Raw genomic sequence first — 230,686 nt, forward strand, 5'->3', positions numbered from 1 at the left:
GTGGACGGTGCAGGCGCTGGCGGACTGGGTCGGCATCGGCGGTTTTGGCCCGCTGCTGGTGGGCAGCGCGGAAACAGTGGCCGATGAGCTGCAAAGCTGGGTGGAGGAGACGGACGTCGACGGCTTTAACCTCGCCTACGCCGTGACGCACGAGACCTTTACCGATGTGGTGGAGCTGCTGATCCCGGAGTTGCAAAAACGCGGCGTCTATAAACAAGACTACGCGCCCGGCACGATGCGCGAAAAACTCTTCGGCCAGGGGCCGCGGCTGGCGGCACCGCACCCGGCGACCGGCTACCGGTGGCCGCAACGTGACAATGTCACACAGGTACCGGCGGCGGGGGTATCATGATTGAGATCGATGACCTGCATAAACAGTACCGCAGCCGTTCCGGTGCGGTGGCGGAGGTGCTGAAAGGGATTTCGCTGCGCGTCCCGGCGGGCGGGATCACGGCCATCGTCGGGCCGAGCGGGGCCGGGAAATCGACGCTGGCCAAGTGCATCAGCCTGTTGGAAAAGCCCACCCGCGGCAGTATCCGGGTGAATGGCCAGGATCTTTCGCTGCTGACCGGTGAGGCGCTGCGCCGTGAACGCCGGGCGATTGGCACGGTGTTCCAGAGCTCGGCACTGCTGCAACGGAAAACCGTCTGGCAGAATGTGGCGCTGCCGCTGGAGTACCTGGGCGTGGTGCCGCATGAGATCAAACAGCATGTCGGTGCGTTGCTGGAGAGCGTCGGGCTGAGTGATAAGGCGGCCCGCTACCCGGCGCAGCTATCCGGCGGCCAGCGCCAGCGCGTCGGCATTGCGCGGGCGCTGGCGCTGAAACCTTCGGTGCTGCTGGCGGATGAGGCCACCTCCGGCCTCGACCCCGATGCCACCGCGGCGATTCTGCACCTGCTGACGCAGCTGCGTGATGCGTTTGGCCTGTCGATCATCCTGATCACCCACGAGATGGACGTGGTACGCAGCACGGCAGATGCGGTGGCGGAGATCCGCGACGGCCGGCTGGTCCAGCAGGGCCGGGTGCGGGACTTGCTGGCGCAGCCGGGTTCCCTGCTGGGGGAACAGCTCTTTCCCCTGCGGGCGCTGGAGGGCGGTGGGGATCTGCTGTTGCAGGTCACCTACGGCACCCATGTGCCGGTGGCGACGGATTGGATCAGCCGCCTCAGCCGGCAGGGCAATCTGCATATCGATCTGCTGGGCGGGCACGTTGAGGTGATTGGCGACCGGCAGGCGGGGCGGGTGCGCATCGCCGTGCGCTTTAATGAGGCACCGGTGGCGGCGCAGTCACTGGTTCAGCAGCTGCACCAGCTGGGGCTGTCCGCTGAAATCCTCCACAGCGCGCCGGTCTGGCAGGAGGCGATATGACCCCTTCCGCAGATGTCATGAGCCGGGATACCCCCTGGGATCAGATTGCCCCGCTGATGCTGCCGGCGTATGGCGAAACCTGGCTGATGGTCGGGATTGTGATGCTGCTGGTGGTGTCGATTGGCGGGGCGGTCGGCGTCATTCTGTTCAACACCTCATCACGCGGGCTGTTTCCGCACGCGGCGCTCCATCACACCCTGGGCTGGCTGGTGAACATCGGCCGTTCACTGCCTTTTCTGGTGCTGATGGCCGCGATCATCCCGTTCACCTTCTGGCTGACCGGCACCACCATCGGCATTCCCGCCGCGATTATCCCGATGGTGGTCGCCGGGGTGCCGTTCTTTGGCCGGCTGGTGGAAAACGCCCTGCGTGACCTGCCGCCGGACGTCACGGCGGTCGGGCTGGTGTCGGGCGGCTCATACTGGCAGATCATCACCCGCGCCCAGCTGAGCGAGGCACTGCCCGCGCTGGTAGCAGCCATCACCCTCAACCTGATCGCCATGATTGAGTATTCGGCGATTGCCGGCACCATCGGCGCAGGCGGCATCGGTTACCTGGCGGTGGTCTATGGCTACCAGCGTTTTGATAACCACATCATGATCGCCACCATCGTGGTGTTGATTGTGACTATCCAGTTGATTCAACTCTTGGGCGACCGTTTGGTTGCCGCCTTACAACCTCACCAGGAAGCAAAATAATCATGGCAAACCCAGGTTTTAGCATTGCGAAAAAGAGGCGCTGGCCGTGGCTGGTGGCCGGGGTGGTGGTAGTGGCGGCAGCCGGGGCCGCCTGGCACCTGCACGCCGGGCAGCCGCGACAGGCCACGTTCGGCAGCACGCTGAAAATCCATTTCGAACCGGCGATGGCCGGGGAGGAGCACCTGATCCAGTACATCGGTACACATATTGCGCCCGATTACGGCCTGACGCTGGTGGCTACCGGGTTGCAGGACCCGGTGCAGGCTGACCGGGCCGTGGCGGAGGGGCAGTTCGCCGCCACGGTATACCAGCATCAGTGGTGGCTGAAACAGGTGGTGGATGCCAACGGGTTTAAACTGACGCCGGTGCAGCCGGTCTTCCAGTGGGCGTTCGGCATCTACTCTGACCGCTACCCCTCGGTTGAGGCGCTACCGCAGGGGGCAGAGATTGTGGTGCCGAATGACGGGGCCAACCAGGGGCAGGCCTTGTGGCTGCTGCAACGCATTGGCCTGATAGGGCTGGACCCGGCGGTCGAGCCGCGTACGGCGAAGCTCCGGGACATCCGCGAGAACCCGCACAAGTTCGTCTTCAAGGAGCTGGATCTGCTGACGATGCCGCGCGCCCTGAACTCGGTGGATGCGGCGATAGGCTACGTCTCGCAATTTGACGCCGGTAAAGTGCCGCGTGAGAAAGGCATCCTGTTCCCGCCGGCACCGAAGACTTTCGCCTCGCAACTGGTGATCGGCACGCCTTACCTGAAGGATGAGAACATCGTCAAACTTCAGCAGGCCTTTGCTGACCCCCGCGTCCAGACGTGGCTGCGCGAGACCGACGATCCGCTGGTGAAAGGGGTGCTGGTGCCGGTCTCCGCCCAGTAAGTGTTCCGGTGTTACCTGACCGGGTCCGCGCAGGCTGACCCGGGTTTTCTGTTGGGTGTCATTCAGGCTATCTTTTTGAATAATCAGCATTTAAAAGCAGTTTTTGTTGTTTGTGATGTCAGCGGGCAATGCTTATAACCTCTTCTCACCTGCTTAACAGAGAAGAAGCCATGAGCACTTTACCGATAGATGACAGCCTGGCGGTTCCCCCGCGACACTCTGCGCCGGTCAGCTCAGCCAGTGACGTGGCGCGGCTGATCAACACCCGCAGTGACAAAAACAGCTACGCCCGCATGATCGTGTTTCTCGCGCTCGGCGGGGTTTTCCTCGACGCTTACGATCTCACTACGCTCTCTTACGGCATCGACGATGTGGTGCGCGAATTCAGCCTGACCCCGACCCTGACCGGGCTGGTCACCTCGTCGATTATGATCGGCACCATCGTCGGCAACCTGCTCGGCGGCTGGCTCACCGACAAATATGGCCGCTATTCAGTATTTATGGCCGACATGCTGTTCTTTGTGGTGTCGGCGATTGCCGCCGGGCTGGCCCCCAACGTCTGGGTATTGATCGGCGCGCGCTTTTTGATGGGCATCGGCGTCGGGATCGATTTGCCGGTGGCGATGGCCTACCTGGCGGAGTTCTCCAGATTCAGCGGCAAAGGGAACAAAGCCTCCCGGCTCGCGGCCTGGTGCCCGATGTGGTACGCCGCCTCCTCGGTCTGTTTCTTCATCATTTTCGGCCTCTACTTCCTGCTGCCGGAACAGCACCTGGACTGGCTGTGGCGCGCCTCGCTGCTGTTTGGTGCCGTACCGGCACTGATTATTATCGCGGTGCGCAGCCGGTTTATGAATGAGTCGCCGTTGTGGGCTGCCAGCCAGGGTGACCTGAAAGAGGCGGTGCGCATTTTGCGTGACTCCTACGGCATCCACGCCCATGAGGCGGAACCGGATGCCCCGCAGGCGGCGAAACCCGCCGCGCCGAAAGTGGGCTTCCGCGTGCTGTTTGAGAAGCCTTACCGCGAACGCACCATTGTCGCCGGGGTGATGAACGTCTGTATCTCGTTTGAGTACACCGCCATCGCCTTTTTCCTGCCGTCGATTCTGGCGCAGTTCCTTGGCGCGGGCGTATTTGAAACCATCTCCGCCTCGCTGGGGCTGAATGCGCTGTTCGCCTTTACCGGCGGGCTGCTCGGGATGCGGCTGGCGTGGAAATACCCGTCGCGCCACGTGGCGATAGCCGGGTTCGCACTGCAATTCATCGCCCTGGTGGCGCTGGCCCTGATCGGCCACCCGCAGGCGGCGCTGGGCATCGGCTTTGCGATACTGATGCTGGGCCTCTGGCTGTTCGCTGAAGGGTTCGGCCCCGGCGCACAGCTGATGATCTACCCGGCGCTCTCCTACCCGACCTCGATCCGCGCCACCGGCGTCGGTTTCAGCCGCTCGCTCTCCGGCATCGGCAGCGCGCTGGCGCTGTTTATCCTGCCGATCCTTCAGGCGTCCCTCGGCACCAATATGTTCTGGGTGGTGTCGCTCAGCGCCCTGATCCCGATTCTTTTCCTGCTGGTGGTTCGTTTTGAGCCGACCCGCCATGACATTGACGATCACCAACCCGAAGGAGATTCTTTATGACCACGACTTTGCTCTCAACCGGCACTGACTATGCCGGACTGGCGGCGCGCTTCCGCCCGGTGTTTGCCCGCATCGCCGAGGGGGCGCGTGAACGTGAACGCACCCGCACCCTGCCGACCGAGCCGGTTCAGTGGCTGAAAGAGGCGGGCTTCGGCACCCTGCGCATCCCGCGTGAGAAAGGCGGGTTTGGGGCCTCCCTGCCGCAGCTGTTCAGTCTGCTGATCGAGCTGGCCGAGGCGGATTCCAACCTGCCGCAGGCGCTGCGGGCGCACGTGGCCTTTGTGGAGGACCGCCTGAACCAGCCCGACTCCCCGGCGCGCGACCGCTGGTTCCGCCGCTTTATTGACGGCGAGATTGTCGGCAGCGGCTGGACGGAGATCGGCAACGTTAAGCTTGGTGAGGTCAACACCAAAGTCACCCCGCAGAGCGGCGGCTGGCGGCTGGACGGCGAGAAGTTTTACAGCACCGGCACGCTGTTTGCCGACTGGATCGATGTGTTTGCCGAGCGCAGTGATACCGGCGGCGCGGTGATCGCCCTCGTCAGTACCCACCAGCCGGCGGTGACGCGTGAGGATGACTGGGACGGCTTCGGCCAGCGGCTGACCGGCAGCGGCACCACGCGCTTTGTGCAGGCGGACGTCGAGCAGGATCATGTGTATGACTTCGCGACGCGTTTCCGCTACCAGACGGCGTTTTACCAGCATGTGTTGCTGGCGACGCTGGCCGGGATTGCGCGGGCAGTGCTGCGGGACGTAAAAGAGGAAGTGCAGCAGCGCCGCCGGGTTTACAGCCACGGCAACGCCGGGCAGGTGCGTGATGATGTGCAGGTGTTGCAGGTGGTCGGGCAGATCGCCTCCTGGGCATACGCCACCGAGGCCACGGTGTTGCAGGCCGCGCACTCCCTGCAACAGGCCTATGAGGCGCACCTGTCGGACGATGAGGCACAGTTGCAGGCGCTGAACGTGGCCGCGGAAATCGATGCTGCGAAAGCGCAGGCGATCGCCAGCGACCTGGTACCGCGCGCCGCCACGGAGCTGTTCAATGCGCTGGGTGCGTCAGATACCCGGCTGAGCAAGGCGCTGGATCGCCACTGGCGCAATGCGCGCACGGTGGCCTCCCATAACCCGGTGATCTACAAACTCCGCAGTGTGGGGGAGTGGGAGGTGAACGGCAAGGAGCCGGTGTTTGTCTGGCAGATTGGTAACGGCGGGTAAACCTTCAGGCAACCGGTGAGAAAACGGGCGGCCGGGACGCCGCCCGGATTGATCACTGCTTCAGTGCGGCATCCTGTGACCAGGTGGCGCTGCGCACATCCACTTTCACCGGCAGCAGGCCGATCTGGGTAAATTTATCCGCCAGCGCCTGCTGCCGGGTGAAGACCTCCGCCGTCATACGTTCCGCCCCGAACGGCATCCGTGCCAGCGCCCGCGCCCAGATCGGCTGCGGCAACCCGGTCGACGCCGACAAAATACCGGCCGCCTCATCCGGGTGGCTGTTCGCCCAGCTGCTCAGCGTTGCCAGCTCGTCCAGCACCTGTTTCGCGGTGTCCGGGTAGTGGTCGGCAAATTTGCGGCTGGCCAGGTAGAAGGTGTAGTGCGGTACCAGCCCTTCGGCATTTTTAACCAGGCGGGCCTTGGCGTTGGTTTCCACTTCGGCGTAGAACGGGTCCCAGATCACCCAGGCATCTACCGAGCCGCGCTGGAAGGCGGCGCGGGCGTCGCTGGGCGGCAGGTAGACCGGGGTGATCTCTTTGTAGTTCAGCCCGGCATTTTCCAGCGCGCTGACCAGCAGGTAGTTCACGTCCGAGCCTTTGTTCAGCGCGACGCGTTTGCCTTTCAGGTCTGCCACAGTTTTTATCGGGGAGTTCTCCGGCACCACGATCGCTTCGGTTTTCGGGTTCGCCGGGGAGTGGCCGAGGTAGACCAGGTCGGCCTGCGCCGCCTGGGCAAAGGTCGGCGGCGCGTCACCGGTGGCCGCCAGGTCGATGCTGCCGACGTTCAGCCCCTCCAGCATCTGCGGCCCGGCGGGGAACTCCACCCAGCGCACCTTAATCCCCTGTTTTTTAAAATCTTCATCCAGCGTGCCGCGGTATTTCAGCAGCGCGAAGATATTGGCCTTCTGGTAGCCGATATTGACGGTGTCCGGTTTCTCTGCCGCCACGGCAGAGGAGGCGACCAGCGCCAGCCCGATGGCCGCCGCGCTGAACAGGGGGGTGAATCCTTTTTTACGCATGTTTTCGTCTCATCTCAGGGAATCAGGGTGACCGTGCCAATGCCGCTGCGCCGCACGGAATGCCCCCATCCTGACGAGCTGAAGCTGAATTGAAAACGGCTTTATCGGAATAATATATGCCTAATTATTAAATGCTTTTTGTGGATTTGGTTAGCCGGGAAATGGATAACGGGCTGGGAAAGGGCGGGTAAATTGTCGCAAAGTGCACAGCGAAAAAAACGGCCTAAACGCGTACACTTTCTCCGCGCTTTTTCTGGCTTCTCTTTTTTAAGATCAACGCGCTATCGCAGGTTGCTGCGATACATTCTTATGTCTAGACTTCAATAAAATCATTATAATTTTGCGATGAGAGTCTCAAAATATTTTCACTTCAAAGTAGGACGCTTAAGATTGCATCATGACTGATACCCTTTCGGAACTCCCTCAGACGTCGCGCCGTGTGCAGTGGTCGCGCGTGCTGCTGCTCAGCATCAGTGCTTTTATTTTTAATACCACCGAGTTTGTGCCGGTGGGGCTGTTGACGGACATCGCCCAGACGTACGGCATCGATACCGCGCAGGCGGGCTGGATGCTGACTATCTACGCCTGGGTGGTGGCGCTGATGTCGCTGCCGCTGATGCTGGTCACCAGCAAGGTGGAGCGCAAAACCCTGCTGCTCTGGACGTTCGTGGTGTTCATCCTCAGCCATGTGCTCTCCGTGGTGGCCTGGAACTTCTGGCTGCTGGTGGCGGGGCGCATCGGCATCGCGCTGGCGCACGCGATTTTCTGGTCGATCAGCGCGTCGATCGCCATCCGCGTGGCACCGCCAAGCAAGAAAACCCAGGCGCTGAGTATGCTGGCGACCGGTACCGCACTGGCGATGGTGCTTGGCCTGCCGCTGGGGCGGATCATCGGCCAGTTGCTGGGCTGGCGCATGACCTTCGTGGCGATCGGCGTCTCCGCCGTGGTGACGCTGGTGATGCTCTACAAACTGCTGCCGCCGCTGGTGAGTGAGCACCACGCCTCGCTGAAAAGCGTGCCGGCCCTGCTGCGCCGCCCGATGCTGCTCTGCCTCTATATTTTCACCGCGCTGGTGTTTACCGCGCACTACACCGCCTACAGCTACATTGAGCCGTACATCAAAGAGATCGGCCAGATGGGCGACGGCTTTACCACTCTGCTGCTGCTGGTGTTCGGCGGGGCGGGCATCCTCGGCAGCCTGCTGTTCGGCTTTATGGGCGAGCGCTTTACCACCACGCTGCTGATGGTGTCGATTGCGATGATCACCCTCTCGATGTTCCTGCTCAATTTCGTGGCGACCAACGCCGTGGAGATGCTGATCCTGAGCGTGTTCTGGGGCATGGCGATCATGATGGTGAACCTGTCGTTCCAGGTGAAAGTGCTGGCGACGGACGCCAACTCCCCGGACATCATCATGTCGATCTACTCGTCGATTGTGAACCTGGGCATCGGCCTCGGCGCGCTGCTCGGCAACCAGATTATTCTTTTCTCGTCACTCGGGGATATCGGCGAAACCGGCGCGGCGATCGGGCTGCTGACCTTTATCCTGCTGGCGCTCTACCTGCGCAAACAGGTGAAACTGCGCTGACGTTTCTGCGCCGGGTCTGCCCCGGCGCATTCCCCTTTCTGTCCCCTGTTAATCACCGTATGCCAGCGCAATCGCCTCCGCGACGGCCTCTGCCTGTTCGGTTTTGATCAGGCTGGTGCTGATGCGGATAAATTGCCCCTCGCCCAACAAACAGCGTTTGCCCGGCAGCACGGCGTAGCCACGGGCGGCCAGCGTCACCAGCGCATACTGCTCTGACGGCACCGGCAGCCAGAGCGCCAGCCCGTCCCGCGCCGGGACGGTGATGCCCCGGCGTGCCAGTGCTGAGACCAGGGCGGCGCGGCGTTCAGCATAGATCTGGCGGGCCGCCGCCACCCCTTTCAGCGTGTCCGCGTCCTGCAATAACCAGGCCGTGGCGTGTTGCAGCAGGCGGCTGCTCCAGCCGACCCCAAAGTTCCTGAATGACTGGATCTGTTTAATCAGCGCGGCAGGGCCGGACATCACCGCCATACGCAGATCCGGCCCGAACACCTTGGAGTAGGAACGCACATGAACCGTGCGCTCCGGGTAGTACGTGCCGAGGCTGCGCGCCGGATGCGCAGAGAGATCGCCTATTCCGTCATCCTCAAAAATATAACCGTCAAAGCCCGCCAGCACCGTAGCCAGTTCATTAAAGCGTGACGTTGTCACGGCATGGCCGCAATGGGAATGGGTACGCGGCTGGTAGATAAAGGCCGCCGGTTTCTTCGCCAGGGCAGCCGCCAGCTGGTCAGGCATTGGCCCCTCTTCATCACACGCCACCGGCAGCACCGTCGCCCCGATGTTATCCAGCATATCGAGCAGCCGTGAGGCCGTCGGGTCTTCAATCACCACCTGCGAACCGGGCATGATCAGCGTTTGCAGCATCAGGTTCATCCCGTCGAACCCGCCGTCTGTGGCCATAAAGGCCCCGGCGCGGTAGGGCCAGGTCGGCTCTACGGCGTCACGCAGTACCGGCATGATCGCTTCGCGCTGGTAACTGTGAAGATTTTGCGTGTGGGCCGCGCTGATCAATGCCTGAGTGAGATCGGGCAACAGGGCCGGATCAGGCGACGCCATCACCAGATCGGCCACGATATGCTCGCCAAAGTTGCCTATCTGCTCGAACCGTATCGGCCGGGGCGAGACCCGGTCCCCGCAGACCCATATGCCGTTGCGGCCGCGCCCGGCGATCACTTTTTGCCGCCGCAACTGGCCCCAGGCCGCCGATACCGTGGCAGGGCTGACGTTCAGCGCCTGCGCCAGTTCCCGCACGGAAGGCAGGTGCGCACCGACCTTGATGCTGCCGGAACGGATAAGCGTCGCCGTATCGAGGGCGATGCCGCGCATGGTGCGGTTCTTGAGCTGCGCTGCCAGCCAGTTGACATCAATCATCCCGGTCATAAGAAACCCATTTGTTCAGTAACAAAGTTATGATTGTACAGAGAAAACTAAACATTTAGCATCAAAAAACGATCAAAGCGCGGTGAGAAATTAACCGTATTGATATTATTCATTTTTATATCAACAAGATAACCATAGTTACAGGGGAGCAATGTGACCATTACACTCAGATTGGCCGTACGGGACTGGGACTATTTAACGCCCCTCGCGCTCGGGGATGTTACGCCGGAAGGCTTTACGCTTGAGCTTCACCGGGTCGGTACACTGGTGGGGGATCTCACCACCCACAGCGCCTACGACGGCGGCGAGGTCTCATTCAGCCGTTATGCCCAGGGGCGCGCCCGGGGTGAAAACGATCTGCTGGCGCTGCCGCATTTCCTGATGCGTGGCTTCCGCCAGCGCTGCATCATCACCACCACCGACAGCCCGCTGACCACGCTCAGCCAGTTGAAAGGCAAACGCATCGGCCTGACCGGCTGGCAGGACTCCGGCAATACCTGGACGCGTGCGTTGTTGCGCCGGGAAGGGGTCGGCATCGAAGACACGCAATGGTTTGTCGGCCGGTTGACGGAGGATCACCCGGTGGTGGATCGCCTGAACGGCTTTGGCCGCCCCGGCCGGATTGAGGCGGCAGCCGGTGAGCGCCCGCTGATGGCCCTGTTGGCAGAGGGGGAGCTGGACGCGGTGTTTACGCCCTTTATGCCGGAAGGCTTTTTCGCGCCGGACTCCGGCTTCCGCCAGCTTCAGCCTGATTTCCGGCAGGCGGAGATCGATTATTTCCATCAGGTGGGTTACATCCCCGGTATTCATCTGCTGGCGTTAAAACCGGTCGTTGCCGATGCCCATCCGTGGTTGCCGGAGGCCTTAAGCGAGGTGATTGACCGCGCTTATCAGGTCTGGATGGATAAACGCGCCAAATACGCTGACACCACCCCGTGGCTGCTGGACGACCTGCGCCGTACCGCCCGCGACCTGCCGCCGGACTGGAATGCCAATGGCTTTGCCGCCAATGAAAAGATGATCGCCAACTTCGGCACAGAACTGCATGTACAGGGGCTGACCACCCGCTGCCTGACGCCGGCTGAGCTGTTCCCGGCCTATGCGCTGACCCACACCTGTTAAGAGGAGAGCGTTCATGAAAGTAGCATTAGGACAATTTGCCGTGGCCCGCGAGTGGCCGGTTAACGCAGAGACCTGTCTGGGGCTGATGGCCCGCGCACAGGAGGGCGGGGCTGACCTGCTGGTGTTGCCGGAGGGGATTCTGGCGCGTGACATTGCTGACCCGGATCTGGTGCTCAAAGCGGCACAACCGCTGGATGGGCCGTTTATGAGCCAGTTGCTGGCGGCCAGCCGCGGCAACTCCCTGACCACCATGATGAGTGTTCACACACCGACCGGCGATGACCGCGCCTGGAATGTGCTGGTGGCGCTGCGTAACGGCGAAATTATCGCGCAGTACCGCAAGCTGCATCTTTATGACGCCTTTTCTATGCAGGAATCCAAAAACGTCACGCCCGGTAACGAGGTGCCGCCGCTGGTGGAGGTCGCCGGGTTTAACGTGGGGCTGATGACCTGCTACGACGTGCGATTCCCTGAGATGGCGCGCCGCCTGGCGCTGGATGGGGCAGAGGTAATGGTCTTGCCCGCCGCCTGGGTAAAAGGGCCGTTGAAAGAAGCGCACTGGGATGTGCTGGTGACGGCGCGTGCGCTGGAGAATACTGCCTATATGGTGGCGGTCGGCGAGTGTGGCGAGCGCAACATCGGCAACAGCATGGTCGTCGATCCATTGGGCGTGGCGATTGCCCGTGCCGCTGAAGGCCCGGCGCTGGTGTTTGCCGATCTGGACAAGGCCCGGCTGGCGCATGCCCGGAAGGTCTTGCCGGTATTGGAAAACCGGTGTTTCGCCACCCCGCAGCTGCGCCGGGATAAGTAATTCCTATTAAACACGCAGACGTAAACCGGTTAACACTGGCCGTTTATGAGACGGTTATTCCACCAAAATGGTTGTTCCGCGCCCGGTAAAGAGAATGCGGCCTGAGAAACCGGGCCGCGTAATGGACAGACTCCCAGGCCGGATAATGGGCTTTTACCCCGGCCCGGTTAGCCACACAGGAAAGAGAGAAGATGACAAAACACCTTTGCAAACTTGCTGTTCTTATCGCTGCCTGTTTTTCTGTCGCCGGTTTTGCGGCCGACAGTGTGACGGTACCGGCGCAAAACGTGGATCCGGCGCTGCGCGCCATGCTGCCGGCTGACATCCAGAAATCGGGGTCGCTCATCTCGGTCAACAACGGTTCGTTCCCGCCGTATGAGATTGCCACCAGCACCAACTCCCTGGAGGGGGCCAGCGCCGACCTCGCCAACGCGATGGGTGAACTGCTGGGCGTAACCATTCACCACGCCTCGGTCAGCGGCTTATCCGGGCTGCTCAGCGGGGTAAATTCCGGGCGTTACCAGTTAGGGTTCGGGCCGATTGGGGATTACCCGGACCGGCAGGCTAAAAATACCTTTATCGATTTTGTGCAGGAATTTGTCGTGTTCGCTGTCCATGCCGGGAACCCGGAAAAGATTAACGGGCTGGAGGATACCTGCGGCAAACGCATTGCGGTAATGGCGGGCGGCTCGGCGGAACAGGTGATCCGCACGCAATCTGCCCGCTGCACCGAGGCGGGGAAACCGGCGGTGCACGTGCAATCCTTTGTGGATCAGCCGACTTCTATTCTGGCGGTGCGTTCCAACCGTTCCGATGCCTTCTTCTCCTCACAGGCACCGCTGATTTACTTCGTGTCTAAAACCAATGGTCAGCTGGAACTGGCCGGGGTCGGCAAGAAAAACGGCTTCCATGACATTTTCCAGGGCGCGGTGGTGCCGAAAGATTCGCCGTTGAGCAAGGTGGTGCTGGCCGCGTTCCAGACCCTGTTTGATAACGGCACCTACGCCATCATCATGAAAAAATGGGGCCTGGAAAATAATATGATCAAGGCACCGGGCATTAATCTGGCAAAAGAGGCGACCCAATGAGCAGAGAAACGTCTCGCCCAGCCCCGGCAATCAAGGATGGCGATACGCAGGCATACTCGGTCAAGGCACTGGAGCAGCACCGTAATGTTGAGTTCGCCCACGCCCCGGCCGGGCTGGGCCGCTGGCTGGCGTGGGGTGTGGTGATCGCCCTGGCGGCCTATTTTCTGTGGGTTGTCGCCACCAATAAGAACTTTGAGTGGCAGGTGGTGGCGCAGTGGTTTACCGAAGCGTCAGTGATTAAGGGGTTGGGTGTCACGCTTGGCCTGACGGTGGTGTCCATGTTGCTGGGGGTGATCATCGGCCTGTTGCTGGCGGTGGCGCGCCTCTCCGGCAGCCGGTTGTTGCGCGGGCTGGCCGGGTTATACATCTGGTTCTTCCGAGGGACGCCGCTGCTGGTGCAACTGATCTTTTGGTACAACATGTCCACGCTGTTCCCTTACGTCAGCCTGGGCATTCCGTTCGGGCCGGAGCTGGCGCGCTGGAACACCAATGACCTGATCACACCGCTGACGGCCGCGATTGCCGGGCTGGCGCTGAATGAGGCGGCCTATATGGCGGAGATTATCCGCGGAGGGCTGATGTCGGTGGATAACGGCCAGGTCGAGACCACGCAGGCGTTTGGTATGTCGCGGGCGCGGGCCTTGCGCCGGATTATCATCCCGCAGGCGATGCGCTCCATTATTCCGCCGACCGGCAACCAGCTGATCAGCATGATCAAGGCGACCTCGCTGGTGAGTGTGATTGCGATGGGCGACCTGCTTTACTCGGTGCAGTCGGTCTATAACCGGACGTTTGAAGTGATCCCGATGCTGATGGTGGCGGTGATCTGGTATTTGCTGATTACCTCCCTGCTGAACCTCGCGCAATCGGCCATTGAGCGTTATTACGCCCGCGGCACGCGCCGTGCTGTTCCGGCCACCAAACGTCGCTCACCCAGGGTTGACGCCCCGGCAGCGCCTGCCCACCCAGGGACATCTTATAAGGAGGGCGCATGAGCCACTCTGAACAACATCCGGTGCGGCCGCTGGTGCAGGCGCGCAACGTACATAAAAGTTATGGTGATAACAATGTGCTGAAAGGCATCGATCTGGACGTGAACCCCGGCGAGGTGGTGGTGATCCTGGGGCCGTCCGGCTCGGGGAAATCGACCTTCCTGCGCTGTATCAACCACCTGGAGGAGATGGATCGCGGCTATATTCTGGTGCAGGGCGAACAGATGGGTTACCAGCTGCGCGGCGAGCGCCTGCACCGGCTGAGTGCGCGGGCCATTGCCCGCCAGCGGCGCGGCATCGGCATGGTGTTCCAGCAGTTCAACCTCTACCCCCATATGACGGTGTTACAGAACATCACCGAAGCGCCGATTGGCATCCACAAGCAGAGCCGTCAGGAGGCGGAGCGTTACGCCCATGAACTGCTGGCCCGCGTCGGGCTGAGTGACAAAGCGGATGCCTACCCGCGTCATCTCTCCGGTGGGCAACAGCAGCGGGTGGCGATTGCGCGGGCGCTGGCGATCAAACCGGCCCTGATGCTGTTTGATGAACCCACCTCCGCGCTCGATCCAGAGCTGGTGGGGGAGGTGCTCGCCACCATGCGTGATTTGGCGGCACAAGGGCTGACGATGATTGTGGTGACGCACGAAATCGGGTTTGCCCGCGAGGCGGCGGATCGGGTGGTGTTTATGGATCGCGGTTACGTGGTGGAGCAGGGCGCGCCGGAAGATATATTGGTTGACCCCCGCCACCCCCGCACCCGCGCCTTTTTAAGCCGGTTTATCTGAAGGCGCGGCGGCCGGAAAGGGTGTCACCTGTTCCGGCCGCCGCATCAGGCAGGGCTTACTCATAGGTAATCGAAAAGTTCACCAGTGCCTCGGCGTGGCCCGCCTGCGGGTTGTTTTGGGTCACCACATACTGCGCCAGGTAGTCCAGTTGGTTGTTCTGGTCTTTGGTGAGGTTCCACTTCATGCCTTCCTCCGCGGCGGAAAGGGGTTGCGGGTGCTGCTGCGTCCCGTCGGCGGTGCTGATCTTCAGCGCCACGCCGCGCGCGCCGCCGCTGAGTTTGAACAGGGTGGGGTCGTCACTGTCGGCGTCGCCATCCATTTTCACGTAGGCGTGCGCCACGTCACCGCACTCCTCCAGCGCCAGGGCAAACGGCTTTTCGCCCAGTACGCTGCCGGGGGTGTCACTTCCCCGGCTACCGCCTTTGCTGCGGTGCAGGTAGAGCGTACCGAGATCCACCTCCAGCGCGTTGTCCGCCAGTACGCAGGTGCCCTGGATAATACGGATCTTGAAATGCAGTTCACCGGGTTTACCGATGTTTGCCATCTCCGCCTGTGAGCAGAGGGAGAGCAGCGGGGCGGCAATGCAGGCCGCCAGCAGGGCGCGTGTTATCTGGTTCATCCGCTATTCCACCTCCAGGCTGAGGGTCGCCACACCGTCAAACTCGCCGCTCTGCGGGATCTTGCCGGTGGTGCTGATCGGGTAGGCCTTTAACGTCACGCTGGCATCACGGTCAACGCCGTTAAGCGGCCCGACGTCAAGCTCGACATTATCGTCAGTGCCGGGGCGCAGTACGGTGCCGGTTTTGCGGGTGACGATGGCCCCAATATCGGGGTTGCCCAGGTCGATCGCGTCAGGATTATCAGGGTTGGTGTTAGCCTCCAGCTTTAAATAGATCCGCACGCCGTCTGAGATATTCGAGCATTTGAAATCAAGTTTCTTCTCTATTACCCGGGCGTTGACGGGCATATCGCCGTGGCGGTTTTTAAAGTCACGGGCGTTGTAGTCACCAAAATCGATTTCCGTGGTGTACCCGGCCGGCATTTCGCAGCCCTGCGGGACGACAACCCGGCCGCTGATGGTGACCGTAGCCATAGGTATGGAACCATGCGGAGGAACTACTGTGCTTCTATTCCAGGCTCTGACGCCATACATCTGTAATAAGGTAGTATTTGGAATAATACTTTCACCAACGAACGGCTTGGCAATATAAAGATCCAGGGTGCCTCGTGAACCGCTTCCATATATTTGTGATGATATATTGCAAGAAGTCCGATTATTGGTGTTATTTGAAATGTTTTGGAAAGGAACGTAAAAATAGTTTTGGGTACCCCCGGTAATAAAGACTTTTGCAGCAAACTCCAGATTTTCATTTATCTTATAAAATTTCACGCCCCCTTCTGTATGCCCCGGTGGTAGTGTGCTTTCCCCAGAATAGTAGACATTTGCCAGCTGTGACTCATCATTGGAACAAGGGCACATAGCAGAGTATAACCCGCCCAGATTCCAATTATAAAAACCAGGAATAGATTTCCCGGCGTAATTCTCTGCGGGGTTAGAAACGGTTTTATCGATCACGGCATGATAGTCATGTACAGGGCCATCTGGTATACACGGCCCCCAATCGCCCTCCGCCCTTACCGGGCTACTCAGCAGCAGCCACCCGGCGGCCAGCGTTATCAGCGTACTGCCTGTTTTCCACATCATCTTTTTCACGTTTTGCATCCTTAACGGCACTGCGCGGTCAGGGTGACCACGGTGACGGGTTGATCGTTGGCGCGCGGCACCTGATAGGGTGCGCGGCACTGCTGCCCCGCCTCTTTGCCCCAGCTCAGCGTCAGGGTGCCTTTTTCCGGCAGGCCACTCATGTAGAGCTGGCCCTCTTCGCCGACGATGCCGCTCTGGGCGGCTTTCGCGGCTTTTTCCTGCGCCAGCGTGGCGGTCGCGCCAAACGGCACGGCTTTGCCATCCGCCTGGGTCAGAGTCATCATCACCCGGTAGCCCACCTGCGTGGTGAACTGCGCCCGCACCACGGCACCGCGCGTCGGCACCACGTACTGGATGGGTTCGCTGAGATCCACGTTGTCGCCCAGCGTATCGGTGCGCAGCGAGACTTCGGTCTCCCGGTAGGGGGTGGCGTAAGGGATAATCGCGTTGCCGAAGTGGTCGAGCGCCACGCCGCTGTTATTGCTGACCTGAGTCCCTGCCGCCCCCGGCGCATTGACCAGAATCATCGACTCACTCAGCGGCTGTGACAGCGTCACGCCCTGGCTGTGTACCACCACCCCGCCGCGCAGGCCGTAGTTCAGCTGGTGGCTGTCGCGCGAGTAGTTGTAGCCGAGATCGACGTCGCCTTTACTGCCCTGATAGCCCAGCGAGGCATTGCCGCTGTTGCCGACGCCGTCTGAGCCGTAGCCCTCCTGCACGCTCCAGTTCAGGTTGCGCTGCTCCAGCGCGGTGCCGCTGACGCCGACCTGATGGTTGGTGCGCCCGTTGAGATCGCTGGTCATGCGGTAAGAGCTCCAGGCCCGCCCCAGCGGTACCGAGACGTTAAAAGAGAAGAGGTGATCCGGGTCGTCGTAGTCCGGCGAGAGGGTGTAGCTGTAAGCCATGCCCCAGCTCACCGGGCCGATGCGGCCGTTATAGCCGCCGCTGACTGAGCGCTGAGTGCCGTCGTCGCCCCAGTAATCCTGTAAATTCATGCTGAAATAAACAGAACCGTAACGCCCCATCTGCTGGGTGATGTTGCCCTGTAGCTGGCTGCGCTGGTGGTAGCGGGCGTAGTCGCTGTCGGCGTGGTTGCGCACGTCAGTGGCTTCCTGGAAGCTGTAGAAGCCCTGCGTGGAGTAGCGGTAGCCCAGCAGGCGGAAATCGGTGCCGCTGTCGGCAAAGCTTTTGGCATAGAGGAAGCGGTAGGATTGCCCCTGCTCATGGCGACCGTCACCCAGATCGCTTTTTGCCTGGGTAATGTCCAGCGAGACGGCACCGATGTCACCCAGGTTGACACCCGCCCCCAGCGCGAGGGCATTATAATCTTCAGAGAACAGCGTGCCGCCGTAGGCCGTGATGCCGTGCGGCAGGCCATAAATTGCATGGCCCTGTATAAACTGCGGGTTACCGGAGTCATAGTTCCCGCCCTGATACTCGCCGCCGCTGACGCTGTATTTCAGGTGCCCTTCACGCTGAAGGATGGAAACGGCGGAAAACGGCTGGATAAAGCGCTGCTCACGGCCATCACTCTCTTTGACGGTGACCGTTAAATCACCGCTGCTGGAAGTAGGGTAGAGGTCGGTTATCTCAAACGCGCCGGGCTGCACAAAGGTGCGGTAAATCACATAGCCGTTCTGCTCAATCACCACTTCTGCATTGGTGCGGGCGATGCCGCGCACCACCGGCGCAAAGCCGCGCTGGCTGTCCGGCAGCATCTCATCATCCGAGGTGAGCTGTGCGCCGCGGAACTGCACGCTGTCAAACACATCGGCGGCGGTGTAGGTGTCACCCAGCGTCAGGCTGGCTTTCAGCGGCACAATATTCCGGGTGAGGTAGGTGCCGAGGTTGTCGCTGTTGGTCTGCCCGTCGTAGCGGCTCCAGGTGGCATTGTTACGTAACCGCCAGGCCCCGAGGTTAACGCCGCTGCGCAGGTTGAGGTAGTAACCGTTGCTGTAACTGCGCCCGCCGCTGCTGTCGTCATGCTCGCGGCCCCACTCATCGGTGTAGCGGTTCTCCCGGTATTCAGTGTCGGTGCGCCCGTTACTGCCGGTGAAGCTGTAGTCCAGCAGCAGCGCCGGGATGCCCTCATCCCAGCGGCTTTCCGGCACCGTACCGCGCGCGGTCTGCACCATCGCCGCCTGCGGGAAGCTGAGGATCAGGGTCTGATTGTTGAAATCAAAATGGCTGGCGGCGTGCGGCACCAGCTCGGTAAAAGGCACGCAGGCTTCCTCCGGGTACGCCATCACTGCCGGGAAACTCCCGACCCGCACCCCCAGCTCCGCCAGTTGCACCCGGCTCAGGCAGGGCATCAGGGATTCCCCGGCGGCATGCTGGGCGGCCGTCGCGGCGCTGAATGCCAGCTCGCGCACCTCATGCTTACGCTCATTAACGACAATCTCTACCCGGTAATTCCCCGGCAGCTGTTTACCGGTGGCGCCTTCATAAATTGACAAGTCAGCCAGCGCGCTGCCGGTGCCGACATCTTCAAGAAAGCGTGGGTTGAACTGCGCGGCCTGCGCGCCACAGGCACCGGCCACCAGCACCGCCAGGGCCGAACGTATAAAGCGCTGACCAAAGGCCGGGTGTTGAGGCTTCTGCATCCGCTGCATGATGATGGTCACTCAGGTAAGGAGGGAAAGGGTGTCATTCAGGATTTAACCGGCTGATTCAGGGTGTCGCTTGAGGCCCCGAAATCATTAATCACCGAATAGGTGGCGGTGGCCGCGCTCTGCATACCGGCCGGGAGCGGCTGGCTAATCTGGCCTTTGGCCGGCACCATCCCGACGCGCCCGGCATCCCGCCCATCAAACGCGAGATGGCTAAACGAAAGGGTGTAAGGCGTGGGGTTATGGATCACCACCTGATTGCCCTGGCGGGTGAACGTCAGCTGGCGGTAGGCGTCGTTGGCATTGCCCGGCAGCCCTGCCGGCCGGTAGAAGAGCTTCAGCCGGGTACGCACGGCAATTTGCAGCACATTTTTGTGCTCGCTGGCCTCGGAGGTGGACGGAATCGCCTTCACATTAATCCAGTAAACGGATTCCCGATCCTGCGGCAGCGGTGCGCCGAGGTGCACAATGCGCAGCACGTTGTCTTTCGCGGGATCAAGGCGGAACAGCGGCGGGGTGATGACAAACGGGGTTTTTTTATTGCCGCTGACGTCCTCTGCCCAGGCCTGGATCAGGAACGCTTCTTTGTCATTGCGGTTACTGACGGTAAGTGAAGCCTCTTTTTTATCACCCTGATAAATCACGCGCGTGGCACTCATGGCGATACCCCCGGCCGCATAAGCACTTTGCGCCAGGGGGAGCAGGCATAAAAAAGAGCAGAGGAGTTTTTTGGTCAGTGTCATGGTAGCGCCCGGAAAAGAATAAACGGGCGGCATGAATCATCGTGCTGCCCGTAGGGTATGGCGGCTCACCTTGAATCAAGGCGCGCCTGAGGTCATCAGTTGTAGGTAACGTTGAAGTCCACCTGGCCGTTGCCGTAACCCGGTGTTGCCCCGCCTTCTTTGCTGACATAGGCGGCGGAGTAATAGAGCACGGTCTGGCCTGCTTTCAGGGTTTCAGCCGCCGTGGCGGTGCCTACCTTAATATCCGCGCCGGCTTTGTCGAACAGGCCGATAGCCACTTTGGTGGCGGCCCCGGCTTCGTTATTGACCAGCAAGCGGCCGTCAGCATCGGCCAGGCCGTCGAACTGCACCTGCACATTTTTCTTGAGGGAGATATCGCACTCTTCCAGCTTGATCTGGAACGGTTTCGCCGGGGATTTGGAGCCTGGATCTTTTAAGGTCGAGGTTTTTACCTGGCCCAGATTAACTTCCTGGTTTTGGGAGTCGGCGGAGACCACGCAAGGCGCATCCACAATCTCGCCTTTAAAACGGATGGTGCCGTCACCGTTACCTGCCGCAAAAGCGGATTGGCTCAGAACCAGTGCCGCAACGGCAGAAACAATAAATCCTTTCTTCATTTTTAAAAATCCTGTGAATAATCAATTCAAAAAAGACGCCCTGTCCCGACGCGGGAAAGCGTATCTGGAAATCAGGAATGGCATCTTAAGGTGATCATGATGCTTATCAATTTATTGATTATTAAAACTGCGGTAACGATAAATTAAATGTATTTAACGCAATGATTTTGTTGCTTTTAATAAGTGTTATTTGTTTGGTGGATCGATGCCCGGTAAATGATCGAAAATTTGTATGAAATAAGCGGCCGGAAAAAAAGGATTATTAATGGAAACGTATAATGAATTAGTGTTAAATAATTAATGGAGTGTATATGTGTGAATAATCAGGGCAATAGCGAGGGGAAGAGAGCGCTATTGATGGATAAGTAAATCGTGATCCATAAGGAAAAGGGTGTGGCTGCAGACGACCAGAACTACTGGAACAAAATGGTGCCGGAGCTCACGGTAACTGACTTTGCCCGTTCACTGGATTTCTACCAGCGCATCCTCGGCTTTCACCTGAGGGTGCGGCGGGAAGATCCTGATTTCGCCTATTTGTGTCTGGGTGAGGCCCAGCTGATGCTGGAGGCTTACCACCCTCAGGGCTGGAATGTGGCAGCGCTGGCCCCGCCGCTAGGGCGCGGCATCAATCTGCAAATTGAGGTCGATTCCCTCACGCCGCTGCTGGACAGTCTGGCCGCCAACCAGATCGGCCTCTACCGGAAGGTGAAAGAGAGCCGCTACCTGATTGGTGAAACAGAAGCATGTCAGCGTGAGTTCCTGGTGCAGGACCCGGACGGCTATTTGTTAAGGTTCAGTGAGTTTATCGGGGAAGAACCGGCAGGGTAACAGACCCCGTGGCCGCTGGGCCACGGGCGGGCATTTACGCTTCGGGGGTGAGCACCACATCACGGGTGCGGGTGGCGCGCGCGTCGAGCAGGGAGAGCAGGAAAATCCCCAGGCCCAGCAGCGGCAGGATGGCACCGTACGTGGCGGTATAGGTCACCGGGTAGCCGTTCGCCACCACGTAAGCACCCACGCTGGCACCCAGGGCGTTGGCGATATTGAACGCCGAGTGGTTCAGCGTGGCCGCCAGCGTCTGCGCGTTACCGGCCACCTGCATCAGGCGTACCTGCAACGGCGCACAGAGGGCGAGGTTGGTGCCGATGAGGAAACTGCCGAGCATCGCGCCAAACAGCGTCGGGGCCAGCAGTGGGAACAGCAGCAGCACCGCAATGCTCCAGAGCAGGACGCAGAAGATCGACAACATCACCTTTTTGTCTGCCGCCCAGCCCCCGGCCAGGTTGCCCGCCACCATACCCAGCCCGAAAGCGAACAGGATCACCGGCAGCCAGCTGTGGGAGAGGTGCACTGCGTAGGTCACCACCGGCGAGATGTAGCTGATCACCGAGAACATGCCGCCGAAACCGATCGCTGCAATCCCCAGCGTCAGCCAGATGCGGCGGTCCATCAGCGCCTTGATCTCTTTCAGCGGCGAACCACCCGGTTCCTGCGCGGTTTTCGGGAAGATCGCCGCAATCAGCGCCACATCCACCAGCGCAATCAGCGCGACGGTGCCGAACGCCCAGCGCCAGTTAATGTACTCCCCCAGCATCGCCGCCAGCGGGTTACCCAGCAGGGACGCCAGCGTCAGCCCGAGCAGCACATTGCCCACCGCCTTGCCGCGCCGGTCTGGTGACACCAGCGAGGCCGCCGCCAGCGCCGCCACCCCCAGAAACGCGCCATGCGGCAAGCCGCTGACGAACCGCGCCAGCACCAGCGCGTGGTAGCTGGTAGCCAGCACACTGGCGGCGTTGCCGACCAGGAACAGCGCCATAAACAGCATCAGCTGGTGTTTGCGTTGCAGTTGGGTGGTCAGCAGCGAAAAGAGCGGCGCGCCGATCACCACGCCAATCGCATAAGCGCTGATGAAATGGCTGCCTTGCGCCAGCGTCACGGACATCGACTGACAGACTTCGGCCAGCAGCCCCATGATCGAGAACTCACTCATGCCGATGGCAAAACTGCCCAGCGCCAGCGCAAAGATCGCCAACGCGAGGGAGGGCGCAGGCGCCGGGGTAAAACTGTTTTTTTCCATGATGAAATACGGCTTCGTTTTGAATCAAATAAGAAGAACGACGGCGGCAGGCACGGCCCGGCGCTGAAGATGAAAGGAAAAACCGGGGGCTGTTATCACAGTGCGACCACACCGGCGGGCTATTTATTCCCGCTGTTGGCCCCCCACCCCTTGCGGGCCGGGCAGTGTAGTCGCCCCACCCGGTGACGGCAAGTGGTGATTTGCGTCACATTTTTTTCAGCCATGCGTTATTCCCGGCAGGCATAACCTTATTCCGGTGCTGGTGCACTGCGGCGGGAAATTGCCCTGTCACGGTGCACAAAAAAGCTTCACAACGCCCTGAAAACTGTGCCGCGCAGCCGGGCGGCTATTTCCCCGGCGAATTCGGCAGGAAATTTTTTTCCGCTGCGGTTTACGCATTAAAATTTTTTTCACCATTCTGGCATGCAACCTGCAACATCTCTCCCATCAGCGCTAACACCGTTAATTATTAATGGGTTAGCGAAAGAGTCCGTGCGCCTTTTACCCGGCGACTAACAGGAGGGATGCCATGCTGAGTTTCGACCCTAACAAGGTGGTGCTGCCCGCCGGGCAGTTTATCAACGGCGTCTATTGTCAGGGCAAGGGCGCGGCGTTTGCCGTGAAACGCCCGTCAGACGGCAAGGTCGCCGGGGAATTGTACGAGGCGGACGCAGCACAGGTGGGTGAAGCCGTCACCCTGGCAGACCACGCCGCCAAGGCGAGCGGCTGGGCAAGCTGCCCGCCGCGGGAGCGGGGTGCGGTGCTGCGCCGCTGGGCAGATCTGATCGCGGCGGACGGCACGCTGGCACAGCTTGAAGCCCTTGTCTCCACCCGCCCGATCGCGGACGTCATCAACCACGAGCTGCCGTTTACCGCCGAGGCGATCCGGTTCTACGCCGAATGCGCCGACAAATACAGCGGCGACCTGCTGCCGACCCGCGATGCCAGCCTGGGGATGCTGGTGCCGGAGCCGTATGGCGTGATCGGTGCCATTACCCCGTGGAATTTCCCGCTGTCGATGGCGTCGTGGAAGTGCGGCCCGGCGCTGGCAGCAGGCAATGCGGTGGTGCTGAAGCCCTCAGAGCTGACGCCGTATTCCACCCTGCGCATGGCCGAACTGGCCATCCAGGCGGGGCTGCCGGCCGGGGTGCTGAATATCGTGCAGGGCAGCGGCGCGGTGACCGGCAGCGCGCTGGTGGCGCACCCGCTGGTACGCAAAGTCTCCTTTACCGGCTCGACCCAGACCGGCGCGCGCATCATGAGTGATGCCGCCTTCAACGGCATGAAACCGGTGACGCTGGAGCTGGGCGGCAAAAGCCCGCAGCTGGTGTTTGATGACGCCGGCGACCCCGATGTGGTCGCTGACCGCATCCTGCGCGGCTTCACCGCCAACGGCGGGCAGGCGTGCGTGGCGGGCACCCGGCTGATTGTGCAGCGCGGCATAGCCGATGCGCTGATCGAAAAACTGATCGCCCGCTGCGCCGCCTTCCAGCCCGGTGTCACCTGGGACGAGAGCACCCGTTACTCCCCGCTGATCAATGCGCGGCAGGCGGAAAAAGTCGCCTCGGTGGTACAGGCGGCCGTGCAGGCGGGCGGGGAGATCCTCACCGGCGGGCAGCGCTTTGCAGGCACCGGCGACGGCTATTTCTGGCAGCCGACCCTGCTGGCGAACGTCAGCACCGACAGCCCGGCGGTGCAGGAGGAGATTTTTGGCCCGGTGCTCACGGTGCAACGGTTTGATGACGAGGCCGAAGGGCTGGCGCTGGCCGCGCACGCCACCTATGGCCTCTGCGCCGGGGTGCATACCCTGAGCCTGGCGCGCGCCCTGCGGGCGATGCGCGGCCTCGCCGCCGGCACCGTCTGGATCAACCGTTACGGCCGCTCCGGCGACTTCATCATCCCCACCGGCGGCTTCCACGGCTCCGGCATCGGCAAAGATCTGGGGCGGCAGGCGTTCGAGGCCTGTCAGCGCCACAAAAGTGTGCTGATCGATTTCTGATCCCTTTTACCCAACTGCGAGGTACGTCATGGCTCTGTTCAAACCCAAGTACATCACCTTCGACTGCTACGGCACGCTGATTAACTTTGATATGGCCGGGGCGGCGAAAGCCACCTTTGCCGACCGCGTCAGTGAGGAGGGGATGCCCGCCTTTGTCCGTGATTTTGCCGCCTACCGCCTGGATGAAGTGCTCGGCGCGTGGAAGCCTTACGATCAGGTGGTCAGCAACGCGCTGCGCCGCACCTGCAACAAGTGGCAGGTGGAATACAGCCCGCGCGACGGGGACGCGATCTACACCGCCTGCGCCACCTGGGGGCCGCACCTGGATGTGCCCGCCGGGCTGGCGAAAGTGGCGGAAGCCTTCCCGCTGGTGCTGCTCACCAACTCGATGAATGACCTGATCACCCACCATGTGCCGCGCCTCGGCGCACCGATCCACATGACCATCACCGCCGAAGAGGTCGGGGCCTATAAGCCGCAGATGAAAGGCTTCGAATACATGCTCGACAAGCTGGGCTGCGGCCCGGACGAGATCCTGCATGTCTCCTCCAGCCTGCGTTATGACCTGATGACCGCCCACGATCTCGGCATCACCCACAAGGTGTTTGTGTCGCGCGGGCATGAGCCGTCCACGCCTTATTACGGCTACACCGAAATCCGGGATATCGGCGGGCTGCCCGCCGTGGTCGGCCTGTAATCCGGCAAAGGAGCGCGCATGAAACTTGAATCGTTCTGGCAGGCCACCGCCCCGGCGTTTACCGGCGCGGCCCGCGGTGACCTGCCCGCCTCGGCGGAGGTGGTGGTGATTGGCGGCGGCTTTACCGGCATGTCGGCGGCGCTGTCACTGGCGCGCCACGGCATCAGGGTGGTGCTGCTGGAGGCCGGGCAGGTGATGGGGCAGGCTTCGGCGCGCAACGGCGGCCACTGCAACACCGGCGTGGCGCAGAATTTTGCCTCACTGGCCGCGTCGCAGGGGCTGGAACAGGCGAGCCGTTACTACCACGCCTTTGCCGACGCCGTGGAGTATGTGCAGGCGCTGGTGCAGCAGGAGCAGATCGACTGCGATTTTATGCGCTGCGGCAAGCTCAAGCTGGCGAGCAAAGCGTCACACTTCCCGGCGCTTCAGGCGGCCTATGAGCTGATGCGCCGTACCGTGGACCCGGAGGTTGACCTGCTCAGCGCCGACGACGTCCGCCACGAGATCGCTGCGGAGGGGTTCCACGGCGGGCTGATCCAGCGGCGCGGCGGCCAGATGCACATGGGCAAATTCGGCGTCGGGCTGGCGGAGGCGGCTGCCCGCCACGGCGCGGAGATCCACCCGCAGACGCCGGTCACCGCCCTGACCCGGCTGGACGGCTATCGCCACCGGGTCGAGACCCCACGCGGTGCGATAGTGGCGGACAAAGTGCTGATGGCGACCGGCTGTTCCAACCTCGGGCCGTTCCCCTGGTTCCAGCGGCGCATCGTGCCGGTGGGGAGCTTTATCGTGGTGACGGCACCGCTCGACCCGGCGCTGCTGCGCCACCTGCTGCCGCATAACCGCACCTACGTCACCTCGATGAACATCGGCAACTACTTCCGCACCACCGCCGATAACCGGCTGGTGTTCGGCGGCCGGGCGCGCTTTGCCGTCAGCAACCCAACCTCGGATGCGCGCAGCGGCGCGGTGTTGCAGGCCGGGCTGCTGAAACTTTTCCCGGCGCTGGCAGAGGCACGCCTCGACTACTGCTGGGGCGGGCTGGTGGACATGACCGCCGACCGCCTGCCGCGCGCCGGGGAGCGCGACGGGGTGTTCTACTCCCTCGGCTACAGCGGCCACGGCACGCAGATGTCGGTGTGGATGGGCCGGGTGATGGCGGACAGGCTGGCAGAAAAAGCCGACGCCAACCCCTGGCAGCGTGACCCGTGGCCGGCGGTGCCGGGCTATTTCGGCAAGCCGTGGTTTTTACCGGTGGCGGGGTGGTACTACAAGGCCAAAGACCGGTTCTCCTGAATTTCACTGTGTGACAATCTGAGGGCATTCGATGAGCAAATTTCGTAAAGAATTCAGCGGCATTGACCTATCCAGCCGGATCGACCCCTCCCTGAGCCGGGCGATCAATGAGGTCTCTTTGTCGCGGCGCGGCCTGATGAAGATGCTGGCCGCCGGGGCGGCGGTGGGCAGCGGCCTGATCGGCTTCCCGGAGCAGGTGCTGGCGGCAGAGACGCCGGTAATGGGCGGCAAACTGCGCGCCGCGATGGCGAACGCCTCCGCCACGGACACGCTAGACCCGGCCAAGGCCAGCAACAGCGGTGACTATGTGCGCCAGTGCATGTTCTACAACGGCCTGACGGAGCTGGACAAACAGCTCGCGCCGCAACCGGCGCTGGCGCAAAGCATTGAAAGCGCCGACGGGCAGACCTGGCGCATCGTCCTGCGCCCCGGCGTCACCTTCCATGACGGCAAATCCCTCAGCGCGCAGGATGTGGTTTACTCCCTGAGCCGCCACAAAGATCCGGCGGTCGGCTCCACCGCCATTACGCTGGCCTCGCAGTTCAAGGCGATCACCGCCGTCAGCCCCACTGAGGTGCAACTGGTGCTGGCTTCGCCCAACTACGACCTGCCGTCCCTGCTCGCCACCAACGCCTTTATGATCATCCAGGACGGCACCAACACCTTCAGCAAGGCGATCGGCACCGGGCCGTTTGTCTGTCAGGAATTCTCGCCCGGCGTGCGCGCTGTCGGGGTGAAAAACAAAAACTACTGGAAACCGGGGCTGCCGCGCCTCGACGAGGTGGAGCTGCTCGGCGTCACTGACCCGGCGGCGCGCGTCAATGCGCTGATGTCCGGTGACCTGCATATGGTTTCCACGCTCTCCGCCGGGGATGTGAAGCGGCTGAAACAGGCGGGCCGGTTCGGCATTCTGGAGAGCAAATCCGGCATGTACAGCAACCTGATTATCCGCACCGACCGCCAGCCGGGGAACAACGCCGATTTCGTGCTGGCGATGAAGTACCTCCAGCCGCGCGCGATGGTGGTGAAAACCGTGATGCAGGGGCTGGGCGATGTCGCCAATGACACGCCGGTGCCGCCGTGGCACCCGATGTTCAACAAGGATCTGCCGCAGCGGCCGCTGGACATCGAAAAAGCGCGCTTCCACCTGAAAAAGGCGGGGCTGGCCGGGGCGAAAGCGGAAATCATCACCACGCCGAACATTGAGGGGGCGGTGGAGGGCGGCCAGTTGCTGCAACAGGTGGGGCGCTCGGCGGGCATCAATTTCCAGGTGCGGCGCGTGCCCTATGACGGCTACTGGTCAACCCACTGGATGAAAGACCCGATCGGCTACGGCTCGGTGAACCCGCGCCCGACGCTGGATATGCTCTTCTCCCAGTTTTACGTCTCAGACGCGCCGTGGAACGAGTCGGGCTGGCGCAACCCGCAGTTTGACCAGCTGGTGGTGGCCGCGCGCGGCGAGCGCGATCAGGCCAGACGCAAACAGATGTACGGCGACATGCAGGCGCTGATCTACGCCCACTGCGGCACCCTGATCCCGGCGTTTATCAGCTCGCAGGATGGCTTCAGCAATAAAGTGAAAGGGGTGGAACCGTGGCCGTCCGGCATGATGATGGGCTACCGCTTCCACGAATTCGCCTGGCTGGCCGCGTAACAGAGGGGGAACGCCATGAACCGCTTTATGGTGATGTTGATTGTGCGCCGCATCGGTGCCGGGCTGCTGACGCTGCTGATCGTCTCGGCGGTGGTGTTCCTGATCACCAGCCTGCTGCCGGGTGATGCGGCGCAGATGATGCTCGGGCAGAGCGCCACGCCGGAGACGGTGGCGGCACTGCGCGCCCAGCTCGGGCTGGACCAGCCGCTGCCGGTGCGCTACCTGCACTGGCTGGGCGGCCTGGTGCAGGGGGAGTTCGGCACCTCGTTCGCCAGCCACCTGCCGGTGGCGGAACTGGTGGCGCAGCGTATCCCGGCCACCTTTGAGCTGGCGGCGATCACCACGCTGGTGTCGGTGCCGCTGTCGCTGCTGGTGGGCATCACCGCCGCGATGCACCGCGGCGGCTGGCTTGACCGGGCGCTGGTGGTCGGCACGCTGTCGGTGGTGGCGGTGCCGGAGTTTCTGGTCGCTACGCTGGCGGTGCTGCTGTTCGCGGTGAAGCTGCACTGGGTGCCGGCGATGTCGCTGGGGGCGGCACCGCAGGATCTGGTGGGTTACCTGAAAACCTACGCGCTGCCGGTGCTGACGCTCTGCTGCGTGCTGGTGGCGCAGATGGCGCGCATGACCCGCTCGGCGATCATCAGCCAGATGGACAGCCCCTACCTCGAGATGGCGCGGCTCAAGGGGGCCTCCCCGCTGCGCGCCGTGTTGCGCCATGCGCTGCCGAATGCGGTGGGGCCGATTGCCAACGCCATTTCGCTGAGCCTCTCATACCTGTTCGGCGGGGTGATCATCATCGAAAGTATCTTCAGCTACCCCGGCCTCGCCAGCCAGATGGTGGACGCGGTCAGCAACCGTGACCTGCCGGTGGTGCAGCTCTGCGTGATGCTGTTTGCGGTCTGCTATCTGGTGCTGCTGCTGGCGGCGGACATCCTGACCATCGCCTTTAACCCGAAGTGGAGGGGATTATGAGCACATTGACGCTGCCCTGGCGTTTCTTCGGGACGCTGAGCCTCACCGGCAAGATCGGGCTGCTGGTGACGCTGTTCTGGATACTGATGGCGCTGTTCGGTACCGCGCTCGCCCCGCACAGCCTGGACGGCATCGGCGAGGGCGACCTGTTCGGCGGGTTCAGCACTACCTTCTGGTTCGGCACTGACTACCTGGGGCGCGACATCTTCAGCCGCATCCTCTACGGCGCGCGCTACTCCATCGGCCTGGCGCTCGGCGCAGCGCTGCTCGCCAGCACGATCGGCACCCTGCTGGCGCTGCTGGCGGCGGTGGCCGGGCGCTGGCTGGAGGAGATCCTCGGCCGCCTCAATGACGCGCTGCTGGTGCTGCCGGGGAAAATCCTGGCGCTGATGATTGTCGCGGTGTTCGGCTCCTCGCTGCCGATGCTGATCATCACCGCAGTGTTCACCTACTGGCCGGGCGCGTACCGCATCGCCTATGCGATGGCGAGTAACCTGCGCAGCATGGACTATGTGCGCGCCTCGCGGCTGCGCGGCGAAAGCCGGCTCTATGTGGCGCTGCATGACATCCTGCCGAACATGCTGCACCCGATGCTGGCGGATTTCGGCCTGCGTTTTGTCTACATCGTGCTGCTGCTGAGCGGCCTGAGCTTCCTCGGGCTGGGCGTACAGCCGCCTTACGCCGACTGGGGTACGCTGGTGCGGGAGAATCTCCAGGGGCTGTTTGACGGCTCTCCGGCGGTGCTGATGCCCGCGCTGGCGATTGCCAGCCTGACCATCGGTGCCAACCTGTTTATCGACAGCTTGCAGGCGATGCGCCCGATGCAGGCCGCGAAGGAGGCGTTATGACCAACGTTATGCCGCACACTGCCCGGCCGGTGGTGGCCGTGGAGAACCTGCACGTCACCGCCCGTAATAACGACGGGCGCGAGGTGACGCTGGTCTCAGACATCCGCTTTACCGTGCAGAAAGGGGAAGTGCTGGCGCTGATCGGCGAATCCGGCTCCGGCAAAACCACCCTCGCGCTGGCGCTGATGGGCTATGCGCGCCACGGCTGCCGCATCGCCGGGGGCACGGTGCATGTGGCGGGCACCGATGTCACCTCGCTGTCGCCCGCCCAGCTCTGCGCATTCCGCGGCAACAAGGTGGCCTATATCGCCCAGAGTGCCGCCGCCTCCTTCAACCCGGCGATGCGGATCATTGATCAGGTGGTGGAGCCGGTGATCATCCACGGCCTGATGCGCCGCGCCGAGGCGGAGCAGAAGGCGATCGGGCTGTTCCGCGAGCTGGCGCTGCCGCAGCCGGAAAGCATAGGCCGGCGCTACCCGCATCAGGTCTCCGGCGGGCAGTTGCAGCGGCTGATGACGGCGATGGCGCTGATGGGCGACCCGGAAGTGGTGATCCTGGATGAGCCGACCACAGCGCTGGATGTGACCACCCAGGTCGAGGTGCTCAAGGCGTTCCGCCGGGTGGTGAGCCAGCGCGGCACCACGGCGATCTACGTCAGCCACGATCTGGCGGTAGTGGCACAGATGGCTGACCGCATCCTGGTGCTGTTGAAAGGGCAGATGGCGGAATACGGCACCACGCCCGCGCTGCTCAACACGCCGCAGGCTGACTACACCCGCCAGTTGCTGGCGGCGGCCAGGCACCAGAGCCGCGAAAGCGCCTGGCGCGCCGACGCTGCCGACCTCCAGCCGATGCTGGAGGTGCGTGATCTCGCCGCCGGGTATGGCCCGCGCGGCGCGGACGGGCAGCCGAAAATCCGCATTCTGGACAATATCAGCCTGAAGCTGTGGCGCGGGCAGGCGATCGGCATTATCGGCGAGTCCGGCTCCGGCAAAACCACGCTGGCGCATGCCATCGCCGGGCTGAACCCGCCTTCGGCCGGGCACCTGCTGTTTAACGGCCACTACATCGCCGGGGATATGCAGCAACGCTCAGAGGATGAGCTGAAGCGCATCCAGTATGTGTTCCAGATGGCGGACACCGCCCTCAACCCGGCGCACAGCGTGGCGACCATCCTGTCGCGGCCGCTGGCGCGCTTCCACAGCTTGCGCGGTGCGGCACTGGAGAAACGCCTGCAGGAGTTGCTTGACCGGGTACGGCTGCCGCACAGCGTGCTGGGGCGCAAACCGGCGGCGCTCTCCGGCGGGCAGAAGCAACGTGTTAATCTGGCGCGGGCGCTGGCGGCGGAGCCGGATCTGATCATCTGTGACGAGGTCACCTCGGCGCTGGATACGGTGGTGGCCGCCGCCGTGCTGGACTTGATCAGCGATCTGCGGCGTGAGCTGGGCGTCTCGGTGCTGTTTATCAGCCACGATCTTCAGGCGGTGCGCGCCGTCTGCGATGAGATTGTGGTGATGCGTGACGGCCACGCCGTGGCGCAGGTGGCGCGCGGCGATTATGACAAACCGAACAGTAACCTCTATTTTGAACGCCTGAAGCGGGCGGTGCCGGAGTTGCGGCTCGGCTGGCTGGATGAGCACGAAGAGATTTTAAAAGCGGAATAACGGGGTCAGCCCCTTGATAGCGAGGTAAGAGAGAGTATGCCGGCACCGATACGATATGTTCAGGACAGTGCGCACTTCCCCGACTCGGCGGAGGTGGTGGTGATTGGCGGCGGCATTGCCGGGGCCGCTGCGCTCTATGAGCTGGCGAAAAAAGGCATCAGGGCGGTATTGCTGGAGAAAGGGCTGGTGGGCGGCGAGCAGTCGAGCCGCAACTGGGGCTGGTGCCGCCAGCAGAACCGCGATGAACGTGAGCTGCCGTTGATCATTTACGCCCTGCGCCGCTGGGCTGAACTGCGCGAAGAGACCGGCGAGGAGCTGGGCTTCCGCCGCACCGGGCTGGTCTACGCTACCCGCAACCCGGCGGAGATCAGCGCCTGGGACGCCTGGGGCCAGATGGCGAAAGCCTACGGCGTGCGCAGTGACATCCTCTCCGCGGCGCAGGCCAAAGCGATGACGCCGGGCAGCACCACCGACTGGCTGGGCGGCGTCTCTTCGCCCACCGACGGCCACGCGGAGCCGTCACTGGCCGCGCCGGGGCTGGCGATGGCCGCCCAGCGGCTCGGTGCACAGGTATTCCAGCAGTGCGCGGTGCGCGGGCTGGATATTGCGGCGGGGCGCGTCAGTGGCGTCTGGACGGAGCGCGGGCTGATTAAAACCCAGAGCGTGATCTGCGCCGGGGGGGCGTGGACGTCGATGTTCTGCCGCCGCCACGGCATCCCGCTGCCGCTCGGCAATGTGATCGGCACCGCGTTCCGCACCGCGCCGATCGCGCAGGCGATTACCATGCCGCTCTATACCCCGGCGTTCGCCTGCCGCCCGCAGCTCGACGGCAGCTACACCGTGTCGGTTTCCGGCCGCGGTCGCCTGGAGCCGGGCGCGCAGGGGCTGCGCTATGCGCGCCAGTTCTACCCGACTTTCCGCGCCCGGCGCAAAAACCTGACGCTGCGCCTCGGCCTCAACCCTTTCTTCCGCGGCCCGGAGGCGCTGGCGCGCTGGGAATTTGACCGGCAGTCGCCGTTTGAGCGTACCCGCATCCTCGACCCGCAGGCGGACATGGCGATGGTTGATGAGGGGATGGCGGCAATGCGCCGCGAATTCCCGGCGCTGGCAAACTTACGCATGGTGCAGGCGTGGGGCGGGATGATAGACAGCACGCCGGACGCGGTGCCGGTGATCTCCACCGTGCCCGCCCTGCCGGGGCTGGTGCTCTCCGCCGGGTACAGCGGCCACGGTTTCGGCATCGGCCCCGGTGCCGGGCGGCTGGCCGCCGATCTGGTGATGAATGATGAACCGGTGGTTGACCCCACCCCCTACCGCTATGCGCGGCTGGTTGACGGCTCGGGGCTGAACGCCCCCGGCATGATGTAAGGAGAACAGAATGCAGATTCGGACAATGCGTGAGAGCGATCTTCCGGCGGCGCTGGCGCTGTCGCAGCAGGTGAACTGGCCGCACCGCCTGGAGGACTGGCAGCAGGCGCTTACGCTGGGCGCGGGCATCGTGGCGGAAGAGGCGGGGCGGGTGGCCGGCACCGCCCTCGGCTGGCGCTGGGGCGACGCCTACGCCACCCTCGGGCTGGTGATCGTTGACCCGGCCTGCCAGGGGCGCGGCATCGGCAAACAGTTACTGCTGGCGGTGCTGGAGGCCCTGCCGGGCTATACGGTGCGGCTGCACGCCACCGTGGCGGGCCTACCGCTGTATCAGAAGCTCGGGTTTGAGGTGACCGGCATTATCCAGCAGCACCAGTGCGCGGCGCTGGGGGAGATCACCCCGGTGCCGCTGACCGACTACCAGTTCCTCAGTGCGGCACGGCCGCAGGATGGCGCGCTGCTGACGGCGCTCGACCAGCGGGCGCACGGGCAGTCACGCCCCGCGCTGATCGCGGCCTTGCTGACGGAGGCGGAACGCACCCTGATCCTCAAAGATCAGCATGGCCTGCCGCAGGGCTTTGCGGCGCTGCGCCGCTTTGGCCGCGGGTGGGCGATCGGCCCGGTGATCGCCCATGACCTCCAGCAGGCGAAAGTGCTGGTCAGCGCGCTGTTGCAGCCGCTGGCCGGGAAGTTTGTGCGCCTCGACAGCGATCCCTCCCTTGGTTTGTCTGCCTGGCTCGAAAGCCAGGGGCTGCCGGTGGTGGATGTGCCGACAGTGATGGTCAAAGGGACGCCCTGGATGCCGGCCGCCGGTACCCCGCAGGCGTTTGGGCTGATGTCCCAGGCGCTGGGCTGATGAATATTGTCTATAAATCTGACCCGGAACGCGGCCGCCGCTGGGCCGCGCTGTTCGCGGAACTCGCCCCGGAGGCGCAGTTCCGCCTCTGGCCGGAGGTCGGCGACCCGGAAACCGTCGACTACCTGATCGCCTGGCAGCCGCCTGACAACCTGATGCAGCGCTTCCCCAACCTCAAGGTGCTGTTTTCCGTGGGGGCGGGGGCGGATCAGTTCGACTATGCCGGCCTGCCGCCCGGCCTGCCGGTGGTGCGGATGATTGAACCGGGGCTGACGCAGGGCATGGTGGAGTACGTCACCTTTGCGGTGCTGGGGCTGCACCGGGATATGCCGCGCTACCTGCACCAGCAGCAGTGCGGCGAGTGGCAGCCGCACCCGGTGATGCCCGCCGCCCGCCGACGCATCGGCGTGATGGGGCTGGGGCAACTGGGGGAGGCGTCACTGGCGGCGCTGACGGCGCTGGGCTTTTCCTGCCACGGCTGGAGCCGCACCCCGCGCGATCTGCCCGGCGTGCGCTGCTGGGCCGGGCAGGCGGAATTACCGGATTTCCTGGCCGCCAGTGACATCCTGGTCTGTTTGTTGCCGCTGACCGCAGAAACCCGCGGCCTGCTGAACCGCGACCTCTTCAGTGGCCTGCCGCACGGCGCAGCGCTGGTGCAGGCAGGGCGCGGGCCGCAGCTCAACCAGCCCGATCTGCTGGCGGCGCTGGAAACGGGGCAGATCCGCGCCGCGGTGCTGGACGTCACCGACCCGGAGCCGCTGCCCTCGGATCACCCGTTCTGGGCGCATCCTTCCATCTGGCTGACGCCACACATCGCCAGCCAGACCCAGCCGGAGAGCGCCGTCGCGTCACTGCTGGAGAATGTACGCCGCTTTGAACGCGGCGAGCCGATGACCGGCGTGGTAGACCGGCAGCGCGGCTACTGAGGCCGCCTGCCGCTAACGACTTCCACTAATCGCCCTATCGATGAGGTAAAAAGATGCAAAACGTACTGGCTGAGCAGCACTCCGCAATGGATAACGACCTCTATCTGGACGAGCGCGGGCAACAGGTACCGCGCGGCGTGGTCACCGCCCACCCCATCGTGATCGAGAAGGGCAAAGGCGCGGAAGTGTGGGATGTGGCGGGCAACCGCTATCTCGATTTCGTCGGCGGCATCGGCGTGTTGAACGTCGGCCACAGCCACCCGGCGGTGATCAACGCCGTGACGCGGCAGCTTAACCTGGTGAGCCACGCCTGTTTTCAGGTGGCGGCTTACCCCGGTTATCTCTCCCTGACCAAACGGCTGAACGCATTGATGGGCGCGCCGGGCGAATACAAAAGCGTACTGTTTACCAGCGGCGCGGAGGCGGTGGAAAACGCGGTGAAAATCGCCCGCGCCCACACCGGCCGCCCCGGCATCATCGCCTTTGACGGCGCGTTTCACGGCCGCACGCTACTCGGCTGCGCGCTGACCGGCATGAGCCAGCCTTATAAGCAGAACTTCGGCCCGTTCCCCAGCGACATCTACCGCGTGCCGTTCCCGAACCCGTTCCACGGCGTTACGGAAGCGGACTGCCTGAAGGCGCTGGAGACGCTGTTCGCGGTGCAGATTGCGCCTGAGCGCGTGGCGGCGATCATCATCGAGCCGGTCCAGGGCGACGGCGGCTTCCTGCCTGCCCCGGCCGGCTTTATGCAGGCGCTGCGGGCGCTCACCACCCGCCACGGCATTGTGCTGATCTGTGACGAGGTGCAGACCGGCTTTGGCCGCACCGGCAGGCTGTTCGGCTTTGAGCACAGCGGCATCCGCCCCGATCTGATCACCGTGGCGAAAAGCCTCGGCGGCGGCCTGCCGATCTCCGGCGTGGTGGGGCGCAGTGAGATCATGGACGCGCCGTTGCCCGGCGGGCTGGGCGGCACCTACGGCGGCAATGCGCTGGCCTGTGCGGCGGCGCTGGCGGTGCTGGATCTGATGGAGAGCGAGGATCTGCCGCGCCGCGCCAACCAGCTGGGTGAACAGCTCAACGCCCGGCTGCGCCAGCTGGCGAAGAAATACCCCTGCATCGGCGAGGTACGCGGCGTCGGTTTTATGCTGGCGATGGAGATTGTGGATGTCGAAAGCCGGGAACCGGACGCGGCGCTGACGCAGGCGATCCTCGACTGCGCCTGTGAGGCGGGGCTGCTGCTGATCAAGTGTGGGGTGCAGCGCAACACGGTGCGTTTCCTTGCGCCGCTGGTCACCAGCGATTCCCAGCTGGAAGAGGCGCTGCACATCGTGGACATTGCGCTGGCGCGCGCCACCGGGCGGCTCGGCTAAGCGTTTCGCCCTTGATATTGTTCTGGTTTTATCAGGATGTGACCGGCGCGCCGGTGGTTGTTAACGCTGGCGCAACAACCGGGAAGCGTGTTATACCTTCGGAGTGATTGCGCTGACTTGACCTGAGGGGTGTGCCATGAACGGCTTAATGAAACTGGACCGTATCGACATCAATATCCTGGTGCAATTGCAGAAAGATGGCCGCATCAGCAACGTCAACCTGGCGGATGCCGTGGGGCTGTCGCCCAGCCCCTGTCTCCAGCGGGTCAAGCGGCTGGAGTCGGCCGGGTTTATCACCGGGTATGAAGCCCATATCAACCTGACCAAAATCACCGACTCCGTCACGGTGTTCACGGAAGTGACCCTCGCCGGCCACCGGCGCGAGGATTTTATCAATTTCGAAAATGCCCTGCGCGACGTGGATGAGCTGATGGAGTGCCACCTGATCACCGGCGGCTACGACTACCTGCTGCGCTTTATCACTCGCAGCATTGAGCATTATCAGGATGTGATCGAAGGGCTGCTGGATGCCAAAGTCGGCATCGATAAGTACTTTAGTTATATCGTGATTAAATCCCCGATTATGAAAAGCAGCGTGCCGCTGAAATCCCTGATCGCCCGCCATTCACAAAGCGCCTTATAATCCTGGGATTCTGGCATCCTGGAATCCCAGGATTCTGGAATCCTCGCGGGTTTATGCTTATTTTTCAATCACACACCCTTTCTGCGTCTTTCCATTACCCCGGCCAAATGGCTTGTAAAGGCGAATGATATTGATTATCTTTCCCGCCTCAACTCTGTGGCCGGAATCACACCATGCGCATCGCCGCCTTATTACTGCTGTTCATCAGCCTGACCAGCCAGGCAAGAGAGGTTACCGATCTGCTTGGGCGGCAGGTGACGGTGCCCGATCATCCGCAGCGCGTGGTGCTGGGCGAAAGCCGGATGCTCTATACCCTGGCGCTGCTGGAACCGGGCTACCCGGCCGCGCGCATCGCCGGCTGGCCGGGCGACCTGGCAAAGTATGATCCGCAGACCTGGGCGCAATACCTCCACGCTTTCCCGCAGCTTGCCGCGATCCCGCAGTTCGGCAACGGCAGCATCAATGACATCAACGCCGAAAAGGTGCTGGCGCTGCGCCCCGATCTGGTGATTTTGCCGCGGCTGGCGAAAACCACCGCCAACAGCGCCGCCTTTATGCAGCTGATGGAGCAGGCCGGGGTGCCGGTGGTGGTGGTGGATCTGCGTGTTGACCTGCTGCATAACACCGTGCCGAGCGTGCGGCTGCTGGGTGAGATTTTTGAACAGCCGCAACGCGCGCAGGCGTTTATCGATTTCTACCAGCAGCATATGGCGGCTATCCAACAGCGGCTGGCGGCGTACCACGGGCCGAAAACCCGCGTGATGCTGCACCTCCACCTGGGGCGGCGCGACACCTGCTGCACCACGGCCGTCAACGGCAACCTGGGGCAACTGCTGGCCTTTGCCGGGGGCGAAAACATCGCCGCCGCGCAGGTCAGCGGCGTGTTTGGTGAGCTGAACCCGGAAAACGTGCTGGCCGCTAACCCGCAGGTCTATATCGCCACCGGCATGGCCGCGCCGGAAGAGGGGGCGCGCACCGTCAGCCTCGGGCCGCAGGTCTCCGCCGCGCAGGCATCAGCGAGCTTCACCCAGATCATGGCGGCGCAGCCGGTACTGGCGCACCTCGCCGCCGTGCAGACCGGGCGCGCCTACGCGCTCTGGCACAACTTCTACCTCAGCCCCTATCACGTGGTGGCGGCTGAGTTCTTCGCCAAGGCGCTCTACCCACAGCAGTTCGCCGATGTAAACCCACAACAAACGATGCAAGACCTTTACCGGCGCTTTTTGCCGCTGGAATTTTCAGGGACCTTCTGGAGTCAGCTACCTCATGAAAACCATCGCCACCTGCCTGCTGGGCAGCAGCCTGCTCATCCCGGCCCTCAGCCAGGCGGAGCAGGGTGACACCTTAACCGTTACCCGCCAGGACGACGCCACGCCGGGCGACGCGGCCGGTTACCAGCCGCACACCAGCGTCACCGCTACCCGCAGCGAGAGCCGCATCGTCGAGGTGCCGCAATCCATTACCGTGGTGCCGGAGCAGGTGCTGAAGGATCAGGCGGCCGCCAGCGTGGATCAGGCGCTTAACTACGTCAGCGGCATCACCCAGTCCAACACGCTGGGCGGCACGCAGGATGCGGTGATCAAACGCGGTTTCGGCGATAACCGTGACGGCTCCATCCTGCGCGACGGCCTGCGGTCGATTCAGGCGCGGAATTTCACCCCCACCAGCGAACGGGTCGAGGTGCTGAAAGGCCCGTCGTCGATGCTGTACGGCATGAATGAGCCGGGCGGGATGATCAACATCATCAGCAAGAAACCGCAACTGACACCGCATGTGCATCTGGAAGGGCGCAACAGCAGCTTCGGCGGCGGCGGCGGGCAACTGGATGTCACCGGCCCGCTGGGCGGCGGCTTTGCCGGGCGGATGATCGTTGACCACAGCGAGACTGACTACTGGCGCAACTTCGGCCGCAACCGCCAGACGGTGGTCGCGCCGTCCCTAATGTGGTTTGGCGAGAGCACCATGGTGCGCCTCTCCTGGGAGCATATGGAGTACCTGGTGCCGTTTGACCGCGGCACGGTGATCGATTCCAATACCGGCAAGCCGGTCAACACCCCGCGGGAACGCCGTTTCGACGAGGGCTACAACGCCACGCGCGGCGATCAGGACACGCTGACATTCCAGGTCGATCAGGCGCTGAGCGAAAACTGGAACGGGCAGTTCACCTACTCCTTCAACCGTAACCGCTACAGCGACAACCAGGCGCGCGCCACCGCCTATAACGCCGACACCGGCGTCCTGACGCGGCAGGCGGACGCCACTGCTGAGGCCAACGCCCGCACGCAGATTGTGCAGGTTGCGGTCAACGGTGATGTGGACTGGGGGCAGGTGAACCACCAATTGCTGATGGGGTTCGATTACGAAGCTGACCGCACTTTCCGCGGTGACATGATCCGCGGCACGAAAAACAGCGCCTTCAACGTCTACCACCCGGTATATGGCCAGATGGCGGCCGGCACCGCCGTCAGCGCCAAAGACAGCGACCAGCGCGAGAACATCGACAGCCGCGGCCTGTTTTTGCAGGACAGCATCCGCCTGACCGATCACTGGCAGCTGATCGGCGGCCTGCGTTACGACAGCTTTGACGTCATGGCGGGCAAAGGCCGCCCGTTTGTCACCAACACCCAGAGTTCCGACAGCAAACTGGTGCCGCGCGCCGGGGTGGTTTACAGCCTGAACAGCTGGTCAAGCCTCTATGCCAGCTACACCGAGTCGTTCAAGCCGAACTCCTCGATCGCCACGCAGATCGGCGCGCTGCCGCCGGAGCAGGGCAAAGCGTATGAAGCCGGGGCGAAGATCGACACCCAGAACGGCATCACCGGCACGCTGGCACTGTATGACATCCGCAAACGCAATGTGATGGTGAGTGAGCTGGTCGACGGTGACACCGTCACCCGCACCGCCGGGCAAGTGCGGTCGCAGGGCGTGGAGCTGGATGCGTCCGGCCGTTTGACCTCCAGCCTCAGCCTGATTGGCTCCTATGCCTATACCGATGCGCGGGTGACGGAAGACCCGGACAACCGCGGCAAGCGGATGCCCAACACCGCGCGCCATACGGCGGCGCTGTTCCTGACCAATGATTTCGGCCCCACCGGCCTGCTGGCGAACGACGACCTGCGCGCCGGGGTCGGCGGGCGTTACGTCGGCAAACGCCCCGGCGATGCCGCCAACAGCTTCACGCTCGACGCCTACACCGTGGCCGATGCCTTTGTGGCCTGGCGCACGCCGTTCAGCGGGTATGACGTCAAATGGCAGCTGAACGTGAAAAACCTGTTCGACAAAACCTACTACACCTCCAGCGGCAACAACCTGCGCATCGCCATCGGCGACCCGCGCGAAGTGGTGCTCTCCGCCGCCGTGGATTTCTGAGTTTTCTCCGGCCGGGGTTGCCCCGGCCATCGCCCTTCAGAGAATCAGCGTTGTTATCCCATCTTCCCCGCAGTGAAACCGGCCGTTGATAATTGTGCCCGTCCGCCAGAGCGGAGAGAGGGTTTCACTTAACCGCAGGGCAATGCGCTGGTTTTCGCTGTCCAGCAGGCACACTTCCGCCGCCGTAAAATCGAAAAAACGCCGCACGTCAGGCCACAAAGCTTTATACAGGCTCTCTTTGGCGCTGAAGGCGATCAACACGCCGGTAAGGTAATCGATACCTGTCTGGTGCAGGGTCGCCCTTTCAGCGGGGTTAAGCACCGTATTGGCAATCTCCGCCGCCGCCGCGAGATCTTTTTTCTCACAATCGATTCCGATGATATTCACTGCCCCGGCAGGTGCCGTCACTGCCAGCGCCCGCCCGGCGGAATGGGTAATGGAGCCGCGCCACCCCGCAGGCCAGAGGGGGATACCCTGTTCGTCAGCCCCGACATGGCAGTTCTCTGCCCCCGCGGCCTCAAGCGCCCGGTACGCCGCCAGGCGACCGGCCTGAAAATCCGCTTTCCGGCTGGTAACAGCCTCCGCCAGGCGGGCAGGCAGAGTGGCCAGGGGCAGTTCCGGCGCAGCCACGGGAAAATGCGCGGCCTCGTAAATCACCTCGCTCCACAGGATATTTTCCGCATTCTGCACATGCCCTGAAGTGCAGCGGGTAATAAACCCCGCATAACGGGATGAACTGTTTCCGATAAACATAGTAAATACCCCCAGTAAGCATGAAGAGATTATCACGCCGGAGCGGATTCCTAAAAAAGCTCAGATAACCATTCACCTGATCAATAGTTACAACATACTTTATATTTAAATATTATTAATCATGCCCACAGAAGCCAAAGAGGAATCACTTCGCTAAACAGCGCTCATTACCGTTTGACGCCAATAAAAAAGGCGCACGCCTTGCGGGGTGCGCCTGTGAACGACAGTGGGCTTACCGCACGATACGCCCGGCCTCCATATGCACGGCGTGGTCGCACATATGGTCGATGACGTCCGGGTCGTGGCTGACCAGCACCATGGTGAGGTTGTCCTGCTGTTTGAGGTCGTTGAGCAGGTTGAGCACTTCCGCCTGCACCGACATATCCAGCGCGGAGGTCGGTTCATCCAGCAGCAGGATTTTCGGTTGCAGCAGCAGCGCGCGCACAATGGCCACGCGCTGGCGCTGGCCACCGGAAAGCTGATGCGGGTAGCGATCAGCCATGGCCGGGTCCAGCCCCACATGGCGGAAACCCTGCTGGATGCGGTCGTCCACGTTGTCAAAACCAAACAGTTTCAGCGGCTCGGCCAGCGTCCGGCGCAGGCGGTGGCGCGGGTGCAGCGAGGCGTACGGGTCCTGGAACACCATCTGCACCTCGCGGCGCAGCGTGCCGGTAAAGGCTTTGCCCGGCATGGCCTGGTGCTCCGCCAGCCGCATATTGCCTTCCCAGTTCGGGTTCAGCCCGGCCATCACCCACAACAGGGAGGATTTACCGCAGCCGGACGGCCCGACCAGCCCGAAACACTCGCCGGCCTGCACCGTCAGTGACACCTCATGCACCACTTTGCGCAGCTCATACCCCTGGCGGTGGGAAACGCTCAGCCCTTTCAGTTCAATCATGTCCACGGGCAGCCTCCAGCGCAGCGCGATCCAGCGTCGGCAACGGTTTGCCGTGCGTCGATTTATTCGGGCGGCAGGCCCACAGGGTATGGGTGTAAGGGTGGGTGGCGCGCGGCAGCTCCGCCGCCGGCAACGAATCCAGAATGTCGCCTTTGTACATCACCATCACCCGGTCACAGTGGTCCGCCACCTGTTGCAGATCGTGGCTGATCAGCAGCAACCCCATGTCGCGCTCCTCAACCAGTTTGCGGATCAGGCCGAGCACCTGATCGCGCATCGCGTGGTCGAGGGCGGAGGTCGGCTCATCGGCAATCAGGAACTGCGGGTCGGTGATCAGCGCAATCGCCAGCATCACCCGCTGGCCCATCCCGCCCGAAAGCTGGTGCGGGTAGCGGGTCATCAGCTGGGCGGGCTGCGGCAGGCCGACCGCGTCGAGCATGTGGCACACCTTGTCGCGGCGCTCGGTGCGCCCCAGTCTGGTGTGCAGCGTCAGCGGCTCCTCAACCTGCCAGCCGATGGTGCGGGTCGGGTTCAGGGCGTATTTCGGGTCCTGCATTACCATCGCCAGCTGGTTGCCGCGCATCGCGTTCCAGCGCTTTTCACTCAGCTGCAACAGGTTCTCACCGTCAAAACTGAGTTGCTGCGCCTGTACCTTCAGCGACGGCGGCAGCAGCCCCATCAGGGAACGGGCGGTCAGGGATTTGCCGGAACCGGACTCGCCGACCAGCGCCACGCGTTCGCGCCCCAGGGTAAAGGTCAGATCGTTGACCAGCGGCGCGCCGCTCCCGGCGACCGAGATGCGTAACCGCTCGGCGCGAACCAGCGGGGAAGGGGAGTTAATGGCCATGGCGGGTATCCAGTCGGTCACGCAGGCCGTCGCCTGTCAGGTTAAAGGCGAGGCTGGCAAACAGAATCGCCCCGCCCGGTGCAGCGGCCACCCACCACTGGTCGAAGATCACTTTACTGCCTTCCGCCACCATTGAACCCCATTCAGCCGTGGGCGGTTGCACGCCCATGCCGAGGAAGCCGAGGCCGGCAGAGGCGAGGATGATCCCGCCCAGGCTCAGGGCGGCACGCACCACGGCGCTCGGCATACAGAGCGGCAGGATGTGGCCGAACATCAGGCGCAGGCCGTTGATGCCCTGCATCCGCGCGGCGGCGAGGTAGTCACTGCGGCGCAGCGCCAGCGTCTCGGCACGCGCCTGCCGGGCGAACGGTGGCCAGCTGGTCAAGGCCAGCGCCAGCGCGCCGTTCAGCAGGCCGGGGCCAAGCATCGCCACCAGGGCCAGCGCGATCACCAGGTTCGGCAGCGACAGGAAGATGTCGGTGATGCGCATCAGCACACGCTCCGTCCAGCCGCCGAGGTAACCGGCGCTGATGCCGATCAGCATGCCGACCGGGATGGTCAGCAGCAGGATCAGCGACACCAGCAGCAGGGTCGGGCGCGCACCGTAGAGCACGCGGGAGAAGAGATCGCGGCCGAAGCCGTCAGTGCCGAACCAGTGCAGCTCAGAGGGCGGCAACAAACGGGCGCTCATCAGCTGCGCGTTCGGGTCGAACGGGGCGAGCCAGGGCGCAAACAGCGCCACCAGCAGCAAAACCGCAATCAGGCTGCCGCCGATCGCCAGGGTGGTGACCCGGCGGCGACGGCGTGGCGGCGTGATCGGTTCCGCATCAGAGAGGTGTTGCGTCATCAGCGTGTCCTCGGGTCGGTCAGGTAGGTCAGGGCATCGGCCAGCGCATTCAGGATGATGAAGCAGGTACCGATCAGCAGCGTGCCGCCCAGGATCGCCGGGGTATCCGAGGCGAACAGCGCGGTGGTGAGGTAGCGCCCGACGCCCGGCCAGGAGAAGACGGTCTCGGTGAGCACCGCGCCCTCCAGCAGGCTGGCGTAGGAGAGCGCCAGCACGGTGATCAGCGTGCCCAGCACATTCGGGAAGATATGGCGCAGCAGGATGCGGCCGCGGCTTGCCCCTTTGGCGCGCGCCAGCGTCACATACTCTTTGTTGCTCTCTTCCAGCAGCGCGGCGCGCAGCAGGCGGGTAATGCCGGCCATCGCCAGCAGCCCCAGCACCACCACCGGCAGCCAGAGGTGGGCGAGGGCGTTGCGGAACATCTCCGGGTCACCGGAGAGCCAGCTGTCGATCAACACAAAGCCGGTTTTCGGCTCCAGCGTATAGACGTAGAGATCGTCGAGCCGCCCCGGCCCGGCAGACCAGTGCAGCACCGCATAGAACAGCAGCAGCCCCAGCAGGCCGAGCCAGAAGATCGGCACCGAGTAGCCCAGCAGCGAGATAAGCCGCGCCAGGTTGTCGAGCACGCTGCCCGGCTTCCAGGCCGCCAGCAGCGCCAGCGTGATGCCGAACACCGCACCGAAGATAATCGCGCAGGTCGCCAGCTCCACGGTGGCCGGGAAGGTGCGCAGCAGGTCGCTCATCACCGGCTGGTTGGTAATGCGGGAGATGCCCATATCACCGTGCGCCAGGTGTTCGAGGTAGTGCCAGAACTGCATCAGCACCGGCTGATCCAGCCCCAGATCACGGCGCGCCTGCTCATAGGTGGAGGTGCTGGCGTGATCGCCGACGATTTGCAGCACCGGGTCAACCGGCGAGAGGCGGGAGAGCGCGAAGGTGAAGGCCAGCAGGCCGAGCAGGGTCACCACCACCGACAGCACACCGGTCGCGACCCGCGAGGCGCGGCGCCAGAACAGCCGGGCGGACCCGGCTTCAGCAGACGTAACGGCCATTACTTGGTGACCTGGGAGTAGTAGACCATGTCCGGGTTGATGCCCTGCACATAGCCTTGCAGGTTGTCACGCACCGCCACCAGGTTGCGCGCCTGCAAACCGATCACGTAGGGCGAGCTTTTCTGCACTTCGCGCTGCATCGCCTGGTACATCTCAATGCGTTTGTTCTTGTCGCTTTCAGCCGTGGCGGCCACGACTTTCTTGGTCAGCTCCGGGATGTGCCAGTTAGAGCGCATCGCCAGCGTGGTGCTGCCGTCTTCCGGGTTGTAGGCAAAGGCCGCGGCGTTGGTGTTCGGGTCAAAGTAGTCCGCACCCCAGGCGTTAAGGGTCGCCTCATATTTATGGGCTTTGACGTTGGTGGCGACTTCGGTGCTGATGCCCGGGATCAGTTCCACTTTCACGCCGCCTTTGGCGAAGCTCGCCTGCAACGCCTGCGCGATGTCCAGGTACGGCGGCTGGTTGCTCACCGACAGCTTAAAGCTGACGTTGGTCAGCCCCGCTTTTTGCAGGATCTCTTTGGCTTTCGCCGGATCGTAGGTGAACGGGTTATCGTTCAGCGCGCCCAGGAAACCTTCCGGCAGGAAGGACTGATGCACCTGGAACTGGCCTTTCAGCAGGTCATCGGCGATGCCGTGGTAGTCAAACAGGTAGCGAGACGCTTCCCAGAAGGCCGGGTTTTTCAGCGCCGGGGAGGCCTCGGTGTTGAACTGCATGTAGTAGAGCGACGCCATCGGGATAGCCAGCGGCTTCACGCCCGCTTTGCCCTTCAGCGCGGCCATTTGGTCAGCCCCGAGGTTACGCGCGATGTCCGCGTCGCCCTGCTCCAGCAGCAGGCGGCGGGCGGCCGGTTCCGGCACGTTTTTGATCAGCACGTTTTTCAGCTTCGGCGCGCCGCCCGGTGAGGTCGGGTTCGCGGACATCAGCAGCACTTCATGCGGGATGAAGCGGCGGATCTGGTAGGGGCCGCTGCCGGCAGAGTGGGTAATCAGCCACTGGTTGCCGTAGTCATTTTTCTTCTGGTTCGCCATCGCGGTTTTTTCGTCCACGATGGAGGCCACCGGCGCGGAGAGCAGGCTCAGCACGTAGGTCGGGCTGACGTTGGCGCTCCAGCTTACCTGCACCTGGTTCGGGCCGGTTTTCTTCAGGCTCGCGTCAACGTTTTCCGGCGTCCAGCCCAGCTGGGTCAGGATAAAGGAAGGCTCCAGGTTGAGCTTCACCACGCGGGAGAGGGAGAAGATCACATCTTCCGGGCGAACCGGGTTACCGCTGGCGAATTTTGCGCCTTCACGCAGGGTAAAGGTCATGCTGCGGTTGTCCGCACCCGGCTGCCAGCTGCTGGCCAGCGTCGGCTGGATGTCGGTCGGGTTTTTCGGGTCAGACTGCACCAGGCGCTGGTAAAGGTTGGTGAACGCCTGCACCGAGGTCAGTTCAAAGCCCTGCGCCGGGTCGAGGCTGCTGGCGTCATCGATGGACTGGGCGATCACCAGGGTGTCGGGCGGCGTGGCGGCATAGGCTGAAAAAGAGGTCGCCAGGGCCAGCGCAATCATAGAGGGAACGTTATATTTCATGGGGTTTCCTTGCTGAGACTTTTTTCGCGAGTGTAGGTTAACTTAGGGTAGGGCAACCAGAACAATATTGGCTATGCTTATGCCTTATCGTTATAAATATATCTGTTATGAATATAACGTAACCACCTGATTCTACAAGCGCCTGTTTTATAACGTTCAGTGAATGTCACCGGCGTTTCTGTTTTTAGATGACCCCGCAGAAAACCTGTTCCTCTGTGCACGCCCCGGTTTGTAACGTAATCGGCTGCAATTGATTAGCAAGATTGATTTTTGTACTAATCTTAACGATCTCCGCCACCCCATTTGCCCGGATACCGCAATGCTCAGTGATCTGCAACTTCCCGAAGGTTTCCGCCAACGTTTTAACCGGCAGATGCTCTACCCCCTGAGCGCGGTATTGCTGATCATGTTTCTGGCCATCGGTCTGTTCCTGGTCTGGTTAAGCCACCATAACGACCGGACGCAACAGCAGCAGGAAGCGGCGATCATCTCCTCCTCACTGGCCTACGGCCTGACGGAGCTGGCCTCGCAGCAGCGCAGTGTCGCCGGCTGGGAGCCGGTGGCGCAAAAGCTGCGCGAGCAGCCGCTGGATGTCACCTGGCTTAACGAGAATGTCGGTGCCTGGCTCTATAACATGTTCAAACACCAGCAGGTGTTTATCCTCTCGCCGGATAACCGGATGGTGTTCTCCTCTATCAACGGCATGGCCGGCGATGACCCACGGCTGATGCCGCGTGAGGTGGTGCCGCTGCTGGAAGCCCTGCGCGCCCATGCCGTGCAGGCGACGCTGAACGGCGGGCCGGGGCAGAGGCTCCACCGGCCCAGCCGCGCCGCCAGCCTGACAGATGTGGCGATTGTGGAGGGCAACCCGGTGGTGTTTGCCGCCACCCCGATCCAGGGGCCGCGGTGGTCACGGGAAGCGCCCTTTACGCTGGTCAGCCTCCGGCTGCTGAATGACGGCTTTGTCGCGAGCCTTTCGCAGCGCAGCCTGATCCACGGCCTGCACTATACCGCCCGGCCCACCACCAATGCGCATGAGCACAGCATCCCGCTCTATGCCAAACATACTGACCAGATCGGGTATATGACCTGGCAGCCGGAGCGGCCGGGCAGTGAGATGCTGCATTATATCGGCCCGGCCGCCGCCCTGTTCGGGGTGCTGATCATCGCGGTGATGGTGGTGATGGTGCGCACGCTCTGGCACTCGGCGCTGAACCTGAACAAATCGATGATTGAGCTGCGCGCCAGCGAGGCGCAGGCGCAGCATCTGGCATTCCATGATGTTCTGACCGGCCTGCCGAACCGCGCGCTGCTGGACGACCGGCTCTCCCATTCGCTGGCGCTGACGGCGCGTAACGGCGGCTTTACTGCTCTGCTGGTGCTGGATCTCGACCGCTTCAAAAACGTCAATGACACCCTGGGCCACAGCGCCGGGGATGGGCTGATTAAAGAGGTCGCCTCGCGCCTCTCCGCGCTGGTGCGCAAAACGGACACGGTGGCGCGCATCGGCGGCGATGAGTTTGTGGTGGTGCAGACGGACGTCCACGACCTGAGCGATGTGCAGGCGCTCTGCCAGCGCATCCATGCGGCGATTGAGCGGCCGTTTGTGCTGGCAGGCAACGACACCTTTATCGGCGTCAGTATCGGGGTGGCGCTGGCCCCGGCCGATGCGATGGAGCGCAGCGAACTGATGCGCAAAGCGGATATTGCGCTTTATGTAGCGAAATATGAGGGGCGCGGCCACTTCCGCTACTTCGAGCAGTCGATGGATGACTCGGTGCAGACCCGGCAGGAGATCGCCACTGACCTGCGTAACGCGCTGCTGAACAATGTCGGGCTGGAGGTGCATTTCCAGCCGCAGGTGGACATGTCCGGCCAGCACGTCATCGGGCTGGAGGCGCTGTTGCGCTGGCAGCACCCGACGCGCGGCACCATCTCACCGGATGAGTTTATTCCGGTGGCGGAGGAAAACGGCGTGATTATTCCGCTGGGCGAGTGGGTGCTGCGCCAGGCGTGCCGCGCCTCCCACACCTGGCCGGCACTGTTTATTGCCGTTAATGTGTCGCCGGTGCAGTTCCGCTCCAGCGATTTTGCCAACCGGATTAAAACCATCGTCGCGGAAGAGCAGGCAGACCCGACCCACATTGAACTGGAGATCACCGAAAGTGTGCTGCTGAACGATGATGACGAATCCCGCCATACCCTGATGGCGCTGCGCGACGCCGGGTTTAAAATCGCGTTGGATGATTTCGGCACCGGCTACTCCAGCCTCAGCTACCTGAGCCGTTTCCCGGTGGACAAGATCAAAATCGACCGTTCGTTTATCCGCAACCTGGGCGAGGGTGAGAACTCCGGCGCGATTGTGGAGTCCGTGGTGCGCCTCGGCCGGGCAATGGGGCTGACGGTCACCGCCGAAGGGGTGGAAACCGAAGGGCAGATGGCCGCCCTGACAGAAGCGGGCTGCGACGAGATGCAGGGCTACCTCTTCTCCCGGGCGATCCCGCAGGATCAGCTGCCTGCGCTGCTGGCGAAATCGGAAGGCAACAAATAGTTGCCGTTTCCATTATGCTGACGCGCGGCTTAGGCCACACAAAACGTGACGTTGTCACCTCTCTGATACCATCAGGACTTTTTTGCCTTTCAAAAGGACAGGATCATGCATTTTATTACGGTGCCCGGGTATACCAACTCCGGGCCGGAGCATTGGCAAACCCGGCTGGAACAGAAGTACCCGCAGATTATCCGTGTGCAGCAGCAGGATTGGGCGTGCCCGGCGCGGCAGGCGTGGATTGACGGCATTACCGCCACGCTGGCACCGCTGCGCGGCGAGGTGGTGCTGATTGGCCATAGCTGCGGCGCGGTGGCGATTACCCAGTGGGCAGCGCAATGCCGCATGCGGGACATGCCCACTTTGAACATCAAGGGGGCGCTGCTGGTTGCCCCGGCCGATGTGGATGCGCCGGACGCGCTGGAGGCGATCCGCGTGCAGCGGCCATTGAGCCTCGAGGCCCTGCCGTTCCCTTCGGTGCTGGTCGCCAGTGACAACGACGAACACCTGAGCCTGACGCGCGCCAACCAGCTCGCGGCCGCCTGGGGCAGTGAGCTGCGGATCATCCGCGGCGGCGGGCACCTGCACAGCGCCGCCGGTTATGGCGAGTGGCCGTTAAGCGAGGTGCTGATCAACCAGATTTCCGGCAACCAGCTTCAACCGGTATGACAGCAGCCGGGAAACCGGCAATCTGTGGCCGATCGTCTATACTGTTAATTCACTTTCGTTTTTTGACGAAACCTGGATAGCAACGTTAACCATGAGGAGCACGTTATGAGCCAGCCACAGGACGATAAGAACAAAACCCCGTCACCTTCCCACGCTCAGGACAAAGACGATCCGCATAGTGCACCGGAGTCCGGTGATAAAGAACCGGCGAAAGATAAACCGGAATAGTCATTGTCAGCCCGGCGCGGTGCGCCGGGTTACCGCACCGCCCCCGCCGTTATTTTCTGCTTAAATACCCCTGTTTCCATTAATCCTGCGCCGTTATTATTCTTGTTTTTATAATGATAAATTTTACGCTGTAAATTTCATGAACAAATTAACGCATTTTTATACGAGTCTATAGATCCCTGTAATAGGCGTTAGTATTATTGTTTCCTGTTTTATGCTGTTGTTTTTATGAAGTTAAAATATCAGATTATAAGATCTACTTAGTAGAAAGTGTTACACTTTCCCCTGCGCTTCCGCTTTAACCTCCCCGCCTGAGGTGTATTATCCCGCCCCACACTGCGTACCGCTACCCCAAAACGGTATTCTCATTTTCATTCTATTGTAATTAACCCTGTCTTGACATTTACAGGAAATGACTTATGCATTCCGCACCAGAAAAAGGGATAGCTTTCAATTCCCTTACCTCCGCTTTTATCTCACGCGTAAAAAAAACACCTGAAAAAACAGCGGTGAGGCATAAAAATAAAAGCCTTTCCTATCAGTTGCTTGATGAAATTTCTACGTATATTGCGCACGTTATTTCCCGGTATATTCCTCTTGGGAAGAAAAATCCGTCAATTCTTCTCTGCCTTGAAAGGGATGAGCTTGCCATTGCCGCGATCCTGGCCTGTGTGAAAATGGGGATTACCTACATTCCTTTTAACCCGCGCAACCCGGATGAGCGCCTGCATTATATGCTGAAGGATTGTTCGCCTTTATTAATGATAACCAATAAAAAAGAGGCGAAGCGGCAGAGCCTGTGCCCTGAAATATATCTGGAAGATATTCCGGATTACACCGGGGAAACATTACCGCTATTACCGGAAACCACCGGGCAGGAACCCGCCTATATTATGTATACCTCAGGGTCAACCGGGGAGCCGAAGGGGGTGATTGTTCCGCAACAGGGTATTCTCCGCCTCGCCCTTAACGGCGAACCTTTCCAGTTCCCGGCGCAGGCCGTGGTGGCGCAGTGCGGTAATATCGCCTTTGATGCCTCGACCCTGGAGATTTGGGGGGCGTTGCTGAACGGTGCCACGCTGGTGGTGGTGCCCTATGACACGGTGATCGACAGCGAGGCGCTGGCCGCGCTGCTGCGTAGTGAAAAGGTCACCGATGCGTTTTTCACCGTGGCGCTGTTTAACCAGTTGGTGACGGAAAACCCAGGGGTGTTCGGCACGCTGAACAACGTGCTGACCGGCGGCGATGCGCTCAGCCCGAAAGCCGTTCACGCGGCGCTCTGCTCAGCGACGCCGCCGGGGGCAGTCTGGAACTGCTACGGCCCCACTGAAAACACTGTGGTAACGACATTCCACCGGGTTAGCCGCGAAGAGAGCCTGCGCAGCAGCATTCCCATCGGCCGGGCCATTGCAGGCAGCCAGTGTTACGTGCTCGACGAAAACCGCCGGCCGGTAGCACAGGGGGAAGAGGGCGAGCTTTATACCAGCGGCGTCGGGCTGGCGGCCGGTTACCTGAATAAGCCGGACAAAACCGCCGAGGCCTTTTTGCCGAACCCGTTCTACCCGCAGGAGCGGGTGCAGACGCCGCACTCCGCGAGCGCGATCATGTATAAAACTGGCGACCGCGTCCGGATGCTGGCTGACGGCAGCCTCGATTTTGTCGGCCGGGTAGATAACCAGGTAAAAATCCGCGGTTTCCGCCTGGAGCCGGGCGAAGTGGAGCACCAGCTCTGCCTGATCGACGGCGTTGAGCTGGCCATCGTGACCGTGGTGGAACATCAGGGGCAGAAAAAACTGGCCGCCTGGTGCAAAAGCAACCTTGAGGCGAATGCCATCCTGCTGAAAATGCAGCAGCAGGCCCCCGCCTATATGGTGCCGTCCTCGCTTCAGGTGCTGGAACAGCTGCCGCTGACCCCCAACGGTAAGGTGGACAAACGCAGCCTGCCGGTGCCGCAGTTCATCAGTGAGCTCTCCACCCCAGCGGAAACCGCCACGGAACGCTGGCTGAGTGACATCTGGCAGCAACTGCTGGCACTGCCGCACCCCGCCGGGCGTGAGGATCACTTCTTCTCGCTGGGTGGCCACTCTTTACTGGTGGTGAAACTTAAACAACGCATCCAGGCGGCATCGGGCAAGGTCGTCTCATTAACCGAACTGTTCCGCTGCCCGCTGCTGGCAGATATGGCCGCGTGCATTGATGCGCAGCCGGTGGAGGGCGCGGAAACGGCGATCGCCCGCGTCACACCGGGAGAAAAGGTGCCGCTCTCTGATGAGCAAAAACGGCTGTGGCTGATCTGCCGCCGCGAGCCGCACCTGCCGCATTACAGCATTCCCCTGACGTTCCGCCTGTCCGGTGAGCTGGACCCGGAACGCCTGGCGCAGGCGCTGGACACGCTTTGCCAACGCCACGAGAGCCTGCGGCTGCGGATTTATTCCACGGACGGCGTGCCCTGGCAGCAGGCCGCTGACAGTTCCCCGGCGCTGGTCATGGAAGAGGTGCAGGATGAGCACGCCTTGCAGGAAAAAGTGCGTCAGGAGGTTCAGCGCCCGTTCCTGTTCGGCGATGACCCGCTGTTGCGCATGCGGCTCTACCGCGTCCCCGGCCAGCCCTGGCTGCTGCTGATCAACATTCATCATGTCATCACTGACGGCTGGTCAATGGGCGTCTTCTTCCGGGAGCTTTCCGCGCTTTATGCCGGGGATAAGAGCCTCGCGCCGCTGGAATGCCAGTTCACCGATTATTGCGCCTGGCAGCAAACCCAGGACCACAGCGCCGATCTCGCTTACTGGCAGCAGCAGCTGAAAGAGGTCACCCCGCAGCAGCTGCCCATCAGCGGCAAGAGTACCGGCCGCACCGTGACCCGCAGCCAGACGCTTTCACCGGCCCTGCACACCCAGCTGAAAGAGATGGCGGTGCAGTGCCGCACCGGCCTCTTTACCCTGACCAGCTCGGCGCTGGCGATCCTGCTCTCCCGGCTCTGCCACCAGCAGGATGTGCAGATCTCCAGCATCTGGGCCAACCGGCGGCATCAGGCACTGGCCGATCAGATTGGCTTCTTTGCCAATACTCTGATCCTGCGGATGCAGGTTGATCCTGAACGCCCGTTGCTTGACTGGCTGAAGGAAAACCACACGCGGGTGACGGAAGGGTTCCAGCACGGCGCTGCGCCGCTGGGTGAGGTGCTGGCGCAGTGCGGCGTCTCGCCTGCCGGGAACCAGCATCCGCTCTGCTCAGTGCTGCTGGTGTTGCAGAACACCGACGGCGGCGACGGCACCGGGCTGGCGTTGGCGGGGTGTGACGTCACACCTTGCCCGCTGCCGGATGAGCAGGCGAAAAGCGACCTGCTGATGATGATTGTGCCGGAGCCGGACGGCGGGCTGCGCGTCGATGCCACCTTCCGTGACGGGGTCTGGCCTGAGGCGTTGATGAACAGCCTGCTGGCCGCTTACCAGCAGATCCTGACGGCGATGACGGAAAATCTGCACCAGACAGTGGCCGCGACGATGACAGTGGACGCAGCGATGCGCCGCCAGCAACTGATCGGCTGGAACCCGCCGGTGCGCGCACCGCAGGCGGGCACCGTGCTCTCCTGGTTTGACCATCAGGTTGAGACCCGGCCCGATGCGCCCGCCGTCACGGACGATCATCACGCCTTCAGCTACCGCGCGCTGAACGCCCGGGCGGATCATCTGGCCGCGCAGTTACAGCAGCGGGCAGGGGAGCTGCACGGTAAGCGCGTCGCGTTCGCCCTTGAGCGCACGGCTGACACCATCACGCTTATCCTCGCCATCCTGAAACTGGGCGCGGTCTATGTGCCGTTCGACCCGGCGCACCCTGATGAACGGCTGCACTATATTCTGGAAGATTGCGCGGCAGCCTGTCTGGTCACCGAGGCTGCGCACCGGCACCGCCAGTCACTCTGCCCGGAATATGACCTTGCCGACCTGCTGGCTGCACCTGCGCCGGCGGTAATGCCTGCGTTCAAACCCGCCCACCACCCGGAGGAGGTGGCCTACATCATGTACACCTCCGGCTCAACCGGCGCGCCCAAAGGGGTTGAGGTGCTGCACCAGGGGATTGTCCGTCTGGTGATCGATGCCGACCCCTATCAGGTTGTCCCGGATGCGGTGATGGCACAGGCGGGGAACATCGCGTTTGATGCCTCCACGCTTGAGATCTGGGGGGCACTGCTCAATGGCGCGCAACTGGCGGTGATCCCTTATCACACAGTGATTGACCGTGAGGCGTTGCCTGCCGCCCTGAAGAAACACCGCGTCACCGATGCCTGGTTTACCGTCGCGCTGTTTAACCAGCTCGCCGGTGAAGACCCCGCCGTGTTTGGCGGGCTGAAGAATCTGCTGATCGGCGGTGATGCGCTGAACCCAACGCTAGTGGGGGCGGTGATGGCCTCTGCAACCCCACCGGCGCAGATCTGGAACGGGTACGGCCCCACCGAGAACACCACCTTCACCACCCTCCACCGGATCACCCTGGAGGATTGCCGGAAAGAGGCGATCCCGATTGGCCGCCCGATCGCCGGGACGACCTGCTACGTGCTGGATGAGCAGCGCCGCCTGCTGCCACCGGGCGTGCCGGGGGAGCTGTACACCTCCGGGCTGGGGCTGGCGAAAGGCTACCTGAATAAACCTGAGACCACGGCGGAGACCTTTATCCCGAACCCCTTCCGGCATGAAGGCGCAGGGCATACCGCAGCGACAGCGCGGATGTATAAAACCGGTGACCGGGTACGCTGGACAGAGCACGGCACGCTCGATTTCCTGGGCCGGGTGGATAACCAGGTGAAAATCCGCGGCTATCGCCTGGAGCCGGGCGAAGTGGAGCACCGGCTGTGCGCGCTGGAGGGCGTGTCGCAGGCGGTGGTGGGTGTCCAGACCGTGAATGACCAGAAGCAGCTGGTGGCCTGGTGCGTGAGTGATGCCCCGGCTGATGAGATCCTGCGGGCCTTCCGCCAGTGCGTGCCCGCCTATATGGTGCCGGCGTGTGTGCAGGTGATTGAGGCCATGCCGCTCACGCCGAACGGCAAAGTGGATAAAAAACGGCTCCCGGCCCCCGATTTCAGCGCCGCGGACAGCGATAAAACCCCGCCGCAGGGTGAGACAGAGCGGCAGATTGCTGAGATCTGGCAACAGCTGTTACAGACTGACCGGCCCTGCTGCCGTGAGGACAACTTCTTTATGATCGGCGGCCACTCCCTGCTGGTAATTAAGATGACCGATCTGATCAGCCGCCAGATGGGGAAAACGCTCTCCGTTGCGGAGGTATTCAGCAGTGAAAGCCTGGCTGAACTGGCGGCCTGCCTTGAGGGCGGTCAGGTCTACCATGATGAGGAGGAAACCCGGCAGATTGCGCAGGACAGCCGCCTCACGCTGACGGGCTTTGTTTCTGCGCCTGATGTCGCCCTGAAGGAGGTGCTGCTCACCGGCGCGACCGGTTTTCTGGGGATTCACCTGCTGGCGACCCTCCAGCAGCGGCTTCCCGGCACCACCGTGCATTGCCTGGTGCGCGGGGAAGATGGCCCGGCACGCCTGCGCCAGACTGCAGTACGCTACCAGATCACGCTCGACGAGCAGAGGGTAAGCTGGGTATATGGCGATCTTGGCCAGCCGCGGCTCGGCCTTGACGCCCAGGCGTGGCAGAGGCTGGCTGACAGGATTGACGCGGTTTACCACTGCGGTGCCTGGGTGAACCATCTCCACCGCTACAGCACACTGCGGGCAGCCAACGTGGTGAGCACGCTGGATCTGCTGGCGCTCTGTACGCAGGGTACGCCTAAACAGTTCTTCTATGTGTCGACGCTTTCAGCCGCCGCACGGCAGGGCGATCGCTACCTGGAGCAGACCCTGGCAGACGCGCCGCCGATGAAAAACGGCTATGTGCAAAGCAAATGGGTCTGCGAGCAACTGCTGACACAGGCGTTTGCCAACGGGCTGCATGGAGCCGTTTACCGGATGGGGAATATCACCGGCTCTACCCAAAACGGTATCTCGAACGTTGAGAGCAACCATACCCTTAACCTGATCAAAGGCTGCCTGCAACAGGGGGTAGCACCGGCGTGGCCCGGCTACCAGCTGGACATCAGCCCGGTGGACATACTTGCCGGGTTGCTGGTCGGCAGCAGCATTGAGCGCACTGCCCTGAACCGCGTGTTTAACCTGGGTTACCTGAGTGCCGTGCCGTGGCGCGACCTGCTGACGGAGGTTGCGGGGGCGGGTTACCCGCTGCGCTTTGTCTCCGGCGAGGCGTGGGCAACGGAGTGGGTGCCGCTGGTCAGCAGTGACAATGCGTTATACCCCTTCAAGTCGTTCTACCTGACGCCGCAAGCGCCCGCCTGCGAAGAGGTGGAACACAGCCTGGCGGCAGGCAGCATTGATGTTCAGGCACTGCTCAGGATCTACATCCGTTACTGGCTGGCGAGCGGCTTTCTTACGCAGCCGGTGGTGACTGCCGCATAATAGCCGTGTATGTCGGCTGACACTGCCACCCCCACCGCCATGCGGTGGGGGTATTTTTGCCTCTCCCAACTTTTACGCCCTTCAGAACGCCACCTGCATCGACAACTCTGCCATCCGCGGCTCGCCCAATTGGGCGGAGGCGTACCCCGCGCCGCTGTAACCATTCAACCCGCCCGGCACAATATTGGTCCAGTAGTGGCGGTTGGTCAGGTTGGTGATCTCCAGCCGGAAAGTGGTCGCGGTGTTAAACAGGGTGGTCTGGTAACTGCTGCCGAGATCGAACGTGGCGTAGCTGCCGACCCAGTTATCGTTGGCGTTGTCGGTAGGGCGGCGGCCGACATAGTGCGCCCCGGCGTGAACTTCCGTGCCGCGCAGCATCGGCAGGGTGTAGATCGCCAGCATACTGGCCGTGACGCGCGGCAGACCGACAATCTGCCGGTTTTCTGTGTCGGCGCTGGCGGTGTCACGCAGGCGCGGATCAAGCCAGGTCACGCCGCCGAACAGATGCAGGTCAGGCATGACGTCGCCGTCTGCCATCAGCTCCAGCCCCCGGTTACGTTGCGCGCCGTCTACGGCGTAGTCGCCCGCGCTGTTGGTGTAGGCGTAGGGGCGGTCGATCTGGAACAGCGCCGCCGTCAGCAGCGTGTTGCCGACCGCCAGTTTGCTGCCCGCCTCAACCTGTTTGCTGCGGTAGGGCGACAGCACTGACCCGGCATTATTGGCCCCGCTGGGCGCAACGTCCCCTTGTTGCAGGCTGTCGGCATAGGTGACGTAGAGCGTCAGCGGCTCTGCCGGTTTGTACATCACGCTGCCGGAGCCGCTGAAGCCGCTGTCATTGGAGGCGCTGCTGCGGCGGCCGCTTTTCGCGTAGTTGGCCGAGGTCAGGAAATTCTGGCTGCCGGAGAGCAGCAGGCTCCACTGCGGCGAGAAGGTCAGGGTGTCGCTGAGCAGGAACGACTGCTGGGTGGTGGTGGCGGAGTGGTAACGGTCGGTAAAGTCCGGGTAGTCCGGCCCGGCAAAGGCCTGCGGGTCTGCCAGGCTCGCCTGGCCCAGCGTCGTGGTGCCGCCGTTGCGCGGATTATCATTTTTCCAGACAAAGCCGCGCATGCCGGCCGCGATGTCATGTTTCAGCCAGCCGGTCTCCGCTTCCCCGGTGAGGTTGGCGTAATAGCTGTTAATCGTGAAACGGCTGGCGGTCGCGCTGGAAGTAGTGGTTTTATAGTCGCCGCTCCCGTTCAGGAAGGTATTGGTGACCGCCGTGGATTCGCGATCGGCAATCTGGCGCAGCACCGCCACTTCACCCAGCCAGTTGCCGTCAAAGTCGTGCTTGAGGTGGAGGGCGGCGGTCAGGGTGTTGTCATCATTTCCTGCATAATACTGGCCGGAACGGTCTTTATCGATGCGGGATGCCGACGGGAACGCCACACCGCTGGCCAGCGCATAACTGGCCGGTAAGCCTTTTTCATAATAGTGGTAATAGCTGAAGGTGGTTTCCAGCACCGTCTGGTCGGTGAGATTGGCGTCAACCGCCAGATCCACCAACTGGCGGCGTTTCCGGCTGTTGGCCGCGTAGCTGTGCCCCTCATCATCCAGCAGGTTCAGGCGGTAACGCACGCGATCATTGCTGTCGAGCGGGCCGCTGAGATCGGCAGCAATTTTGCGGCTGCCGTCGGTACCGCCACCCAGCGTCAGGGTGTGCTGCGGCAGATCGGAAGGGCGTTTCGACACCAGGTTAAACATCCCCGCCGGGTTCGCCGGGCCATAGAGCGCGCCGCCCAGGCCGTTCAGCACCTCGATATGGTCAAACTGCTCTACCGGGTAGGGCGTGGTCGAGACCACATTCAGCCCGTCAATCAGGCTGTTCTGCACTACGCTGCCCTGCATTCCGCGGCTTTGCGGGCGGGCACCGTCCCCCTGCACGGAGGGGAGGTAACGGTAGATCTGTTTAATCTCTTTAACCTGTTGCAACTGCATAATGCGCGGCGACACGGTCTGGATCGCATAAGGGGTATTGCGGATCTCGCGTTTTCCCAGGTTTCCCAGGGAGGCCTGCTGGTCAGCGGCCGGGGTGTCTGCACTGGGGGCGGCGGCGGTCACAGTCAGGGTATCGTCGGCTGCGGAATACGCCGGCAGGGCGGTAGCAACGGCTAACGCCAGCGCACTGCGGGCGAGGAATCGGGGGGTAGAAATCAGCATCATTAAAGGCGGGCAACAGGCCGGAGTCAGGAATCAAGGGCGCGAAGGGTATCACATCGATATGTATTGTTGTATATAACGATCAATTAATACTATCAATCGATACGATATATATAAAACTATATAACGATGTGCTAGGTTATGACGTTTCCCCCTTTTACGCTGAAGGCTACCATGATCCGTTGCGCCGGGCTGCTTACCGCCTGTTCCCTGCTTATCGCTGCCGTTTCCCCCGCATTTGCCGCTGATACCCCCAGACAGGTTCACGATGACACCGGTAAAACCGTCACGGTGCCGGGGCAGGTCAGGCACATTGCCGATGCCTGGTACGCCCACCACTCCCTGCTGATGACGCTGGGGGCAGGCGGGAATATTGTGGCGACGGTCAACCACCCGGAAAGCCGCCCGTGGATGTTCCGTTTACAGCCCTCATTGAGGAACGCGCTGAGCGTACACGGCATCACCTTTAACAGTGAAACGCTGCTGGCGCGGAAAACGGATGTGGTTTTTGTCCCGGCGGGTAACGCCGATGCCGCGGCCTACCGGCAGGCGCATATCCCGACCCTGGAGATGCGTTTTACCGATTATCCCTCGCTGAAAAAATCGATGCTGACCACCGCCGCGGTGTTGGGTACCCCGGAAGCCGCCGCACGGGCGCAGGCGTATAACGCCTATCTGGATGAACAACTGGCGCAAACCACCCGGCGCACCGCCTCGCTCCCTGCGGCACAACGGCCGAGGGTGCTGCATATCGCCTCGTTGCACCCCTTGAAAGTGGACGGCAGCGGCACCTTGATCGACCAGTGGATTCAGGCGGCGGGCGGGCGCAATGCTGCCGCGTCGATTAAGGGTAACCTGCATGAGATTTCGCCGGAGATGATCCTCGCCTGGCAACCGGACATCATTATCCTGGGCGCGGATGCCGGGTCACTGGCGGCGTCTGATGATGCGCCGATCTTTAACGCGCTGAAAGCAGTGCAGAAAAACCGGGTCTACCGCAACCCGGCCGGGGTCTTCCCGTGGGACCGCTACGGCACCGAAGCCGCCCTCCAGATCCCCTGGGCGGCGAAGCTGCTGCACCCGGATCTGTTCCCCAACATCGATATGCCGGGAATGACGCAGGATTTCTACCAGCGCTTCTTTGATTACCCGCTGAGCAACACCGAGGCCGCCCGGATCCTCAAGGGGCTGGGGCCGGAGTAAGAAATATTTCGATGATACGGCTGATAGCCGTACACATTGACTAAAAAAGCGGGGAAGCGTACTCTCTTTATACGGCTGACAGCCGTATAAACGGTGAAAAAAGCTCAGCGAGGTAACCATGGGTAAAGTAGCGACATTTCCCAATGATGCCCGCGCATTAAAAAACGCGCGGGTCGAATTAAAAACCAGTACCGATCTTAAAGAAATGCTTCGGGAGGCCGCCGCCGCCGCCGGATTAGACCTTAGCGCTTTTATCCTGAATGCAGCGGTAGAACGTGCTGAACATGTGCTGGATAATCAGCGACGTCGCCAGATTTCTGATGCCTCCTGGCAACAAGTGAATCAACTGTTGTCAGAGCCTGCTGCTCCAACCCTTGCTTTACAGGCGTTAATGAGGAGAAAGAAAGATGGGAAAGACGAAAAGTGAAAGCCATAACGTTATGGTTTGCACCTATCAGGCAGACCTGACTTATCCAGGGCAAAAGCAATTCGATTGTGGTAATGCCATCATTAATAGTTTTGTACGCGGATCATTAAAGAAAAGTGTCCGTGACAATAACTGTGCGGCCAAAGTGCTGATTAATCAGGAAACAGGTGAACTCATAGGCGTATGCAGCTTCTCAGCTTACTCGCTTACCAGGGAGCGCATCAGCAGTGCACTGACTGGCTCTCTGCCGAATGAGGTGGGAGTCGTGCGCTTAATCATGCTGGGGATCGCCGTTCCCTATAAAAACCAGGGCTATGGCAGTGACTTACTTTGCGAGTTTTTCGAGCACGTCAAGATTATCCATAATGCGCTGCCTATAAAAGGGGTGTATCTGGACGCTGACCCAGCTGCCCTAAATTTTTATGCCCGTCTCGGCTTCGTCACGTTAGATGAAGCACCGAATGCGTTTGGTGCCGTCCCTATGTTTCTGGGTATCCAACATATTCTTGCCGCCTGAGCCACATTGCCCCCATCCGGGGGCGACTCTCCTGCTTTACTCCCCGGGTACGTTGTCCGCGTCCGGCAGGGCGGCGGTGGCCAGGGCCTCGACTTCCGGCGGCAGGGGCAGGCCGAGCCGGGCAAAGAGTTTCTTGGCGCGGCGCGCATCCCGCTGGTTCTGTGCATGCTCAATCACCCGCTGCTGCCGGGCCAGCTGCTGCTCACGCCGTTCATAGTAGTCACGCCGGTCGGCCTCGGTCATCCGGTAACCCACCACGTTATTTGCCAGGCGCAACGTCTCAACCGGCACAAACACCACTGAGCGGCAACCGTCCGCAATCCGCGCCAGCGCCTGGCGATCGTGATGCTCGTCAGGTTGCAGCGTGTGCCCCGCCAGCATCTTTTCCACATAAGGCATAAAGTGTTCGACGTTCTGTTTCCTGGTTACCGCCATCGTCACGCTCCTCAAGAAAAAGTCCCGGTTAACAGCATACTGTCGCCCTGCATAAACGTCTAACCGCAATCGGCTGCAGAAGATGATCGTGCTCAAGAATGCGGGCTGACAAGTAAAAATTGCTCCATATAATTCGCCCCGCGCGGGTCTGCTATTTTTCACCAAAACGCACGTCTGTGACGCCAGACTTATTAGGTATGGAGTCACAAACCTTTTGTGCGCCGGCGGGCAACCTGATATAACTGCGCACCTCACTCAAAGTCAGCAAATTGAACATGATAAAGACCCCAGAGATCGATTTTACCAGCGAGCATGTCGGGCAGCATGTGGTGGCCTATATGGACGAAATCCGGGCGGTGCCGCTGGCCGTGCTGGATAACGTGGATGAAGAGGGCACCGTTGAGGAGATCATGCGTGTCTGGATCCGGCTCTCTCTGATGATCACCCGGCGGCGGCCGGAGATCGCCATTTCCTCTCTGCTGAACCATGTTTTGCCGGGCATCGGCACATTGCCGCTGAAAAAGGTGACGCGCCTGCGGCTGAACCGCCTGTTCAACCTGTTACTGGCCGAAGGAAAAATCTCTGAGGCGAAACGGGTGTTCGCGCTCTGCAAACAGTTCCTCGGCTGGGCGGAGACCCAGGGCTACCTTGACCACTCGCCGCTGGGGTCGATGAAACGCCGCGACGTCGGCGGGCGTAATGCGCCGCCGCGTGAACGCACATTAACGGATGCGGAAATCTGGGTCTTCTGGCATGGGCTGGATATGTGGGATCTCTCCGAACAGTGCCGCTGGGCGCTGCGGCTCTGCCTGCTCTCGGCGCGCCGCCCGGATGAAGTGATCCGCGCGCGGCGGGAGGAGTTTGACCTTAACGCGGGCATCTGGCGGCAGGGGCGGCGCAACAAATCACAGCGCGACCATACGCTGCCCATCAGCCCGCTGATGCGTGAATGCATCGAGGCGCTGGAGCGGGCCAACACCCCAGACAGCCCCTGGCTGGTGCCGTCACCGCTGAATGCGGCACAACCCCTCTCCAAAGGGGCGATCACACAATCTTTGCGGCGGCTGGTGCGGGCGGAGCGCGGGCTGGGGCTGGAGGCATTCACCACCCGTGACCTGCGCCGTACTGCACGTTCCAAATTGTCAGCACTGGGTGTGCCGAATGATGTGGCGCGTAAGATCATGAACCACGCCCTTGAGGGTATTGATAAAGTTTATGATACCCATGATTATCTGGCGCAGATGAAAACCGCCCTGGACAAATTCTCCGCGGATGTTGCCGATATCCTCTCTGCTGAAAGTTACCTGACGCTGCCGCATAAATATGGGGTGCAGCTTGCCCTGCCCACACAGGCAATGCTCTATATGGAGAAGTGACGCCGTCACAAACGCAGAAATAACCGCTAAGATATTTGTGTTAAGTTGTGCAGTAAATCGGTTTTATCAGTGAATTTAAAATAAAGCTGCAAAACTAAGTGGTTGAAGTAGTGGGTACTGCTGCATCCGCTATAGTTATTCTGTTTTTTTAATGTAAATCATATTGGGTATTGGCTACCAAAAAATTCCATATGCACCATACTCATTAGGTGATGCCCCCTCTATAGCACGTGAATAAGGGAACCGCTATGAAGCTATTAACCGATATAGTGGAATATAGAACGTGGCTGTTTGATGAGTACCTGTTGTTTCCGGGTTCGGGAATAAACCCTCTGATGAATAATGAAGAGGTGGAGGAGTTACTTTTTCAAAACAGGCCCCGGTTCTTTCCATGCATTGCGTACGTCACACCGTCAGAAAGCCATCCCGGCACAGCGGAAGTTAAATATATCAGTAAAGAGCAGGTTGAACACTGGGCGGGAATTATGGGCAGTCTGCCGGCACGTAATAATGACGATTTCCTCAATAGTGATGGGAATCTGTAATACCTCCCGGCCTGATTATCGTGTTGCCGGCTGTGTTTCCGGGCGCGCGCCTGCGATATGCCGGCCAATCATACCGTTATAATAACTTAATAAATAAACGCTTATTTTAAGATGCTGATTGCCCCAGGACGGCGCAATCAGCATTGATGTCTCGCCATCGTGTTACCTTTTTCCCGCACCGCCCGGGCGGTATTCACCCGGCCCGCTCATTATTTGCCGCATCCAGCACCCCGGTGGTGATATCCTGGTGGCCCACCCGCTCACGGTATGCCGTCATATTGATTATCGCAATATCAAGCGCTGCCAGCAGTTGCAACTGATTGAGCTTGGGTGAAAAGAAGACTTCCGTTCCGGCTTCACTGGACATAATTAATAATGGGATCGCATGGTGCGGCCCCGCATCGTGATAAATCTGTTCATAGGTATTTTTGAGAATGGGGATCTTTCTTTTCATCGTTAACCCTTACTTGGCTTGTCAGTACGCAGCATCGGCCGTCATTTCTCTATGAAAGGCGTTGTTAAGAATATGATGAATAATGGGAAGATAAATCTGCATGAGTCTGTCGCGTCTATAACTATAGGCCGGATTACGCCCGCCTGATCGGCCAATGTGTAAGTTGAGAGTGTGTTCACACAAATCACTTAATATCATTTACAGCCTATATTCCCGCTGGCACCGCCTCATTTTCCTCAATGAGCCACGGTGAGGCGCGGGCGCTTTTTCCTTTACATCAATCACATCCCGCGGTTTCAGCCTTGCAAAGCCCCCGGCCCCGCATAGACTTTGGGGAGGAGGCACCATGCATACTCACGATCTTGTGTTGCTCGTCAGCCGCGGGCAATTTGCGTTTACCATCGGCGTTCATATCGTGCTGGCCGCGTTGGCGATTGGCTTATCCCTGTTCCTCAGCATTATTGACCTCTTCTGGGTCTGCACCCGCCGCCAGGTCTACCTGGACATCATGCACTTCTGGCAGAAAATTTTTGCCCTGAACATGGGCGTCGGGGTGGTGACCGGCGTGGTGATGGAGTTCCAGTTCGGCACGCACTGGGGGCCGTTTACCGCGCGTACCGGGGCAGTGATCGGCCCGCTGATGTTTTATGAGGTGCTGGTCGCCTTCTTTATCGAGGCGGGGTTTGTAGGGCTGATGCTGTTTGGCCTGAAAAAGATTGGCCCACGCCTGCACCTGTGCGCCACGCTGATGGTGACCGTCGGGGCGATCGTCAGCGCGTTCTGGATCGTGGCTGCCAACTCCTGGATGCAGACCCCGGCCGGGTTTTCGGTGATGGCCGGGGGCCGCTTTGTGCCGGACGACTGGTGGGCGGTGATCTTTACCCCTTCGTTCCCTTACCGCTTCCTGCATATGCTGCTGGCCTCGGTATTGGGTACCGCCTTGCTGATTGCCGCCTGCGCAGCCCGGCACCTGCTGCGGGACCGGCACAACCCGCAGGCGCGCGTCATGTACGCCGTCAGCCTCGCCGGGCTGATTCTTTTTATCCCGCTGCAAATTCTGGTGGGTGACCTGCACGGGAAAAACAGCCTGGTGCACCAGCCGCAAAAAGTGGCGGCGATAGAGGGGAGCTGGCAGCGCCCCGCGCCGGGAGACGGGGAGCCGCTGCGGCTGTTCGCCCTGCCGGATCAGGCGCAGCAACGTAACCGGGCGGAGCTGGCGATCCCGCATGTCGGCTCGCTCTATCTACACCACAATTTGACCGGCACCATCACGCCGCTCTCCGCGTTTCCGCCTGCCGACTTACCCAATGTGCCGCTGGTATTTTTCGCCTTCCGGCTGATGGTGGGGCTGGGGCTGTTGATGGCCGCCGCCGCGGTTGCCGCACTGGTGCTCTGGTTGCGCGGCCGCTTATTTGAGAGCCGCACGCTCGCCCGGATGATGGTGGCCCTCGGCCCGGCCGGGTTTGCCGCGATGCTGGCCGGCTGGGTGGTGACAGAATCAGGGCGGCAGCCGTTTACCGTCTATGGACTGATGCGCACCAGCGAGAGCCACAGTGTGCTGAGCCTGCCGCTGTCACTGGCGGTCATTGCGCTTATCGTCGCGGTATACCTGCTGACATTCGGCATCGGTCTCAAACTGCTGTTGCGGCTGCTTAACCAGCGCCCGCAGGCGGGGGAGCAGGGCGCCGCACCGGAGATGTGGCAGATGCTGACGCACAAGGAGGAGCCGTGATGGTGTTCACCCCGGATGCGCTGGCGATGGTCTCGGCCGCTACCCTGGCCTTTTCACTGCTGACCTATATCCTGCTGGACGGCACCGACCTGGGCGTCGGCATCTGGCTCGGCATGACCTCAGATCCGGCCGACCGCCACCGGCTGACGCTCTCCATTCTGCCGATTTGGGACGCCAACGAAACCTGGCTGGTGCTGCTGCTGGGCGGCATGCTGGCGCTGTTCCCGGCTGCCTACAGTGCATTTTTAACGGCGGCGCTGGTGCCCGCCATCATTATGGTCATGGCGCTGGTGATGCGCGGGGCGGCCGTGGAATTTCGTCAGGTGGCGAAGCGCCCCTGGCTGTGTGACGCCGCGATTTTTGCCGGTTCGCTTATCGCCGCGCTGTTTCAGGGCATCCTGTTCGGCACGGTGATTCAGGGCATCCCCGGCAGCGCGGCAGCGCCGGAAAGCGGGGTCTGGTGTACCCCGTTCACCCTGTTCAGCGGCGGGGTGCTGGTGGCGCTCTACCTGCTGATGGGGGCCGGGTGGCTGATCTGGCGGCTGGCTGGGGAGCTGAGCCGGGTATTCCGGCGGCGGGCGGCCTGGCTCGGGGTTCTCACGCTGCTGCTGTGCACTGCGTTTCTGCTGTGGCTGCGCCACCTGAATCCCCAGTATGCCGCCCGCTGGCAGGATATGCCGGTCTGGCTCACGTTTGCGGCGCTGCTATTGGTTATGGCGTTGATCTTTTACCAGGTATTACACCATCGCCTGACAATGTTACCGTTGATGACCATTCTGCTGGCGACCACGCTGGTTTTTCTGGCGCTTGCGCTGACCTTATTTCCGCAACTGCTGCCGCCGCGTTTCACCCTGTTTAACAGCGCCGCGCCACCGGCCACACAAGGATTTGTGCTGGTGGGGTATGGCTTAGTGATCCCTTTTACCTTGTTTTATAACACCTATGTCTTTTCGGTATTCCGGGGCAAAATTCGCCGGCAGCCTTACGGGTGAAAAATTGATATTGGGGCCATGCTGATCTATACCTCTAAAACAGACCTTTTTTTGGCTCATGCTTTTTTTCCTGAGCATGATGTAAATGCACTGATAAAAGGACGGTTCTATGAAAGACAGCGAATTACCGGACAAAATCCAGGATGATCCCCATGAGGGCCAACCCGATGGCAAAACGAATCTGGTCATCGCTTACACCGCGTGGGCGATATTTGTGGTGGTCATCGGCACTTATGTTACGGTGTTCTGGCGCTGACAGCCGCGCTTCCGGAAAAAAGATAAGCCGCCTGTTATCCTGATGAGACAGGCGGTTTTTTTATCTCTGCTGTTTATATTTCATTGCGTTTTCCCCTCTTGTTTCTTCTGCTTTTTGCTCTTCGGAATCCTCTTAATCTTGGCCTGTTTACCCTGTGATGCGGCTTACTGAATATTGCCTCTCCCGCCTGCGGCAATGTAAACCGTGAAACCGCGCCGGGCCGCGTACCGCGCGGGCTGATGCCCGCCGGCCCTCTGGCCTGCTGCCCCGCAGGTAAATGCCAAATTTATTATTTTCATAGAGTTAATATCGGTAAATTGCCGTTTATCAGACACAATCTCTCTGCGCTGACTGGATAAATGGTCATTTGCGGCTAAGCTTAATCATGTAACGGAAATTGATGTTCTACGGTGAATAACTGGGAGATAACGTATGACAACGCTAGAAAATTATCTTGATTGGCTGCGAGACGCTCACGCGATGGAAGAACAAGCCGAAACCATGCTGAAAGGTATGGCCGGTCGCCTTGAGCATTATCCTGACCTGAAAATGCGTATCGAGCAGCATATTAGCGAAACCAAAGACCAACAGCGTTTAGTTAAAAGCGTCATTGATCGTTATGACACCTCTAATTCCACCTTTAAAGATATTGCCGGTAAAGCCACCGCAATGGGCCAGGCAATGGGCGGTATGTTTGCCAGCGATGAAGTTGTAAAAGGTGCAATCAGCGGTTACGTGTTTGAAAATCTGGAAATTGCCTCTTATACCTCATTGATCGCTGCCGCTAAAGTGGTGGGTGACCAGGAAGGGGAGCGTATTTTCAGCCAGATCCTGGAACAGGAAGTGGCCATGGCGAAATGGTGCCTGGATCATCTGCCGGATGTTACCCAGAAATTCCTTGCCCGCTCTGAAGCACCGAATACCGAAGCCAAAAAATAGTTTTTCTTCTCTGTCCCGGTACAGATGTACCGGGATAACAATAATTGCAGTGCCCCCCATTTCCGATTCCATGCCTGAATAAGGCAGGGCCGCGTTTACCCTTAAATTTGCGGAATCGGGTGAGTATGTCCAAAACAAGAGGAAGCATATAATGTTTAAGCATGTTAAAGGACTCCAATATACCGTTCGTGTTGCCGGCCCTAACCCAGGCCTGGCGAATTTAATGCTGGAGCAGTTCGGCGGCGCGCAAGGCGAGCTGGCCGCGGCAATGCGCTACTTCACCCAGGGTCTGGCAGAAGATGATGCAGGGCGTAAAGACCTGCTGCTGGACATCGCGACCGAAGAGCTGAGCCACCTGGAGATCATCGGTACCATTATTGCGATGCTGAACAAAGGCGCCAAAGGCGACCTGGCAGAAGGCACGCAAAAAGAAGCCGAGCTTTACCGCTCCCTGACCGGCAACGGCAATGACAGCCACATCACCTCGCTGCTGTACGGCGGCGGCCCGAGCCTGATCAACTCAGCAGGCGTACCGTGGACGGCTGCTTACGTCGACACCATCGGTGAACCGACCGCTGACCTGCGCTCTAACATCGCTGCCGAAGCGCGTGCAAAACTGGTGTATGAGCGCCTGATCAATGTTACTGATGACCCGGGCATCAAAGATGCGCTGGGCTTCCTGATGACGCGTGAAGTCGCGCACCAGAAATCCTTTGAAAAAGCGCTCTACTCCATCCGCAACAACTTCCCGCCGGGCAAACTGCCGCCGGTGCCGGAATATGCCAATACCTACTTCAATATGTCGGGTGAAGGGGAAGTGCGCGGCAGCTGGAACGCCGATGAGAACTTCAACTACGTCAGCAACCCGCAACCGGCTGTTGACGGCGGCGATGGCGGCGCATCTGTAGCACTGGGCGGTGAGCAGAAATCTGACCTGGAAGCGATGATGATGCGTACCCAGTCCAGCCCGGACATCAACCCGGTGACCGGTGCCGATTTGGGTGCTGCCAACCCGATTGATAAAGATCGCGCTACGGGTAAAAAATAACCCACGCCTGCTGTCCCTGACGCAAGGTAATAACCGCCGCCCACATCACCGGGCGGCTTTTTTATTGTGCCCGCCTATTGTTAACAAGCCGTTAATAACTATAAGCCACTTTAACACCCCAGGCTAAATATCGTGCTACCAGCATAGGAATAGTCTTAATAAATAAGCGGCCAACCGCTCAGGCATTTACCTTAATAAACGGGACGTTATAGTAGCAGGGTAATGATTTTCACTGTAACGAAGATCACCTTGACACTTTTTTGCCCGCGTCTTGCGGGCTTTTTTTTGCCGCGGCCAAAGCAAGCGACAATAAAAAACCCCGGCATCAGCCGGGGCGGGGATATTCGCTGTCACGAATCGGGAGATTATTTCGCCGGGGCAGTCTGGCCTTCGGCAATAATAGTCAGCTTCTCATCGGTGGCTTTCTCTTCTTTCAGCGTCTCTTCCAGCAGGGAAGCCGCTTCGGTAAAGCCCAGTTTCAGCGCCATCGCGTGCAGGGTGCCGTACGTCGCGATCTCATAATGCTCTACTTTCTGGGCGGCACCGATCAGGCCTGCATCACGTACCGGGCCTTTCTCAACGCCGTCAATGATCTCCTGCGCTTCCTCTACCAGCCCTTCCAGCGCGTGGCACTTCATACGTTTGATACGCAGTTCCGGCGTTGCTTCAACCAGCTGGTCCAGACGTTCAATCTGCCCCTGGGTCTCTTCCAGGTGAGTATGGAAAGCATCAACTAACTTAGGGTCCTCAGCCGCACGGGCCATTTTTGGAAGAGCCTTAGTTATTTGTTTCTCGGCGCTGTAAACGTCAGACAAATCATGAATGAAAAGATCCTTCAGGGTCTTAATAGCCATCTGGTTATCCTCTGTTGTGCTGCATTAGTAGGGAATGTCATTAAAATTGCATAACCTGTTGCTGCAATTTTTATCCTTCACTATTAAGTAATAGCTGAAAGTGACGGAATTTCCAGTAAAGCGCCTGAGAGAAGTCCGGATATTCCTTTTCAGCCGGGTGCGTGACCTGTGTTTTTTATTTCCGCGGCTTAGGCGGGGGATTTCCCGGCTTTCATGGGGTGACAGGCCATTATTTACCGGCCTGCGGGTACGCCCCCGCGGTATAGCGGGGGCGCGGCAGTCAGGGTTTAAATACCGCACGCAGGCAGCCGTCAGTTTTATGTTTGAACATGTCATAGCCGAGCGGCGCATCTTCCAGTGAGAAGCGGTGCGTCACCATAAATGCCGGGTCCAGCTCCCCTTTGGAGACGTGGTCCAGCAGCCGGTGCATATAGCGCTGCCCATGCTGCTGGGCAGTGCGCACTGTCAGCCCTTTGTTCATCATCAGGCCAAGCGGGAATTTATCCATCACCCCATACACCCCCAGGATCGAGAGGGTACCGCCTTTGCGGCAGGCCATCATCGCCTGGCGCAGCGCCGCGCCGACATCGGTTTCCAGGTGCAGCAGCTGCTTGGTGCGGTCATACACCTGCGTCAGCCCTTCGCCTTTGGCTTCCATCCCCACGGCGTCGATGCAGCTGTCCGGGCCGCGGCCGCCGGTCAGTTCCAGCAGCGCTTCCTGAATATCCACTTTGGTGTAGTCCAGCGGAATCGCCCCAATCTTGTCACGCGCCATTGCCAGCCGTTCCGGGAAGCGGTCGATGGCGATTACCTTCTCCGCCCCCATCAGGTAGGCGCTCTGTTGCGCCATCAGCCCGACGCCGCCGCAGCCCCACACCGCGACAATATCGCCGGGGTGAATGTTGCAGAAATCCGCCCCCATGTAGCCGGTGGGGGCGGCGTCGGAGAGGAACAACGCCTGCTCATCGGTGACGTTTTCCGGCACGACAAAACAGTCGTTGTCAGCGAACGGCACCCGCACATATTGCGCGTGGGAACCGGCATAACCGCCGAATGCGTGGCTGTAGGCGTAGATCCCGGCGGTGGGGTAACCGAGGATCGGCTCTGCCAGCTCCGGGTGCGGGTGGGTGTTGTCACAGCAGGAGTAGAGTTGCTGCTGACAGAACCAGCAGGAGCCGCAGACGATAAACGACGGCACCACCACGCGGTCACCGGGTTTGACCTTTTTCACCTCGCGGCCAACCTCGACAATCTCCCCCATAAACTCATGGCCCAGCACATCCCCCTCTTTCATGCTCGGGATCAGGCCGTCGATGATGTGCAGATCGGAGCCGCAGGTGGTGGTCAGCCCGACGCGGACAATCGCATCTTTCGGGTTGATGAGGGTCGGGTCGTTTACGGTTTCGACCCGCAGGTCATTGACGCCATTCCAACAGAGTGCTCGCATTACGCCTCCTTCTCTTTGCGGTCGCCGGCGGCCGGCAACGGGGCCAGCTGCGGGATTTCACCGGTTTCGGCCAGGCTTTTAAACCGGCGCAGGGCTTTGCCCAGGGTCTCTTTGGGCACCAGGTCAAACATGGAGGTGAGCTTCTCACCCAGCGCGCCGCCCGGTGGGTCAAACCGCACCTCCAGCGTCAGCTCCGTGCCTTTATTGCCCGGTGCCGGGGCGAAGCTGAGGCGGCCCTCATTCGGCATATCTGCGCCTTTCAGCGATCGCCAGAGGATGAACTGCCCCTCGGCCTCATCCACAATGCGCACCTGCCAGTCAAATTTCTTGCCCAGCGGCCCCTCGACCCGCCAGCGGGATTCGGTGTCACTCAGCACCTCAATATCGGCAAAGTGGCCCATCACCAGAGGCAGGGTGTCAGGCTGCCGCCAGAGCCGGTGCAGCTCTGCCGCCGGGCGGCCAATGGTAATCCAGCGGCGGATCACCGGCTCATCACTGCCTTTCACCCCGGTGGCATCAAGATAAGAGTCTTGCAAAATCGTCCCCTCCTGGTTGCTTGCACAAAAGGCGGCACAACACCCCGCCCAGCATCACTCCTATACAGTTAAGCAAACTTCAGACAATTCACCGGAAAATGAGGCGAATTTGCAGGGAATGGGTGGGGAGGAGGGGAATAGGGATGATAATGCGATAAACGTCGGGTGCTTATCAGCCCGATAAACACAGTAAATATGAAGAATCAGCCTGCTTTATGCCGAAAAAGCCTGCCGCCCGCATGCGCCAGCACAAATACCGCCGCCTGGATCAGGACGATCACCGGGCCGGTGGCGGCGTCGAGGTAGAAGCTGAGGTAGGTGCCGCTGATACACGAGCACACCGAGACCAGCACGGCGACGGTGAGCATCGCCGGGAAGCGGCGGCAGAGCTGGAAGGCGGTGATGCCGGGGGTGATCAGCATCGCGATCACCAGAATCACCCCTACCGCCTGGAGCGCGGCGACGATGGTCAGCGCCAGCAGGGCCAGCAGGCCGTAATGCAGCAGCGTGACCGGCAGGCCGCTGATGCGCGCCTGTGCCGGGTCAAAGCAGAACAGCACCAGATCGCGCTGTTTCAGCAGCACTATCGCCGTGACTATCAGAGCGATCGCCAGCGTCTGCACCAGCTCCGCGTGGCTGATACCCAGCACATTGCCGAACAGCAGGTGCGTCAGGTGCTGGTCGGTGTCGAGGCGGGAGAACATCACCAGCCCGATGGCGAACATCCCGGAGAAGACGATGCCCATCACCGCATCCTCCTTCACCCGGCAGTGGTCGCGGATAAAGCCGGTCGCCAGCGCGCACACCATGCCGGAGCCAAATGCGCCGATCACCAGCGGCAACCCGGCCAGCCAGGCCAGCACCACGCCCGGCAGCACCGCATGGGCTATCGCATCGCCCATCAGAGACCAGCCTTTCAGCACCAGAAAGCAGGAGAGCAGGGCGCAGACGATGCCGACCGCCACCGAGGCGAGCAGGGCGCGCTGCATAAAGGCAAACGACAGCGGTTCCGTCAGCCATTCCATCCGCTTTCCTCCCGGGCGTGGCGGCGGGCGCGCCACGCCCCCAGCAGCCCATGTTTGGGGGCGAACAGGAACGCCAGCAGGAACAGCAGGGTTTGCAGCGTCACAATCACCCCACCGGTCGCGCCGTCGAGATAGAAACTGAGCCACGCGCCCATCGCGCTGGTGAACGCGCCGATCAGCACCGCCAGCAGCAGCAGGCGCGGGAAGCGGTCAGTGAGCAGGTAGGCCGTCGCGCCCGGCGTAATCACCATCGCGATCACCAGAATCGCCCCCACGGTTTGCAGCGCCGCCACCGTGCAGGCGCTGAACAGCGTGAAAAAAATGAGCTTCAGCCGCAGTGGTAACAGCCCCACGGTGCGCGCGTGGCCTTCGTCAAAAAAGACCACCAGCAGATCTTTCCACAGGCAGAGCAGCACCAACAGCGTTACGCCGATGATGATCTGCACCTGCATCACATCCTCATCGGCAATGCCGAGGATATTGCCGAACACAATCGACTGGATGTTCACCGACGTGGGGTTAAGGGAGATAATCAGCAGCCCGGCGGCAAAAAAGGTCGAGAACACAAAGCCGATGATCGCGTCCTCACGCAGCCGGGTCAGGTGGCGGATCAAGGCCATCGCCACGGCAGCCAGCATCCCGGTCAGGAACGCGCCTGCCGCGTAGGGCAGGCCGAGCGCATAGGCCCCGGCAACGCCCGGCACCACCGAGTGGGAGAGCGCATCCCCCATCAGTGACCAGCCCTTCAGCATCAGGTAGGCGGAGAGAAAGGCGCAGGCCGCGCCCACCAGCCCGCTGACCCAGATCGCCTTGAGCATGTAGTCATACCGCAGCGGCAACAGCAGCAGATCGATCATACCGTGCCCCCGGCCACCGCGTCCGGCAGGTTCAGTGAAGAGAGCACACCGCCGAACGCGCGCTCCAGGTTGGCGCGGGTGAAGGTCTCCGCCAGCGGCCCGGCGGCCAGCACCGTGCGGTTAATCAGCACCGCGCTGTCGCAGAAGGCGGGCACACTGCTGAGGTTGTGGGTTGACACCAGAATCAGGTGCCCCTCGGCGCGCAGCGCCTTCAGCAGGTCAACAATCGCGTTCTCCGTCTGCACATCCACGCCGGTGAACGGCTCATCCAGCAGCAGCACCCGCCCCTGTTGTGCCAGCGCCCGCGCCAGAAACACCCGCTTTTTCTGGCCGCCGGAAAGCTCACCAATCTGCCGGTGCTGCAACGCCGTCAGCCCGACGCGCGCCAGCGCCTCGTCCACCTGCTGGTGATCCTCTTTTGAAGCGATGCGCAGGAAATTCATCCGGCCGTAGCGCCCCATCATCACCACATCCCGCACCAGCACCGGGAAGTGCCAGTCCACCTCCTCGGCCTGCGGCACATAGGCGATGCGGTTCTGCTTCAGCGCAAGGCGGATGGGCCGGCCATCCAGCGTCACGCGCCCGGCAGAGGGGCGCACCATCCCCATGATGCTTTTGAACAGCGTGGACTTGCCGCTGCCGTTGACGCCAATCAGCGCGCAGAGCATTCCGCCCTGCAACCGGAAACTGGCCCCCTCCAGCGCGGTGTGGCCGTTACGGTAGGTGACGCTCATGCCTTCCACCGCCAGGTGCGGCAGCGCTGCGGATGCGTTCATTGGTTAAACCCCTTCGCGATGGTGTCAACCGTGACAGTGAGCAGATCGAGGTAGGCCGGCACCGGGCCGCCGGCCGCGGAGAGGGAGTCAACATACAGCACGCCGCCGTAGCGTGCGCCGGTCTCCTTGCTGACCTGACGCGCCGGTTTGTCGGAGATGGTGCTTTCGCTGAACACCACCGGCACCTGGTGTTCGCGCACCTGGTCGATCACCTGCCGCACCTGTTGCGGGGTGCCTTGCTGGTCGGCATTGATCGGCCAGAGATAGAGCTCTTTCAGCCCGTAGTCACGCGCCAGGTAGCTGAACGCCCCCTCGCTGGTGACCAGCCAGCGCTGTGCAGGTGGGATGTTATTGAGGCGGGCGCGCAGCGGCGCATCCAGGGCGCGGATTTTATCGGCGTAGGCGCGGGCGTTGCGGTTATAGGTGTCACGGTTGGCGGGGTCATACTTCACCAGCGCCGCGCGGATGTTGTCGATATAGATCAGCGCATTCTGCGGGGACATCCAGGCGTGGGGGTTGGGGTTGTTGCGGTAGGGGCCGTCACGGATCGGCACCGGCGTGATGCCCTGGGTGATCACCACCGACGGCACGTCGCGCACATTCTCAAAGAAGCGGCTGAACCAGCGCTCCAGGTTCAGCCCGTTCCACAACACCAGATCCGCAGACTGGGTTTTGACGATGTCACGCGGCGTGGGCTGGTAGTCATGGATTTCCGCGCCGGGACGGGTGATCGACTCCACCACGGCGGCGTCGCCGGCCACGTTTTGCGCCATGTCCTGAATCACGGTAAAGGTGGTCAGGACCCGGAACTTTTTTTCGGGCGCCCCCTCAGCCTGCGCGCTGCCGGTAAACAACGCCACCAGCATGCTTACCAGCATCAGCCGCAGCGTAAACGGTGAGCGGCCATATAACCCCAGCAGTTGCCTGAATCGTGCCATTGTTGCCCCCTTATCACGTCATCGGGTCGATCCCGCGGCCCGCCGCATCAGATCGATTAATAAACAGGTATAGCACAGGCTATATTTTATAGCAAAAGCAAAAGACAGCGAAATTTGTTATGAGGCGCGCATGGTTTACAATGAGCGCGGTCAAGATGCTAATACCGGAGAGGAGTGCCGGGGATTGGTCAGTAAAAATGAGGAACGTGAATGACCCAGAACGACAAAACCAACCCGACCGGCAGTAACCCACTATTGGGTGTCGAAGAACATGTGCAGGGATTCTTACAGGTACGCGAAGCCCACCGCCGGGAACTGATCGACGACTACGTCGAGCTGATTTCCGATCTGATTGGCGAATTCGGCGAAGCGCGGCAGGTGGATCTCGCCGCCCGGCTTGGCGTGTCGCAGCCGACGGTGGCCAAGATGCTGAAACGGCTGGCTGCCGCCGGCCTGGTGGTACAGATGCCCTACCGCGGCGTGTTTTTAACGCCGGAAGGGGAAAAACTGGCGGTGGAGAGCCGCATCCGCCACCAGATTGTGGAGTCTTTCCTGCTGGCGCTGGGCATCAGCCCGGAAACCGCCCGCCGCGATGCAGAAGGCATCGAACACCATGTCAGTGATGAGACGCTGGAGATCTTCCGCCGTTTCACGGAGCAGGGCCGCAACCCGGCATAACCCTGTTTCCGGCTTATTGCCTGTGGCGGCAATAAGCCTGAACCCGCGTTAACTAAATTCCACGTTAACAAAGCCAAATAACGTATTTTGCTCCGTCGCCTGTTTTCGGTAACGTGGTGGCTGTCCCGTAACAGGTCACCTTTACCGGCTGCCTGACTGGCCGGGCATTTCTGCAAACCGTTACTCCCGTTATTATGGCCATTCCGCTGAGTGGCCCTTTTTTTACCTGTTTTTTATTGCCGTTCTGATAATAACCGGAAAGGTTACCGGGGCTTTTCCTGTGAAAACCACAAGCAACTATAAGGTTAGAAAAAAAAGCCATAAGCAAACCTGTTTTAATCCTTTCGCTTAGGTAGCGCATTCTTTAGCATGGGCAGGCAAACACACTTTTTATGTCATGAATGCCAGTTATTCATCTATAAATAAAAGCTCAACGCAGCAGATTATTTATTCAGCATCTTGCTGAAAATAGCGGCAATTGATAAGGAACAGGGGATATGATCGTTCTTTCGAACGTGACCAAACAATTTAACGGCGATAAACAGCCGATTGTGGCGGTCGATAACGTCAGCCTGAGCGTTGAACGCGGGCAGATTTACGGCATCATCGGCTACAGCGGGGCGGGGAAAAGCACCCTGATCCGGTTGCTGAACGGGCTGGAAAAACCGACCTCCGGCGTGGTGAACGTCGCGGGGCAGGACATCGCCCAGGCCAGCGGTGAGCAGTTACGCCGCGCCCGTCTGAAAATCAGCATGGTGTTCCAGCACTTTAACCTGCTCTGGTCGCGCACCGTCAGCGAGAACATCGCGTTCTCGATGCAGATTGCCGGCACACCGAAAACGGCGATCCGCCAGCGGGTGCAGGAGCTGGTGGCGCTGGTCGGGCTGCAGGGGCGTGAGGATGCCTACCCCTCCCAGCTCTCCGGCGGCCAGAAACAGCGCGTCGGCATCGCCCGCGCGCTCGCCAACAATCCCGAAGTGCTGCTGTGTGACGAAGCCACCTCCGCCCTGGACCCGCAAACCACCGACGCCATCCTTGAGCTGCTGCTGGACATCAACCGCAAGCTTAACCTGACCATCGTGCTGATCACCCACGAAATGCATGTAGTGCGCAAAATCTGCCACCGGGTGGCGGTGATGGAGAGTGGCCGGGTGGTGGAAGAGGGTGAAGTGATCCAGGTGTTTACCCACCCACAACAGCCGATTACCCGCCAGTTCGTCAACCAGGTAAACCAATACCAGCAGACGGAAGAGGCGTTTAACCCGCAGCTGGTGAAATCCCTGGGCGGCAACGTGCTGAAGCTGACCTTCACCGGCACCAACGCCCACCAGCCGGTGGTGTCAGAACTGGCGCTGCGCTACCAGCTGCCGTTTAACATCCTGCACGGCAAGATGACCCAGACCGCCAACGGCGCGTTCGGCGAACTGTGGCTGCACGTCAACACCACGCCGGACCTGCTGGAGAAAATTTTGCACGACCTGCAACACCATGACATCAATACCGAGGTAGTCCAATGATCGCATCCCTTTTCCCGCACCTGAAACTGGATCAGCTCTGGGCGGCCACGCTTGAAACGCTCTATATGACGTCGCTCTCCGGCATCGCCACCTTTTTGCTGGGCATTGCATTGGGCCTGGCGCTGTTTCTGACGGCGCGCGGCGGCCTGTTCCAGAATAAGCCGCTCTACACGGTGATTTCCGTCATCGTGAACGTGTTCCGCTCTATCCCGTTCATCATCCTGATTGTGCTGCTGATCCCGTTCACCAAAACACTGATCGGCACCATCCTGGGCGCCAACGCCGCCCTGCCGGCGCTGATTGTCGGCGCGGCACCGTTTTACGCCCGGCTGGTGGAGATCGGCCTGCGTGAAGTGGACAAAGGCGTCATTGAGGCGTCGCGCTCGATGGGCGCGCGCGTCAGCACCCTGATCTTCCGCGTGCTGCTGCCGGAGTCCTCCCCGGCGCTGGTCTCCGGCATCACCGTGACGCTGATCGCGCTGGTCAGCTACAGCGCGATGGCCGGGGTCATCGGCGCAGGCGGCCTCGGCAACCTCGCGTATCTGGAAGGATTCCAGCGTAACCATAACGACGTCACCCTGGTGGCGACCGTGATGATCCTGATCATCGTGTTCATCATCCAACTGGTGGGCGATGTGATCACCTCCCTGCTCGATAAACGTTAACAGACGGAAAAATAAGATGAAAAAAGCACTGACACTGTTGGCTGCGGCCACGCTCTCCGCCCTGAGCCTCTCCGCCTGGGCAGACACCCTGACCGTGGGCGCGTCCAACGTGCCGCACGCTGAAATCCTGGAGCAGGCCAAGCCGATTCTGGCGAAACAGGGCATCGATCTGGAGATCAAACCGTTCCAGGACTACATCCTGCCGAACACCGCGCTGGCCAGCCGTGACATCGACGCCAACTATTTCCAGCATGTGCCTTACCTGAACAGCGTGCTGAAAGACCACGAAGGCGACAAAGACTATGACTTCGTCAGCGCAGGCGCGATCCACATTGAGCCTATCGGCATCTACTCCAAAAAGTACAAAAGCCTGAAAGACCTGCCGAACAAAGGCAAAGTCATCATGCGTGACGCCGTGGCGGAAGAGGGGCGTATCCTCTCTATTTTCGAGCGTGAAGGCGTGATTAAGCTGAAACCGGGCGTGAGCAAGACTGACGCGCGCATCAGCGACATCGTGGAAAACCCGAAAAACCTGCAATTCCTGCCGAACGTCGAAGGCTCGCTGCTGCCGCAGATGTATAACAATGACGAAGGTGACGCGGTTGTCATCAACGCCAACTACGCGATTGACGCGGGCCTCGACCCGGTAAAAGACCCGATCGCGGTTGAGAGCGGTGAGAACAACCCGTATGCCAACATCATCACCGTACACCACGGTGACGAGAACAAACCGGACATCAAAGCGCTGGTGACCGTGCTGCACTCCAAGCAGATTCAGGACTGGATCCGCACCAAATACAAAGGCGCAGTGATCCCGGTTAGTAACTGATTACCGCTCTGATTCGTCCACAACCCGGAACTGGCTTCCGGGTTTTTTTATGGGCAAAATAAAATAAACAGAGATTTTTGTAGACGACTGGTCTAATTAAGTCTAAGGTTACTTCATGAACAAAACAACAGCACAGAAAACGGCCGGCACGCAACAGCGCATCCTGGATACCGGGTACCGCATTATGGCGGCCAAAGGGTTCTCCGCCGTCGGGCTGAACGAAATCCTGACCGCGGCCTCGGTGCCGAAAGGGTCGTTTTACAACTATTTCAGCTCCAAAGAGGCGTTTGGCGAAGCGCTGCTGAATTACTACTTTGATGACTATCTCACAGAGATGGGCGCGCTGTTTGCCCGGCAGGATCTCACTGCCGCCCAGCGGCTGATGGCCTACTTTGAGCAGTGGCGGGATAACCAGTCCTTTGAGGATTGCCAGGGGAAATGCCTGGCGGTGAAACTCGGGGCAGAAGTGGCTGATTTATCAGAAGCGATGCGTACCTCGCTCAGGCGCGGCACCGGGGCCATTACCCGGCATATCGCCGGGGTGATCAACCAGGGCCTTCACGACGGGTCGCTTCAGGTGGACGTAAACGCCGATGAGACAGCCCAGAGCCTTTACCAGCTTTGGCTCGGGGCCAGCGTGATGGTGAAGATTACCCGTACCACGCAGCCATTTGACGCCGCGATGGCAGCGACCCGGCAGTGGCTTAACCTGCCGGCACAGTAACCGCAGTACCCGCTTTCTTTGAAAACGCCTTACCGGCGTTTTTTTAGCGGCGAGTTTAAGACGACCGGTCTATTTTAGACAACCCTTACATTCTGATATTCGGAGAGACACCATGAACGTATTAATCGTACTGACTTCCCATGACCAGCTTGGCGATACCGGCCGTAAAACCGGCTTCTGGCTGGAAGAGCTGGCGGCCCCTTACTACGCCTTCAAAGAAGCGGGCGCGACCATCACGCTGGCGTCCCCGGCCGGTGGCCAGCCGCCGCTGGACCCAAAAAGCAATGAGCCGATGTTCCAGACGGATCTGACCCGCCGCTTTGAAGCGGATGCCGAGGCCACGGCGCAGCTCGCCGCCACCGTGCGTCTCGACAGCGTTTCCCAGGCCGGTTTCGACACCGTGTTCTATCCGGGCGGCCACGGCCCGCTGTGGGATCTGGCAGAAGACCGCCACTCCATTGCGCTGATTGAAGCCTTTGTCGCAGCCAACAAACCGGTCGCTTTTGTCTGCCATGCGCCGGGCGTGCTGCGTCACGTAAAAACCCCGGCTGGCCGCCCGCTGGTGGAAGGCAAAAAAGTCACCGGCTTTACCAATACCGAGGAAGAGGCGGTCGGGCTGACGAAGGTCGTGCCGTTCCTGGTGGAGGATGAGCTGATTGCGAAAGGCGGGATCTACTCCAAAGGGGAAGACTGGGGTTCCTACGTGGTAACCGATGGCCTGCTGATCACCGGGCAGAACCCGACCTCCTCTGCCGCCACCGCCGCCCGGCTGATTGAGCAGTTCCGGAAGTAACATTTCTGCTGCGCCTGAACGTCACAACCCGGAACTCGTTTCCGGGTTTTTTTATGGGCGATTATCTGCTTAAGGCAACGGCACCCTGTTCGTATCCGGCCGCCCGGGTTTGACGGCGGTGAGCGGCACCAGCCATTTGATGAAAGAGAGGTGGCCGTCGTAGGGCGGTTCGCTGTAGCGGGCCGGATCGGCGTTGATGTCAAACAGCGGGGTGTAGCCGAGGGACAAACAGAGGCTGACCGCTTCCGGCTGGCGGAAACCGGTGGTAAGAAACGCCTGCTTATACCCCGCCAGCCGGGCGCGGCGCTCCAGCTCCTGCACCATATAGAGCGCGACGCCCTGGCGGCGGTGGTCAGGCCGCGTCCAGATGTGCGACAGCGCCGCGGTGTCATGATCATAAGGGGCGTAGGCCCCGATGCCGATCGCCTCGTCGCCGTGCTTCAGCGCCAGGAACGCGCCTTGCGGCGCAGAGTACAAGGAGGCCGGGCCGTCGCCGCGATCGCCGGAATTCACGCCGTAACGCTGGCGGCACTCGCCGGCCAGCGCCGCGATCAGGGGCACAATACAGGCATCATCAGGGGTGGTTTCAACAAAACAGATCTGATCCATGGACTCTCCTCATTCTCTGTACAGCATCAGGATAATGGGAATGCATAATGCCGTTCAGGCACTATTCCTGACCGCAGGCCGGAAGTAAAACAACAAATCCGGCAAACGGAAGCTGAAAAATGCAGAAGAATCCCCTGACCGACCCTCAGGCGCGGTGGTTAAGGCGGCGCGCCAGCCGGTCACCGGCCAGTTGCAGCAGCGTGACCAGTGCCACCAGCGCCACAATCACCGTCAGCATTACCTGCGTGTCGAAACGCTGGTAGCCGTAACGGTAGGCGAGGTCGCCCAACCCGCCCGCGCCAATCGCCCCCGCCATCGCGGAGGCGTTGATCATCGTCACCAGTGTGATGGTAAACCCACTGACAATCCCCGGCAGCGCTTCAGGCAGCAGCACATGGCGGATGATATGCCCGCGCTTGCAGCCCATCGCCTGCGCGGCTTCCGTCAGGCCGTGATCGACTTCGCGTAAACTGACTTCCGCAATCCGTGCGAAAAACGGCATCGCCGCCACCGTCAGCGGCACCACCGCCGCCCAGACGCCATACGAAGTGCCGACCAGCATCCGCGTGAACGGGATCAGCGCCACCATCAGGATCAGGAAAGGTATTGAGCGGAACAGGTTGACCAGCCCGCCCAGCACCCGGTTCAGCGACACATTCTCATACAGGCCGTTGCGGTCGCTTACCACCAGCACCACCGCCAGCGGCAGGCCGAGCAGCAGTGCCAGCAGCGAGGAGATGCCCACCATCAGCAGCGTGTCGAGGAACCCGCCCCACAGGCGGTCAAGCAGCAGTGACATAACCCAGTACCTCCACACGGTCAGCAATATCATCAGAATTCGGCAGCGGTGCGCCGCCGGCAGGGGTCACGGCCAGCAGCAGGTGGCCGACCGCGCGCCCCTGAATCGGCTCCAGGGCGCTCTCGACCAGCGTGACCGTACCGTTAAACGCCGCCAGCACCCGGTTGAGATCGGGCGTGACGCCGTCACCGTGGTAGCGCAGCCGCACCAGCAGCGGGGCGTGCGGCGTTCCCGGCGTAGCGGTCAGCTGGTCACTGAAACGGGCGGGCAGCCGGTCATGCCCCGGCGTCAGCAGGCTGCGGGTGGTGGGTTGCTGCGGGTTGCCGTACACCGCCCACACCGGCCCCTGTTCGATAATCTGCCCGCGTTCAATCACCGCGACACGGTGGCAGAGGTCGTGGATCACCTCCATCTCATGGGTGATCAGCACAATGGTGATGCCCATCTCGCGGTTAATCTGCCGCAGCAAATCAAGGATGGCGCGGGTAGTTTCCGGGTCGAGCGCCGAGGTCGCCTCATCACACAGCAGCAGCGCCGGGTCATGCACCAGCGCGCGGGCGATGCCGACGCGCTGTTTCTGGCCGCCGGAGAGCTGCGCCGGGTAGGCGTCCTGCCGCGCTTCCAGCCCCACCAGCGCCAGCAGGCGGTCTACCCGTTGATTGCGCTCCCCGGCTTCCACCCCGGCCACGCGCAGCGGCAGTTCGATGTTCTGCCGCACTGTTTTGGCGGAGAGCAGGTTGAAATGCTGGAAAATCATGCCGGTGCGGCGGCGGTACGCCACCAGCTGATCCTCATCCAGCGTGCCGATGTCGGTGCCGTCCACCACCACGCGGCCGCCGGTGGGGCGCTCGAGCCGGTTCAGGGTGCGGATCAGCGTGGATTTGCCCGCCCCGCTGCGGCCGATGATGCCGAAAATCTCCCCGCGGCGGATGGTCAGGTCAATGTCCTGCAACGCCGCCACCTGCTGGCCGGGGTAGACTTTGCTGACCCCGGCGAGGTGCAGGTGCGTCTCATCGCCGGTATGCCAGGGGATCGCCGCCGCCTCGGTGCGGCCGGGGTGGGGAAGCTCAATCACCGTCATCGCTTACTGGCTCCAGCCGGGTTGGTAGAGTTTGCCGTAGAAGCTGTCGAGTTTGGCGCGTACCACCGGCGAATGCTGGTAGATAGAGACAAACTGCTTCAGGCGCGGGTCGTTCTGGTGGCCGTCACGCACCACAAACTGAATCACATACTCGGGGTGTTCCAGCCCATCAAACAGCAGCGCGTTATTGGGGTCGATCACGCCGGAGAGCCGCAGGTAGTGCGGGTAGCCCACCGCCAGGTCGACCTCATCCAGCGTGCGCGCCAGCTGCACTGCCTCCACTTCGATAATGTCGATATGCTTCGGGTTGGTAACGATGTCCGCCGTGGTGGCCTTGATGCCGACGCCCGGCGTCAGGGTAATCAGCCCCGCTTTCTGCAACAGCAGCAAACCGCGCCCGCCGTTGATCGGGTCGTTGGGGATCGCCACTTTGGCGCCGTCCGGCAATTCCGCGATGGAGGCATGTTTTTTCGAATACAACCCGACCTGGTTGATGATCGCCGGGGCGTAGGCCACCAGGTGGAAGCCGCCCTCCTGGTTGGCATTCGCCAGGAACGGGCGATGCTGGAACAGGTTAACGTCAATGTCGCCGTTCTCCAGGCTGACGTTCGGGGCGATCCAGTCGCTGAACTCGATAATCTCAACCTTCAGCCCCTGTTTGCCCGCCTCGGCGGCGGCGGCTTCCAGCGGCGGTGAAAAGGCTGCGGTGGTGCCGACCTTCAGCGGGCCGCCCTCTGCCGCGGCGGCCGCGCCGGAAAGCGCCATGCAGGCCGCCAGTAACAAACTTTTGCCCAGGCGGGCGTGTTCCCAGAGTGGTGTGGTCATGTCGTTTCCCTATGAAAAAAGTAAAAGTAAAAAGGTCTGCTACCTGATGTTGTTCTGGGTCAGGGCGCGCCATGCCGCTGCCGGGTGGCTGGCGGGCAGGCGGTCGCCCTGGCGGAACAGCTTTTGCCGCAGCGTGCCCGGCCGGTAGGCGGTTTTGTAGCGCCCGCGGGATTGCAGCTCCGGGATCACCCAGCGGATCACATCCTCATAGCTGCCGGGGTTGAGGATGCGCGAGAGGTTGAAGCCGTCCACGTCGCCCTCATCGATCCAGCGCAGCAGCTGATCGGTGACCTGCGACGGGTCACCCACCAGCAGCGGGTAACGGCTGCCCATCGCGTGCTGTTCCAGCAGGCGGCGGCGTGTCCAGCCGCTGTAGGTGTTGGTGACGGACTCAATCGCCTGCGTCGGCCCGGCCTGAATCGGCTCATCCAGCCCGTAACGCGCCAGATCGATGCCGGTGGAGCTGGAGAAGTGGGCGATGCCCGCCTCCGGGCTGGCGTAACGCAGGTAGTCGCGGTACTTCTCCTGCGCTTCGGCGGCGGTCGGCGCGACAATCACCCCGACGCCCATAAAGACTTTCAGCGCATCGGCCGGGCGGCCGGCGTCCACTGCTGCCTGCCGCAGGGCGTGCACCTGATGGCGCATCGCCTCCGGCGTACTGCCGGTGACGAAGGTGCACTCCGCATGGCGGCCTGCAAACGCCAGCCCGCGCGCCGAGCTGCCCGCCTGGAACAGCAGCGGCGTGCGCTGGGGGGACGGCGAACTGAGGTGGTAACCCTCCATGCGGTAGAACTCGCCCTGATGGCGGATGCTGTGGATTTTGGCCGCATCGGCATAGCGCCGCCGCGCCTTATCCGCCACCACGGCGTCCTCTTCCCAGCTCCCTTCCCAGAGTTTGTAACTCACCTCCAGGAATTCATCGGCCTGGTCGTAGCGGCGGTCGTGCGCCACCTGGGTCGGCCTGCCCATTGCCCGGGCGGCGCTGTCGAGGTAGCCGGTGACAATATTCCAGCCGATGCGGCCGTTGGTGAGGTGGTCGAGCGTCGACATCCGGCGGGCAAACGGGTAGGGCGCTTCGTAGCTGAGGTTGGCGGTCAGGCCGAAGCCGAGGTGCGTTGTGACCGCCGCCATCGCCGAGACCAGCATCAGCGGGTCATTGACCGGCAACTGGATCGCCTCCTGCGCCGTGAGGCCGATGCCGTTCTGGTAGACGTCATACACGCCGAGGATGTCAGCGATAAACAGGCCGTCAAACAGCCCTTTTTCCAGCAGCGCGGCCAGCTCTGTCCAGTAGCTGAGCCGGTTGAACTCGGTTGAGCGGTCGTGCGGGTGCGTCCAGAGCCCGTGGTGGATATGGCCGACGCAGTTCATGGTAAAGGCGTTGAGCAGCACCTCTTTTCCAGCCATCAGATCGTCCCCCGGCGCGGCGGCAGCACGCCATTCAGTACATAGTTGCCGATGGCCGGGTATTTCCAGCGCACCGGGTCGTGCAGGGTATGGGTGCGGGCGTTGCGCCAGTGGCGGTCGAAATTAAACTCCGCCAGGGTGGCGCGGCTGCCCGCCAGCTCAAACAGCAGGTTCCCGGCCTCCAGGGAGGTTTCCGTGGTCCAGGCGCGCGCCCGGGCCACGGCGACAGAGGCCTCTGCCACCGTCTCCGCGCAGGTATGGCGCTGGGCGGCGTCCACCGCTTCCCCGGCCAGTTCCAGCAGCGCGTCACCCGCCTCAAGCCGCGCCGTCAGCCGCCCGATGCGGTCCAGCGTCAGCGGGTCATCACTCGCTTTCTCCACGCCGGAATCGATCCACGGCCGCGACTGGCTGCGCACAAAGCTGAGCATATCCCGCCAGGCGGCGCGGCCGATGCCCTGATCGATGGCGGCGTGCAGCAGTTGCGCCAGCGGGCCGACCGGCGTCGGGCGTTCGAAAGCGGTCTGGAACGGCACGATGTCCTGGTCGTCGGCCGGGGTGGCGTCAAAGGTCACGGTGCCGCTGCCGGTGGTGCGCTGGCCAAAGCCTGACCAGTCATCCACGATGGTTAACCCCGGGGCGTCAGCGGGCAGGAACACCAGCCGCTCTTTGCCGTCCTCACCCAGCGCGGCAGTGGGCACCCGCCCGGCAAACAGTGCGCCGGTGGCATAGAATTTCTGCCCGGTGACCTGCCACTGCCCGCCGTGGCGTTCCAGCCGGGTATGGCGCTGGTGCGCCGCCGCCGAGCTGAACTCCGCCAGCGCATTGCCGAAATGCACGCCCGCCAGCACTTCACCGTACAGCCGCGCCTGCTGCTGCGGGGAACCGTTCACCCGCAGCACCTCCAGCGCATAAAAGTGGTTTTGCGGCACCTGGCCGATGGCCCCGTCCGCCTCGCTCAGCAGGGCGATCACCTGCGCCAGCACGGCGTTCGGCAGCGCCGGGCCGCCAAAGGCTTCCGGCACCGTGATGCCGCCCAGCCCGGAGGCGAACAGCTCCGCCAGCTCTTCACGCGGCAACAGGCGCTCGCGGTCTCGCCGGGCCGCACCGGCGGCGAAGCGACCGGCCAGTGCGGCGGCGGTTTCCAGTGCCTGCCCGGCAGAGGTGATCCGCGCCGCCGGGCGTGACGGTGTAACATGGGTGGTCATAGCGATGTCCTTGTTCAGATCCAGGAGTGGCGGGCCGGCAACTGGCCGTTCAGCGTATAGGCACCGATGGCGTGGTATTTCCAGCGCACCGGATCGTGCAGGGTGTGGGTACGGGCGTTGCGCCAGTGGCGGTCCAGCCCGAATTCCGCCAGCGTGGCGCGGCTGCCGCCCCATTCCAGCAACTTCTCGCTGGCCCGCAGCGCCACCTCGGTGGTCAGCACCTTGGCCTGCGCCACCGCGATAGAGGCGTACGCCGCGCTTTCCGCCGTCACCGGCCGGGCGTCTGTCTCATCCAGAATGCGCGCCGCCCGCTGCAGCAGGGCGTTGGCTGCCGCCAGCTCGGTATCAAGCCGCCCGACGTCGGCCAGAATGTAGGGGTCGTCCGCATTGCGGGCGGTCTGCGCATCCACCCACGGGCGCGAACGCTCGCGGATAAAGGCGTGCGCCTCATCCAGCGCTCCCTGGGCGATCCCGGCGTCGATCGCCGCCTGGATCAGCTGGGAAATCGCGCCCTGGATGTTGGGGCGCTGCGCCAGCAGGGAGAGCGGCAGCACATGGTCGGCAGCGACCGCCACGTCGCGCAGCCGCATACTGCCGCTGGCTGTGGTGCGCTGCCCCATGCCTGACCAGTCATCAATAATCTCCAGCCCCGCAGCCGGTTGGGGGATCAGCGCCAGCACCGGCTGCCCGGCGTCGTCCAGCGCTTTGACCGCGATAATCTGGGCGAACAGTGCGCCGGTAGAGTAGAACTTGTCCCCCGTCAGGCGCAGCCCGTGACCGGTGTGGTGCAGGCGTGCCTGCATATCCAGCGTATGGCGGGTGTGCTTCTCCGGGCCGCCGTTGCCGATGCGCTGCCCGCCCACCACCGCGCCGAATATTTTCTGCTTGAGCGCCGCCGGGGCCAGTTCATCAATCAGCCGGATCAGGCCGAAATGGTTCTGCGGGATCTGCCCCAGCGCCGGGTCAACGGCGGAGATCACGCGGAACACCTCAGCCAGCACGGTAAAGGGCAGCCCGGCACCGCCATATTCTGCGGCAATGGTGATGCTCCCCAGCCCGCGCTGGCTGAACAGCGCCAGCGCCTCATGCGGATAAATGCGGTCACGGTCCCGGGCCACGGCACCGGGCGCGGCCAGCGCGGCGACGGCCTGCGCCGCCTCCAGCGCCTGTTGCGCAGTATGGATACGCGCCGCCGACGGGGTGCCCGGCCGGTGTGTCGGCGCAGGTGAAACGGCATCAACCATGATTATTCTCCCGGGATAAATTAAAGGTAAAAATCAGGGCGCAGAAAACAGGGGCAATGCGGAACCGGCATTACCGTCTGGCTGCGGGAAAAGGATCGTTATTCTATTCTCGCGAGTGTAATTAGGCGGGGAGCGGGGTGTAAAGCGCGCGCTTAGTGTAATTAGCGCAATGCTTAGCAGATAAATGGCTTTACGGAAAAAGAATAAATAAAGGCTATTTAAGGCCGTGCGCCCCGGCGGTTATCCGCCGGGGAAGCAGGGGTCAGGATTTAAAACGCACGTCGCGGGTTTTGACGCCGGTTTCCCGGACATAGCGCGGGGAGACCAGAATATTCAGGTTATATTTCCGTTCATTGTCCGGCAGGTCGATAAATTTATACCCGGCGGCCAGCAGCGGCTTCGCCATATCCACCGCCACCCGGGAGGGGTGATTAAACTGCACCAGATCGGGCTGCTCTTTTTCCGGGTTAAGCAGCGTGGATAACCCTTTGCAGCGCGCATTCATCATATAGGGCGCATATTTCTGCCGGTAAAAATCGTTATATTTCCAGTGCGGGTATTCAATAGAGAGATACCCGACGGAATACCCGGCATTGCAGGCTGCCACCATATAGAGCGTGGATTCATCATAACTCTCTTTGCCGCTGAGATAATTCAGGTTATCGGAGTAGGCATCTTTATAGGAGGCGGCCAGGGAAACCCCCGCCACCAGCACCGCCATGACCGCCCCGGCAGTTTTCATCTCCTGCAGGAACAGCGCCACAATCAGGATCACCAGCGGTGCACACACATACATGGTGCGGTCGAGCTGGATCGGCTTGTAGAGGGAAATCAGCCACGACAGCGCAATAAAGGCCACCAGCGGCACAATCAGTGCCAGCAGGTAAGCGCCCGGCGTGGCGAATTCCGGCTGGCGGGGGCGGCGGATAAACGGCCAGGCACACACCAGCACAAACACCAGCGCCACCAGCAGGCTGCCGACGCCGCCGCCCACCACCATTTTCGGCAGGTTCGCCACCGGGAAGGCGATATGGATGGCGTTATAGATCTGGTGTACCGGGCTGACCGCCTGCACCCAGGAGTTTTTGCCGCCGAACCCCGAGACCATAAAGATCACGATAAAGTGCGAGACGCACACCAGCATCAGCAACGTAAATTCGATGAACATCCGCAGCCGCTTCGGGCGCGAGATAAACAGCGTCAGCAGGAAGGCAGCGGTGAGGAACAGCCCGATGATGTGCGTCCAGGAGACCAGCACCGACGCCAGGTAGAACGCCGCCTTGTTCTGGTTGCCGCGCAAAAAGGCGATAAATTCGAACGTCTGGATGGTGGAGAGCAGCACCAGCAGCGAATAGGAGCGCGCCTCCTGGGCGAAATGGATAAAGCCGAAGCTGGTCAGGAACAGCAGCAGGTAGAGGGTGACCACGCCGGTGCTGAAGAGCTGCCGCCCGCGCCAGTAAACGTAGAGCGCGGTGCCGGCCGAAAAGACAAAGCTCAGGGAGCGGGCGGCGGTTTCACTGATGCCGAAGGCTTTCACCCAGAAAAACAGCAGCGTGTTGTAGAGGAACGGGTGGACATCATTAAACAGGTAGGTGACGTAAAGGTTACGCAAACCGCTGGTCACCGACTCCATGGTAAAAATCTCATCCACCCAGAACGAGTTGGCCCCCATGCCGGCCAGCGCCATAAAGACACCCAACGCCATCAGCGGCAGATAAATCACAGACTTTTTCACGGCTCCCTCCTGTTTCCGGCGACGGCGCTGCCGGGGTTAACCGGCGTGTGCCGGGTGAAATGGCTGCGGATGACGTTGTCTTCCTGCGGGGCATTTTTCACGATGTAGCGCGGCCGCCCCTTGGATTCGATATAGATCCGGCCGATATACTCCCCCAGCACCCCGATGCCGATCAGCTGCACACCGCCGAGGAACAGCACCGACGCCAGCAGCGAGGGGTAGCCTTTCACCGCATTTCCCCAGACGAGCTTGTCGATGATCATGTACGCGCCGTAGGCAAAGGCGAGCAGGGAGATGGTAAAGCCGAGGTAAGTCCAGACGCGCAGCGGCACGGTGGAAAAGGAGGTAAAGCCCTCCAGCGCCAGGTTCCAGAGCTTCCAGCCATTGAATTTGCTGTTGCCTGCCACCCGTTTTTCACGCGTGTACTCCACAATGGCGATGTTGCCGCCCACCCAGCTCAGGATGCCCTTCATAAAAAGGTTCCGTTCCGGCAGCGCGATGATTTTCTCGACAAACTCGCGCGAGATCAGCCGGAAATCGCCCACATTCTCCTCGATTTTCGGGCGGCTGATCATATTGTGCAGCCGGTAAAAGCCGCTGGCGGAGCGGCGTTTCAGGCGGCTGTCGGAGGAGCGGTCACGGCGCTTGGCCAGCACGATGTCCGCGCCCTGTTGCCATTTATCAATCAGTTGCGGCACCACGTCGATCGGGTCTTGCAGGTCAACATCGATCGGGATTACGGCATCCCCGGTGGCATATTCCAGCCCGGCAAACAGCGCCGGCTCTTTGCCGAAATTCCGGGAGAAATTGACCACCTGCACCAATGGGTCCCGCGCTGCCAGCGCCTGGATAATGTCAGCGGTGCTGTCACGGCTGCCGTCATTAATAAAGATAATTTCAATGTCCCAGGCGGCTAATTCAGGGTAATTCCGTACGGTGTGATAAAAAAAGGGGATCGCCTCTTCCTCATTATAAACCGGCACCACCAGGGAGATTTTCATCTTTTATTCTCCTTGAAAACAATGAAGTTAGAATAAAGAAAACCAATCACCAGGCTGAACAGGGAAAATGTGAGGGTGGTGATCAGCGGTGGCATCGAGAGCACATCTGCCGCGCGGCCAAACAGCACCGCCATCAGCCCCAGGAAGGTGACGTAGATAAAATAACGATAAAGAGAGTGGGCCTGGTTGAATGTCCATTTTGCGTTGGCAAAAAAGCCAAAGGTGGTGGCTACGCAAAAGGCCATCAGATTAGAGAATGTCTGGTTAGACCCCATACTGTAGACCAACATCAAAAAAACCGCCCAGTGAATTAATGTATTCACCACCCCGACAGTGAGATAGCGTTTGAATCTTTTCAGCATAGCGATGCCTTAATGCGGGATTTTTTTCAGTGTAACGTCGGCGTTTATCACGATCAATGAAAAAGCCGGGTGCACCGGAAATTAGGAATTTATGTAATTATCATTATTTTCATTTCCCTGAAAAGTTAATATAAATAATTCCTATGATGTGAAAAAAGGTTATTTTTCTGACGTAATAAATACCGGTTACTTTTATTACGCTATCCCCCGACAACTGCCTGATTGCCCTGACAAAACTTTACACAGGCGCAGAACCTGCGGCACCGCTGTTTCTCACCCGGTTCCAGCCGGGGCAACAGTGATACAGAAAATCTGACCAATGCCGCGCGCCTGCACAGACTGACCCTTAAGCCGGGCTGTTCAAAAAAAGAGCAGAAGACCCGTTATCAGGCTTTGTAAATGGCCGGATCCCCGGGCAGAGAGGTACTTCCCAGGGGCGTAAACTTTCCCTTCCGCTGCCTTTTTGATCATTTTCCTCAGGTTTTTTCTGCCGCTGCCGTTAATAAAGGCGTGTCATCCGACATTCACTTTTTAACACTCCCCTCAGCGACTCACTTAGGTTAGCACCATGACCATTCGCCGTTTTACTTTGCTTGTCCTGGCTTTTCTGTCGTTGCTCTTTGTTACCAGTATTGCGCTCAGCAGCTATTACCTGCAGCGCAGCAATGCGTCTCTGAATGACGTCAACCGTGAAATCCGCGTTGTGCTCTCTATCGTGGATACCATCAACCACAGCCGTACCCTGCGGGTGCATCTCTCCCAGTACATGGCGTACCGTGAGCAGAACAACACTGACGCCGCCGCAGAATCGATGAAGAACGCACAGCGGGTGTTGGGGCTGGCGGAGAAATCGTTCAGTGCCTACCAGGCCTGGCCGAAGCTCGACAAAGAAGCCCCGCTGGCCGACAACTTTGACCAGCGCTGGAAGGATTACCACGACAACGCGCTCGCGCCGTTGATGTCGGTGGCCCAGCAGGGCGATCGCGCCCAGTTTGAGCAGCTGATCACCTCACGTGTACCGCAACTGGACCGCCAGTTTGAGATCTCACTTGATGAGCTGCTCTCCTACCGCGAAAGCTATGCCCGTTCACTGAATGAGACGGCGCAGTCCAACTTCCGCCTCAGCCTGACGCTGCTGATCATCTTCACCGCGCTGTTCCTGCTCACCATGGGCGCGATTGTGGTGCTGCTGAAAAAACGCCTGCTGAACGCGATTGAAGAGGCGCGCGCCCACTGTGAAGAGATCGCCCAGGGTCAGTTGCAGACGCCGATCCATTCCGCGCACCGCGATGAGATTGGCGAGATGATGGGCGCGCTGGAGACCATGCGCCGCTCGCTTTCTGAAACCATCGGGCGGGTGCGGGATTCCAGTGACGCAGTGGCGCACGCCGCCAAAGAGATCGCCTCCGGCAATATGGACCTTTCCGCCCGCACCGAGGAGCAGGCCTCCTCGCTGGGGGAGACGGCCGCCAGCATGGAGCAGCTCACCATCACGGTGAAACAGACTTCCGATCACGCCGAGCAGGTGAACGGTTTGGCGAAAGAGGCGCGCAGCATCGTCTCCGAAGGCAACGGGATCGTGACCGAAGTGATCGACACCATGGCCGGGATTGAGGAAGGGTCGGAGCGTATCGCCAGCATCATCAGCATTATTGAAAGCATCGCCTTCCAGACCAACATCCTGGCGCTGAACGCGGCGGTAGAAGCAGCACGTGCCGGGGAAGAGGGGCGCGGCTTTGCCGTGGTGGCCGCCGAGGTGCGCAACCTGGCACAACGTTCGGCCTCTGCGTCCAAAGATATCCGCGCTTTGATTGAAGTCTCGGACGAGCGGGTACACGCCGGCAGCAAGCTGGTGGCGAAAGCGGGCGAAAGTATGCAGCGCATCGGCACCGCCATCCAGAACGTGACTCAGATCATGAGTGAGATCGCGGTCTCCACCCAGGAGCAGAGCCACGGCATCAATCAGGTGAATATCGCGGTCACGCAGATGGATGAGGTGTCGCAGCAGAACGCCGCGCTGGTGGAGCAGGTCGCCGCAGCGGCCGGTTCCCTGGAGGAGCAGTCTGATCTGTTGCGCCAGACGGTGGCCGTGTTCAAAACCCAGCACTGACCGGACAGCATAAAAAACAAAACGCCCTCGCATGAGGGCGTTTTTTATGGGGTCAGCACAATGTCAGCGCACTCAGAACGTATAGTTCGCGGTGACGGAGACGCTGCGCGGTGCGCCATACACGGCGTACGGGGCGAGGTAGTCGTAGTAGGTCTTATCAAACAGGTTGTTTACGTTGGCCTGCACCGAGAACTGGCGCGTGACCTGGTAACGGCCAAACAGGCTGACCAGCGCATAGCTGCCCTGTTCCGCACGCTGGGAGCCGAGCGGGCCGTCCGCCTCTTCCCAGGTGTGGTTTTGCCAGTTGACGCCGCCGCCCACGGTCAGATCGGCCAGCATCGGCAGCTGGTAACGGGTAAACAGCTTCAGCGACGTGCGCGGCAGGAACGGGTTGATGGCGGTGTTGTCGCTGTCTTTGGCGACATAACGGGTGCCGCCGAAGGTCATCTGCCAGCGGTCGGTCAGCGCGCCGTTCACTTCAAACTCTACGCCCTTGCTGACGGTGCCGTCTGCCGCGCGGTAGGCGGTTTCGGTGGTGCCGGGGATGTAGGTGTTTTCGCTCTGGGCCACGTTGTCCTGCTCGATGCGGAACACGGCGAACGAGGCAGTCAGGCGGCCGTTATACCAGTCCGCTTTCAGCCCCGCTTCGTAGTTTTTGCCGGTCACCGGATCCAGGTAAGTCCCGTTGCTGTCACGCACGGTCTGCGGCTGGAAGATCGAGGTGTAGCTGGCATAGGCCGACCAGGTGTCGTTGATGTCATACACCAGCCCGGCATACGGCGTCACGTCGCTCTTGTCGCTGGTGGCGGTTGAGCCTTCTGCACGCCAGTTGGTGTAACGCGCGCCGACAATCAGCGACAGCGGATCGGTCAGCGACAGGCGGGTCGCAGCATAGACCGACTTCTGGCGGATGGTGTCGTTGGAGTAGTCAACCCAGTCGCTCCAGACCGGGTCAGCCACCGAACCGTTCCACTGGTTATAGTTGCCGATATCCGCTTCGCTGAGCATCGACTGCGAGTTGTAGTAGTGGTTGTTCTGGCGGCTGTAGCTCGCGCCGACCATCAGCTCATGGCTGCGGCTGAACAGCTCAAACGGCCCGGTGGCGTAGGTGTCAACCGAGTCCAGCTTGCGTTTGCCCTTGTTCCAGCCGCCGTAGGCGTTCACACCGCTGCCGGTGGTTTTGTCCGGGAAGCCGGAGGCGTACATCAGTTTGGAGTCGAAATCACTCTCCGCATGGGTGCCGTTCAGGCGCGCCTGCCAGCCGTTGCTGAAACGGTGGGTCAGGTCAGCGTAAACCTTTTTCGACTCGTGGTTGGAGTAGCTCCAGTCCGGGGCCGGGTTGGTCTCGCGGTCATAATGGGTGCGGCTGCCGTCGCTGTACCAGGTCGGCAGGCCGCCCCAGGTCGGGTCGTCGGTGTCGCTTTCCTGATAGTCATAGCCCAGCGACAGGGTGGTGTTGTCAGTGAGATCCGCATCCACGGTGCCGTACAGGAACTTTTTGCGGGTGTGGTAGCGGTCGAGCCAGGTGTCGTTGTCCTGGTAACCGGCGATGACACGCCCGCGCACATTGCCGGACGCCGTCAGCGGCGCGGAAAGATCCGTCACCAGGCGCTGTTTGTCCCAGCTGCCGTAGCTGCCGGAGACCGAGCCCTGGAACTCACGGCTGTCGGCATGCTTGCGCACCATATTGATGGCGGCAGACGGGTTGCCGGTGCCGGTCATCAGGCCGGTCGCGCCGCGGACCACTTCGATGCGCTGATAAATGGCGGTGTCGGAACCGGCATCGCCGAAGTTCCACAGGTTGCTGATGCTGGTGGGGATGTCATCATACAGGTAGTTGTTGATCAGGAAACCGCGGGCGTAGTAGTCAGAGCGGTCGGAGTCGATGTTGCTGGCGGTGATGCCGGTGGTGTTGGTCATCACCTCACCGAGGGTTTGCAAGTCCTGATCCTGCATACGCTGCTGGCTGATGATACTGACTGATTGAGGAATATCGCGCGGCACCATGGACATCTTCGTCCCGGCAGTGGTGATAGGGACGCTGTAATCCTGCTGGCTGCTGCCGGTGGCGCTCTCTTCCTGCGCCGTGACCACCAGCGTGTCATCCGCTGCGTGCGCAAAGGTAAAGGACGCGGAAATCAGCAATGACATCATGGAAAGCGGGAAATACTTCCTGGCCCGCCTGGCGTTAACCGGATTACCTGGGCGCATTACCGCTGGATTTGCCACCATTCTTCTTATTCCTCAATAAATTATTGTTTTATTCACGCTGCTGGAGTGATTCCCTGTAACGCTTCGCGCAAGCATGGCCTCTCCTCCGCCACGTGCGCGATAAAGCGAATGCGAATAATACGCATTGGTCTTTGAGGTGTAAATGAATATTACACCGGTAAGGATCGGCGTTTAGTTTGTTTGCCGGGTGAAAAGGAAGCGTGAAAAGAGAGAAAAGGGGAAGGTGCCGCGCCTTATTCCGGCGCAGCACCTTTTTTCGGGGCGGGGCGGGCAAAGCGCGGCACGTGGCTGCGCAGCTTTTTCATCACCTGGACGTCCGTGAACAGCCGCGTCAGCAGGATCGCCACCAGTGCGAAACCGGCACCGATCACCGTCGCGTAAAGCCGCTCGGCAGCCACGTTCTCCTGCGGCACGCCGAACAGCGACAGCATGAAAATCACCATCACCGTGACGAAGAAGGTAAACACAAAATAGGATTTGGTGATCAGGGTGTAGGAATAGGTGAACGCGAGATAGCCTGAGACGATAAACCCCAGCGCCAGCAGGCGGGGGGTGTCGAGGTGTGCCAGCAGAAACGGTGCCAGCACACTGCCGGAGAGGGTACCGGCAATCCGCGCCGGCACCCGCAACAGCGACTCGCGGAAATGGCTGCGCAGGCAGAGCAGCAGCGTCATGCCTGCCCAGTAGCCGTTTTTAACCTGATACACCTCTACCAGCAGCAGCGCCAGGCACATGGTCAGCATGGCGAAAAATACCGAACTTTGCAGATGGATTTTCTGCCGGTATTTGCGCATCGCCTGCCGGTAAAAGGCCCATCCGGCCAGGCGGGTGAAGTCCTGCAACTGAAAGCGCAGCTGGCTGAACAGCAGGGTAATACAGAGGATCTGCAACAGCGCGCCCGCGCCGACCAGCGCCGCCCGCAGCGCCGCATGGCCCACCGACCCGGAAAAATAGCCGGAGATCAGGAACGCGATCGCCCATTGCAGCAGCGACCACCACAGCCCGCCGCCGATGCCTGCCAGCATCCCGTAGCCGCCGGCGAACACCATCGCGCCCGCGACATAGAGCAGCGGCACATCACCCGCCAGGCAGCCCAGAAATGACGAGAGGCTCACCCCGGCCGCTGTCAGCAGCAACAACAGCAACGAGGAACCTTCCCAGGTTTTATTTGCCCCGAACGCCAGCGTCACGGCGCCGCTCGCCATAATGCTGGCCGCCTGCATCTGATCGAAGCCATAACCCACGGCGAAAATCAGCACGATTGCCGGCAGGCAACACAGCCCCAAATGAATATCGTGTTTTAGCCCCGGAGAAAGGTTCTTCACCTGACATCATCTCCTTATCCCTTTATATCCCATTTGCCGGGCACGCTTTTCCAGCAAAAACCTCTGTTCAGGATAGCTAACTCACGGGCAATCGGGGCGTAAAACACCGGCTGTTAACATTCGACACATTTACAAACAGGCGGGGACATAATAAACCGTCTTATTTAACATAAGGTGCATTAAACGCACTTAAATTCCAGAGGCAGCGCTGTAACTTCCGCTTACCGCCACGATAAAATGCCTGACAGAGGTGCGGAATGTACTTGTTCATCGCGTGGCCCGTCGCCTGTTGCCGGGCCGCGTAATGGAATCTGAGCACGCCTTCACCTCTGAGTTAATTATTCCAAAACAAAAACAAGGAGATACTATGCGAGTTAAGCATATCAGCAGGACGGCTTTGACAATGATTTTTGCCGGCATGATTTTTCCGGCGACTGCATCAGCAACAACGACATTAACCTATTCAGATCATGAACCGCTTGGTGGAATGCGCACCCAGTTTATTCATGACGTTTTTTTTCCGGCTATTGAGAAAGAATCGGCCGGGCGTTTGAAAATTGATGCCCACTGGGGAAGCGAGTTGGCCACCGGACAGGATGTATTGCGGAAGGTGGGCAAAACCGGCGGTGTGGATATGGCAACGGTTGTGCCTGAATATAGTGCAGAGGCCCTGCCTCTCCATCAGCTTTTTAAGAGTTTCCCAATCGGCCCGTCAGGGGCAAAACAGGTCGCCTTTTTCCGTCAGGTTTATGCGCAGGTTCCTGCATTTCCTGCTGAACTGCAGAAACAAAATGTGGTGGATGTCATGCTGACAACAGGTTTTCCCGTGGCCTTTTTCAGCACCACGCCGATTCAAAACATTCTTGATGTAAAAGGAAAAAAATGGCGGACCGCCAGTTTCTGGCACCAGGACTTTTTACGTAATGCAGGGGCGGCCCCTGTGACGCTTCCGTGGGGGCCAAAAGTCTCCGATGCGCTAAAAAACCGGACGCTTGACGGGTTAATGGTCAACAGCGACAGCGGAATAGAAATTAATGCGCAGGAGGCCGCCCCCTATGTCCTGGCATCGAAGGATTTATGGCTAGGCCATGTTTATCTTCTTGTGATGAATAAAACAGTCTGGGACGGGCTGGCGAAGGACGATCAACAGGCTATCCAGCGGGCGGCGGCCTCCTCTTATCAGTCACTTGGCCCCCTTATGGACAGCCGTTTCACAGCAATGATGGCTAAAATGGAAAGCGAAGGGGTAAATATCCGCACACTCACCCCACAAGAAGCGGAAAACTGGAAAACGATTTCGCAGTATCAGCAGGTACAGGCGGACTGGGTAAAAGCACAGGAGGCTAAGGGCGTCAAAAATGCGTCACAAACGCTGAAGCAACTGACAGGGTTGATGAAAGAGACGCTGGCGCAATAAGGTTCCTGGATGCCGCATCGACGTGTTGATTGTGGCATCCGGTTTTAGGGCCGCCGATGCAGCCTGGTCGAAACATGTACCTTAGACGCTACGCCGTAGCGGGCAGTTTTGCCTCAATCGAGGCCAGTGCCGCCTCTCCTGCCCCGTCAAACCCGGCATTCTGCGCCACCACCTGAACGCCCTCCAGAATAAGGGTGATCTCTTTCGCCAGTGCTTCCGGTTCGGCGGCCCCTGCCTGGGTACACAGCGTGGCCAGCCGCTGATATTGCCTCTGCTTGTGCGCCACGATCAGCGCCCTGACCTCAGGGAAATGCCCGCCCGCCTCCGCCAGGGTATTGGTGAACGGGCAACCGCGATGTAATGTCTCGTGCAAATTATCGGTAATGAACTGCGCGAAGCCGGTGATTTGCGCCGCCGGATTATCCGGGTATGTCTCCGCCAGACGCGCCCAGATCTGGCTGTAATCCTCAATCAGTAACTCTATCCAGGCCAGTACCAGCGCCTCTTTCGACGCAAAGTGCCGGTAGAGCGTCATTTTGGTCGATTCCGCTTTTTCAGCGATGGCATCCACCGTGACGCGCAAAATTCCCTCCTGATAAAACAGCGCTTCCGCCGCCTCCAGCAGGCGATCCCGGGGGGGTAAACGTGGCTGGCTGCTTCTGGTCATGATTTTCCTCATTGCAATGATACTGGATAGTATCATACGATACTAATCGGTATCGCATGATACCAACCAGTATACACTCTGATGGGGTGTCATTGTTTCTCTTTTATTATCTGGATCATCATGAAGCTTTCAGAATACACGTCGTACGATGCGGTTGGCCTGGCCGGGCTTATTGCCAGGGGAGAGGTCAACGCCGGTGAAGTAAAGCAGGCGGCATTGGCGGCGATTGATGCCGTTAACGGCAAGATCAACGCGGTCATTGAAAGCTGGGACGATGAACAGCACCACGCCGGGGGCGATCTGGCGGGCATCCCGATGCTGGTGAAGGATTTGGGCATCGCCGTCAAGGGCCGCCGGAACGAGCTGGGCAGCCGGCTGGCGGCGGGTTATGTGTCGCCGCACGATAGCCATCTCACGGCAAAAATGCGGGCTGCGGGCATGGTGTTGCTCGGGCGGACCACGACACCTGAGCTGGCGGCGAGCACCACCACGGAACCGCGTTTTAATGGCGGGACACGTAACCCGTGGAACAGGGAGTTCAGCGCCGGAGGCTCAAGCGGCGGCTCGGCGGCGGCCGTGGCATCAGGTATGGTACCGGCTGCCCATGCCACTGACGGTGGCGGTTCGATCCGTGTGCCTGCCTCAGCCAACGGCCTTTTTGGGCTGAAACCGAGCCGCGGGCGTATCAGCATGGGGCCGGACGTGGATGAGGTCTGGTCTGGTCTGGCGGTACACGGCTTTGTGAGCCGCACCGTACGGGACAGCGCTGCGCTGCTGGATGCCGTACAGGGTAATGTGGCGGGCGATCCCTTCACCATCGCCCCCCTGCCCCAACGCCTGAGCGCCTGCGTTGCTGAAGACCCCGCGCCGCTTAACATCGCCGTCATGGCGCATCCTCTGAATCAACGGCAGAGTTCGCCTGCAGTCACACAGGTGTTAAGGGACACCGTTGAGCGGCTTATCGGGCTGGGTCACCGGGTTGAGGAGATCACCCTTGATATCGGCATAAGCTGGGACGCCTTCGTCGAGATGAATACCCGCTTCTGGGCCGCGAATACCGCCACCTGGATCGATGTGCTGGCGTCAGTGATGCAACGGCCGGTGAACGCAGAGACGCTGGAACCGTCTAATTTGGCGCTCTGGAAACTCGGCCACCAGCTCACTGCCGCCGACCTCCTCGGAGCAATGCATATGCGTAACACCGTCACGCAGAAGATGGGCCGCTTTTTCCAGCAATATGACATGCTGCTGACCCCGACCTTACCTGCGCTTCCCACGGTATCAGGGCACTATAACCGGGAGCAGGAGAAAATGGACGGCCGCGGCTGGATGCATCACGTGTTTACCCAGTCGCCTTTTACCGCGTTGGCGAACATATGCGGCACCCCGGCCATGTCCGTCCCGATGGGGTTTGACCCGGCCCACCACCTGTCCATCGGGATGCAGTTTTTTGCCGGGTTTAACGCCGAGCCTGCGCTGCTCAGGCTGGCCGGCCAGCTGGAACGCGCATTCCCGTGGCACACCCGCCGTCCCGCTGTCTGGGCAGGCCACCCGCAGCGTTGATCGCCTTATACCCTGCCCGGCAAAAACGCCCTATCGCCCGGCAGGGGCATCTGCCTTTTGTTTTCTGCCCTGCCTTTAACGCACCGCAGGGGTCAGCCACAGGCACCAGATTTAAAAGAAACTGTATGCTGTAACTAAAAATCGCCGTCCGGCGGTTCACCACGCACGGCGTATATGCGGCTTTTTTATTGCCTTCATCCCTCTTTTTTATGGCTGATCCCGCCTGCCCGGGTGTTGGGAAAACCGCAGCGCGGGCCGCTGATCGGCCCTCCCCTCCGCCCCTGCCCTGTTAAATACCATTTCCAGCATTACTTAGCTGAATTCCTTGGTTCACCCTGCCCGGCATCAGGCGGGATGATAAAACCGCCGATCGGGGTTAATAATAAAAAAGGAATTCACCATGCTTACATCATTCCGGCTTAATGCTGTTCAGCGCACGCTGGCATTAAGCAGCGCATTTGCCCTCTTATCCGGCATGGGCAGCAGCTATGCCGCGGAGACGCCGGTTAAAGGCGGCACGCTGATCTACCTTGAACAGCAGGCGCACACCAACCTCTACCCACCCGCCGGGGGGTTTTACCCCAACGGCGGTATTCTTAACCAGATCACCGACAAGCTGACCTGGCAGAACCCGGAAACCCTGGCAGTTGAGCCGTGGATTGCCGAAAGCTGGACGACCAACGCCGATAAAACCGAATACACCTTTACGCTGCGCCCCGGTGTGACCTTCTCAGACGGCACGCCGCTGGATGCCAACGCCGTGGCCAAAAATTTTGATACCTACGGACTGGGCAACAAACAGAACCGCCTGCCGGTGTCAGAGGTGATCAATAACTACGATCACAGCGAAGTGATCGACCCGCTGACTGTGAAATTCTTCTTCAAAAAACCCTCACCCGGCTTTTTACAGGGTACTGCCACCATCGGCTCCGGGCTGGTGTCACTGAGCACGCTGGCGCGCAGCTTTGATGCGCTGGGCAATGCGCGCCATATCATCGGCTCCGGGCCGTTTATGGTCAGTGATGAAAAACTGGGGCGGGAGGTCAGTCTGGTGGCCCGGAAGGATTACCAGTGGGGGCCGAAAAATTCGCCGCAACAGGGGCCGGCCAACCTGGACGGCATCCAGATCCTTGTGACCCCCGAAGACAGCGTGCGTATCGGTGCGCTGCTGGCCGGGCAGGCGGACGTCATCCGCCAGGTTCAGGCGTATGACGAGAAACAGGCCACCGAACAGCACTTCCCACTCTACGCCGCCCCGACCCGGGGCGTGAATGACAGCATCAGCCTGCGCCCGGACGACCCCCGCGTGGCTGACCTGAACGTCCGGCAGGCGTTGCTGCACGCCACCGATGCTAAACAGGTGGTCAACACCCTCTTCTCTGCCAACTACCCACAGGCCACCTCCGTGGTGGCCCGATCCGCCGCCGGTTACGTTAACCTCGCGGACAAACTCACCTATGACCCGGCACTGTCGAAACGGTTGCTGGATGAGGCGGGCTGGGTGCCGGGCAGCGACGGCATCCGCCAGAAAGCGGGCCGGAAGCTGGCGCTGACGGTGTATGAATCCCTGCCGCAGCCCCAGAACAAAGAGGTGCTGCAACTGGTGGCCCAGCAGTGGAAGCAGATCGGTGTCAGCCTGACCGTGCGTGCCGGTGATGCCGGCAGCAAAACCCTCGACAGCCTTGACCCGGCGAAAACGCCGCTGACCGTGTCGGAAGTAGGCCGCGCCGATCCGGATGTCATTAAAAGCATGTTCTACCCGGCCAACCGTGACGCCCTGTTACAGAAAGGCGGCTCCAGCGACAAGGTGAAAAGCTTCCGTGACGACAAGCTTAACGCCCTGCTGGAAAGCATTTCAGCCGAAGTGGATCCGCAGAAACGGCTGCAGCTGGCGGGGGACGCACAGCGCTACCTGCTGGATAACGCCTATGTGATCCCAATCTTTGAGGAGCCGCAGGTGTTTGCCGGCGCGCCGTGGCTGAAAGGGCTGGCGTTTGAGGCAGTCGGGCGACCGAGTTTCTACGGTGCCTGGCTCGAAAAACACTGATGCGCGAGGTAAGGCGATGAACCGCTATCTGGCATTACGATTCGGGCAGGCCTTGCTGGTACTGTGGGCGGCGTTTACCGTCGCTTTCGTGCTGTTGCAGGTGCTGCCGGGCGACGCCATCCTGATTAAATTCCAGAACCCCGACCTTGGCCTCAGCCCGGCGCAGATTGCCGAGATGCGGCGGGCCTACGGCGCAGAAAGCCCGCTCTGGCAGCAATACCTGCATACGCTGTGGGGCATGTTGCAGGGGGATCTGGGCTATTCGGTGCAGGCGGGCGTACCGGTGCGTGAGCTGATCGCGGATAACGTCCCCGATACCCTGCGCCTGGCCCTGCCCGGCTTTACGCTGGCGGTGCTGCTGGCGGCGTCACTGGCGTTTGTCTCGACGCTGGCGGGATGGCGCTGGCTGAAAAATGCATTACAGGCGCTGCCGTCGCTGTTTATCTCGGTGCCGGCCTTCTGGCTCGGCATCGTGCTGATTCAGATATTCTCCTTCCAGCTGCGCTGGATCCCGGTCATTAACCCCGGCCAATGGGAAGGGCTGATCCTGCCCATCATCACGCTGGCGGTGCCGATCTCCGCGCCGCTGGCGCAAATCCTTATCCGGTCGATTGATGAGATACAGACCCAGCCGTTTGTGGCCGTTGCCCGGGCCAAAGGGGCCTCCTGCAGCGGTGTGCTCTGGCGGCATGTGGCGCTGAATGCGCTGCTCCCCGCATTGACGGTGGCCGGGCTGCTGCTGGGCGAATTGATTGCCGGGGCGTTGATCACCGAGACGGTGTTTGGCCTGAACGGCCTCGGCCAGTTAACCCAGCAGGCCGTGAATAATCAGGATGTCGCCGTCTTGCAGGCGATAGTGATGATCTCAGCCGTGGGCTTTGTCGGCATTAACCTGATTGTTGATCTGCTTACCCCGCTGATTGACCCGCGTCTGCACCTTTACACAGGAGCTGCCTCATGAGCCTCGTGGATTACTCCGCCTCCCGTCCCGCTTCCACCTCCCGTCCGGACGCGCCCGCGGCGGCGCTTCCTGCCCCGCGCCGCCTTTACCGCAGGCTGCAACCCGGCGCGCTGGCCGCCTGGCTGGTGATGCTAACCGTGATGCTCGCCGCCCTCGCGCCGGGGCTGTTTACCGCTTACAGCGGTACTGAGGGGCTGGCGGGCGCGCAGCGTCTCGCCCCGCAGGCCGGGCACTGGCTCGGTACCGACCCACTGGGGCGCGACCTCTATGCCCGCATTGTTTATGGTGCCGCGCACTCGCTCAGCGGCGCGCTGGCGGCAGTCGCGCTCGGGCTGGTGGCCGGCACCGCCGTGGGGGTGCTGGCCGGTGCAGCAGGCGGGAAAACAGAGAGCGTCGTGATGCGGATGATCGATGTCCTGCTGTCGATCCCCGGTTTGCTGCTCTCGCTGAGCGTGATTATTTTGCTGGGCTTCGGCACGGTGAATGCGGCGATGGCGGTGGGCGTCACCTCCATTGCCAACTTTGCCCGGCTGGCCCGGGCAGAAGTGGTGCGTGTACGCCACAACGACTATGTGGAAGCCGCTTACGGCAGCGGCGGCACCGCCTGGCGCGTGCTGTGGCGGCATATTCTCCCCAATTCGCTGACGTCGGTGATCGCCTTCTCGGCGTTGCAGTTCGGCAACGCCATCCTGGCACTCTCCACCCTGAGTTTTCTGGGCTACGGCACCCCACCGCCCACCCCGGAGTGGGGCCTGCTGATTGCCGAAGGGCGTAACTACATCTCAACCGCCTGGTGGCTGACGACCTTTCCCGGGCTGATGGTGGTGGCCGTGGTGCTGGCGGCCAACCGCATCAGCCGCCAATTATCCGGAGGCCGCCGATGAGCGCTCACCCTGTTCCTTTACTGGCGTTAGAGAACCTGACGCTGAGCTACCGCAACGGCCACCAGCGCCAGCGGGTGGTGAATAATGTCTCCTTTACGCTGGAGGCCGGTGAAATGGTCGCGCTGGTGGGCGAGTCCGGTTCCGGTAAAACCACAACGGCGCAGGCGATCATCGGTTTGCTGGCGGAAAACGGCGAACGTGACGCCGGGCGCATCCTGTTTAATGGCGTGGAGATCAGCCGCTGGTCACAACGGCGGCTCGACAGCCTGCGCGGCGCCCGCATCAGCCTGATCCCCCAGGACCCCGGCAGCTCGCTTAACCCGATTAAAACCATCGGCAGCCAGGTGGCCGAAGTGCTGGCGCTGCACCAGCGGTTAAGCAGAAAAGCGCGGGATGAACGGGTGATCGCCCTGCTGGCCCGTGTTGGGCTAAGTCACCCTGAGCAGCGCGCGCAGCAGTACCCGCACCAGTTATCCGGCGGCATGAAACAGCGGGTGCTCATCGCCATAGCGATTGCCCTGCAACCGGCGCTGATCATCGCCGATGAGCCGACCAGCGCGCTGGATGTCACGGTACAAAAACGCATTCTCGACCTGATTGATGAGCTGCGCCGCGAGTCCGGCACGGCGGTGCTGTTTGTGACGCACGATCTGGCGCTGGCGGCGCAGCGCGCCGACCGTTTGCTGGTGTTCCGCCACGGTGAAGTCCAGGAGCAGGGGCCCACCGCCCGCGTGATCGCCTCTCCCGGCAGCCCTTATACCCGCCGGCTGTTTGCGGATCTCGCCGCCCTCGCCCCGCCCGCGCTGCCCGGCCCCGCCGCCCTGGCCTGCCCGGCGCTGGTGGCCGAAGGGGTCAGCAAAGCATTCCCGCTCGGTCCGCGCGGGTCGCAGCCTTTACAGGCGTTGCGGGATGTCTCCTTCAGCGTGCCGCGCGGCACCACCCACGCCCTGGTGGGGGAGTCCGGCTCCGGAAAAAGTACGCTGGCGCGCATCCTGCTGGGTTTCCAGACGGCTGACAGCGGGCGCATTGTGCTGGACGGCATCGACACCACCGGCCTCTCCGGCGAGGCGCAGCGGCAGATGCGGCAGAAAATTCAGCTGGTTTACCAGAACCCCTTTGCGTCCCTCGATCCCTCCCAGAGCCTGTACCAGATTATCGAGGAGCCGTTACTGAACTTTGCGCCGCTGAGCAAAAGTGAACGCCGGGCGCGGGTGGAAGCGGTGACCACGCGCGTGGCGCTGCCGCTTGAGCTGCTGGCCCGTAAACCGCGGGCATTGTCCGGCGGCCAGCGACAGCGGGTGGCGATTGCGCGTGCCCTGGTGCTGCAACCCGGCATTCTGGTGCTGGATGAGGCCACCTCAGCGCTGGATGTCACCGTACAGGCGCAGATCCTCGCGCTGCTTCAGCAGCTCCAGCAACAGCTGGGGCTGACGTATCTGTTTATTTCGCACGATCTCGCCACCGTGCGGCGCATCGCCCATTCCGTGACGGTGTTGCGTGCCGGGGAGGTGGTGGATCAGGGGCCGGTGGCTGCGCTGTTCGCCCACCCCACCAGCGACTATACCCGGGAACTGATCGCTGCCATCCCCCCGCTGGGCCTTCCCCCTAAGGAGTATGTATGAGCCAAAAACGGTTAGGCTTCTTTACGCGCCTGCTGGATAACGCCCCGCCGCAGGCACGCTACCGGTTAGCCACAGAGCAGATCCGGCGGGCGGAACGGGCAGGGTTTGATACTGCCTGGATTGCCCAGCACCACTTTCATGAACATGAGGGCGGCCTGCCTGCCCCGCTGGTGTTCCTCGCCTCGGTGGCGGCGCAGACAAGCCGCATCCGGCTTGGCACCGCCATCATCACCTTGCCGATGGAGAACCCGCTGCGGGTGGCAGAGGATGCTGCCGTGCTCGATCTGCTGGCCGCAGCGCGGCTGGAGATCGGCCTGGGTTCCGGCGGCACTCCGGCGTCATTCCTGCCGTTCGGCCTGACCAGCGCGCAGCGGCGGGAGGTGTTTACCCGGCACCTGAACACGCTTCTGGGTGCCTGGCGCGGCGAGACGCTCGGCCACCCGGACAACCGGCTCTACCCGCCTGCCCCGCAATTGGCGTCACGCGTCTGGATCGCGACCTTCTCTCCAGAAGGCGCAGCGCAGGCGGGGCGTGACGGGCATGGCCTGATGCTCTCCCGCACGCAGCCCCGCCCGGCCGGGCAGCCGCACCTGCCGCTGGATGCGATCCAGAATCCGATTATCGATGCCTATCTGGCGGCGTTGCCCCCCGGCACGGCACCGCGCATTTTGGCCTCCCGTACCGCGTTTGTGACGGACAGCCGCCGCCATGCCCGCGCACTGGCGCTGCCGGGGCTACAGGCGCAGGCCGCCCACCACCGCGCGCTGGGCCATGAGATCCCCGGTGATACGCTGGATGCGTATATCGCCGCCTTTGATGTGCACCTCGGCACACCAGAGGAGGTGCGCGCCTCGCTGCTGCAGGACAGCTGCCTGCCGCGGGTCACGGACATCTCCTTCCAGGTGCACTCCATTGACCCGCCTCATGCGGAGATCCTGCGTTCAATCGATTTACTTGCTGCTGATGTTGGCCCGGCCCTCGGCTGGTCGCCCGCTCCCCTGACCTCTGCCAAAGAGATAACCGCATGACACAACCTGTTGACTTACTGAACCACCTGGCCGGTATTGCTCCTGACTCACCCCTTGCGGCGGCCCGCCTTGAGCGTGAGGCGGCCACCCACGCCACCCAGGGCAGTTACCGGGCGCTGTTCGGCGAAGGCTCCGCTGATTTCCCGCTGAATGAACGCCATGCGGTGGCCGCCCAGGTGGCTGCCTGGCACCAGACCCCGGCCCTGGCTGACCATTATGCGCAGCAGGGCAGCCGTTTTTCGTCCGGCGAACGCCTCAGCGCGGCGCTGGAACAGGCGGAACGCCTCACCTTCCAACCGGTTACGGCGGCACCCGCTGATCTGGACGCCCTGCAACAGGCAGGCTGGACCCTGAGCGGGATAGTGACGTTGTCACAACTGGTGGCCTTTGTCAGTTTTCAGAGCCGTTTATTGCAGGGGTTACAGTTACTGAACGGCCGGGGCGTGCCGCAGGGAGAAAGTGTACCGGCCGGGCAGTGGCATACCCAGCCGCTGACCCACGACGGCCGCGCGGCCCCGGTCGCGTTCACCCAACAGTCACTGGGCTGGACGCCCTGGATCGCCGCCAAACCGCTGGCGCAGTTCAATGCGGACGAACAGGCGACGCTGGCGCGTTTTGGCCACACGGACTCTGACTATTTCCGCCTGCTCGCCCGCAATTTGCCGGTGCTGGAACAGCGGACACTGACTGATAAAGGGATTTTCTATACCGCCGGCGGGCTGCCGCGCGCAGAAAGGGAGCTGGCCGCCACCGTCGCCAGCAAGGTCAACGGCTGCATCTATTGCGCCTCAGTGCATGCGCGCAAGGCCGGGCAACTGTCAAAACAGCCGGAGGCGGTTCAGCATCTGCTGGCGGTGCCCCCCGGCCAGAGCCTGACGTCTGGTCAGTCGCCGCGCTGGCAGGCAATCATTGCCTTCGCAGCGGCACTTTCCGCCACGCCGCCGGTGGCGGGCCAACAACAGGTTCAGGCGTTGCGCGATCAGGGGCTGGATACGCTGGAACTGCTCGATCTGGTGCAGGCCACCGCCTTCTTCGCCTGGGCCAACCGGCTGATGCTGACGCTGGGCGAGCCTTTCCTGCCTGCTGATGGAGAGTGATGGCCGCCCGTCCGGCCGTTAATGACGTCCTGATGTCGCCCCTGCCTTCAGCTATAGTGAGGCAGGGGATAAAACACCACGGCTGTCAAAAAACAGAAACGATTGAAAATTACCTTAGGTGGAACTATTTAAAGAGAGCGGAAGAACAGATAACGGAGTCAGCATGATGAACAGATGGAAAAGACGCGATAAACGGGCGCAGGCAGGCCACGAACCCGTCACCGTGCCTGAAGCCGCAACATCAGGCAGGCTGGAAACCACAGGGTTAAGCGGCAAAACAACGGGCGGCCACCGTGACCCGGTTTTCATCCCCCCTTCACGATCCGAAAGCACGGCACATTGGCATCATGACAGCCAAAAGCCTGACGGTGCCGCGCTGCGGATGCTGGCAATTATCCGCCGTAAAGGCCTGGGGCTTTTTGAGCAATGACTGCTCTTCTCTCTGTAGAGCAGGGAGCGGCCCACTATTGAGCGGGGTAAACCTGTACTGACGCCCTCTCCCGACGCCTTACCCGCCTCCCTGCCCTGCTCCCGGCCAGCCGCCGGCGTTTAATGCTACCTATCCAAACCTCTTAATGACGCACCAGCCCGCCGTCCACGGCATACTGGCTGCCGGTACCCGGTGACAGGGCTCGTCCCGAAAGCGGTATAAGTGTCATTGCGCAAAGAGACCGCCCTATACAGGCGGCGGTTTCTTAAGCTTTACTTGTTCTGGTTAACAACAACCTGAGGGGTGACAGAGGTGTAAATTTTCCATCCCTCACCCTCTGGATATTGCGTCACCAGGGCAAGAAAAAGCATTATCCAGGTGATAATGCACTTTTTCATGCTGCGATCTCCGCAAAGACCGCGCGTCGCCATTGACCCACCGTGAAACCAATGCCGAAACAAGCAGGACTTGCAGCCTGCGTCGCGGAGGTGGACAACACTGCTCCCAGAGCACGGTGCCCGGCTGCTAAACCGGTGGAGCAGGCCCGGGCAAGAAGATAGCAATGACGTGCTACAACTGAGAACGCTTTTTTAGGCCGCGTTTACGAAATCAGCAGAGTCTTTGATTTCCGTTATTTTTTCTGAAAAAAATTCTCTATTTCGTTGAAGAAGAAAGCCATTTTTAGCATGACTTCAGCACAATTCTTTTGTAAAATTCCCACGGGACTTGCAACCTGCGTTCGCTTTTTCAGAACGTTGGCAGAGTCAGGGCGGAATCGCTCTCCTCTGCGGCAGAACACCAGCCTGCTAACTGTTCTTCTGCCAAAGAAAAAAGCCGCGTTACGCGGCTTTTTTCTGTCCGGCGTTTCAGGTCAGCGCTTATCGGGTTTCCCCGGGTGCGGGCCGAAATCCTGCGGCGGGGGAGATTCCCAGCGGTCGGTGCGCGTGGCGGCGTAGTCCGGGTGCAGCGGATAGTAGATTTCGTTCTCCGCTTTGTTCGCCTCGCCCACAATCATCAGGCGTACCTCACGATCGCTGTTGTTGATAAAGGTATGACAGATGCCGGTACCGGCAGGAAAAGCCACCGCATCACCCGGTTTCAACGGATAAAGCGCCCCATTGATCCAGACCTCCGGTTCCCCCTCCAGCACATACGCAAACTCCTCTTCATGCCGCTCCGCATGGGGGTAAGAGGTACGCCGCCCCGGCAATAGCCGCTCATGGTGGATGCCCAGCCGCGTTAACCCCAGCGCCCGTCCTAACGGTGCGCCAATCCCGAGCCGCTCTTCACTGCCGGGATAGTGCTCGTTATCTTGCCCTTCCAGTTCCTGCCAGTGCCGTATAAATGCGGGACGCTGCTGCATAGAGATTCTCCGGTTACGTGGTTCCCCACTTTACCACCCCCTATACCGTTTCCTTATCGCGTTTACTCCCCGCTTTGTGGTGTTAATGCAAACGCTTCAGGCATAAAAAAAGCCCCGCAATGCGGGGCTTTTTGCCGATACAGACGATCGGTTATTTGTTGTCAGGCAGGGCGTAAGCCACCACGTAGTCGCCCAGCTTGGTGCCGAACGAACCGTGGCCACCCGCCGCAATCACTACGTATTGCTTGCCGTTGACTTCATACGTCATCGGGGTGGCCTGGCCACCGGCCGGCAGACGGGCCTGCCACAGTTTCTCACCGGTGCTCATGTTGAACGCACGCAGGTAGTTGTCCGCCGTGGCTGCCATGAAGAAGACGTTACCGGCCGTGGAGACCGGGCCGCCCAGCATCGGCATACCCATTTTGAACGGCAGCGGCAGCGGGGTGCTGTCGTAGACGGTACCCACACGTTTCTTCCAGACGATCTGATGGGTTTTCAGATCCACCGCGGAGATGTAACCCCAGGCCGGTTGTTTGCACGGCAGGCCAAACGGAGAAAGGAACGGGTTCAGGGTCACGCCGAACGGCACGCCGTACTGCGGCTGAACGCCCAGCTCAGAACCGGTGCCGCCGTTGCCCTCTTCCGGCTCAGCCGGGTTGTTCGGGCCGCGCGGAATCAGTTTGGACACGAACGGCAGCGCCATCGGGTTGGCAATCGCCACCTGACGGTCAGTATCCACGGAGATACCGCCCCACTCGAACATCCCCAGGTTACCCGGGAAGACCAGGGTGCCCTGCTCAGACGGCGGGGTGAAGATGCCTTCATAACGCAGACGGTGGAAGATCACACGGCAGACCAGCTGGTCATACATCGTGGCGCCCCACATGTCTTTGCCGCTCATGTTCTCAGACGGACGGAACGTCAGGTCAGAGAACGGCTGGGTCGGCGAGGTGTGGTCACCGGTTGCAGCACCCTGCGGAACCGGTTTTTCCGGAGCCGGGACAACCGGCTTGCCGTTACGGCGGTCCAGCACAAAGATGTTACCGGTTTTGGTCGGCACGTAGATAACCGGCACGGTCTGGCCATCTTTGGTGATGTCAGCCAGGGTCGGCTGGGCCGGTACGTCCATGTCCCACAGGTCATGGTGTACAGTCTGGTAGAACCAGGCCAGCTTACCGGTGGAGGCATTCAGCGCCAGCATACCGCTTGCGAAACGCTCCATCTCCGGGGTGCGGTTGCCGCCCCAGATGTCCGGGGTCGCCACACCGATCGGCAGGTAGACCAGGTCCAGTTTGTCGTCGTACGCAGCCGGCGCCCAGGAGTTCGGGGAGTTCGGCGTGTAGTGTTGCTCACCTTCCGGAATGACATTCGGATCGGCCGCGCCGGTATCGAACGCCCACAGCAGTTTACCGCTGTTCACGTCAAAGCCACGGATCACACCGGACGGCTCTTTGGTGGAGAAGTTATCGGTCACTGCCCCGGCGATCACGATCACACGATCGGTCACGACCGGCGGGGAGGTCGGCTCATACGCACCCGGGGTGGCGTACGGCATGTTGGCCTGCAGGTTTACTTCACCGTTGTTGCCGAATTCCGGGCAACGCTCACCGGTCTCAGCATCCAGCGCGAACAGGCGGCCGTCGTTCACCGGCAGCAGGACGCGGCGGGCACAGATGGCCGGTGCAGCGCCTGCGGCAGCCGTCTGGGCGGCAGCCGGTGTTTCGTGGTAAGACACACCGCGGCAGGTCACATGCTGGAAGGTCGGGTTGGTTTTCAGCTGAGGATCAAACTGCCATTTCAGCTTACCGGACGCCGCATCCAGGGCAATCAGCTTCTGGTGCGGGGTGCAGAGGTAGAGCATGTCACGGATTTTGATCGGGGTGACTTCGTCAGTGATCTCGCCCGGGTCATTGGCGGTTTTCAGGTCACCGGTACGGAACGTCCAGGCTTCTTTCAGGTCACCGACGTTTTTGTCGTTGATCTGGGTCAGCGGGGAGTAACGGGTACCGCCCTGGGTACGGCCATAGGCCGGCCAGTCACCCGCCGGGATGCCGGAGCTGTTCTGCTCAGCAGCCGGGGCTGGTTGGTTGGCGGTGTCCAGCGTACCGTTGATCTCCTGCGGGTCATTGAAGACTGCCCAGGCCAGCGCCAGCACGGTAATCACCAGCACGCCGCTCAGGGCGTTGCGCGCGGTGCCGTTTTTGGCGGTCAGGTAACGGTAGATGAACGGCAGCACCAGCCACAGGCCGAAGAAGAACACCACATCCAGACGCGGGGTCAGGGCCCAGAAGTCAGTACCGACCTCCCAGAGCGACCAGATCAGCGTACCGAGCAGGAACACGGCATACAGCATCAGCGCCGATGCCTTGCGGCGGTAGAGCAGCCAGGCCATTGCCAGCATGACAACACCGGCAATAATGTAATAAAGGGAGCCACCAATCGTGGCCAGCCATATCCCACCTATCAAAAAGTACAATCCGCTCAATGCGGCGAACAAAGCCGTAAGTATCACGAGGGTACGTGATAGCGAAGCTTTACTTTGCATAATATTAACCTTAAAAGTGTCTTTGTATCAGCGAGTTACCTTAAAAGTAACTCTTGCAAACGGCCAAAACCTTCTGGCCGTTCCTCCCCGCACCTGTCCTTATCTCTCCCAGGGAAAAGAGAAGGCAGGCACCCGGTCCATTACCGGCGACAACGGCCGTCAACCCGGAACCGCAACAGACCCCCCTGAACCGGTTGACCTGAGGCCTGCCGGTAGCAGGCGCAGATGACGGCGAAACGATGCCGGCATTCAGCAGCCCTGCTTAAAACATTAGCCGGTATTCAGCAAAATGGCGGCTTAAGTGGGTCTCTGTGCAGCATTTCCACGGTTTTTTGCTGCTGTCGCCGGGCGGCAACCAGAAAAAGAAAGGGGACGTCACGACGATACTCGTCAACTATCGGGGAAACGCGCCTGCATTCCAGCCTCCCGCGCCGCCCGTCCGGGGCTGGCTACACACGGTGCCGGTAACGTAACGCGCAGGCCGCACCGTCGTTTATCCGGCCCTGACGGCGGGATAACGAGAGATTATTCTGGTTGCCGGAAAAATAGGTGGCTATCCGGCCTGATCCACCGCCCTGTTCTGGGGAACTCCTCCACAGAACAGGGCGGCGCGCGTATTCTCTGCTCTCTGTTTTAAGTTCTCAAGTTTTTTGTTACGAGTTGGTTACCTAATAGTCAGATAGTTGAAAATAAAAAGCCCGCCGCCAGGAGAAAGCCCGGCGGCGGGCAGATACCAACAGAGACGTTGCGGCTATTGGCGGGCGCTGTTTATGCTCAGGCCGCGCATGGGCTGAGGGTGACCTGCGGCTGGACGGCGGCCATCAACAGCGCCAGGTCGTCCGCTGGGGGAGTGATAGTCAGCGGCAGGCCGTGCTGGTCAAACAGCGCACGGATGCCTGACAGCGGCATCTCTTTGATCACAAGCCCGGTGCGGCTGCCCTGGGCGTTGGCCAGTTGGCAGTAGCTGCCGAGTTGCGCCGCCGCCAGCGGCAGCAGTACCGGCAGGGAGACCGCGCTCAGGCGGTTGCGCACCTGTTCGGCCAGCGCAGGCTGCTGGGCGCGCAGCTCAGCCAGGGTCAGCGGCACCGGGTCATTTTCACCGTCGGTGAGCATAAACAGCGCCACCCGGCGTTCATCACGCGGGTCAAACAAACAGATCTCATCTTTACCCTGTGCGTGGGTCGCCAGGCCGTGCTGGGTCTGGTTCACCTCAAACAGCGGGGCCTGCACCGGCAGGGCCGCCTGCAACGCCGGCAGGCAGGCCGCGTCGAGCAGTGAGCAGGTCAGGTCGATTTCCGGCTGGTAGGCGATCATCTCAGCCACGGCGTGGATGTCCACCTGCTCCGGGTTGCCCACAGAGAGCAGGTAACAGGCGGTGCCGCCGTTTTCAAAGTAGTGGCGCACCGCGTAGTAGCTGGTCAGGTAGTGGTTGCTCACCTGCTCCAGCATCTCTGCCATAAAGCCTGCGTTGGCCGGCATCGCGGCATCGGCCTCGGCGGCCATGCCCAGCAGCTCATCTTCGCTGTAGTTCAGGCTCAGGCTGCTGTCCTGCCAGTTCATGATCGCCTGCTGGACAAACAGGGTGTAAGGGTTCAGGACGAAGTTAATGCTCTGCTCATAGCCTGTCACCGAGACCATCACCGGCAGGTCACGGATGTCCGCCTGCAGCAGGTCGCGGCTCTCTGCGCCCAGGAAGTGCCGGGAGAAATCCTGCAGGTCTGTCACGCGGGTCAGGCTCATACCGGTGCGGGCGTCATGGTGGGCAAAGCACCCGATAAACACCGGCGTGACGGCTTGTGAAGAGACCATGCTATTACCGTCGATCTGGAACGTGTCGGAAACAGACATATCGGCTGACGCAGCTGTGTGCAGATTCATAAAAATTCCTCGCCAAGAAAGAGATGTTTAATTCACACTGTTTTAATGGGTAATCAAATAAAAAGTAATCACTGGCATAACGCCTCTCTGGCAAACATGCCGGTACGTCTGATGCCGCTTGAAATCATACCGGCCATGTGTGGCGGGCATCGGGACAGGCCTGATATATAAGACGCTGTTAACCTGAACGGCGTTGCTGCTTTATTTCCCAGGCATCAAAAAATAACGCGCTGATTGGGCGTATATTCTTTTCTACACGCAGGAAATGAAGAGAAGGGCCGTCGATGACGGGAGTAAATTAACGAAATTAAACTTAAACTGGCAAGTAATTTGTCTACAAGAACACTCCTATTTTACCTTTTTATTATTCAACTCTGCCGGAATTTACTTTCACAGTTCTAATAAAACATGGCGGCCCCGGCGGTCACACAGCGCCAAAACCCATCAGCTGATTTAACCGGTTACGAAGTGAAATTTCATTGCTGCTGTGCATTAAACAGGCAAAATTGTTATATCGCGCATGCATTTCACCTGCACCACGTGCTTTTCGCTTACAAATCACACAAGCTGATAACACCTGTTTCATACGCCCGCCCCCGGTATAGCGCGGTGCACCGGCGTTTGCTGCCTGATGCAAATGAAATAGTGCAGGCCTGAGCATAACCGGCAATGAAATAAAACTTTTCCGGCTAATTTATTACCCGATGTATAAGCCACGGCAGAAAAGCGCGCCGCGATAGTGTGGCGCTAATAATCAATGAGACTGAAAGATCGGTGACTTTCCCCCACTGATAAACCGGCATACCTGAGGGTTTTTCGGATAAAGGCCAGGGGAAATAAAGGGAATTGCAGCAACAAAAAAGCCACCCTTGCGGGTGGCTTTCTGATCAAGCGCGTTCTTCAGACACAGAAAGGCTTAATAGCGGTTATCAATGCCCTTATTTTTTCGGGTTATTGATGACGCCATTCGGCGTGGTGCTGCCGGAGGTGGCATTTTTGGTAATGTCGCTGACCGGGTCACGGCTGGCCAGCGGGTCGTTATTTTCCAGCGGCTTTTTGCTGCCCAGCGGGTCTTTATTCAGCAGCGGATCAGTGCTGCCCAGCGGGCTGGTGGTGCCGGTAGGTTTGGCTGCGCCGGTGGTGCCGGCCCCTGTCACACCAGTGGTACCGGTGCCGGTTACGTCAGTGGTGCCAGTACCGGTTACACCAGTGGTGCTGGTACCGGTCACGCCGCCTGCGGCCAGGTCGCGGTCAGCGTCCACGTGCTCAACTTCTACGTTCTGGCGGCGGACGGTGTCGTTGATGGTTTCGACCCGGCTGCTTTCGTCTTTGCGAACCACCACTTCCTCAACGATTTTGGCCGTTTTATTGATAACCGGTTGCTCATGGGTTTCTGTTACCTCGACGACTTTTTCAGACCAGTCGATATCATTCAGGTAGGCCGGTTCATCCACCGCGCGGCGGAAGATGTCAGCATGTTGTTCGTGCAGCGCCACTTCGGCTGTCACGTCTTCGGTCGTCACATAACGGCGGACGCGGGTCGACCCCTCTTTCACCAGGCGCTTACCGACTTCCAGGTTCTCTTCGGCCAGGCGCAGGATCTCTTCTTCGGTTTCATCACCGGTCAGGGAGGTGTGGATGGCATCATGGTTCTCAGTGGCACCCAGGGCCGGGGTTTCAACCCCATTACGGCGGGACGGCACGTCCACCGCCTGGTGGCGGTCAAGGATAGCCATAGCGCGGGCAGTGTCATCTTCGTCTGCACGTAAGGTCAGGATTACGCCGCCTGTATCCATCGCACGGGTATACACTTCTGCGTAATCATCCTCAACGGTTTCACCAAACAGGCGCTGCCAGATGCTCGGGTGGCGGATCGCCTTGCCTTCATGTTTCAGGTTCTCACCGGTAATCAGACTGATCTCGTGATCGGCAAACCCGGCTTTAATAAGATTTTTACGCGCTGCTTCGGCCTGTTGAGTCGTATCAAATAAGGTAACGATTTTTTCGTGTGCCATGATATTTTCCTCTTTTGCTTTAGCGGTGATTTATGAGTCGGAAAAGGGTTTTATTTCCCTTCCTCTTCCTGCCGATCGATAGACACTTCCTGACTGCGAAGTGTGACAATATCCTGGAACGGCTGTTGTGTAGTGACCTTCTTAATATGTAACTCCTCCTTGAGCACCAGGCGACGTATGACCTCAATCTCCTCTTCGACGACCGGAATAATCGTGACGCCATTCTCCTCACGGATGGCGGGAATAACGTCTACCCTCTCTCCTTTGGGAATACGCTTCACCTCAACCTGTTCTTTATGCAGCAACTCATCAATCGGTTGCTGATGAACCACGGTTTTGCGCGTCACGGTAACACGGCCTTTGACGACCTTCTCCTTGGAGACATCCACCTGCTCTTGTGCGAGGGGAATCAAGGCTTCCTGAACCTCACGGCTCTCTGTTGAAGCGCCCTCTTTCGCATGGGTTGTTTTCCTGGTCATCATCAACTCCCTTTCTTTTGCTACTGGCCATATTGCCTGGTTTTATTTCCCGGAATGCACCGGGGATATATAATAGATTCAGCTTTACATATCTTTTTAATAAGCATTTAAATTTTGCCTATCTGATAAAACCAGATAAATATCTTGCCTACACAGGAATTAACTGTAGTACAGGATGGTCATCCCGGCAGGCGTAAAACGTTTTTTTACCCGGTTTTAAGGTTAATCCTAGTGAGGAAAAATCATACCGTTTCTTTTTCAGTTAAGAAAAAACGCTTTTAAATTAAAAAGCTGTAAACGCCCCCCGCCTTTTTTCCCGGAATAGCGCGCTGAGTCACTGAAAAATTTATTTACATTCCGCTGTCCATTAACCGGTGAAGATTACCCCTGCTTTTTCATTTTGCAGCATGGCCCGGGTGGTCTCCCCGGGAGCAATGAGGGAAAAGAGTGCGCGACTGTGCAAAAACGCACCAAAACAAGGCGATTTGTTTACCGGCTTCAAGCTTTTGTTTTTTTGATATGCACAATTTCTGAACGCTCGGCTAGGCTGTGAAAGCGCTGCACCCAGGCAGGATCGCGATGGATGCGATCAGGCTTCCCCTACTGCCCCCAGGACGATCGTCCCTGCCCGCCACGCCGCGCCCGCGGGCCTGTTTTCAGGCCGTGCGGCGAGGTGGCGGGGTTCTTGCTTATTCACCGTTGCGCTTTCACCACGAATCGCGCGGTCATGCTGTGGTAACTGACAATTGAATGCTTCCGCGCCGCAGTCCGGCGTTTCACTTTTTCGTGCCAAGGAATTCAACCATGTCCAGAACACTGATTAAGCTTCCTCTGCTGGCTGCACTGTCGGGTTGTTGTATCGCCGCTTTCTCCGCCCAGGCGGATATTGTGATTGGCGTAGCCGGGCCGTTCTCCGGGCCGAATGCCACCTACGGGGCGCAATACTGGAAAGGCGCGTCCCAGGCCGCTGAGGACATCAACGCCGCCGGGGGCATCAACGGCGAGAAAATTACGCTGGTGCAGGGCGATGACGCCTGCGAACCAAAACAGGCGGTGGCGGTGGCGAACCGGCTGGTAGACCAGTCCCACGTGGCGGCGGTGATCGGCCACTTCTGCTCCTCCTCCACCATGCCCGCCTCCGAAGTCTATGAAGAGGCCGGGATCATCAGCATCACCCCCGGCTCAACCAACCCGCAGATCACCGAACGCCGCATGACCGGCGTGTTCCGCATGTGCGGCCGCGACGACCAGCAGGGGGCGGTGGCCGCCAACTATATGTTCGACAAACTGAAAGCGAGCAAGGTCGTCGTCATCCATGACAAAGACACCTACGGCCAGGGGCTGGCGGACGCCACCCGCGCGGCGCTGAAAACACACGGCACTAACGCCATCCTGTATGAGGGGCTGTCGCGTGGTGAGAAAGATTTCAACGCGCTGGTGACCAAGATCGGCGCCCTGAAACCCGATGTGGTTTACTTCGGCGGCTGCCACCCGGAAGCGGGGCCGCTGGTGCGCCAGATGCGTGAACAGGGCGTGGAGGCGAAGTTCTTCTCCGGGGATTGCGTGGTCACGGAAGAGATGGTCACGGCCGCCGGTGGCCCGCAATACACCAAAGGCGTGCTGATGACCTTCGGCAACGACCCGCGCACGATCCCGGAAGGCAAAGCAGTGATTGATAAATTCCGTGCCGGCGGCTTCGAGCCGGAAGGCTACACCCTTTACGCCTACGCCTCCGTGCAGGCCATCGCTGCCGCGTTCAACGCCGTGGGCGGCCCTGACAGCGCCAAAGCCAGTGAATGGCTGAAATCACACAGCGTCGATACGGTGATGGGCAAAAAAGCCTGGGACAGCAAAGGCGACCTGAAAGTCTCGGACTACGTGGTCTACCAGTGGGATGACAAAGGCCACTACCACCCGCTCTGAACGGCTGAGTTGCTGAGCAGCAGGCACGGCCCGTGGACGTCACGGGCCGTGCCTGCCCCCGCCTTGCCGCCTGGCCGGGCATGCCTCCAGGAGTCCTGCGATGAGTGACGCTTTCTTTGTACAACAGCTTTTGAACGGCCTGACGCTGGGCGCGGTGTATGGCCTGATCGCCATCGGCTACACCATGGTGTACGGCATTATCGGCATGATCAATTTCGCCCACGGCGAGGTCTATATGATCTCCGCCTACCTCTGCGCCATTGCGCTGGCGCTGCTCTCCTCGTTCGGGTTGCACTCTTTCCCGTTGCTGATGCTCGGCACGCTGGTGTTTACGCTGGTGGTGACCGGCGTCTACGGCTGGGTGATTGAGCGCATCGCCTACCGGCCGCTGCGCAACTCCACCCGACTCGCGCCGCTGATTTCCGCCATCGGTATCTCGCTGATCCTGCAAAACTACGCCCAGCTCAGCCAGGGGCCGAACCAGCAGGGCATCCCGACCCTGCTGAGCGGGGCGATCCGCCTGCATATCGGTGAGGGCATCGTGCAGTTGACCTATACCAAAGTCTTTATCCTGGTCGCCTCGCTGGCCGGGATGGCGATCCTCACCTGGGTGATCCAGTGTACGCGGCTGGGGCGTATCTGCCGCGCCACCCAGCAGGACCGCAAAATGGCGTCGATTCTCGGCATCAACACCGACCGCGTCATCTCGCTGGTGTTTGTGATCGGCGCGGCGATGGCCGGGCTGGCGGGGGTGCTGATCACACTGAACTACGGCACGTTCGATTTCTACGCGGGCTTTATCATCGGTATCAAGGCCTTTACCGCCGCGGTGCTGGGCGGCATCGGTTCGCTGCCGGGGGCAATGCTCGGCGGGCTGCTGCTGGGGGTCTCGGAGGCGCAGTTCGCCGGGCTGGTGAACTCCGACTACAAGGATGTCTTCTCCTTCGCGCTGCTGGTGGTGATCCTGATCTTCCGGCCGCAGGGGTTGCTGGGGCGGCCGCTGGTCGCCAAGGTCTGAGGAGCGGTTATGACGCAGAAACAACACGCCGCAGGCGTGACCCTGACACAGATCCTGATGGATGCGCTGGTCGCCGGGCTGATTGCGCTGGTGGTGTTCGGCCCGGTGGTGGGCGTGGTGCTGGACGGCTACCAGTACCACACCGAGCCGCTGCGGGTGGCGGTGATCGTCGGCGTGGTGTTCGCCGGCCGCCTGCTGCTGGGCCTGCTGTGGCAAAGCGCGGCCGGTCGGCGGATAGCGGCGAAATTTGAGGCAGCGGATCAGGGCGTCTATGTGCAGGAGGCGGGTTACCGCTCGCGGCTGCGCTGGATCATCCCGCTGCTGGTGCTGCTGGCGGCGCTGTTCCCGTTTGTCGCCACCAAATACCTGCTGACGGTGGCGATCCTCGGCCTGATTTACGTGCTGCTGGGGCTGGGGCTGAACATTGTGGTCGGGCTGGCCGGGCTGCTTGACCTCGGCTACGTCGCTTTTTATGCGATTGGCGCGTACGGGCTGGCGCTGGGTTACCAGCATCTGGGGCTGGGGTTCTGGTCGATGCTGCCGCTGGCGGCGCTGCTGGCCGCCGCGGCCGGGGCGCTGCTCGGCTTCCCGGTGTTGCGGATGCATGGCGACTACCTGGCGATTGTCACCCTCGGCTTTGGCGAGATTATCCGGCTGGTGCTGAATAACTGGCTGACCGTGACCGGCGGGCCGAACGGCATCTCCGTGCCTGCCCCGACCTTTTTCGGCCTGGAATTCGGCCGCCGCGCCCGCGAGGGCGGCACGCCGATCCACGAGTTCCTCGGCATCACCTATAACCCCAACCTCAAGTTCATCTTTATCTATACGGTGCTCTGCCTGGTGGTGCTGCTGGTGCTCTACATCAAACACCGCCTGACGCGGATGCCGATCGGCCGCGCCTGGGAAGCGCTGCGCGAGGATGAGATCGCCTGCCGTTCGCTGGGGCTGAACCATGTGCTGGTGAAGCTCTCCGCCTTTATGCTGGGTGCCTCCACCGCCGGGCTGGCCGGGGTCTTTTTCGCCAGCTACCAGGGCTTCGTCAACCCCACCTCGTTCACCTTTTTCGAGTCGGCGCTGATCCTGGCGATTGTGGTGCTGGGCGGCATGGGGTCCACCCTCGGCGTGGTGCTGGCGGCCTTTGTGCTGACGGTCGCCCCCGAGCTGCTGCGCAGTTTTGCCGAGTACCGGGTGCTGCTGTTCGGCGTGCTGATGGTGCTGATGATGATCTGGCGGCCGCGCGGTCTGGTGCGCACCAGCCGCAGCGGTTTTGCCCTTCGCAAAGGAGTCGCCCCGTGAGTGATAAGATTTTGCAGGTCGAACGGTTAATGATGCACTTCGGCGGTATCCGGGCGCTGAATGACGTCAGCCTGGATGTGGATCGCGGCTCCATCACCGCGCTGATTGGCCCCAACGGCGCAGGCAAAACCACGGTGTTCAACTGCCTGACCGGCTTTTACCGCGCCAGCGGCGGCCACATCCGGCTGCATACCCAGGCGCGCCCCACCGATGTGATCGCCATCCTCGGCGAGAAGCTGCACGCAAGCGATCTCATCCACCCCGCCCGGCTGGGCCGCCGCCTCTGGTACAAGATGTTCGGCGGCACCCACCTGGTGAACCGCGCCGGGCTGGCGCGGACGTTCCAGAACATCCGGCTGTTCCGCGAGCTGTCGGTGGTGGAGAACCTGCTGGTGGCGCAGCATATGCGCGCCAACCGCAACCTGCTGGCGGGCATCTTTAACACGCCGGGCTACCGCCGCGCAGAGAGCCGGGCGCTGGATCAGGCCTTTTACTGGCTGGAGGTGGTGGATCTGGTGGAATGCGCCAACCGGCTGGCCGGGACGCTCTCTTATGGCCAGCAGCGGCGGCTGGAGATTGCCCGCGCCATGTGCACCCTGCCGGAGATGCTCTGCCTGGATGAACCCGCCGCCGGGCTGAACCCGGTGGAAACCGTGGCGCTGAGCCGCATCATCCGTTTTCTGCGCCAGCAGCACGGCATCACCATTTTGCTGATCGAGCATGATATGGGCATGGTGATGGAGATCTCTGACCATGTGATTGTGCTCGACCACGGGGATGTGATCGCGCGCGGCACGCCGCAGCAGATCCAGCATGATGACCGGGTGATTGCCGCTTATCTGGGCACCGACGAGGAGGAAGCGGCGTGAAGGATGTGATGCTGGAGTTCCGCAATGTGGATGTGTTTTACGGGCCGGTGCAGGCGCTGAAGGATGTCTCGCTGACGGTGCATGAGGGCGAAACCGTGTCACTGATTGGCGCGAACGGCGCGGGCAAGTCCACGCTGCTGATGTCGATTTTCGGCCAGCCGCGCATCGCCGCGGGCGAGATCTTCTATCGTGGCGAGCCGATCAGCCGCCGTTCGACGCACTTTATCGCCGGCAGCGGCATCGCCCAGGCACCGGAGGGGCGGCGCATTTTCCCGGATATGAGCGTGGAGGAGAATATGCTGATGGGTACGTTGCCCATTGGTGACCGCTATGTGAAAGAGGATCTGGCGCGGATGTTCTCGCTGTTCCCGCGGCTGGAGGAGCGGCGCACCCAGCGGGCGATGACGCTCTCCGGCGGCGAGCAGCAGATGCTGGCGATCGCCCGCGCCCTGATGAGCCGCCCGAAACTCCTGCTGCTGGATGAGCCGAGCCTGGGGCTGGCGCCAATGGTGGTGAAGCAGATTTTCACCATCCTGCGGGAGCTGACCCAAAGCGGCATGACGCTGTTTCTGGTGGAGCAGAACGCCAACCACGCGCTGAAGCTCTCCGACCGGGGCTACGTGATGGCCACCGGCCAGATCCGCCTCACCGGCAGCGGCCGCGATCTGCTCCAGAACCAGGAGGTGCGCAAGGCCTACCTCGGCGGCGGGTAAGCGCTGCGGCGTTATGCCGCCTGGTAGCAGTAGAGGTTGACCGGGCGGCCGTGGTACTGGTCTTCCCCGTCTGCGGTGAACCCGGCCCGGAGCGCCAGCCGGATCGACGGCTGATTCTCCGGGTTAATCATGCAGAAAACCGGCCTTTTCAGGTGCTCCGCCGCCCACGCCTGCGCCGCCTGCACCGCTTCCAGCGCATAGCCTTTGCCGTGGAACGCGGGCATAAAGGTCCAGCCCATCTCCGCCATGCCGGTGACATCTTTGGTCAGCGCGCGCTGGTAATCGGCAAAGCCCGCGCAGCCGATGTAGCGCCCGCTGGCCCGCTCCTCCACCGCCCAGTAGCCGAACCCCAGCATGTGCCAGTGCCCGGCGTAACGCAGCAGGCGGCTCCAGCTCTCTTCAGGGCTGGAAGGGTCGCCGCCGATAAAGCGCGTGACCTCCTCATCGCCCCATAATTGTGCCTGCTCGGCGGCATCCGCCAGCGTGTGGCCGCGCAACACCAGCCGATCGGTGGTGATAACCGGAACCAATGCTTCCATGATAGTGACTCCTTACTCAGTAACAACTCAGGCGGCGGGTGCCTCAAAAACTTCAATCACCTCGAACCGCATACAGACCAGTTTCATCTCTTCGCTGAACGCCCCGTTACGGCTGAAAAAGCGACGGTGCTCCGCTTTCCACTCCTCAAAGGTGCCTTCCCCTTCGGCCAGGGCAAATTCCTCCGGCACATCGCAGTAGCGCAGGATCGAAACCTCTTTCACCTCAATCGCGCAGGCCGCGCGGCCGTGACCATCCTCAATCACGTTGATTTCCCCCGCCTGCGGCAGCGGGTCGTTGTCATCGTAGTAAGACTGTAATGCGCCACAGGTCGCGCGCTTCTGGCCTGACAATACCAGCGCCAGCAGGGCGTTTGCCATCTCCGGCGAATCCCCGAAGCTGAAATGGACGGCCTGGGCGTAGTGTTCATCGTTCATGCGTACGGTTCCTCTTCCTGCGATATTAAAAATATGAATGGTTCTCAATTAACAATGTTATTGATAATTATTTTCATTTGAAATAGGGTGGTGCGGCCTGTTGAAACCTGTAACTCAATGTAAAAGGGCCAGCGCGTTTTCAAGAGGTTACCTGTTCCCAGGGGAAAGGGAAAATAACAAATTGGTTAAATATTGATTGCGCTCAGAACCGTCCCGGCTGATGGCCGGAGAAACAGGTTCAGCCGGGAAAGCAAAAATGAACACAACGACGCGTTACCCATTAGCGATGCTGATTAAAGCCGGTATCGGTACTCTCCTTTTGGCAGGGCATGCCCAGGCAGCAGAGAACAGCACCGCCGCAGACCAAAGCAATATCACCGCCCAGGCCGCTGCCGCAGAGGCCGCGGCGGCTGATACCGCCGCCGGTGACAGCGGTGACACCATGCTGGTGACCGCCGCCGAACAGACGTTGCAGGCACCGGGGGTTTCCACCATTACCGCTGATGAGATCAAAAAGCGGCCCCCGGCGCGTGATGTCTCTGAGATCATCCGCACCATGCCGGGCGTCAACCTGACCGGCAACTCCACCAGCGGCCAGCGCGGCAATAACCGCCAGATCGACATCCGTGGTATGGGGCCGGAAAACACCCTGATCCTGATTGATGATGTGCCGGTCACCAGCCGCAACTCAGTGCGCCTGGGCTGGCGCGGCGAGCGGGACACCCGCGGCGACAGCAACTGGGTGCCGCCGGAGATGATCGACCACATCGAGGTGATCCGCGGCCCGGCCGCTGCCCGGTACGGCAACGGCGCGGCAGGCGGCGTGGTGAACATCATCACCAAAAAAGACACGCCGGAATGGCACGGCAGCTGGAACACTTACTTCAACGTGCCGCAGCATGATGAAGAGGGTTCCACCAAACGCACCAACTTCAGCCTCTCCGGCCCGCTGGGGGATAACGTCACCTTCCGCCTGTACGGCGGGCTGGCGAAAACCCAGGCGGACGCGCTCTACATTAACCAGGGGCATGAGGCCGATCGCACCGGCAGCTATGCCAGCTCCATCCCGGCCGGGCGGGAAGGGTCAGTGAACAAAGACATCAACGCGATGGTCCACTGGGCCTTTGCGCCGATGCAGTCGCTGGAGTTTGAAGCCGGCTACAGCCGCCAGGGCAACCTCTATGCCGGGGACACGCAGAACACCAATACCAATGCGCTGGTGGAGGAGAACTACGGCAAAGAGACCAACCGGCTCTATCGCCAGAACTTCGCCGTGAAATGGAACGGTGCCTGGGACAACGGCATCAGTACCAAGAACTACGCCCAGTATGAGAACACCCGCAACTCCCGCATGAATGAGGGGCTGGCGGGCGGCACCGAGGGCATCTTCTCCGATGACGGCTTCTCCTCGATCCAGCTCGATGATGTGCTGCTGCACAGTGAGGTCAGCATCCCGTTTGAGCTTTGGGTCAACCAGACGGCGACCGTCGGCGCGGAGTGGAACCAGCAGCGGATGAAAGACAACATCTCCAACACCCAGGCGCTCTCCGGCGGCGCGGTGGACGGCATCGCCGGCAGCGGCCGCAGCCCCTACTCCTCGGCGGAGATCTTCTCGCTGTTTGCCGAAGACAACATCGAGCTGACCGACACCACCATGCTGACCCCGGCGCTGCGTTTTGACCACCACAGCATCGTCGGCGACAACTGGAGCCCTTCCCTGAACCTGTCACAGGGGCTGAGTGACGACGTCACGCTGAAACTCGGCATCGCCCGCGCCTATAAAGCGCCGAGCCTCTACCAGACCAACCCCAACTACCTGCTCTACAGCCGGGGCCAGGGCTGCCCGGCCAGCACCGCCGGGTGCTACCTGGTCGGCAACAGCGACCTCAGCCCGGAAACCAGCATCAACAAAGAGGTGGGGCTGGAGTGGAAACATGAGGGGTATCAGGCGGGCATCACCTGGTTCCGCAATGATTACCGCAACAAGATTGAGGCGGGCTACCTGCCGGTCAGCACCTCTGCCAACGGCGCGACCGATGTTTATAAGTGGGAGAACATCCCGAAAGCGGTGGTGGAAGGGCTGGAAGGCACGGTCAACATCCCGTTCGGTGACGCGGTGCAGTGGAATAACAACCTGACCTACATGCTGCAGAGCAAGAACAAAACCACCGGCGACCGGCTGTCGATTATCCCGGAGTACACGCTCAACTCCACGTTGAGCTGGCAGGCGACCCCGCAGCTCTCGCTGCAGACCACCCTGACCTGGTACGGCACCCAGACGCCGAAGAAGTACAACTACAAGGGTGAGGCGGTGACCGGCAGTGAAACGTGGAAAGTCAGCCCTTACTCCCTGCTGGGGGCGAGCGGCACCTACGACGTGACGAAATATGTCAGCGTCACGCTGGGCATCGACAACCTGTTCGACAAACGCCACTTCCGCCAGGGCAACGCCCAAACCACCGGCAACGCCACCACCAACTCCTACCTGTATGGGGCCGGGGCCAACACCTACAACGAATCGGGCCGCACCTACTACATGAGCCTGAATACCCACTTCTGATTACAGAAGGTTTGAAGGCATAAAAAAGCCGGCTCTCAGCCGGCTTTTTCATTGCGCGCCATTCAGCTGTTCGCGGATTTGGTGCGGTTGGCAAAGCTTTTGCGCAGTTTTTGCAGCTTCGGCGGGATCACGGCCATGCAGTAGCGGTTCTCCTGGCCTTCGCCGTCCCAGTAGTTCTGGTGGTAATCCTCTGCCGGGTACCAGGTGCTCAGCGGCTCAATGGTGGTGACCACCGGCTGGCTGTTGTCTGCCTGCGCGCGCTGGATAGCGGCTTTCGCTTCCTGCTCCTGCTCCGGCGTGGCCGGGAAGATGGCGGAACGGTACTGGGTGCCGATGTCATTCCCCTGGCGGTTCAGCTGGGTAGGATCATGGGTGGCGAAGCTGATGTCCAGAATGTCGCCATAACTGATCTTGTCCGGGTCGAAACCGACGCGGATCGCTTCCGCATGGCCGGTATCCCCTGCACACACCTGGCGGTAAGTCGGGTTCTCCGTATGGCCGCCGGTGTAGCCGCTCTCTACCGAGACCACCCCGACCACATCATTAAAGACCGCTTCCGTACACCAGAAGCAGCCACCAGCCAGCGTTGCATATTCAATTGCCATAAGGCCTCCTCAGCAGGGTCATCTTCTCCGTCATTGACGGAACAACGAATTTCTTAACCATCCATAGTGACGGTTTATCAGTACAAGCGCCACCCCGGCGAAGGGAAAAAGCACAAAGTTCTTACCAGGGGGCAGGCTCACCCCTCCGAACTGATCGCCCGGTTGCGCCCGGTGTGTTTGGCCTGGTAGAGCGCCTGGTCGGCCTGCTCTTTGAAGGTTCTGGCGTCCGGGGCATTGCCTTTGACGACGCAGCTGTAACTGCCGGCGCTGATGGTGACGATCTTCTCCGCAATCTCGGTTTCGCCGTGGCGCAGGCCGATCGCCCGGACGGCCTCGACCGCCCGCTGGGCAAATTTCGCGGCGTCTTTGATGCCGGTATAGGGCAGCACAATCGCGAACTCCTCGCCGCCGTAGCGGGCGATCAGATCAGATTGCCGGTGCGGCAGGTGGAGCAGCGCCTCCCCTACTTTTTTCAGGCATTCATCCCCGGCGACGTGGCCGTAGGCGTCGTTGTAGCGTTTGAAGAAATCGATATCCATCATGATCAGCGACACCGGCTCCTGGTTGCGGGCGGAGCGCTGGAGGCTCTGCTCCAGGAAAATGTCAAACTGCCGCCGGTTCGCCAGCCCGGTCAGACCGTCCACCAGCGCCAGCGCCTGCAGGGTATGGTTGATGGTGGTCAGGTCGTCCCGCAGTTGCGTCATCTCCAGGTGGTTCTTCATGCTGACGCGCACCTGCCGCAGCACAAAGAAGCCGAGCAGGAACAGCGCCGCCAGCATCGCCATGCTGAGGATCACGTTCAGCAGGTTATCGGCCCGCCATTGTGCCTGGATGTCCTGTTTGTCATACCCGGCCGCCACAATCAGCGGGTAGCGGTTCAGGCGCGCATAACCAAAAATGCGGACCTGGTTATCCATCGCCGAACGCCAGGTATCGCTGCCGCTGGCCGAGGATTTCAGGGCATGGGTAAACAGCGGGCTGGTGGAAAGGCTGGTGTTGATCACCGAATCCGGGAACGGGCGCACATACATCACGGTGCTGTCTGCCATAAACAGCCCCAGCAGGCTGCGTTCGCTGAGCACGTAGTAGCTGTAGTGCTGGCGGAAATAGTCGATGCTCACTGTGGCGAGCACCACCCCGCTGAAGCGCCCTTCGGTGTTGATGAGCCGCATCGACACCGGAATCACCAGGTCACCGGTGGAGCGGCTGCGGATCACCCGGCCGATGTGGATCTCCTGGGTCGCGTGGGTGCGGTGCCAGATGAAGTATTCCCGGTCAGCGTTATTGGCTCTGGCCGGGATATAGGTGCCGGAGGTCGCCACCCAGTTCCCTTCCGTGTCATAAATAAACAGCCCGCGCAGCTGCGGCAACACGGCCTGCCGCCCGCGCAAGACGCTGCTGAGCGCCTCCACCGGCACATTGGCCGGGCTTTTCCCGTTCAGTTCACGCGCGATGTCAGTGAGGGTAATCTCCACCTGAAGGAAGGTGTCCTCCGCCTGCCGCGCCAGGGAGATCGACAGGTTCTGCGCCTGATCGTGGGTGGCGCGAAGGGTGCGGTCGTAGGAGTCCCACAACGTCCAGCCGTTAATCCCCACCACCGCCACGCTCATGATGATCAGGAAGATCACCATCGAGCGCCCCAATGAGGAGCGGAGAATCGAGGGGGAAGTGTCAGAGGTGCGTGTCATGGGCAGGGTTGCGCTCCGTAAAATAGTCCAGCGTTAAGCATAGCTTACCTGTTCCGGCCGGTACCGCCTCCCGGTGCGGGGGCGGCAGGCAAATCCCCGTGTGTTCACTAGACTTAGGGTTTACCTGTCACGCCTGAACCGGAGGAACTTTGCTATGGGAACGACCTCGCCCGCCCTGGACGACCAGACCTTATCCTTAATCGATCGCTACTGGCGCGCCGCCAACTATCTCTCTGTGGGGCAGATCTACCTGCTGGAAAACCCGCTGCTGCGCCAGCCGCTGGCACCGGAACACATCAAGCCGCGGCTGCTCGGCCACTGGGGCACGACCCCCGGCCTCAACTTCCTGTATGCCCACCTGAACCGCATCATCAAACAGCAGGATGTGAACATGATTTACATCTGCGGGCCGGGCCACGGCGGGCCGGGCATGGTGGCGAACACCTACCTGGAGGGCACCTACAGCGAAATCTACCCGGAGATCGGCGAGGATGCAGACGGGATACGCAAATTGTTCCGGCAGTTTTCGTTTCCCGGCGGCATTCCCAGCCACGCCGCCCCGGAAACGCCCGGGTCGATCCATGAAGGGGGCGAGCTGGGCTACTCGCTGGTACACGCTTACGGGGCGGTATTCGATAACCCCGACCTGATCGCCGCCTGTGTGATTGGCGACGGCGAAGCGGAAACCGGCCCGCTGGCGGCGAGCTGGCACTCCAATAAATTTATCAACCCGGCGCGGGACGGTGCCGTGCTGCCGATTCTGCACCTCAACGGCTACAAAATTGCCAACCCGACGCTGCTGGCGCGTTGCAGCGATGAGGATCTGGCTCAGCTGTTTAAAGGCTATGGCTATGCGCCGATCTTTGTAGAGGGGCATGAGCCGCGGGATATGCACCAGCAGACCGCCGCCGCGCTGGATGAGGCGATGGCGCAGATCCGCCACATCCAGCATGAGGCGCGCCACGGCTCGCCGGAGCAGAAGGTGCCGCACTGGCCGCTGATTATTTTTCGCAGCCCGAAAGGCTGGACCGGCCCGAAAGAGGTGGACGGCAAAAAAACCGAAGGGTTCTGGCGCGCCCACCAGGTGCCGGTGGCCAATTGCCGCGACAATGAGGATCATCGCCGGTTGCTGGAGCAGTGGATGCGCAGTTACCAGCCGGATGACCTGTTCGACGAGCAGGGGCGGCTGAAAGACGAACTGCGGCAGCTCGCCCCCCAGGGCGAAAAACGCATGGGCGCGACGCCGTTCGCCAATGGCGGCTTGCTGCGCCAGCAGCTCAAGACCCCGGCGATTCAGGACTACGCGGTTGACATCGGCGAGCGCGGCAGCCGGGCGGCGCAATCCACCGCCATTTTTGGCGAGTACCTGCGTGACATCTTCCGCCTGAATGAAGAGGAGAAAAATTTCCGCGTCTTCGGCCCGGATGAAACCGCCTCCAACCGGCTGAGCAGCGTGTTTGAAGCCACCGACCGCGTCTGGATGGAGGAGATCAAATCCTATGACGAGCAGCTGGCAAAAGATGGCCGGGTGATGGAAGTGCTGAGCGAGCACCTCTGCCAGGGCTGGCTGGAGGGCTACCTGCTCACCGGCCGCCACGGCCTCTTCTCCTGCTATGAGGCGTTTATCCATATCGTGGACTCGATGTTCAACCAGCACGCGAAATGGCTGAAGGTCACCCGCACCCTGCCGTGGCGCAAGCCGGTCTCCTCCCTGAACTACCTGCTGTCGTCCCACGTCTGGCGGCAGGACCACAACGGCTATAGCCACCAGGACCCCGGCTTTGTGGATGTGGTAGTCAACAAGAAAGCGGATGTGGTGCGCGTTTACCTGCCGCCGGATGCCAACACCCTGCTGTGGGTCGGCGACCACTGTCTGAAAACCTATGACCGCATCAACGTGATCGTCGCCGGTAAGCAGCCGGAGCCGCAGTGGCTGAGCATGGAAGAGGCGATCGCCCACTGTGAGGCGGGGATGAGCATCTGGCCCTGGGCAGGCAACGAAGGGGAAAGCGGCGAGCCGGACATCGTGATGGCCTGCGCCGGGGATGTGCCGACCATGGAGACGCTGGCCGCGGTGGAGCTGTTGCGGCAATCCCTGCCTGACCTGCGCGTCCGGGTGGTGAACGTGGTAGACCTGATGGCGCTGCAATCGCCGGATCAGCACCCACACGGCCGCAGTGATGCCGAATTCGACCGGTTATTCACCCGCGACAAGCCGGTGATTTTCGCCTATCACGGCTACCCGCACCTGATCCACCGGCTGATCTACAAACGCACCAATCACAGCCAGTTCCACGTCCACGGCTTTATGGAGGAAGGCACCACCACCACGCCGTTCGATATGACGGTGCTCAACGAGATGGACCGCTACCACCTGGCGATCGCCGCCATTGAGCAGGTGCCGGGGCTGGCTGACCGTGCCGGGGAGGCGTTGCAACTGTTCCGCGACAAGCTCGACGCCCATTACCACTATGTGCGCGAGCACGGCGAGGATCTGCCGGATGTGCAGAACTGGAAATGGCAGGCGGTCGCCCGTTGACCGGGTCATCTGCTGATCGGTTAATTTAGCAAAAAGGCGGCGCTGGCTGCCGTGGGGCAAATCGGCTAGGCTGTTGATCCCTCAACAGATGCCAAGGAAATGCCATGACCCGCCAGCGCCGTTTTAAACAGATCGATGTATTTGGTTCCACGCCACTGCGGGGCAACCCGCTGGCCGTGATCATGGAGGGGGACGGCCTCAGCACGGCGGATATGCAGTCCATGGCGCGCTGGACCAACCTTTCTGAAACCACCTTTGTGCTGCCGCCCACGGATGCGGCGGCCGATTATCAGGTGCGGATTTTTACTCCCTATTACGAACTGCCGTTTGCCGGCCACCCGACGCTCGGCACCGCTTACGCGCTGCTGGAGGCGGGGATTATCACGCCCAAAAACGGCAAACTCATCCAGCAGTGCGGCGTCGGTCAGGTGGAGATCGCCGTTCACGGCCCGCAGACGCTGGCATTCAAATCCCCGGCCGCTGAGATCGCCCCGCTGCCGGCACCGCTGCGGGCGCAGGTGACCCCGGCGCTGACGGGCGGCGCTGTCTCCTGTCGCGCCGTGCCGCAGGCGGTGGCGATGGGCATCCGCTGGCTGGTGGTAAAGATGGAGAGTGCGGAAGATGTGCTGGCGGTAAACGCCGATGCCGCGGCGCTGGACGCGCTGATTACCGCGAGCGGCTGCAACGGCGTGACGCTGTACGGCACGCACCCGGCGGGCGGCCCGGCGCATCTGGAAGTCCGCGCATTATTGGTGAAGCAGGGGGCGCTGGTGGAAGACCCGGTCACCGGCAGCGCCAATGCCTGCCTGGCGCAGCTGTTACGGCAGCAGGATTTTGCCGGGCTGGAGGCGTTGCGGCACGGCTATCAGGTGCGCCAGGGCACCTGCCTGCAACGTAACGGCCGGGTAGAGGTGAATTTTACCGACGGTGAGCCGTGGATCGGCGGCCTTTGCCATACGGTGATTGACGGCCGCGCCGCATTTTAAACCGGGCGCGTTTTAACCTTAATGATTACCGGGTGGGACATACCGCCCATCAGATATTGCGCATCACCTCCACGTGGCGCGCAAAATCTTTTTTTACTTCGTCACTGTGCGGATTAACAAACGCTGTTCCATCTTCGTCGATAAAAATACGCTCTTTATCATCCAAATCTTCTTCAAGATTACGGGCTGAAATCAAATTCAGGAATTTATCGGGGCTGGAAAATATATCGATGAGTTTTCTTAGCATGCCTGCTCCTGTGAGTTGCGCTCAGCGTAAGTCCTCTATTTATAGCGCAAAACGCCGGTGGCGCAACCTGCGGGTGATTTGCTGCGCCCGGTATCACCGGCACGGAAATAGCAATTAGGAGGATTCTTAAGCGCAATTTTTGCTCACTTATTAATCACCCAACTGTACAGGATAAATTCTTCGTACAACTTTCCCGCCGCTAAGATATTGACCCCACTTTATTCCTTCTTTATTCCGGGTAAAGCACTCAGGTTTATTTTCACGGGTGTTTAACTGTCCGCTTTTTTTAATGCCGCTTCGCTTGTCAATATTAAGTGATTGGCTAAGCTCAAAGTGTGGGCAATATCCGGTGTAATGAGTCTGGCACCGTCACATCCTGCCGGACGCTCACAGCCCTTATTCTCACTCACTGATAGGAGGTGTCATGGCCGAGCATCGTGGAGGTTCGGGAAACTTTGCGGAAAACAGAGAAAAGGCATCTGAAGCAGGTAAAAAGGGTGGACAGCGCAGCGGCGGGAACTTTAAGCATGACCCGGCCCGCGCGTCCGAAGCTGGACGAAAAGGTGGCCTGCACCGTAATCAGGCTGACTGACGCGTATGATTGCTGGCGACAGTGTCACCTCACTGGCAAGCTGACTGGGGTTGTTTGACCCCAGTCAGCTTTTTATTAGGCTGCGGCCATGCCGCGCCATGATGTAATGCGAAGGAAGGCGTTATTTATGCACAATTCTCCCCTGTCAACTCCTCTGGAAACCCCCTCCCCCTTACCGGCACCGCGGCGATCTCTGCTCGGTGCGGCGCTCTGCGCGCTGTTGCTGGCCTCGCCCCTGGCGCATTCTGCCGCGCCGAGTAACGTCAAGGCACCGGGCGAAGAGAAGACCACCAAAGATGCGTTGCTGGAAACCGGTGCTTCTGCCCTGCAAGACCGGGCACCGATTGACGCCATCAGCGCCTATCTGGACGGCTTCCACTTCTACAGCGGCGACAAAAACGGCCAGATGGAGGCGCACCACTACGTCACCATCCTGAATGATGATGTGATGCAGGCGGTGATCTACGACGGCAACGGCAAAGATGCCAAGCTGATGGGCGTGGAGTACATCATCAGCGAGCGGCTCTATAAAACCCTGCCGCCGGAGGAAAAGGTGCTGTGGCACAGCCACCAGTACGAGGTGAAATCGGGCAGCCTGCTGGCCCCCGGCCTGCCGGAAGTGGCGGAAAAAGCGCTGATGGGCAAAATTGTGAATACCTACGGCAAAACCTGGCACACCTGGCATACCGACCGGGATCACGACCTGCCTTACGGCATCCCGGCGTTGATGATGGGCTTCACCGCCGATGGCCAGCTTGACCAGAAGCTGCTGAAAGACCGCGACACACGCATCGGCATTGATTCCAAAGAGCGGCAGAAAGATCGCGCCGACCTGCCTGCCCATGCGCCCGATCCCCTGTCCAACGCCTGGGAGAAAGGGAAAGTGATCCAGCTCCAGCGGGTCGAGGGCGGCGGCGAGCACCAGCACGGCGACACCGGCTTTACCGGCCACGCCGAACAGGTGGTGCGCAAAGAGGCGCAAGGCACTAAACCCGTGGAAGGCGAAAAACCTGCTAACGCGGCCACGCCCGCCGGCCAATAACCGGCGGGACGTGCCGGAACGTTAAGGGGCCGGCGCGTAGCCGATCTGCAGCTGGCCTTTTTTGACTTTCACCTGTAGCGCGCCCAGGGCGGGGAGCGCTGCGGTGTTGGCGACATGGGTGCCGCCGCAGGCGTAGGTCACTTTGCCACCGAAGCTCACTTCACGCAGGCCATCCTCCCGCAGCACAATCCGCCGCGGGAGTTGCTCGGCCACCAGCTGCGCGTAGCCCTGTTGCAGCGCTTCCGTCTCCGGCAGGCGGCTCTCCGGCCCGGCATTGAACGTCACTTTCGCCTCACCCGGCCGGTGGTTGGCCTTCACCGGCTGCCAGCCGAACTGCTCGCCTAAATAGCCCAGCACATGCCCGGCCGAGTGCAGGCCGCTGTGCAGCGCGCGCGACGCCGCGTCAACCCGGGCCGTCACCGGCCCCAGCGGCACCGGCTCACTGAGCAGATGCAGCACCCGCTCCCCGTCACTGCTGACATTCAACACCTGCGCGCTGCCTATCATGCCGCTGTCGGCCGGTTGGCCGCCGCCCTGCGGGTGGAACGGCGTGGCGGCCAGCTCGGCCAGGAAGCCCCCTTCGGTGGCGTCGCAGCGCAGCACTTCAGTCTGCACGGTTAATTCATCACTGTTCAGGTACAGTCGGACGGTCATGGCGCTCTCCCTGGGTTATCGGATTTTTATTATAAGTGGAGCAGCGTAAAGGAAAATCCGCCCGGATGACAATCAGAAGTGTGCCCCTCAGCCGGGCGCCGCCCTCCCGGCAGGCGATGTTACGCAGGGTGCATTACGGCACCGGGGGCACCGTAGGCGGCGGGGTGCCGCCACTGCTGCTGCCGCCACCGCCGCCGTTTCCTCTGGCTTTGCTGATTAACCCGGCTTTCATTTTGCTCAGGCCGTCGATCATTTCCATCATGCTCGGTGGTGCCGCTCCCTCTTTGGAGAAGGAGGAATCACCGGCCATATTCCAGTCTTTGAACACATTCAGCATCTCCTCTTTCTGGGCGCTGGCCCCATAAATCTGCAAATAGAGGCGGCCGAAGTTCAGCGCATGCTGGCGATCTTTACGCCGGATCGATTCATGGGTGTAATTACGTGAGGTGCTGAAACAGACATTCGCCAGCCAGGACAACAGCCCGACCCCTAATACCCCGCGGAAGAAGACATATAACAGCGCGATCTCATCATAGACTTTGGCATTCGCCAATAAGACCGACCCTTCTGCAAAGGTAAAAAAGGCGGCAAACACGGCAGCAGAGGCGGCCGTAAACCCGGCGATTGACCATTTATTTGCCAGCTTGGCAAATGACTTATCATCAAGGTCTAATTTGGCGCTGACCTCTTTCACATAGCCGGGAATTTTCCCGTCGATCCGTTTTTGCTGGGATAACTCCTTCAGCTCCTTATTCTCTTTGCGCAGCTCTTCATTCTCAATCCCCAGCGTTTCTGACGACTCCTGCAAGGTTTTATAACGCAGGGCCGCCTTTTCCAGCAGTTGCGCACGGTCAGTAAGCTGCTGGATATCCTGTCTTTTTTTGGCAAGGCGAACGTTCTGTTCTTCAATCGTCTGGTGCAGTGCCGTCATTTCCTGTTTATGCTGGCGTACCAGCAATTCATAGAGGTAAGCGTGCCCGCCCTCCATCGCTGCGCCGTCAACTTCCCCCGCTTCCAGATCTTTATAAAAGGTATTGTTCAGGTAATCTTTTTGCCGGCTATGGAAACTCTGCTCCAGGTCATCCAGTAAATGATCCACTTCCTCCATTTTGTCACTGCCGAGCAACGGCAGTAATTCCAGTACAACCTCCTCATTGATATAGCCAACCCGCATTAAAAAATCGATGTACTCAAAATAGACATGCTTACTGCTGAATTTCATAGGCCTGTTACTCCCTTCAGATGACGTGTTAATGTAATTCCCCTTCCTCCCGGCTCTCCCGAAACCTGATATATGGCCTCTGTGCATGGAACAGCGTAAATAAGGCAATGACGGCAATCGCCGGCAACCATTAGCCATACTGATATAATCAGGCAAGTTGGGCTATTTCGCCTTAAGAACAGACATCAAATTGGCTATTATATGGAGATAAAAAAAGCCATTAAAAGAAGTGAAATAACATGAGCGTCATTGAGCGGAAATAAACAGGCGGTTAATTTCAAAGAACGCTCAACGATACCCGCACCGTTATCATTTATCCGCGCTATTTCCCTGATCCCTCACCCGGAATTCCCCTGCGCCCGCATCCTGCGTGCAATGAGACACCCCGCCCCCGCCACTGATAACCGTGAGCACGGCTGCGGCGATATTTTATGCTGCTTACGGCAGATCCGCCGTAAGGCTGCCGTGTGGGAAGCCGCTGCCCACGGGAGACGCGGGGCAGCCTGGCCGGATCGGCCGAAGGTCAGTTTTTGTCGCGTTTAAATTTTGATCGCTGAAAAAAACACGTATATAATGTGAGCACTATCACACTTTAGTGCAATTCGTCTGACGTGCTTTACACCGCCAACGCGCGACCCCAATAACGCCGGCCCGCGGTAAGCATCGAGTTATTAAGGATCATCATCATGAGTGCCATTGCCACCAGCGTCGTGTTGGCGCGTTGGGAAATTCTCAGCGCCGTTGTTATGTTTTTTGCCAGTACCCTCAATGTTAACCTGCGTAAAGCCAGCCGCCACGGCCTGGCGATACTGACCAGCGGCATCGGTATTACTATGTCCTGCTGGTTTGTAATGGGGTTGCTGGGGATCACCAGCGCGGATATGGCGCTCTACGGCCAGCACGCCAAAGACCTGTTTGTGGAGATCATGAGCCACACCCCGGAAAACTGGCCGATGCCGATGCCATAACCGGCCATTCACCGCAATGCCCTTCCCCGGCATTGCGGTTTTGTTTTACCCCCTGTTCCCTGTTTCCCCGCTGCTCCCCTGTTTATTGAATTACATCGTTAACAATACTGATTATATTTTTTAACCCGTCCTGAGTAGAATAATAAGCAGTGGCCTGCCGGGCAGGTTTTCCGCTCTCTCATCACGACTCAGGGACATCAACTATGACAACCTCAGAACCGGTTACGCTGGTGATTACCCACACGCTCCAGCCCCAGCAGCAGGAGGCGTATGAACGCTGGCTGCGGCGCATTATGCCGGTGGCAGAGCAGTTTGAGGGGCATCGTGGTGTTAACGTTATCCGGCCCAGCGGCGAGGGCCACATCTATACGATTCTGATCCGCTTCGATACGCTGGAAAATCTCACGCGCTGGACGGCCTCCGCCGAGCGCAAATCGTTGCTGGCGGATGCTGAGCCCCTGCTGGACGGCGGTGACCGCATTGAAGTGCAGGCCGGGAGCCAGTTCTGGTTCACCCCGCCGCAACAGGGCGTCCGCCGCCCGGCGCGCTGGAAACAGTACGTGCTGACGCTGGCGGTGATCTTCCCGTCAGCGGAGCTGGTGCCGCGCTTCTGGAACCTGATCGTCCCTTCCCTCTCCGGCACCCTGGCCGGCCACCTGCTGAATGACGCCACCGTGGTGGCGCTGGTGGTATTTTTCTGGATGCCGTGGCTGACGCGCGCACTGGCAGGCTGGCTGAAACGCTGAGCCTCTCCGGCCGCCGGGCCGCGGCCGGGCGCTACTTGCTGATCAACCGGATGCCGAGCTGGGACAGGGTGCCCAACTGGGAAGGGTGGGAAACGAAAAGAATCCACAAGGAGAAGGAGCAAGCAATCATAATGGTGACAATCCGGTAAAACATTCCGTGTATCCTTGCAAACGCTGTTGTTCTTGCCTGACTTTCAGACAATCCCTCATTGACGGGGGTGCTCATTACTATAGATGACTCCGGCATTTTTCCCCATACGCAAGCAAAAATTTTTGTTTAAGATTGGTTTACCTGATTTTTAACCCTCGTTAAAACTGCCTGTCTGCCCCGCCGGAAAAATTCGTTCCATACCGTGACTATTTCTGCCCACATTGTGACGGCTGCTGCTTTTTATAGCGATTGAATTGTAAAAATTAGCGCTGCATCACATCTGCACCTAACCTTATTTTTTGTTGCACCCGTTTAAGAGTGACGCGTTAACGTCACCTGATGGCAAAAAGAGAATAATTATAGGGAGAGAGTGTGTGACGAATAGCACAATGAATGAGCAGGCAGGCGCGAAGATGACCGCCAAAACGCCGGTAGAACCCCTGGTAAAAGTCATCGCCGTTATCGCCACGCTGGGCGGCCTGCTGTTTGGTTATGACACCGGGGTGATCGCCGGCGCGCTGTTGTTTATGAAGCATGACCTGCACCTGACCCCGCTGACCACCGGCCTGGTGACCAGTTCCCTGATCCTGGGGTCCGCGTTCGGGGCGATTGTCGCCGGCCGTATCGCCGACCGCTTCGGCCGTAAAAAAGTGATCCTGATCATGGCCGTGATCTTTATGGCAGGTTCCCTCGGCTGCGCCACCGCGCCGAATGCGCACATCATGATCCTGTGCCGCTTTATCCTCGGCCTGGCCGTGGGCGCGGCGGCGGCGATTGTGCCGGTCTATATCGCGGAGATTGTTCCGGCAAACCGCCGCTGGCAGTTTGTGACGCTTCAGGAGCTGATGCTGGTCTCCGGTCAGTTGCTGGCCTACACCAGTAACGCCGCGATCAACGAAGTCTGGGGCGGTGAGGCGACCTGGCGCTGGATGCTGGGTATTGCCTGTGTGCCGGCGGTGGTGATGTGGGTCGGGATGCTGTTCCTGCCCGATACGCCGCGCTGGTATGCGATGCACGGCCGCTTCAGTGAAGCGCGTGATGTGCTGGAGCGCACCCGCCACTCCCGCTTTGTGGAGCGCGAAATGGCGGAGATCCGCAAAGCGGCTGCCCAGAAAGGTGAGCGCCACTCCCGCCGTAAAAAGACCATCTCCACCTGGATGAAACGGCTGGTGTTGCTGGGGATCGGTGTGGCGATGCTGCAACAGCTTTCCGGCGTCAACACCATCATGTTCTATGCGCCGACCATGTTGCAGTCCACCGGCATGGGCACCAACGCCGCGCTGTTTGCGACCATCGGTAACGGGGCAATTTCGGTCATCATGACCTTTGTCGGCATCATGCTGCTGAGCAAAATCGGCCGCCGCCCGCTGCTGATGATTGGCCAGATGGGGTGTACCTCCATGCTGCTGATTATCGGTGCGCTGAGCTACTTTATGCCGGAGACGGTGAACGGTGAGCCGAACATGCTGCGCAGTTACATGATCCTCGGCGGGATGCTGCTGTTCCTCTGCTTCCAGCAGGCTGCCCTGTCGCCGGTGACCTGGCTGCTGCTGTCGGAGATGTTCCCGCAGCGCATCCGCGGCCGCGCCAACGGTATCTCAGTGTTTGCGATGCAGATGACCAACTTCACCATTACCCTGTCGTTCCCGATGCTGTTGCAGGCAATTGGGTTGTCGATGAGCTTCTTCGTGTTTGCCGCAGTCGGCATCGCCGGCGGTATCTTCGTGGTGCTGTTCGCCCCGGAGACCCAGGGCAAGTCACTGGAGCAGCTTGAGAAACACTTTAAAAAGCACTTCTCTGACGACACCCCGCCCGCTTCCCAAACCCCGGCAGCGTAACCGGCACACGGCTCAGAAAAAGCCCCTCCTGAGGAGGGGCTTTTTTATGGGCGCTGCCGGATAGCATATAATAACTGGGATATTAACGGGATAGCGGCCTGACGCCCCGCTTCAGCACGACACCTGGTGACGGGAGCCTTTCATGCCCACCCCTCCGGCATTCGATTATCCGCAATTAGAACAGGCGATCACCGCCCTTTTTGAGGCGCAACGGTTGCCCACGCATCTGACCGGCACCGGTACGCTGAAGCGCTGGCAGGCCCAGGCGTGGCCGTCTGCGCTCTATTTTGGCCGGGGTGAGGGCCGGTACAGTGCGCCGGACGGCGCGTTCGGCGTCTGCTACATGGCGGAGAAAGCGGTGTCAGCGCTGGCCGAAAGCTACGGCAGGCTGATGCATAAAAACGCGCTGAAATTTATCGATGAGTCCGATGTTGAAAACTCACGCCTCTGCCTGATCCGCCCGCGCCGCCCGTTGCGGTTTGTGGATGTGGGAAAGCTGCTCGGGATGCTGCACATCACGCTGGATGCCTCGGTGGGCGATGATTACACCCTTACCCAGCGGGTGATGGCCTGCCTCTACGCGCTCGCCGGAGACAAGTATGACGGTGTCTGTTATGTCTCACGGCACTTCCCCAGCGCGGATTTCTGTTATGCCGTGTGGGAAACGGACGAAGTGCGGTTCGATGATGCAGGGATGATGAACCTCGCGGAGTACCGGGACAGCGACGCCCTGCCCGCCCACTGGCCTTATGATGACATCACGGCGGAGGAGCTGCTCGAAGAGGTACTGCGATTCCGGATTGTGCCGCTGTAGCCGCGTCTCTTTGTAAAAAAGGGACGCGTTAATCGGCGATCTGCTCGCCCATCTGTTTCGCGGCGCGCAGCATGAGGGCAATATCCTCACTGCTTGTGTCTTCGCGCATAATATCGAGCGGGGTTTTCCCCTTGCCGTGCAGCGGGGTGGTTAAGAAAGAGATGCGCGCCACCGGCCCGATGCCGCTGTGCAACGCTTTCATCACCGTTTCAAAGTGGGGTAACAGCCCCCCTTCTTTAAACTGGAACAGCGGGAAAACGTGGTCGCTGTTTTTCTTGAAGGCGATCAGCTTATTGCCTTTTACCCGCAGATTCACCGCCTGGCGGGAAATGCCTAAAATCTCTGCCACGTCCACCGCTTTAATCACGCCGCCCAGCTGCTCAATCTGTTTATAAAACGCGGACAGGTTCTCAGCGCGGCGTTTTAATTTATGCAGCTCGCGCTCGGGCGTGCGGGCGCTCTGTTCCAGCACCGTGGAGTAGAGCAGCTGAAACAGGTCGCTGTCCGGCAGCACCAGCGCATCACTGGCTTTCGCTTTCTCCGCGAACTCAGGCATCAACGCGCTGAGCATGGTGTCGAAGCGTTTTTGCAGCAAGACCTGCAATTCTGTTAACTGACGTGACCCGGCGAGAGTGCTCATAAAACCTCCTGATACTTGACCATGAGTGTATGCGCGTATGATGGAGTGGTCAAGTAAAGGTGGGTATAGGGATGAATGGGAGAGAGGAAAGAGCTATGTTCAGCCCGGCAGACCGGCCGGGCTGAAAGGGGTGTCAGGTGTTGAACGTGCGCTCTTGCAGATAACGCCAGCGGGCCGGTTGGGTAGACACATCAATCATCGCCACTGATACGCGCTGTGTGGCCGCCCCTTTTGCATGGTGAGTTTCCCGGTAACGAATGGCCACCAGCGATCCTTCAATCGCCAGGGTTTCGCACTGGCTGATCTCAATACGCAACCCCGGTTGTACGCCCGCGCTGTTTTTGAAAAAACGCTTAACCTGACCATAACTTAGCCAGGAGCCCTGGGACGTCAGCATCCTGAAATCGGGCCGGAACTGGGACATTAACTCCGCGACCCTGTTTTGGGCATCATCAATAGGCAGGGTGTATATCTGCTGAATAGTGTCATGAATATCCATCACACTGCGCTCAGCGCGGCGGGCAAGCTCTTTTTGCATTATCTCTCCTGAAATCATGAATAACGCATTTATAGAAAACCGGCGTCATGCCGATAAATATGCGTAAATACTCAGGCTAATAACATTCCGTTGATAACCGCAGCCGGGAATAAGGGTATTAAGAATAACGGTAATTGAAGGTGAAACTCATTTGAAAATACCTGTAAAAGCTAAAATCCGTTGCAGCGTTTGTCAACGACTTAATGCACGCAATGCAGAAAGGGTGGCTTATTCATCCTGTTCCATAAAAATATCATACTCTAAAATCAATAATAATCAGAGAGTTAAATTAAACAAAGAGAAGGAAAGCATAAAGAGTTGCCGCTACATCAGAAAACATTATCACCTTTTCGCAATAAGAATAACCTGCCCAGGCCCGCGGCTATTTATCCCTATTTTTATACATTTCTCTTATGACATAATTATTTCCATATAATTACTTTATTGATAGCTCCCCCCTGATTTCTGACATCACCGGAGCGGCTGCCTGCCGATCCGGTGTGCCTTTACGCGGATAAATGCCTCCGGGCCATCACTTCCCCGTCTCTCCGCCCGGTTTCGGCGTGGGGTAGTCATACTCAATGCGCAGCGGCGCGGCGAGGGGGCTGTCCCAGAGCTGCTGATAAAGCCGGTCGAGCCGGGCGGCCATCGCGCCGCTGTTCATCACCAGCTCAAGGTTGCGGGAGTTGTCGAAATAGCCGCCGCTCCAGTTGCTGGTGCCGACCCAGGCGAGCCGGCCGTCGATGGTCATGATCTTGCTGTGTACCACCCGCGCATAGGGGATGAAGCCGCCCGGTGCCGGGGGGATGGTGGCGATTCTGACCTGCACGTTCGGCACCAGCGCCAGGCTTTTCAGCCAGTCAACCGCCGGTTTGCCGGTGTTCCAGTCCGCCACCATCAGCTCGACCTTTACGCCGCGCGCGGCGGCGCGGCGCAGGGCGTTGTCGATCAGCGGGTAGAAGGGGCGGCTGGGCTTCGGCCCATAGGAGAGCGGCGCATACTCCATCACCTGCACGCGGATGCGCTGCGTGGCGGCATCCAGCAGGCGCGGCAGCACTGCCTGTGAGTCGCGCACGCCCGGCGGGTTCCAGTCACGCGGGCTGGCGATCAGGTAGTTACCGTGGAGCAGATCCCCCGCCGGTGCCTGCTGCGGCACCCCCGGCACCGGCCGGCCGGTCACCAGCCGGGGCTGCGCCTGCCAGTCCTGCTCAAACACCGCCGCGATCTGCGCCACCACCGGCGCATCACTGATGCGCACGCCGGTCTCCTGAATGTGCTCCAGCGCGCGCCAGTCAAAATTCTGGCTGCCGACAAACGCCTCGCGCCCATCCACCACCAGGTATTTGGCGTGGATAATGCCGCCCGCCAGCTTGCCGAACGGTATTATGCGCAGCTCAAGGCCGGGGATCGCCTGAAGCTGCGCCAGTGTCTCCGGCGTGCTGAGGCGCACCCCTTTCTCTTCCAGCAGGAGGCGGATTTTTACCCCGCGCCCGGCCGCCTCGCGCAGCGCCGCCAGCACCGTTTCCAGCTCCGAGCCGGGCTGCCCCGCCACATAAAACTGGGCGATGTCGATGCGCTGCCGCGCCCCGGCGAACATCTCCCGCCATACCGCCTGCGCGCTGCGCAGGTCATCCGCCTGGAGCGGCGTCCCGGCCGGGGCGTTATACACCAGTTCAAAACCGGGGATCTCAAAACGGGCGGCGGCCGGGTGCGCCAGCGTCAGCAGGCAACTGCCGCAGATCAGGCGGTGCAGGTGGCGTTTCAGCCACCTGAGGAGACGGCCGTCAGGCATAGCGTTTTGCCCCGCTCTCCGCCCAGGGTGCGTCCTGCTGCGGTGCCGCCGCCTGACTGCCGGCGCGGATCAGCAGCACTTTCAGCAGTTCACTGATGCGCTCCATGCGGCTTTGCAAATAGTTGTTCCCTACCAGACAGATCAGCGCGATGGCGATGCCGAGGCCGGTGGCGTAAAGCGCGGTGCCCATCCCGGCGGAAACCTGGCTGGCATCGGAGATGCCGGAGGCGGAGAGTGCTTTAAAGGTATCGATGATTCCCATTACCGTGCCGAGCAGCCCCAGCAGCGGCGCGGCGGTGACCACTGTCTCCAGCAGCCAGATGCCGCGTGTCAGGCAGGGTTTGCTCAACAGGTATTGGGCGTCGATCACATCCCCTATCGCCTCCGGGGTGGCGCGGTTTTTCTGCGCCAGCACCGGCTCAATCACCCGCAGCGGCAGGCTGTTGCGGCGGGTCAGCGCTTCCGGCAGGCCCGCCGCGCTGCGGACGTCCGGCGTCAGGCTCTGCGCCAGCTGCGCTGCCTGTTTCTGCGTCCAGGCGAAGCAGATCGCGCGTTCAATAATAATCACCAGCGACACCGCCAGCGCGGCATACATTACGTAGAAAATCAGGTCGTGTAACAGGGTAGCGTTCATCGTTTGGCTCTTTATCAGAAGGTGGCTTCCAGCGAGACGCTGAAAGTGCGCTCCTCGCCAACGTTGTAATACGGGGTGGCGGCATCCACACCATTATAGGCCGCGGCGTTAAACACCGTGGTGCGCGCCGAGGTCAGGTACTCTTTGTCGAACAGGTTGTTGATGCCGAAACGCAACACGGCGCTTTTCACCATCACCTTATCCACCGGCAGGTAGACGCCCGCTGCCAGGTCAAACACCGTGCGGCCGCCGATCTCCTCATCATTGGTCATGTCGCCGTAGAAGGACCCGACATACTTCCCGCTGACGCTGCTGTAGTAGCGCCCGTCGTCATAGCCCAGCGTCATGTTGAACAGGTTTTTCGGCGCGTTCGGGATCTGCTTGCCGCGGGTCTGCAGCAGGCCGCCGCGGTTGGTTACGTCATCCTGCTGCTCGGAATCGGTGTAGGTATAGGAGGTGTAGTAGTTGAAGTGGTGCGGAAGCTGGCCGCTCCACTCCAGCTCCAGGCCGGTGTTCTCCACTTTGCCGACGTTCAGGAACTCATAGTCGCCGTCCGGGTTGGTGGTAGAGACCTGGCGGTCGGTGTAGCGCAGGTAGAACAGCGTGGCGCTCAGCAGCATATCTTCCCGCTGGAAACGCCAGCCCAGCTCGTGGTTCCAGCTCAGCTCCGGCTTGGTGTTCACCGAGTCGCCGACGTTATACAACACATAGTTCGGCGGCGTGCGCATGTTGCGCGACAGGTTATAGAACACCTGGTTTTCCGGGTTGATGCGGTAGCTGGCGCTGAAATTTGGCAGGAACTCGTGGTAGCGGGTGCTGCGGTTCTCCGGCGCGCTGCTCAGGCTGCCGCGGTTTTTGCCCTGGCGCTCGACGTGCTGGTACGCCAGCCCGCCGATCAGCGTCCAGTCCGGCGTCACGTACCAGGTGTCCTGCACCCAGACTTTCTGCGCCGGGGTCACGGTGTACTGGTCACGCCCCTGCACGATTTTGCCGTTGGCATCCCTGACCTGCCCGCCGCCGCCGGACCCGCCCCAGACGTCCGCCGGGTTGCCGTCGCCTTTGATGGCGATAAACGGCTGGGTCTGCGACTGGCGCGTGCGCTCATACCAGTAGCCAACGTCCATGCTGTGCTGCTCGTTGATGTCCCACTTCAGTTTGGTGGTCACGCCCGGCCGCCAGGTCTCCGTCCACGACGGGCGGTAGTAGGTGTCGCTGCTCAGGTTGCTGAGATCATACTGCCCGGCGCGGTCTGAAGTTGACGAGAGGGTGCTGGCCGACTGCCCGGTGAAGCTGCCGCCGTTGCCCCAGTAATAATAGGGCTGCACGGTGAGCGTCAGGTCGTCACGCAGTTGCAGATTCTGGGTGAAGCTCAGGTTCAGCGTCTCAAACGGGTTGCGGTTGAGTTTGTAGTAGCTGGTGAGCTGGCCGCGGCTGTTGTACTGCGGCGTGGTCGGGTAGTCCTGGTCGCGCCCGCCCTGGTCAAACTGCGCCTTGCTCAGGGTGTTGTAGTTGTTATTTTCCTGCCGGTTATATTTCACGATCAGGTTGCTGCTGTTGCCGTTCTCCGCCTCGAACAGCGAGTTCATCTCGAATTTGTTGGAGTAGAGCCGCCCCTCGCCGCGCCACTTTTTCGCTTCGGTATGGGAGTAGGAGATCCAGTTGCTGAAGCCATTGACCTCGCCGGTCTCCAGCCGCGCAAAGGTTTTGCTGAGGTTGTTGCTGCCGAGGATCTGTTTGACGAAGCCGCCGAAATCCTTGGCCGGGCGGCGCGTCACCAGGCCGATGTTGCCGCCGCTGGAGCCGATGTGCGGGCCATCCGCTTCTGACGAGCCCTGGGTAACGAAGATCTGCTCAATGTTCTCCTCGTCGCCGACCTGGTTGGCGTAGACCTCATAGTTGCCGGAGTCATTCATCGGGATGCCGTCGATAGACATACCGATCTGATCGGACTTCAGCCCGCGCATGGTGTAATCAAAGCCGCTCAGCCCGCTGGAGTCGGTGCTGTTGACGTTCAGCCCGGGGGTAAATTGCAGTTTGTCGATGGCGTTACCCGCGCTGGGCTGTTTGTCCATCGCCTCTTTGGTAAGGGTAGAGCGCGCCTTGGGCGTCTCCTCCTGCACCATCATGCCGCCGCCCAGTGACTGGCCCTCGACGGTGATATTCCCCACATCGGTGCTCTCTGCCGCCTGTGCCGCGTAAGGCAACAGCGCAGAAATCACGGCCAGACCGATCCCAGAGTGTTTAAAGGTTTTCATAGCGTGTCCTGTGCATTGTTATGGTGTCCGGGCTTACGGCGCCCGGTAAGTAAAGGTGGCGGTAAAGCGGCGGCTGCTCTGCCCGGTGAACGCCTCGGGCGGGAACGGCTTCACCTGGCTTATCCCTTGCAGGCTGCTCAGTGCGGCGCGGTTCAGCAACATGCTGCGGGCTTTGGTGCTGATGCCTGAGGCCAGCACGCGGCCGCTGCGATCGACCTCCAGCCAGACTTCCACGTTGCCTTCCGGCCGCTCCAGCGACGCCTGCCGCCCGGTCGGGTAGCGCTTGCGCGAATCCAGATCGCGGCGCAGCGCCTGCTGCCAGGCGCCTTCCAGCGCCGGGGCGTTGTTGGCAGGCGTTGCTGCCGCCGGGGCAGCGGGTTTTGCCGGGGCGGCGGGCGCGGCGACGGCTTTTGGTGCCGCAACGGCACGCGGTTTCTCTGCCGGTCTGGTGTTTACCGGCTTCGGCGCCGGGCGCTTTTCTTTCGCCTTCGGCACCGGCCTGGGTTTAGGCGGTGGCGGCACCACGACCGGGGCGGGTGTCTCAATCAGCGGCACCGGCGGCGGTTCAGGCTCCGGCAGCGGTTCAGGTTCCGGCAGCGGCTCGGGCTGCGGTTCGGGTTCCGGCTGGGGTTCAGGTTCCGGCGCGGGCGGCTCCGCCAACGCCAGCTCCATCGTAGATTCATCGTAACGGGGCTGGATGTTCAACGGCGGCTGCTGGCTGAGCATCAGCGCCCAGCCCGCCACCGCCACGACCGGCAGCCAGCTGATAAGGTGTCGGGAACGGTAGAGGAGATACATGTCACAGCTTCCGCGTCGCGAGGGAGACGGCGGTAAACCCACCCTGGCGCAGGCTGTCCATCACCGCCACCAGCCGCTCCACCGCCACGCCTTTGTCACTGTTCAGGATGATGGTGGTGGTCTGGCCGGCGGGCTGCTGCTGTTTCAGCGTGGTGACCAGCGCGTCCAGCGCAACCGGGCGGCCGTCGAGCTGAAGCTGGTCGTTATTGCCGAGCGTGACGATGGCACGTTTCTGCGGTTTGAGCTGTTGCGCGGTGGCCGCGCCCGGCAACTGGGTTTTCAGCCCCTGGGAGGGGATCACGTTCAGGCTGATCAGCACAAAGAACACCAGCAGAAACATCATGACGTCGATCATCGGGATCAGTTCGATGTGCGCCTTATTCTTTTTCGGTTCGTTCCAGTTACGCATTAGCGCTCCCTCATTAAGAAAGCAGCCAATATAGTCAGGATATGTTTAATTTTTGTTACGTTTTGAAGATGTTTTGCTCACACTATTATCAATTACATGACAATAGTTACAGATAGAAATTAAATGTTCATCACACTTTCCACGACAACTAAAAATCCCCGGTAAAAAGGCATGATTTGCCGGATTGTGAATCATCCGGAACATTATCGTTTTGTTTTGTCTGAATTTTATTCACCCCACTTATTAATCAATTGTTAACACTGATAAAAATCCTCATTGAGGAAAATGGGGCTGTAAGGCCTTGATTTTCTGATCACCACAGCCTTTCATTATTTGCCACCCCCACGCCAGGCAAGGGTTTTACGCTATTTCCGCCAATGATGGGCACCGTTTATGCTGCCTGATAAGCCGTGCGCGGAGGCGTCTGCCGCCCCGTTTTTGTAGCAAAAATGCTATTAGCTAGTAGTCTCATTGTTATGGGTTATTCACTAACACATGTACCAGATGGTACACTGCGCGCGATTTATGGTCCGCTGACACGTTTCCTTCCAGGGGCGGGCTGTAATGGGTACATCACGGACAGGTTCCGTATTTAACTATCCAGAAATAGCCCGGTGATAAAGCGTGTTTCTGCCCGGCCCGCCGTCTGCGTCGCGGGTCAATCTGGGCGCCCCTCTTTTCACCGGCGGCTATTTCTCCAGGAGTTTGTGTTATGGCTGAAACAAAGGCCCGCGCCTCACGCGCGCTGGGCATATGGTCTGTACTTTTTGGGCTGGTGCTGCTCGCCATCGGCCTGTTCTTCGCCATCGGCGGGGGCCAGCTGGTCTCGCTGGGCGGGAGCTGGTACTTCCTGATCGCGGGTATTGTGGTTCTTCTGTCAGCAATTCAGTTCTTCCGCCGTAAGTCCTCGGCGGTGGCGCTGGTGCTGCTGTTCTTCATCGGCACCGTTATCTGGGCGGTGGCTGAAGTAGGGTTCGACTTCTGGCCGCTGGTCTCCCGCCTGATGGTGCCTGCCGGGGTGATGCTGGTGGCTTTCGCCACCTGGCCTGCCCTGCGCAAGCGCGAAGGCAAAGCGCCGCTGGCCGGGGTCTCCTATGGCCTGGCGGTGGTGGTGGCCGTGGGGATGGTGGCGACGCTGGTGCAGATGTTCCAGCCGCACCCGACCGTTGCGTTTGACGGTAAACCGCTTCCCCTGGTGCCGGTCGATAAAGCGAAAGCGCAAAAAGACTGGGATAACTACGGCAACACGCCGGAAGGCAGCCGCTTTGTGGCGCTGGACCAGATCACCCGCGACAACGTGAAAGATCTGAAAGTCGCCTGGACGTTCCACACCGGCGACATCCCGGACAGCCCGACCGGCAACGGCGCGGAAGACCAGCAGACCCCATTACAGGTAGGTGACCGCATCTTCCTCTGTACGCCGCACAACAACGTGATCGCCGTGAATGCCGACAACGGCAAAGAGATCTGGCGTCATGAGGTGAACGCGCAGGCGGAAGTCTGGAACCGCTGCCGCGGCCTGGCTTACTTCGACGCCACCAAACCGCTGACCCAGCCGACCGTGCCCGGCTCAACCCCGGTCCCGGCCCCGGCACTGGCTGCGGGTGATACCTGCCAGCGTCGCCTGATTATGAACACCATCGACGCACGCCTGATCGCGGTCAACGCCGACAACGGCCAGCTCTGCCAGAACTTCGGCAACAACGGCGTGGTGGATCTGAAAGCAGGCCTCGGCGAAGCACAGGACCCGAAATACCAGCTCACCTCTGCCCCGACCCTGGCCGGGACGACGGTGGTGGTCGGCGGCCGTATCGCGGATAACGTGCAGACTGACATGCCGGGCGGCGTGCTGCGCGGCTTCGACGTGATCACCGGCGAGATGCGCTGGGCGTTCGACCCGGGCAACAAAGACCCGAACATGGCGCTGCAACCGGGCCAGACCTACGCCCGCAGCACCCCGAACTCCTGGGCGCCGATGTCCTACGATCCGGCGATGAACACCGTGTTCATGCCGATGGGCAGCTCCTCGGTGGACCTGTGGGGCGGCAACCGCACCCCGCTGGACCACAAGTACGCCACTTCCATCCTGGCGCTGGATGCCACCACCGGGAAAGAGAAGTGGGTCTACCAGACCGTGCATAACGATCTGTGGGACTTCGACGTCCCGATGCAGCCGAGCCTGATCGACTTCCCAGAGAAAGACGGCAGTAGCAAACCGGCCGTGGTGTTCGGCACCAAGGCGGGCCAGATCTTTGTGCTGGACCGCATGACCGGCCAGCCGCTGACCAAAGTGGAAGAGAAGCCGGTTAAGAAAAGCGACATCAAAGACGAGCAGTACTCCGATACCCAGCCGTTCTCCACCGGGATGCCGCAGATTGGCGCGGAAACCCTGAAAGAGTCCGACATGTGGGGCGCGACGCCGTTTGACCAGCTCGCCTGCCGCATCGGCTTCAAATCGATGCGTTATGACGGCCTGTTCACCGTGCCGGGCACCGACAAGGCGCTGAGTTTCCCAGGCTCCCTGGGCGGCATGAACTGGGGCAGCCTCTCGACTGACCCGAACAATCACTACATCTTCGTCAACGACATGCGTCTTGGCCTGTGGGTGCAGATGATTCCGGCCGACACCAGCAAGATCGCCCGCGGCAGCAACGGCGGCGAGGCGATCAACACCGGGATGGGCGCGGTACCGCTGAAAGGCACGCCGTATGCGGTTAACAAAAACCGCTTTATGTCCCCGCTGGGTATTCCGTGCCAGAAACCGCCGTTTGGTACCCTGTCGGCGATTGACCTGAAAACCCAGAAAATCGTCTGGCAGGTGCCGGTCGGCACCGTGCAGGACACCGGCCCGTTCGGTGTGAAAATGCGTGTGCAGATGCCGGTCGGGATGCCGACGCTGGGCGGCACGCTGGCGACCCAGGGCGGCCTGGTGTTCATCGCCGGTACGCAGGACTACTACCTGCGCGCGTTTGACTCCTCCACCGGTAAAGAGGTGTGGAAAGCGCGCCTGCCGGTCGGCAGCCAGGGCGGCCCGATGAGCTACGTCTCCCCGACCACCGGCAAGCAGTACATCCTGATCTCCGCCGGCGGCGCACGCCAGTCCCCGGACCGCGGTGACTATGTGATCGCCTACGCGCTGGACAAATAAGCACGACGCGTAACCTTCTGTACTGATAATAAAAACGGCTCCCTGAGGGAGCCGTTTTTCTATCTATCCTGCCTATCACATCGTTCCTGTTCGCTCATAAGCAACGGTTTCACAGCGTTTGCCTGAAGAACTCTCCCACCAGCGAGCGGGTTGGGCGTGGTTGCCGCTGCACACCAGCGCGGTAGACAAAGGGCCTGACGCTCAATGAAACGAAAAGGCATGCTAAGCCATTTTCCCGCCCCCTGACGCTGGCTTTGTCCCATTATGCACAGACTGTTTTTATTGACCAAATTCAATACACTTAGTTAGTGTATGGCTATTTCATGCTCATAACGAGTCAGTTAACCGATGGATACGGTAGAAGAACTTAACGGGACATACTTCTATGCGGGTAAAGCAAATCTTACCGCCAGTGAATTATTCTTTATGGTGTTTGTGATGAATACAGCGGATCATTTTGGGATAAAAGACATTGCGGCAGTCGTCGCTCTCTATAGTGGCGTTAACAATCAAAAAACAAGGACAAAACCTAAAGGAGCCAAAGAGGGGACTTCACGTGTATCTAAATCCATGAGGAGACTTTTTAAAACTGCAAAATTCCCGCTAGGAATAAAGCTACCAACATGGGTTGGAGGTTACACCCCATGGACAGCAGAACGCAGAATGGTTGCCAAAATAAGTACTTTTGTCGGGCGAACGTTCCCTCTTGTAGGTGAAGTGATTTTACTTGCTGATGTATCACAGATCACCTACTGCTCTGTACGTGATTACAACCGTATAGCAAGGGATGGTGATAAATTATGGTAGACAATATTGACCACCGTATTTACGCACTGGTCAGACGCTACAATGGCGTTTATCTGTTCCAAAATGAGAAAAAGCAAAGGCAGTTAAATCCTGATACCGATCTGGATACAGATATGCAGTTAGATGTAGGTGAAGCAGAAGAACTTATGGAAGAGTTTTTTACAACTTTCCAGGTTGATAAGGAAAACTTCAAAATTGAAACCTACTATCCTGACGAACCTTTCTCATGGAATCCCTTCAAAAAATTCCCCCCCATACCCGTACCTGATTTCACTATCGGTATGTTGATTGAATCAGCAAAAGCCGGGCGCTGGTTATATGACTAAACACACGCAAGGGGCTTTCACATGGCTATACCTCATTGCGCCATTTGTTGGCCGCTCAATACCTTTGATCGGCCAAGTTATTCTTGTTGCTGATGTATCGCAGATCACCTACTGCTCTATACATGATTACAACGCCATAGCCCGTGATAAGGATAAGTTATGGTAGAGAGCGATGTTGGTGACATCGAGCAGCAAGTGATTGCGTTAGTCACCCGTTACAGCGGCGTATACATGTTCAGGAAAAAGAAATACGACACCTATACAACCGAATCCAATATTCACTTTGATGTACAGCTTGATGTTGACGACGCCGAAGCGCTGATGAATGAGTTCTTTACAGCATTCAACACGGAGCGAGGAAATTTCAAACTTGAAAATTACTACCCAGATGTGCCGCTTTCATGGAATCCATTTAAGAAACAAATAATAGATGTACCTGATTTCACTATCGGTATGTTGATTGAATCAGCAAAAGCGGGGCGTTGGTTATATGACTAAACACACGCAAGGAGCGTTTACATGGCGATACCTGTTCACTTATTTTTGACTGACGATGGCGGCGCAGTGATCCGGGGTTCTTCCGATGTGCAAGGCCGGGAAGGAAGTATGGAAATTCGGGCATTGCAACACAGTTTAACCCTCCCTACCGATCCCATGACAGGAAAGGTGACCGGCACCCGTCAGCACTCACCGTTCCACTTTACCAAGGCGCTTGATAGCGCATCGCCCTATCTCTTTAAAGCCGCGGCAACAGGGCAGACGCTGAAATCTGCGGAGTTCAGGTTCTACCACATCAATGATGCCGGGCAGGAAGTGGAGTATTACCGGATCACCCTGGAAAACGTAAAAGTCATTCTGGTCAGTCCGGTGATGTATGATACGCGGGGCTGCCCGGGCACAGGCCACATGGAAGAGGTCGCCCTGAATTACGAGAAGATCACCCACCTGTACAAAGACGGCAATCTGTCAGCGCATGACGCATGGAATGAGCGCCCTGCTGCATAACCAGAAGCGCTGCCGGGCTTTTGAGTCTGGCACTGCCCATCTGCCACCGGCCGCTGAAAGGCGTGGCGCTGGTGATCGGCATCTCCCTCATCACCCGGCCAACCCGACGGTGCCGGCCTTCCGCCGGGTGATGGCGCAGTGGGCAGTCAGCCGCCTAGCGGTGGCTGCCCAACTCCACGTTGCCGAATTTCCCGGCCTGGTAATCCGCAATCGCCTGGTTGATCTCATCGCGGCTGTTCATCACAAAGGGGCCGTAGGAGACCACCGGTTCGCCAATCGGGTCGGCATGGCCGTAGAGGATCACCGCCTCACTCTCCGCGGTGAGCGCCACGCACTCGCCATCGTCATTCATCTCAATCAGGTGGTGCGCCTTCAGCGCTTCGCCGCCCAGTGTCAGCGCGCCGTTGACCACGTAGCAGAACACCGTGCGCCCGGCCGGGGCCGGGAGGGTGATCGCTGCCCCGGCGCGGCACTGTACGGTCATCAGCGTCACGCCGGTCAGGGAGATAAACGGCCCATGCTGGTCGCCGAACGCGCCGGAGATCAGGTTGACAGTGGCTTTGCCGCCTGCGGCCTCAATCGCCGGGATCTGATCCTGCTGCAAGCCGGTGTAAGCCGGGCTGCTCATCTTCAGGTGTGACGGCAGGTTGACCCAGAGTTGCAGGATCTCCAGCGGGCCGCCGCTGCGTTTAAACGCAGCGGGTGAGATTTCCGCATGCACCAGCCCTGACCCGGCCGTCATCCACTGGATGCCGCCCTGGGTAATCACGCTCTCGTGGCCGCCGCTGTCGAGGTGCGCCAGCTCCCCCTCCAGAATAAAGGTCACGGTCTCAAAACCGCGGTGCGGGTGCGGGCCGAACGGCAGACCGTGGTTATTGGCCGGGTAGGCCTGCGGCCCGTGGTGATTGAGGAAGAGGAACGGGTCGAGCTGCGGCAGAGCCGCGCCGGGCAATGGCCGCCGGGTCACCAGATCGCCGATGTCATCGCGAATGGCCGGGTGCTGCTGTTTACATGTTCTTGAGGTCATTATCGTCTGCCTGTACGTAACGTGACGCTGTCACGGAAAGGGGGAGCATACCTTATCTGCTTGCTTAACGAATAGCGCCGATTGCCGCGCAATGCGAGCGGGCGGTGCGGCAATCCCACTTCACGTCTTCCTTAAGCGATATTTCTTCTTTTACATCGGTGGTGCCGCCTTCCAATAATTGCCGCCACGACCGAGCGAAAAGGAAGACACAACATGGCATACCGACTCAGTTTGCTGGACAAAAGCCCGATAGCCGACGGCGAAAGCGCCGCGCAGGCGCTGGCGCGCACCGTGGCGCTGGCGAAACAGGCCGAAGCGTGGGGGTTCCACCGCTTCTGGGTGGCGGAGCACCACAACAGCGCGGCGCTGGCCGGCCCCTCACCGGAGCTGCTGATCGCCTGGATTCTGGCGCAGACGCGCACGCTGCGCGTCGGGGCAGGCGGCGTAATGCTGCAACACTACAGCCCGTACAAAGTGGCGGAGAACTTTAACCTGCTGGCCTCGCTGGCCCCCGGCCGGGTTGATCTGGGCGTCGGCAAAGCGCCGGGCGGGCTGCCGCTCTCCACGCGTGCGCTGCAACAAGGGGTCAACGCTGCCGAAAAAGGCGATTTTGCCCACCAGCTCGGGCAATTAACCCAGTGGCTGGACGCCACTCCCGCCGGGGATGGCCGCGACGAACTGCTGGCCACGCCGCTGCCCCCTGCCCCGGCGCAGCGTTTCCTGCTTGGGGCCAGTGAAGGCAGCGCGCAACTGGCTGCCCGCCTCGGCTGGCAGTTTGTGTTTGCCGCCCATCTGAACGGCAGCGAAACCGATCTGGCCGCGGCGCTGGCGGCGTACCACACCCACAGCAACGGCCGCCGGGCGCTGGTAGCGGTGCAGGCGATCGCCGCAGCCACCGCCGCAGAGGCCGCCCAATTGGCCGCCGATCTGCAACATTACCGCGTCAGCAGCCCGCAGGGGCAGAGCGTCACCGTGGCGAGTGTTGAACAGGCCGAAGCCTATGTGCGTCAGGCAGGCATCACCGACTACCAGATCGAACCGCGCCAGAGCGCCACGCTGAAAGGCACCGCCGCCGACGTCCACGCCCAGCTTGACCACCTCCACCAGCGCTACGGCATTGAAGAATTTATTATCGATACGCCCCTCAGTGACGGCGATACCCGGTTCACCTCGCTGGAATTACTGGCGGCCCATCAACAGGTGACAGCCTGAATTAATTCCCCCCGTCTTTCCTGCGATATTAATAAGGTTCATCATGACACTCCCTTTAGAAGAGCAGCTTATTTTATGGCGGCGTGAATTACATCAACACCCGGAACTTTCCGGCAAAGAAACAGCAACAACCGGGCGGCTGCTCGGCTGGCTTAATAATATCGGCCTGACGCCGCTGCCTTATTCTTTAAACACCGGGCTGGTGGTGGAAATAGGCCATCGCGGCCCGTTAATTGCCCTGCGGGCGGATATTGACGCCCTGCCGATTGAGGAAACCACCGCGCTGCCGTTTGCCTCCCGGCAGCCCGGCGTGATGCACGCCTGCGGCCATGACATCCATACCAGCGTGATGCTGGGGGCGGCGCGCCTGCTCAAGGCGCGGGAAGCGGATCTGCCCGGCCGGGTGCGCATTCTGTTCCAGCCCGCGGAGGAGACCTTTGTCGGCGCGAAAGCGCTGATCGATGCCGGGGTGCTGGAGGGGGTGCAGGCGATTTTCGGCATGCATAACGCGCCGGAACTGCCGGTCGGCACCTTTGCCACCCGCGGCGGGGCCTTCTACGCCAACGTGGACCGTTTCGTGATCCGCCTGACCGGCAAAGGGGCGCACGCCGCCCGGCCGCAGGAGGGGATCGACACCATTGTGGTGGCCGGGCAGACCATCGGCGCGCTGCAAACCCTTGCCAGCCGCCGCTACAGCCCGCTGGCCTCGGTGGTGGTGAGCGTGACGCGCATCGCCGGGGGCAATACCTGGAATGTGCTGCCGCAGCAGGTGGAGCTGGAGGGCACGGTGCGCACCCATGACAACGCCATCCGCGCGACGCTGCCGGAAGCGATGCGCCAGATTATCCACGGCATTGCGGCCGCCTCCGGGGCCACGGCGGAGCTGGTGTGGCAGCCCGGCCCGCCCGCGCTGGTGAACACGCCGCGCTGGGCGGAGTTCGCCTCCCGGGTGGCGGCGGATAACGGCTACCGGGTGCAGATCTCTGAGCCGCAGATGGGCGGCGAGGATTTTGCGCTCTACCTGCAAAAGGTGCCCGGCACCTTTGTCAGCATCGGCAGCGGCAGTGACGAGGGGCTGCACCACCCCGGTTTTAACCCGGACGAACGGCTGATCTACCCGGCCGCCTGCTATTTCGCCCGGCTGGCCGAAGAGGCGTTAACCGATCTGGCGCACTAATGCCACGTTATGACCAATTTTATCTTTGGATTGCAGGGATTGTTATTTTACTTCCCTGCCCCGCTCGGGAATAGTCAATTCAACCCCACTCTGATAATGCAGGTGAAATAATGTCTACCCGCCGCCAATTACGTCTCGGCACGATATTACACGGTGCCTCAGGAAATATGTCCGCCTGGCGTCACCCGGATGCACAGGCCGATGCCAGTATTAATTTTGAGTTTGCCAAAAGCGTGGCGAAAAAAGCCGAACAGGGAAAGCTCGACTTTATTTTTGTTGCGGACGGGCTGTTTATTAATGAAAAGTCGATCCCGCATTTCCTGAACCGCTTTGAGCCGATTACCCTGCTGTCAGCGCTGGCGACGGTCACAGAGCACCTCGGGCTGGTCGGCACGCTCTCCACCTCCTACAGCGAGCCGTTTACTGTGGCGCGCCAGTTTGCCAGCCTCGACCACCTCAGCGGCGGGCGCGCGGGCTGGAACGTGGTGACCTCACCGCTGGAAGGTTCCGCGAAAAACTTCTCCCGCCAACAGCACCCTGACCACGCCCTGCGCTACCGCATTGCCGACGAGTACCTGACCGTCGCCAAAGGGTTGTGGGACTCCTGGGAGGAGGACGCCTTTGTGCGCGACAAAGCGTCCGGGCAGTTCTTCGACCCCAGCAAACTTCACACGCCGGACCACCACGGCGACTTCTTCCAGGTGCAGGGGCCGCTGAACATCGGCCGCACGCCGCAGGGCCGCCCGGTGCTGTTCCAGGCCGGGGCGTCTGAAGACGGCAAAAAGCTGGCGGCGCGCCATGCCGACGCGATCTTTACCCACCACCCGACGGTGGAGGAGGCGCAGGCGTTCTATCAGGATGTGAAACGCCAGCTGGTGGAGAACGGCCGCCAGCCCGGCGACCTGCACATCTTCCAGGGGGTCAGCGTGATCGTCGGCAGCAGCGCCGACGATGTGGAGCGGCAATACCAGCAGACGGCGGCGCTGGTGTCCGTGGAAGATGCGCTGAACTACCTCGGTCGCTACTTCGACCACCACGACTTCAGCCAGTACCCGCTGGATGGCCCCTTCCCGGCACTGGGCGACATCGGCCAGAACAGCTTCCGCAGCACCACGGATGAGATCAAACGCAACGCGCGTGAAAAAGCACTGACGCTGCGCCAGGTGGCACTGGAAGCGGCCACCCCGCGTCCGCTGTTCCACGGCACGCCGGAGCAGGTGGCGGACGGCCTCCAGCACTGGTTTGAACAGGGTGCCGCTGACGGCTTCATCATCAATGGCGGCACGCCGGTGACCTTCCCGCATTTCGTTGACCAGGTGGTGCCGCTGTTGCAGGCACGCGGGCTTTTCCGCACGGAATACCCTGGGAAAACGCTGCGTGACAGCTTTGGGCTGGCGCAACCGGCCAACCAGTTTACCGCCTGATTTTTATCGTTCCTGACAATAATAAGAGAGCCGCGCTATGCAGAAACCCGCCTTACTCACCCTCGCCCTGCTGTTCTCCGGCCTGGCACAGGCCGCAGGCCATGGGATTGACCTGAAAGCCAATGAGACCCCGATCAACGTGGCCGCCAACCCGGCGGCAGTGGCGCAGATCCCGGCCGGCTACCGCTTTGCGGTGCCGGGGAAATTCACCGTGGCGATCGCCGGGCTGAACTCCCCGCCGCTGACGCTGCTGGCTGATGATAACAAAACCATGCTGGGCAGCGAGGCGGACATCGCCCGGCTGGTGGCCGACAGCCTGGGGTTGCAGCTCAATATTGTGCGCACCTCCTGGGAGGACTGGCCGCTGGGCGTGGCCTCCGGCAAATATGATGCCGCCATCAGCAACATCACGGTCACCAAAGACCGCAAAGCGAAATTTGATTTCGCCACCTACCGCAAGGATTCGCTGGGCTTTTATGTGAAATCCACCTCGTCGCTCAGCCGGATTGAGAAAGCAGAAGAGATCGCCGGGCTGCGGATCATCGTCGGCGCGGGCACCAACCAGGAGTCGATCCTGCTTGGCTGGGATCAGGAGAACCGCAAAAAAGGGCTGAAGCCGTTTACCCCGGTCTACAGCACCGATGACGCGGCGCAGACGCTGGCGTTGCAGTCGGGCCGCGCAGACGCCTATTTCGGCCCGAACGTGATCGGGGCCTGGAAAGCGGCGCTGAACGGCAAAACCAAACTGGTCGGCTCGGTGGACGGCGGCTGGCCGAAAGCGGCGCACATCGCCGTGACCCTGAAAAAAGGCAGCGGGCTGGTGCAGCCGGTGAACACGGCGCTGAACGGCGTGATCCAGGGCGGGGCCTATGACCAGGTCCTGAACCGCTGGGGGGAAGGCGTCGAGCGGCTTGACCGCTCTGAGATCAACCCGCCGGGCCTGGGCGACTAAAGGAGAGCACCATGAGCCACTTTACTTTTCGTGACGTCTCCCCGGAGGACGCCGACCTGCAACCGATCATTACCGGGCTGTTCGGCGAATATGAGGCGCGCTACGGCGACTACTTCTCCCGCACTGCGGAAGAGGAGCTGACCGAGTGGTATCTGCCGCCGCAGGGGCTGTTTATTGTGATGGAGCGCGACGGCGAAACCCTGGCGATGGGGGCCTATAAGCCCTTCGATGACGAAACCGCCGAGCTGAAGCGCATCTGGACGCGCCGCGACCAGCGGCGCAAAGGGCTGGGGTTGCTGGTGGTGGCGGAGCTGGAACGCCGCGCGGCGCTTGCCGGTTACCGCCGGGTCTACCTCACCACCGGGTTCCGCCAGCCGGAGGCGGTGCGCCTCTACCTGGCGCAGGGGTATCAGCCGCAGTTTGACATCCACCGCGACCCGGAAGAGTACAGCCGCCCGCCCTATGACGGCCGGTTGCGCTTTATCAAGCGGCTGGGGGCGGACGCGCCTGTCACCGCGCTCGCCGCCGATGCCCGTGCCGGTTAAGGAGAGAGAGATGAAACACACGTCCACCCTGCGTGTCGTGCCGGCGCGCTACCCGCTGCGCCTGATCGGCGCCCTCTTTACCCTGTTTATCCTGGCGGCGGTGGTGCAGTCCATCGCCTTTAACCCGCGCTGGGAGTGGGCTGTTTTTGCCCGCTGGTTCTTCGACCCGGTGATCCTCGAGGGGCTGCAACAGACCCTGCTGCTGACGCTGCTCGGCTCGCTGTTCAGCATTGTGCTCGGCACCGCGCTGGCGCTGGCGCGGCTGTCGCCCTCCTGGCTGCTCTCGGGGCTGGCGTTCAGTTACATCTGGCTGTTCCGCTCGCTGCCGCTGGTGGTGGTGCTGATCATCCTTTACAACTTCTCCTACCTTTACGACACCCTGTCGCTCGGCATCCCCTTTACCGGCCTCGCCTGGGGGCACTACGCGACTATCGATGTGCTCGGCCAGTTCCCGACCGCGGTGATCGGCCTGACGCTGGTGCAATCCGCCTATACGGCGGAGATTATCCGCGGCGGCATCCTCGGGGTGGACCACGGCCAGTTTGAGGCCGCGGCCGCGCTGGGGCTGCCGGGCCGCCGCCGCACCTTCCGCATCATCCTGCCGCAGGCGTTGCGGGCGATTATCCCGACCGCCTTCAACGAGATCATCAGCCTGGCGAAAGGCACCTCGATTGTTTACGTGCTGGCGATGCCGGAGCTGTTTTACACCATCCAGATGATCTACAACCGCACCCAGCAGGTGATCCCGCTGCTGATGGTGGGCGCGGTCTGGTATCTGGTGATCACCACCCTGCTTTCCGTGGTGCAGCACTACGTTGAACGCTGGCTGGCGCGCAGCGCCCGCCGTGAACCGCGCCCCGCCCTGTGGCAACTCTTCCGCCCAAAAACCGGCCGCGCCCCGCTCGGCCCGGTAAGGAGCTAACCATGTCAGAAGCAATCGATTACCAGCGCGCGGCCAATGCCCGCGGCCACATCAGCATCACCGGCGTCACCAAGTATTTCGGCAGGCACAAGGCGCTGGATGAGGTGTCGCTGGAGCTGGAGCCCGGCTCGGTCACGGTGATCCTCGGGCCGTCCGGCTCCGGCAAGTCCACACTGTTGCGCGCCATCAATCACCTCGAGCGGGTGGATGAGGGCTTTATCCAGATCGACGGCGATTACATCGGCTACCAGCGGCGCGGCGACCGGCTCTATGAGCTGAAGGAGAAGGCGATCCTGCGCCAGCGCACGGAAGTGGGCTACGTGTTCCAGAACTTCAACCTGTTTCCGCACCTCACGGTGCTGGAGAACATCATTGAAGCGCCGATTGTGCATAAAAAGCTGACCCGGCCGCAGGCGATTGAGCGGGCGCTGGAACTGCTGGACACCGTCGGGCTGCGCCACAAAGCGGATGCCTGGCCGCGCCAGCTCTCCGGCGGGCAGCAGCAGCGCGTGGCCATTGCCCGCGCGCTGGCGCTGAACCCGCGGGTGATCCTGTTTGATGAACCGACCTCTGCCCTCGACCCGGAGCTGGTGGGCGAAGTGCTGGACGTGATCCGCTCGCTGGCGCAGTCGGGCGTGACGCTGGTGGTGGTGACGCATGAGATCGGCTTCGCCCGCGAAGTGGCGGATCAGATCGTGTTTATGGTGGACGGCAAAATTGTGGAACAGGGCAACGCCCGGCAGGTAATCAGCGCCCCGCAGCACCCACGCACCCGCCGTTTCCTCGCCAATGTGCTGTGAGGCCGCCCCACCTGACAAGGAGACTGACCGTGAAAACCGTTGCCCTTAGCGCCCTGCTGCTGGCGCTCGCCGTTGGCGCTGCGCAGGCGGAACCCGCGCGCATTAACCTCACCGCCAACCAGCAGGCGATCCATACCGCCAAAAACAGCGCGGCGGTGGCGCTGCTGCCGCCCGGGTTTACATTTGCCGTGCCGGGCAAGCTGACGGTGGTGGTCAGTGCGCTGAATTCACCGCCGCTGTCGGTGCTGGCGGAGGATAACCGCACCCGCATCGGCAGTGATATTGATATGGCGCGCCTGCTGGCAGAGAGCCTCGGGCTGGAGCTGAACCTGGTACCCGCCTCCTGGGAGCAGTGGCCGCTCGGCATCGCCAGCGGGAAATATGATGTGGCGCTGTTCAATATCGCCGTGACGCGGGAGCGCAAAACCCGGTTTGATTTCGCCACCTACCGCACCGACACGCTGAGCTTCTCGGTGCGTACCCACAGCCCGATCCAAACGATCAACAAACCTGCGGACGTCGCCGGGCTGAAGGTGATTGTCGGCTCCGGCACCAATCAGGAAAACATCCTGCTGACCTGGGACAAACAGAACCGGGCGCAAGGGCTGAAGGCGGCGCAGCCGGTCTACGTCACCGATGACGCGGCCGCCAGCCTGGCGCTGCAATCGGGCCGGGTGGACGCCTTTTTCGGCCCCCACTCCACCGCCGTCTATAAAGCAGCGCTGACCGGCACAACGCGCGTGGTGGGCAACGGGCCGCGCAGCGCCTGGGTGGCGGCCACCACCCGCAAAGGCAACGGGCTGGCTGCCGCGCTGAGTGAGGCGATCAACGGCACCCTGCGCAGCGGGGAGTATGACCGGGTGCTCGCCCGCTGGGGCGAGAGCGATGAACGCATCGCCCGCTCGCAGGTAAACCCGCCCGGCATGGGCGACGGCCCGGCGGATGAACTGCCGGACAAAGCAGGTTAAAAATTTCCGTTAACAGCGGATAAACCGGGGCCTTAACAGCAATTTTTACGTGATGATTTTTTCTGGTTGAAAATGAGAAACCTGTTCAAAAGATACGCTACGTGGCTGAAATTCCGCATGTTATGATGCGCGCGGCTCTCTTTTGAATAAGGACAGGAACGTGAAAAAGGCCCTATGTCTGATCGTTGCCGCGGGTGCGCTGGCGGCCTGCGATGCCCGTGGGCCGGAGCCGGTCAACCCTTCGCTGGCCAGCCTGGCCAACATTTTTGGTTTTGATGCGCTGCGCGGCAAGGTCAAACAGTTCACCCAGATCCAGCGGGGCGAGGACGGCAAAATCTCCGCGCGCGTCAGTGCCACCCTCGATAAACAGGGCTGCGTGCAGCGGCTTCGCTCCTTCCAGCCGGCGATGAAAGTGGATGTCGATATGGTGAAAGAGGGGGACTATTTTGTCGATCGCACCAGCCGCAAAAAAATGTACCAGCTGGATGCGCAGTGCCGCCTGGCGCGCACCGTGGACGGCAGCCTGGAGTATAAAAAAGATGCCAAAGGCTTTATTACCGAGGTGGTGAAGACCGAGAACGACGACGCCTTTGCCGGTTACCGTTACGATGCGCTCGGCTTCCCGCGCCACACCCTGTTCCAGAATGCCCAGGGCAAAACCGAGATTGACGTCAAAGAGGATGCGCCCGACACCCGCCGGATGGACGCCACCCTTGAAGCCCGCGTAGACGGCAAACTGGCCGGGGTGACCAAAATCCGCTGCCACTATGACGCCCATTTCAACCCGGTGCAGTGCGCTGCCGCCGTGGTCGCCGAGGGGGAGTACGGCAGCGCCACCCTGAATTACACCCAGACTTACCAGACCACCTACTACTGAGCCGGGCGCGGCAACTGGGACGGCAGGTCGATGTCCCATACGCAGCCGGGGTCGTCCACCACTACCCGCGCGGACGGGGAACTGTTCAGCAGGGCGCGCGCACCCTCATCCCCGGTCAGTGCGCAGAGCGCACTTAGCATCTCCGCCCGGAACCCCACCGGGTGCCCGGCCTGTTCACCGTAGACCGCCCGCGCGCAGCGGGCGTGTGCCAGCGCGGCGTTGACCTGAAGATAGGTTTCCGGTGTCAGCTGCGGCATATCCGCCAGCGCCACCAGCCAGCCCGGCCAGCCTGCGGTGGCGGCCACCCCCGCCGCAATCGACTCCCCCAGCCCCCCGCTTGCCACACAGTGAAACGCGGCCCCGGCCTGTGCGGCCAGCGCCTGTAGCCCGGTATCTTCCGGGCGCAGGATCACCCTGACCGAAAGCCCGCTCTGCTGCGCATGGCGCAGGCTCTGTTCAAATACCGTATCGCCGCTGGGTAACCGGCCGAAAAGTTTGTGCTGCCCGCCCGAGGCGGCGCGGTAGCGGCGGCTCAGCCCGGCCGCCATCAATAAAATGCCTGCGTTCAACAGAGGTGCTCCCGCCCTGCGTGGGTTATTACCGCAGTGTAGGGGAAAGAGCACGGGAAGAGAAAACCGGGCGCAGGGGAAAGGCCAGCGGCGGGGGAAATCAGGCAGGCGTCAGGCACGCCTGCGTATTGGTGCCGCACAGCATTACCGGGTAATCCTGCGCCAGCTTGCGGGTATAGTGCTTTTTCATCCCGGCACTCAGGCCCGCGCCGCACCAGATCAGGTGGTGCTCATAGTGGCGCGTCGGCTTCGCCGGGATATCGGTGACCTCGGCTGAGACCTCAACCCGGCAGCCCTGCCCAATCAGGCGGATGGTTTCCAGCCAGATTTCGGTGTCGTCCGTGGTGCTGGCGGCCTCAAGGAACACCGGCACACACTTCTGTTTTTCTGACAATGCCATCATGCGGTCGGCATGGCGCAACACCGCCGTATGAAAACGGGCCAGCCGGAGCGAAGCGCCGCGGCTGATGTCACTTCTTAACCAGAGGTTCAGCGGCCGCAGCAGGGAGTTGATAAACGCCTCGCCGCCGTAGTTCGTCCCCAGTGCCTGGATCAGGCGGTTCAGCGACTCTGCCGACGCCTGGTTAAGCTGCGTGAGCACCTCTTCCGTGCGGCACTGCCAGCCACTGCGCCGGTAGTGATAGGGATCATTCAACAACTGGTGGATTTCGGGCAGGGTGTCCCCGGTGTTGGTGAGGTCCAGTACCCGGAGCACGCGGGCATAGTCGTTGGGGCTGTAGAAGCCTTTGCTGTTGCGGGCATGAGGCACCAGCCCCGCCCGCCGCCAGCTCCGCAGGGTGACAGGCAGGACGCCGGTCATGGCACAGAGGGAGTCGGTTATATAAAGCGTCATCATTCTTTCCTTCAGAGAATATCATCCTGCTAATTTTGGATAATACAGGGGTAGTGTGCGCGTTACCGGTGAGGAAAGATACCTTTTTGCCGCAAACGATTATCAAGCATGTAACCTTTTCTGCCCGGATAAGACGCAGGCAGTTGTTCCCGGTCAGGAAAACAGACCGGCAGGTGACGCACATTTTTTACCTTTCCGGCTTCAGGAAAAGTGTTTAAGGCACGTTATTAAAGGCAGGTCTTTTTAACGTGCGTTTCCCGCCCTGTTCCGGGGCACACGCCTGTTTTTCCGCTGAAACGGGCCGATTATTCGTTAACGCCTGCTTAACAATCAAAAATTATCCCTTTGTCATCATGCGGATAACAGCGCTGTTCCTTAGCAATATTCTGACACATCCTCTTGAACCGAACTAACAATAATGATAATAATTATCATTAGATTTACACTACGTGACTTTATCTCATCTCGCAGGCGCATCACGCCGGCAGGTGAGATTTTTGTATGACTCACACGCGTTGCTCTTTTCTTAACACCAAGATTTTTATAGGGATGATGAATATGTTGTCGGCTTTTAACCTGAAGCGCTCCAGCCTGCTGTGTTCCCTTGCGCTGTTTGTTCCTTTCGCCTCCCTGGCGGACGATACCGTGGTGGTCACGGCCCAGCCGGCTGAATCCGCCGATGCGCCTACCCAGGGCTACAGCGCCAAAACCAGCCGCAGCGCCACCAAAACCGACCAGCCCCTGATCACCACCGGCCAGGCCGTGTCTGTGATCACCCGCCAGCAGATGGATGACCAGAACGCCACCACCGTTAACGCCGCCCTGAACTACACGCCGGGCGTGTTCACCAACTTCGCCGGTGGCGCCACCCGTTATGACACCATCTCCCTGCGCGGCTTCCACGGCGGCGACGTGAATAACACCTTCCTCGACGGCCTGCGCCTGTTGAGCGACGGCAGCAGCTATAACGCCCTGCAAATTGACCCGTGGTTCCTGGAGCGCATTGATGTGCTGAAAGGCCCCTCCTCCGCGCTGTATGGCCAGGGCATCCCCGGCGGCGTGGTGATCGAGACTACCAAACGCCCGCAGTTCGCGCCTGAAGGCCATGTGCGCCTCTCCGGCGGCAACTTCAACACCAAAGGCGGCGCGTTTGACTACACCGACGCCATCAATGACCAGTGGGCTTACCGCATCACCGGCATGACCCGCACCAGCGACACCCAGTACGATCACCAGCGTGAAGAGCGTTACGCCATCTCCCCGCAACTGCTGTGGCAGCCGGATGAGAACACCTCGCTGCTGCTGCGCGCCTACCTGCAAAAAGATCCGTCCGGCGGCTACCACTCCGCAGTACCGGCAGACGGCAGCCTGTATGGCGACCGCCTGAGCCGCGGCTTCTTCGACGGTGAAAGCAGCCACAACGTCTTCAAGCGCTGGGAGCAGATCTACAGCTACGAATTCCAGCACGCCTTTAACGAGACCTGGTCATTCCGCCAGAACGCCAGCTACACCCACTCCAACACCAAGCTGGAGCAGGTGTATGGCCTTGGCTGGAACGGTGACCGCACCCAGATGAGCCGCTACTACTCCGGTGAAGACTCCTCACTGGACGCCTTCGCGATCGATAACCAGCTCGAGGCTGATTTCGCCACCGGGATGCTGGAGCATCAGGTGATCCTGGGCTTTGACTTCCAGCACTTCACCAATGACACCTCGTCTGAGAGCGGGTACGCCACCAACCTCAACCCGTACACCGGCGCGACCGGCGGCGACACCCTTTACCTCGACAGCGCATTCGCCACGCCGGGCGTGTATGGCTCCCACGTCAAACGTAAATACAGCCAGACCGGCGTCTATCTGCAGGATGACATGAAGCTCGACAAGTGGCATCTGGCGCTCTCCGGCCGCTACGACAACCTGAAGTCCAAGGCCACCACCTATGAGACCGACGTGACCGATGAGCGCAGCGATGATCATGTCACCGGCCGCGCCTCCCTGCTCTACGCCTTTGATAACGGTATTTCGCCGTACATGAGCTACAGCACCGCCGTCACCCCGGCGACGCTGAGTGATATCAACGGCAACCTGTTGAAACCGACCACCAGTGAACAGTATGAAGTGGGCGTGAAGTACCAGCCGGTTGGCAGCTCGGCCCTCTACTCCGCCGCGTTGTATGACCTGACGCAAAAAGATGTGGCAAACCGCATCGTGCAGGGCAGCTACTACGTCCCGGCAGGGAAAGTGCACTCCCAGGGGCTGGAGCTGGAAGCGCGCGCGCCGATCACCGACCGTTTCAACGTGATCGCCGGGTATACCTATAACAAGGTGCGCTTCAAAGACGCGGTTGACGGCAATGACGGCAACACCCCTTACGTGACGCCGAAGCAGATGGCGACCCTGTGGGGCCAGTACAACTCCGTCATCGGGCTGGATCTGGGCGCGGGCATGCGTTACATCGGCACCCAATGGGCAGACAACGAAAACACCCAGCATATGCCGTCCGCCACGCTGTTTGACGCCTCTGTGCGCATGAACCTGTCGCAGTTCAGCCCGGATCTGAAAGGCGCGTTCGTTCAGCTTAACGTCAACAACCTGACCGACAAGAAGTACGTCGCCGCCTGCTACGGCACCGGCTACTGCTACTGGGGCCAGGAGCGCACCGTGGTCGCCACCGTCGGCTACGATTTCTGATTTCAGCAACACTCCCCAAACAACAAGCCCGGCAGATGCCGGGCTTTTTTTATGCGCGCCGTTCCTCAGCGCGGGAACGCCACCTCACAGTGGCTCTCCATGCGCCACTGTGTCGGCAGTTTGTACAGGCTGCCCGTGACCGTGACCACGGCGCGGGCGCGGATGTCCGCGCTGGACGCGCCTGCCTGAAGCTCAAACTCGCCCGGCTCCACCACCCGGTCGCCCTGCGCATCGGTGAAGTTGAGCATGTCCGTCGGCAGGAAGAAGGTGAGCTGGGCGCTCTCCCCCGGTTGCAATTCCACACGCTGGAACGCTTTCAGCTCATGCACCGGCCGCACCAGCGAGGCGAGCCGGTCTTTGACATAGAGCTGCACCACCTCGCTGCCCGGCCGGTCGCCGCTGTTGGTGATGCGCAGCTGCGCCGTGACCGTGCCGTCCCGGCTGGGGACGGACGCTTCCGCCAGTTGCAGATCCCCGTAGTGGAAGGTGGTGCCGCTCAGGCCGTAGCCAAAGGGGTAGCGCGCGCCGAAGCTGAAAGCGATGGGGGTGCCGCCGCTTTTCAGCTTATGGTTGTAGTAGTAGGGCATCGCCCCGGCGCTTTTCGGCACCGAAAGCACCAGCCGCCCTGACGGCAGCTCGCGCCCGCTGAGCACATCGGCGATGGCGCGGCCGCCCTCCTGCCCCGGCGCGAACGCCGCCAGGTAGCCCGCCAGCTTCTCTTCCACCCCGTTCAGGAAATAGGGGCGGCCGCCGGTCAGGATGGCGATGGTCGGCGTGCCGGTGGCAACCACCGCTTCCAGCAGCTGCTGCTGTACGCCCGGCAGTTGCAGGCTGTCAGTGTCTGACCCTTCGCCCACCGTGCCGCTCTGGAACAGCCCGGCCAGATCGCCGACAAACACCAGCGCCACCTCGCACGCCTGCGCCTGTGCCACCGCATCAGCGATAAGACGGGTATCCTGCGACACCGGCGAGTGTTGCAGCGGGGTGCCGCTGTCCCCCGGGAAGACCGGCGCGCCCGCCGTGCGCTGCTCAAGGATATGGCACCCTTTGGCGTAGTGGATCGCTGCCTCGCCGTAGCAATCACGCAGCGCCTGCAACGGCGTGGTGACGTCAGCCTGCGCCGCCATGTCACTGATGATCAAATGCACCGGGAAGCTGTAACCGCTGAGCAGCGCCAGCGGATCGTCCGCTGTCGGGCCGATCACCGCGATCTTCTGCCCCGCCTGCGGCCTCAGCGGCAAGATGCCGTTATTTTCCAGCATCGTCACGGCACGCACCGCCGCCTGCCAGGCCAGTTGCCGCGTTGTCCCGCGTTGCAGCGAGACGTCGTTCTCGTCGGCATAGGGGTGCTCAAACAGCCCGAGCCGGAACTTCTCGTGCAGAATGCGCGCCACGATTTCATCAATCTTTTCTGCGGAAATCAGCCCGCGCTGCCGCGCCTCTGCCAGATGGCGGGCGCAGTCATCCTTCGGCAGCTCAATATCCAGCCCGGCATTAAAGGCCAGCGCGGCGGACTCCGCCGCATCCGCGCTGACGCCGTGATGCTGGTGCAGCAGGCTGACGCCGCCGTAGTCCGCCACGATCAGGCCGTCAAAGCCCCAGCGGTTGCGCAGCACCTCCGTCAGCAGGAAGGCGTCGCTGTGGCACGGCTGGTTGTCGATGTCATGGTACGCGGGCATCACCGACCCGGCGTTGGCGAGTTTGACCGCCATCTCAAACGGCAGCAGGAAGGTGTCATTCAGTTCGCGGAACCCCAGATGCACCGGCGCATGGTTGCGCGCGCCTTCGCTGAAGGAGTGGCCGACATAGTGTTTCAGCGTCGCCAGCAAATCGCGTTTTGGCCCCTGTAACCCGCGCACATAGGCGGTCGCCATTTTGCCCACCAGATAGGGGTCTTCGCCGAAGGTCTCCTCGGTGCGCCCCCAGCGCACGTCGCGCGAGACGTCCAGCACCGGGGCCAGCCCCTGATGGCAGCCGATGCTCTGCGCCTCGGCGCGGATGGCGGCCGCCACCTGCTCCACCAGTTCCGGGTCCCAGGTTGCGCCGTAACTCAGCGAAGAGGGGAACAGTGTCGCGTCTTTGCACAGCAGCCCGACCAGGCACTCCTCGTGGAACATCGCTGGGATGCCGAGGCGCGTCTCTTCCACCAGCGTCTTTTGCAGCCGGTTCAGCGCCCGTACCCCCTCTTTCGCCTCCACGATGTGCGTCCCCAGCGGGCGGGTGATCTGGCCGATGCCGAGCGCCAGGCGCGCCGCGAGATCATCAGCGTCGGCGGACCCGGCGAAATCATCACTCAGGTCGCGGCGGCTGCGGTGCCGGCCGTCGGGCGACAGGATCAGCCAGAAGGCGTGCATCTGGGCATATTTCTCTTCCTCTGTCATACGGGACAACAGATCCTGCACGCGCGCCGCAATCGGCTGCGCGGCATCCTTATAGAGACAGGGCATCATTACTCTCCTTATTAAGCATGGACGGAACCGGGTGCCGGCACGGTGTCCGGTTCGGTATGGCCGCGTTTTTTCGCCAGTGTGGCGGCGATCTCCCGCACATAGCGGCTATTGAGTTTGTAGGCGAACAGCAGCAGCGCCATCGCGATAAACAGCACCGAGGGCACCAGGGTAAACAGCGCATTGATCGTCAGTATCACCCCGGCAGGCTGCTGGGCGGTGTTGGGCAGGTAATCCACCATGCCGAGCACCCAGCCCACCAGCGCGCCGCCCAGCGCCAGGCCGAACTTGATGGCAAACAGCGCGGTAGAGAAGACCAGGCCGTCGAGCCGGCGGCCGCTGCGGTGCTCTTCATAGTCGACGACGTCAGAGAACATTGCCCACTGCAACGGGGTGGAGAGGTTCTGCACAAAGCTGAACACAATATTGATGGTGAAAATCAGCCAGACGGCAGAGGGCGGGATAAAAAAGATCAGCCCGCCGATCAGGACATACGCGGCGATCGTCCACTGATAGGCGCGCACCCGGTCAAATTTGCCGAGCAGCCGCTCTGACAGCAGCGCGCCGAACAGCGCCGCCAGCATCCCGGAGACGATAAAGGCGAAAATCAGCTCAGGCCGCAGCATCACATATTTCACGTAGTAGATGGTGGCCGAGCCGCGCGTCACCACCGCCACCAGCAGCAGGATGTTGAACACGAACACCAGCCGCCACTGGCGGTTCTGCGCCAGCACCTTCAGGTCACCCAGCAGGCTGTGCGCCCCCGGCGGCGCGGGGTAGCGCTCTTTGGTCATCAGGAAGCAGGCGAAAAACAGCCCGATGCCGAGCAGCCCCATCAACCCCATCGCATAGAAGTAGCCGCGCTGCGGGTTGCCCTCACCCAGCCAGTCCACCAGCGGCAGGGCGACCACCGTCACCACCAGCCCGCCGATAAAGGAGAGCGCAAACCGCCAGGATTGCAGCGAGTGCCGTTCGCGCGGGTCGAGCGTCAGGGAGCCGGGCATCGCGCAATAGGGCACATTGATGGCGGAGTAGACCAGGCTCAGCAGGCTGTAGGTCAGGCAGGCGTAGACAATTTTCAGCGTGGCGGAGACCGGCGGCACGTAGAAGGTGATCAGGCAGCAGACGCCGAACGGGATCGCCATCCAGAGCAGCCAGGGGCGGAATTTGCCGTGGCGGGTCTGCGTCCTGTCCACCAGCGTGCCGATGCAGGGGTCGATCAGCGCATCGACCGCGCGCACCACCAGGAACATGGTGCCCATAATGGCCGCCGGCAGCCCAAAGACATCGGTATAGAAGTAGGCCAGAAACAGCGTGGCGGTTTGCCACACCAGCGCGCTGGCCATATCGCCCAGGCCATAGCCTATTTTGTCAGTCACAGAGAGAGCAGGGAAACGGGTCATGGTTATCTTCTCAATTGAGGTCAAAAAGATAACGGCCACCCGGCCACCGCGTTATTTTTTGACGGTATTCCGCCTGCCCGGCAGGGCGGCGTGTTGTTGGCTGATCGCCACTGCGTGCAGCACGCCTGCAAAACGCAGGGTGTTACAGTGACGTTGCCGGAATGAGTATGGTGGCGTGCCGTGAAAGGCGAAATTGAGAAAATTAACCGTTGATTTACGAAATCTTACTTTGTCCGGAGTTTGTGACCGGAAGCAGATTTCACGCGTTTTATGCCGGTGGGCGGGCTATTTACAGGGCAGTGGGGGGAATTCAGGCAAATTGCGGCTGTTAAAAAATCTGATATAAGATGAGTTAATCTGTTTGTTTAACAAACAGTGGCGGTAAGGCAATAAATCTCTATAATCACAGCCCAAAAATGTGATTGGTTACACATCTTTCTTTTTAGCATGACTTGGTAAAACTACACGAGCAGCTGGCGCCTGGCGCCCGGCCATGACTTCAACCCTCTGCCATTTGGCATAACAATCAACGAAACGACACTATGAGCATACGCGCATTATTCACCGTGATTTTCGCAGTGGCCGCCTACAGTCAGGCGGCCTTTGCGGTCGTGTATCCGCTGCCGGCTAAAAACAGCCGCCTGGTGGGTGAGAACATTGTCATTGATGTGCCGAAAGGCAGCACCGATCCGCTGGAGCACTTCGCTGCCCAGTTCCAGATGGGCCTGAGCAACATGATGGAAGCCAACCCCGGCGTCGATCCGCTGCTGCCGCAGCCCGGCAAGCTGGTTATTCCTCACCAGCTGATCCTGCCGGACGCCCCGCGCGAAGGCATCGTGATCAACAGCGCCGAAATGCGCCTCTACTACTACCCGAAAGGCACCAACACCGTGGTGGTGCTGCCTATCGGCATCGGTGAGCTGGGCAAAGACACGCCGGTGAACTGGGTGACCTCTGTTCAGCGCAAAAAAGATGGCCCGACCTGGACGCCGACCAAAGCGATGCACGCCGAATATGAAGCGCGCGGTGAAACCCTGCCGGACGTCTTCCCGGCCGGCCCGGATAACCCGATGGGCCTCTACGCGCTTTATGTGGGCCGCCTGTATGCCATCCACGGCACCAACGCCAACTTCGGCATCGGTCTGCGCGTCAGCCACGGTTGCGTGCGCCTGCGTGCGGATGACATCAAATGGCTGTTCGAGAATGTGCCGGTCGGCACCCGCGTGCAGTTTATCGATGAGCCGGTAAAAGCCACCGTGGAGCCTGACGGTTCCCGCTACGTTGAAGTACACAACCCGCTCTCCCAGAATGAAGAGCAGTGGAAATCAACCCAGCCGGTGCCGATTACCCTGACCCCGGTAGTCAGCAACGTGCTAAGCGACGCCAGCGTCAACACCACGGATGTGGATCAGGCGATCCAGACCCGCTCCGGGATGCCGGTGAAAGTGAACGGCCTGCAGGAAGCGCAGCCTCAGGTGCAGCCGGGTGACGCTGAACAGCCTCAGGCTGAGCCGCAGCCGCAGGCAGAACCTCAGCAGCAGGGCGTGCCGCAGCCGCCGGTGATCCAGCCGGTCAACGGTGAAACCCCTGCCCCTGCTGAAAGTGCACCGGCTGCTACCGAACCCAGCGCCGGCTGACAGCCCGCCCATCACATCCTCTACGGGAGCCTTTCTGGCTCCCGTTTTTTTTGCCCCTGCCGCCATTTGCTACGCTTAAAGTAAACCTCACCCCTTCAGGAGCCGTTTATTTCCTATGCCTATGCCGCCCTTCAACTATGAACAGGACTTCACCACCCTCGATTTCCGCCTTCACCCCGAGTGTTACCAGGTGGGGCGCGGCGAACAGGGCGTGTTGCTGGTGGAGCCTTATAAAAGTGAAATCCTGCCTTACTGGCGCTTCCGCACGGTCGCCATCGCCAAAGAGTCCGCCGAGGCGATTTACCAGCTGTTTGAGCAGTACCGGCAGCAGGATGACTTTGTCGGTATGGATATGGCGCGTAAGTTCATCCAGATGGGGTATACACGCGCACGGCGCTACGCCAACCACAAAGGCGGCCGCAAATATGATGAGGCGCGTAACGTCCTGCCTTATACCGTGAATGAGGAGAAAGCTGCCGCTGCGGCGGTATTTAAAGCCTATTGGGATCGCCTGCGGGAAGATGAGGATTACCAGCGCCGCAAAAAAGCCCACCAGCAGCATTACGGTTAACCCGCTGCCGGGGCGCGCCCTTGCCCGGCAATGCCTTCATGATGAGCCGGTTACCTGCCCCGCCCCGCTTTTCCATGCCGGGCGGGACCCCTCTGCTAATGCCCCTGAAATAGGCCGTCGGCCGCCCGGTAATTTGTGTTAAAACAGAATTGCTGCCTGAGATTAATCTGCCCGTGCCGGGCAATACCCCGGCTGAAATAGCCATTCCGCCGGCGGCGGCCTGTGGGTTTCTATTCCCGTTAACGCGATAAAAGGGGAAAGGGTGCCGGTAAAACAGAAAGGCGGCTCTCCCCGAATTGCGTTAAGAAAGCGGCACCAATAAGTAAATCCACTCAATGCATCCTCAACAACCGGGGTCATTTATCCGGTTAACTGCACTAATACGCACAGTTTGCTAAAACCGGTGACGGCATAACATTGCCTTTCTGCATTGGCAAAAGGCCCTGCCGGGGCAATATACCTGTTTGGGGTAATGGCTGCGCCGTTTCTATAAATTCCCGGATTTAAGCGGCATTACCGGCGCTATATAATCCGGCAAAAAGAAATAGAATTTTTTACGCTTTTTTTTACAATCATCCTTTGCCTAATAGGCAGAGTTATGTTTACAATTATATCAAAGAAACAACGCGACATCGGTCACTCAATAGTATGCGCGTTATAGCTGGTTTAACTAAACTAATGGATATGATATGAGCGATACTTTGAAGGTTCTGAACAACATTCGTACTCTGCGTGCGCAAGCCCGCGAAGTTTCTTTGCAAGACCTGGAAGAGATGCTCTCCAAATTGGAGTCCGTGGTCTCTGAGCGTCGTGATGAAGAACAATCCATGATCGCAGAACAAAAAGAGCGCGAAGACAAATTAGCAAAATACCGTGAAATGCTGCTGGCTGATGGTATTGATCCAAGCGACCTGATGGCCGCAGAAGCCAACAAAAGCAAAACCGGCAAAGCCAAGCGCGCGCCGCGCCCGGCTAAATATGAATACAAAGATGAAAAAGGCGAGCTGAAAACCTGGACCGGCCAGGGCCGCACCCCGGCTGCGATTAAAGAAGCGCTGGACGCAGGCAAAACCTTAGAAAGCTTCCTGATTCAACAGTAATTTTTGAATTATCAGGTCGCTCCTTCGCGTGCGCTCCTCATATCTTTGTTCAGGCGACAGCATTTTTCTGTTGTCCTGAACACATTAAACGGCCTGAGACGATCAGGCCGTTTTTTTTATCTCTGCGCAATAACCCAAATTATCCGGGAAATAGGCTGAAAAACCGCAGAGGCCCCGGTGATTACTCGCCGGCCGTATAATGGCGCAGCCTGACGCAATGCCATTAAAAAACCGCTATTTTTCCCATTGATAACACAACATCCGCCACGGTGCTGCCGCGCAGAATTATCGACGCCATAGCACACTTCCCTGAACATTTTAGGGTTAATCTTAATTTTCCCTGTGTAACATGATCCCTTACTTCCGGCATAAAAGAGCACGCCGCGCTTCACCGGCCGCCGGGATAATCCATAAAGGGGATGCAACAGCCCACTGAGAAGGTGCAACCCTGCACCGGTACAATAATTATTGGCGGCCACCGTCGGGCTATATCAACATGCTGCCTGAACGGCACCGCCATTAGCAGAGCCGTCACACTTTATACATTTTTCCTGAAAATCATCTTGCTAAATCTGTTAATGCACCGGCAGCAATAGGGTACCCGGCGGGAAGGATTGGCTGACGCATTTTTACAATATCGGCCCGATCCCGCCGGGCGCGGCATTATCTCTTTTCACCTTAAAACCTGTGCCGGAAAAATGCTGACAGCGCCAGGTGATATAAGCAAAGAAAAGCCCAGGCATTTTTACCCCCTGGCTGGCTGAAAAAACGCCAGGCAGCGGGAAGAGATAAATTCGTTTCCCAGCCCTTTTCCCGTACTCTATGCTTGATACATTGCGTTAACGTGAGTTTATGGCCGCCCTCACCGTGTTGACGCCATTGATACCTGCCCTTATCCGGGCCTGATAATAAGCAGACAGGAGCCTTGCCATGACACTCTCACGCGCGCTGATCGATGAAGCCATTGCCTGGCGCCACCAGTTTCATGCTTGGCCTGAGCTTGGTTTTCAGGAGCATAAAACCGCCCGGCAGATTGCTGCTTTGCTGAAAACCTTTGGGTGTGAGGTTTACAGCGGCCTGGGCGGTACCGGCGTAGTGGGAACGTTACGTAATGGCCCCGGCCCGGTTATCGGCTTCCGGGCCGATATGGATGCCCTGCCGATTGCCGAGAACGCAGACCTGCCCTATGCGTCACAAATCCCCGGCCAGATGCACGCCTGCGGCCATGACGGCCATACGGCGATGTTACTGGCGGCGGCGAAATATCTCAGCCAGACACGCCGCTTCAGCGGCACGCTGCACCTGGTGTTCCAGCCGGCGGAAGAGAACCTGGCAGGGGCGCGCAGAATGATTGAAGAGGGCTTATTCCGCCTGTTCCCGATGGAGGCCATTTTTGGTTTGCATAACTGGCCGGGATTGCCCCTGGGGCATGTCGCGTTAAACAGCAGCGCGATGATGGCCTCCTTGGATACCTTTGAAGTCACCCTGACCGGCAAGGGCTGCCATGCCGCGATGCCGGATGAGGGCGCGGACCCGCTGGTCGCGGCCGCAGAGCTGATTCTGGCGCTGCAAACCATTCCTGCACGGCGGCTCTCCCCGCTTGATTCTGCCGTCATCAGCGTGACGCAGCTGAGCGCAGGGGAAGCGATCAATGTCATCCCGGAGCAGGCCGTGCTCAAGGGCACGGTGCGCTGTTTGCAGTCCCCGGTGCGCGATCGGGTTGAAAAGCTGATTGGGGAGTTCGTCACCTACCTGCCCCAATCTTTCGGGGTGCGCGGCAGCATGGACTATCAGCGTGGTTACCCGGTGACCATGAACCATGCCCACTGGGCGGAACAGGTATCCCGGGCCGCGCAACAGGCGGTCGGGGAGTCCAACGTGACCTTTGGTATTAATCCGTCGATGGCGTCTGAAGATTTCGCTTTTATGCTGCAAGCCTGCCCCGGTGCCTATTTCTGGCTGGGCGCTGACGGTGCCTGCCCCTCCCCTTCCCTGCACAGTGCCCACTATGACTTTAATGACAATCTGATGGAGACCGGTATTACCCTGTGGACAACCCTGGCCGAGCAGCTGATGCCGGTTAAAAAGCAGGACACGCCGCGCTAAGATAATCCTGTAATCCTGTAATCCTGTAATCCTGTAATCCTGTAATCCTGTAATCCTGTAATCCTGTAATCCTGTAATCCCAGGATGGCGGGTTTTATGGGCATGTCCAGCCTTATCTTGCCAGCATTACCTTCATCCCATGAAATCTTTCCACATGAAGATAAAGAGCGCGATAACTGCCTGAATAGTGTCACTCCAGAAAATGCACCTTCTCAGGTGCACGTCTTTTACGGGGCTGACGCATTGAGAAAGATAGGTGGAAAGATTTCCTGTTATACCGTTCCGGCATCCCAGGATACTGGGATACCAAGATACTGGGATGCTGGGATGCTGGGATGCTGAGATGCTGAGATGCTGAGATGCTGAGATGCTGAGATGCTGAGATGCTGAGATGCTGAGATGCTGAGATGCTGACCAGCATGGTGTCAGGCGATCGCAGAAGCAACCTGTTTTTAACGCAGCGTGCTGAGTATCCTGGCATCCCAGCATCCTATAATCCTGGGATGCCAGGATTATAGGATGCTGATAGCAACTATCATGTTCCCCTTTCCGCCGACACCTTCCCTGCCCCTACAGGAAATTCCTCCACATATCGCCGTGCCGGCAGCCATCAGGTGAAGGAACCGCCCGCTCTTTTCTCCCGCTTTACGGTAAACGAAAGTCTTGGTGATCACCTCAGCCCCGGACAGGCGCGGGCCTTTAGGCGGTTATTTCTACAGATTTTCCTCGCTTTTTTTATTTTTTTCTGAGCCATTTTGCCCTGGGGATTTGCCCCCCTTCCTGGCGCTGCTTTCCTGAAACACCGTCTCAGCCGCGCTGTACACTAAGCCCGGGTGCCTCGAAGATCATCCTGTTAATGATTTTCCTGCTAAGCCATCGTTTAGGTGTGCAGGGTGCCGTGCCCTTAGCCAAGGATGCTGAAAAAATAAGAATGATGAGAAAAGCGATTTATCACTGAAATTGCCCCGGTTTTCTCTGCCAACGTGGAGCAAAATCATGGTTAAAAAAATGTGATTTTGAGGGGGGTAAGCAGTACGTTGAAAAATGCGCCATGTGCAATTTGATTACATCTTTTCTTCACTCTGTTCACTAAACAGGCCTGGCGGGCAGCAAATTTATTCGCCCCGGCAGGCCCATCATCGGGGGAACCGGTGCCGGTGAAAGTGGCAGGGAAAGGAGCGCGACGGGCTTTTCCAGGCAACATTTTCCTGTCAACAGCCTCTTGGGCGGTTTGTTACAAATGCCTGGTTATCACGGCCTGATCCGGGCCTCTCAGGATTCCAGGATTCTGGAATCCCAGGATTATCGCGGGCTATTTTATGCTACAAATGCAGGCTATACGGGCATTTGCCCCAGGATTCTGGAATCCCAGGATTATAGGATTCCAGAATCATATGATTGAACAGCGTGTTAACTTTTATTATAGTGATGGCCTGATCCGCCATCCTGGAATCCTGGGATTACGGAATCCTAGAATCCTGGAATCCTGAGATTATTAAGGTGAGCTCATGGCAGCAAAAATCATCTCTTTCCTCAACGGAAAGGGTGGGGTAGGGAAAACCACCACGTCCATCAACATCGCCACCTGTCTGGCGCGGCAGGGCCACAAGGTGGTGATGGTGGATACCGACCCTCAGGGCAGTATCAGCAACTGGTACGAAGAGGAGAAATGCCTGTTTGATCTGGCGGAGGCGGCGTCTGAGAAAGAGGTCTATACCGTTCGTAAGCAGCTCAAAGAGTATGACTATGTGGTCATCGACGGGGCAGCGGCGATCTCAGCAATCTCTTCTGCCGCGGTCATGGTGAGCGATCTGGTGCTGATCCCTGTTACCCCCTCACCGTTGGATTTTGCGGCCTGTGGTGCGATTCTGGCGGTGGTTGAGGCGCGTGAAAACCTGCAACCTATCATCGCCCGCTTCCTGATCACCAAAAAAGTGGCGTCAGCCAAGATGCTTGACGTGCTGAAAGAGTCGATTGCGGATACCGGCGTTCCGGCGCTGAAGACCGGCACGACCCAACGACAGGTCTATATCCGCACCATGCTGGACGGTGGCACGGTTTTTGATACCACTGACGGCAATGCCAAGGGTGAAATTGAAATCATGACCAAAGAGATTCTGGAGCTGCTCAATTGAAAATGAAACTGGGTCAACACAAACAGCTGTCTACGGCCCTGGATGCCGTGGCAAAGCCTTCTGCCGCGCAGAAGAAACTTCAGACCAACATTGACGAGGATCTTCACCGCCGTTTCAAGACGACCTGCTTCATGAAGGATCGTGAAATGCGTGACGTCCTGACCGAGTTGATCCAGGGCTGGCTGGCCCATAACGAGCAGTAATTCTCTCCCAGGGCCGCTCTGGCCCTGATGTTCTGAAACGCCCGATCCCCCCTTCAGAACTGAGATCCTGCCTTAAACGATCGCTGTTTGATCCAGGATCATCATAATGGTTTGTTTCTTTTTTAGTTTAGATCTTTCTCTTTAAGGCCCCTTTTTCGCATTTAAGATCAAAGGATTATAACGCGATATGTGGAGAGATTTCATGCCACACGTGGAGAGATTTCATGTTATATGTGGAGGGATTTCATGCTTAATGTGGAAAGATTTCCTGTGGATAACTTGATGATCTTGCTAAGTTTTTATATGTGGAGTTTTTTCCTGTTGATAACTTTTGCCAAATCCGGATCATTTTGCCTCTTTTTTAGCTATTTGTTGCAGTTTTGTTTTTTAGCCGGATCCTCCAGGGTGGAGAGATTTCATGCTTCCGCGCCCGCCTGAGCCCCTTTTTTCAGAACAGTGCTGTTACCGGATCGTTTTACATATTCTCTTAATAACCGGTTAAAAATTAACCCGTTTTCTTGATCGGGGAAGGGAACATTATCCAGCCTGCTCTCAGACAGTTCTTATGTGGAGAGATTTCCTGCTGCGTTTTTTGGCACTTACCGGGAAAGTGAAAAGCGCCTCTTCAGATGTACACTAAGCCCGCACCCCCTCAGCCTGACAGAAACCATCATGTGGAATAATTTCCTGTCTAATTTCTTCGCCTCATAGGTGGAGAGATTTCATGTTGCCTGTGGATGGCTTTTCTCTCCCTGCAACGCGATGTTGTTACCGCGATACGTGGAGTGATTTCCTGTTAGTGAGCACCCGGTTTTACGTGAACCCGTAACCTGATCGTACGTGGAGAGATTTCATGCCCCTGGCAGGGCGGGAAAGGCGGCGAAGCACAGGGATGAGAGCTGGATTCCATAGGTGGAGGAATTTCATGTTGTGCGGTTCGCCTATCGGCGCTTCCGATCACCGCTTGCCTGAACCCACTGCTTAGAGCAAGGCCGCCGGTTATGTGGAGAGATTTCCTGTTAGCGGTGCCGCTTTCTGCGGGTTGCACGCCGGCCTGAACGATATGTGGAGGGATTTCATGTGCGCGGGGCAGGGGGGCTTAACCGGCTAAGCCGCGGGCCATGATTGTGCCGACCGGGTACCAGGGCCAAAGGTGGAGAAATTTCCTGTTGTTTTGGGGAGGAAAAAAGCACAGCCGGGTAACATTCCCTGAACATCCCAAAAACCTTATGTGGAGGAATTTCCTGTCCCTGAAAAACGATCCTCGCTAAAATTAATTGTAATTCAATCAGTTACACGGGCTGTTTTTTCTTTACGCCACTATTTTTTATGTGGAATAATTTAAAGACATTCCACTTAGGATCCTGCTTCATGGAACTCAACAAACTGACTGTGGTTCAGGGTAACGATCTCCTGGAGGGCGCGTACAGCGTCACGCTGGATGAGATGCGGTTACTCAACCTGGCGCTGGCGCAAATTGACAGCAGGAAACCTCAACCGGATACCCTCTACCGTCTTTTTCCGCAGGATTATCAGCGCATCTATGGGGTCAACCCTTCAAGCAGCCACCGGCAGTTGCGCGAAGCGGCGGAAAGCCTGATGAAAAAGCCGGTCACCATCTATAAGCCCGATGGCAAAACCGGCAAAATCCGCACGGTGCAGCTCTCCTGGTTTTCACGCCTGGAGTATGTCAGCAGCGATGACCACAGCGCCGTGGTGCTGCGGTTCGGCCAGGACGTTGCCCCTTATCTTTATGAGCTGAAAGAGTCCTTCACCAAGCTCAACTTCACCAACATTGCCAAGCTCGACACCCCTTTTTCCGTCAGGCTTTATGGCTGGCTGATCAAGGCGAAGAACCTCTATGGCCGCCGCAGCACCAAAGCCATTGAGGTGACGCTGGATCTCGCCTGGATGCGTGAAAAGGCCGGGCTGGCAGGAAAATATGAGGACTACCGCGACTTCCGCCAGAAGCTGCTGGAGCCGACCATCAACCGCATTAACGCCAATACCGATATCTCCGTGGTCTGGGAACCGATTAAAAGCGGCCGCACGGTGATTGCCGTGAAATTTGCCTATATGGATGAGTCCTGCCCGGAAGCCACCAAACCGCTGCGCCCCCGTCTGCCGCGCCGCCCGCGGGCGACGGTCGGGTCTGATATGGAAGGCGAGTGGGCGCGCAACTGTATTGAAATCTTTGAAGAGTACCGTGAGAAGCTGCTCGCCTATGACAAGGCGGAAAAGGTGGCCCTGCCGGATCTGCGCAAGCTGGCGGGCTGGTACAAAACCATTGGTGACAAAGTCAGCCAGAAAGCGGTGATGGCGGAAGTGAACGCCCGCTGCAAACGCGCGCCCGCCAAGGGCTGAGCGGGGCCGGGCGAGCGGCCCGATAAAAACCATGCAAGGTCTCACCCAAGTAACGCACAGAGTTATCCCCCGTTTCTGTGAATAACTTTAGCCAAACCGCAGAATCTCAGAAAATTCAAGTGAAATATCCCAAAGCGGGCAGATCAGCACCTTGTGCTGGCACCCGCTTTCCGCACGCTTTTCCACACCATTAACTGCGGTTATCAGCGGCCATCCGTAATGCCAGCGCGGCCAGTACCGTGCCCATCAGCCAGCGCTGCACGCGCAGCCATAACGGCCGCCCGGCCAGGAACGTTGCCAGCGTACCGGCGCAGAGGGCGATCGCCGCATTCACCGTCATGCTGATGGCAATCTGGGTCACCCCCAGCGTCACGGATTGCGCCAGCACATGGCCGTGAGCCGGCACAATAAACTGCGGCAACAACGAGAGATAGAGCACCGCGGCTTTCGGGTTCAGCAGGTTGGTCACCAGCCCCATTAGAAACAGGCGGCGGGGGCTGTCCGGTGTCAGCGCCCGGAGCTGGAATGGGGAGCGCCCGCCCGGTTTCACCGCCTGCCAGGCGAGATAGAGCAGATAGATCGCCCCACCGATGCGCAGGGCGTCATACGCAAAGGGCACCGCCATCAACAGTGCGGTAATGCCCAGCGCTGCGCACAGCATATAGAACACAAAACCCAGCGCGACCCCGGCCAGGGAGATCAACCCCGCTTTTCGCCCCTGGCAGATCGAGCGTGAAATCAGGTAAATCATATTGGGGCCGGGGGTGAGCACCAGGCCCAGCGCAATCGCCGCAAACGGCAAAAGTTGTGTCATCTCAATCATCTGCACTCTCTCCTGTGTGAAAGCACTATATAAAGAGATTCTGAGCCCGGCGCGCAACCGCTTTCAGGAAGGCGGTGAAAATACAGCATAAAAAAGGCCGCGAAGGCGGCCTGAGAGGATTTAAGGTTAATTGCCGGGCTGTTCACAGCGGGCGTCCGCTGCCGCCGTGGCCGCAGGGCGGTTCCACGCCGTCACCCCGGCCGCGAGTAACAGGCCCGCGGCGGCCACCCCCAGCGCAGGTGACAGGGAACCGAACAGGTGAACGCTGGCGGAAGAGACCAGCGGGCCGACCAGTTGCCCGGTGGCGTAGCCGGTCGTGAGGATGCCCACCACCTGCGCCGTCTGGCTGGGGGCGATTTCACGGCCCATCCGCATGGCGAGCTGCATAATGGCGAGGAAGCCCCCGCCGGTCAGCAGCGTCCCCATCACCAGCCCGCCGGTGCCGGGCAGGGCGACGACCGACGCCACGCCCAGCGCCTGCAATACCAGCGTCAGCGTCAGGCGAATCCGCGTCGGCAGCCCGGTGCCGAGGAAGATCACCGCCATCACCCCTGCGATGGCCGCCAGACCAAACAGCGGCCAGAACAGCGCCGCCAGCGTGCTGTGGGGGAACATCACATTCGCCAGCTGTGAGAGAAAGGTCGCGGGCAAAATGTAGCCGAAACCGGCCAGCGTATAGGTCACCAGCAGCTTCTTCAGCGCGGGGGACCAGCGGAACGGCGCGTCGTTGGCCGCCTGCGCCCGGTGGATCTCCTGCGGTAATTCGCCGCGCAGGCAGAGGCCAATCAGCAGCGCGACGCCGCCGTAAATCAGCCAGCCCTGGGCGGAGGAGGCGTGGTAATGGGCCAGGACAAAGGCCAGGATCCCGGTCAGCATAATGCCTGCGCCCGGGCCGCTGAATACCGCGGCGGACAGGCGGGGTGCCTGCGCCGCCGCCAGCCGGTCTTGCGTCCAGGCGGTGATCAGGATCAGCGCCCAGGCCCCGCCCAGCCCGGCGATAAACCGCAGGATCGCCTGGCATAAAAAGTCATGGGTGAACGCGGAAATCAGCGTCGCCGCGATAGTGGCCCATAACCCGATGCGCAAATGCCGCGCATACTGTTTGCGCAGCCGCATGGCGTACACGGCCCCTACCAGGTAGCCGATATAGTTCATCGAGGCCAGCAGCCCCGCTGAGGAAAGGGATACGCCATGCTCTTGCAGCATCAGCGGCAGCTGGGGCGTCAGGGAAAAACGCCCCATGCCCATAACAGCGATAAGAGTGAAAAACCCGGTCAGGGCAACACGGATAGGTGACACAACGCTTCTCCAAAAAAGATGACTGCGGCAGCCTATCTGTTGGAGTAATTCTTGTATAATGAATAATAATTAAAAAGTTGTTCTCTGGAGAAGAATATGGATTTCACGCAACTGGAGTATTTCCGGGCCGCGGCGATGCTGGGGTCGATCACCGGTGCCGCCCGCCAGTTACACAAGGTGCCTTCCAATATCACCACCCGCATCCGGCAGCTGGAAGAGGAGCTGGGCTGCCAGCTCTTCATCCGCGAGAAGCAGCGGATCCACCTCTCTGCCGAGGGCAAAAATTTCCTCGGCTATGCCACCCGGCTGCTGGAGCTGGCGGAGGAGGGCAGGCGTTCAATCCAGCGCCAGGAGCCGGGCGGGCTGTTTACCCTGGGGGCAGTGGAGAGCACCGCGGCCATCCGCCTGCCGGACGTCATGGCGGCCTATCACAACCGCTACCCGAACGTGACGCTGGAGCTGTTCACCGGCCTGTCAGATGAGGTCACTGAAAGCGTGATCAACTGGCGTTACGCCGCCGCCTTTACGGATGTGATGCACCTGCCGCCGGAGCTGGAGGGTATTCCGCTCTATAAAGAGAAGATGGTGCTGATCTCCGCCCACGACCATGCGCCTATTCACGGCCCGCAGGATGTCACGGAGGATGCGGTGTTTGCATTCCGCAACACCTGCTCTTACCGGCGTCGGCTGGGGAAATGGTTCGATGAGGGTAAGGTGCAGCCGAAGCGGATTGTGGAGATTGAGTCCTACCACAGCATGTTGGCCTGTGTCAGTACCGGTGCCGGGATTGCGCTGATCCAGGAGTCTGTATTGCAGACGCTCCCGGGCGCGGCGCGGGTCACGGCCCATGCCCTGACCGGGGATAATACCGTGGCTGATATCTGGCTGATCTGGCGTAAAGGTACCCGCAATACCAATCTTGATGCGCTGATCGGGCTGCTTGACCGGCAATATCCGGACGCCGGATAATCCTGTAATCCTGTAATCCTGTAATCCTGTAATCCTGTAATTATAGGATTGCAGGATTCTGTGACAGTATGATTTTATCATTCTGGGATTCTGGGATTCTGGGATTCTGGGATGCTGGGATTCTTCGCCCGCCACCTTTCTCTCTCAATCTAAATGAGAATTATTAGCACTCTGATTGTGCCCTGTGCTACTGTTTTCGCCGCCTGAAAACCGGTTTTACCTATTGGCGTAAAAACGTGGCCGAGCGTTGGCTGCGGACGCAGCCGCCACCCACAGGGAGCAACATCATGCGCGCACTTTTTCTTCTGCTCGGGCTTTGCCTGAGCACCTCCGCACTGGCCGGCGAGGCCTATACCTTACCGGATTCGCAGGTTGAAACCCTGGCCTCCGGCGCAGGTGACTACCAGATCATGACCTATGTGCCGCCGGGGAAACCCCCGGCGGAGGGCTGGCCGGTGATCTACCTGCTCGACGGCAACGCGGCCTTTCCCCTGGCGGCGGGCATGATGTCTGCCGACAGTTGCGCGCGCTGCGTGATGCAGCCGGGGGTGATTGTGGCGGTAGGGTATCCGGGTGCATCGCGAAGGGACGTGGACTACCGCCCGGCGACAGCGCAGGTCGCCCTGGAGAGCAACCCGGCAGGCGGCACCTACCCGCCGGGCGCGCCGGGCAATGCCCAGGCGTTCTATCACTTTCTTGAAACCAGGCTGAAACCGCACATTGCCGCGCAATGGCCGATCAACCCGCACCAGCAGGCGCTGTTCGGCCACTCTTACGGCGGGCTGTTTGCGGTCTATGCCGCCCTGACGCATCCGCAGGCGTTCCAGCACATTTATGCTGCCAGCCCCTCGGTATGGTGGAATAACCGCTATCTGGAGACGCTGGCCGCCCAGACCCTGACGCAGCCCGCACCCGTCTGGCCGGAGAAGGTACGGCTGACGGTCGGGGAATTTGAGCAGTCGCTTCAGCAGAGTGAAATGGCCCTGCCGGAGAAACAGCGTGCACAGCTGGCGAAGCACCGCGCGCAACGGGCGATGGTGGACGGCGTACGTCAACTGAGCTGGACGTTACAACGCGCCCCCGGCGGCAACGCGCATGTGAGCTTTATGCTCTACCCCGGCCAGTCCCATCAGACGGTCATGCCCCCGGCGTTGCAGGATGCGCTGCTCGACCACTTCGGCCGCTGAGGCAGTGCATTACCCGGCGTGGTTAATGCGCTCCGCGTCGGGCGGGGTGGGGTCGGCATAGCCATATTTCTGGCCGAGCTGGATGATGCGATGCGCCCAGTTAAGGTGGGTGGCCGGCTCACACATCGCCCCGTCCGATTTAAACACCGCGCTGTCGGCGTTCAGGATACGCAAGGCCTCCTGATAGTCGCGCGGGGCTACCTTTAAGGCACCGTGGATAATGGCGATCTGGCTGGGGTGGATGGCGGTTTTCCCGACCATGCCGTGCAGCATGTCCTGTTTCAGCTCACGGCGCAGCATCTCCGGCGAGTCGATGAGTTCACACACCGGCGAGGTGAGGGCGAAACCGCGTGATCCGAACACGCTGACCAGCATTTTAATCACGTAACCGAGCGGCCCCTCATACAGCGTATGCTCCCGGCTGCGGCGCAGCCCCAGCACGCTCATCAGGTCGTTACCGCCGATGCGCAGGGCCAGCACCCGGTCCGCCGCACGCGCCTGCAAGGCATCGGCCAGCGCCTGCATCCGGCTGACGTCATAGACCTGGGCATCCTCCAGCGTCGGCATCCAGCGCAGGTGAGTGTTGGCCGTCAGCGCCAGCCAGGTGTCCAGGGAGTCCAGGTTAAATTTCGGCAACACCAGCCCATCAATGGCCGCCAGATTCAGGGTGTCATCCTGGATCAGGGTGGCCGCCATGCCGGCGTGGCGCGGGCGGATGAACAGCAGCGGCCCATCACCGCGCGCGCCGGTGGCGGCCAGCGCGCTCAGCGTGCGGCGCAGGTTGGCCAAGGCCTGCGGAATATCGCGATCCAGCACTGCGTCCTCGAGGCAGATCACCATCGACAGCAGCTCCGGGTATTTGCTGCCGCGCGCGATGGCGGTCAGCTCCGGGTGGGTGGCGGGCACATACATGGTGGCACCCAGATCGTTTGGCGTAATCAGTTTCATGTTCATCTCCTGTCAGGCCACTTTCCTGATAATGGTCACCGCGCGGTAGACGCCCAGCGCTTCCCCTGCCTCTTCCACCCGGATGCCCGCGCTTTCGGCCAGATGCACCAGCAGCGCCACATCCGCATCGTCCCGGTGGCTCACCAGCACATGTTCCGGTACCCGGCGCATCACGGCGCGGGTCGCCTCCGCGATGCCCGGCTTGATGCGGTTCAGGGAGTCCACCTGGTAGGACTCGGCCAGCATGGTGATGACGCGCTGGCTGAGGTGGCGCAACATGGTGCGCCGCTCTGCGTCGGGCCGCGCCGCGACAGCCGGCTCAGGCAGCGCGGCGCGCAAGGCGTCAACCTCTGCCACAAAGGCCCGGCTGATGTCGTGCGCCTGAAGATGCCCGCAATACATCGACCCGTGGAAACCGCTGTCGCGCCAGAGTGAGCGGCTCATCAGGCCGGAGACCGGCGCACCCAGAATGCCGAACGGCATCAGCCAGTCCTCGCCGGAGGCGGAGAGCCAGGCACAGCCGCCGGGGTCAGCCAGCACCGCCAGCCGCGGCGCGTGCCGGAACGCCGGGTAAACCGCCAGGGAGCGGGTCAGCTCGCGTGAAATCGCCCCTTTGCCGGTCCAGCCATCCACAAACACTACGCCGTCGCTGCCGTGGCGGGTGGTGATGTAATCCAGCGCCGCGTGGTCGATGCCGCGATCGCGGATAATGCTGACGCCGTAATGCACCGCCTCCACCCCCAGATCGCGCAGGGCGTGAAGCAGGCAGACGCCCAGCGGCACCCCGGCCCGCACCAGCGACACCAGCACCAGCGGCCGGGCGCTGATCTGGGTCGCCAGCCCCAGCGCCAGCGACGCCACCTCACCGGCCAGCCGCGGGCCGAACTGCGCCATCGCCTGCCGGTAGATCGCCTGATGTGCCGCTGACGGGGACGGCTCCTCAGAGAGCATCTCGGAATAGTGTTTCTCGCCGCGCTGGATCAGGCGCTCTTTTTCCGCCACCGGCGTATAGTCCACCGCCACGGGCGACAGTAAAAACTGCACATCGTCCGGCGCATAGGCCCCGGAAAACGGGGGAAGGGTTGTGTGCATACTCTCTCCTTACGCTGACGCGCCCGGTAACACAGCCTGCAGGGCGGCCAGCAACTGGCTGCGTTGCGGCAGCGCCAGAAAATCACACTGCTGCATAAAGCTGAAATCGGTCAGGCTGTCGCCGAACCCCAGAACCGGGCGATCCGGCGCGGCGGCGCGCAGGCGCGCCAGCAAAAAGCGCACGGCGTGGCCCTTGTCGATGCAATCGGGCAGCCAGGCCACATTGTTGCCGTTCCGGTGGACATAAAACCCCGACAGGTCAAAGGTGCTTTCCACCCAGTCGGCATAGCGGTTCAGCGCCTCCAGGTGCTCACTGTTTCTGACCTTCATTACCAGATAGATCGGAATGCCGTACTCTTCATTCATCCGGCACCAGCCCGGCTCCACCGGCAGGGCGGCGTCACACGCCTGCGGGTCGGCCAGCATGGTGTTGAGGTGCTGCGCCAGCGCGGCCAGGCGCGGCTGGTAAGGCAGTAGTGCGGTGGTGATATGGCGCTGCCATTCGGCATCCGCCACGCCTTGCGGCGTTAAAATCACCGCGCCATGGGTGGTGACGGCGTAAGAGTCAAACGGGATGCAGACCCGTGCCAGCTCCTCCGTGCCGCGCGCGGTCACCGGAATGGTTTCAGCCTGCGCCAGCATCCACTGCACCAGGTTCGCCTGCCGCGCCATCATAAAACTGCGCGGGGCCAGTTCGCGGTCAAGCGCACCGGGCTGGGCTTTCGCCTGTTCAGCCGGGTCAGGGATTTTGCGCATCGTCTGGAACAGGGTGTCATCCAGATCGGTAAAGAGGATGGGGCGCATCGGGTGATCGTGCGGCATGTCAGCCCTCATGGAATTCAAGTTGCGGGAAGTGCGCCAGAAACGCGGCGTCCCAGGCGGCGGCCGGGGTTTCTGAACAGAGGATCACCCGGTCGTAGTCGGCAGGGTTCACATTGTAGAGGTACATCGGCACCCCCAGCCCGTAGTTGTCCTGGAAGCTGAAGGCGCTGCGCATTGCCAGCCCCAGCGCCACCGGCGAACGGGTGGTGGAACCAAACCGCACATGCGCGCCCTGGTTCTCCAGCCACTCCGCCAGCATAAACGGCTGCCAGACATACTCCCCGGAGCCGAGCACCAGAATGCGCTCGCCGGGGCGGGGGGCCGGGGTGTGCAGCAGGCGCGTGGCGTCCCGCACCCCGGTGCGCCCCCAGCAGGCGGCCAGGCTGTTCAGCGGCTCGCTGCCGCGCGCGGTGATATTGACCTGCGGCATATCCAGCGCGGGCGGCTGTTCCGTTGCCGCCCAGTGCCAGCGGCCGGTGGCCAACGAGACGGCGGTGACCGGCGGCGTAAATTTGCCGTCCAGCGCCCCGGCAGACCAGTCGGTCAGCGTCGCCGTGACGATCTGTTCAAGCTGATCCAGCCCGGCACCGCGCAGCGCCTGATAAAGGTTCAGGAAGGTTTTGCCGGTGGTGGCTTCATCATCCACCATCACCAGGGTGCGGGCGCGGCGCACATTCTCCCGCAGCTGCGGGTCAGTGGGCTGATGCACCAGATGAGCGGTGGCGTGGCTGTGCTCCTCTTCAAAGCGGCAGAGCAGCTCACCGCCCAGCGGGTGGCGCGTGGTGGTGAGCAGAACCGCTTCCTCACCGCGGGCGCGCAGCACGGCATGCACCCCGGCTGCCAGGCCCACGGCGGTTTCCGCCATGCCGGTCACCAGGATCGGGCCGGGCAGCCCGGCGGGGATGCGGTCTGCCAGGTCGCTGAACGCTTTGCGCATCAGGCTGGGCGCACAGGGGATATGCCGCCCCAGCACTTTACTGACGAACAGGAACGCGCGGCGTGGGTTACGCCGCTGCGCCATGGAAAACAGCGTATCGGCGCTCCAGCCGGGGCGGCAGAACAGGTCGAGTGACATGGTGCCGGCGGGCAGTTGCGCCTGAAAATGCTCTTCATGGCCGTTGGGATTATGCATGGGGTGACTCACTGGCAGGAACCGGGATGGCTTCATCAACAATACGCACGGTGGTGCGGCGCAGCGACTGCGGCATCAGCGGCAGCCCCAGCCGGCCGGCCATCATGATCGCCGGCAGGTTGATGCCGCTGTGCAGGCCGTAGCCCACCCCGCCGCTCGGGCGCAAATTACACTCCAGCACCCGCGGGCAGCCCTGGTCGTCGGCACGGGTCTGCACATTGATCAGGCCGTCCGCCTCAAGTTGCTCCGCCACGCGGCAGGCCAGTTCAATCTCCTCGCCGTGGTCAAACAGCGTCTGCACCGGGCCGTTTTTGCGCCGCCCGAGCGCCGCAATTACCCGGCCGCGCACCGCGACCAGATCAATGCTGCTCTCCGGCCCCGGCAGGTAGGGCATCACGATCATCGGCGCTTTCAGCCCGCCGCTCTCTTCCAGGGCGGAGAGGTAAGTCGAGGTGCGGATGCGGCGCTGGTCAGGGTCGCTCAGCATCAGGCTGGCCGGGGCATCATCATCCAGCCGCCAGTAGCCCAGGCCATAGATGCCGGTGTTGGGTTTAATGCAGAGGCGCGGCCAGTCCGCTTTCAGGGTTTGCAGGGCGTGGCGCAGCGCGTCAAGGGTGTCGACCCGCACCGCCGGGGTGTGGGGGATCTCATGCGACGCCAGCATTGCCGTAAAGGCTGCCTTGTCCTCGGCCAGCGTCAGAAAACGGGCATCGCGCACGCCGGTGATCAGGGTCACCCCGGCTGCCTCGATCGCCTGGCGCTGCTGTTCAAACCAGGCAGAGGGTTTGCCGGTGTGAATCACCCGGACGCCGTACCGTTCGGCCGTCGTCAGCACAAAGTCGAGTTTTTGCGCTGTCTCTGTGGGTTCACGCAGGGCGACGTCTGCCGCGGCGTCGATCTCCGGCCGGTACTGGCGGTGGGAAACCAGCACCTGTAACGCCTGGCCCTGCGCGCCGCGCCACGCATTCTCCCGGATGGCACGCCGCAGCCCGTCTGCAATCGTACGTTGTGATGAAAAGCCTTCCATCAGCCATATCATGGTGTTATTTCTCCCGCCGGTTTTTGGCAATTAACGCAGTCAGGGTGGCGGGGGCGTCCGGTATGTCACCCAGCGAATGCACGCCGTAACCCCGCAACCATAAGCCCGCTTTTCGGCGGCCGGTCAGCTCGCCCAGTTGTTTGGCACTGTGAGTTTTCAGCACATTTACCAGCATGGAAATTTCCGTGCCCGGCACCATAGTGATCAACAAAGTTACCCCCGCTTCGAACAGGCCGACCTGTTCCACGGTAAAGGATAAATTGCGGGCACAATGGGGGAGGATGTCTTGCAAAAGCTGCCGCTCATCCTGCTGCACACTATCGGGTGCATCGAAGGCAAAAGTGAGCAGCATCTTAATATCAAAGATATTGTATCTATTGGCTTTTGGCATTGTTGTCCCTGCCTGCAATCACAGGAAAATAATCTGCCAACCAAATAAATTCTCCGGGCAATTTGCCGGGGGATTATACTCAGCTGTAACGATGATCTCTTTCCGCTGAAAATGCGCTAAGAAGTGGTGTCCATCTTTATAGTTGGCGGGATAGTTAGCAGCGGGCGCAACGCTATTTACTTTTCTTTTCAAATTATGTCAAGAAATGTATATTTAATTCTGTTTTCTGGAATATAAATTCCATTTTTAGGCGTAAATCCCATAAGGAAAGGTGACTTAATTCATATTTCCGATGAATGAGTTACTAATTAATTAGATGATCTACAAGGTTTTCGTCTTATTTTTTTAAGATTAACTGATTGGATTACATAGCTTTACAATCGCATCACAGATTTTTATGTTTATTTGTCACGCGCGTGACTGTTTCTCCACTCATTATTTCATTTGTGGTCAGTTTTTCTTGGTTAATCATTTAATATGTAAATCAATAAACCATGCCTAAACAACATCACCTAAATCTTGTAATACTGTCGCCAGCATCATGTTACTTACCTGGCCATTGTCGGATTTTTGTTCATCTCTGCGGTGACGTTGTATGAAATAAAAAATTCACAAAGTGGCCATGTCAGCGGCTTATTTAACCGCTTACCTCTACAGCAAGGAGTTTCGCTATGGCTATTTCGCTGAGTAAAAACCAATCCGTCTCATTGACCAAGGAATCCGGGGCGGCGGTGACCGCCGTTCATGTCGGGCTGGGCTGGGATGCGGTAAAAAGCAAAGGCATTTTCGGCATGTTTGGCGGCGGCGGCGGGGATATTGACCTCGACGCCTCCTGCCTGATGCTCGACAGCGCAGGCCGCGAAGTGGACACCGTCTGGTTCCGCAAACTGGAATCGAGTTGCGGCTCGGTGATCCACAGCGGTGATAACCGCACCGGTGCCGGTGACGGCGACGATGAAGTGATCACCATTAACCTGCGGCGCGTACCGGCCGAGGTGCATCACCTGGCGTTCACCGTTAACAGCTTTACCGGCCAGAACTTCACGAAAGTTGAAAATGCCGGTGTGCGTATCCTCGACCAGTCGAAGAAAGAGCTGGCGAACTATAACCTCGCGCAAAAAGGCGAACACACGGCGCTGTTCATCGCCTCGCTCTCCCGCCGGGGCGATGACTGGCAGTTTAAAGCGCACGGCACCCCGGCCAATGGCCGCACGGTTGAGAGCATGATCCCGATGATCGTGCGTGAAGTGGTGGGCTGATCATGACAACGCAACTTATCGCCGGCGGCAATGCCGCCCTGCCGGAAACCACGGTGATTGTGCGCATCAAGAGCGGTGTGGCGGCGGATGTCTCCGCCTTTCGCCTGAACGATCAGGGCAAAACCCGCGTTGATGATGATTTCGTGTTTTACGGCCAGAAGCAGAGCAGCGACCGCTCCCTGATCCTGCTGACGGAGGGGGCGGTCAGCGCCTTCTCCGTGAACCTGTCAGCACTGCCGGCCGATGTGCAGAAAGTCGCCTTTACCATTACGCCGGAGGGCAGCCAGTCGGTGCAGGCGCTGCGCACCCTGGCGGTAGGCGTGGAGTACAACGGCCAGCCGCAGCTTAACGGCGACGTTGACCTGGCCGGGCGCACTGAGGCGGCTCTGATCCTCGGCGAGCTTTACCGCCGCAACGGCGAGTGGAAATTCCGCTTTGTCGCCCAGGGGTTTAACGGCGGGCTGCAACCGCTGGCCGAGCACTATGGCGTGACCATCGATGACTCGCCGGAAGAGGCCGCGCCTGCGCCTGCGCCCGCCCCGGCACCGGCCGCCAAACCGCAGCCCATCAACCTCAGCAAAGTGACGCTGACCAAAGAGCAGCCGACCATCAACCTCACCAAGCCGGTCAACCTGAGCAAAAGCCAGGGCTTTGGCCGCATCCGCGTGAACCTGAACTGGAACCGCGGCAGCGGCGGCGGCTTCTTTAATAAGCTGAGCGCCATTGACCTCGATCTCGGGGCCTATGTGCGCTTTAAAAATGGCGAGAAAGATCTGATCCAGGCGCTCGGCAACCGCTTTGGCCGTTATGACCAGTTCCCCTATGTGCACCTGGAAGCGGATGACCGCACCGGCTCCCGCACAGAGGGCGAGTGGCTGAACATCAACGGCGCGCAGTGGGATGAGATCGCGGAAGTGGTGGTGTTTGCCTTTATCTACAAAGGCGCGCCGAACTGGGCGAAAACCGACGGCGTGGTCACCCTGCAACTGCCGGAGCAGCCGCCGGTGGAAACCCGCCTCACCGAGGGCGGCACCCGCCACACTATGTGTGCCATTGCCCGCCTGGAGAACCAGAACGGCACCCTGAAGGTCGAAAGACTGAACGAGTATTTTGCCGGCCATGAGCCGATGGACAAAGCCTACGGGTGGGGATTCAACTGGCGGGCCGGCAGCAAATAACCTGTATCACTTTGCGGTACCTGAGAATACGCCGCGCATAACCACGCGGCGCATAACAACAAAGAGGACAAAAAAATGTTTGATTGGGCAAAGAATAAATTCAACCAGGGCCGTGACACCTTCCTGACTGAAGTCAGCCGTTATAAAGGCAAAGATTTCATGCAGGGCTGCGTGGCGGCCGGGACGTACATGGCCTTCGCTGACGGCGTGGTCACGCCGCAGGAGAAGCAGAAGCTGATCAAGTATTTCGAAATCAGCGACGCGCTGAAAGTCTTCAGCACCGAAGAGGTGATCCGCGAGTTCCAGAAGCTGTCGGAGAAATTTGACTTCGATCTGGACATCGGCCGCTCTGAGTGCCTGAAAATCATCGGCAAACTGCGCAACAAGCCGGACGAAGCGCGCGCGGCCGTGCGCCTCGGGGTGATGATCGCCAAAAGTGATGCCAATTTCGACGAGGCCGAAAAGCAGGCGCTGGTTGAAATCTGCAATGAGTTGGGCCTGAAGCCTGACGAATTCTTTTAACAGAGAGTAAATGATGGAATCTACCCTGATTGGTTTCCCCATTGAGACGGTGATCGTCTTTGTGGTGCTGGCGGTTGCCGCACTGCTGATTGACCTGCTCGCCCACCGCGGCGACAAGGCCATCAGCCTGAAGAGCGCGGCGCTCTGGTCGTTGTTCTGGGTGGCGACAGCACTGGGCTTCGCCGCTTTCCTGTATGTTCACCACGGTAAGGAAGTGGCCAGTCTGTTCGTCACCGGGTATGCGCTGGAGAAAGTGCTCTCCGTCGATAACCTGTTCGTGATGATGGCGATCTTTGCCTGGTTCAAAGTGCCGGACGGCTACCGCCACCGCGTACTGTATTGGGGCATCATCGGGGCCATCGTTTTCCGGGCAATTTTTGTGGCGATCGGGGCCGGCCTGCTGATGCTCGGCCCGTGGGTCGAGATGCTGTTTGCGGTGATTGTCGCCTGGACGGCAGTGATGATGCTGCGCGCCGGTGACGACGACGACGAGATCGAAGACTACTCCGATCACCTGGCCAACCGGCTGGTGCGCCGTTTCTTCCCGGTCTGGCCGAAGCTGGCCGGTAACCGCTTCCTGCTGAGCTCGCAGGAAGTCAGCGCGGAGCTGGAAAAACCGGAAAACAAAGGCTTTGCTTTCACGGTGAAAAAGGGCGCCCGCTACGCCACGCCGCTGCTGCTCTGTGTGGCGGTGGTGGAGCTGTCCGACGTGATGTTCGCGTTCGACAGCGTCCCGGCAGTGATCGCCGTGAGCCGCGAGCCGTTAATTGTTTATTCGGCGATGATGTTTGCTATCCTCGGCCTGCGTACCCTCTACTTCGTACTGGAAGCGCTGCGTAAATATCTGGTGCATCTGGAGAAAGCGGTCATTGTGCTGCTGTTCTTCATCGCCTTCAAACTCGGCCTGAATGCCACAGATCACCTCTGGCACCACGGTTACGGCATCAGTGCCACCACCAGCCTGTATGTGGTGCTGGGGGTACTGGCGCTGGGCATTCTGGCCAGCGTGCTGTTCCCGGGCAAAGAGGCACCGGCAGACGATAGCCGGGGCTGATCGGGCGGGTTAATTCACTCTCAGATGGGGGGAACGCCCCCCATCCTATTCACGACAGGAGAACCACATGGGTGTATCACTTTCCAAAGGCGGTAACGTTTCTTTAAGCAAAACTGACCCGAGCCTGAAAAAAGTCCAGGTGGGGTTGGGTTGGGATGCCCGGTCAACGGACGGCCAGGATTTTGACCTGGATGCCTCAGCATTCCTGCTGCAGGCCAACGGTAAAGTAGCTCAGGACAACGACTTTATTTTCTACAACAACCTGCGCTCCAGTTGCGGCTCGGTGGTGCACCAGGGCGATAACCGTACCGGTGCAGGCGACGGCGACGACGAGACGCTGATTGTGGATCTCAGCCTGGTGCCGGCCACCGTGGATAAGATCGTGTTTACCGTCACCATCCATGACGCCAACACCCGCCGCCAGAACTTCGGCCAGGTCAGCAATGCCTTTATCCGCCTGGTCAATGCGGAGAGCAAAAACGAAGTCACGCGTTATGACCTGCAGGAAGACAGCTCAACCGAAATTGCGATGATCTTCGGCGAGCTTTACCGCCACAACGGCGACTGGAAATTCCGCGCCGTTGGTCAGGGCTTCGCAGGCGGCCTCTCTGCCCTGTGCGGCAACTTCGGCATCAACGCCGCATAAGGCGCAGTTCACAACTTCTCCATGCCGCCGCTGGGGCGGCATGTATTCAACTTCATGATAAGGAAGAGATTATGGCAGTTTCACTGAAGAAAGGCGGCAACGTCTCCTTAACCAAAGAAGCCCCCTCGATGAAAACCGTGCTGTTCGGTCTGGGCTGGGATTCCCGTAAAACCGACGGCAGCGCCTTCGACCTGGACGCCTCCGCGTTCATCGTCGGCGAAGATGAAAAAGTGCTCTCCGACGCGAGCTTCATCTTCTTCAACAACAAAACCAGCGCCTGCGGCGGCGTGGTGCACCAGGGCGACAACCGCACCGGCGAAGGCGCGGGCGACGATGAGCAGCTGCTGATCCACCTGGATAAAGTTGACGCTAACGCCAAGAAAGTGGTGTTCGCGGTGACGATCTATGAAGCAGAAGAGCGCAAGCAGAACTTCGGCATGGTGACCAACGCCTTCATCCGCGCAGTCAATAACGATGACCAGACCGAGCTGGCGCGTTATGACCTCTCTGAAGATGCCGCAACCGAAACTGCGATGATCTTCGGTGAACTCTACCGCCACAACGGCGAGTGGAAATTCAAAGCGGTCGGCCAGGGCTACGAAGGCGGCCTGCCGGCGCTGGCAAAAGGCTTCGGCGTTAATATCTAAGCCAGAAAGCAGCAATAAAAAACCCGGCCATGCCGGGTTTTTTTATGCCTGCGGATCGCCGCGCTACTTAAACACCTGCTGCACAAACTCAGTGTAGGCCGGCCGCCAGACGTCCATTTCATGGCCGAGTTTCGGGTAGTTGTGGAAAGTGACGCGGATCTGTTTCTCATCAAGCTGCTGTTTCAGGCCGTTGATGTCTTTGCCGGTGACGTCATCCTCACTGCCCACCACCAGCGTGAAGTTTTTCAGCTGCTGGTTAATCATCTCCGGATTCTCCAGCGCCTGCGCCACACCGCTGTTGGGTACGGTGACGGTGGTAACGCCGCTGAAACTGGCCAGCCAGCGGAAGCGGTCGAGGTGGTTCAGGCCGGAGACCAGCGCCTGATAGCCGCCCTGTGAAATCCCGGCGATGCCGCGCCCTTCAGCATCGGTGCGCACCCGGTAACGATGCTCGATCAGCGGAATAATATCCTGCATCAGCTCCTGGTCGGCGGCTGCGGCGTTCAGTGGGTAAAACGTCTTACGCCGCTCCTGGCGCGGGAAATTCTCCGGGATCGCGCCGGTGCTGTCGGTTTCAGTGTCCGGGAACACCACCACCATCGGCTGCATTTTCTTCTCCGCCAGCAGGTTATCCATGATCTGCGGGAAGCGCCCCTGCACAATCGACGAACTCTCGGTGTCACCGAAGCCGTGGTAGACATAAAGTACCGGCAGCGGCGTGGTGCTGCTTTCATAGCCCGGCGGCAGCCACACGTAGAGGTGCCGCTCTTTGTTCAATGCTGCCGAGGAATAGGTCAGGCCGTGTACCTCGCCGTGCGGCACTTTGCGGTCATCCAGCAGGCTGCCGGGCACCAGCACCAGGCTGGTGTTGACCTGCCGCTGTGGCTTCGGCATCGCGCTGCCGGTGTCGATGCTGCGGAAGCCATCGACATTAAAGAAATATTCGTAAAGGTTCGGCGGTTGCGGGGCCAGCCGGTAGTGCCAGACCCCCTGCGTATCTTTCTCCATCGGGTAGGCGATGCGCGTGCGCGGCAGCGCGCCCACCACCACCGCCACCTGGCGCGCATGGGGCGCAATCAGGCGGAAGGTGATGCTGCGGTCAGGGTTCACCTGCGTTACCGCCTGGTTGAGCGGCAGGTTTTCATCGAAATCGGTGGGGTGGGTCAGCGGCGCGGCGGAACCGGCCAAGGGCAGCAGCCACAGCCCGGCCGCCAGCCAGAGGCCGCGCGGCAAGCGGGACGCACTCATCATTTGGCCTCCGGGGCGTTCAGGGTAAATTCATGGTCATTGGCACCAAGCTGGGCACCGTTCCGGTCATAGAGCACGCTGGTCACGGTCACCGGGCTGCTGCCGGTCGGGATCGCGCTTGCCTCCGTGAGTTTTGCGCCGCTGTCTGCGCCCATGTCGAACGTTTTTTCACCGGCGGCCAGCGTCTTGTTATCCTGCGTGATGCGCCACACCAGCCGCGCACCGGGGTACGCCTTCAGGGTATCGTTGACCGCCCAGAGGTTCACCCGGCCGGGCGCGCCGGTTTTCCAGTTCAGCGTCACCGGCTCAATCGACGGCAGTACCGGCTGGTAGGCTTTTTTCAGCGCGTAGTAGCCCAGTTTCGGCTGGCGGCGGTAATCCATCACGCCCCAGTTAATCGACGGCCAGGTCTCCACAAACATAAACTGGAGCAGCACCGTGACCGGCTGGTAACGCTGACGCCGGTAACTCTCCGCCGCCAGGCTCACCGAGTCCGCCTGATAGCGCTGGGTATTGGCGATAAAGGTCTCCAGAGTCGGCCCGCGCTCAATTTTGGCGAACTGGAAGGTCTGGATCGGCTGGAAGTTATGGTATTTCCACACCGTCCAGCCCGGGTCGCCCGGCTGGGTGGTGGCCGGCCAGAGATCTTTCTCCGGAATGATGGTTTTCAGCGTCGCCAGGTTGGGCAGCGCCTCGGCACCGAATTCGGTGATGATGGCGCTCTTCGACGGCTGCAGGAAGTCATTCAGGGTGCCGAAATACCAGCCCTGCCAGAAATGCTCAGTCACCGAAGACCACGGGTGCATGATGCGCGTGCGGTCGGCGGCCAGCGCGTCCGCCACGGTTTGCGCGAGGTGTTTGTTCATCTCCGGGTACCAGTCCGGGAAGCGTTTCTGCATCCAGAGTGAGTCAAACGGCGGCTCATTCTGCCCGCCCCAGACAATGATCGACGGGTAGTTACCGTACTGCCGGATGGCGTCGGTAGCCTGCCGCGCCGCTTCACGGGCGAATTCCGGGCTGTCGTTATAGCCCCATTGCAGCGGCATATCCTGCCAGATCAGCATGCCGCGGGCGTCTGCCAGTTCATAAAGCGGGTGGCTGGCCAGGTGGCCGTGTACACGGATAGTGTTGGCATTCATCTCTTCCAGCAGCACCAGGTCTTTTTCCCAGTCGGCAGGTGTCATGGTGCTCAGCCAGGAGGTGCCGATGTAGTTGGTGCCGCGCAGGAAGATGCGTTTGCCGTTGATCTCCCAGCCGCCCTGATCGGGTTTGACGATCTGCCGCAAACCGGTGCGGGTGGTGGTGCGATCCAGGGTGCCGAGGCTGTCGCGCAGTGTGACCTCGACGTTATAGAGGTTCGGGTCGCCGTAGCCTTTCGGCCACCAGAGGCGGGCGGCCTCCATCGGCACCGTCACCTTCAGCGTCTGTGCCGTGTGGCCGGTATAGGCCAGCGTCACCGGCTGCTCAATCTCATAGCTTTTGCCCCAGAAGTTATCCGGTTTGACGCGGATATGCAGCGTCGCCTGGCGGCTGCGGTTGGCGCGGTAGTCCACGGCGAGGTTCAGGGCCGGGTGCGCCAGCCCGTTGCGCCACTCCGGCGTGGTGAGCACATTGTCGATCACCGCGCCGCGGCTGATGTGCACCTTCACCGGTGCCCAGATGCCGCCGGTGTTGGCGTCCTGCCCCTGTTTGGTCCATGCGCCACCGGGGCGGGCGTCATGCTGGGAGAAGACCCCTTTGATCACATTCTTATGCAGCGGCCAGGTGCTGTCCGGCGACTCGAACGGGCTGTCGACCCTGACGGCCAGCTGGTTGGTGCGTTGGGCGTTCTGGCTGATGTCGAGGGAGAAGCGCTGGAAATAACCGGTATGGCTGCCGATGCGCTGCTGGTTCAGCCAGGCGTCGGCCTGGTAGTCCACGCCGTCAAACACCAGTGTCGCCATGTTGTCCGGCCGCAACTCAGGCAGGGTGAACTGGGTGCGATACCAGAGCGCGCCCTGGTGGTCCAGCCCGGCGGCGTACCAGTTGGCGGGCACCCGCAGCGTCTGCCACTGGCTGTCATCGGCGCGCCAGCCTTCCGGCTCCGGCGTGTTGGCATCATGGACGCGCCATTTCCCGGCGAGTGAATGGGTCACCGGCTCGCCGGTGGAGTGGGTGCCGGCAGCGCAGCCGCTCAGCAACAGGGCAGCGGCCAGCGCGGCCAGAGCATTGTTCATTGTTTCTCCTTGATCTGCGTCAGGGCAACCGTGACGCGTTGGCACATCTCATCAAGCCGGCTGTCCAGGGCGTGCATTGCCGCCACGTTATTCTGTTCAGCCGCCTCTTCCAGTTGGCTCAGGGCCTGCACCAGCGTCTCACAGGCAAAGGTGGCAGCCTCGCCCTTCATTTTGTGGGCGTCTCGTTTCACGCCTTTGATGTCCTGCTGGGCCACCGCATTGTGCAGGCTGGCGAGCAGGCCCGGCAGCTCCTCAAGGAACATGCCGATGACGATGGTCAGCAGCTCCTGATCGTGGCCGACGCGCTCCATCATCAGCGGGTAATTCACCGCCTCTTCCGCCGCGCTCTCGGGCTGGGCGGCGGCGTCATCCCCGGGCGGCGGCACGATGGCCATCACCCGGGCGATCTCTGTGGCGAGGGCGTCAATCATCACCGGTTTGGCGATGTAGCCATCAAACCCATGCTCCAGGCAGTATTCGCGGTCGCCCTGCATCGCATGGGCGGTCATGGCAATAATCGGCTGGTGGTGCGGCGGGGTGACAAGCGCCTCCTGTTCGCGCAGGATCTGGGTGGCTTTCTGGCCATCCATTTCCGGCATCTGCAAATCCATCAGGATCAGGTCGTAATCGTGTTGCGCAATCTTATCCAGCGCCTCCAGCCCGTTGTTGGCAATGTCAGCCTGGTGGCCCAGCTTGGTCAGGAAATGGATCGCCAGTTTCTGGTTCACCATGTTGTCCTCGGCGAGCAGGATGCGGTAATGCGCGCCCTCCATATCGGGCGTGACCAGCGGGGCGGCAGGCGCGGGGGCCGGGGGCTGCGCGCCGGGGGCCAGGGTCTGCACAATGACGCTGAACAGCTCATTCTGGTCCACCGGTTTGTTAAGGAAGTGCAGGATGCCGATCTTTTTCAGGATCGCCGTATCCATATAGCGCCCCATCGAGCTGAGCATGATCAGTTTGCTGTTGCGCAGCGCCGGGTTGGAGGTGATCTCCAGCGCCAGCGTCATGCCGTCCATGTCCGGCATCTGGGCATCGAGCAGGATCAGCGGGAAACCGGGCGAGGCGTCCAGCGCGTCCAGCGCCGCCTGGCCGCTGCTGAAGGTCACCGCCTGCAGCCCCATATGGCGCAGCATCTCCTGCATCAGCCGCAGGTTGGTCTGGTTGTCATCCACCACCGCGACGCGCACGCCCTGGAGGCTGGCAGGCACATGCACCGGCCCGCTGATGGCCGGCACTTTTTTCAGTACCGGCAGGGAGAAGAAGAAGGTGCTGCCGCTGCCGGGGGTGCTGGCGACCCGCAGTTCGCCGCCGAGCATCTCCACCAGCCGGGCGGAGATGGTCAGCCCAAGGCCGGTGCCGCCATATTTGCGGGTGGTGGAGGTGTCCGCCTGGCTGAAGGATTCAAAAATCACCCGCTGCTTGTCTTCAGGGATGCCGATGCCGGTATCTTTCACCTCAAACGCCAGGTGCTGGGCCGCAATGCCGTGGGTGATGCTCATCACCACTTCGCCCTGATGGGTGAATTTCAGCGCGTTGCTCACCAGGTTGGTCAGCACCTGCCGCAGCCGCACCGAATCGCAATGGATGTATTCCGGCACATCAGGGGCGACGTCCACCAGCAGCTCGATCCCTTTCTCCGTGGCCTTGGGCATCAGCGGGCGCATGATCCCCTGCAGGAAGGGGCGCAGGGCGAACTCTTCCATGTCGAGGGTGATTTTCCCCGCCTCAATTTTGGAGAAGTCGAGGATGTCATCGATCACTTTCAGCAGCACATGGGCGGAGCTGTGCGCCATGGTGATGTAGTCGCGCTGCTCCGGGGTGAGGTCGGTATCAAGGCAGAGCTGCGTCATGCCGAGGATGCCGTTCATTGGCGTGCGGATCTCATGGCTCATGTTGGCGAGAAAGGCGCTTTTGGCCTGGCTGGCCGCTTTCGCCATCTCCACCGCCTGCCGGGACGCCTCTTCCGATTTTTTGCGCTGGGTGATGTCCTGCATGGTGCCGATCACCCGCGCGATGCCGCCCTCGGTGGTCAGGCTGATCACCTGCCCGAGCAGCAGGAACCAGCGGTACGCCTGATCCTGGTGCAGGATGCGCAGCTCGCACTCAAAGACCGCCAGCCGGTCATTGCCCGCCTCCTGCAGCAGCCGGGCCGCGGTCGGCAGGTCATCCGGGTGGATCAGCTGCCGCCACATCTCAGAGGTGTATTTCCAGCTGCGGCGCGGGTAGCCGAGCAGCGTCAGCAGCGCATCGTTGACCTGCACCAGATCGTTGAGGTAGTCCCAGTCCCAGATGCCGATGTGGGTCGCCTCGGCGGCGAGGATAAAGTCATCATGCAGTTGCCGCCGCGAAGCGAGGATGTCGGCAAAGTGGGTGACATCTGTATGCAGGCTGACGATGCCGCCCTCCGGCGTGCGGTTATGCTGCACAAACACCGTGCGCCCCGGCAACTTGCGGATTTCGTAGTGGTTATCGACCCGGCAGCGCTCCACCAGGGCAGAGATCAGCGCGCGGCGGTCGGTGCTTTCCGAGATATAGCCGGAGTTGATAAAGGCCTCAATCAGCGCCTCCAGCGGCGTGCCGCGCACCAGAGAGTCGCGCACCGCCGGGTAGTAGTCGAACGCCTGATTGTTGAACGCCACCAGTTTTTCATCGGCGTCGTAGATCATCAGGGCGGCGCTGATATGGTCCAGCGCCGCGAAGATCGCATTTTTCATGGTGAAACCCCTGTCGGCGGGGTGGAGTGGTAAAGCTCTGCCTGACGGCGCATATACTCCAGGCCGGGGGCGATCACCATCGCCCAGGCGGTGATGGTGTCCTCATCACACTGCGGATCGAGCTGCCGCACGGTTTGCAGCACCGCCCGCCGCCAGTGGGCATAGAACGCGGGCGGCAGCTTGATCCCTTCCGCATCGTGGGTGCGGGAGATGGTCATCAGGTAGTTGGAGACGCTGTGGGTGCTGGAGACCGACAGCATAAAGAAGAAGGTCTTGTAGACGATTTTGCGGATCTGCGCCTCTTCATGGTCAAGGAACGCGGCCTCAATCTCCGACGTGCTGTGGATAAACAGCTGATAAAAATGGTTAAAGAAGCGGTCACTGCCATCTTTGTCCGTGATGCGGGCATAGCTGTCGTTAAACACCGTGTCATAGGAGAATGTCATGGCTTGGGACCTCCGGGTTTGCGCTCCTGTGGCATACACAAGCGGGGCGGGTTAAAGACGTCGCTCAGGCGGGTGGTGAAGTAACTCTCCTGCGGGAGTGACCGGATCAGCGGGCCGTAGTTACTTTTGTACATCAGGGCTTCCAGCACCATCGCATTGGTGGTGAGGGTAATCATGCGGTTATAGCCGCCGGTGGCCTCGAACCGCCCCTCAAACCAGCCGCGCTGGTTGTCGCGTGTCAGGCGGGTCATCGCCATCAGCGCATCGGTGAAGTCGGTATCCCAGAGCGTCCAGAGGCCGAACACCGCCCGCGTAGAGACCAGCGCCCGCGTCGGGTAGAAGTTGCTGTCATCCCCCAGCGTGTTCCACGCATAGCCGTTGCCGAAAATGGTGTCGTAGACGTGCCACGGCGCGGCGTTGAGGTTGTACTCATCGCGGGCAGTGAGGATCTTCAGCTTCTGCCAGCGCTGCTCCTGCACGCGGTAGATGTTCTGCGCCCGCTGGCGCTGGGCGGTGAGCAGGGTAGTGTCATTGCCCGGCGTCTCCCAGCCGTACTCCAGCCCGCCCAGCACATAGGGCGTGTTGGTCACCACCGAGGGGGTGTAAGTGGTGCGCGGGTCGCGTGCGTCCACATCAATGGCGATGCCGTCCACAATCACCGACTGGTAGGGCGGCGTTACCGATTTCTCAGAGGGAAACCCCCACAGCGCCAGGGCCGCCGCGCCATATTCGCTGTACCCGAGCCGCCCCTCCGGCTGCGGCGTCAGCTTGCCGTCACGCATGCCGCCGCGCAGCAACTGGCCGTTGTTGTCCACCACGTTACAGAAGTTCCAGCGCAGGATGATGCGGTCCAGGTATTCGCTGTAGGTGGGGTGCCAGAGCGCCACAATCCGCAGGCCGGTCATCAGCCGGGCGATGTCCTGTGCCGACCAGCCCAGGGTGGCCGGTTTGTTGCTGTAGTCCACCATGGCGGCGGTGGCGGTGTTGTAGAGCAGGTTGGGGGTTTTCAGGCCGGTGAGCGGGAGCTGGTTCAGGGTAGCGAGCATCCGCGTCAGCCGGTCATCAAACTCCACTTCATCCACCAGCCCGAGCTGGCGCGCCGCCGTCAGGGCGATCAATGAGTCGCCGATCTGCCACAGGCTGGTGACCGGCCGGTTATCGCTGGCGTTGATCAGCCCGGTGCCGGCCTGGGTGTTGTTTTTGAAGTAACGCCACGCCACCTCCGCCCACTGGCGCTCTTCGTCCGTCAGCTCACCCATCCGTCCCGGATAGTGCCAGGCCCCGCTGTTGACGTAGCGCATACCCGCGGTCCGGTTCAGCCAGGAGAACCCGAGCGCCAGCGCCACCGCAATCAGCAGCAACAGGCCCAGCCTGAATACTCTTACGGTTTTAAGCATGACATCGCCACCGGAGGCAGTTTGATCGGCGCATCTTCGTTTTCACATGCGGCACATTTACAGGCTTTACAGGCCGGTGCAGTGCGCATTGCCACGCCGGTCTGTTCACACCAGTTTTTGATGCCCGGCGTTGGGCTCATAAACGGGCGGTTGCGTTTGGTGTTGTTGTCCTCGAAGGCGTCCACCAGCCGTTTTTCCCACAGCGACGGCGCGAAATCGCGGGATTTCGGTTTGTCGGTGTTGTATTTCAGCAGGCGGCCCTGTTTTTTGTAGAGCAGCGCTTCCAGCATGATGCCGTTGTTGTTGCCGGTGAACTCTTTGATCGGGCCGTCGCCGTTTTCGTAGATCCCCTCGTAGTAGCCGCTGGCTTTCTCATTGGCGTTTTCGATGGTGTCGAGCAGGCGGTCGGTGTAGGGCGAATCCCACAGCACCCACATCCCCAGCGCCGCTTTCAGCGAGATGGCGGCGGTTTCCGGCACATATTTGCCTTTGTCGGTGATGGTGTTCCAGTTAAAGCCATCGGCGAAGACCGTGTCATACACAAAGTAGGGCGATTTATCGAGCTGGTGCTCCGAGCGCGCGGTCAGGGTGCCGGTGATCATGTAGCGGTTTTCCTGCGCCTGGTAGACCCGGTCAGCGAAGTTTTTCATCCACGGGTGGGAGTAGTTATTGAGGTCATCCTCGCGGTCGTCGGACTTATCCCAGCCCATCTCCAGCCCGTGCAGCAGGTAAGACTCGGTGACCACATAGTTATGCTGGTTGGTCAGGCGCGGGTCGCGGGTGTCGTAAGGCACCAGCACGCAGTAGATATTGGCGAGGGCGTAAGGCTCCGGCCGGGCCGCCTGGCAGGTGGAAAAGCCCCAGAGCTGGAAACCGGCGGAGGCGTACTCCTCATACCCCAGCCGCCCCTCCTGCGCGTAAACGGCCTTTTTATTGGCGTCGAGGTAGGCACCGTACAGCGTGCCGCAGTCATCCACCGTGTGGGTGAAATCCCAGCCGAGCACAATGTTGTCGACGCTGTTGCCGTACTCCGGGTAGCGCTCTTTGACGATCTTCAGCCACAGCAGCATCCGGCCGATGTCGATGGCGGAGAAGCCAATCTCACCCGGTTTGTTCAGGTAGTTCACCTTTTGCGCGGTGATGGTGTTGTACACCTTGTTGGGCATCTCATTCTGGAACAGTACCAGGGTATTCAGGGTTTTGAGGAGCTTGAGCATCCGCCGGTCAAACTCCGCCTTGTCGATGATGCCCAGCTCACGCGCCGCCACCATCGCGGCGATATAGGAGCCGGTGTCCCACATGGTGGTGGAGGGGTATTTGTTTACCGCGTTCACCAGCCCGGTGGTGGGCTGGTAGTTGGCGACGAAATATTGCCAGGCGTTGACGGCGATCGCCTGCTCGCGCGGCGTGAGGTCGCCGTGGCGCACCGGATAGTGCTGGGACGGCAGCTCAACCGCCGCCTGTGCCGCGCCCGCGACCAGCCACAGCCCCAGCAGTAACGGCAGGCAGGCCAGCCAGCGCCGGGCAGAAAAAGAGACGTTAACGGATGACGGTCTCATGGGAGCACTCCTTTATTCCGATCGGTCATCGGCATGGGTGAAGGGGAGACGCAGGCAAGACACAACATCTGCCCATGCGCGATATAACTTAAGCTTTCCAGCACCACCGCATTGGTGTCAGCGCTGAGGGTCTGGTTAACGTTCTGGTTGCCGCTGTAGCCCTCATACCAGCCCTTGCCCGGCTCCAGCAGCGGCCCCGCCTGCGCCCGCAGGCTTTCGCTCCAGGCGTTGCGGAACAGCGCATACCAGCCGAAGGCGGAGCGGGTGGAGAGCAGGCGCACCGGCTCCTGATCGCTGCGCGAGACGGTGGCATCCTGCACCGGCTGCTGGCCCGGCAGGGCGGCGATAAAGTCCGGTGCCTGTTCGGCATAATCGGTATTGACGGAGGTGTAGTTGCCGGTGGCTTTGTGCAGGCTCTGCTGGATGCGCACAATGCGCCAGGCGAACTCGGCGCTGCGGCTGTCAAAGCCCAGCTCCAGCCCGGTCAGCACATAGGGCAGGGTGATGATGGTCGGGGCGTCCTGATTGACCCCTTTGCGGAAGCCGTCGCTGGGGATGGCGTAACCGTCAATCTGCACCAGTTTGATCCCTTCCGGCGGCTGGGAGACGGCAATACCGGCCGACGGGCTGACCATGCGCAGCATCCCGGCGGTATAGAGCCGGAAGCCGTAACCGCTGCGGTTCTGGCTGGTGGTGAGATCCCAGTGTGACACCTGGATGCTGCTGGCGGTGGAGGGGGTGCTGCTCTCAAACAGCGCGCTGAGGTTCCACTGTGACAGCACCTCCTGCACCTGGGCGGCGTGCTCCGGGTAGCGCCACACCAGCAGGGTCAGCGGCACCAGCAGGCGGCCCATGTCCACTGCCGAGCCGGTGGTGGCCTCTTGTTGTTCCGGGTCGACGATCATCGCCAGCGTCTGGGTGTGGTACCAGCTTCCCGGCACGCCGGTGGGCAGCAGCGGCAGCAGGCTCAGGGCGGTGAGGGTTTTGGAAATACGCTGGTCAAACTCATCTTCCGGCACGATGTCGAGCTGGCGGGCGGCGATCAGCGCCATCAGGTAGCTGCCCGTGTCCCACAGGGAGGTGTAGGGGCGCTGATCCTGGGCGTTTGCCAGGCCGGTCAGCTGGGTATTGTTGACGAAGTATTGCCAGGCGACGCGCGCCCAGACGGCCTCATCGAAGGTCAGGTCGCGCCGCTGCGGCAGCGGCGGGAAATCTTTGCTCAGGGTGTAGCCGGCTTTCTCCTCCACGACCGGCGGCATATGTTTTTCCACATACAGCACGATGCCGAAGCCGATCAAAAAACCGATCAGGATGGTGAGGTAACTGCGGGTGGGTAACAGGCTCGCTTTCCAGGACATGTCAGGCCACCTCTTCTTCATCAGACAAGGCAGGGTCGGGCTTCCACATCGCCGCCAGAATCATCGGCATCATTGCGGCAATGTTCACCCCGCCCCAGAAGATGTTGATGATGTAGCCGGACGGGTCTTCGATGTCGCCGTTCGCCACCTTAATGCCGCCCCATATCAGCCCCAGCAGCGTCAGCACCACAATGGCGATCTGCGGTTTGACCAGGTAGAGGAACCGCCCCTGTTGGCGCTCTTTCGGCGTGACGTGGAATTTAATCTTCTCGCCGCGCAGCACCGTGTCCAGCGCGCGCAGGTTCATCGAATAGAGCGACAGGTAGGAGGAGCGCCCATCCCAGGCGGACAGCCCCCAGGTGCCGAACATAAACGCCAGCTCGGAGACGATAAAGAACGGCAGGAAATGCAGGTAGAACGGCTGCGAATAGGCCGACACCGGCGGGATATTGGTAAACAGGTAGATCAGCGGTGAGATCAGAAACACCGTGTTCCACAAACAGGCGAGGTAAGACCAGAAGGTGGTGCCGTACATCAGCGTCTGCGGCAGGCTGAGGCGGAAGCGCTTGCGGCTGAAGATCGGGTCATGCAGCAGGATGTCCATCGACCCGGCGGCATATTTGAAACGCTGGATCATCCAGGTCAGCAAATCCTGCGGGGAGAGCATTTTCGATTCGATGCGCGGGTGCATCACCGATTTCCAGCGCCGCTCGGTGTCGCCATGCAGCACGATAGAGGTGTAGATGTCCTCGGAGACGTGGAATTTATAGGGGGTCAGCTCGGTGTCCATGATCACCTGCGGGCGCATCGCCTGCTCCAGCGCCTCGCGGGTGTCGCTGTCCGGGATGTCTTTGGTAAAACGCGCGACTTCTTCATCCACCGCCCAGACATAGCTGCGCAGTGCCGCCTGCATCACCGCCTCGCGCCGGTGGATTGAGGCCGCCCCGCAGCAGAATGAGGCATTCGCCCAGTTACGGCGGCGCAGGATCACTTCATAGAACATGCGGGCATCGTTGAAGAACGGGTCACGCCCCAGCACGATGGGGCCGACCAGCGCCTCCGTGGCCTTGCCGAGGCCATACCCGACGCGCCCGAGCTTGCGGCGCAGCAGGTCGGGCAGCCGGTTGCCCTCAGGCAGGTCGTAGAACCATTGCGGGGTCTGTACCCAGGCGACGTCCGGGTCGCGGAAATAGCCCATGGTGTGGGTCAGCAGGGTGGGGAAGACCCGCGTATCCGCATCGCAGATCACCAGGAAATCGCCGTCGGTCTGCTCCATGCCGTTGCGCAGGTTACCGGCCTTGTAGCCGATATTGGTGTCGCGGGTGATGTAGTTCACCCCCTCCTCTTCGCAAACCGCCCGCATCTCCGGCCGGCGGCCGTCGTCCAGCACATGAATTTTGTAATCAATGGGGGCCGGGTAGGTGACTTTCAGCGCGTCTTTGATGGAGATGCGCACCAGCTCCACATCTTCCGAATAGGTGGCGATAAAGAGATCGACGCGCAGCGGCCGCGACTCATTCTGCTCCTCCGGCCCCAGGCATTCGTTAACGTCCACCGGCGCGGGGCGCTGGGGAATATCCCACTCTTTCCACAGGTTGATGGTGAAAAAAACCGTGCCGATATAGGCCAGCGTCTCGGCCACCACCAGCGGCACCGCGTACCAGAGGGCGTCATAATTGAGCGAGGACATCCAGCGCCAGCGGATATAATTCCCGCCGAGGATCAGGGCGGCGACCGCCAGACATTGCCACAGCACCTGAATAAACCAGGGCGTATTTAACGGTTCGGGCGGTTTCCGGTGTTCAAAATGGGAAAAATAGAAAGCCATGAGCATTCCTGTTCATCAGTTCACAAGAACAAATGCGCGTTAGCGCCACGTTTCCCGGTGTAAAAAACAGAAATGCTGCTGAATTATAAATACTTATTTATTGGGTTTACGTTCAGCGCCGCTATTGGGTCACCGCGTAATGTCATTTGAGTCTAGTGCAGCCAAAAAAGGTTTCAAGGCCATTTTTTATTGGAACTACCGCGACATAGCGGATTTATCACCTATTATTTTGTGAGACGACGCACGTTACCGGCCGTTAATCGGTTTCCCGGACAGTGAAGGGATGAAGTCGTCTACACTCATTGAAACAGTAACTCCCCTTACGTGAGCAACCCGGGCGCGCGGAGAAACCCGCCCGGAAAAACAGTGGCTTTACCCGGAGAAGCTATGGCGGCACAGGATACGGTATTAACAGAAACCCCTGCCGCGGTGTCCTGGCGCTATGCGGTGCCTGGCCGCCGCGACCTGCGCGTGGATATGTTGCGCGGCATTGCGCTGGTGATGATGGTGGTGGCCCATACGGAGGTGATGTCGGTATTTAATATCTTTACCTGGGAGCGGCTGGGGTTAACAACCGGTGCCGAAGGGTTTGTTATTATGGCCGGCTTTATGCTCGGGATGCTTAACCGTACCCGCCTGCAAAAAGAGTATTTGCTGACGGTCTCCTATACGCTGGTGCGGCGCTCCTGGAAAATATACCAGGTGAACCTGGTTATTATTCTGTCGATGCTGTTGCTCTCCCATATCCCCTTTATTAATACTTTTGAGGTAACCCATTTCACCGACCGTTATGCGGGCATCTCCTATTCCCTGCTGCCGGTAACGGAGCAGATCCGCGAGACCTGGTTTAATATTATTCTTTACCTGCAAATAGGGCCGCACCAGACCCAGATCCTCGGCTTATATGTATTTCTGCTGCTGGCCAGCCCTCTGATGTTATGGATGCTGGCGCGCGGCTGGGTTATTTGGCTGCTGCTTATCTCGCTCGGGCTTTATCTGCTTTACCAGTTTACCCATATCCGGCTGACGGTCGCGCAATTTGAATTCGCCTTCCCGTTGCTGGCCTGGCAATTTATTTATGTGCTCGGGATGAGCTGCGGCTGGTACAAAGATGAGCTCGCCTCGCTGGCGCGTCTGCCGCTCGGCCATGTGGTGATCGGCGTGATGGTGCTGTTTGCGCTGGTGATGATGTTTATCGCCCAGAACCACACCAACCCCTTTATGCCGCGCGCGCTGATGATGCACGTGATCTCGCCTGAGGATTTCAACTGGTTCTACCGCAATTTTGCTGCCAAAAACGCCCTCGGCCCGATGCGGGTACTGGACGACTTCTGCCTGATCATCACGGTTTACCTGGTGCTGACCCGGTTCTGGACGCCGATTAACCGGCTGGTGGGCTGGTTCCTGATCCCCCTGGGCCAGCACTCGCTCTATACCTTCATTATTCACGTCTATTTTGTGCTGATCGTCAGCCAGATTGTCCATTTTGACCTGTGGCACCAGGCGTGGGTCACCAATACGGTGGTGCACGCCGGGATATTGATGGCGTTATGGCTGATGGCGAAATATGAGGTGGGCGGGAAATTCATTCCAAATTAGCCGGGCAGGCACAGGGGAAGAGGCACAACATGGGGATGATTATCCGTTCACGGTTAACCAGGCAGGGCTGGGGCAGGCGGTGGTGCCGGGCAGGCGGCCTCGGCTGCGTGCTGGCGCTTGGCTGCTGTCTGGCCGCCACGGCCGCCGCCGCGCCGGGCAAAAACCCGTTCAGCCAGGGCCGGGAAAAGGCGGCCGCGGCCGCCGCGAAAACAACCGCAAAGCCCGCCACAGCGCCGAAAAATACCGGCGTTGCGCCGAAACCCGCCGAGGTACAGACAGCCACCCCGGCGCGGGTCTCCACCGGCCTCTGGGGGCGGTTATTTTACGGGGATGGGGCCAAATTCTCCGGCGCGCTGACCTTTAACAGCGGGCTGAAGGATCAGCGGGTCAGCATCCCCACCGGGCAGGACTCCGTTGACCAGTCGAACCGCGTAAACCAGATGATGCTGCTCAGCCTGCAATATTCGCCGTTCAGTTACTGGTTCGCCAACGTGACCTTCCGCATGCCGGTGCGGGAGGTCAACAAATACAGCCCCGATTTCCGCTACAGCTTCGGGTATGACGACTGGCACCCCAACACCTTCAGCCTGGTGTACGGCAACTACGGGGATAACCGCTTCTTCCCGACCTCCAATAACCGGCGCACTTACCCGGAGCAAGGCTCCTGGACGTTTGCCTATAAATTCAGTTTGCCGAAGGCGGTGGAGAAACACCTGCTGATCCAGAAAGGGGATGCGATGACCTGCCAGGTCGGCACCACCTGGGTGCCGCGCTTCTACTCGCTGCAAGACAACGATCGCCTGCGGAATAAACATGTCCTGCTGGGCGGCTGCGGTTACAGTTTTGTGCAGCACTACTTCATCCGCTTTACCGCCTTCTACTATCCTGACAGCAGCCAGCAGCAGCCGTGGGACGCCGACTACACCTACAGTTTCGGCTATTCCGCCTACAAACCCGGCACATTTTCGATTCAGTACAACAACTACAGCGGCACCCGTTACCCCTGGCATAAAGACTCGAATGCCAACTTCCGGGAAGGCACCGTCAGCCTGATCTATTACATCCCGTTTTAAGCACTGACCATGTTGAGGAGCGTGCTATGCAATCATTGAGCGTGGAGCGCGGGCCGGCCACCATCCTGGTGGTAGATGACTCCCCCAGTTACCGGCTGCTGCTCGCCGGCCTGCTGAAAAAGTGGGGCTACCGGGTATTCGAGGCAGACCAGGGGGAAGCGGCGCTGGCGCTGATGGCGCAACAGCCGATCGATATGGTGATCAGCGACTGGGAGATGCCGGTGATGGATGGGCCGACGCTCTGCCGGACAATCCGCAGCAACACCAGCACCCGCTACATCTATCTGATTCTGGTGACGGCGCGCCACTCCGTGGAAGACCTCACCACCGGCATTGAGGCGGGGGCGGATGATTTCCTCAGCAAGCCGGTGAATGCGGCTGAACTCCAGGCGCGGCTCTACGCCGGGCGGCGCATCCTCGACCTGGAAGCCAACCTGGCGCTGCGCAATGCCCGGCTGGCGCAGGCCTGGCAGCAGATGGAGGCCGATCTGCAGGCGGCGGCGCGGCTCCAGCATTCGCTGCTGCCGGCGCGCAACTTCGCGCTGCAAGGCTTCAGCATCGACTGGCTGTTTGTGCCGTCTGCCTATGTTTCGGGTGACATGTTTAACTTCTTTGCCCTGTCGGACCACCATATCGGCTTCTACTGCATCGACGTGGCCGGGCATGGGGTCACGGCGGCGATGCATTCGCTGGCGGTGGCGCGCCAGTTTTTGCATGGCCGCACCGTGGAGAACTTCCTCGCCCGCACCGGCCCGGAGGGCGAGGTGATCATCACCCCGCCGCATCAGGTGGTGAGCCTGCTGAACCAGCGCTTCTGTTATGAGAATGACGATGTGCAGAGCTACTTCACCATGATCTACGGCGTGATCAACACCCAGACCGGGCAGGGCAGCCTCTGCCAGGCAGGCCACCCGACGCCGTTTATCGTCCACGCGGACGGTACCACCACCTCGGTGGGCGAGGGCGGCGGGCCGGTCGGCCTGTTTGAGATGCTGAGCTGGGAGGAGAACAGTTTTACGCTGGAGGAGGGCGAATGCCTCTATCTTTACAGCGACGGCATCAGCGAATGTGAAAACCAGGAGAGCGAGCAGTATGGCGAGGCGCGGCTGAAAAATGTGCTGGCCGGGCACCGCATGTTACCGCCTGCCGAACGTTTCCTGCAGGTTGAGCTTTCCCTGCTGGCGTGGCGCAACGTCCAGCTGGAGGTGGTTGACCCGCAAAACGGCGTCAAATACGGCAACAGCAACCTGCATGATGATGTTTCGCTGCTGGTGATTGAGCGGACATCCCCTTCTACGCATCAAGAGGAACAACCATGAATGTTGAGACCACGAAAAGCGACAACATCACCATCGTCACCCCGGTGGTGCGGCGGCTGGATGCGTCGGTGTCGCAGAAATTCAAAGAGAGTGTGCAGGAGATTATCCGCGGCGGTGAAACAGACCTGCTGATCGACTTCAGCCGGGTCGACTTCATCGACAGCAGCAGCCTGGGGGCGCTGGTCTCCCTGCTGAAAATGCTCAACGGCAAAGGCACCCTGGCGCTGAGCGGCATGAACGCCAACTTGCAGAACCTGTTTAAACTGACGCGCATGGACCGGATCTTCATGACGTTCCCGACTCAGGATGAGGCGCTGACCAAGCTGCACAACCGATAGGTAAGCCGCCATGCATGACTGGGTTCCCGAGAATGTTGACCTCACGCTGCCGGCAGTGCCGGACAGCCTGGCCACCGCCAGCCGCGCGCTGGAGATGTTCGCCCAGCCGCTGCCGCTGGGCGAGGAGGGGCTGTTCCCGTTGGATCTGGCGCTCAGTGAGGCCTTCACCAACGTCATCAAACACGGTTACGGTTATGACGCGTCGCAACAGGTGCAGTTGCAGCTCCGCTACCAGCCCGATCAGCAGCGGCTTGAGGTGCTGTTAACCGACAGCGGCAGCCCGATCCCGGAAGCGCTGTTGCAGGAGGATAAGTGCCTGAACATTAACCCGGATGATATGGAGAGCTGGCCGGAGAACGGCATGGGGCTGATGTTTATCCGCGCCAGCGTGGACGAGATGCGCTACCACAGCCAGGATGGGCAGAACACCCTGACGCTGGTCAAATTCCTGCACCCGGGGGAGGAACCTGACGAGAAGGCCGGCGGATAATCCCAGGATTACAGGATTACAGGATTACAGGATTACAGGATTACAGGATTCTGGGATTGTCGGGTAGACGCCCGGCAGTTAACCGTGCCGGCTACTTTTTCAGCACATGATGGGCAGATTGAGGTAGAGTCAGAATACGTAACCTGCCCAGTCTCCCACGGAGTCTCAATGAAACTGCACCTGACCAGCCAGCCCAGCTATGCCGACCTCGACGAGCTGAAACGGGGGATTTGACGCTACTCCGCGCAGCATGTGGACACCTCCGAGCTTGAGGCGCTGGCGTTGTTTATTCTTGATGAAGATGACCAGAAACTGGCCGGGCTGTCCGGCTCGACAGCCGGCAACTGGCTGCGGATAGATATGCTGTGGGTCAGCGAAGCCCTGCGCGGCCGGGGCGAAGGGCGGCGGCTGATGCTGGCCGCCGAAGAGGAAGCCCGCCGCCGCGGTTGCCGTTTCGCCCAGGTCGACACCCTGAGTTTCCAGGCGCGCCCGTTCTACGAAAAGCTGGGGTACGCATGCCGCATGACCCTGGACGCCTACCCCCGCCACCATGAGCGTTACTACCTGACGAAAGTGCTTTGAATCCGCCAGTCAGGATGTATACCTGGCTACCCACTCAGAACAAAAATCCAGATAAGCCATTACAATAGCAGACGGGTGTTTATGGCGGGCATAGACCAGGTGCAATGGCAGGGTTTGTTTAGGCAGATCGGGTAAAAGCTCTACCAACAGCCCGCTTTCCAGGTAGGGTTTTGCTAAAAAATCCAGGAGCTGTGACACCCCCATGCCGCTTACGGCATAGTGGCATAATCCCTGGACATTGTTAGAGGAAAAGAACGGTTCATATTTAACCTTTTCCGGGCCGGTGCCCCACTCAAAAAAACCGTAGTTCAGGCTTTCCCAGCCGGTAACAGGAAAACGTGCCAGCTCAGCCAGTGTCTGAGGTGTACCCCGGTTTGCTAACAGTTCAGGACTCGCGACAAACAACGCTTTTACTGTCATAACCGGTTTGGCAATCACATCCTCAGTATGTAAATCGCCCATTCGCAGCGCAACATCAATGCCATCTTCAAATAAATCGATGACTCTTTCACTTGAGTGGCAAAAAATTTTTATATCAGGATAGCGTTGCTGAAACGCAGTAAGCAGATCCCACCACAAAGAGAAATCAGGCGGAACAGAAATCCGCAGTTTGCCCTGGAGGTTATGCGCTGACTGCACATTTTTTTGCGCCTCTTCCAGTAATTCCAAACCCTGACGTGACTGCTCAAAGAACTGTTGCCCTTTATAGGTAGGTTTCACCCCTTGTCTGGAGCGCTCCAGCAGTTGCACCTGCAGCGCTTGCTCAAGATCATTGATCTTTCGGCTCAGGGTTGAGATCGGCACACCTGTTCTTTCACTGGCAGCTGAAAAACTGCCTGCCTGAACCACCGAAATAAATAATTTCGTTGCGTTGAAATCCACAGTGCTTTCCATATTTGGTTAACAGGTAGCTATTTTTGGTCATTCCATTCCATTTTTCAAAGGTTAAAATTCTACCAGGCTTATTTTCTCCCGGATTGAAAAATGAATAACCGTGTTACTGAAATCTTGCATACCCGCTACCCGCTCATACAGGCACCCCTGTATTTCTTGACTAATGCTGAACTCGTCGCTGCCGTTTCAAATGCAGGCGGTTTGGGCACATTGGGGCCGCACGGCGGGCAAGACAGCCTGCCCGGCTCGCGTTATATCGCTCTGGATCGCATGCGGGAAGAGATCAGAAAAATAAAAAAACTGACGGATAACCCGTTTGCCGCGACGTTGATTAACGGGCCTGATATGAGCTTCTGGCGACCAACGGCGGAAATGCTTGTTGAAGAAGGCGTGGAAATCGTCCTTATCAATGAGGTGCTCAACGCTGAAATATATGATTTTTTTAAAAGCAACCGCATAAAAATTCTCTACCGCGCCCTGACTCCCACGATAGCCAATTCGAAAGAAGCAGAGAAATTGGGGGCCGACATCATTATCGCAACGGGATTTGACGAAGGGGGAACCGTGCCATCCCGCGTGATTGGTACGTTCAGTATCGTGCCGATGATTGTTGATAGCGTAAAAATTCCGGTCATCGCTGCTGGCGGAATAGGTGACGTAAGGGGTGTACGTGCCGCAATGGCGCTGGGTGCGGAAGGCGTATTTGCCGGCAGCCTCTTTTTAACGGCACGTGAAAACCCTGCGGACGAAAAAGTGAAGCGTTTGATTATTAACTCCACAGCGGAAGATCTATTGCTCTTCCGCACACTCCCGGCGTATTACCGCACCTTGCCCACCGATCTGAGCTCGAAACTGGCAGAACTCGAGGCGCAGGGCACCGATCGTGAAACCATGTTTAAGGTAATGAACGGATATCACTCTTTATGGCAGGCCATGAGGCTCGGCAATTTTGATCAAGGTGTTGTGTCTACCGGTACGGGTATTTCCGTCATCAAATCAGTGCGTCCGGCGGCAGAAATCGTTTCCGATCTCATGCAGGACTTTTCGGGCTCTGCGTACCAAGGCCATCATAAATAATACGTTTTAAGTAAGTCAGGGTCAGTAAATGATCATGCCCGGCGCTGGCTGACGCGCAGCGTTACGAGAACACTATGTAAAAGAGAGGCACACGATGTCTGAATTAATGCTATTCCGGGATGTAGTGCGGTACGGGTTGCCGGCGACATCGGGATGTATGCACAAACGCTCTTGTTATCCCTTACGGCCCATGGGTTAGGTGGAATTCCTCAAACCATGCTTGGATTTTATGCCGGCACCATTCGCGAGGCGTTGGGCATTGATCCGTCATTGAAATTACTGTTTGGTATATCACTGGGATATCCTGATCGGGATCACCCTGCAAACCAGTACAGAATCAATAAAGCGCCGCTTGAAGAAAGTGTCACCTTTCATCTTTAACGCTTAGTGCCTGATGACCCTCAGCCTCTCAGCTGTCGCTCACCTGTACTACCCCTTTGATCATCAAAGCGAAAGAGGCGACGGCGTCATGCTCATTCAGTTGCCCACGGGCGAGCGCAGCGGAAAGCGCTTCGCCTGCACCCACCAGCCCGATGCAGCATTGCAGCAGTGCCCGGGGCGGCATAGTGACATGAGGCGTCAGGACGGAGACGAACATCCCGACACAGTTGTCCAGAAGCGCCTGAAACACCGCTGACTTCTCTTCACTGCCTGCCAAAGCCGCCCCGACGGCGTGAAACGCGTCTGTTTTATCGGCGGCGCAGTGGATATAGGCGCTCGCCAGCATCTGGATCGTCTCTTGCGTATCTCTGCGGGTCGCGGCCATCGCCTCGGTGAACACTCTGACGCGCTCCGTATCAATCCATCGGTAAAGGGCGATCAGCAGCGCCGAACGGGTGGGGAAATGGTCATAGACCACAGGTTTTGAAACACCTGCGCGCACAGCGAGGTGCCCCAGCGTGAGCCGGTCGGCGTTTTCCTCCCGCACTATCAACAGTGCCGTGTTGAGAAGCTGCTTGCGCCGCTCCGCTTTGCTTAACCTGCGCGTGACAGGGCCAGATTCCAGGGTGTGCTCTTTTTCCATCTCTTCCTCAAATTAACCTACTAAAAGTAGCTTTCTGTTGTCGCCGGTGCTACCTTTCCTACTAATAGTAGCTTATCACGTCATTGAGGAACCCCACTATGTCCTTTGATCCAATACTTCTACTGGGCGGCTCCGGTGCGATTGGCCACCAGGCAGCCCGTGCGCTTCATGCCACTTACCCTGATCTCCCGCTGCTGATAGGCGGCCGTGACCTGACCAAAGCACAGCGTGCGGCGGCTGACATCGGGGGCGCGGAGGGTGTTCAGATCGACCCCACCTCTGCTGATCTGGGCCTCGGCGAGCGGAAAATCAGTGCAGTGGTGGTGCTCTATAAAGATCACTCGCTTGCCGCACTCCGCTTCGCGCAATCGCGCCGCGTGCCGCACCTGAGCATCTCCTCAGGTGTGTTCGAAATCGCCCCGGAAATCGCCCACTTCATGCAGGCGCCGGGTGCGTCAGCGATTGTCCTCGGCTACGAGTGGCTGGTCGGGGCCACGACGGTGCCTGCCCTCCATCTGGCCCGCTCATTCAGCCAGGTGCATGAAATCCGGATAGGTGCGCTGGTCGATGAAGAGGATGTCGGCGGCCCGGCTGTTGCGGCGGATTTTGAACACCTGAATCATCTGTTGCCTGCGGCGCTCACGCGTCGGGATGGCGTCTACCTATGGCGCGAGGGCGATGAAGCAAAATCCGTGTTTTCAGCGCTGGATGGCACCGGCATTGACGCCACGGGCTTTTCGTCGATTGATGTGGCCGGGCTGGCAGCGGCAACCGGCGCGCGCAGCAGCCGGTTCGATTTGGGCATGGGCATGAGTTCCAGCCGACGCAAAGGCGGATCGTTCTCGACCGAAATTATCCTGGATATGTCGGGTCTGGACGTTGCGGGCGCGCTGCACCGTACCCGCCATGCGGTTGTGCATCCCGGAGGCGCGGCCCCCCTGACAGGGATGGGGATTGCTCTGCTGCTTGAACGCCTGATTGGGCTGGATGGAAAGCCGCCGGTCGCGCCCGGCCTGTACTTCCCCTACCAGATTCTGGATGCGTCACACTACCTGGCACGTCTGGCAGAGGAGGGCGGCGAACTGCTGGAGCTCTCATGCTCATAAAGGTTACAGGCAGATCGGAAACCGGCAGGCTGGCCCTGCGCCTGCCGGTTTACTCTTAAACTTCTTGCGACAGGAAAAAGGCGGGATTCCCACCGGTTTACGGAATCTCTGCGCCATTTTAGCTGTCGCTTAGCTTTTGAGACCGATTGTTCCGACGTCCATCAAAGCCAGAAGATGGGCAATACAGACTCCCGGCGGATTCTCCTGCGTATTTTTTAACTAAATTTTTTTCAGATACAGGGTAATACAGTGAGTGCTGATGCGGCTTAATGATCGCATAAGCAGGTGACGTGCGCTTCTTTGTCATCATTTCGCACTGGTCTTAGGCATCAAGAGTACGTATTAGTACAGCCTGACCATTACAGGCATCAGTGTTGTTTTCGAACCGCAAACACGAATAACAGCGGCAGCGCGGCAAAAATGAGCAGGGCTGTTCTGCTGCCCGTCAGCGCATAGAGTTGACCAAAAAGCATGGATCCCACGACCTGGCCTGCAGCCAGCATGAAAAACAGCATACTGACGCCGGTGGCCGGTGCGCTTTCCGTCGCTTCGGCCCCCCACACCAGCAGCGCGCCGGAGAGCGTCACGTAGCCTGCGCCGCCCAGCGCCACACCGGGAACAAGCCACCAGGAAAAGTGCTGGCTGAACGCGATCAGCAACAGCGGAAGTGCCAGGCAGCATTGTGAAAGCCGGTAGATCTGTTTCATGGTCATCACCTTTGTCAGCGGGCCGGTGGCAGCGCCTGCAATCCCGGCAGCGCCCGCGATCATCCATAACAGGCTGAGGGTGCCTTGCTCAATGCCAAGCCGGTGCAGCAGCTCAGGGCCGAAACTCCACCACGCGGCACTGGCAATGCCGCTAAAAAACGCAATCACCATTAAGCGTTGAAGGGCCGGGCGACGCAAAAAGCCCCGCAATGAGGCGGGCCGGGTCAGGGGTTTTTCGTCCGGCAGAATACGCCACACCGGCAGGGTGCACAGCAGCGCCAGAAAGGCGAACAGCGTACAGGCCATCCTCCAGCCCCCTGGAAGCCAGAATAAAACCGGCACAGAGACGATGATGCCGGCACTCGTCCCGGCGTTGATTATCATGTTCATTTTTGGCTGCTGGGTGTCTGCAACCCTCTGGCTGACCGCTGCCGCAATGGCCGGTGAGGCAAGCCCGGCGCTCAGCCCGGCGATAAAAAGCCCCAGGCCCAGCAGCCAGGGTGACTGCGCAACCGCCATCAGCAGCAAACCAGAGGCGGCACTGACCGATGATATAAACGCGGGCAACCTTGGCCCCGCCCTGGCCGAGAGTGACGGTGCCGCGAGAATGGCCAGGCAATAAGCGATAAAACTGCACGCCGAGAGAATGCCCGCCTGTTGCGGGGTGAAGGGGATATCACGCATGACATCAGGCAGCATCACGCCCCATGCAAAGCGCGCCAGGCCATAAGAGACGGCGATAAGCGCAAATCCGGTCAGCACCAGCCACCTGTTTCTCATGGGTGGCCGCCCAGACTGTGGATGAGGTGAAGTGAGGCTCTCTTCCCTGCCTCGCAGGCGGCGGGCGCGCCCATGACAAGGGCAGTGGTCAGCGTGCCTTCAAACAGCGTCCACACGGCGTCGGCCAGCGGGGGGTTCTCCTTGCCACAGAGATGGCGGATGCATGTTGCAATGTAGGCGCGCATTTCATGGCGGTAGGCCATCGCCTGTTCCGCCAGTACCGGCTCTTTTTCCGCGTATTCCCCCCAGACCTTAAGAAAAAAGCAGCCTTTGATGCCGTAGTCACTCATCCAGTCTCCCATCACATCAAACAGATGGCTTATCGACGCCGGGTCTTCTGCAGGGCAGAGTGCAGAGAAGAAACGTTCACGGCGGTCATTCATGATGGCCGCGGTCAGCGCTTCACGTGAGGGAAAGTAACGGTACAGGGTCCGGGTCGAGACACCCGCTTCCCGGCAGATGTTATCGGTACTCGTTGCATGAAAGCCGTTAAGGTAGAACAGCCGTTCAGCGGCCTGGATGATATCGCGTTTTTTGTTCATACTTTAAAAGTAAACCGATCGTTTTACTTTTTCAAGGCAGCCGCTTCCCGGGCGTCATTGACCTTTTATTTCATGTCCGGTTGATCCCGCGTGATGTGGCGAAGGCAACGGCCTGTTAAAGGCATCGGTGGAAACTGCTGATCCGGCAACGGAAAGACGCCACTGAAGATGGCATGCTGGTCAGCCACAATGCGGGTCTGAAGAGAGAAGGACGCCAATGAAGAGAATTGCGATCGATATGGATGAGGTGATTGCTGACTTTAACAGCAAGATGATCCCCATTTTTAATACCCGGTTTAATACGCAAATCAGCCTGGCCGATCTGGAAGGGGTCACCATCCAGCAACTGCGCCCCGATATCAAAGAACAGGTTGAAGCCATGATCGGCGAAGCCGGCTTTTTTGCTGATCTGGCTGTCATACCGCACAGCCAGCGGGTGATCAAAAAACTGACTGAAACGTACGAGGTGTTTATTACCACAGCGGCGATGGAATTCCCGCTGTCGTTTGATGCCAAGTTCCGCTGGCTGGCCGAACATTTCCCCTTCATCAGCCCGATGAATATCGTTTTCTGCGGTAATAAAAGCATTCTGAATGCAGATTATCTCATTGATGATAATGCCCGTCATTTTGAGCATTTCAGCGGGGAGGGGATCCTGTTTTCCGCGCCTCATAATAAACAGGTCAGGGGGTTTCGCCGGGTAAATAATTGGCTGGAGATTGAGAGCATGTTCAGTTTATAAGTTTCCACGCCGCTGGCCCGGCAGCAGGGGGCAGGCTGTGCGCCTGCCTGATGCAATCCAGGGGGTGGAGCACCACCGGGCAAGACGCCCGCTCTGTGCCGGGCGTGGACATCAACAGGTTGAACAAAGGGTAATGCAGGCCGCAGCCTGTGCCCGCTGAATGACCTATTTAATGACCTGTTGGGCGGATTTCAGGTGCTGCTCAACAACCGGCGTGTGTGCGTCGGCCAGGGCCTTCACATCCGGATCTTTGATCATTTTGGCGTCACTCTGCAGTTTCGACAGCACCATCTGGTGATCCTTGGTGCCGGCGTTTTCCATATACAGCTTGTCAAATGCGTCGCCGCTCTGCTTTTCCAGCTGGGCTGCCATGGCCTTGTGCGCGGCGTCCGGCTCAGTCGGCAGTGTCACGCTCTTTTGCTGGGCGACCGTCTGTACTTTGGTCAGGGCACTGCCGTGGTCTTCGACCATCTGCTGAGCAAATGCTTTCACTTCGCTGCTTTGGGCCTTGCTCAGCGCGATCTTGGCGGCGGCGATCTCATTGATATTGGCCTGTGCCATGTCCTTCAACGCTTTTTCGTCACCGGCGCTCAGCCCGGCGCCTGAGGCGCTCTGGCTGGCGGCATCAGTCTGTGCGGCGCCCGACGGTGCCTGCGCCTGCACGCCGGCCGTGCTGAACATTGCGACCACTGCCGATACGGCCAGCAGCCCTTTCACGGTTTTGCTCTTTTGCATTGTGTTCTCCAGATGGTCATCGGTAAGGTTGAGGTCAGGTCATTAACTGCGCGCAGCCTCCTGCGTAAATGACAACTGCAATCATCAGTATAGATGAACGATGTGAGTCAGCTGTTTAAGTTATGGCCTTAACAGAGGAGGGCAGGACATGACGGAAGCCAATATGAAACCTTACCGGGCACCGGCAGCGGCCGTAACATCGCGCATCCTCTGTTTTCGGCTGTATGCGCCGCTTTTCGCCGTCGTACCCCATACGGAAATATTCACGCTATCCCCCGTGGTGCATTAGGGATAGTCAGCAAAACGCTCACTGAGCCAATCGATAAACAGCCGGAGCCGGGCATTTAGCTGCTTGGTCGGGGGATAAATAACGGAAATGGGGATGCGCATGGACGTCATCTCATCCATTACGGTCACCAACTCGCCGGAGCGGAGGAACCGGGCCACCACAGACGCGTGCGTCTGGCCGACGCCCAGGCCGTTCACCAGCATAGTGATCTGCGACGCACTGTCGTTCGCCGCGATATCGAAGCGGACTATCTGTTTTTCCCGGCCGCGGCTGCGGAACCGCAGCGGCCAGGCTTCGCCCGTCGCCGCACTGAAATAGCCCACAATTTTATGGTTGGCTTCCAGGTCTTCGGGGCTTTCAGGCACGCCATAACGTTTGAGGTAATCAGGGCTTGCACAGGTGATTAGCTGGTCTTTGTAGAGCGTTTTGGCTTTCAGGGAGGAGTCCGCAAGCTCCCCGGCACGTATCACGCAGTCCACCCCCTCTTCAATGAGATTGACCGGCCGGTCACCGACGCCAAACGCCAGTTGAATGTCGGGGTAGCGTTCCCGGAACTCGCTCAGCAGGGGGATAAGCACAAAGCCCGCCAGTGATGAGTGCAGGTCGATGCGCAGCCGCCCCCTTGCGGCTGCGCCCATGTCGCGCATGGCCGCCTCAGTTTCATCAATTTTCGTGACGAGCCTGCTTATCCGGCGGTAATACTCTGCGCCTTCCGTGGTCAGGATGACGGAGCGGGTTGTCCGCTGAATAAGTTTGACGCCCAGATGAGATTCAAGATCCCGTAACGCCTTGCTCGCGGTTGAGCGGGGCATACCGAGATGGGCCGCTGCCCGGGTGAACGAGCGCGTTTCCACGATGCGCTGGAATGTGCGTATAGCGATGAGATGATCCATGCCCCAATCTTACCCCTTACCCGGTTATTGTGCATACCTGTGGAAACAGAAGGCACAAATTCAGGGATTATCTGCCGCCATTATCCCGGTATCCTGCCGTTATTAAGCCATAACCCAGGAGAGTAAATCCATGTCCTCAACAAAAGAGCGGCTGGCCGCGCTGCTTGAACAGCGCTACGGCGCAGCCCAGCCAAAACCTGAAAACATTATCTGGACGCCCCAGGTTGACGCGATGCTGAGCCATAAATCTGTCCGTACTTTTCTGCCGGATGCCCTCCCGGAAGGCGCACTCGAAACCATGGTCGCCGCCGCCCAGTCGGCCTCCAACTCGTCCGGGCTTCACCAGTGGAGCGTCGTCGCGGTAACGGATAAGGCGCTGAAACAGACACTGGCTGATACCGTTGCCCGCACCGTGCCGACAGACCGTATTCCCTACCTCGAGGAGGCCCCGGTGCTGCTGCTCTGGGTGGCCGATCTCTCCCGCGGCGCGGAAATTACAAGAGAGAAAGGCGCGGAGCCTGTGGTCTTCGACTACCTGGACTCCTTTTTAATGGCGTCAGTCGATGCGTCCCTTGCTGCCCAGAATGCCGCGATAGCCGCAGAGTCGATGGGGCTGGGCATTGTCTACATGGGGCTGATGCGTAACGCGGCCCGGGAAGTTGCTGAGCTTATTAATCTTCCGCCCCACAGCTTTGCTGTCTTTGGCATGGTGGTCGGCAAACCTGACAGCACCCGGGCCAGCAGCATCCGGCCGCGCCCGGCGCAGCCAGTGGTTCTGCATTACAACCAGTATGACCGCGGGCGTTACCGTGACTATCTCGATGGGTTTGAAGAAGCCTTCCTCGATTTCCGGACAACACAGAACATGAAGCCCAGGACCTGGCAGGAGGCTGTCTGCGAATCGGCTACCAGCATGGATTACATGGGCGGCAGAGAACATCTGCGTGAGACGGTGCAGCAGCGCGGTTTTAAACTGAAGTAAAAAATGGCCGCTAAGCGCAGGGGGCCTTAGCGGTTTTTTCAGGCCGGAGGGGGCGGCGCAGGCGTCGCCAGAACAGCGTTGACGGCGATAACTACTCCGCTTTCACCGCGCGGGCCACATCCTTAACGGCATTCTCGACACCTTCTGAATTCTTCTGGATGCTGGCGATCACGTCGCCCGCTTCGCGCATCAGTATGCCCCCTTCACAGGTATGCTTCAGGCTGCTTTCAATGCCCCTGAGCACCTCTTTCGCCAGCTGATTGTTGCCGGCCACCACCCGTTCAATGTTTTCGGTCGCCTCGCTGACACTCGCCGCCAGGTTACGCACTTCACCGGCGACCACCGCAAAACTTCTCCCGGAGGTGCCCGCCCGTGCCGCCTCAATGGCAGCATTCAGGGCAATAAGCCGGGTCTGCATGGCAAAGTTCCGGATCGTTTCAACCATGCCGTCAATGCTGTCAGACTGGCTGTTAAGGCGCGAAATATCCGCAGAGACGACGTTCATCCCCTGCGTGATGCGGTCGATCATCCGTATGCTGTTTTCAATCACCACCGCCCCGGCCTGCGCACTTCCGCGGGTCTGCACCGCCATATCCCAGGCATGCACCGCCGCCTCCTGCTCCTGCTGGTTACGCAGAACCTGCTCCGTGACGTCTGAGGCGAATTTCACAATTTTGTACAGCCGGCCGTCACTGTCGAAAACCGGGTTGTAGGTGGCCCGCAGCCAGAGCGGTTCACCCCGGCTGTTCAGGCGCGGAAACTGCCCGGAGAAAAATTCGCCCTGGTTCAGCCTCTCCCAGAACTGCCGGTATTCGTCGCTTTTGCGGAAGGTGGCGCAGCAGAACATGCGGTGGTGCTGCCCCAGCACCTCGCCGCGCGTGTAGCCGGTGGTTTTCAGGAAGTTCTCGTTCACATCAAGCACCACACCGGTGGGGTCGAAAGAGATGACGGCCATCGAGCGGTTGATCGCCGTGATAACGGACTCCTGCTCCAGCGCAGACTGCATGCGCTCAGAGATGTCGGCGGCGATTTTAATGATTTTGCAGACTCTGCCGCGCCAGTCAGTGACCGGAATGTAACTCGCCTCAAGCCATACGGGGCGGTTGCCGCGGGCCAGCCGCAGATATTTATCACTAAACGTCTCCCCGGCCGCCAGGCGCTGCCAGAAGCGGCGGTACTCCGGTGAGTTCACCAGGGACGGTGGGCAGAACATACTATGGTGCCGGCCGGTGATCTCATCCGCGCGGTATCCCATCGTGGCCAGGAATAAAGGGCTGGCCCTCTGGATGATCCCGGCAGGTGTGAACTCTATAACGGGCATGGTCTGCCCGAGCGCATTGAACGAAGCCGCGGCACGCAGGGTGCTCAGAAAAGGAACATTTTTCAGGAAATTCAGGCGCATCAAAGAGACCAGGTTAGGGGTTGACTCCCCCTGTTATCGGCAGAATTCCCGTCTTCATGAAGAATCGCTGTGATAGCTTACGCTGATGATGGCAGGCAGCGCGGAAATGCCCGGCCGCAACAGGCGCGCGCTGCATCGGCAACCCGGCAAGCCGCCCACATGGGACTCCTCTTAAAACGCCCCCTCAGCCCGGCGGCCGGTACCCGGTTGCGTAGCGCGCATGGTAAATTGGCGCTGACATACTCTGATACACCTTATAGCTGACAGGGCCGTCTCCGGCCTGTTCAGGGAGAACACCATGCGCCATCTGACATCCTTGGCCATCGTCGCCGTGCTGGGCGGGACGGTGGGGGCGGCGGCCACGCAGTTGCCTACCTTGATTACGCACTTTTCCGGTACCCCGCAGGCCAAGGCCGCCCCGGCCGGATTCTGGCAGACCCCGGCCATCCAGGGTTACGGCAAAATCCACTACTTGCAGGATTCCGCCTACCTGCCGCGCACCGATAAAGAGCACAAAATCGTGTTCCAGATCACCCAACACAGCGGCGCGCCCGATCAGGTCAACAGCGAGCTGGACCACCTGGCGCGCACGGTTAACCTCTACGTGGCGGCCGGGGTACCGCTGAACCGGCTCAGGTTCGTCGGGGCGATTTCGGGTTCCGCGACTGACGCAATCTTAAGTAATGAGCGCTATCATGAACTGTTCGGCATCAATAACCCTAATAGTTCGCTGATTGAGCAGCTGACGCGTGCCGGTGTCGATTTGGCGGTGTGCAGCCAGGCCGTGGCCGGGCACCATTACGCCTATGAATGGATTGACCCCCATGTCACGCTCGCCCTTTCCAGTCTGACTACAGTGACATCACTGGAAGAAGAGGGTTATGTATTAATGCCGCTGTAACACGCCTTCCCGGGCCGCACCGCCGGCCTATTTAGCACGATAATCCCCAGGGGTTTAGCAAAACGTGCTGACAATGCCCTGTTTACTTTGTAAAAAAACGTTTATTTGGATTATCCCAGCTTAAAGTTTTGTATCGCGTGCATAAACCACTGTGTGCGTAATACTTCAACTATCCTGACTGACAGGTGGGAGAGGTGAGCCTTGCCCCCCGCCATACTCAAAATAATGAGATGTATTTGCCCCAAGACCCTGTGATCGCACCGCGTCATACATCAGCGCGGCGCAGGTCTGCGGCCTTTCTTTTTCGCGCGTAGCCGGTCACCGGTACGCCGCCCCACACAGCCATGATTGACGCAGCACACGTTTTGCAACGCGGCCGTTTCCCTATTGCGTGGAAGCGGTTCCCCCAGTGACTGTCCGGGTCTGCCCTGACCGCCCCGTTTTCCGGGCGATGGGCAGGCGGGTGGCACCACTGGATCATCTCTGCAAAAGGAACGGTCATGACCCCATTTTCCAGTTTCTGGCAAGCCGGATATGAAGGTGCGGATCATATCAACCCATTAGGTGAACCGCTGTCGCTGAATGAGGCAACCGGCCACTTCGCCAAAGTGCGTGAGGATTACACCGCGCTGCTGGGTTTCAATATGCGCACCGTCCGCGAAAGCGTCGGCTGGCGGCTGGTGGAAAAAGATGGCCAGTTTGATTTCAGCTCGCTGGAGGAGCGCGCCCGCATCGCCCGGGAGCTGGGCATCCAAATCTGCTGGACCTTCTGCCACTACGGCTACCCGGACGATGTCGAGTTCTTCTCTGAAGAGTTCGTCACCCGTTTTGCGCGTCTGTGTGACGCCCTGACGCGTTACCTCGCCCCCTATACCGACACGCCCATCTATTCGCCGATCAATGAGATCTCCTTTACCAGCTGGGGCATGGAGCACGGCATCTTCCCGGTGCCGCCGGACAGCCCCGGCAACCTGGCGGACGAAGCCAAACGCCAGTTCGTGCGCGCCACCATTGCCGGGTGTGATGCCATCTGGGCGGCCGACCCGCGCGCGCGCATCCTGCAATGCGACCCGATTATCCACCTGGTGCCGCCTGAGATTGAGATCGAGGGCTTTGACGGCTCGGTCGAGGGGTGGCGTCAGGCGCAGTTTGCCGGCTGGGACATGCTGTGCGGCCGCCTGGCCCCGGAGCTGGGCGGATCGCCGCGCTATCTCGACCTGATCGGCGCGAATTATTACCACAGCAACCAGTGGGAGGGCGGCACCGAAGCCCGCCTGTGGTGGCATCTGGGCGACCCGCGGCGCAAGCCGCTGCACCTGATGCTCAAAGAGCTTTACCAGCGCTACGGCCGCCCGATCCTGCTGGCGGAAACCAGCCATGTCGGCAGCGGCCGCGGTACCTGGGTCAATGACATTACCAACGAAGTGGCGCAGGCGCTGCTGGCGGGGGTAGATGTCCGGGGTGTGTGTCTCTACCCGATTATCGACCGTCCCGACTGGGACAATGCCACACACTGGCACCGCAGCGGCTTATGGGATGTGGACTATCTCGGCCCCGACCCTTACGCCCGGGTGCTGGTGCCTCACTATGCCGCTGCCCTGCGCCGTGCCCAGGGCATGTTACATCGGCTCCACTCGAAATTGTGTTTCATTAACAGCCCACTGGGCCAGGAAAACTCTATGTCGACAATTGTTGTGTTTTGCCATTTGCGCTGGGATTTCGTCTATCAACGACCGCAACAGTTGCTTAGCCGGCTGGCGCAGTTCCACAAGATCCTGTTTATTGAGGAACCGGTGTATGACGAAGGTAAACCCTATCTGGAAACCAGTAACCCGGCAGCCAACATTACCGTTTACCGCCCTCATACCCCGGTGCAGGCACCCGGCTTCCACGATGACCAGATAGCGGTACTGCAACCGCTGCTGGAGAACCTGGTGGAAGAGGGCAACGACCCGATCGTCTGGTTCTATACGCCGATGGCACTGCCGCTGCTGGCCCCGCTGCACGCCAGCCTGGTGGTGTATGACTGCATGGATGAGCTGGCCGCGTTCAAAAACGCCCCGAAACAGCTGCTGCAACGTGAATCCGCCCTGCTGGCGCGTGCCGATCTGCTGTTCACCGGCGGACCGAGCCTGCACGCCGCCAAACAGGGCCGCCATGACAACAGCTACTGCTTCCCGAGCAGCGTGGATGCCGTGCACTTTGAACAGGCGCGTGACCGCAATAACGGCCACCCGTTGCAGGATGAGCTGCCGCACCCGCGCCTCGGTTTCTACGGCGTGCTGGATGAACGGCTGGACCTCGGCCTGATCGCCGCCCTGGCGGACAGCCACCCGGAGTGGCAGCTGATCATGGTCGGGCCGGTGGTGAAAATCGACCCGGCGACGCTGCCGCAGCGGCCCAACATCCACTACTACGGCCAGCACACCTATCAGGCGCTGCCGCACTTCCTCGCGGGCTGGGACGTCTGCCTGCTGCCGTTCGCCCTGAATGAATCCACTCGTTTTATCAGCCCGACCAAGGTGCTGGAGTACATGGCAGCCGAACTGCCGATTGTGAGCACCGCGATCAAAGACGTGGTCGACCCCTACAGCGATGTGGTGGCAATCGGCAACACGCCGGAAGAGTTCATCGCCGCCTGTGAGCAGGCGCTGGCGCTGAGCGACGCGCAACGCACAGAGAGTGCCGCCCAGATGCGCAAACGCATCGCCACCACCTCCTGGGATGCCACCGCCGAGCAGATGGCGACACTGATGGATGAGGCGCTGCTGCATAACCGCCACCCGGTGCTGGAAACGGAAATGCCGACCCGCGCCGAGCTTTCCGGCTCCAACGTGGCGGTGCTCAGCACCGGCAATGTCCAGAGCGAGGCGCTGCGCATCCCCTGCTTGATCGCCGGGGCGGGGCCGACCGGCCTGAGCGCCGCTTACCATTACGGCCCCGGCGCGCTGCTGCTGGAGCGCCACGAGAGCGTCGGCGGCTGGTGCCGCTCGGTAGAAGACAACGGTTTCACCTTCGACTACGCCGGGCACATCATGTTCTCCAATGACCCGTACGTGCTGCAACTCTATGAGATGCTGCTGGGGGACAACCTGCACTGGCAGAACCGTGAGGCCTGGGTCTACAGCAATGACGTGTTCACCCGTTACCCGTTCCAGGGTGCGCTGTATGGCCTGCCGCCGGACGTGATCAAAGAGTGTATCGTCGGGGCGATCGAGGCGCGCTACGGCGAAGCGGCCGAGCCGGCCACCGGTGCCGTGGTCAAGCCGCTGGATGACTGCTGCGCCGACGGCAGCGCGCCGGATGAAAACACCCCGGTGCGTGAGGGCTGTGCGAAAAAAACGCAGAACTTCGAGCAGTTTATCCATCAGGTCTGGGGCAAAGGGATCGCCAAACACTTCGCGGTGCCGTACAACAAAAAACTCTGGACGGTGCCGCTTTCCGAGATGGAAACCTCCTGGCTGGGCGGCCGCGTGCCGTTGCCGGATCTGGAGCAGATTATCCAGGGCGCGCTGGAGCCGTCACCGCCGCCGATGGGGCCGAACGCCCGTTTCGGTTACCCGCTGAAAGGGGGCTTCCAGGCGCTGATGGAAGGGTTCCTGCCGCATATTGAAGGCCAGCTGGAGACCGGCGCGAAAATCGTCCAGGTGCAGCCGCGTGAGCATCTGCTGACGCTGGCCGATGGCCGCCGCTACCGCTATGACCACCTGGTCAGCACCCTGCCGCTGCCGGAGCTGATCAAAATGATGGGGGATGCCGCCCCGGCCGCGGTGCAGGAAGCAGCCGCCGGATTGCAGCACATCTCGGTGAAATGTGTAAACCTCGGCATTAACCGGGAAAACCTCACCGACAAGCACTGGATCTACTACCCGGGCGAGACGATTTTCCACCGCATCTTCGTGCAGGGGAACGCCAGCCCGCACTGCAATGCACCGGGCGGTTTCGGCATCACCTGTGAAATCACCTACTCACCGCACAAACCGCTGCCGGTGGACGGCCAGGCGCTGATCGACCGCTGCATCGAGGAGTGCATCCAGGTCGGGATGTTTACCAAAGAGGACAAGGTACTGGCGGCCAACATCGTCGACATGCCTTACGCCTATGTGATCTACGACCACACCCGCGCGCAGCATGTCTCCACGGTGCGCACCTGGCTGGCGAAGCATGACATTGTGCTGGCGGGTCGCTATAGCGAGTGGGAGTACTACAATTCAGATCACGCCTTTGTTGCCGGTAAAAATGCGGCACAAAAGGTTAAGGCGCTGCAACGCAAAGACGGCACCGGCAGTTAACCTCCGCGCGCCCCGCCAGCCGGGGCGCCGCTTGTTCTGCCCGGGTGCTCGCCGGGCATCTTACCCCCTGCGTCCGGCATCGCATCTCCCATAAATGATAAATATGGCTACACTTTATAAGCTGTGACAACGTCACATCTGACCCCTGGCAGTTCGCTGAACTCTGAACATGATATGAGAGGCGTAATATGTTGTACCGCAGCTTCGAAAGGATGATTGATATCTTCAAGCCCGCCCCGCAGGAGACGCCGCCGAACCGGGTCTGGGCGTTCTACTTCTATTTCCTGCGCCAGGCCTGGCCCAGTTTCCTCGGCCTGATGTTTGTCGGGTTGATCAGCGCCTTGCTGGAAGTGGTGCTGTTTGACTTCCTCAGCCGCATTATTGACCTGACGCGCGACACCACGCCGGAGCGCTTCTTCAGCGAGCACAGCGGGGAGCTGATCTGGATGCTGGTGGTGGCGATGATCCTGCGGCCGCTGTTTATTGCCCTGCACGATCTGCTGATCCACCAGAACATCAACCCCGGCATGTCCAGCATGATCCTGTGGCAGAACCATAACCATATCCTGCGGCAAAGCCTGCGCTTCTTCCAGAATGACTTCTCCGGCCGCATCGCCCAGCGCATTACGCAGACCGGCAATGCGTTGCGCGATTCCGCCGTCCAGGCGGTGGACGCCATCTGGCATGTGCTGATTTACGCCATCGGCTCGATGGTGCTGTTTGCCCAGGCGGACTGGCGGCTGATGATCCCGCTGCTGGTGTGGATCGCCGCTTACGCCATCAGCCTCGCCTACTTTGTGCCGCGGATTAAAAACCGCTCCGTGGAGGCCTCCAACGCCAACTCACGCCTGATGGGCTGCATTGTAGACGGCTACACCAATATCCTGACCCTGAAGCTGTTTGCCCATAAAAACCTGGAGCAGGATTACGCCCGCGCCGCCCTTCAGGAGCAGACCTACAAAGCCCAGCTCACCAGCCGGCTGGTGACCAGCATGGATGTGGTGATCAGCACCCTGAACGGCCTGCTGATTGTGGCGACCACCGCGCTGGCGCTGTGGCTCTGGACAGAGAACATCATCACCGTCGGGGCGATTGCCCTGGCCACCGGTTTGATGCTGCGGCTGGTCAACATGTCCGGCTGGATTATGTGGGTGGTGAACGGCATTTTCAGCAACATCGGCATGGTGCAGGACGGCCTCGAAACCCTGACCCAGCCGGTCAGCGTCACCGACGAACCGGGCGCGCCGGAGCTGGTGGTGACCGAGGGGGAAATCCGCTTCGAACATGCGAAATTCAACTACATCCGCGAAGGCACGCCGCTGATCCCGGACTTCAACCTGGTGATTAAGCCGGGCGAGAAGATCGGGCTGGTCGGCCCGTCCGGCTCCGGCAAATCCACCCTGGTGAACCTGCTGCTGCGCCTCTATAACCTCGACGGCGGCCGCATCCTGATCGACGGGCAGGACATCTCCAAAGTGAGCCAGCAGAGCCTGCGCGCCCAGATCGGCATGATCACCCAGGACACGGCGCTGCTGCACCGCTCCATCCGCGACAACCTGCTCTACGGCAAACCGGACGCCACCGAAGAGGAGCTGGAGCGCGCCATCAAACGGGCGCACGCTGACCAGTTCATCCCGCACCTGACAGACGACCAGGGCCGCACCGGGCTGGACGCGCACGTCGGCGAGCGCGGCGTGAAACTCTCCGGCGGCCAACGCCAGCGTATCGCCATCGCCCGCGTGCTGCTGAAAGACGCGCCGATCCTGATCATGGACGAAGCGACCTCCGCGCTGGATTCTGAAGTCG

General features: G+C 60.3%; 197 protein-coding genes and 4 pseudogenes (1 of these 201 cut by a window edge). 116 read left to right on the forward strand and 85 right to left on the reverse strand.

Going from position 1 to position 230,686, the window contains the following annotated elements:
* The 6 genes and pseudogenes from CYR32_RS06380 to CYR32_RS06405 all read left to right on the forward strand — a co-directional run.
* A pseudogene (locus CYR32_RS06380) lies at positions 1-352 on the forward strand (5,10-methylene tetrahydromethanopterin reductase); the annotation flags it as partial.
* Positions 349-1,368, forward strand: a complete 1,020-nt coding sequence (locus CYR32_RS06385; RefSeq protein ID WP_101823562.1) for a methionine ABC transporter ATP-binding protein — start codon at positions 349-351, stop codon at positions 1,366-1,368. The pseudogene CYR32_RS06380 and the gene CYR32_RS06385, both read left to right, overlap by 4 nt.
* Positions 1,365-2,066: a methionine ABC transporter permease gene (locus CYR32_RS06390; RefSeq protein WP_101823563.1), complete on the forward strand. Its 702-nt coding sequence runs from the start codon at positions 1,365-1,367 to the stop codon at positions 2,064-2,066. The genes CYR32_RS06385 and CYR32_RS06390 overlap by 4 nt, the downstream gene beginning before the upstream one ends.
* Before the next feature lie 2 nt (positions 2,067-2,068).
* Positions 2,069-2,944 carry a MetQ/NlpA family ABC transporter substrate-binding protein gene (locus CYR32_RS06395; protein ID WP_101823564.1) on the forward strand — a complete coding sequence of 292 codons (876 nt, stop codon included), beginning with the start codon at positions 2,069-2,071 and terminating at the stop codon, positions 2,942-2,944.
* Positions 2,945-3,114: 170 nt separating this feature from the next.
* Positions 3,115-4,575, forward strand: coding sequence for an MFS transporter (locus CYR32_RS06400; RefSeq protein WP_101823565.1), 1,461 nt, complete (start codon positions 3,115-3,117; stop codon positions 4,573-4,575).
* Entirely contained in the window at positions 4,572-5,789 is a 1,218-nt protein-coding gene (locus CYR32_RS06405) for an acyl-CoA dehydrogenase family protein (RefSeq protein WP_101823566.1), read from the forward strand. Before CYR32_RS06400 ends, CYR32_RS06405 begins: the two co-directional genes overlap by 4 nt.
* Positions 5,790-5,841: 52 nt before the next feature.
* Here CYR32_RS06405 and CYR32_RS06410 read toward each other — a convergent pair whose 3' ends face one another.
* Positions 5,842-6,807, reverse strand: a complete 966-nt coding sequence (locus tag CYR32_RS06410; RefSeq protein WP_101823567.1) for a sulfonate ABC transporter substrate-binding protein — start codon at positions 6,805-6,807, stop codon at positions 5,842-5,844.
* Between the two features lie 397 nt (positions 6,808-7,204).
* Here CYR32_RS06410 and CYR32_RS06415 point away from each other — a divergent pair, with 397 nt between their 5' ends.
* Positions 7,205-8,395: a sugar transporter gene (locus tag CYR32_RS06415; protein ID WP_101823568.1), complete on the forward strand. Its 1,191-nt coding sequence runs from the start codon at positions 7,205-7,207 to the stop codon at positions 8,393-8,395.
* A 48-nt stretch (positions 8,396-8,443) separates the two neighbouring features.
* Here the strand turns inward: CYR32_RS06415 and CYR32_RS06420 are convergent, their stop codons facing one another.
* On the reverse strand, positions 8,444-9,775 hold the full coding sequence (locus CYR32_RS06420; RefSeq protein WP_101823569.1) for an aminotransferase class I/II-fold pyridoxal phosphate-dependent enzyme: 1,332 nt from the start codon (positions 9,773-9,775) through the stop codon (positions 8,444-8,446).
* Positions 9,776-9,928: 153 nt separating this feature from the next.
* Here CYR32_RS06420 and CYR32_RS06425 point away from each other — a divergent pair, with 153 nt between their 5' ends.
* From CYR32_RS06425 to CYR32_RS06445, 5 genes are all read left to right on the forward strand, one after another.
* Entirely contained in the window at positions 9,929-10,897 is a 969-nt protein-coding gene (locus CYR32_RS06425; RefSeq protein WP_101823570.1) for a substrate-binding domain-containing protein, read from the forward strand.
* A 13-nt stretch (positions 10,898-10,910) separates the two neighbouring features.
* Positions 10,911-11,708, forward strand: coding sequence for a deaminated glutathione amidase (locus CYR32_RS06430; protein ID WP_101823571.1), 798 nt, complete (start codon positions 10,911-10,913; stop codon positions 11,706-11,708).
* 191 nt (positions 11,709-11,899) lie between these two features.
* The gene (locus tag CYR32_RS06435; protein WP_101823572.1) at positions 11,900-12,796 is read left to right on the forward strand and encodes an ABC transporter substrate-binding protein; all 897 of its coding nucleotides are present in this window, start codon (positions 11,900-11,902) and stop codon (positions 12,794-12,796) included.
* Positions 12,793-13,791, forward strand: coding sequence for an amino acid ABC transporter permease (locus CYR32_RS06440; RefSeq protein WP_101823573.1), 999 nt, complete (start codon positions 12,793-12,795; stop codon positions 13,789-13,791). Before CYR32_RS06435 ends, CYR32_RS06440 begins: the two co-directional genes overlap by 4 nt.
* Positions 13,788-14,573 carry an amino acid ABC transporter ATP-binding protein gene (locus CYR32_RS06445; RefSeq protein ID WP_101823574.1) on the forward strand — a complete coding sequence of 262 codons (786 nt, stop codon included), beginning with the start codon at positions 13,788-13,790 and terminating at the stop codon, positions 14,571-14,573. The genes CYR32_RS06440 and CYR32_RS06445 overlap by 4 nt, the downstream gene beginning before the upstream one ends.
* A gap of 55 nt (positions 14,574-14,628) precedes the next feature.
* Here CYR32_RS06445 and CYR32_RS06450 read toward each other — a convergent pair whose 3' ends face one another.
* The 5 genes from CYR32_RS06450 to CYR32_RS06470 form a co-directional block, all read right to left on the reverse strand.
* Positions 14,629-15,192 (reverse strand): fimbrial protein, encoded by a 564-nt coding sequence (locus CYR32_RS06450; protein WP_101823575.1) that lies wholly within the window; start codon positions 15,190-15,192, stop codon positions 14,629-14,631.
* Positions 15,193-15,195: 3 nt separating this feature from the next.
* Complete coding sequence (locus CYR32_RS21645; protein WP_165698190.1) at positions 15,196-15,666, reverse strand: fimbrial protein; 471 nt, start codon at positions 15,664-15,666, stop codon at positions 15,196-15,198.
* 632 nt (positions 15,667-16,298) lie between these two features.
* Positions 16,299-18,881 (reverse strand): outer membrane usher protein LpfC, encoded by a 2,583-nt coding sequence (lpfC, locus tag CYR32_RS06460; protein WP_101823766.1) that lies wholly within the window; start codon positions 18,879-18,881, stop codon positions 16,299-16,301.
* 47 nt (positions 18,882-18,928) lie between these two features.
* Positions 18,929-19,630 (reverse strand): fimbria/pilus periplasmic chaperone, encoded by a 702-nt coding sequence (locus tag CYR32_RS06465; protein WP_101823577.1) that lies wholly within the window; start codon positions 19,628-19,630, stop codon positions 18,929-18,931.
* Between the two features lie 95 nt (positions 19,631-19,725).
* The gene (locus CYR32_RS06470) at positions 19,726-20,247 is read right to left on the reverse strand and encodes a fimbrial protein (RefSeq protein WP_101823578.1); all 522 of its coding nucleotides are present in this window, start codon (positions 20,245-20,247) and stop codon (positions 19,726-19,728) included.
* Between the two features lie 426 nt (positions 20,248-20,673).
* Between CYR32_RS06470 and CYR32_RS06475 the strand changes: the two genes are divergently transcribed.
* Complete coding sequence (locus CYR32_RS06475; RefSeq protein ID WP_101823767.1) at positions 20,674-21,075, forward strand: bleomycin resistance protein; 402 nt, start codon at positions 20,674-20,676, stop codon at positions 21,073-21,075.
* A 34-nt stretch (positions 21,076-21,109) separates the two neighbouring features.
* On the opposite strand, the gene CYR32_RS06480 is transcribed toward CYR32_RS06475, so the two are convergent.
* Positions 21,110-22,324 carry an MFS transporter gene (locus tag CYR32_RS06480; protein WP_101823579.1) on the reverse strand — a complete coding sequence of 405 codons (1,215 nt, stop codon included), beginning with the start codon at positions 22,322-22,324 and terminating at the stop codon, positions 21,110-21,112.
* 529 nt (positions 22,325-22,853) lie between these two features.
* On the opposite strand from CYR32_RS06480, the gene CYR32_RS06485 reads away from it, so the two are divergent.
* The 14 genes from CYR32_RS06485 to CYR32_RS06550 all read left to right on the forward strand — a co-directional run bounded on the left by CYR32_RS06485 (position 22,854) and on the right by CYR32_RS06550 (position 39,986).
* Positions 22,854-24,323 carry an aldehyde dehydrogenase family protein gene (locus CYR32_RS06485; RefSeq protein WP_101823580.1) on the forward strand — a complete coding sequence of 490 codons (1,470 nt, stop codon included), beginning with the start codon at positions 22,854-22,856 and terminating at the stop codon, positions 24,321-24,323.
* Between the two features lie 28 nt (positions 24,324-24,351).
* A complete protein-coding gene (locus CYR32_RS06490; RefSeq protein ID WP_101823581.1) occupies positions 24,352-25,020 on the forward strand; it encodes a haloacid dehalogenase type II in 669 nt (222 codons plus the stop codon).
* An 18-nt stretch (positions 25,021-25,038) separates the two neighbouring features.
* The gene (locus CYR32_RS06495) at positions 25,039-26,316 is read left to right on the forward strand and encodes an NAD(P)/FAD-dependent oxidoreductase (RefSeq protein ID WP_101823582.1); all 1,278 of its coding nucleotides are present in this window, start codon (positions 25,039-25,041) and stop codon (positions 26,314-26,316) included.
* Positions 26,317-26,347: 31 nt separating this feature from the next.
* The gene (locus CYR32_RS06500; RefSeq protein WP_101823583.1) at positions 26,348-27,970 is read left to right on the forward strand and encodes an ABC transporter substrate-binding protein; all 1,623 of its coding nucleotides are present in this window, start codon (positions 26,348-26,350) and stop codon (positions 27,968-27,970) included.
* 15 nt (positions 27,971-27,985) lie between these two features.
* Positions 27,986-28,942, forward strand: coding sequence for an ABC transporter permease (locus tag CYR32_RS06505; protein WP_101823584.1), 957 nt, complete (start codon positions 27,986-27,988; stop codon positions 28,940-28,942).
* Positions 28,939-29,790, forward strand: coding sequence for an ABC transporter permease (locus tag CYR32_RS06510; RefSeq protein ID WP_101823585.1), 852 nt, complete (start codon positions 28,939-28,941; stop codon positions 29,788-29,790). The genes CYR32_RS06505 and CYR32_RS06510 overlap by 4 nt, the downstream gene beginning before the upstream one ends.
* Positions 29,787-31,454 (forward strand): ABC transporter ATP-binding protein, encoded by a 1,668-nt coding sequence (locus CYR32_RS06515; protein WP_101823586.1) that lies wholly within the window; start codon positions 29,787-29,789, stop codon positions 31,452-31,454. Before CYR32_RS06510 ends, CYR32_RS06515 begins: the two co-directional genes overlap by 4 nt.
* Before the next feature lie 36 nt (positions 31,455-31,490).
* Positions 31,491-32,822, forward strand: coding sequence for an NAD(P)/FAD-dependent oxidoreductase (locus CYR32_RS06520; RefSeq protein WP_101823587.1), 1,332 nt, complete (start codon positions 31,491-31,493; stop codon positions 32,820-32,822).
* A gap of 10 nt (positions 32,823-32,832) precedes the next feature.
* Positions 32,833-33,678: a GNAT family N-acetyltransferase gene (locus CYR32_RS06525; protein WP_241523760.1), complete on the forward strand. Its 846-nt coding sequence runs from the start codon at positions 32,833-32,835 to the stop codon at positions 33,676-33,678.
* Positions 33,678-34,604 carry a 2-hydroxyacid dehydrogenase gene (locus CYR32_RS06530; RefSeq protein WP_101823589.1) on the forward strand — a complete coding sequence of 309 codons (927 nt, stop codon included), beginning with the start codon at positions 33,678-33,680 and terminating at the stop codon, positions 34,602-34,604. The genes CYR32_RS06525 and CYR32_RS06530 overlap by 1 nt, the downstream gene beginning before the upstream one ends.
* 53 nt (positions 34,605-34,657) lie before the next feature.
* On the forward strand, positions 34,658-35,974 hold the full coding sequence (gene gabT, locus CYR32_RS06535) for a 4-aminobutyrate--2-oxoglutarate transaminase (RefSeq protein WP_101823590.1): 1,317 nt from the start codon (positions 34,658-34,660) through the stop codon (positions 35,972-35,974).
* Between the two features lie 136 nt (positions 35,975-36,110).
* Complete coding sequence (locus tag CYR32_RS06540) at positions 36,111-36,617, forward strand: Lrp/AsnC family transcriptional regulator (protein WP_101823591.1); 507 nt, start codon at positions 36,111-36,113, stop codon at positions 36,615-36,617.
* Positions 36,618-36,790: 173 nt separating this feature from the next.
* Positions 36,791-37,957 (forward strand): ABC transporter substrate-binding protein, encoded by a 1,167-nt coding sequence (locus tag CYR32_RS06545; protein ID WP_101823592.1) that lies wholly within the window; start codon positions 36,791-36,793, stop codon positions 37,955-37,957.
* Positions 37,884-39,986, forward strand: coding sequence for a TonB-dependent siderophore receptor (locus CYR32_RS06550; protein WP_101823593.1), 2,103 nt, complete (start codon positions 37,884-37,886; stop codon positions 39,984-39,986). Before CYR32_RS06545 ends, CYR32_RS06550 begins: the two co-directional genes overlap by 74 nt.
* Before the next feature lie 36 nt (positions 39,987-40,022).
* On the opposite strand, the gene CYR32_RS06555 is transcribed toward CYR32_RS06550, so the two are convergent.
* From CYR32_RS06555 to CYR32_RS06580, 6 genes are all read right to left on the reverse strand, one after another.
* Complete coding sequence (locus CYR32_RS06555) at positions 40,023-40,739, reverse strand: 4'-phosphopantetheinyl transferase family protein (RefSeq protein WP_101823594.1); 717 nt, start codon at positions 40,737-40,739, stop codon at positions 40,023-40,025.
* A gap of 232 nt (positions 40,740-40,971) precedes the next feature.
* Positions 40,972-41,637, reverse strand: coding sequence for an ABC transporter ATP-binding protein (locus tag CYR32_RS06560; RefSeq protein WP_101823768.1), 666 nt, complete (start codon positions 41,635-41,637; stop codon positions 40,972-40,974).
* Positions 41,630-42,484 carry an ABC transporter ATP-binding protein gene (locus CYR32_RS06565; RefSeq protein ID WP_101823595.1) on the reverse strand — a complete coding sequence of 285 codons (855 nt, stop codon included), beginning with the start codon at positions 42,482-42,484 and terminating at the stop codon, positions 41,630-41,632. Before CYR32_RS06565 ends, CYR32_RS06560 begins: the two co-directional genes overlap by 8 nt.
* On the reverse strand, positions 42,474-43,331 hold the full coding sequence (locus tag CYR32_RS06570) for an ABC transporter permease (RefSeq protein WP_101823596.1): 858 nt from the start codon (positions 43,329-43,331) through the stop codon (positions 42,474-42,476). The genes CYR32_RS06565 and CYR32_RS06570 overlap by 11 nt, the downstream gene beginning before the upstream one ends.
* Positions 43,331-44,383 (reverse strand): ABC transporter permease, encoded by a 1,053-nt coding sequence (locus tag CYR32_RS06575; RefSeq protein WP_101823597.1) that lies wholly within the window; start codon positions 44,381-44,383, stop codon positions 43,331-43,333. Before CYR32_RS06575 ends, CYR32_RS06570 begins: the two co-directional genes overlap by 1 nt.
* Positions 44,383-45,951, reverse strand: coding sequence for an ABC transporter substrate-binding protein (locus CYR32_RS06580; RefSeq protein WP_101823598.1), 1,569 nt, complete (start codon positions 45,949-45,951; stop codon positions 44,383-44,385). The genes CYR32_RS06575 and CYR32_RS06580 overlap by 1 nt, the downstream gene beginning before the upstream one ends.
* Before the next feature lie 319 nt (positions 45,952-46,270).
* On the opposite strand from CYR32_RS06580, the gene CYR32_RS06585 reads away from it, so the two are divergent.
* The 4 genes from CYR32_RS06585 (at position 46,271) to CYR32_RS06595 (ending at position 55,869) form a co-directional block, all read left to right on the forward strand.
* Positions 46,271-48,502: a putative bifunctional diguanylate cyclase/phosphodiesterase gene (locus CYR32_RS06585; RefSeq protein WP_101823599.1), complete on the forward strand. Its 2,232-nt coding sequence runs from the start codon at positions 46,271-46,273 to the stop codon at positions 48,500-48,502.
* 105 nt (positions 48,503-48,607) lie between these two features.
* On the forward strand, positions 48,608-49,168 hold the full coding sequence (locus CYR32_RS06590; protein ID WP_206602441.1) for an RBBP9/YdeN family alpha/beta hydrolase: 561 nt from the start codon (positions 48,608-48,610) through the stop codon (positions 49,166-49,168).
* A 105-nt stretch (positions 49,169-49,273) separates the two neighbouring features.
* On the forward strand, positions 49,274-49,396 hold the full coding sequence (locus tag CYR32_RS21970; protein ID WP_277621939.1) for a hypothetical protein: 123 nt from the start codon (positions 49,274-49,276) through the stop codon (positions 49,394-49,396).
* Positions 49,397-49,815: 419 nt separating this feature from the next.
* The gene (locus CYR32_RS06595) at positions 49,816-55,869 is read left to right on the forward strand and encodes a non-ribosomal peptide synthetase (protein WP_101823601.1); all 6,054 of its coding nucleotides are present in this window, start codon (positions 49,816-49,818) and stop codon (positions 55,867-55,869) included.
* A gap of 81 nt (positions 55,870-55,950) precedes the next feature.
* Here CYR32_RS06595 and CYR32_RS06600 read toward each other — a convergent pair whose 3' ends face one another.
* Positions 55,951-58,065 (reverse strand): TonB-dependent receptor, encoded by a 2,115-nt coding sequence (locus tag CYR32_RS06600; protein WP_101823769.1) that lies wholly within the window; start codon positions 58,063-58,065, stop codon positions 55,951-55,953.
* Positions 58,066-58,239: 174 nt separating this feature from the next.
* Between CYR32_RS06600 and CYR32_RS06605 the strand changes: the two genes are divergently transcribed.
* The 3 genes from CYR32_RS06605 to CYR32_RS06615 all read left to right on the forward strand — a co-directional run bounded on the left by CYR32_RS06605 (position 58,240) and on the right by CYR32_RS06615 (position 60,212).
* Positions 58,240-59,268 (forward strand): ABC transporter substrate-binding protein, encoded by a 1,029-nt coding sequence (locus tag CYR32_RS06605; RefSeq protein ID WP_101823602.1) that lies wholly within the window; start codon positions 58,240-58,242, stop codon positions 59,266-59,268.
* A 118-nt stretch (positions 59,269-59,386) separates the two neighbouring features.
* Positions 59,387-59,695, forward strand: coding sequence for a type II toxin-antitoxin system TacA family antitoxin (locus CYR32_RS06610; protein WP_101823603.1), 309 nt, complete (start codon positions 59,387-59,389; stop codon positions 59,693-59,695).
* On the forward strand, positions 59,676-60,212 hold the full coding sequence (locus CYR32_RS06615; protein ID WP_101823604.1) for a GNAT family N-acetyltransferase: 537 nt from the start codon (positions 59,676-59,678) through the stop codon (positions 60,210-60,212). The genes CYR32_RS06610 and CYR32_RS06615 overlap by 20 nt, the downstream gene beginning before the upstream one ends.
* A 36-nt stretch (positions 60,213-60,248) precedes the next feature.
* Here CYR32_RS06615 and CYR32_RS06620 read toward each other — a convergent pair whose 3' ends face one another.
* The gene (locus CYR32_RS06620) at positions 60,249-60,647 is read right to left on the reverse strand and encodes a hypothetical protein (protein WP_101823605.1); all 399 of its coding nucleotides are present in this window, start codon (positions 60,645-60,647) and stop codon (positions 60,249-60,251) included.
* Positions 60,648-60,922: 275 nt separating this feature from the next.
* Here CYR32_RS06620 and CYR32_RS06625 point away from each other — a divergent pair, with 275 nt between their 5' ends.
* Positions 60,923-62,023, forward strand: coding sequence for a tyrosine-type recombinase/integrase (locus CYR32_RS06625; RefSeq protein WP_101823606.1), 1,101 nt, complete (start codon positions 60,923-60,925; stop codon positions 62,021-62,023).
* 248 nt (positions 62,024-62,271) lie between these two features.
* The gene (locus CYR32_RS06630; protein ID WP_101823607.1) at positions 62,272-62,568 is read left to right on the forward strand and encodes a hypothetical protein; all 297 of its coding nucleotides are present in this window, start codon (positions 62,272-62,274) and stop codon (positions 62,566-62,568) included.
* 193 nt (positions 62,569-62,761) lie between these two features.
* On the opposite strand, the gene CYR32_RS06635 is transcribed toward CYR32_RS06630, so the two are convergent.
* Entirely contained in the window at positions 62,762-63,022 is a 261-nt protein-coding gene (locus CYR32_RS06635; protein ID WP_101823608.1) for a hypothetical protein, read from the reverse strand.
* A 346-nt stretch (positions 63,023-63,368) separates the two neighbouring features.
* Between CYR32_RS06635 and CYR32_RS06640 the strand changes: the two genes are divergently transcribed.
* The 5 genes from CYR32_RS06640 to CYR32_RS06655 all read left to right on the forward strand — a co-directional run bounded on the left by CYR32_RS06640 (position 63,369) and on the right by CYR32_RS06655 (position 67,989).
* Complete coding sequence (locus CYR32_RS06640) at positions 63,369-64,754, forward strand: cytochrome ubiquinol oxidase subunit I (RefSeq protein WP_101823609.1); 1,386 nt, start codon at positions 63,369-63,371, stop codon at positions 64,752-64,754.
* Positions 64,754-65,746 carry a cytochrome d ubiquinol oxidase subunit II gene (locus CYR32_RS06645; RefSeq protein ID WP_101823610.1) on the forward strand — a complete coding sequence of 331 codons (993 nt, stop codon included), beginning with the start codon at positions 64,754-64,756 and terminating at the stop codon, positions 65,744-65,746. The genes CYR32_RS06640 and CYR32_RS06645 overlap by 1 nt, the downstream gene beginning before the upstream one ends.
* Positions 65,747-65,855: 109 nt before the next feature.
* Complete coding sequence (locus tag CYR32_RS21650) at positions 65,856-66,002, forward strand: hypothetical protein (RefSeq protein ID WP_165698192.1); 147 nt, start codon at positions 65,856-65,858, stop codon at positions 66,000-66,002.
* Positions 66,003-66,434: 432 nt separating this feature from the next.
* The gene (locus CYR32_RS06650; RefSeq protein ID WP_101823611.1) at positions 66,435-66,941 is read left to right on the forward strand and encodes a ferritin-like domain-containing protein; all 507 of its coding nucleotides are present in this window, start codon (positions 66,435-66,437) and stop codon (positions 66,939-66,941) included.
* Between the two features lie 151 nt (positions 66,942-67,092).
* On the forward strand, positions 67,093-67,989 hold the full coding sequence (locus CYR32_RS06655) for a manganese catalase family protein (protein WP_101823612.1): 897 nt from the start codon (positions 67,093-67,095) through the stop codon (positions 67,987-67,989).
* Positions 67,990-68,354: 365 nt separating this feature from the next.
* Here CYR32_RS06655 and CYR32_RS06660 read toward each other — a convergent pair whose 3' ends face one another.
* The 7 genes from CYR32_RS06660 to CYR32_RS06690 form a co-directional block, all read right to left on the reverse strand.
* Positions 68,355-68,843, reverse strand: a complete 489-nt coding sequence (locus CYR32_RS06660) for a YciE/YciF ferroxidase family protein (RefSeq protein WP_101823613.1) — start codon at positions 68,841-68,843, stop codon at positions 68,355-68,357.
* 280 nt (positions 68,844-69,123) lie between these two features.
* Positions 69,124-70,290, reverse strand: a complete 1,167-nt coding sequence (locus CYR32_RS06665) for a zinc-dependent alcohol dehydrogenase (RefSeq protein WP_101823614.1) — start codon at positions 70,288-70,290, stop codon at positions 69,124-69,126.
* Positions 70,290-70,826 (reverse strand): SRPBCC family protein, encoded by a 537-nt coding sequence (locus tag CYR32_RS06670; protein ID WP_101823615.1) that lies wholly within the window; start codon positions 70,824-70,826, stop codon positions 70,290-70,292. Before CYR32_RS06670 ends, CYR32_RS06665 begins: the two co-directional genes overlap by 1 nt.
* Positions 70,827-71,029: 203 nt before the next feature.
* Positions 71,030-71,851 (reverse strand): metal ABC transporter permease, encoded by an 822-nt coding sequence (locus tag CYR32_RS06675; protein WP_101823616.1) that lies wholly within the window; start codon positions 71,849-71,851, stop codon positions 71,030-71,032.
* A complete protein-coding gene (locus CYR32_RS06680; protein WP_101823617.1) occupies positions 71,839-72,708 on the reverse strand; it encodes a metal ABC transporter permease in 870 nt (289 codons plus the stop codon). The genes CYR32_RS06675 and CYR32_RS06680 overlap by 13 nt, the downstream gene beginning before the upstream one ends.
* Entirely contained in the window at positions 72,705-73,484 is a 780-nt protein-coding gene (locus tag CYR32_RS06685) for an ATP-binding cassette domain-containing protein (RefSeq protein WP_101823618.1), read from the reverse strand. The genes CYR32_RS06680 and CYR32_RS06685 overlap by 4 nt, the downstream gene beginning before the upstream one ends.
* Positions 73,481-74,422: a metal ABC transporter substrate-binding protein gene (locus CYR32_RS06690; RefSeq protein WP_101823619.1), complete on the reverse strand. Its 942-nt coding sequence runs from the start codon at positions 74,420-74,422 to the stop codon at positions 73,481-73,483. The genes CYR32_RS06685 and CYR32_RS06690 overlap by 4 nt, the downstream gene beginning before the upstream one ends.
* A 210-nt stretch (positions 74,423-74,632) precedes the next feature.
* Between CYR32_RS06690 and mntR the strand changes: the two genes are divergently transcribed.
* The 6 genes from mntR (at position 74,633) to CYR32_RS06720 (ending at position 79,628) form a co-directional block, all read left to right on the forward strand.
* Complete coding sequence (gene mntR / locus CYR32_RS06695; protein WP_101823620.1) at positions 74,633-75,100, forward strand: manganese-binding transcriptional regulator MntR; 468 nt, start codon at positions 74,633-74,635, stop codon at positions 75,098-75,100.
* A 497-nt stretch (positions 75,101-75,597) separates the two neighbouring features.
* On the forward strand, positions 75,598-76,617 hold the full coding sequence (locus CYR32_RS06700; protein ID WP_101823621.1) for a methionine ABC transporter ATP-binding protein: 1,020 nt from the start codon (positions 75,598-75,600) through the stop codon (positions 76,615-76,617).
* Positions 76,614-77,282, forward strand: coding sequence for a methionine ABC transporter permease (locus CYR32_RS06705; protein WP_101823622.1), 669 nt, complete (start codon positions 76,614-76,616; stop codon positions 77,280-77,282). The genes CYR32_RS06700 and CYR32_RS06705 overlap by 4 nt, the downstream gene beginning before the upstream one ends.
* Positions 77,283-77,298: 16 nt before the next feature.
* Positions 77,299-78,111: a MetQ/NlpA family ABC transporter substrate-binding protein gene (locus tag CYR32_RS06710; RefSeq protein WP_101823623.1), complete on the forward strand. Its 813-nt coding sequence runs from the start codon at positions 77,299-77,301 to the stop codon at positions 78,109-78,111.
* A gap of 115 nt (positions 78,112-78,226) precedes the next feature.
* On the forward strand, positions 78,227-78,835 hold the full coding sequence (locus CYR32_RS06715) for a TetR/AcrR family transcriptional regulator (RefSeq protein ID WP_101823624.1): 609 nt from the start codon (positions 78,227-78,229) through the stop codon (positions 78,833-78,835).
* 112 nt (positions 78,836-78,947) lie between these two features.
* Positions 78,948-79,628, forward strand: coding sequence for a type 1 glutamine amidotransferase domain-containing protein (locus CYR32_RS06720; protein WP_101823625.1), 681 nt, complete (start codon positions 78,948-78,950; stop codon positions 79,626-79,628).
* Between the two features lie 69 nt (positions 79,629-79,697).
* Here CYR32_RS06720 and CYR32_RS06725 read toward each other — a convergent pair whose 3' ends face one another.
* The 10 genes from CYR32_RS06725 to CYR32_RS06770 form a co-directional block, all read right to left on the reverse strand.
* Complete coding sequence (locus tag CYR32_RS06725) at positions 79,698-80,237, reverse strand: GNAT family N-acetyltransferase (RefSeq protein ID WP_101823626.1); 540 nt, start codon at positions 80,235-80,237, stop codon at positions 79,698-79,700.
* A 145-nt stretch (positions 80,238-80,382) separates the two neighbouring features.
* Entirely contained in the window at positions 80,383-81,036 is a 654-nt protein-coding gene (locus CYR32_RS06730; protein WP_101823627.1) for a methionine ABC transporter permease, read from the reverse strand.
* The gene (locus CYR32_RS06735; RefSeq protein ID WP_101823628.1) at positions 81,020-82,117 is read right to left on the reverse strand and encodes a methionine ABC transporter ATP-binding protein; all 1,098 of its coding nucleotides are present in this window, start codon (positions 82,115-82,117) and stop codon (positions 81,020-81,022) included. Before CYR32_RS06735 ends, CYR32_RS06730 begins: the two co-directional genes overlap by 17 nt.
* Before the next feature lie 3 nt (positions 82,118-82,120).
* Complete coding sequence (locus CYR32_RS06740; protein ID WP_101823629.1) at positions 82,121-82,942, reverse strand: MetQ/NlpA family ABC transporter substrate-binding protein; 822 nt, start codon at positions 82,940-82,942, stop codon at positions 82,121-82,123.
* Positions 82,943-82,981: 39 nt separating this feature from the next.
* Positions 82,982-84,349: an LLM class flavin-dependent oxidoreductase gene (locus CYR32_RS06745; protein ID WP_101823630.1), complete on the reverse strand. Its 1,368-nt coding sequence runs from the start codon at positions 84,347-84,349 to the stop codon at positions 82,982-82,984.
* Entirely contained in the window at positions 84,349-85,554 is a 1,206-nt protein-coding gene (locus CYR32_RS06750) for an SfnB family sulfur acquisition oxidoreductase (protein WP_101823631.1), read from the reverse strand. Before CYR32_RS06750 ends, CYR32_RS06745 begins: the two co-directional genes overlap by 1 nt.
* Positions 85,555-85,568: 14 nt before the next feature.
* On the reverse strand, positions 85,569-86,798 hold the full coding sequence (locus CYR32_RS06755; RefSeq protein WP_101823632.1) for an SfnB family sulfur acquisition oxidoreductase: 1,230 nt from the start codon (positions 86,796-86,798) through the stop codon (positions 85,569-85,571).
* Between the two features lie 262 nt (positions 86,799-87,060).
* The gene (locus CYR32_RS06760; RefSeq protein WP_101823633.1) at positions 87,061-88,533 is read right to left on the reverse strand and encodes a glycosyltransferase family 39 protein; all 1,473 of its coding nucleotides are present in this window, start codon (positions 88,531-88,533) and stop codon (positions 87,061-87,063) included.
* Complete coding sequence (locus CYR32_RS06765; protein WP_101823634.1) at positions 88,530-89,534, reverse strand: glycosyltransferase family 2 protein; 1,005 nt, start codon at positions 89,532-89,534, stop codon at positions 88,530-88,532. The genes CYR32_RS06760 and CYR32_RS06765 overlap by 4 nt, the downstream gene beginning before the upstream one ends.
* Entirely contained in the window at positions 89,531-89,896 is a 366-nt protein-coding gene (locus tag CYR32_RS06770; RefSeq protein WP_101823635.1) for a GtrA family protein, read from the reverse strand. Before CYR32_RS06770 ends, CYR32_RS06765 begins: the two co-directional genes overlap by 4 nt.
* 568 nt (positions 89,897-90,464) lie before the next feature.
* On the opposite strand from CYR32_RS06770, the gene CYR32_RS06775 reads away from it, so the two are divergent.
* Entirely contained in the window at positions 90,465-92,006 is a 1,542-nt protein-coding gene (locus CYR32_RS06775) for a methyl-accepting chemotaxis protein (protein ID WP_101823636.1), read from the forward strand.
* A 72-nt stretch (positions 92,007-92,078) separates the two neighbouring features.
* Here the strand turns inward: CYR32_RS06775 and fhuE are convergent, their stop codons facing one another.
* Positions 92,079-94,160: a ferric-rhodotorulic acid/ferric-coprogen receptor FhuE gene (gene fhuE, locus CYR32_RS06780; protein ID WP_241523762.1), complete on the reverse strand. Its 2,082-nt coding sequence runs from the start codon at positions 94,158-94,160 to the stop codon at positions 92,079-92,081.
* 311 nt (positions 94,161-94,471) lie between these two features.
* Positions 94,472-95,563, reverse strand: a complete 1,092-nt coding sequence (locus tag CYR32_RS06785; RefSeq protein ID WP_146000672.1) for an FUSC family protein — start codon at positions 95,561-95,563, stop codon at positions 94,472-94,474.
* 304 nt (positions 95,564-95,867) lie between these two features.
* Between CYR32_RS06785 and dctP the strand changes: the two genes are divergently transcribed.
* Positions 95,868-96,980 (forward strand): TRAP transporter substrate-binding protein DctP, encoded by a 1,113-nt coding sequence (gene dctP, locus CYR32_RS06790; RefSeq protein ID WP_241523763.1) that lies wholly within the window; start codon positions 95,868-95,870, stop codon positions 96,978-96,980.
* Between the two features lie 88 nt (positions 96,981-97,068).
* Here the strand turns inward: dctP and CYR32_RS06795 are convergent, their stop codons facing one another.
* On the reverse strand, positions 97,069-97,647 hold the full coding sequence (locus CYR32_RS06795; RefSeq protein WP_101823640.1) for a TetR/AcrR family transcriptional regulator: 579 nt from the start codon (positions 97,645-97,647) through the stop codon (positions 97,069-97,071).
* A 120-nt stretch (positions 97,648-97,767) separates the two neighbouring features.
* Here CYR32_RS06795 and CYR32_RS06800 point away from each other — a divergent pair, with 120 nt between their 5' ends.
* The 8 genes from CYR32_RS06800 (at position 97,768) to CYR32_RS21365 (ending at position 107,279) form a co-directional block, all read left to right on the forward strand.
* Positions 97,768-99,210, forward strand: coding sequence for an amidase (locus CYR32_RS06800; protein WP_101823770.1), 1,443 nt, complete (start codon positions 97,768-97,770; stop codon positions 99,208-99,210).
* 400 nt (positions 99,211-99,610) lie between these two features.
* Positions 99,611-101,257: a TIGR04028 family ABC transporter substrate-binding protein gene (locus CYR32_RS06805; RefSeq protein WP_101823641.1), complete on the forward strand. Its 1,647-nt coding sequence runs from the start codon at positions 99,611-99,613 to the stop codon at positions 101,255-101,257.
* A gap of 16 nt (positions 101,258-101,273) precedes the next feature.
* Positions 101,274-102,218, forward strand: coding sequence for an ABC transporter permease (locus CYR32_RS06810; RefSeq protein ID WP_101823642.1), 945 nt, complete (start codon positions 101,274-101,276; stop codon positions 102,216-102,218).
* The gene (locus tag CYR32_RS06815; protein ID WP_101823643.1) at positions 102,215-103,102 is read left to right on the forward strand and encodes an ABC transporter permease; all 888 of its coding nucleotides are present in this window, start codon (positions 102,215-102,217) and stop codon (positions 103,100-103,102) included. The genes CYR32_RS06810 and CYR32_RS06815 overlap by 4 nt, the downstream gene beginning before the upstream one ends.
* Positions 103,099-104,724 (forward strand): dipeptide ABC transporter ATP-binding protein, encoded by a 1,626-nt coding sequence (locus CYR32_RS06820; RefSeq protein WP_101823644.1) that lies wholly within the window; start codon positions 103,099-103,101, stop codon positions 104,722-104,724. Before CYR32_RS06815 ends, CYR32_RS06820 begins: the two co-directional genes overlap by 4 nt.
* Positions 104,721-105,752 (forward strand): putative FMN-dependent luciferase-like monooxygenase, encoded by a 1,032-nt coding sequence (locus CYR32_RS06825; RefSeq protein ID WP_101823645.1) that lies wholly within the window; start codon positions 104,721-104,723, stop codon positions 105,750-105,752. The genes CYR32_RS06820 and CYR32_RS06825 overlap by 4 nt, the downstream gene beginning before the upstream one ends.
* Positions 105,749-106,849, forward strand: coding sequence for an alkylhydroperoxidase domain protein (locus tag CYR32_RS06830; protein WP_101823646.1), 1,101 nt, complete (start codon positions 105,749-105,751; stop codon positions 106,847-106,849). Before CYR32_RS06825 ends, CYR32_RS06830 begins: the two co-directional genes overlap by 4 nt.
* 163 nt (positions 106,850-107,012) lie before the next feature.
* Positions 107,013-107,279 (forward strand): hypothetical protein, encoded by a 267-nt coding sequence (locus CYR32_RS21365; protein WP_146000673.1) that lies wholly within the window; start codon positions 107,013-107,015, stop codon positions 107,277-107,279.
* 871 nt (positions 107,280-108,150) lie between these two features.
* On the opposite strand, the gene CYR32_RS06835 is transcribed toward CYR32_RS21365, so the two are convergent.
* From CYR32_RS06835 to CYR32_RS06855, 6 genes are all read right to left on the reverse strand, one after another.
* Positions 108,151-108,642 carry a cupin domain-containing protein gene (locus tag CYR32_RS06835; protein ID WP_101823647.1) on the reverse strand — a complete coding sequence of 164 codons (492 nt, stop codon included), beginning with the start codon at positions 108,640-108,642 and terminating at the stop codon, positions 108,151-108,153.
* A 151-nt stretch (positions 108,643-108,793) separates the two neighbouring features.
* Positions 108,794-111,187, reverse strand: coding sequence for a glucose/quinate/shikimate family membrane-bound PQQ-dependent dehydrogenase (locus CYR32_RS06840; protein WP_101823648.1), 2,394 nt, complete (start codon positions 111,185-111,187; stop codon positions 108,794-108,796).
* A gap of 774 nt (positions 111,188-111,961) precedes the next feature.
* Positions 111,962-113,065, reverse strand: coding sequence for a hypothetical protein (locus CYR32_RS06845; RefSeq protein ID WP_101823649.1), 1,104 nt, complete (start codon positions 113,063-113,065; stop codon positions 111,962-111,964).
* A gap of 424 nt (positions 113,066-113,489) precedes the next feature.
* On the reverse strand, positions 113,490-113,651 hold the full coding sequence (locus CYR32_RS21655) for a hypothetical protein (protein ID WP_165698193.1): 162 nt from the start codon (positions 113,649-113,651) through the stop codon (positions 113,490-113,492).
* 352 nt (positions 113,652-114,003) lie between these two features.
* Entirely contained in the window at positions 114,004-115,080 is a 1,077-nt protein-coding gene (locus CYR32_RS06850) for a YsnF/AvaK domain-containing protein (RefSeq protein ID WP_101823650.1), read from the reverse strand.
* Positions 115,081-115,130: 50 nt separating this feature from the next.
* The gene (locus CYR32_RS06855; RefSeq protein ID WP_165698194.1) at positions 115,131-115,559 is read right to left on the reverse strand and encodes a YsnF/AvaK domain-containing protein; all 429 of its coding nucleotides are present in this window, start codon (positions 115,557-115,559) and stop codon (positions 115,131-115,133) included.
* 804 nt (positions 115,560-116,363) lie between these two features.
* Between CYR32_RS06855 and CYR32_RS06860 the strand changes: the two genes are divergently transcribed.
* The 5 genes from CYR32_RS06860 (at position 116,364) to CYR32_RS06880 (ending at position 121,378) form a co-directional block, all read left to right on the forward strand.
* On the forward strand, positions 116,364-117,482 hold the full coding sequence (locus CYR32_RS06860; RefSeq protein ID WP_101823652.1) for a branched-chain amino acid ABC transporter substrate-binding protein: 1,119 nt from the start codon (positions 116,364-116,366) through the stop codon (positions 117,480-117,482).
* 100 nt (positions 117,483-117,582) lie between these two features.
* Complete coding sequence (locus CYR32_RS06865; RefSeq protein ID WP_101823653.1) at positions 117,583-118,500, forward strand: ABC transporter permease subunit; 918 nt, start codon at positions 117,583-117,585, stop codon at positions 118,498-118,500.
* Positions 118,501-118,509: 9 nt separating this feature from the next.
* Positions 118,510-119,796: a high-affinity branched-chain amino acid ABC transporter permease LivM gene (gene livM / locus CYR32_RS06870; protein WP_101823654.1), complete on the forward strand. Its 1,287-nt coding sequence runs from the start codon at positions 118,510-118,512 to the stop codon at positions 119,794-119,796.
* Positions 119,793-120,665, forward strand: coding sequence for an ABC transporter ATP-binding protein (locus CYR32_RS06875; protein ID WP_101823655.1), 873 nt, complete (start codon positions 119,793-119,795; stop codon positions 120,663-120,665). The genes livM and CYR32_RS06875 overlap by 4 nt, the downstream gene beginning before the upstream one ends.
* Positions 120,662-121,378 carry an ABC transporter ATP-binding protein gene (locus CYR32_RS06880; protein ID WP_101823656.1) on the forward strand — a complete coding sequence of 239 codons (717 nt, stop codon included), beginning with the start codon at positions 120,662-120,664 and terminating at the stop codon, positions 121,376-121,378. Before CYR32_RS06875 ends, CYR32_RS06880 begins: the two co-directional genes overlap by 4 nt.
* A gap of 11 nt (positions 121,379-121,389) precedes the next feature.
* Here the strand turns inward: CYR32_RS06880 and CYR32_RS06885 are convergent, their stop codons facing one another.
* Together CYR32_RS06885 and CYR32_RS06890 are read right to left on the reverse strand one after the other, a co-directional pair.
* A complete protein-coding gene (locus tag CYR32_RS06885) occupies positions 121,390-121,917 on the reverse strand; it encodes a GNAT family N-acetyltransferase (RefSeq protein ID WP_101823657.1) in 528 nt (175 codons plus the stop codon).
* Positions 121,918-121,944: 27 nt separating this feature from the next.
* Positions 121,945-122,352, reverse strand: a complete 408-nt coding sequence (locus tag CYR32_RS06890) for an ASCH domain-containing protein (RefSeq protein ID WP_101823658.1) — start codon at positions 122,350-122,352, stop codon at positions 121,945-121,947.
* A 256-nt stretch (positions 122,353-122,608) separates the two neighbouring features.
* Here CYR32_RS06890 and CYR32_RS06895 point away from each other — a divergent pair, with 256 nt between their 5' ends.
* Positions 122,609-124,912 carry a TonB-dependent siderophore receptor gene (locus CYR32_RS06895; RefSeq protein ID WP_101823659.1) on the forward strand — a complete coding sequence of 768 codons (2,304 nt, stop codon included), beginning with the start codon at positions 122,609-122,611 and terminating at the stop codon, positions 124,910-124,912.
* Between the two features lie 62 nt (positions 124,913-124,974).
* On the opposite strand, the gene msrA is transcribed toward CYR32_RS06895, so the two are convergent.
* Together msrA and CYR32_RS06905 are read right to left on the reverse strand one after the other, a co-directional pair.
* Positions 124,975-125,517 (reverse strand): peptide-methionine (S)-S-oxide reductase MsrA, encoded by a 543-nt coding sequence (gene msrA, locus CYR32_RS06900; protein WP_101823660.1) that lies wholly within the window; start codon positions 125,515-125,517, stop codon positions 124,975-124,977.
* A gap of 137 nt (positions 125,518-125,654) precedes the next feature.
* A complete protein-coding gene (locus tag CYR32_RS06905; protein ID WP_241523764.1) occupies positions 125,655-127,205 on the reverse strand; it encodes a GGDEF domain-containing protein in 1,551 nt (516 codons plus the stop codon).
* Between the two features lie 154 nt (positions 127,206-127,359).
* Between CYR32_RS06905 and CYR32_RS06910 the strand changes: the two genes are divergently transcribed.
* Positions 127,360-129,744: a phosphoketolase family protein gene (locus CYR32_RS06910; RefSeq protein ID WP_101823662.1), complete on the forward strand. Its 2,385-nt coding sequence runs from the start codon at positions 127,360-127,362 to the stop codon at positions 129,742-129,744.
* 104 nt (positions 129,745-129,848) lie between these two features.
* Entirely contained in the window at positions 129,849-130,730 is an 882-nt protein-coding gene (locus CYR32_RS06915; protein WP_101823663.1) for a PhzF family phenazine biosynthesis protein, read from the forward strand.
* A gap of 49 nt (positions 130,731-130,779) precedes the next feature.
* On the opposite strand, the gene CYR32_RS06920 is transcribed toward CYR32_RS06915, so the two are convergent.
* Positions 130,780-130,977, reverse strand: a complete 198-nt coding sequence (locus CYR32_RS06920) for a hypothetical protein (RefSeq protein ID WP_101823664.1) — start codon at positions 130,975-130,977, stop codon at positions 130,780-130,782.
* A 424-nt stretch (positions 130,978-131,401) separates the two neighbouring features.
* On the opposite strand from CYR32_RS06920, the gene CYR32_RS06925 reads away from it, so the two are divergent.
* Entirely contained in the window at positions 131,402-131,569 is a 168-nt protein-coding gene (locus CYR32_RS06925; protein ID WP_101823665.1) for a con-10 family general stress protein, read from the forward strand.
* A gap of 127 nt (positions 131,570-131,696) precedes the next feature.
* Positions 131,697-132,530: pseudogene (locus tag CYR32_RS06930) on the forward strand (OBAP family protein); the annotation flags it as partial.
* A gap of 102 nt (positions 132,531-132,632) precedes the next feature.
* On the opposite strand, the gene CYR32_RS06935 reads toward CYR32_RS06930, so the two are convergent.
* A complete protein-coding gene (locus tag CYR32_RS06935; RefSeq protein ID WP_101823667.1) occupies positions 132,633-133,265 on the reverse strand; it encodes an alanyl-tRNA editing protein in 633 nt (210 codons plus the stop codon).
* A 133-nt stretch (positions 133,266-133,398) separates the two neighbouring features.
* On the reverse strand, positions 133,399-134,487 hold the full coding sequence (locus CYR32_RS06940; protein ID WP_101823668.1) for a hypothetical protein: 1,089 nt from the start codon (positions 134,485-134,487) through the stop codon (positions 133,399-133,401).
* 686 nt (positions 134,488-135,173) lie between these two features.
* On the opposite strand from CYR32_RS06940, the gene CYR32_RS06945 reads away from it, so the two are divergent.
* From CYR32_RS06945 to CYR32_RS06960, 4 genes are all read left to right on the forward strand, one after another.
* A complete protein-coding gene (locus CYR32_RS06945) occupies positions 135,174-135,455 on the forward strand; it encodes a YjcB family protein (protein WP_101823669.1) in 282 nt (93 codons plus the stop codon).
* A gap of 203 nt (positions 135,456-135,658) precedes the next feature.
* Entirely contained in the window at positions 135,659-136,201 is a 543-nt protein-coding gene (locus tag CYR32_RS06950) for an antibiotic biosynthesis monooxygenase (protein ID WP_101823670.1), read from the forward strand.
* A 540-nt stretch (positions 136,202-136,741) separates the two neighbouring features.
* A complete protein-coding gene (locus CYR32_RS06955; RefSeq protein ID WP_101823671.1) occupies positions 136,742-138,190 on the forward strand; it encodes a sugar porter family MFS transporter in 1,449 nt (482 codons plus the stop codon).
* 142 nt (positions 138,191-138,332) lie between these two features.
* On the forward strand, positions 138,333-139,004 hold the full coding sequence (locus tag CYR32_RS06960) for an RES family NAD+ phosphorylase (RefSeq protein WP_101823672.1): 672 nt from the start codon (positions 138,333-138,335) through the stop codon (positions 139,002-139,004).
* A gap of 28 nt (positions 139,005-139,032) precedes the next feature.
* On the opposite strand, the gene CYR32_RS06965 is transcribed toward CYR32_RS06960, so the two are convergent.
* From CYR32_RS06965 to CYR32_RS06995, 7 genes are all read right to left on the reverse strand, one after another.
* Positions 139,033-139,644, reverse strand: a complete 612-nt coding sequence (locus CYR32_RS06965) for a DNA-binding protein (RefSeq protein WP_101823673.1) — start codon at positions 139,642-139,644, stop codon at positions 139,033-139,035.
* A 133-nt stretch (positions 139,645-139,777) separates the two neighbouring features.
* Positions 139,778-140,182, reverse strand: coding sequence for a hypothetical protein (locus CYR32_RS06970; protein WP_101823674.1), 405 nt, complete (start codon positions 140,180-140,182; stop codon positions 139,778-139,780).
* A 532-nt stretch (positions 140,183-140,714) separates the two neighbouring features.
* A complete protein-coding gene (locus CYR32_RS06975; RefSeq protein WP_101823675.1) occupies positions 140,715-141,974 on the reverse strand; it encodes a phospholipase D-like domain-containing protein in 1,260 nt (419 codons plus the stop codon).
* The gene (locus CYR32_RS06980; RefSeq protein WP_101823676.1) at positions 141,967-142,608 is read right to left on the reverse strand and encodes a MotA/TolQ/ExbB proton channel family protein; all 642 of its coding nucleotides are present in this window, start codon (positions 142,606-142,608) and stop codon (positions 141,967-141,969) included. The genes CYR32_RS06975 and CYR32_RS06980 overlap by 8 nt, the downstream gene beginning before the upstream one ends.
* A gap of 14 nt (positions 142,609-142,622) precedes the next feature.
* A complete protein-coding gene (locus CYR32_RS06985; RefSeq protein WP_101823677.1) occupies positions 142,623-144,863 on the reverse strand; it encodes a TonB-dependent receptor family protein in 2,241 nt (746 codons plus the stop codon).
* A 33-nt stretch (positions 144,864-144,896) separates the two neighbouring features.
* On the reverse strand, positions 144,897-145,661 hold the full coding sequence (locus CYR32_RS06990; RefSeq protein ID WP_101823678.1) for an energy transducer TonB family protein: 765 nt from the start codon (positions 145,659-145,661) through the stop codon (positions 144,897-144,899).
* A gap of 1 nt (position 145,662) precedes the next feature.
* On the reverse strand, positions 145,663-146,070 hold the full coding sequence (locus CYR32_RS06995; protein ID WP_101823679.1) for an ExbD/TolR family protein: 408 nt from the start codon (positions 146,068-146,070) through the stop codon (positions 145,663-145,665).
* 712 nt (positions 146,071-146,782) lie between these two features.
* Between CYR32_RS06995 and CYR32_RS07000 the strand changes: the two genes are divergently transcribed.
* From CYR32_RS07000 to CYR32_RS07020, 6 genes and pseudogenes are all read left to right on the forward strand, one after another.
* Complete coding sequence (locus tag CYR32_RS07000; RefSeq protein WP_101823680.1) at positions 146,783-149,218, forward strand: glucose/quinate/shikimate family membrane-bound PQQ-dependent dehydrogenase; 2,436 nt, start codon at positions 146,783-146,785, stop codon at positions 149,216-149,218.
* A gap of 348 nt (positions 149,219-149,566) precedes the next feature.
* The gene (locus tag CYR32_RS07005) at positions 149,567-150,025 is read left to right on the forward strand and encodes an STM2901 family protein (RefSeq protein WP_101823681.1); all 459 of its coding nucleotides are present in this window, start codon (positions 149,567-149,569) and stop codon (positions 150,023-150,025) included.
* Positions 150,019-150,351, forward strand: coding sequence for a DUF1493 family protein (locus CYR32_RS07010; RefSeq protein ID WP_101823682.1), 333 nt, complete (start codon positions 150,019-150,021; stop codon positions 150,349-150,351). The genes CYR32_RS07005 and CYR32_RS07010 overlap by 7 nt, the downstream gene beginning before the upstream one ends.
* Positions 150,352-150,385: 34 nt before the next feature.
* Positions 150,386-150,517: pseudogene (locus tag CYR32_RS22075) on the forward strand (STM2901 family protein); the annotation flags it as partial.
* Positions 150,511-150,849 (forward strand): DUF1493 family protein, encoded by a 339-nt coding sequence (locus CYR32_RS07015; RefSeq protein WP_101823683.1) that lies wholly within the window; start codon positions 150,511-150,513, stop codon positions 150,847-150,849. The pseudogene CYR32_RS22075 and the gene CYR32_RS07015, both read left to right, overlap by 7 nt.
* Before the next feature lie 21 nt (positions 150,850-150,870).
* Positions 150,871-151,356 carry an Hcp family type VI secretion system effector gene (locus CYR32_RS07020; protein ID WP_101823684.1) on the forward strand — a complete coding sequence of 162 codons (486 nt, stop codon included), beginning with the start codon at positions 150,871-150,873 and terminating at the stop codon, positions 151,354-151,356.
* A gap of 154 nt (positions 151,357-151,510) precedes the next feature.
* Here CYR32_RS07020 and CYR32_RS07025 read toward each other — a convergent pair whose 3' ends face one another.
* On the reverse strand, positions 151,511-152,383 hold the full coding sequence (locus tag CYR32_RS07025; protein ID WP_101823685.1) for a pirin family protein: 873 nt from the start codon (positions 152,381-152,383) through the stop codon (positions 151,511-151,513).
* A 213-nt stretch (positions 152,384-152,596) separates the two neighbouring features.
* Here CYR32_RS07025 and CYR32_RS07030 point away from each other — a divergent pair, with 213 nt between their 5' ends.
* From CYR32_RS07030 to CYR32_RS07070, 9 genes are all read left to right on the forward strand, one after another.
* On the forward strand, positions 152,597-153,595 hold the full coding sequence (locus CYR32_RS07030; RefSeq protein ID WP_101823686.1) for an MsnO8 family LLM class oxidoreductase: 999 nt from the start codon (positions 152,597-152,599) through the stop codon (positions 153,593-153,595).
* A 43-nt stretch (positions 153,596-153,638) separates the two neighbouring features.
* A complete protein-coding gene (locus CYR32_RS07035) occupies positions 153,639-154,772 on the forward strand; it encodes an amidohydrolase (RefSeq protein WP_101823687.1) in 1,134 nt (377 codons plus the stop codon).
* A gap of 110 nt (positions 154,773-154,882) precedes the next feature.
* Positions 154,883-156,196, forward strand: coding sequence for an LLM class flavin-dependent oxidoreductase (locus tag CYR32_RS07040; protein WP_101823688.1), 1,314 nt, complete (start codon positions 154,883-154,885; stop codon positions 156,194-156,196).
* Between the two features lie 37 nt (positions 156,197-156,233).
* Positions 156,234-157,148 carry an ABC transporter substrate-binding protein gene (locus CYR32_RS07045; RefSeq protein ID WP_101823689.1) on the forward strand — a complete coding sequence of 305 codons (915 nt, stop codon included), beginning with the start codon at positions 156,234-156,236 and terminating at the stop codon, positions 157,146-157,148.
* Between the two features lie 11 nt (positions 157,149-157,159).
* A complete protein-coding gene (locus tag CYR32_RS07050) occupies positions 157,160-157,693 on the forward strand; it encodes a GNAT family N-acetyltransferase (RefSeq protein WP_101823690.1) in 534 nt (177 codons plus the stop codon).
* 10 nt (positions 157,694-157,703) lie between these two features.
* Complete coding sequence (locus CYR32_RS07055; protein ID WP_101823691.1) at positions 157,704-158,615, forward strand: amino acid ABC transporter permease; 912 nt, start codon at positions 157,704-157,706, stop codon at positions 158,613-158,615.
* A gap of 2 nt (positions 158,616-158,617) precedes the next feature.
* A complete protein-coding gene (locus tag CYR32_RS07060; RefSeq protein WP_101823692.1) occupies positions 158,618-159,415 on the forward strand; it encodes an amino acid ABC transporter ATP-binding protein in 798 nt (265 codons plus the stop codon).
* A gap of 23 nt (positions 159,416-159,438) precedes the next feature.
* A complete protein-coding gene (locus CYR32_RS07065; protein WP_101823771.1) occupies positions 159,439-160,383 on the forward strand; it encodes an ABC transporter substrate-binding protein in 945 nt (314 codons plus the stop codon).
* Positions 160,384-160,543: 160 nt separating this feature from the next.
* Positions 160,544-161,260: a YnfC family lipoprotein gene (locus tag CYR32_RS07070; RefSeq protein WP_165698195.1), complete on the forward strand. Its 717-nt coding sequence runs from the start codon at positions 160,544-160,546 to the stop codon at positions 161,258-161,260.
* Here the strand turns inward: CYR32_RS07070 and CYR32_RS07075 are convergent.
* Both CYR32_RS07075 and CYR32_RS07080 read right to left on the reverse strand, forming a co-directional pair.
* A complete protein-coding gene (locus CYR32_RS07075; RefSeq protein ID WP_146000674.1) occupies positions 161,254-161,829 on the reverse strand; it encodes a nucleotidyltransferase family protein in 576 nt (191 codons plus the stop codon). The genes CYR32_RS07070 and CYR32_RS07075 overlap by 7 nt on opposite strands.
* 100 nt (positions 161,830-161,929) lie before the next feature.
* On the reverse strand, positions 161,930-162,682 hold the full coding sequence (locus tag CYR32_RS07080; RefSeq protein ID WP_165698196.1) for a MerR family transcriptional regulator: 753 nt from the start codon (positions 162,680-162,682) through the stop codon (positions 161,930-161,932).
* Positions 162,683-163,240: 558 nt separating this feature from the next.
* Here CYR32_RS07080 and CYR32_RS07085 point away from each other — a divergent pair.
* A complete protein-coding gene (locus tag CYR32_RS07085; RefSeq protein WP_101823772.1) occupies positions 163,241-165,373 on the forward strand; it encodes a TonB-dependent siderophore receptor in 2,133 nt (710 codons plus the stop codon).
* 65 nt (positions 165,374-165,438) lie between these two features.
* Here CYR32_RS07085 and CYR32_RS07090 read toward each other — a convergent pair whose 3' ends face one another.
* Positions 165,439-167,820: a glycoside hydrolase family 3 N-terminal domain-containing protein gene (locus tag CYR32_RS07090; protein ID WP_101823696.1), complete on the reverse strand. Its 2,382-nt coding sequence runs from the start codon at positions 167,818-167,820 to the stop codon at positions 165,439-165,441.
* 14 nt (positions 167,821-167,834) lie between these two features.
* The gene (locus tag CYR32_RS07095) at positions 167,835-169,223 is read right to left on the reverse strand and encodes a glycoside-pentoside-hexuronide (GPH):cation symporter (RefSeq protein ID WP_101823697.1); all 1,389 of its coding nucleotides are present in this window, start codon (positions 169,221-169,223) and stop codon (positions 167,835-167,837) included.
* Between the two features lie 542 nt (positions 169,224-169,765).
* Between CYR32_RS07095 and CYR32_RS07100 the strand changes: the two genes are divergently transcribed.
* From CYR32_RS07100 to CYR32_RS07135, 7 genes are all read left to right on the forward strand, one after another.
* Positions 169,766-170,860, forward strand: a complete 1,095-nt coding sequence (locus CYR32_RS07100; protein WP_101823698.1) for a L,D-transpeptidase family protein — start codon at positions 169,766-169,768, stop codon at positions 170,858-170,860.
* 121 nt (positions 170,861-170,981) lie between these two features.
* Positions 170,982-171,431: a DUF4385 domain-containing protein gene (locus CYR32_RS07105; RefSeq protein ID WP_101823699.1), complete on the forward strand. Its 450-nt coding sequence runs from the start codon at positions 170,982-170,984 to the stop codon at positions 171,429-171,431.
* 689 nt (positions 171,432-172,120) lie between these two features.
* Positions 172,121-172,531: an H-NS family histone-like protein gene (locus tag CYR32_RS07110; protein WP_101823700.1), complete on the forward strand. Its 411-nt coding sequence runs from the start codon at positions 172,121-172,123 to the stop codon at positions 172,529-172,531.
* A 930-nt stretch (positions 172,532-173,461) separates the two neighbouring features.
* Entirely contained in the window at positions 173,462-174,637 is a 1,176-nt protein-coding gene (locus CYR32_RS07115) for a M20 aminoacylase family protein (RefSeq protein ID WP_101823701.1), read from the forward strand.
* A 1,508-nt stretch (positions 174,638-176,145) separates the two neighbouring features.
* Positions 176,146-176,772: a ParA family partition ATPase gene (gene parA / locus CYR32_RS07125; protein ID WP_101823703.1), complete on the forward strand. Its 627-nt coding sequence runs from the start codon at positions 176,146-176,148 to the stop codon at positions 176,770-176,772.
* A 2-nt stretch (positions 176,773-176,774) separates the two neighbouring features.
* The gene (locus tag CYR32_RS07130) at positions 176,775-176,975 is read left to right on the forward strand and encodes a plasmid partition protein ParG (protein ID WP_241523765.1); all 201 of its coding nucleotides are present in this window, start codon (positions 176,775-176,777) and stop codon (positions 176,973-176,975) included.
* Between the two features lie 1,371 nt (positions 176,976-178,346).
* Positions 178,347-179,339 carry a replication initiation protein gene (locus CYR32_RS07135; protein ID WP_101823705.1) on the forward strand — a complete coding sequence of 331 codons (993 nt, stop codon included), beginning with the start codon at positions 178,347-178,349 and terminating at the stop codon, positions 179,337-179,339.
* Positions 179,340-179,529: 190 nt separating this feature from the next.
* On the opposite strand, the gene CYR32_RS07140 is transcribed toward CYR32_RS07135, so the two are convergent.
* Both CYR32_RS07140 and CYR32_RS07145 read right to left on the reverse strand, forming a co-directional pair.
* A complete protein-coding gene (locus tag CYR32_RS07140; protein WP_101823706.1) occupies positions 179,530-180,162 on the reverse strand; it encodes a LysE family translocator in 633 nt (210 codons plus the stop codon).
* Between the two features lie 126 nt (positions 180,163-180,288).
* Positions 180,289-181,461, reverse strand: coding sequence for a YbfB/YjiJ family MFS transporter (locus CYR32_RS07145; protein WP_241523766.1), 1,173 nt, complete (start codon positions 181,459-181,461; stop codon positions 180,289-180,291).
* Between the two features lie 96 nt (positions 181,462-181,557).
* Here CYR32_RS07145 and CYR32_RS07150 point away from each other — a divergent pair, with 96 nt between their 5' ends.
* Both CYR32_RS07150 and CYR32_RS07155 read left to right on the forward strand, forming a co-directional pair.
* Entirely contained in the window at positions 181,558-182,430 is an 873-nt protein-coding gene (locus tag CYR32_RS07150) for a LysR family transcriptional regulator (RefSeq protein WP_101823708.1), read from the forward strand.
* A 287-nt stretch (positions 182,431-182,717) separates the two neighbouring features.
* Entirely contained in the window at positions 182,718-183,617 is a 900-nt protein-coding gene (locus tag CYR32_RS07155) for an alpha/beta hydrolase (protein WP_101823709.1), read from the forward strand.
* Positions 183,618-183,626: 9 nt separating this feature from the next.
* On the opposite strand, the gene CYR32_RS07160 is transcribed toward CYR32_RS07155, so the two are convergent.
* From CYR32_RS07160 to CYR32_RS07185, 6 genes are read right to left on the reverse strand one after another with little or no spacing between them, the layout of a single operon-like run.
* Positions 183,627-184,571: an HpcH/HpaI aldolase/citrate lyase family protein gene (locus CYR32_RS07160; protein ID WP_101823710.1), complete on the reverse strand. Its 945-nt coding sequence runs from the start codon at positions 184,569-184,571 to the stop codon at positions 183,627-183,629.
* Between the two features lie 6 nt (positions 184,572-184,577).
* On the reverse strand, positions 184,578-185,657 hold the full coding sequence (locus CYR32_RS07165; protein ID WP_101823711.1) for a cysteine protease StiP domain-containing protein: 1,080 nt from the start codon (positions 185,655-185,657) through the stop codon (positions 184,578-184,580).
* 9 nt (positions 185,658-185,666) lie between these two features.
* Positions 185,667-186,479, reverse strand: a complete 813-nt coding sequence (locus tag CYR32_RS07170; protein WP_241523767.1) for an HAD family hydrolase — start codon at positions 186,477-186,479, stop codon at positions 185,667-185,669.
* 1 nt (position 186,480) lies between these two features.
* Positions 186,481-187,611 (reverse strand): phosphoribosyltransferase domain-containing protein, encoded by a 1,131-nt coding sequence (locus CYR32_RS07175; RefSeq protein WP_101823712.1) that lies wholly within the window; start codon positions 187,609-187,611, stop codon positions 186,481-186,483.
* Positions 187,604-188,650, reverse strand: a complete 1,047-nt coding sequence (locus tag CYR32_RS07180) for an ATP-grasp domain-containing protein (RefSeq protein WP_101823713.1) — start codon at positions 188,648-188,650, stop codon at positions 187,604-187,606. Before CYR32_RS07180 ends, CYR32_RS07175 begins: the two co-directional genes overlap by 8 nt.
* 4 nt (positions 188,651-188,654) lie before the next feature.
* Positions 188,655-189,041 (reverse strand): transposase, encoded by a 387-nt coding sequence (locus CYR32_RS07185; protein ID WP_101823714.1) that lies wholly within the window; start codon positions 189,039-189,041, stop codon positions 188,655-188,657.
* A 671-nt stretch (positions 189,042-189,712) separates the two neighbouring features.
* On the opposite strand from CYR32_RS07185, the gene CYR32_RS07190 reads away from it, so the two are divergent.
* The 6 genes from CYR32_RS07190 to CYR32_RS07215 all read left to right on the forward strand — a co-directional run bounded on the left by CYR32_RS07190 (position 189,713) and on the right by CYR32_RS07215 (position 194,347).
* Entirely contained in the window at positions 189,713-190,300 is a 588-nt protein-coding gene (locus CYR32_RS07190; RefSeq protein ID WP_101823715.1) for a TerD family protein, read from the forward strand.
* Positions 190,301-190,302: 2 nt separating this feature from the next.
* Entirely contained in the window at positions 190,303-191,478 is a 1,176-nt protein-coding gene (locus CYR32_RS07195; RefSeq protein WP_101823716.1) for a TerD family protein, read from the forward strand.
* Positions 191,479-191,553: 75 nt separating this feature from the next.
* Positions 191,554-192,000, forward strand: a complete 447-nt coding sequence (locus CYR32_RS07200) for a tellurite resistance TerB family protein (protein ID WP_101823717.1) — start codon at positions 191,554-191,556, stop codon at positions 191,998-192,000.
* 13 nt (positions 192,001-192,013) lie between these two features.
* On the forward strand, positions 192,014-193,054 hold the full coding sequence (locus CYR32_RS07205) for a TerC/Alx family metal homeostasis membrane protein (protein WP_101823774.1): 1,041 nt from the start codon (positions 192,014-192,016) through the stop codon (positions 193,052-193,054).
* A 67-nt stretch (positions 193,055-193,121) separates the two neighbouring features.
* Positions 193,122-193,700 carry a TerD family protein gene (locus CYR32_RS07210; protein ID WP_101823718.1) on the forward strand — a complete coding sequence of 193 codons (579 nt, stop codon included), beginning with the start codon at positions 193,122-193,124 and terminating at the stop codon, positions 193,698-193,700.
* A 71-nt stretch (positions 193,701-193,771) separates the two neighbouring features.
* Positions 193,772-194,347: a TerD family protein gene (locus CYR32_RS07215; RefSeq protein WP_101823719.1), complete on the forward strand. Its 576-nt coding sequence runs from the start codon at positions 193,772-193,774 to the stop codon at positions 194,345-194,347.
* Positions 194,348-194,410: 63 nt separating this feature from the next.
* Here CYR32_RS07215 and CYR32_RS07220 read toward each other — a convergent pair whose 3' ends face one another.
* Genes CYR32_RS07220 through CYR32_RS07255 form a run of 8 tightly spaced genes read right to left on the reverse strand, consistent with a single transcriptional unit; the run spans position 194,411 to position 207,113 of the window.
* Positions 194,411-195,595 carry an alpha/beta hydrolase gene (locus CYR32_RS07220; RefSeq protein ID WP_101823775.1) on the reverse strand — a complete coding sequence of 395 codons (1,185 nt, stop codon included), beginning with the start codon at positions 195,593-195,595 and terminating at the stop codon, positions 194,411-194,413.
* Positions 195,595-197,811 (reverse strand): glycoside hydrolase family 2 protein, encoded by a 2,217-nt coding sequence (locus CYR32_RS07225; RefSeq protein WP_101823720.1) that lies wholly within the window; start codon positions 197,809-197,811, stop codon positions 195,595-195,597. The genes CYR32_RS07220 and CYR32_RS07225 overlap by 1 nt, the downstream gene beginning before the upstream one ends.
* Positions 197,808-200,525 (reverse strand): hybrid sensor histidine kinase/response regulator, encoded by a 2,718-nt coding sequence (locus tag CYR32_RS07230; RefSeq protein ID WP_101823721.1) that lies wholly within the window; start codon positions 200,523-200,525, stop codon positions 197,808-197,810. The genes CYR32_RS07225 and CYR32_RS07230 overlap by 4 nt, the downstream gene beginning before the upstream one ends.
* Positions 200,522-200,971 carry a globin gene (locus CYR32_RS07235; protein ID WP_101823722.1) on the reverse strand — a complete coding sequence of 150 codons (450 nt, stop codon included), beginning with the start codon at positions 200,969-200,971 and terminating at the stop codon, positions 200,522-200,524. Before CYR32_RS07235 ends, CYR32_RS07230 begins: the two co-directional genes overlap by 4 nt.
* The gene (locus tag CYR32_RS07240; RefSeq protein WP_101823723.1) at positions 200,968-202,368 is read right to left on the reverse strand and encodes a DUF3131 domain-containing protein; all 1,401 of its coding nucleotides are present in this window, start codon (positions 202,366-202,368) and stop codon (positions 200,968-200,970) included. Before CYR32_RS07240 ends, CYR32_RS07235 begins: the two co-directional genes overlap by 4 nt.
* Complete coding sequence (locus tag CYR32_RS07245; protein ID WP_101823724.1) at positions 202,353-203,927, reverse strand: DUF3131 domain-containing protein; 1,575 nt, start codon at positions 203,925-203,927, stop codon at positions 202,353-202,355. The genes CYR32_RS07240 and CYR32_RS07245 overlap by 16 nt, the downstream gene beginning before the upstream one ends.
* Positions 203,924-205,285, reverse strand: a complete 1,362-nt coding sequence (locus tag CYR32_RS07250) for a DUF3131 domain-containing protein (protein ID WP_101823725.1) — start codon at positions 205,283-205,285, stop codon at positions 203,924-203,926. The genes CYR32_RS07245 and CYR32_RS07250 overlap by 4 nt, the downstream gene beginning before the upstream one ends.
* 1 nt (position 205,286) lies before the next feature.
* Positions 205,287-207,113: a glycosyltransferase family 2 protein gene (locus CYR32_RS07255; protein WP_101823726.1), complete on the reverse strand. Its 1,827-nt coding sequence runs from the start codon at positions 207,111-207,113 to the stop codon at positions 205,287-205,289.
* Between the two features lie 387 nt (positions 207,114-207,500).
* Here CYR32_RS07255 and opgC point away from each other — a divergent pair, with 387 nt between their 5' ends.
* The 6 genes and pseudogenes from opgC (at position 207,501) to CYR32_RS07285 (ending at position 212,514) form a co-directional block, all read left to right on the forward strand.
* Complete coding sequence (gene opgC / locus CYR32_RS07260) at positions 207,501-208,712, forward strand: OpgC domain-containing protein (RefSeq protein ID WP_101823727.1); 1,212 nt, start codon at positions 207,501-207,503, stop codon at positions 208,710-208,712.
* 128 nt (positions 208,713-208,840) lie between these two features.
* The gene (locus tag CYR32_RS07265) at positions 208,841-209,785 is read left to right on the forward strand and encodes a hypothetical protein (RefSeq protein ID WP_420912822.1); all 945 of its coding nucleotides are present in this window, start codon (positions 208,841-208,843) and stop codon (positions 209,783-209,785) included.
* Positions 209,786-209,811: 26 nt separating this feature from the next.
* Positions 209,812-211,104, forward strand: coding sequence for a PP2C family protein-serine/threonine phosphatase (locus CYR32_RS07270; RefSeq protein WP_101823728.1), 1,293 nt, complete (start codon positions 209,812-209,814; stop codon positions 211,102-211,104).
* A complete protein-coding gene (locus CYR32_RS07275) occupies positions 211,101-211,442 on the forward strand; it encodes an STAS domain-containing protein (protein ID WP_101823729.1) in 342 nt (113 codons plus the stop codon). The genes CYR32_RS07270 and CYR32_RS07275 overlap by 4 nt, the downstream gene beginning before the upstream one ends.
* Positions 211,443-211,452: 10 nt before the next feature.
* On the forward strand, positions 211,453-211,932 hold the full coding sequence (locus tag CYR32_RS07280; RefSeq protein ID WP_101823730.1) for an ATP-binding protein: 480 nt from the start codon (positions 211,453-211,455) through the stop codon (positions 211,930-211,932).
* A 168-nt stretch (positions 211,933-212,100) separates the two neighbouring features.
* Positions 212,101-212,514 (forward strand): annotated as a pseudogene (locus CYR32_RS07285) (GNAT family N-acetyltransferase).
* Between the two features lie 9 nt (positions 212,515-212,523).
* On the opposite strand, the gene CYR32_RS07290 reads toward CYR32_RS07285, so the two are convergent.
* Positions 212,524-213,396 (reverse strand): LysR family transcriptional regulator, encoded by an 873-nt coding sequence (locus CYR32_RS07290; RefSeq protein WP_101823777.1) that lies wholly within the window; start codon positions 213,394-213,396, stop codon positions 212,524-212,526.
* A gap of 102 nt (positions 213,397-213,498) precedes the next feature.
* Here CYR32_RS07290 and CYR32_RS07295 point away from each other — a divergent pair, with 102 nt between their 5' ends.
* Positions 213,499-214,485, forward strand: a complete 987-nt coding sequence (locus tag CYR32_RS07295) for an NAD(P)H-dependent flavin oxidoreductase (RefSeq protein ID WP_101823731.1) — start codon at positions 213,499-213,501, stop codon at positions 214,483-214,485.
* 111 nt (positions 214,486-214,596) lie between these two features.
* Complete coding sequence (locus CYR32_RS07300; RefSeq protein ID WP_338152914.1) at positions 214,597-214,866, forward strand: nitroreductase family protein; 270 nt, start codon at positions 214,597-214,599, stop codon at positions 214,864-214,866.
* Between the two features lie 28 nt (positions 214,867-214,894).
* On the opposite strand, the gene CYR32_RS07305 is transcribed toward CYR32_RS07300, so the two are convergent.
* Positions 214,895-215,509, reverse strand: a complete 615-nt coding sequence (locus CYR32_RS07305) for a TetR/AcrR family transcriptional regulator (protein WP_101823733.1) — start codon at positions 215,507-215,509, stop codon at positions 214,895-214,897.
* Positions 215,510-215,592: 83 nt separating this feature from the next.
* Between CYR32_RS07305 and CYR32_RS07310 the strand changes: the two genes are divergently transcribed.
* Positions 215,593-216,615, forward strand: coding sequence for an NAD(P)-dependent oxidoreductase (locus CYR32_RS07310; RefSeq protein ID WP_241523769.1), 1,023 nt, complete (start codon positions 215,593-215,595; stop codon positions 216,613-216,615).
* 368 nt (positions 216,616-216,983) lie between these two features.
* Here CYR32_RS07310 and CYR32_RS07320 read toward each other — a convergent pair whose 3' ends face one another.
* Both CYR32_RS07320 and CYR32_RS07325 read right to left on the reverse strand, forming a co-directional pair.
* Positions 216,984-218,102, reverse strand: coding sequence for an MFS transporter (locus CYR32_RS07320; RefSeq protein ID WP_101823735.1), 1,119 nt, complete (start codon positions 218,100-218,102; stop codon positions 216,984-216,986).
* Positions 218,099-218,644: a TetR/AcrR family transcriptional regulator gene (locus CYR32_RS07325; protein WP_101823736.1), complete on the reverse strand. Its 546-nt coding sequence runs from the start codon at positions 218,642-218,644 to the stop codon at positions 218,099-218,101. The genes CYR32_RS07320 and CYR32_RS07325 overlap by 4 nt, the downstream gene beginning before the upstream one ends.
* A 217-nt stretch (positions 218,645-218,861) precedes the next feature.
* On the opposite strand from CYR32_RS07325, the gene CYR32_RS07330 reads away from it, so the two are divergent.
* Positions 218,862-219,386: a 5' nucleotidase, NT5C type gene (locus CYR32_RS07330; RefSeq protein WP_101823737.1), complete on the forward strand. Its 525-nt coding sequence runs from the start codon at positions 218,862-218,864 to the stop codon at positions 219,384-219,386.
* 165 nt (positions 219,387-219,551) lie between these two features.
* On the opposite strand, the gene CYR32_RS07335 is transcribed toward CYR32_RS07330, so the two are convergent.
* Both CYR32_RS07335 and CYR32_RS07340 read right to left on the reverse strand, forming a co-directional pair.
* Positions 219,552-220,121 (reverse strand): DUF4142 domain-containing protein, encoded by a 570-nt coding sequence (locus tag CYR32_RS07335; RefSeq protein WP_101823738.1) that lies wholly within the window; start codon positions 220,119-220,121, stop codon positions 219,552-219,554.
* Positions 220,122-220,406: 285 nt separating this feature from the next.
* Complete coding sequence (locus CYR32_RS07340) at positions 220,407-221,303, reverse strand: LysR family transcriptional regulator (RefSeq protein ID WP_101823739.1); 897 nt, start codon at positions 221,301-221,303, stop codon at positions 220,407-220,409.
* Between the two features lie 130 nt (positions 221,304-221,433).
* Here CYR32_RS07340 and CYR32_RS07345 point away from each other — a divergent pair, with 130 nt between their 5' ends.
* Complete coding sequence (locus tag CYR32_RS07345) at positions 221,434-222,285, forward strand: nitroreductase family protein (RefSeq protein WP_101823740.1); 852 nt, start codon at positions 221,434-221,436, stop codon at positions 222,283-222,285.
* Between the two features lie 91 nt (positions 222,286-222,376).
* On the opposite strand, the gene CYR32_RS07350 is transcribed toward CYR32_RS07345, so the two are convergent.
* Positions 222,377-223,687 carry a methyl-accepting chemotaxis protein gene (locus tag CYR32_RS07350; RefSeq protein WP_101823741.1) on the reverse strand — a complete coding sequence of 437 codons (1,311 nt, stop codon included), beginning with the start codon at positions 223,685-223,687 and terminating at the stop codon, positions 222,377-222,379.
* Between the two features lie 298 nt (positions 223,688-223,985).
* Here CYR32_RS07350 and CYR32_RS07355 point away from each other — a divergent pair, with 298 nt between their 5' ends.
* The 3 genes from CYR32_RS07355 to CYR32_RS07365 form a co-directional block, all read left to right on the forward strand.
* Positions 223,986-224,588, forward strand: coding sequence for a DsrE family protein (locus CYR32_RS07355; protein WP_101823742.1), 603 nt, complete (start codon positions 223,986-223,988; stop codon positions 224,586-224,588).
* A 500-nt stretch (positions 224,589-225,088) separates the two neighbouring features.
* Entirely contained in the window at positions 225,089-228,880 is a 3,792-nt protein-coding gene (locus CYR32_RS07360) for an FAD-dependent oxidoreductase (protein ID WP_101823743.1), read from the forward strand.
* 188 nt (positions 228,881-229,068) lie between these two features.
* A protein-coding gene (locus CYR32_RS07365) for an ABC transporter ATP-binding protein (protein ID WP_101823744.1) crosses the window boundary here: on the forward strand, positions 229,069-230,686 show its 5' portion. 218 nt of this gene lie beyond the right edge of the window; the window shows 1,618 of its 1,836 coding nt (coding positions 1-1,618); the start codon lies at positions 229,069-229,071; the stop codon falls past the right edge of the window.

The sequence above is a fragment of the Chimaeribacter coloradensis genome, from assembly GCF_002858715.1.
In the GTDB taxonomy this organism is placed as follows: Bacteria; Pseudomonadota; Gammaproteobacteria; order Enterobacterales; family Enterobacteriaceae; genus Chimaeribacter; species Chimaeribacter coloradensis.

What these genes read in the sequence shown, in the direction of transcription:
- CYR32_RS06385 (WP_101823562.1), top strand. Translation starts at nt 349, where the DNA reads ATGATTGAGATCGATGACCTGCATAAACAGTACCGCAGCCGTTCCGGT.
- CYR32_RS06390 (WP_101823563.1), top strand. Translation starts at nt 1,365, where the DNA reads ATGACCCCTTCCGCAGATGTCATGAGCCGGGATACCCCCTGGGATCAG.
- CYR32_RS06395 (WP_101823564.1), top strand. Translation starts at nt 2,069, where the DNA reads ATGGCAAACCCAGGTTTTAGCATTGCGAAAAAGAGGCGCTGGCCGTGG.
- CYR32_RS06400 (WP_101823565.1), top strand. Translation starts at nt 3,115, where the DNA reads ATGAGCACTTTACCGATAGATGACAGCCTGGCGGTTCCCCCGCGACAC.
- CYR32_RS06405 (WP_101823566.1), top strand. Translation starts at nt 4,572, where the DNA reads ATGACCACGACTTTGCTCTCAACCGGCACTGACTATGCCGGACTGGCG.
- CYR32_RS06410 (WP_101823567.1), bottom strand. Translation starts at nt 6,807, where the DNA reads ATGCGTAAAAAAGGATTCACCCCCCTGTTCAGCGCGGCGGCCATCGGG.
- CYR32_RS06415 (WP_101823568.1), top strand. Translation starts at nt 7,205, where the DNA reads ATGACTGATACCCTTTCGGAACTCCCTCAGACGTCGCGCCGTGTGCAG.
- CYR32_RS06420 (WP_101823569.1), bottom strand. Translation starts at nt 9,775, where the DNA reads ATGACCGGGATGATTGATGTCAACTGGCTGGCAGCGCAGCTCAAGAAC.
- CYR32_RS06430 (WP_101823571.1), top strand. Translation starts at nt 10,911, where the DNA reads ATGAAAGTAGCATTAGGACAATTTGCCGTGGCCCGCGAGTGGCCGGTT.
- CYR32_RS06435 (WP_101823572.1), top strand. Translation starts at nt 11,900, where the DNA reads ATGACAAAACACCTTTGCAAACTTGCTGTTCTTATCGCTGCCTGTTTT.
- CYR32_RS06440 (WP_101823573.1), top strand. Translation starts at nt 12,793, where the DNA reads ATGAGCAGAGAAACGTCTCGCCCAGCCCCGGCAATCAAGGATGGCGAT.
- CYR32_RS06445 (WP_101823574.1), top strand. Translation starts at nt 13,788, where the DNA reads ATGAGCCACTCTGAACAACATCCGGTGCGGCCGCTGGTGCAGGCGCGC.
- CYR32_RS06450 (WP_101823575.1), bottom strand. Translation starts at nt 15,192, where the DNA reads ATGAACCAGATAACACGCGCCCTGCTGGCGGCCTGCATTGCCGCCCCG.
- CYR32_RS21645 (WP_165698190.1), bottom strand. Translation starts at nt 15,666, where the DNA reads ATGGCTACGGTCACCATCAGCGGCCGGGTTGTCGTCCCGCAGGGCTGC.
- lpfC (WP_101823766.1), bottom strand. Translation starts at nt 18,881, where the DNA reads ATGCAGAAGCCTCAACACCCGGCCTTTGGTCAGCGCTTTATACGTTCG.
- CYR32_RS06465 (WP_101823577.1), bottom strand. Translation starts at nt 19,630, where the DNA reads ATGACACTGACCAAAAAACTCCTCTGCTCTTTTTTATGCCTGCTCCCC.
- CYR32_RS06470 (WP_101823578.1), bottom strand. Translation starts at nt 20,247, where the DNA reads ATGAAGAAAGGATTTATTGTTTCTGCCGTTGCGGCACTGGTTCTGAGC.
- CYR32_RS06475 (WP_101823767.1), top strand. Translation starts at nt 20,674, where the DNA reads ATGGTGCCGGAGCTCACGGTAACTGACTTTGCCCGTTCACTGGATTTC.
- CYR32_RS06480 (WP_101823579.1), bottom strand. Translation starts at nt 22,324, where the DNA reads ATGGAAAAAAACAGTTTTACCCCGGCGCCTGCGCCCTCCCTCGCGTTG.
- CYR32_RS06485 (WP_101823580.1), top strand. Translation starts at nt 22,854, where the DNA reads ATGCTGAGTTTCGACCCTAACAAGGTGGTGCTGCCCGCCGGGCAGTTT.
- CYR32_RS06490 (WP_101823581.1), top strand. Translation starts at nt 24,352, where the DNA reads ATGGCTCTGTTCAAACCCAAGTACATCACCTTCGACTGCTACGGCACG.
- CYR32_RS06495 (WP_101823582.1), top strand. Translation starts at nt 25,039, where the DNA reads ATGAAACTTGAATCGTTCTGGCAGGCCACCGCCCCGGCGTTTACCGGC.
- CYR32_RS06500 (WP_101823583.1), top strand. Translation starts at nt 26,348, where the DNA reads ATGAGCAAATTTCGTAAAGAATTCAGCGGCATTGACCTATCCAGCCGG.
- CYR32_RS06505 (WP_101823584.1), top strand. Translation starts at nt 27,986, where the DNA reads ATGAACCGCTTTATGGTGATGTTGATTGTGCGCCGCATCGGTGCCGGG.
- CYR32_RS06510 (WP_101823585.1), top strand. Translation starts at nt 28,939, where the DNA reads ATGAGCACATTGACGCTGCCCTGGCGTTTCTTCGGGACGCTGAGCCTC.
- CYR32_RS06515 (WP_101823586.1), top strand. Translation starts at nt 29,787, where the DNA reads ATGACCAACGTTATGCCGCACACTGCCCGGCCGGTGGTGGCCGTGGAG.
- CYR32_RS06520 (WP_101823587.1), top strand. Translation starts at nt 31,491, where the DNA reads ATGCCGGCACCGATACGATATGTTCAGGACAGTGCGCACTTCCCCGAC.
- CYR32_RS06525 (WP_241523760.1), top strand. Translation starts at nt 32,833, where the DNA reads ATGCAGATTCGGACAATGCGTGAGAGCGATCTTCCGGCGGCGCTGGCG.
- CYR32_RS06530 (WP_101823589.1), top strand. Translation starts at nt 33,678, where the DNA reads ATGAATATTGTCTATAAATCTGACCCGGAACGCGGCCGCCGCTGGGCC.
- gabT (WP_101823590.1), top strand. Translation starts at nt 34,658, where the DNA reads ATGCAAAACGTACTGGCTGAGCAGCACTCCGCAATGGATAACGACCTC.
- CYR32_RS06540 (WP_101823591.1), top strand. Translation starts at nt 36,111, where the DNA reads ATGAACGGCTTAATGAAACTGGACCGTATCGACATCAATATCCTGGTG.
- CYR32_RS06545 (WP_101823592.1), top strand. Translation starts at nt 36,791, where the DNA reads ATGCGCATCGCCGCCTTATTACTGCTGTTCATCAGCCTGACCAGCCAG.
- CYR32_RS06550 (WP_101823593.1), top strand. Translation starts at nt 37,884, where the DNA reads ATGAAAACCATCGCCACCTGCCTGCTGGGCAGCAGCCTGCTCATCCCG.
- CYR32_RS06555 (WP_101823594.1), bottom strand. Translation starts at nt 40,739, where the DNA reads ATGTTTATCGGAAACAGTTCATCCCGTTATGCGGGGTTTATTACCCGC.
- CYR32_RS06560 (WP_101823768.1), bottom strand. Translation starts at nt 41,637, where the DNA reads ATGATTGAACTGAAAGGGCTGAGCGTTTCCCACCGCCAGGGGTATGAG.
- CYR32_RS06565 (WP_101823595.1), bottom strand. Translation starts at nt 42,484, where the DNA reads ATGGCCATTAACTCCCCTTCCCCGCTGGTTCGCGCCGAGCGGTTACGC.
- CYR32_RS06570 (WP_101823596.1), bottom strand. Translation starts at nt 43,331, where the DNA reads ATGACGCAACACCTCTCTGATGCGGAACCGATCACGCCGCCACGCCGT.
- CYR32_RS06575 (WP_101823597.1), bottom strand. Translation starts at nt 44,383, where the DNA reads ATGGCCGTTACGTCTGCTGAAGCCGGGTCCGCCCGGCTGTTCTGGCGC.
- CYR32_RS06580 (WP_101823598.1), bottom strand. Translation starts at nt 45,951, where the DNA reads ATGAAATATAACGTTCCCTCTATGATTGCGCTGGCCCTGGCGACCTCT.
- CYR32_RS06585 (WP_101823599.1), top strand. Translation starts at nt 46,271, where the DNA reads ATGCTCAGTGATCTGCAACTTCCCGAAGGTTTCCGCCAACGTTTTAAC.
- CYR32_RS06590 (WP_206602441.1), top strand. Translation starts at nt 48,608, where the DNA reads ATGCATTTTATTACGGTGCCCGGGTATACCAACTCCGGGCCGGAGCAT.
- CYR32_RS21970 (WP_277621939.1), top strand. Translation starts at nt 49,274, where the DNA reads ATGAGCCAGCCACAGGACGATAAGAACAAAACCCCGTCACCTTCCCAC.
- CYR32_RS06595 (WP_101823601.1), top strand. Translation starts at nt 49,816, where the DNA reads ATGCATTCCGCACCAGAAAAAGGGATAGCTTTCAATTCCCTTACCTCC.
- CYR32_RS06600 (WP_101823769.1), bottom strand. Translation starts at nt 58,065, where the DNA reads ATGCTGATTTCTACCCCCCGATTCCTCGCCCGCAGTGCGCTGGCGTTA.
- CYR32_RS06605 (WP_101823602.1), top strand. Translation starts at nt 58,240, where the DNA reads ATGATCCGTTGCGCCGGGCTGCTTACCGCCTGTTCCCTGCTTATCGCT.
- CYR32_RS06610 (WP_101823603.1), top strand. Translation starts at nt 59,387, where the DNA reads ATGGGTAAAGTAGCGACATTTCCCAATGATGCCCGCGCATTAAAAAAC.
- CYR32_RS06615 (WP_101823604.1), top strand. Translation starts at nt 59,676, where the DNA reads ATGGGAAAGACGAAAAGTGAAAGCCATAACGTTATGGTTTGCACCTAT.
- CYR32_RS06620 (WP_101823605.1), bottom strand. Translation starts at nt 60,647, where the DNA reads ATGGCGGTAACCAGGAAACAGAACGTCGAACACTTTATGCCTTATGTG.
- CYR32_RS06625 (WP_101823606.1), top strand. Translation starts at nt 60,923, where the DNA reads ATGATAAAGACCCCAGAGATCGATTTTACCAGCGAGCATGTCGGGCAG.
- CYR32_RS06630 (WP_101823607.1), top strand. Translation starts at nt 62,272, where the DNA reads ATGAAGCTATTAACCGATATAGTGGAATATAGAACGTGGCTGTTTGAT.
- CYR32_RS06635 (WP_101823608.1), bottom strand. Translation starts at nt 63,022, where the DNA reads ATGAAAAGAAAGATCCCCATTCTCAAAAATACCTATGAACAGATTTAT.
- CYR32_RS06640 (WP_101823609.1), top strand. Translation starts at nt 63,369, where the DNA reads ATGCATACTCACGATCTTGTGTTGCTCGTCAGCCGCGGGCAATTTGCG.
- CYR32_RS06645 (WP_101823610.1), top strand. Translation starts at nt 64,754, where the DNA reads ATGGTGTTCACCCCGGATGCGCTGGCGATGGTCTCGGCCGCTACCCTG.
- CYR32_RS21650 (WP_165698192.1), top strand. Translation starts at nt 65,856, where the DNA reads ATGAAAGACAGCGAATTACCGGACAAAATCCAGGATGATCCCCATGAG.
- CYR32_RS06650 (WP_101823611.1), top strand. Translation starts at nt 66,435, where the DNA reads ATGACAACGCTAGAAAATTATCTTGATTGGCTGCGAGACGCTCACGCG.
- CYR32_RS06655 (WP_101823612.1), top strand. Translation starts at nt 67,093, where the DNA reads ATGTTTAAGCATGTTAAAGGACTCCAATATACCGTTCGTGTTGCCGGC.
- CYR32_RS06660 (WP_101823613.1), bottom strand. Translation starts at nt 68,843, where the DNA reads ATGGCTATTAAGACCCTGAAGGATCTTTTCATTCATGATTTGTCTGAC.
- CYR32_RS06665 (WP_101823614.1), bottom strand. Translation starts at nt 70,290, where the DNA reads ATGCGAGCACTCTGTTGGAATGGCGTCAATGACCTGCGGGTCGAAACC.
- CYR32_RS06675 (WP_101823616.1), bottom strand. Translation starts at nt 71,851, where the DNA reads ATGGAATGGCTGACGGAACCGCTGTCGTTTGCCTTTATGCAGCGCGCC.
- CYR32_RS06680 (WP_101823617.1), bottom strand. Translation starts at nt 72,708, where the DNA reads ATGATCGATCTGCTGCTGTTGCCGCTGCGGTATGACTACATGCTCAAG.
- CYR32_RS06685 (WP_101823618.1), bottom strand. Translation starts at nt 73,484, where the DNA reads ATGAACGCATCCGCAGCGCTGCCGCACCTGGCGGTGGAAGGCATGAGC.
- CYR32_RS06690 (WP_101823619.1), bottom strand. Translation starts at nt 74,422, where the DNA reads ATGGCACGATTCAGGCAACTGCTGGGGTTATATGGCCGCTCACCGTTT.
- mntR (WP_101823620.1), top strand. Translation starts at nt 74,633, where the DNA reads ATGACCCAGAACGACAAAACCAACCCGACCGGCAGTAACCCACTATTG.
- CYR32_RS06700 (WP_101823621.1), top strand. Translation starts at nt 75,598, where the DNA reads ATGATCGTTCTTTCGAACGTGACCAAACAATTTAACGGCGATAAACAG.
- CYR32_RS06705 (WP_101823622.1), top strand. Translation starts at nt 76,614, where the DNA reads ATGATCGCATCCCTTTTCCCGCACCTGAAACTGGATCAGCTCTGGGCG.
- CYR32_RS06710 (WP_101823623.1), top strand. Translation starts at nt 77,299, where the DNA reads ATGAAAAAAGCACTGACACTGTTGGCTGCGGCCACGCTCTCCGCCCTG.
- CYR32_RS06715 (WP_101823624.1), top strand. Translation starts at nt 78,227, where the DNA reads ATGAACAAAACAACAGCACAGAAAACGGCCGGCACGCAACAGCGCATC.
- CYR32_RS06720 (WP_101823625.1), top strand. Translation starts at nt 78,948, where the DNA reads ATGAACGTATTAATCGTACTGACTTCCCATGACCAGCTTGGCGATACC.
- CYR32_RS06725 (WP_101823626.1), bottom strand. Translation starts at nt 80,237, where the DNA reads ATGGATCAGATCTGTTTTGTTGAAACCACCCCTGATGATGCCTGTATT.
- CYR32_RS06730 (WP_101823627.1), bottom strand. Translation starts at nt 81,036, where the DNA reads ATGTCACTGCTGCTTGACCGCCTGTGGGGCGGGTTCCTCGACACGCTG.
- CYR32_RS06735 (WP_101823628.1), bottom strand. Translation starts at nt 82,117, where the DNA reads ATGACGGTGATTGAGCTTCCCCACCCCGGCCGCACCGAGGCGGCGGCG.
- CYR32_RS06740 (WP_101823629.1), bottom strand. Translation starts at nt 82,942, where the DNA reads ATGACCACACCACTCTGGGAACACGCCCGCCTGGGCAAAAGTTTGTTA.
- CYR32_RS06745 (WP_101823630.1), bottom strand. Translation starts at nt 84,349, where the DNA reads ATGGCTGGAAAAGAGGTGCTGCTCAACGCCTTTACCATGAACTGCGTC.
- CYR32_RS06750 (WP_101823631.1), bottom strand. Translation starts at nt 85,554, where the DNA reads ATGACCACCCATGTTACACCGTCACGCCCGGCGGCGCGGATCACCTCT.
- CYR32_RS06755 (WP_101823632.1), bottom strand. Translation starts at nt 86,798, where the DNA reads ATGGTTGATGCCGTTTCACCTGCGCCGACACACCGGCCGGGCACCCCG.
- CYR32_RS06765 (WP_101823634.1), bottom strand. Translation starts at nt 89,534, where the DNA reads ATGAAAATCTCCCTGGTGGTGCCGGTTTATAATGAGGAAGAGGCGATC.
- CYR32_RS06770 (WP_101823635.1), bottom strand. Translation starts at nt 89,896, where the DNA reads ATGCTGAAAAGATTCAAACGCTATCTCACTGTCGGGGTGGTGAATACA.
- CYR32_RS06775 (WP_101823636.1), top strand. Translation starts at nt 90,465, where the DNA reads ATGACCATTCGCCGTTTTACTTTGCTTGTCCTGGCTTTTCTGTCGTTG.
- fhuE (WP_241523762.1), bottom strand. Translation starts at nt 94,160, where the DNA reads ATGATGTCATTGCTGATTTCCGCGTCCTTTACCTTTGCGCACGCAGCG.
- dctP (WP_241523763.1), top strand. Translation starts at nt 95,868, where the DNA reads ATGGAATCTGAGCACGCCTTCACCTCTGAGTTAATTATTCCAAAACAA.
- CYR32_RS06795 (WP_101823640.1), bottom strand. Translation starts at nt 97,647, where the DNA reads ATGACCAGAAGCAGCCAGCCACGTTTACCCCCCCGGGATCGCCTGCTG.
- CYR32_RS06800 (WP_101823770.1), top strand. Translation starts at nt 97,768, where the DNA reads ATGAAGCTTTCAGAATACACGTCGTACGATGCGGTTGGCCTGGCCGGG.
- CYR32_RS06805 (WP_101823641.1), top strand. Translation starts at nt 99,611, where the DNA reads ATGCTTACATCATTCCGGCTTAATGCTGTTCAGCGCACGCTGGCATTA.
- CYR32_RS06810 (WP_101823642.1), top strand. Translation starts at nt 101,274, where the DNA reads ATGAACCGCTATCTGGCATTACGATTCGGGCAGGCCTTGCTGGTACTG.
- CYR32_RS06815 (WP_101823643.1), top strand. Translation starts at nt 102,215, where the DNA reads ATGAGCCTCGTGGATTACTCCGCCTCCCGTCCCGCTTCCACCTCCCGT.
- CYR32_RS06820 (WP_101823644.1), top strand. Translation starts at nt 103,099, where the DNA reads ATGAGCGCTCACCCTGTTCCTTTACTGGCGTTAGAGAACCTGACGCTG.
- CYR32_RS06825 (WP_101823645.1), top strand. Translation starts at nt 104,721, where the DNA reads ATGAGCCAAAAACGGTTAGGCTTCTTTACGCGCCTGCTGGATAACGCC.
- CYR32_RS06830 (WP_101823646.1), top strand. Translation starts at nt 105,749, where the DNA reads ATGACACAACCTGTTGACTTACTGAACCACCTGGCCGGTATTGCTCCT.
- CYR32_RS21365 (WP_146000673.1), top strand. Translation starts at nt 107,013, where the DNA reads ATGATGAACAGATGGAAAAGACGCGATAAACGGGCGCAGGCAGGCCAC.
- CYR32_RS06835 (WP_101823647.1), bottom strand. Translation starts at nt 108,642, where the DNA reads ATGCAGCAGCGTCCCGCATTTATACGGCACTGGCAGGAACTGGAAGGG.
- CYR32_RS06840 (WP_101823648.1), bottom strand. Translation starts at nt 111,187, where the DNA reads ATGCAAAGTAAAGCTTCGCTATCACGTACCCTCGTGATACTTACGGCT.
- CYR32_RS06845 (WP_101823649.1), bottom strand. Translation starts at nt 113,065, where the DNA reads ATGAATCTGCACACAGCTGCGTCAGCCGATATGTCTGTTTCCGACACG.
- CYR32_RS21655 (WP_165698193.1), bottom strand. Translation starts at nt 113,651, where the DNA reads ATGAAACAGGTGTTATCAGCTTGTGTGATTTGTAAGCGAAAAGCACGT.
- CYR32_RS06850 (WP_101823650.1), bottom strand. Translation starts at nt 115,080, where the DNA reads ATGGCACACGAAAAAATCGTTACCTTATTTGATACGACTCAACAGGCC.
- CYR32_RS06855 (WP_165698194.1), bottom strand. Translation starts at nt 115,559, where the DNA reads ATGACCAGGAAAACAACCCATGCGAAAGAGGGCGCTTCAACAGAGAGC.
- CYR32_RS06860 (WP_101823652.1), top strand. Translation starts at nt 116,364, where the DNA reads ATGTCCAGAACACTGATTAAGCTTCCTCTGCTGGCTGCACTGTCGGGT.
- CYR32_RS06865 (WP_101823653.1), top strand. Translation starts at nt 117,583, where the DNA reads ATGAGTGACGCTTTCTTTGTACAACAGCTTTTGAACGGCCTGACGCTG.
- livM (WP_101823654.1), top strand. Translation starts at nt 118,510, where the DNA reads ATGACGCAGAAACAACACGCCGCAGGCGTGACCCTGACACAGATCCTG.
- CYR32_RS06885 (WP_101823657.1), bottom strand. Translation starts at nt 121,917, where the DNA reads ATGGAAGCATTGGTTCCGGTTATCACCACCGATCGGCTGGTGTTGCGC.
- CYR32_RS06890 (WP_101823658.1), bottom strand. Translation starts at nt 122,352, where the DNA reads ATGAACGATGAACACTACGCCCAGGCCGTCCATTTCAGCTTCGGGGAT.
- CYR32_RS06895 (WP_101823659.1), top strand. Translation starts at nt 122,609, where the DNA reads ATGAACACAACGACGCGTTACCCATTAGCGATGCTGATTAAAGCCGGT.
- msrA (WP_101823660.1), bottom strand. Translation starts at nt 125,517, where the DNA reads ATGGCAATTGAATATGCAACGCTGGCTGGTGGCTGCTTCTGGTGTACG.
- CYR32_RS06905 (WP_241523764.1), bottom strand. Translation starts at nt 127,205, where the DNA reads ATGACACGCACCTCTGACACTTCCCCCTCGATTCTCCGCTCCTCATTG.
- CYR32_RS06910 (WP_101823662.1), top strand. Translation starts at nt 127,360, where the DNA reads ATGGGAACGACCTCGCCCGCCCTGGACGACCAGACCTTATCCTTAATC.
- CYR32_RS06915 (WP_101823663.1), top strand. Translation starts at nt 129,849, where the DNA reads ATGACCCGCCAGCGCCGTTTTAAACAGATCGATGTATTTGGTTCCACG.
- CYR32_RS06920 (WP_101823664.1), bottom strand. Translation starts at nt 130,977, where the DNA reads ATGCTAAGAAAACTCATCGATATATTTTCCAGCCCCGATAAATTCCTG.
- CYR32_RS06925 (WP_101823665.1), top strand. Translation starts at nt 131,402, where the DNA reads ATGGCCGAGCATCGTGGAGGTTCGGGAAACTTTGCGGAAAACAGAGAA.
- CYR32_RS06935 (WP_101823667.1), bottom strand. Translation starts at nt 133,265, where the DNA reads ATGACCGTCCGACTGTACCTGAACAGTGATGAATTAACCGTGCAGACT.
- CYR32_RS06940 (WP_101823668.1), bottom strand. Translation starts at nt 134,487, where the DNA reads ATGAAATTCAGCAGTAAGCATGTCTATTTTGAGTACATCGATTTTTTA.
- CYR32_RS06945 (WP_101823669.1), top strand. Translation starts at nt 135,174, where the DNA reads ATGAGTGCCATTGCCACCAGCGTCGTGTTGGCGCGTTGGGAAATTCTC.
- CYR32_RS06950 (WP_101823670.1), top strand. Translation starts at nt 135,659, where the DNA reads ATGACAACCTCAGAACCGGTTACGCTGGTGATTACCCACACGCTCCAG.
- CYR32_RS06955 (WP_101823671.1), top strand. Translation starts at nt 136,742, where the DNA reads ATGAATGAGCAGGCAGGCGCGAAGATGACCGCCAAAACGCCGGTAGAA.
- CYR32_RS06960 (WP_101823672.1), top strand. Translation starts at nt 138,333, where the DNA reads ATGCCCACCCCTCCGGCATTCGATTATCCGCAATTAGAACAGGCGATC.
- CYR32_RS06965 (WP_101823673.1), bottom strand. Translation starts at nt 139,644, where the DNA reads ATGAGCACTCTCGCCGGGTCACGTCAGTTAACAGAATTGCAGGTCTTG.
- CYR32_RS06970 (WP_101823674.1), bottom strand. Translation starts at nt 140,182, where the DNA reads ATGCAAAAAGAGCTTGCCCGCCGCGCTGAGCGCAGTGTGATGGATATT.
- CYR32_RS06975 (WP_101823675.1), bottom strand. Translation starts at nt 141,974, where the DNA reads ATGCCTGACGGCCGTCTCCTCAGGTGGCTGAAACGCCACCTGCACCGC.
- CYR32_RS06980 (WP_101823676.1), bottom strand. Translation starts at nt 142,608, where the DNA reads ATGAACGCTACCCTGTTACACGACCTGATTTTCTACGTAATGTATGCC.
- CYR32_RS06985 (WP_101823677.1), bottom strand. Translation starts at nt 144,863, where the DNA reads ATGAAAACCTTTAAACACTCTGGGATCGGTCTGGCCGTGATTTCTGCG.
- CYR32_RS06990 (WP_101823678.1), bottom strand. Translation starts at nt 145,661, where the DNA reads ATGTATCTCCTCTACCGTTCCCGACACCTTATCAGCTGGCTGCCGGTC.
- CYR32_RS06995 (WP_101823679.1), bottom strand. Translation starts at nt 146,070, where the DNA reads ATGCGTAACTGGAACGAACCGAAAAAGAATAAGGCGCACATCGAACTG.
- CYR32_RS07000 (WP_101823680.1), top strand. Translation starts at nt 146,783, where the DNA reads ATGGCTGAAACAAAGGCCCGCGCCTCACGCGCGCTGGGCATATGGTCT.
- CYR32_RS07005 (WP_101823681.1), top strand. Translation starts at nt 149,567, where the DNA reads ATGGATACGGTAGAAGAACTTAACGGGACATACTTCTATGCGGGTAAA.
- CYR32_RS07010 (WP_101823682.1), top strand. Translation starts at nt 150,019, where the DNA reads ATGGTAGACAATATTGACCACCGTATTTACGCACTGGTCAGACGCTAC.
- CYR32_RS07015 (WP_101823683.1), top strand. Translation starts at nt 150,511, where the DNA reads ATGGTAGAGAGCGATGTTGGTGACATCGAGCAGCAAGTGATTGCGTTA.
- CYR32_RS07020 (WP_101823684.1), top strand. Translation starts at nt 150,871, where the DNA reads ATGGCGATACCTGTTCACTTATTTTTGACTGACGATGGCGGCGCAGTG.
- CYR32_RS07025 (WP_101823685.1), bottom strand. Translation starts at nt 152,383, where the DNA reads ATGACCTCAAGAACATGTAAACAGCAGCACCCGGCCATTCGCGATGAC.
- CYR32_RS07030 (WP_101823686.1), top strand. Translation starts at nt 152,597, where the DNA reads ATGGCATACCGACTCAGTTTGCTGGACAAAAGCCCGATAGCCGACGGC.
- CYR32_RS07035 (WP_101823687.1), top strand. Translation starts at nt 153,639, where the DNA reads ATGACACTCCCTTTAGAAGAGCAGCTTATTTTATGGCGGCGTGAATTA.
- CYR32_RS07040 (WP_101823688.1), top strand. Translation starts at nt 154,883, where the DNA reads ATGTCTACCCGCCGCCAATTACGTCTCGGCACGATATTACACGGTGCC.
- CYR32_RS07045 (WP_101823689.1), top strand. Translation starts at nt 156,234, where the DNA reads ATGCAGAAACCCGCCTTACTCACCCTCGCCCTGCTGTTCTCCGGCCTG.
- CYR32_RS07050 (WP_101823690.1), top strand. Translation starts at nt 157,160, where the DNA reads ATGAGCCACTTTACTTTTCGTGACGTCTCCCCGGAGGACGCCGACCTG.
- CYR32_RS07055 (WP_101823691.1), top strand. Translation starts at nt 157,704, where the DNA reads ATGAAACACACGTCCACCCTGCGTGTCGTGCCGGCGCGCTACCCGCTG.
- CYR32_RS07060 (WP_101823692.1), top strand. Translation starts at nt 158,618, where the DNA reads ATGTCAGAAGCAATCGATTACCAGCGCGCGGCCAATGCCCGCGGCCAC.
- CYR32_RS07080 (WP_165698196.1), bottom strand. Translation starts at nt 162,682, where the DNA reads ATGACGCTTTATATAACCGACTCCCTCTGTGCCATGACCGGCGTCCTG.
- CYR32_RS07085 (WP_101823772.1), top strand. Translation starts at nt 163,241, where the DNA reads ATGTTGTCGGCTTTTAACCTGAAGCGCTCCAGCCTGCTGTGTTCCCTT.
- CYR32_RS07090 (WP_101823696.1), bottom strand. Translation starts at nt 167,820, where the DNA reads ATGCCCTGTCTCTATAAGGATGCCGCGCAGCCGATTGCGGCGCGCGTG.
- CYR32_RS07095 (WP_101823697.1), bottom strand. Translation starts at nt 169,223, where the DNA reads ATGACCCGTTTCCCTGCTCTCTCTGTGACTGACAAAATAGGCTATGGC.
- CYR32_RS07100 (WP_101823698.1), top strand. Translation starts at nt 169,766, where the DNA reads ATGAGCATACGCGCATTATTCACCGTGATTTTCGCAGTGGCCGCCTAC.
- CYR32_RS07105 (WP_101823699.1), top strand. Translation starts at nt 170,982, where the DNA reads ATGCCGCCCTTCAACTATGAACAGGACTTCACCACCCTCGATTTCCGC.
- CYR32_RS07110 (WP_101823700.1), top strand. Translation starts at nt 172,121, where the DNA reads ATGAGCGATACTTTGAAGGTTCTGAACAACATTCGTACTCTGCGTGCG.
- CYR32_RS07115 (WP_101823701.1), top strand. Translation starts at nt 173,462, where the DNA reads ATGACACTCTCACGCGCGCTGATCGATGAAGCCATTGCCTGGCGCCAC.
- parA (WP_101823703.1), top strand. Translation starts at nt 176,146, where the DNA reads ATGGCAGCAAAAATCATCTCTTTCCTCAACGGAAAGGGTGGGGTAGGG.
- CYR32_RS07130 (WP_241523765.1), top strand. Translation starts at nt 176,775, where the DNA reads ATGAAACTGGGTCAACACAAACAGCTGTCTACGGCCCTGGATGCCGTG.
- CYR32_RS07135 (WP_101823705.1), top strand. Translation starts at nt 178,347, where the DNA reads ATGGAACTCAACAAACTGACTGTGGTTCAGGGTAACGATCTCCTGGAG.
- CYR32_RS07140 (WP_101823706.1), bottom strand. Translation starts at nt 180,162, where the DNA reads ATGATTGAGATGACACAACTTTTGCCGTTTGCGGCGATTGCGCTGGGC.
- CYR32_RS07150 (WP_101823708.1), top strand. Translation starts at nt 181,558, where the DNA reads ATGGATTTCACGCAACTGGAGTATTTCCGGGCCGCGGCGATGCTGGGG.
- CYR32_RS07155 (WP_101823709.1), top strand. Translation starts at nt 182,718, where the DNA reads ATGCGCGCACTTTTTCTTCTGCTCGGGCTTTGCCTGAGCACCTCCGCA.
- CYR32_RS07160 (WP_101823710.1), bottom strand. Translation starts at nt 184,571, where the DNA reads ATGAACATGAAACTGATTACGCCAAACGATCTGGGTGCCACCATGTAT.
- CYR32_RS07165 (WP_101823711.1), bottom strand. Translation starts at nt 185,657, where the DNA reads ATGCACACAACCCTTCCCCCGTTTTCCGGGGCCTATGCGCCGGACGAT.
- CYR32_RS07170 (WP_241523767.1), bottom strand. Translation starts at nt 186,479, where the DNA reads ATGCCGCACGATCACCCGATGCGCCCCATCCTCTTTACCGATCTGGAT.
- CYR32_RS07175 (WP_101823712.1), bottom strand. Translation starts at nt 187,611, where the DNA reads ATGCATAATCCCAACGGCCATGAAGAGCATTTTCAGGCGCAACTGCCC.
- CYR32_RS07180 (WP_101823713.1), bottom strand. Translation starts at nt 188,650, where the DNA reads ATGATATGGCTGATGGAAGGCTTTTCATCACAACGTACGATTGCAGAC.
- CYR32_RS07185 (WP_101823714.1), bottom strand. Translation starts at nt 189,041, where the DNA reads ATGCCAAAAGCCAATAGATACAATATCTTTGATATTAAGATGCTGCTC.
- CYR32_RS07190 (WP_101823715.1), top strand. Translation starts at nt 189,713, where the DNA reads ATGGCTATTTCGCTGAGTAAAAACCAATCCGTCTCATTGACCAAGGAA.
- CYR32_RS07195 (WP_101823716.1), top strand. Translation starts at nt 190,303, where the DNA reads ATGACAACGCAACTTATCGCCGGCGGCAATGCCGCCCTGCCGGAAACC.
- CYR32_RS07200 (WP_101823717.1), top strand. Translation starts at nt 191,554, where the DNA reads ATGTTTGATTGGGCAAAGAATAAATTCAACCAGGGCCGTGACACCTTC.
- CYR32_RS07205 (WP_101823774.1), top strand. Translation starts at nt 192,014, where the DNA reads ATGGAATCTACCCTGATTGGTTTCCCCATTGAGACGGTGATCGTCTTT.
- CYR32_RS07210 (WP_101823718.1), top strand. Translation starts at nt 193,122, where the DNA reads ATGGGTGTATCACTTTCCAAAGGCGGTAACGTTTCTTTAAGCAAAACT.
- CYR32_RS07215 (WP_101823719.1), top strand. Translation starts at nt 193,772, where the DNA reads ATGGCAGTTTCACTGAAGAAAGGCGGCAACGTCTCCTTAACCAAAGAA.
- CYR32_RS07220 (WP_101823775.1), bottom strand. Translation starts at nt 195,595, where the DNA reads ATGAGTGCGTCCCGCTTGCCGCGCGGCCTCTGGCTGGCGGCCGGGCTG.
- CYR32_RS07225 (WP_101823720.1), bottom strand. Translation starts at nt 197,811, where the DNA reads ATGAACAATGCTCTGGCCGCGCTGGCCGCTGCCCTGTTGCTGAGCGGC.
- CYR32_RS07230 (WP_101823721.1), bottom strand. Translation starts at nt 200,525, where the DNA reads ATGAAAAATGCGATCTTCGCGGCGCTGGACCATATCAGCGCCGCCCTG.
- CYR32_RS07235 (WP_101823722.1), bottom strand. Translation starts at nt 200,971, where the DNA reads ATGACATTCTCCTATGACACGGTGTTTAACGACAGCTATGCCCGCATC.
- CYR32_RS07240 (WP_101823723.1), bottom strand. Translation starts at nt 202,368, where the DNA reads ATGCTTAAAACCGTAAGAGTATTCAGGCTGGGCCTGTTGCTGCTGATT.
- CYR32_RS07245 (WP_101823724.1), bottom strand. Translation starts at nt 203,927, where the DNA reads ATGAGACCGTCATCCGTTAACGTCTCTTTTTCTGCCCGGCGCTGGCTG.
- CYR32_RS07250 (WP_101823725.1), bottom strand. Translation starts at nt 205,285, where the DNA reads ATGTCCTGGAAAGCGAGCCTGTTACCCACCCGCAGTTACCTCACCATC.
- CYR32_RS07255 (WP_101823726.1), bottom strand. Translation starts at nt 207,113, where the DNA reads ATGGCTTTCTATTTTTCCCATTTTGAACACCGGAAACCGCCCGAACCG.
- opgC (WP_101823727.1), top strand. Translation starts at nt 207,501, where the DNA reads ATGGCGGCACAGGATACGGTATTAACAGAAACCCCTGCCGCGGTGTCC.
- CYR32_RS07270 (WP_101823728.1), top strand. Translation starts at nt 209,812, where the DNA reads ATGCAATCATTGAGCGTGGAGCGCGGGCCGGCCACCATCCTGGTGGTA.
- CYR32_RS07275 (WP_101823729.1), top strand. Translation starts at nt 211,101, where the DNA reads ATGAATGTTGAGACCACGAAAAGCGACAACATCACCATCGTCACCCCG.
- CYR32_RS07280 (WP_101823730.1), top strand. Translation starts at nt 211,453, where the DNA reads ATGCATGACTGGGTTCCCGAGAATGTTGACCTCACGCTGCCGGCAGTG.
- CYR32_RS07295 (WP_101823731.1), top strand. Translation starts at nt 213,499, where the DNA reads ATGAATAACCGTGTTACTGAAATCTTGCATACCCGCTACCCGCTCATA.
- CYR32_RS07305 (WP_101823733.1), bottom strand. Translation starts at nt 215,509, where the DNA reads ATGGAAAAAGAGCACACCCTGGAATCTGGCCCTGTCACGCGCAGGTTA.
- CYR32_RS07320 (WP_101823735.1), bottom strand. Translation starts at nt 218,102, where the DNA reads ATGAGAAACAGGTGGCTGGTGCTGACCGGATTTGCGCTTATCGCCGTC.
- CYR32_RS07325 (WP_101823736.1), bottom strand. Translation starts at nt 218,644, where the DNA reads ATGAACAAAAAACGCGATATCATCCAGGCCGCTGAACGGCTGTTCTAC.
- CYR32_RS07330 (WP_101823737.1), top strand. Translation starts at nt 218,862, where the DNA reads ATGAAGAGAATTGCGATCGATATGGATGAGGTGATTGCTGACTTTAAC.
- CYR32_RS07335 (WP_101823738.1), bottom strand. Translation starts at nt 220,121, where the DNA reads ATGCAAAAGAGCAAAACCGTGAAAGGGCTGCTGGCCGTATCGGCAGTG.
- CYR32_RS07340 (WP_101823739.1), bottom strand. Translation starts at nt 221,303, where the DNA reads ATGGATCATCTCATCGCTATACGCACATTCCAGCGCATCGTGGAAACG.
- CYR32_RS07345 (WP_101823740.1), top strand. Translation starts at nt 221,434, where the DNA reads ATGTCCTCAACAAAAGAGCGGCTGGCCGCGCTGCTTGAACAGCGCTAC.
- CYR32_RS07350 (WP_101823741.1), bottom strand. Translation starts at nt 223,687, where the DNA reads ATGCGCCTGAATTTCCTGAAAAATGTTCCTTTTCTGAGCACCCTGCGT.
- CYR32_RS07355 (WP_101823742.1), top strand. Translation starts at nt 223,986, where the DNA reads ATGCGCCATCTGACATCCTTGGCCATCGTCGCCGTGCTGGGCGGGACG.
- CYR32_RS07360 (WP_101823743.1), top strand. Translation starts at nt 225,089, where the DNA reads ATGACCCCATTTTCCAGTTTCTGGCAAGCCGGATATGAAGGTGCGGAT.